We start from the raw sequence: 222,749 nt of genomic DNA on the forward strand, positions 1-222,749 counted from the left end.
AGGGCGCCGACCACGCCGACGCGGGCGCAGGTCTCGGCGTCCGGCGGGGCCTCCGGCACCAGGCAGCGGTAGCAGGGGCGGCCGGAGAAGACGCCGACCTGGCCGCTCCAGCGACCCAGGGCGCCCGAGACCAGCGGCTTGCCCGCGGCGACGCAGGCGTCGCTGACGGCGAAGCGGGTGGCGAAGTCGTCCGTGCCGTCCAGCACCAGGTCGCAGCCCTCAAGCAGCCAGGCGGCGTTGTCGGCGGTGAGCCGTTCGGGGGCGTCCTCGATCTCGACATGCGGGTTGAGGGCGTCGAGCCGGTCGGCCGCCGCCTGGACCTTGCACCGGTCGAGATCGTCGCTGGTGAAGAGGATCTGGCGCTGCAGGTTCGACAGGGCGACGGCGTCGTCGTCGATCAGGCGCAGCGCTCCGACCCCCGCCGCCGCCAGATAGAGGGCCGCCGGCGAGCCGACGCCGCCCAGGCCGACAATGGCCACACGGGCGGCCTTCAGCCGCTGCTGGCCGGGCCCGCCGATCTCGGCGAGGACGAGGTGGCGCGCGTAGCGCTCGATTTCATCGTCGGAGAAGGTCACCCGTCCCAGTTAGGGCCTTCGGGCGCTTTGGTCACGCCGCCTGACGGAGATCCAGCAGGGCTTCGGCCTCGTTCGCTGTCACGCGGGACAGGCAGACGACCCCCACCTTGGCCAGCAAGGCCGCCGCGTCCGGGCACAGGAAGATCGGGTCGTCGAGGCGACGCCGCGGGATCGGGCTGTCGCTGAGGATGCGCAGGCCCGTATGGCGCGGATCGGCGAGCAGGCGGCGCACCAGGCGGTCGATATCGACCCGCGCGCCCTCGATGGCCTGCAGGATGTGACCCTCGTGGAACATGACGCAGCTGGTCAGGTCGTCGCGACGATTGTTGCGCTCGGACTCACCCAGGATCTGAGCGACCGACAGGGTCGAGGCGCCGGTCACGCCGACCGCTTCGCTGGCGTAGATCACGCGGTGAAGCAAAGCGCTTCCCTCTTCAGGCCATTTTCGGGGTTGGAATGTGGCGATGTACCCCGGATGCTTGGTACAAATGTGGCGCAGTCTAGCCTTTAGATTTCAGCGGTTTCCGCTTGCCGCGCCGCTTTTCGGTCTCCATCTGAAATGGATGATGAACGCAAACGACACCCACTCCGGGCCCGGCTGGCACGGCACCACCATCCTCGCGGTCCGCAAGGGCGGCCGCACGGTCATCGCCGGCGACGGCCAGGTCTCCATGGGCCCGACCATCGTCAAGGGCGCGGCCCGCAAGGTGCGCGTGCTGGCCGGCGGCAAGGTGCTGGCGGGCTTCGCCGGGGCCACCGCCGACGCCTTCACCCTGATCGAGCGGCTGGAGGCCAAGCTGGAGCAGTATCCGGACCAGCTGGCCCGGGCCTGCGTCGACCTGGCCAAGGACTGGCGCACCGATCGCTACCTGCGCCGGCTGGAGGCCATGCTGCTGGTCGCCGACAGGAACTCGATCTTCACCGTCACCGGCGTCGGCGACGTGCTGGAGCCGGAGCATGGGGTGGCGGCGGTCGGGTCGGGCGGCAACTACGCCCTGGCCGCGGCCCGCGCCCTCATGGATCACACCGACCTGGACGCCGAGACCATCGCCCGCCAGTCCATGGCCCTCGCGGCGGAGATCTGCGTCTACACCAACGGCAACCTGACGGTGGAGACGCTGGAGTAGGTTACGAGCGCCGGGCTGGCGACAGCGCGACAAGCTTGGCAGTGTGAAGGACGAACCGCTGGCTGGTTCGTCACAAAGAACACCAAGGATGCACGAAGGACACGACGAGACCGCGCCCATCCCCGCCGCCGCCGAGGTCGTGGGCCGCGGAGTCCTGGATGCCGCTTTCGTTGTCCACCGTGCGCTGGGACCCGGGCTTCTCGAAGCGGTCTACGAGGCCTGCCTTGCCGAAGAGCTGCGACAGGCCGGATTTCAGGTCGAGAGGCAAGTTGGAGTGCCCGTCGCCTATGGCGCCGTGCGAATGGATGTCGGCCTTCGCCTCGACTTGTTGATCGAAAAGTCCGTAGTGGTCGAAATCAAATCGATCGACGCCTTGGCGTCGATCCATTCGGCTCAAGTCCTCAGCTATCTCCGGTTCTCGGGCACGCGACTCGGCTACCTGATCAACTTCAACACCGTCTTGCTCAAGAACGGCCTCCGTCGGCTCGTGCTCTAACCCCCGTGGTGTGCTTCGTGCATCCTTGGTGTCCTTTGTGACGAACCTCGGCCGCCCGCCCCAAGCGCCGCAGCTCAGGCATGCGCCATCACGAGCTTAGCCTTTCCCCGATTTAACGCGACAAGCCGACGGATTGGGCGATCAATGTGAGGCGGAGGATCCCGCCCATGCGTCTCGCCCTTTTCGCCTTGCCTGTGCTCCTGGCAGCCGCCCCTGTGGGCGCGCAGACGCCCGACGCCGCCGAGGTGGTCGCCGCCGAGCGGGCCTTTGCGGCCGACGGGGCCGCGATGGGCATAACCGCCAGCTTCACCAAATGGTCGCTGCCCGATGCGGTGATCATCGGAAACGGCCAGGTGCAGACCGTGCGGCAGGCCTATCCGCCCGAGGTCCCGCGCCCGGTCGACGAGCCGATCCTGCAGTGGTGGCCGAATTTCGCCGGCATGGCCCGCTCGGGCGAGATGGGCTTCACCACCGGCGGGGTCTCCCTCAACGGCCAAAGGACCGGCCACTACTTCACCATCTGGAAGCGTCAGGACGACGGCTCCTGGAAGTGGGTCTACGACGGCGGTTCGGGGGCCAGCGCGGCTGCCGTCCCGGGACCGGAGACCGAGCCGGTGATCCTGCCGGTCGCGGCGTCCGGCTCGGCCTCGCCGGAGGCGGCGATGGAGGAGGTCGAGGCCGCCGAGGCGGTGCTGGCCCTCGCCGCCGCCACCAACCAGAAGGCCGCCCACCTGGAGGTCCTGGCCGCCAACGGCCGGCTCTACGTCGCGCCCCTGGCCCCGGCCATCGGCCGCGACCAGTTCGCCGCCGCCCTGGACGGCTGGCCGGCCAGCTTCACCTTCGGCCCGACACAGGGCGGCGGTTCGTCCGCGGCCGGCGACCTGGTCTGGACCTACGGGGAGGCCGGCTGGTCGCGCGCCGGCCAGGAACGCCGCGGCCACTATGTGCGGCTCTGGCAGAAACAGGCCGACGGCTGGCGCATCGTCCTCGCCCAGCTGATCCCGGCCCCTCCGCCGGCGCCGCCCGCGCCGGAGGCCCCTTCCGCCGGCGGCTAAAACGGGCAGCGCTGCTTTGGTGACGCACCACCCCTCCCCAAGTCCCGACCGCCGCCCCATGTGCGCAGAATGACCGACCTCTCTCCCCGCGAAATCGTTTCCGAACTCGACCGCTTCATCGTCGGCCAGGACGACGCCAAGCGCGCCGTCGCCGTGGCCCTGCGCAACCGCTGGCGGCGCAAGCGGGTGCCCGATGACCTGCGCGACGAGGTTACGCCGAAGAACATCCTGATGATCGGACCGACGGGGGTCGGGAAGACCGAGATCGCCCGCCGGCTGGCGCGCCTGGCCGGCTCGCCCTTCCTCAAGGTCGAAGCGACCAAATTCACCGAGGTCGGCTACGTCGGCCGCGACGTCGATCAGATCATGCGCGACCTGGTCGAGTCCGCCCTGGTCATGGTGCGCGAGAAGCGCCGCACCGGCGTGAAGGCCAAGGCCGAGGCCGCCGCAGAGGAGCGCATCCTCGACGCCCTGGTCGGACCCGGCTCGCAGCCGGCCACCCGCGACAGCTTCCGCAAGAAGCTGCGCGCCGGTGAGATGGACGACAAGGAGGTCGAGATCTCCCTGGCCGACACCAGCTCGCCGATGCAGGGGCTGGACCTGCCCGGCGGCGGCAATGTCGGCATGATCAACCTGTCGGAGATGCTCGGGAAACTGGGCGGGGGCCGCACCAAGACGGTGCGCCTGCCGGTGCGCGACGCCGTCGGGCCGCTGGTCACCGAGGAGAGCGACAAGCTTCTGGACCAGGACAGCCTGACCCGCGAGGCGGTGCTGCTGGCCGAAAACGAGGGCATCGTCTTCCTCGACGAGATCGACAAGGTGGCGGCCCGCCAGGGCGCCTCAGGCGCGGACGTCAGCCGCGAGGGCGTGCAGCGCGACCTGCTGCCGCTGATCGAGGGCACCACCGTCTCGACCAAATATGGACCTGTGAAGTCGGACCACGTGCTGTTCATCGCCTCGGGCGCCTTCCACGTGGCCAAGCCGTCGGACCTGCTGCCTGAGCTGCAGGGCCGGCTGCCGATCCGCGTCGAGCTGAAAGCCCTGACCCGAGACGACTTCCGCCGCATCCTGACCGAGCCCGAGGCCAATCTGATCCGTCAGAACCAGGCGCTGCTGGCCACCGAGAACGTCACCCTGACCTTCAGTGACGACGCCATCGAGGCCCTGGCCGACGCGGCCGTGGCGGCCAACAGCACCATCGAGAACATCGGCGCGCGCCGTCTGCAGACGGTGCTGGAGCGGGTGTTGGAGGAGACCAGCTTCAAGGCCTCCGACCTGTCAGGTCAGACCGTCGCCTTCGACGGCGAGCAGGTTCGGGAACGGGTCGGCGAACTGGCCAAGGACGCCGACCTGAGCCGGTTCATCCTCTAGGGCGCTTCCTGGGGTCGCTTGGCCTCGTCCCGGGCGGCGTCCCGCACACGGTGGGCCCGCTCATCGGCGGCGACCCGCTCCTCCATGGAGACGGCGGCGGCCTCAGGCTGCGGTTCGGGCGCAGAGACGGGGGCAGGCCGAAGCAGCACGACGACGACGAGCACCGCCCCGAACACGGCCAGGCCGAGCAGGATCCAGAGGCTGGCGCCTCCGCCCCGGTTTCGGCGGGCGACGGGGTCTTCTCTCATGATCGGCGGCTCCTCAAGGGTTCGAGGCTAACACGTCTGGAACGCTACAGTTGCGCTTGCCTGCAAAGGACCCCGGTTGAACCCGGAACGGAAACAGAACATACAGACACAATGAGCGCGTCCGCCGTCTCCATCGAACTGGTCTTCAGCCGCCCGGCGACGACCCTGGCGGTCACCCGCGGGGCGGCCCGACTGATGATCGATCTGGGCTTCGCGCCCCTGCTCGAGGTCGGCCTGCCCAATGGCCGGCGGGCGGACGTCATGGCGCTGGGGCCGCGCGGCGAGATCGCCATCTGCGAGGTCAAGTCGGGGATCGAGGACTATCGCGTCGATCGCAAATGGGGCGAGTACCGGCCCTACTGCGACCTTTTCTTCTTCGCCGTGGCGCCGGAGTTTCCGTCGGACATCCTGCCGGACGAGCCGGGCCTTATCGTCGCCGACGCCTTCGGCGGGGCGGTGGTGCGCGACGCCGTATCGATCCCGCTGGCCCCGGCGCGGCGAAAGGCGCTGACGATCGGCTTCGGCCGACTGGGGGCGCTCAGGACGCTGCGCGACCCGACCCTGCTTTAGCCGCCGACGCGGCCGCTCTCGCCCGCGCTGAGGATGGCGGCCTTCGACGCCGCGCAGCCGGACAGGCGGATGTCGTCACCGAAGGTCACCCGCGCGGTCAGCGGATAGGTCCGATCACTCATGCCGTCGGAACAGTCCTCCGCCTCCAGGGTGATGATCAGCTCGACGCCCGACTCGGTCAGGCCGCGATAGACTACCGAGTCCTCGAACAGCGTCCGGCGCGCAGGCGCGGCGCGGATCGTCGGCCGATCGGCGCCGGAGAAGGTCATCTCGGGGCCGCTGACGTCGACGCTCCAGAAGGGCTCGGTCCCGAGGGCCCGTAGGGGTTGGCTAAGATCGACGCCGCCCAGACGGGCAGGGCCGCTCGGCCCTGGTCCGGACGGGGACGACGCGTCTGTGGCGCAGCCGGCCAGCAGCAGCAGGGGGATCAGCATCGGGCGGAGGTCACGCATCGCCTGCATCCTTTCCTATGTCGCCGGCGGAGCCTCCGCCGACGCGGTCACCGGCCCCTGTTCGCCGGCCGTCATGATGGCCGCGGTCGAGGCCGCGCAACCGTTGAGGGTTTCCTCGCCCACCTTAACGATGGCGGTGAGCGGATAGATCCGCTCGCTCATGCCGTCCGAGCATTCGGTCGACGCCAGGGTGATGACGATGGGGGTCCCGGCCGTGGTCTGGCTCTCGAGGCGGACGACGGTGCCCTGCACGGAGGCCTTGGGCTGGGGCGCGCGCTGCTCGGGACGATCGACGCCGCGGAAGACGACCTCCTCGCCGGTCAGGTCGACCGACCAGAAGGGCTCGGTGCCCAGGGCCCGGACCGGCTCGGTCAGGTCGACCCCCGCGAGAACCGGCGGCGGGGCGGCGGGCTCGGGCGCAGCCTCCGGCTCCTCGGCGGACGGCCCGCAGGCGGCGGCCAGCAGGCACAGGGCGACGGCGGACAGGGGAAGCAGACGCATGGGGATCTCCGAAACCGGCCCCTAGGAACGCTCTGGCCCGGTCCGGGTCAAGTCCGCGGGGCCCAAGCCCTCAGAGCCAGCCCTTCTTCTTGAACCAGACCAGGGGGAGGATCGCCGAGATCACCATGGCCCCCACGGCGAGCGGATAGCCCCAGGCCTGCGAAAGCTCGGGCATGTGGGTGAAATTCATGCCGTAGATCGAGGCGATCAGGGTCGGCGGCAGGAAGGCGACCGCCGCCACCGAGAAGATCTTGATGATCGACGACTGCTCGATGTTGATCAGGCCCAGGGCGGCCGAGAGCTGGAAATTGATCGAGGCGGCGACCGCCTGGTTGTGGGAGATCAGGCTCTGGGCGTCGCGGGCCAGGGAGCGCAGGTGCTCGCGGTGCTCCTTGTTGTGCTCGAGACGGTCGTCCAGCGCGACGAAGGCGAAGATGCGGGACAGGCCGGACAGGCTCTGCTCGATGCGGGCGTTGGCGATGTGGGCGCGGCCCAGCTTGGTGATCAGCTTCTCGAAACGGACCGTCTTGCGCACGGCGAAGACATGGTTCGAGACCGCCTCGACCTTGAGGGCGTTGGTCGACAGCACGTCGGAGACGCGATCGATGATCGCCTCCATCAGGTGCAGGAACAGGTCCGGTCCCGAACCGCACACCGCCGGCTCGCGATCCAGCTTCTCCAGCGTCATGGCGAAGGGCTTGGGGTCGAAATAGCGGATGGTGACCAGCGGGCCCTTGGTCAGGACGAAGGTCACCGGGTCGACCTCCGGAATGAGCGCGTCGCCGTGGTGGATGATGTCGGCGGTGGCGTAGGTGGCGCCGTTCTCGCGGTACAGGCGGCTCGACGCCTCGAGCTCGGCCATCTCGGCGCGGGTCGGGATCGACAGGCCGAGCGCCCGTTCGACGACCCGATCCTCCTCGACCGTCGGCTCCAGCAGGTCGATCCAGACGGCGTCGGGCGGCAGGACCCAGGCTGCGGCCTCGCCGGCGTGCACCTCGCAGCTGCGCTGGCCGGAGCGGTAGACTCGGATCATGGGCGGATTCCGGCGCGCCGGTTCAGCCGGTCAGGGCTGGCCGATGCTCGACGTCGGCGCGGCCGCCAGCAGGACGCCGCCGGTCGGCTGGAGAGCGGCTTTATGGATGAAGCCGTAGGTCGGGTAGACGGTCGTGCCGAGGTCATTGATCGGATCGTACCAGACCTTGACCGCGGTCCAATCGCCGTTTGCAGAGACGTCGACGACAGTGACGTTCTCCTCGACCTTGCCGCGGCTGCCGCCCCAGTTGGCGTGGGTCACGCGGATGACGCGGTCGGTGAGGATTTCGGAGACGACGGCGACATGGCCCCGGCTCATGCGGCCGCTGGACTGGAAGGCGAGCACCGAGCCCATCTGCGGGCGGGCGCCGGTCCGGTAGCGGGACTGGGCCTGGGACCACCAGGTGTGGGCGTCGCCGAAGATCTCGATGCCCGAATACATTCGGGCGAAGGTGACGCACTGCCAGTACGGTTCCTGGGCCTTGGCGGAGGGAGCGAAGCCCAGGGCCATGAGGCCAAGGGACAGGGCGACCGCGGCGGCTTTGAACCGTTTCGTCATGCTGCGCGCTTTCCCGGTCTCACTTGAGCCAAGCTTTAGACGATAGTTTCCTGGGGTTGAAGAACCCTTTCGGGCGAGTCCGCCTGGGTTGCGGAGCCGGGTTGACCTGAGCCGTTGCGATCGGCGAATCGCCGCAAAGCCTGTCGGGCCGGGCGTTCGACGAGGTGGTAGGCGGCGGCCGCCACGAGCGGGATCAGGGTCACAACGGCAAGCCACACAATGATGTGAAGCCGCTTGTCCGGGGCGTCCGTGAACCGCGCCGCGAGGTTCACCCCGACCAGCAGGACGGGCGCGCAGACCATGTAGACGGCATAGGAGATCTCGCCCAGCCAGACGCCGAAGGGCGAGGCCAGGACGCCGGCGCGGGCGTTGTCGAGACCGGCGAGGCCGAGGATCAGGGCGCCGCCGCACAGAACCACGATCGGGTCCCACAGGCCCAGCGAGGCGCTGGCCAGGGCGCCGAGGCCGCCGGCCAGGGCCAGCCAGCCGCCGTGGCGGACCGGGGCGCGCCGATGGATCAGGTAGAGGGCGCAGCCGAGCGCGAAGCAGGGGACGATGCGCAACGCGCCCCAACGGAAGGTGGCCTCGGTCAACTGGAAGCCCGCCAGGCGCTCGAAGGCGGCGTAGAGCCCCAGCGCCAGCGCGGCGGCGAGGCCCGCGGCCAGCAGCGGCCGGGCGCGCAGACGCCAGGCGACGAAGGCGAAGGCGGGGAAGGCCAGATAGGCGAACCACTCGGCCGAGATCGACCAGGACGGATGGTTGAAGGCCGAACTCGGGGCCAGGCCCCAGGCGTGGGTGAGGGTCAACTGGGCGGGCAGCGACCGCCAGTCGGTCAGGCTGGCGTCGACGGCGACGCCCACAGCGCCCGCCCCGAGCCCCAGAACCACCATCCCGGCCAGGGTCAGCAGGTGCAGCGGATAGACCCGCGCCACCCGCGCCCACAGGAAGCCCTTGTAGGAGAACCGCCCCTCCCCGGCCGCCGCCAGATAGACGTGGCTGAGAATGAAGCCCGACAGGACAAAGAAGACCTCGACCCCGAGATAGCCGCGGGTCACCGCAGTCGGCGCGACGTCCACGGCCAGATGCGGCCAGGCGGTGTAGAGCACGACCCAGGCGGCGGCGAGGAAACGCAACGTCGTCAGGGCGCGCAGGTCGGGCGGGGTCTGGACCGGGTTCATAGCCCCGGAGCCTAGGGGCGCAGGCTTGGGAAACGATTAAGCGCCGAGGGCTCCGCCAAGCCTCTGAAACCTTACAGAGATTTCACTTCGGACCGCGCATCCGTCGGGGTCGCCGCAGGCCTCTTGTCCTTCGAGCGGGGGCTCAAAGTTGAAGAAGACTCGAAAGAAAAATCAAATGCTTCTCAGCCATCTCCTCGCCGCCGTCGCCTTGGCCGCGGCGCCCGCCGCCGGCTCGGACGGCCTGTCCATGCGCGTCCCCGCGGCCGGTCTCGACCTCGGCGACCGAGCGGACGCCGCGGCCTTCGCCGAACGGATCGCGGACGAGAGCCGCCGCTTCTGCGCCGCCTACGGACCGCGCGTGACCCCGACCAGCCAGGGCGACCTGCGTCTGTGCGAAAGGGCGATGGGCGCCGCGGCGGTCAGCGCCCTGCCGGACGACCAGTGGCGGCGGTTCATGCGCGCCGGCGGCCGGAGGGTCCTGAACCGGCTGCAGGGCTAGATCAGGCGCTGCACTCTGCCGGCTTCGTCTCGCCCGGCTTGTACATGGCGCAGGACCGGTCGATCTCGTCCTGGATCAGCTGGCAGGGGTTTTCCGGGTTGCACGGCGGGTGCGAAGCCGGGCTTACGGCGGTGCAGCGCTCGGCCAGCCGCACCGCGGCGTCGGAGCCCTGATCGAGGGTGCACGAGGTCGAGCTGGCCTCGGGCGGCAGCACCGCATCCTCCTGCGGCGGAGCATCGGCCGGCATGATCGGCTCCTGAACCGCGGCCGCATCGGCGGCGGGCGCCTTGTCCGCCGGCGCCTCGGCGGGCGGCGTGCAGGCGGCCAACGCGAGAGCGACGGTCAGGAGGATGGGCAGGCGCATGGGGTCGTCTCCGCGGACAGGCGCGGGGACGATGCCCGGTTTCGCAGAACGATGAAACCCCGGTCGCCCGGGACGCGAAGCTTAACGGTTGAGGGCCGCCCGCTGCAGGGCGAACAGCTCCGCGCAGCCGCCCTCCGCCAGTTGGAACAGGCGCTCGAACTCGGCGCGCGAGAAGCCGCGCTTCTCGCCGGTGGCCTGGATCTCGACGATGGTTCCCGAGCCAGTCAGGACGAAGTTGGAATCCGCCTCGGCCGTGGAATCCTCTTCGTAGTCGAGGTCCAGCACCGGCTCATCGCTGCACACGCCGCAGGAGACCGCGGCGACCTGGTCGAGGATCGGGTCGGTCTTCAGCACGCCCTCGGCGCGCAGGTAGTCGAACGCGCTGGCCATGGCGACCCAGGCGCCGGTGATGGCGGCGGTGCGGGTGCCGCCGTCGGCCTGGATGACGTCGCAATCGAGCACGACCTGGCGTTCGCCAAGAGCCTTGAGGTCGACGACGGCGCGGAGCGAGCGGCCGATCAGGCGCTGGATTTCCTGGGTGCGGCCCGTCTGCTTGCCCGTGGCGGCCTCGCGGCGGCCGCGGGTGTGGGTGGCGCGCGGCAGCATGCCGTACTCCGCCGTCACCCAGCCCTGGCCCTTGCCGCGCATCCAGCCCGGCACGTTCTCCTCGACCGAGGCGGTGACGAGCACCTTCGTATTGCCGAACGACACAAGGCAGGAGCCCTCGGCGTAGCGGTTGACGCCGGTCTCGAGCGTGACGGTGCGGAGTTGTTCGGGGGTCCGTTCGGAGGGGCGCATGGGTAATCCTTGGAAGCAGTCGCGGCGCTGCTTATCCTGAAACCGTGAGCCTGTCCCCCTCTCCTCCCCTCGGCCTCGTCCGCCTGCGTCCTGCGACGCTGGACGACGTCCCGACGCTGGAGGCCTGGGACCGCGAGCCGCACGTCATCGCCTGCTCCAGCGACACGCCCGGTCTGGAGGTCGCCTTCGACGGCATCGTCTGGCGCGAGGAGCTGGCCGAGCGATCGGACGTGAGCTTCTACGACATCGCCGAGGTCGACGGCGTTCCGATCGGGGTGATGCAGATCTGCGACCCGCATCTGGAGCCGACCCACTACTGGGGCGAGATCGAGCCGGGCCTCAGGGCCATGGACATCTGGATCGGTCCGCCCGAAGCGCTCAACAAGGGCTATGGGACGCAGATGATGACCCTGGCCATCGACGCCGCCTTCACCGATCCGACGGTGACGGGGGTCGTCATCGATCCGCTGAACTCCAACACCGAGGCGCACCGCTTCTACCAGCGGCTGGGCTTCGTCCCCGAGGGCCGCCGCATGTTCGACGAGGACGACTGCTTGGTGCACCGGCTGACCCGGGCCGACTGGGAGGCCCGGCGGTGAAAACGCCCCTCCTGACCTCGACGGCGCTGGAGGGCGGCGGCCTAGCCGGGCTGGATGCGCGGGCGCGCGACATCTTCCGGCGCATCGTCGAGACCTATCTGCAGACCGGTGAGCCGGTGGGGTCGCGAACCCTGTCGATGACCGGGATCAGTCTGTCGCCGGCCTCGATCCGCAACACCATGCAGGACCTGACCCTGGCCGGGCTGCTGGCCTCGCCGCACACCTCGGCGGGGCGGATCCCGACCCATGCGGGCCTGCGCCTGTTCGTCGACGGCCTGCTCGAGATCGGCGACCTGTCGCGCGAGGAGCGGCGCGAGATCGACGCCCGACTGATCGGCAAGGGCCGCGGCTTCGACGAGGCGCTGAACGAGGCCTCGTCCCTGCTGTCCGGCCTGGCCGGCGGGGCGGGGATCGTGGCCAGCCCGGTGCGCGACGCCGGGGTCAAGCACGTGGAGTTCGTCGCCCTGGGGCACGACCAGGCCTTGGCCGTGCTGGTCGGCGACGACGGCTCGGTCGAGAACCGGCTGATGCCGCTGAAGGCCGGGGTGACGCCCTCGACCCTGCAGGAGGCGTCGAACTTCCTCAACGCCCGGCTGAAGGGCCGCCCCCTGCACGAGGCGCGCACCGAGATGCGCAGCGAACTGGAGATCGCACGGCGCGAACTGGACGCCACCGCGGCACGTCTGGTCGAGGACGGGCTGGCGGCCTGGTCCGGCGGGGCCGAGCGGGAGCGGGCCCTGATCGTGCGCGGCCGGGCCAACCTGCTGCAGGACGCCGGGGCCATGGAAGACCTGGAGAAGGTCCGCATCCTGTTCGACGACCTGGAGCAGAAGGAGCAGCTGATCGGCCTGCTCGACGGGGTGTCCTCGGCCCAGGGCGTGCGCATCTTCATCGGGGCAGAAACGCGCCTGTTTTCGCTTTCGGGTTCCGCCGTCGTCGCGGCGCCCTATATGACGGGCCGACAACGGGTCCTGGGCGCCATCGGCGTGATCGGACCTGCGCGACTGAACTATGCCCGGATCATCCCGTTGGTGGACTACACCGCGCGGGTGCTGGGCCGAATGCTGGACGGACAAGAGACGTGAACGAGCCCGAAAATCCGACTTCCGAAGAACTCGCCGCCGACATCGCCGAGTCCGAAGCCAACGCCGAAGCCGGCCTGGACGACGGCCTGGGCCCGATCGACGCCCTGATCGCCGAGCGCGACCAGTGGAAGGACCGCGCCCTGCGGGCGGTGGCCGAGGCCGAGAACACCAAGAAGCGCGCCGAGACCCAGAACAACGACGCCCGCGCCTACGCCATCCAGAAATTCGCCCGCGACCTGCTGGGCGTGGCCGACAACCTTGAGCGCGCCCTGCAGGCCGCTCCGAAGAACGCCGACGCCGGCGAGGCCGGCCTGGTGACCGGGCTGGAGCTGACCCAGAAGTCGCTGCTGCAGGCCTTCGAGAACAACAACCTGCGTCGCGTCGCGCCGGAGCCGGGTGAGGCCTTCGACCCGCACCTGCACCAGGCGATGATGGAACAGCCGTCGGACACGGTGCAGGGCGGCCAGGTGCTGCAGACCCTGCAGGCCGGCTACGCCCTGTTCGGCCGCACCGTGCGCCCGGCCATGGTTGTGGTCGCCGCCAAGGGCTCCGGCGCCGCGGCGGGCAATGCGGCGTACGCGCAGCCGCAGAGCCAGCCCGGCGGAAATTTCGACCAGAAGAGCTGAGGTCTTATCGTCCCCGATCTCCGCTCCGCTGCGCCGGGGATGACAAGGCGCCGGGCTGGCTGGACCTTCAGCCCTTCAGCTTGTCCTCAAACAGCTTGAGCAGCTTGGCCCAGCCGTCCGCGGCGTCGGCGGCGCGATAGCTGTCGCGGTAGTCGGCGTGGAAGCCGTGCGGCGCGGCCGGATAAACGTCGATGTGGCTGTCGGTCTTGCCCGCCGCGGTCAGGGCCGCGTTCATGGCCGCCACGCTCTCCAGCGGAATGCCGCGATCGGCCTCGCCGTAGAGGCCGAGGACCGGCGCCTTGAGCTCGCCGGCCAGATCGACGGGCCAGGGTTTGCCGGCCTCGATCTGTTCAGCGGTGGCCGTCGCGGGCGGGGCCAGGCGGCCGTACCAGGCGACGCCGGCGTCGATCTGCGGGAAGCGGGCCGCAGCCTGCCACACCACCTTGCCGCCCCAGCACCAGCCCGTGACGCCGATCTTGTCGTTGGCCCAGGCCTGGCCGCCGACCCAGTCGAGCGCGGCGCCGATGTCGCCCATGACCTGCTCGTATTTGGCGGCGGCGACGATCTGCTGGATGCGAGCCATGTCGCTGAGCGGGGCCGGGTCCTCGACCCGGACGAAGAAGGCCGGGGCGACCGCCGCGTAGCCGGCCTTGGCCAGACGACGCGCGACGTCGCGGATATATTCGTGGACGCCGAAGATCTCGGACACGACGATGACCGTCGGGAAGGGCCCCGCCCCGGTCGGCCGGGCGACATAGATCGGGAGTTGATAGCCGTCCGGGGCCGCGATCGTCGTCTGCTCGATCGTCAGGTCGTCGTCGTCGGTTGCGATCGGCGCGGCCTGGGCTGCGAGGGCGGCCGGCGCGTAGCCGGCGAACAGCAGCCCCCCGACCCCGCCCGTGGCCAGGGCTCGGCGGCTGAAGCGGAAATCGTCGGCCTCAGGGCCTTCGGGACGGATCAGGTCGGTCATAGGCGGGCTCCCGGGAGTGATGAGTGGTTAGTGATTAGTGGTTGCGGCCGCCGACAGACGGCCCTCTGCACGTCGACGCCAACTCCGGCCCAGCCACTAATCACTAACCACTAATCACTGGCCAGCCCTGCTTTTCGAAGCGTGAGGTTGAGGCGGCCGCCACCCGGGATCAGCCCCGACGACCCCGGCAGGATGCGGTCGACGCCGTGGCGGGCGAGGCGGGCGGGGCCGGTCAGGGCGCATACGTCGCCGGAGCTGAGGCGGATGCTGCGGGTCGGTCCGCCCTCGGCCGGGCCGATGCGGAAGACGGCCGCATCCCCCAGCGAGATCGAGACAACGGGCGCCGTCCGGTCGGGCTCGTCGAGATCCTGATGCAGGCCCATGCGGGCCGTGTCCCGATACAGATTGACCAGGCAGGCGTCGGGAGCGTCCTCCCGGCCGGTCAGTTCGCGCCACAGGGCGGGCAGGACCGCGGGCATCGGCGGCCAGGGGGCGCCGGTCTCGGGGTGGTTCGGCTGATAGCGATAGCCGGCGCGGTCCGAGACCCAGCCGAGCGGGCCCAGATTGGTCATCCGCACCGAGAAGGGGCGGCCGGTGCGGGTCGTGGGCGCATAGAAGGGCGCGCCCGCGACGGCGGCGAGGACCTGGTCGCGCAGATCGGCCTGCTCAGCGGGCGACAGGGCCTCGGGCCAGAGGCGGAATCCCTCCAGCCCCGTGGCGAGCTCGCGCCGGCTCACGCTCAGCGGGTCAGGTAGAAGTCGGCGATGCGGCAGACGTTGACGTTCTCGCGCAGCACCACCGTCCCGCCGGCCAGCTCGGCCCGCAGGTCGTACAGGCAGCCGCCCTGGCCGTCGTCGATCAGCACCTGGGCGCTGGAGCCCGCCGCAACCGTCGCGCCGCCCAGGAGGTTGCCGCCGAACTCGCCGGTGCGGACATCAGCGGCGCGCAGCTGCTGCAGGGCGGCCCCGGTCTGGTTGTGGACGCGGACACGGCGGTTCTGGCCGTCGCGCGACTGCACGGCGGCGGGAGAGGCGGCGACGGCGACCTCGGCGGCGCCGGCCAGGCCGAGGACGGCGGCGAGGGCTGCGATGGCGAGGGTCTTGCGGGCGGTCATGGTCTTTTTCCTGCGGGGCCCCGCCCGCGCCCCCCGGCGCAAGGGGACCACCCAAACGCGATCATAGCGCGTTCCTTGCTTGTTCGCACCTGACGCAGCCTGACCGGAATCACATGCCGGAATCGCCTCTCGAAAGCGATCAGGCCTTGCGGGCCGGGGGGTGTTTCCCATATCGGCGACAGCCGCCGCAAAACCCCGCAGATCGTGGGGCTTTGCGGCCCACCTGTATCAACCGACCCAAGACCCTGACACCAGGGGCGGTCACGCGCGGCGCTTCGCTTTAAAAGGCCGCCGCACCGCCCGCTGAAATGGAGTGAGAGACCTACCTATGGCCAAGATCATCGGCATCGACCTGGGCACCACCAACTCGTGTGTGGCCGTCATGGACGGCAAGAACCCCAAGGTCATCGAGAACGCGGAAGGCAACCGCACGACCCCGTCGGTCGTCGCCATCCAGGACAACGGCGAGGTCCTGGTGGGCCAGCCGGCGCGCCGCCAGGCCGTGACCAACCCGACCAACACCTTCTTCGCCATCAAGCGCCTGATCGGCCGCAACTACGACGACCCCGTCGTGGCGAAGGACAAGGGCATGGTGCCCTACGAGATTTCCAAGGGCCCGAACGGCGACGCCTGGGTTCGCGCCCACGGCAAGGACTATTCGCCCCAGCAGGTTTCGGCCTTCACCCTGGGCAAGATGAAGGAGGCCGCGGAGGCCTACCTCGGTGAGAAGGTGACCCAGGCGGTCATCACCGTCCCGGCCTATTTCAACGACGCCCAGCGTCAGGCCACCAAGGACGCCGGCAAGATCGCCGGCCTGGAAGTCCTGCGCATCATCAACGAGCCGACCGCGGCCGCCCTGGCCTATGGCCTGGAGAAGAACGACGGCCAGAAGATCGCCGTCTATGACCTCGGCGGCGGCACCTTCGACGTTTCGATCCTCGAGATCGGCGACGGTGTCTTCGAGGTGAAGTCGACCAATGGCGACACCTTCCTGGGCGGCGAGGACTTCGACCTGCGCCTGGTCGACTACCTGGCCGACGAGTTCAAGAAGGAGCAGGGCGTCGACCTGCGCACCGACAAGCTGGCCCTGCAGCGCCTGAAGGAAGAGGCGGAAAAGGCCAAGAAAGAACTGAGCTCGACGACCCAGTACGAGGTCAATCTGCCGTTCATCACCATGAACGCCTCGGGCCCGCTGCACCTGAACATCAAGCTGTCGCGCGCCAAGCTGGAGGCCCTGGTCGAAGACCTGGTCCAGCGCACCATCGAGCCCTGCGCCAAGGCGCTGAAGGACGCAGGCCTGAAAGCCTCGGACATCGATGAAGTGGTTCTGGTCGGCGGCATGACCCGCATGCCCAAGGTCGTCGAGGCCGTGAAGGCCTTCTTCGGCAAGGAGCCGCACAAGGGCGTGAACCCGGACGAGGTCGTGGCGCTGGGCGCCGCGGTTCAGGCCGGCGTGCTGCAGGGCGACGTCAAGGACGTGCTGCTGCTCGACGTGACCCCGCTCACCCTGGGCATCGAGACCCTGGGCGGCGTCTTCACCCCGCTGATCGAGCGCAACACCACCATCCCGACCAAGAAGAGCCAGACCTTCTCGACCGCTGACGACAACCAGTCGGCCGTGACGATCCGGGTCTTCCAGGGCGAACGCCCGATGGCCGCCGACAACAAGGTGCTGGGTCAGTTCGACCTGATGGGCATTCCGCCGGCGCCGCGCGGCATGCCGCAGATCGAGGTCGCCTTCGACATCGACGCCAACGGCATCGTGCACGTCACCGCCAAGGACAAGGCGACCAACAAGGAGCAGTCGATCCGCATCCAGGCCAACGGCGGCCTCTCGGACGCGGACATCGACAAGATGGTCAAGGAAGCCGAGGCCAACGCCGCGGCCGACAAGTCGCGCCGCGACCTGGTCGAGGCCCAGAACTCGGCCGACAGCCTGATCCACTCGACGGAGAAGGCCATGGCCGAACACGGCGACAAGATCGGCGAGACCGAGAAGACGGCGATCGAGGCGGCCCTGGCCGACCTGAAGACCGCCAAGGACGGCGAGGATTCGGAAGCCATCCGCGAGAAGACCAACACCCTGGCCCAGGCCTCGATGAAGCTGGGCGAGGCGATGTACGCCGCTTCGCAGGGTTCGGGCGAAGGCGCCGAGGGCGCGTCGGAAGCTCCGGCTGACGACGGCGTGGTCGACGCCGAGTTCGAGGAAGTCTCGGACTCCGACGACGAGAAGAAGAGCGCGTAAGCCACAGGCGCCGCACAAACGCTACGCCCCCGCTTGCAACGCAGGCGGGGGTTCGTTTCATAAAACTTGCATCATTCGACCGGGCGCCCATGTCAGCCCGGTCAGCCATTCCGGCCAAGTCGCCCGCAAGAGGCGCGGGCCGGGAGGCGGGGTAAGAGGACGAACGCCAGATGGCGACGCGTGACTATTACGAAGTTCTGGGCGTCGAGCGGACGATCGACGCCGCCGGCCTGAAGTCGGCCTACCGCAAGCTGGCCATGCAGCATCACCCGGACCGCAACGGCGGTTGCGAGGACGCCATGGCGCGCTTCAAGGAGATTTCCGAAGCCTACAGCGTGCTGTCCGACGACCAGAAGCGCGCCGCCTACGACCGCTACGGCCACGCCGGCGTCAACGGCGGCGGCGGCGGCAATCCGTTCGGCCAGGGCCAGGGCTTCGCCGACGTCAACGACATCTTCTCGCAGGTCTTCGGCGACGCCTTCGGGGACGTCTTCGGCGCCCGCGGCGGCGGCGGCGGCAACGCCCGCCAGAACGGCCCGCGCCGCGGCTCGGACCTGCGCTACGACCTCGAGATCTCGCTCGAGCAGGCCTACAAGGGCGCCGAGGTCGACATCGCGGTGCCGACCACCGCCGCCTGCGATACCTGCGAGGGCTCCGGCGCCAAGAAGGGCGCCAAGCCGACCACCTGCACCACCTGCCAGGGCGCCGGTCGCGTGCGCACCGCCAACGGCTTCTTCCAAATGGAGCGCACCTGCCCCGCCTGCGGCGGCCAGGGCAGCCGTCTGTCGGCCAACGACGCCTGCGGCGACTGTCATGGCCAGGGCCTGGTCCGCAAGACCCGCAAGCTGCAGCTGAAGGTTCCGGCGGGCGTGGACGACGGCTCGCGCATCCGCCTCTCGGGCGAGGGCGACGCCGGTCTGCGCGGCGGCCCGCGCGGCGACCTGTACGTCTTCGTCTCCGTGACCCCGCACGAGCTGTTCGAGCGCGACAACCTGGACCTGCTGGTCACCGTGCCGGTGGCCATGACCACGGCGGCTCTGGGCGGCGAGATCGACGCCCCCTGTCTGACCTCCGAGGCCTGCGACGGCCGCTGCAAGGCCTCGGTGGCCGTGCCCGCGGGCGCCCAAACCGGCAAGACGGTGCGGATCAAGGGCAAGGGCATGCCGCACCTGAACGGCAAGAACCGCGGCGACCTGGTCGTGGAGCTGTTCGTCGAGACGCCGACCGACCTGACCGCCCGTCAGAAGGAGCTGCTGGAAGAGCTGGCCGCCTCCCTGGGCGACACCCAGACGCCGCGCAACTCATCCTTCGCCGGCAAGGCCAAGCGGTTCTGGGCCGACATCATGGGCGAGACCGCTCAGTGATCGGATCGGGGGGCCGGACGCAATGAGCGCTATCTTCCATGCCGGCATCTCCGGCGCCCGGGGTCGTATGGGCCGCGCGGTCTCCGCCGTTCTTGACGCCCGCGAAGACGTCGTCGTCTCGGCCCGCTTCGATCGCGGCGAAACGCCCGACCTGAGCCTGTGCGACGTCATCATCGACTTCTCGACGCCCGACGCCTCGGTCGAACTGGCCCGCGCCTGCGCCGCTCGCGGCGGCCCGGCCCTGGTCATCGGCTCGACCGGCTTCTCCCCCGAGCAGGACGCCGAGATCCTCAAGGCCGCTGAGACCGTGGCCATCGTGCGCAGCGGAAACTTCTCCCTGGGCGTCAACATCCTGATCGGCCTCGTCGAGCACGCCGCCCAGCGGCTGGACGCGCGGGACTGGGACATCGAGGTGCTGGAGTCGCACCACCGCAAGAAGGCCGACGCCCCCTCGGGCACCGCCCTGATGCTGGGCGAGGCCGCCGCCAATGGGCGCGGCGAGGATCTCGAAGACGTGCGCGCCAAGCCGCACGACGGCCTGACCGGCCCGCGCGAAACCGGCAAGATCGGCTTCGCCTCGATGCGCGCCGGCGGCATCATCGGCGAGCATTCGGTGCTCTTCGCCTCGGACGACGAGGTCCTGACCCTCAGCCACTCGGCCATCGACCGCTCGCTCTTCGCCCGCGGCGCGGTGGCGGCGGCGGCGTGGGTGCGCAGTCGCAAGCCCGGCCTCTACGACATGCAGGACGTGCTGGGCTTCCGCCAGGCCTGACCCGGGGAAGGCTCCCCGGCGAAGCCGGCATCCATCCAGGCGTCTCTTAGGCCGGCTGGTTCGTCACAAAGGACACGAAGGCCTCACAAAGGGCGCGAAGAGACCGCGCAGTCGCACCGGCCCCTTCGTGTTCTTCGTGCCGTCTTGGTGTCCTTCGTGACGAACCGACTGAAGGTTCCGCTTCGCGGAAGGACGACAAGATGCCTCAATGCGCGTGCTTGGCGTGCCTGGCGCCGCCGGTGAACAGCGTCTTGATGAAGAAGAAGACGGCGATGACGATCGCATAGCCCAGGAACAGGGCCAGCACGGTCATCCAGAAGCCCAGGGTCAGCAGGTCGGGCAGGACGAAGGGGGCTCCGTCGAGGACCGGGCGGACCACGCCGATCAGCACATGCGCGACGGCGGCGGCGGCGGCCGTCGCCCACAATCGGCTCCAGTCAGCCATCAGCAGGGCGGCGATGACGGCCACCAGCAGGCCGGTGACCTGATTGACGCCGTCGAACCCGCCGCGGGCGAGCGAGAGAAAACCGGACAGGAACGCGCCGATCGAATCGATGAGGGACTCCATACGCCGACCTCCTTTTTCTTACGGCCCAGCTTGGGCCGCGAACGGGGTTAACGCAGGCTTCAGGAATTCGCTCCCGACCCTTCGCCCTAGCCGCGTCCGGTGGAGCCGAAACCGCCGGCGCCGCGCGCCGTCTCATCGAGCGCCTCGACCTCGACCATGGCCGCCTGCTCGTAGCGGGCGATGACCATCTGAGCGATCCGCTCGCCGCGCTGAATGACGAAGGGCTCCTGGCCGTGATTGATCAGGATCACCCCGACCTCGCCGCGATAGTCGCTGTCGACGGTGCCCGGCGAGTTGAGGCAGGTCAGGCCGTGCTTCAGCGCCAGGCCCGAACGCGGCCGCACCTGCGCCTCGAAACCGGGCTCCAGCGCGATCTTCAGGCCGGTAGGCACCAGGGCGCGCGCGCCCGGCGCCAGGGTCAGCGGCGCGTCCTCGGCGACCGCAGCGCGCAGATCCATGCCGGCCGAACCCGCGGTCTCATAGCCGGGCAGCGGCAGGTCCGCGGCGTGCGGAAGACGTTCGACGCGGACGGTGGTCATGCGGGGTCTCTTCAAGCCTTGAAATGATCGGCGATGCGGGCCGCCAGCTTCCTGGCCACCTCGGTCTTGGACTGGCGCGGCCAGGCATCGGCGCCCTCGACGGTGAACAGGGTGACGGCGTTGCCGTCGGCCCCGAACACATCGTCCGAGACGTCATTGCCGACGATCCAGTCGCAGCCCTTGCGCGACAGCTTGGAGCGGGCGTTGACTTCGAGGTCCGTGGTCTCGGCCGCGAAGCCGACGACCAGCTTGGGCCGCTTCGGACCGGGCGCGGAAATGCCCGCCAGGATGTCGGGGTTCTCGATCAGGGCCAGAGACGGCGGGCCGCCGGGCGCCTTCTTGATCTTGCCCGAGGCGACCCCGTCGACACGCCAGTCAGCCACGGCGGCGCTCATCACGGCGATATCGGCCGGAAGAGCGGCTTCCACCGCCTTCTGCATATCGCGGGCCGCCTCGACCCAGACGCGCTCGACCCCGACCGGGGCCTCCAGCGCCACCGGGCCGGAGACCAGGGTCACCCGGGCGCCGAGCTCTGCGAGCGCCTGGGCGATGGCGTAGCCCTGCTTGCCGCTGGAGCGGTTGGTGAGGCCGCGCACGGGGTCGATCGGCTCGAAGGTCGGGCCGGCGGTGACAACGGCGTGCCGGCCGGCCAGCGGGCGGCCGTCGGGGCCGGCGAGCAGGCCCGTGATCGCTTCAAGGATGGCGGCCGGTTCGGCCATGCGGCCCGGCCCGAACTCGCCGCAGGCCATCTCGCCCTCGTCGGGACCGACCACGGCCATGCCGTGGAAGCCGTCGAAGGTCTTCAGCCGTGCGACATTGGCCTGAACCGCCGGGTGCAGCCACATCCGCACATTCATCGCGGGCGCGAGCAGGACGCGCTTGTCGGTGGCCAGAAGCGTCGTCGAAGCGAGGTCGTCGGCCAGGCCGTTGGCGGCCTTGGCGATCAGGCCCGCCGTCGCCGGGGCTACGACCACCAGGTCGGCCCAGCGCGACAGCTCGATATGGCCCATGGCCGTTTCGTCCTCGGGCATGAACAGGGCCTGGCGAACCGGGTTTCCTGTCAGGGCGGCCAGGGACATGGGGGTGACGAACTCGGCGCCGGCCGAGGTCAGGACGCTCATCACCTCCGCCCCGCCCTTCTTGAGCAGCCGGACCAGTTCGAGGGCCTTGTAGGCGGCGATGCCGCCGCCCACGATCAGCAGGATCTTGCGCCCGGAAAGCGTCGCTGGGGTCATGTCGAAGGTCTAGCCGGGCGGCCCGGCGACGTCGAGTGACCGTTTCCCGAAATGGAACATTGCAGGAACAGAATAACGCTGTTATGCGTATGGCTCAGCTTGGCCAGGGAGGATTGGATGCTGGGCGGGAAACGAGATTGGATCACGGTCGCGGCGCTGTCCGCGATGGCGCTGGGAGCGATGGCGCTGACCGGCTGCGGCGACGGCGGCTCGGCGGTGCAGACGCGGGATCGCACCGACGAGGCGGCCGGGGCCGTCGCAGCGGTCACGGGCGGGGCGGCCCAGGCGGCCGAGACCGGGCGGGCCGACGCGAACACGCCCAAGCCGGTGCTGACCGCCAACCGACGCGAGACCATGGATGACAAGGTCATCCGGCTCTTCCAGCGCAACGGGGCGGATTTCGGGGCCGAAACGGCGGACGATTATCTCGCCCAGGTGCAGGCCTTCACTCAGCGGCCGCCGGCAGGGACCGACCGGGTCGAGCGACCGAACGGCGACGTGCTGTTGTATCAGGCGTCGACCAACACCTTCGCCGTGGTGTCGCGCCAGGGGGTGGCCAAGACCATGTTCAAGCCGCGCGAAGGGGCCGCCTACTGGGCGGAGCAGAAAGCGGCCGCGCCGGCCTTCGGTCGGCGGCGCACGTCATCGCCTGCAGAATGAGGGATTTTGGGAACGACGCGGCGATCAGGCCTCGTCGGTCTCCTTGCGGTCGGCCATGTCGCGGATCAGCTCCAACGCCAGCTTCTGTTGGCGGCTGGACAGCTGCGGCGCCAGGCGGCTGATCTCGATGGTGTAGCGGGTCGCCGGGAAGTCGTGGTCAAGGCCGCCGAGGGCTTCGGCCGCGCCCGCGATCTGGGCTCCGCTCAGGCCTTCGAAGAAATATCCGATATCGACCTTGAAGAAGCGCGCGATATCCCAAAGCTTCGATGCCGAGATGCGGTTGGCGCCCTTCTCATACTTCTGGATCTGCTGGAAGGTCAGGCCGAGGGCCCGACCGAGGTCGCTCTGGTTATAGCCGAGCGCCAGCCGTTTTTCGCACACCCGCCGACCCACGTGCCGGTCTACGGGATGAGGGCCCTCATCGCCCTTGCCTCTGGCCATTTTGCTCATGCCTTCTCGTGGGTGAAGCTATGCCTGAATGCGCCTGCTTTGAGGCTCTGTCACGGAAAAACAGTCGTTCTAGCACGCTGGGTCTACTCAAGATTGTGTAACCCGGGGTTGCTCTCCCCGCTCACGCGAAAATCTTCTCGCCAGAGCGAATCACCCTCGGCGGCGAAGGGTGATTCGGCCCCCGGACAGCGCCGGCGCCAAGGCCAGCAAAAGGCCCAGGCCGAACAGCAGATCGCCAACCCGGCCGTACAGGGTGGGCGCCGTCGGCTTGGGCAGGCGGGCGTCGATGACGCCGCTTTCGCCCGGGTCGAGCCGCTGGTCGCCGATCACCCGCCCCCAGGGGTCGATCATGGCCGACACGCCCGTCGGCGTGGAGCGCACCACCGGCAGTCCCGTTTCGATGGCGCGGTAGCTGGCCAGGTTGAGGTGCTGCAGCGGACCCGAGGTTCGGCCGAACCAGGCGTCGTTGGACACATTGACGATCCACTCGGGACGGGCGGCCCCGCCGGGGGTGAAGCCCGGATAGAGGCTCTCGTAGCAGATCAGCGGCTGGACCGGCGGCAGGCCGGGCACGGTGATCGGCGCGGGCCGGGCGCCGGCGCTGAAGTCGAGCGGCATATGGGTCAGGCTGCGCACGCCGAGCGCACCCATCAGGCCGCCGGCGGGCAGGTATTCACCGAACGGCACCAGGCGGTATTTGTCGTAGGTCCCGGTCAGTCGCAGACCTTCCTCGACCCGCGTCACCGCCAGCAGGCTGTTGAAGTAGCGTGCGCCGTCGGGGGCGTCGGCGTCCGGCACGCCGCGGCCGAGGCCGAGCATCAGGGTCTGGCCCGGCCGCAGGGCCCGGGCGATGGCGACGCCATCAGGGGACTCCGGGCCGAACACCTGGTTGGCCGAGGCCGGCAGGGCGCCTTCGGGCCAGATGACCACGTCAGGGACCACGGCGCCCGGACGGCCGGTCAGGTTGACGTAGCGATCGACGATGCCGCGATAGGCCTCGGGAGTCCATTTGGACTCCTGGGCGACGTCCGCCTGAACGATGCGGACCACCGTCGGGGTCAGCTCCAGTTCGGCGCGGGAAAGGCGGACCGTTCCGCCGACCACCAGAGCCGCCAGGGTGAGGACGCCGAGCACGGCCGCGCCGACGCGGGCCTTGCGCGGGCCGGGTCCGGCGAGCGGGGCGAAGGCCGACACGGCCGCGACGGTGACCAGGCTGAGGCCATAGACGCCGGCGATGGCGGCGAACTGGGAGGCGGCCGAGCCGGCCTTCCAGCTGGCCCCTGCGGGGTTCCAGGGGAAGCCGGTCAGGACATGGCCGCGCAGCCATTCCAGCAGGCAGAACAGGCCGGCGAAGACGAGGACGCGGCTGACGCCCTGCGGGCGAAAGCGATGATAGAGCGCCGTCGCCGCGCCCCAGAACAGGCCCAGCCCCGCCGGCAACAGGGAGGCGGCGAAGGGTCCCATCCAGGCTTGAGCCGGATTGACCAGAAAGGCCTCGGCCACCCACCAGCAGCCGATGAAGAAATAGGCGAAGCCCGCCAGCCAGCCCATCCAGAAGGCGCCGCGGGTCGAGGTCGAGCGCTCGGACAGCAGCAGAAGCAGGGGATAGCCGAGCAGACCGGGCAGGATGCCGAACGGCGGATGCGCCAGCGCGCCCGCCACGCCGGCCAGCAAGGCCAGGGCGATGCGGCCGAAGCGCAGGATCAGGCGGTCGCGGCGGGTCGAGAGATCAAGCGTCAGCATCCGGCCTGTATGGGTCGGCGACGCCCAGGCTGGCAAGGATGTCGCGCTCTTCGGCCTCCATCTCTTCCGCCTCGGCCTCATCCTCGTGGTCGCGGCCGAGCAGGTGAAGCACGCCGTGGACGGTCAGGTGGGACAGGTGATCGGCCAGGGTCTTGCCCTGTGCCTGCGCCTCCGCCGCGCAGACGCCGTAGGCCAGGATCAGGTCGCCGAGGTGGGGCGCGGCGCTCTCCGCAGCGGGAAACGACAGGACGTTGGTCGGCTTCACCTTGCCGCGATAGCCCGAGTTGAGCTCCTGCACCGCCGCGTCGTCGGCAAGCAGGATGACGACATCCCCCTCCACCGTCCCGAGGGCGGCCACGGCGGCGCGTTCGGCGACGGCCGCGGCCTCGGGCAGGGCGGCCGTCCAGGCTTCGTCCTCGACTTCAATCTCGATCATCCGATCACGCGTCCGGATCTTCGAGATCGGCGGCCGGGCGGTGCGCCGCGGCGTCGGCGTCGTAGGCGCGGACGATACGCTCGACCATGGCGTGGCGGACCACGTCCTGGGCCTGGAAGCGCTGCACCCCGACGCCCTGGACGTTCTCGAGGATGCGCAGGGCATGGCGCAGGCCGGAGTCGCGCGGATTGAGCAGGTCGATCTGCGACGGGTCGCCGGTGACCACCATCCGGGCCCCCTCCCCCAGCCGGGTCAGGACCATCTTCATCTGCAGCCGCGAGGTGTTCTGGGCCTCGTCGACGATGATGAAGGCGTGGGCCAGGGTGCGGCCGCGCATGAAGGCGATCGGAGCGGCCTCGATCTCGCCCTTGTCGCGCCGACGGCGCACGTCGTCGGGACCGAGGATGTCGTTCAGCGCCTCCCAGATGGGGGCCAGATAGGGGTCGACCTTCTCGTTCAGGTCGCCGGGCAGGAAGCCGAGCTTTTCGCCGGCCTCGACCGCCGGGCGGGTGATGACCAGCCGGTCGACCTGGCCGCGGCGCAGCAGGGAGGCGCCGTAGGCGGCGGCGAGGAAGGTCTTGCCGGTGCCGGCCGGGCCGACGCCGAAGGTCAACTCGCAGCGCGACAGCAGGTCCAGGTAGCGTGCCTGGGCGGCGGTCTTGGGCGCGATGGCGCCGCGGCGGCCGACCGGCAGGGCGACGGCGTTAGGGGCCACGCTCCCCTGCCCTGCCCGCGGCTGGGCGTGAGCGGCGCCCAGGGCGGTGCGCACATCGGCCTCGGTGATCTCGGCGCCGGTCTCGGCGCGTGTGGCCAGGGTCTCGATGACCCGCTTGGCCTGGGCCCGGTCGCGGGCCGAGCCGTTGATGGTGACCCCCCCGCCGGGGGACTCGACCAGGACCTTGAAGGCGTCCTCGATCAGGGCGACGTGGCGGCTGTTCGGCCCCACCACGGCCCTCAGGGCCGCATCGTCCAGGGCCAGGAACTCACTCTCACGCGCCATGAAGAGCTTTCTTGCTGTCGCCGGCGCTCGGCTCGCGGAGCCTCGCTGCTGGAACGACGGGTTGGGCCAGGCGACCGCTGAGGGATTTCAGACCGCCGCTTTCGATCGTCACCGGAACGATCTGGCCGATCAACTGATCCGCGACGCCGTCGACGTACACCGGCTGCAGCCAGGGGGAGCGGCCGGTGACGTGGCCGTCGAACTTGCCGGGGCGCTCGAACAGGACCGGAATAGTCATGCCGGCGCGGGAGGCGTTGAAGGCCGTCTGCTGTTCAAACAGCAGGGTCTGGAGCGCCTGTAGACGTTCGCGCGACACGGCGTCCGGCACCTGGGCCGCCATGGTCGAGGCGGGAGTCCCCGGGCGGGGCGAATACATGAAGGAGAAGGCCGAGGCGTAGGTCACGCGCCGGACCAGATCCATCGTGTCCTCGAAATCGCGGTCGCTCTCGCCCGGGAAGCCGACGATGAAATCACCGGACATGGCCATGTCCGGACGCGCCTCCCGGATGCGCTCGATCAGGTCGAAATACTTCTGGCGGCCATGCTTGCGGTTCATCAGCCGCAGGATGCGGTCCGAGCCCGACTGCACCGGCAGGTGTAGCCAGGGCATCAGGACATCGAGGTCGCGATGCGCCTGGATCAGGTCGTCGGACATGTCGTTGGGGTGGCTGGTCGTGTAGCGGATCCGGTCCAGACCCTTCACCTCCGCCAGCAGATAGGCGAGCCGCGCCAGGGTCGACGGTTTCCCGTCCAGGCCCTCGCCGTCGTAGGCGTTGACGTTCTGGCCCAGCAGGGTGACCTCGCGCACGCCCTTGGCCGCCAGCTCGCGCGCCTCGGACAGGATGGCCGCGACCGGCCGGGACCATTCAGCCCCGCGGGTGTAGGGCACGACGCAGAAGGTGCAGAATTTATCGCAGCCCTCCTGAACGGTCAGGAAGGCCGTGAAGCCGTCGACGCCGCGCTCGGCCGGCAGGGCGTCGAACTTCTCATTGGGGGCGAAGTCGGCGCCGATGCGCTCGCCGCGAGCGCGGGCGGTGCGGGTCAGCAGTTCAGGCAGCTGGTGGTAGGCCTGGGGCCCGACGACGAGGTCGACCGCCGGCTGGCGCAGCATGATCTCCTCACCCTCGGCCTGGGCGACGCAGCCGGCCACGGCGATGGTCATCGACCCCCGCCCGGCCTCGGCCTTGGCCTCCTTGAGCACGCGGATCTTGCCGAGCTCGGAATAGACCTTCTCGGCCGCCTTCTCGCGGATGTGGCAGGTGTTGAGGATGACGAAGTCGGCGTCCTCGGGCGTCTCCGTCGGCGCGTAGCCGAGCGGGCGCAGCACATCGGCCATGCGCTCCGAGTCATAGACATTCATCTGGCAGCCGTAGGTCTTGATGAACAGGCGCTTGGGCGCGGCCTGAGCCTCCGACGGCGGTACGAGGGGGTCGGTCATGGGAGGCTTTTAATGCGCCGGGACGCAGCGCGCTACTTGAGTGCGGATTCGGATCCTGCGGGGCAGGTGAGGCGCAAGCGCGCAGAGGCGTCCGGTCGCATCGCATGGATCGTGCGACAGGCGGATGTACCGGCTGTTCAGCTTTTGGAGCGGTCGTGAACGACCCCGCCGACATCGCCGAAACGACCGCCGGAGCCCCGGCGACCTCGCGCCCCGCCACGGACGCCCGCGCCGCCGTCTCCCCCGGAACGAAGCCCTCGTCCCCGGCCTGGCCGATCCCCGGCCCGGCCCTTTCATGGAGCACGTCCGTGCACACCCCGCCCCTCGTTGACCTCAGCATCCATCACAAGCCGGTCGGTCTGTCGGACCGGATCGCCCTTGGCTTCACCAAGATGCTGCGGTTCTGTGCGGACACCTTCTTCGCCAAGCGCTACGGCCACCGCGCCATCGTGCTGGAGACCGTCGCGGCCGTGCCGGGCATGGTCGGCGCCACCCTCACCCACCTGAAATGCCTGCGCCGCATGTGCGACGACCAGGGCTGGATCCGCACCCTGATGGAGGAGGCGGAGAACGAGCGGATGCACCTGATGACCTTCATCGAGGTGGCCAAGCCGACCCTGTTCGAGCGACTGGTCATCCTGGGTGTGCAGTGGGTCTTCTACCTGGCCTTCTTCACCCTCTACCTCGTCAGCCCAAAGACGGCGCACCGCATCGTCGGCTATTTCGAGGAGGAGGCGGTGATCAGCTACACCCATTACCTCAAGGAGCTGGACGAGGGCCGCAGTCCCAACGTGCCGGCGCCGGCGATCGCCATTCACTACTGGAAGCTGCCGGCCGACGCGACGCTGCGCGACGTGGTGCTGGTGGTCCGCGCCGACGAGGCCCACCACCGCGACGTCAACCACGGCTTCGCCAGCGAGCTGGCCGGCATCGAGGTCGACGAGAGCCGCCACGCCCCCTACCCCGAGCACGCCGAGGACATCCGCATGGCGGCCTGATGGAGGCATGAGAAAGCCCCGGCGCGGCATCCGCCCCGGGGCTGTTCTCTCCTCCCAGGCCGCGTCGGGTCGAAAAGGCGGAGCCTTTTGACCGCGGCCCAAGAATTATGCCGCGTCTTCGCCGCGGTGGGCGTGGCGCTTGAAGATCAGGCCCTCGCGGCTGGTCGGTTCGGCGCCCTCGATCGGCACGCCGTACAGCTCGAGCTTGTGGCCCATCAGCTTGAAGCCCAGGCGTTCGGCGATCTCGGTCTTGAGGCGCTCGATCTCGGCGTCGAAGAATTCGATGACCTCTCCCGAGCGGGTGTCGATCAGGTGATCGTGGTGGTCGTCGCCGGCCTCTTCATAGCGCGAGCGGCCGTCGCCGAAGTCGTGCTTCTCGACCACGCCGGCCTCCTCGAACAGGCGCACCGTCCGGTAGACGGTGGCGATCGAGATATGCGGGTCGATGCTCGAGGCGCGACGGTACAGCTCCTCGACGTCCGGATGATCCTCGGCGGCGGAGAGCACGCGGGCGATGACCCGCCGTTGCTCGGTCATGCGCATGCCGCGCTCGGCGCAGAGTTTTTCAATCCGGTCCATGGCGCGGGAGAATAGGTCGCTGCGTCGCTCTAGGGAAGCGTCGCCGCCAAGTTCAATTCGAGGACCAGGGCGTCGCGCCGGACGCCGTCGATCCCGGCGTAGTAGCCACGCCGGCGACCGGCCTCAGCGAATCCGGTCCGGGCATACAGGGCGCGGGCCCCTGCGTTGTCCTCGGCCACCTCGAGAAAGATCCGCGAAGCCCCGCGGGCGGCAGCGGCGACGGCCCCCTCGCCCACCAGCACGGCGCCCAAACCCCGGCGGCGGGCGGCGGGCCGCACCGCCAGGGTCAGGATCTCGGCCTCGTCGGCCACAGCGCGCATCAGGATGAAGCCACCCTCGTGCTCGACGGCGAAGACGCCCGCCTGGGCGAGGAGGTCAGCGAAGGCGGCGGCGCTCCAGGGCGTGTCGGGCGCGACGAAGGCCTCGGCGTGCAGCACCGCCAGCCGATCGGCCTGGGCGTCCGTCCCGGTCATGCGCCGGGGATCCGCGTCGGACGAGCCTGACCCGGCAACCGGGTCGGCGGGGTGGCGTCGGGCGCGCGCAGGTAGAGCGGCTGGGCCGGGCCGGCGGCCAGGTCGGCGGCGGCGGTCAGCCGGGCGAGCGCTTCGGGCGCCGGCCCGACAGCCTCGATGGTTTCGATATCTGGCCGGTTCGCCGCGACGAGGGCGGCCCCGGAGCCGATCAGACGGGCGCCGGGAGCGAGCGCCTCAACCCGCGCGGCGGCGGCTTCAAGGGCCAGGGCTTCGGCCGGGCCGGTCGGGACGCCGTCGCTCCAGAAGCGGGCGTAGACCTGGCCGCGGCGGGCGTCGATCAGGGCCCCGACGCTATCGGTCGCGGCGCCGTCAGCGCTGGCGGCCAGGGCGTCGAGGGTCGAGAGCCCGACCACCGGGCGATCCAGGGCGGCGCCCAGGCCGTGGGCGAAGGCCAGGCCGACCCGCAGTCCCGTGAAAGAGCCGGGACCGACGGTGACGCCGATCCGGTCAATCGCGCCGAAGCCCCCGTCGGTCTCGCCGACCGCGTCGCGGGCCAGGCCGGCCAGCCGCTCCTGATGGCCCTTGGCCATCTCCAGCGAGCGCAGACCCAGCGGACGGACGGCCCCGTCCACGACCTCGACGACGCCGACGGTGCACAGGTTCAGCGCCGTATCGATGACGAGCACCCTCATGCGCGGCCTCCCGCGCAGGGGGTCAGCGTCGCGACAGGGCCCGGACGACGCGCGCCACGGCCCGGCGCACCTCGCGGTCGGCGATCAGCGGAAAGGCGCTGGCCACGGCCCGCCCGTCCGCCGTTTCGGTGATATGGCGAAGGGCTTCCCAGCCGGCCTCGTCCCCCTCCCCCTGGACCGTTTCGATCGGCGGAAAGAAGGCCTCGACCGAGGTCGCCAGCACGGTCGCCGCACGATGCAGGCGCGAGGCCGAGATGCGGTTCTGGCCGGTCTCGTACTTCTGCACCTGCTGGAAGCTGACCCCAAGTTCGCGCGCCAGGGCCGTCTGCGACAGGCCGAGCGCCGAGCGCCTCAAGCCGATCCGCGCGCCCACAAAGGCGTCCACCTCGTTCCGTTCGCTGGTCCTCGCCACGTGCAGCCCTCCCGTTGAATACACGGAAGCGTTTCACATCGCCGATTGAATTGCAACTAAATCGTTTCATTAGACGTCCAGACGGGCGACCACCGCCGAAACCTGGCGGGTTTCGGCCCGCGCGATCCGCTCTTCCGGGCCCGTGACCCCGCGCACAACCAGGGCCTCGGCGTCGGCGCGGTCATAGAGGCGCACGCGCACCTCGCCGCTGGCCAATTCGATGACGCAGCCCTGGTCGCGGCGTGGCCAGCGGCCCGGCTCATACTCAAGCACCACGCCCGAGGCGGCCCAGGGCGCGAGCTCGTCGTCGGCCAGCTGCAGGCGGCGGGTGGCGACTGTCGCAAAGGCGCGCCCGGCGCTCTCGACGCCGGTCGCCGGCGGAGTCGGGGCCTGAGCGGGAGCCTCCGCGCCGAGGGCCAGCGACAGGGCCTCGGGGGTGGCGTCGAGGGCGGCGGTCAGCCGACGCTGCACATCGGGCCGGAACAGGCCGGGGCGCTTACCGGATTCGTAGAGACCCCAGCCCTGGCTGGTCATGCCGGCCCGCTCGCCGGCTTCGGCCTGGCTCAGGCCGCGCTCGCGGCGGAGGCGGGCGAGAGCCTCGCCGAGGCGTCGGGCGTCACTGTCAGTCTCGAAGCGGGGCATGGAAACAGAATGCACCACGCGACCCGCCTAAGCGAGCCAATTTCGTTTCACATCTCACGGGCGCTACGTTCGCGCCGCGTCAGCGCCCCTAAATGACCTGCTCGACCCGGGTAACCTCGGGGACATAGTGCTTCATCATCTGCTCGACCCCGGCCTTGAGTGTGGCCGAAGAGGAGGGGCAGCCGGCGCAGGCGCCCCGCATGCGCAGGGACAGGACTCCGGTCTCCTCATCGAAGGCGTCGAACAGGATGTCGCCGCCGTCCTGGGCCACGGCCGGGCGGATGCGGCTGTCGAGCAGCTGCTTGATCTCGAGCACGATTTCGCTGTCGTCGCCTTCGGGACTGGCGCTGTCGAAGGCGCCGCCGCGCATAAGCGGAGCGCCGGAGACGAAGTGATCCATGATGGCGGCCAGGATCGGCGCCTTCATCTGCGGCCATTCCAGGCCCTGGGCGTCGCGCGTCACCGAGACATAGTCATAGCCGAAGAAGACGCCCTTCACGCCCTCGACCTGGAACAGCGCCTCGGCCAGGGGCGAGGCGGCGGCCTCGTCCACGTTCACGAAGTCGCGCGGATCAGACGAGACGTCCCGGCCCGGCAGAAACTTCAGGACGTTGGGGTTCGGCGTCGGTTCGGTCTGGATGAACATGGCGCTCAGATGCGCCCGCGAGGCGGCGGCTTCAAGGCCCATAAAGCCACAGGGGCGAGGCGAGCGTTAGCGCCCCTTCCATCAAGCCAGGTCTTCGATGTCCTTCTCGGTCAGCTCGCCGGGGACGATGGTGACCGGCAGCTTGCGGCCGGTGAAGGCGGCGCCCTGTTTGACGATGGCGGCGACCAGTGGGCCGGGCGAGCCGGCGCCGGCGGCGAGGACCAGGATCTTGATGTCGGCGTCGGCGCCGACGACCTTGCGGATGCAGCCCTGGGCGTCGCCGCGCTCGATCAGCAATTCGGGCATGGCGCCGGAGCGCTCTGACGCTTCGCCGGCCCAGCGGTTCAACGAGGCCTCGGCCTCGGCCCGGGTCTGGCGTTCGATCTCGTCACGGACCCCGGCCCAGTGGGCGTCGGACGCCGCCGGCGGAATGACCCGCAACATGACGACGTGGCCGCCAGTCGACCGCGCCCGCCGCGACGCATAGCGCAGCGCGGCCTCGAACTCGGGACTGTCGTCGACGACGACCAAAAACTTGCGCGGCATCAGCCCTCTCCCAGCCCAAGGCACGCTAGCAGAACGCGACCATCATCGCGAAATTCCCGCCCGCGCCGGGTCGACAGGGCGGAGCCCTGTGACCGCGGGCCCCGAGAAAGCTTCGTCAGATGGCTGACGAAGCGATCTCACGGATGACCGAGTTGGCGATGGTCAGCTTGGCGAAGGTCCAGCCGGAGCCCGAGCTTTCGATCTCGTCGACCGAGGCGCGGACGCCCTCGACCTTGGCCATGCGCGATCCGATCCAGCGGTCAACGGCCTGTTCTGCGGCTTGCTCGCTGGCCCCGACCGAGACGTCCGAGGCCTTGGCCACGGCGCGGGTCAGGACGAGTTGCTCGTTCATCAGGTCCTCGATGAGGCGACGCACGGCCAGGCGATCGAAATGATCGGCCGACGGCACATTGTTCGCCGCCGCCCGCAGGCGGTCGAAATCGAAGGCCGCGCCGACCTGGTGGTACAGGGTCGCCATCGCCGGCTCCGGCCATCCGGCCTCGCGGGCCAGGTCGCCGATGTCGGCGGTGGCCACCAGCGGGCGCAGCATGGCGAAGTCGCGGGCCATGGCCTCGGTTGCGCCCAGCGCCGTGAAGACGGCGATGCGGCCATCCAGCTGGGCCTGTTCGAAGCGCGACAGAACCGAGGCGCCGGCGGCGCGCAGGGTGTCGGCGGCCGGGCGGTAGGCGGCGATCAGGCCGTCGACCGTGGCCCCCGGCGCCATGGCGCGGCGAGCCAGCCAGAAGGTCTGGCGACGCAGCACGGTGGCGATCTCGCGATACAGCGCCGTCTGGGCCTCGGCCGGGATCTTCAGGTCCAGCGCGGAGACCGCGTCCCAGGCCTGGTCGAGGCGGAAGATCTGACGCGCCGCCTCAAAGGCCAGCACCATCGCCCCGGTGTCGCACTGAGCCGACAGGCGCAGGCGTTCCGGGAAGGTGGGGCCGCACATGTTGACGATCTCGTTCGACAGGATGGTCGAGATGATTTCGCGGCGCAGGCGGTGGCGCTGCATGTCGGCTTCGAACTTCGCCAGCGGACCCGGGAAGTAGCGCACCAGGGTCTGTTTGAAGAAGGCGTCGTCCGGAGCCTTGGAGGCGACGATGTCGTCGAACAGTTCGAGCTTGGAATAGGCCGTCAGCACAGCCAGCTCGGGCCGGGTGAGGGGCCCGTTGGTGGCCTTCATCTCGGCCATCTTCAGGTCGTCGGGCAGACCCTCGACCTTGCGGTCCAGCTTACCCTTCGAGGCCAGCCACTGCATGAAGCGCTGCTGGGCGTCGAGCGCCTTGGCGCCCTCGGCCTGCTGCAGGGTCAGGGCCAGGGTCTGGTCGTAGTTGTGGGCCAGCACCTTCAGGCCGACCTCGTCGGTCATCGAAGCCAGCAGGGCGTTGCGGTCCTCCTGCTTCAGCGCGCCCGAGCCGATGGCCGCGCCGGTGAGGATCTTGATGTTCACCTCGTGGTCGGAGCTGTCGACGCCGGCCGAGTTGTCGATGGCGTCGGTGTTGATCCGCCCGCCTGACCTGGCGAAGGCGATGCGGCCGGCCTGGGTCAGGCCCAGGTTGGCGCCCTCGCCGACGACCTTCACGCGCAGCTCGCCGCCGTCGATGCGGATGGCGTCATTGGCCTTGTCGCCGACCTGCAGGTCGGTCTCGGTCGGGGCCTTCACATAGGTGCCGATGCCGCCGAGGTAGAGCAGCTCGGCCGGGGCCTTGAGAATGGCCTTCATCAGGGCGGCGGGGTCGACCGCGTCCTCCTCGATCTCAAGCAGGGCCTTGATCTCGGGCGTCAGCTCGATCGACTTCGCCGAACGCGGGAACACGCCGCCGCCGGCCGAGATCTTCGACTTGTCGTAGTCCTGCCAGGACGAGCGCGGCAGCTTGAACATCCGGTCGCGCTCGACCCACGAGACGGCGGGATCCGGGTTCGGGTCGATGAAGATGTCGCGGTGATCGAAGGCGGCGACCAGCTTGATCGCCTTGGACAGCAGCATGCCGTTGCCGAACACGTCGCCCGACATGTCGCCGACGCCGACGACGGTGAAGGGCTCGGTCTGGATGTCCTTGCCCATCTCGCGGAAGTGCCGCTTCACGGCCTCCCAGGCGCCGCGGGCGGTGATGCCCATGACCTTGTGGTCGTAGCCGACCGAGCCGCCGCTCGCGAAAGCGTCGTCGAGCCAGAACCCGTAGTCGGCCGAGATGCCGTTGGCGATGTCGGAGAAGGTCGCCGTGCCCTTGTCGGCAGCCACGACGAGGTAGGGATCGTCGCCCTCCCACATGATCACATTGGCCGGATGGGTGACCGAGCCGTCGGCGGCGATGTTGTCGGTGACGTCGAGCAGGCCGGACAGGAAGGTCTTGTAGGCGCGGATGGCCTCGGCCTGCTGGGCGTCGCGGTCGCCGCCGGCGCGGACGATCCCGGCCAGGCATTTCGGGAAGAAGCCGCCCTTGGAGCCGACCGGCACGATGACCGCATTCTTGACCTGCTGGGCCTTCACCAGGCCGAGCACCTCGGTGCGGAAGTCGTCGCGGCGGTCCGACCAGCGCAGGCCGCCGCGGGCGACCGGGCCGAAGCGCAGGTGCACGCCTTCGACGTGCGGAGCCCAGACGAAGATTTCGCGGAAGGGCTTGGGCTTGGGCAGGTCCTCGAGCTCACGCGAGGCGATCTTGATCGAGATGTGCGGCTTGGGCGCGCCGTCGGCGCCGACCTGGAAGTAGTTGGTGCGCTTGATCGCGCCGACCAGCAGGCCGAGACGACGCAGGGCGCGGTCGTGGTCGAGGCTCTTCACGTCCTGGAGCAGGGCGGTGAATTTGTCTGTCTGCTCGGCCACGGCCGGTTCGCGCGACGCGGCGTCGCCGCCGCCGGCCGGATCGAACTTGGCGCTGAACAGCGACAGGATGGCGCGGGCCACGGCCGGATAGTCGCGCAGCGCCTCTTCCTGAACCGCCTGCGACGGGTCGAGGCCGGTCTGCTGGCGGTAGCGGGCGAGGGTGCGGATCAAGGCCGCTTCGCGCCAGTCGACGCCGAGCTCAAGCACCAGGCGGTTGAAGCCGTCGCTCTCAGTGCGGCCGGTCCAGACGGCCACGAAGGCCTGTTCGAACGGGGCGCGGACGTCGTCGAAATGCAGATCGCCGCCGCGCGGGTCCTCGAGCAGGAACTCGTGGACGTGGATCTCCTCCGAGTCCGACGGACGGACGGCGTGGCCCCATTCCTCAAGCGTCTTCAGCCCCATGTCGGCCAGGATCGGCAGAACGTCCGACAGCGGCACGGCCGAGCCGCGACGATAGAGCTTGAAGCGGAAGTTCAGCGGCCCGTCGCGCTCGGTGCGGAAGGCGCGAACGGCCACCGGATCGCCGCCATCATTGGCGCCGCTGGTGTTGAGCGTGTCGATCGCCTGCAGGTCGCGGACGGCCTCGGCGGCGTCGTAGCGGTCGCGGTAGCCGGCCCCGAAGGCCTCGGCCCAGCGGGCGCTGAGCGGACCGACCTGGACGTCCTCGACGTCGGCGGCGCGCAGGGCGCTTTCGAAACGGTCGACCCAGCTGCGGCCGGCCTCGGCGATCTCGGCGTCGAGCGCGGCCTGGTCGGGGCAGGGGTGGTCGCCCGGGGTGACGCCGATGATGTAGTGGATGCGGACCAGCGGCTGATCCGACAGTTGCGGATACCAGGCCGACAGACGGCCGCCCCAGGCCTTGGCCAGGATGCGGCCGATGCGCTCGCGCACCGAGGCGTCGAAACGCTCCCGCGGGATGAAGCAGAGCACCGAGACGAAGCGGTCGAAGGGGTCTTTGCGGGTGAAGCTCTTGATCCGCGGACGGTCGTGCAGGTGCAGGATGCCCAGGGCGATGTCGAGCAGTTCGTCCTCGCCGATCTGGAAGAGCTCGTCGCGCGGATAGTTCTCGAGGATGTTCTTGAGGCGCTTGTAGCTGTGCGAGCCCTCGACCTTGCCGGCGCGGTCCAGGGCGTTGGTCACCTTGCGCCGGATGAGCGGCACCTCGGTGGCGGCCTTGTCATAGGCCTCGGCGGTGAACAGGCCGACGAAGCGGGTCTCGCCCGAGGGACGGCCGTCCGCGCCGAAGCGCTTGACCCCGATATAGTCCATGTAGGCGCGGCGATGGACGCGCGAGCGTGCGTTGGCCTTGGCCACGGTGACCGGTTCGGACAGGTCCAGCTGGCGCTTCATCGAGCGGGTCAGGACCGCCGGCTCGCTGGCGCGGCGCAGCACGGTGCGGCTCGGATCCGCGAGAACGCCCAGGCCCACGCCCGACTGCGATAGCGGGGCCTCGGCCTCGTAGCCGCCGTCAGTCGTGCGCGGATAGTCGTAGTCGCGCGCGCCGAGGAAGACGAAATGGTCAGCCTGGACCCAGCGCAGGAAGGCCAGGTTCTCGGCCAGTACCTCGGGTTCGACGCCCGGGGGCGAGCCTTCCAGGTGTTCGATCGAGCGCGCCATCAGGGCGTGCATGCCGGCGTGGTCGCTGACCGCCCCGCGCACATCAGCCATGGTCGAGGCCAGGGCTTCGCCGAGGGCGTCGCGGCGCTCCTGCGGGATCGGGTCGATGACCACCAGGATCAGCGACGTGCGGCCCGCAGCCGTCTCGACGATCGGGTGATACATGGAGCGGACGGTGACGCCGGCCTCGGCCAGTTCGCCCATCACGCTGTCGACCAGGAACGGGCCGTCGCGCTGGATGATGGCGATGCCATCGTAGCCGAGCGGCCGGTGCTCGGCGTCGACCAGCGAACGCAGGCTGATCATGGCGGCGTCGTCGGGACCGCGCTCGGCGGCGGACGTCCACACCGTGGCGAGGACGCGGCCGAGGTCGGCGGCGCCCAGCTCAGGCGTCTCATCGGCGACGTAGTCGTCGTGAACCTGGGCCAGGTAGGACGCGGCTTCGGGGCCAACGGCCCCGCCCACCGCGGTTGCGAAGCTCGCCTCCAGCGCCTCCCGCGTAATCGCCTGGGGAAGCACGGGGGCTGAAGCGCCGGACATGAGCAGGTCTCTTTTCGGACGCGGCCTCTGCGGACCGCCGGAAGCGTGTTGAGACTAGGCCGCTTTGCCGCTTCGGCAAGCCGCCCGTCCCGACGGGGTTCCCCTAGGACAGCCGCGCTCGCGCGTGAACCCCCAAAACGTCGGGGCCGGTCCCGTTACCGGTACCGGCCCCTGAAGCGCATGCGCTCGCGTCCGATCAGAAGCGGACGTTCATGCCGATACGGAGATGGTGCTGCGCGAAGCTGTCGGACTCACGCCGCATGTCCGTACCCAGGGCATTGCCCAGCAGGAACGGGTTGTCCGCCGGAGCCGACCCCGGTCCGGCGCGGACGACATAATCGCCCGTGTCGAGGTCAGAGTAGATGTACTCGGCGTTCAGGATGAAGTTCTTCTCGAGGCGCCACTCGACGCCGCCGCCGAACTGCCAACCGTCAGCGTCGTCCTCATCCTCCAGCACGGTGAAGCTGTTGACCTGGTTGGTGATGAAGGCGCTGTTGTGGATCTTGCCGTAGGCCGGACCGCCGGTGACGTAGAACATCCCCGGGCCCGAGGCGTAGCCGGCGCGGAGACGCAGGGCGGCCATGTGCTCCATCTTGCGGGTGAAGCTGTAGGCGTCCGGACCGTTGCTGAAGGCGGTGACGCTGTCCTCGGCGGACACGGCGGCCAGTTCGCCGACGGCGCCGACCACCCAGTTGCCCATCTGCCAGTCCCAGCCCACCTTCGCGCCGCCCTCGACGCCCGAACCGTCACGGTCGCAGCGGATCGGGCCGGCGGGGTTGGCGCTCAGAACCGACAGCTGATCGCCGCAGAAGCCGCGGGCGAAGATGTCGGCGCCGCCGGCGTCGACGACCGTATCGCCGAAATTGCCGTCGAGGTTTCGGTCAAACAGAACCGTTTCGTTGTCGTCGTCGTTGGGCTGGGTATAGCCGCCGAAGACGCCGACGTAGGGACCCGACCAATCGTACGCGGACTGTGCGAACGCCGGCGCGGCCGCACCCGCCAGCAGAAGCGTCAATGACGCAGCAGAAAGGGTCTTCAGCATGGAGCTATCCTTCAAGAGAGACTATGCGCAATTTTGCCCGCCCTTACCCCGATCAGGCCGTCAACGCGGGCTCGGGCTGGGCTGTTCCGGCGCAAAGGGCTCCACGGCCCAGCCTGAGGCACTCGCCTGACAGGCGTGACATTCGCGCAACGCTTGTTTGAAGGGTCCCAGAGACGACTAGGCCGCCGAACTCACGTCCGGCGGCCTGTTCGGACCAGCACCCAGGAGGGGAGGGGTGGTGCTGGTCTTCGCCGCCACGGTTTGGGGGGGGAGGGGTCCGCGGCGACAGGGGTGAGATAGGCGCCGCTTGTGGCCAATCAAGGGCAGGGCGAGCCTTCAGTCATCCTCTGGGCGCGGCGAGTTGACGCGGTCACGCTTGGCCTTTTCGTTCGGCGCTTCCGCCTCCGCATAGGGCTCTCCGTCGCCGGACAGCAGGATGGCCATCCAGCGGGAGCCGCGGAACTCGGCAAGGATGGCCATGGCCATGACCGCCAGCGGCGTCGACAGGAACATGCCGACCACGCCCCAGATCTTGCCCCAGAAGGCCAGGGCCAGCAGCACCACCACCGGGTCGATGTTCTGGTTGTCGCCCTGCATGCGCGGCTGGATGAAGTTGCCGCTGATGAACAGGATGGCCTGCAGACCGATCAGCAGCACGGTCGCCTGCCAGTAGGTCTCGAATTGGACGAGGGCGAACAGCGGCGGCACCAGTCCGGCGACGGCGCCGCCCAGAACCGGGATGAAACCGACCACGAAGATGACGAAGGTCCAGAACTCGGCGTTCTGCAGCCCGACCGCCCGCATCAGGATCCAGGCGAAGACGCAGATCATCGCCCCGGTGACGGCCTGGACCCAGATATAGCCCTCGACCCCGCCGCGGACGCGCTGGAACACCTCCACGGCCTCGTTGCGGGCCGTGCGGTCCGGGAACATGCCGATGATCTTGCGCTTGAAGCCCGCCTGCGAGGCCAGCAGGAAGGCCAGGTAGACCATGACGAAGAAGGCGCCCGTCAGGGTGCCGCGGGCCTGATTGGCGGTCGAGGCGATGTAGGAGTTGAGGTCCAGCTGGCCCATCAGCTCGGCGGCGGTGGGGGCGGTGTCGACCCCGACCATGTCGCTGGCGTCTATCAGGATGCGATCAAGGCGCGGCCCGATGCGGGACCAGACGCCGCTGGCGTCGGTGAAGAAGCCCGCCGCGCCGTTCACGATGATGGCGATCGAGGCGAAGAACAGCAGCACGATGAAGATCAGCGCCGCCGCGCCGGCGAAGCGATCCGGAATGGGGGTGCGATCCTCGATGAAGCGCTTCACCCCATCGATCATGATCAGCAGGAAGATGGCCATGGCCAGCGGTGTGAGGATGTCGCTGAGCCAGTAGACCGCCGCTCCCACGGCGACGATGGCGACCGCCACCAAGGCGTTGCGCGACACGGTCGAGGTCGGGAGGGCGATGGGCGATTTCATGCGCATATGGTCGAGCTCCCCCGCCCCGACGTCAATCGGCCTTGAACCGTCTCGCCGTGCGTTAGACGATGAGCGTCAGCCACACGCGGGAGTTCCCATGACCGAAACCGTTCCCGGCCTGCTTCTGGGTCAATCCGACCACCCGGAAGTGCTGCTCTACAACCGAGCCAATCGGCACGGCGTCGTCGCCGGCGCCACCGGGACGGGCAAGACGGTCACCCTGCAGATCATGGCTCAGGGTTTTTCAGACGCGGGCGTGCCGGTTTTCTGCGCCGATGTGAAGGGCGACCTGTCCGGCATCGCCCTCCCCGGATCCCCGAACGAGAAGCTGCTGGCGCGCGCCGCCGAGATGGGTGTGACCTTGCAGCCGAAGGCGGCGCCGGCGGTGTTCTGGGACCTGTACGGTCAAAAGGGGCACCCGATCCGCACCACGGTCAGCGAGATCGGGCCGCTGCTTCTGGCGCGGATGCTGAACCTCAACGACGTCCAGGAGGGCGTGCTGTCTGTGGTCTTCCACGTCGCTGACAAGGAAGGTCTGCTGCTGCTCGACCTCGACGACCTGCGCGCCATGCTGGTCTATGTCGGCGAAAACGCGGAACGGATCGGACGCGAGGCGGGTAATGTCGCCCCGGCCTCGATCGCCGCCATCCAGCGCGCCCTGCTTCAGCTGGAACAACAGGGCGGCGGGGCCTTCTTCGGCGAACCGGCCCTGCGGCTGGAGGACATGCTGCGCACCGGCCTGGACGGCCGGGGGCAGGTCAATGTGCTGGACGCCACCAAGCTGATGAACAGCCCGCGCCTGTACGCCGCCTTCCTGCTGTGGCTGCTGTCCGAGCTGTTCGAGCAGCTGCCCGAGGTGGGCGACCCCGACAAGCCGCGGCTGGTCTTCTTCTTCGACGAGGCCCACCTGCTGTTCAACGACGCGCCGGACGCCCTGCGCGAGAAGGTCGAACAGGTGGTGCGCCTGATCCGCTCCAAGGGCGTGGGGGTCTATTTCGTCACCCAGAACCCGGCCGACATTCCCGACACCGTTCTGGCCCAGCTCGGCAACCGCATCCAGCACGCCCTTCGCGCCTACACCCCGGCCGAGCAGCGCGGGCTGAAGGCGGCCTCGCAGAGCTTCCGGCCCAATCCGGCCTTCGACACGGCCGAGGCCATCCAGGGCCTGGGCGTCGGCGAGGCCCTGGTCTCGACTCTCGACGAAAAGGGCGCCCCGAACATCGTCGGCCGCACCCGGATCCGGCCGCCGGACAGCCGGCTGGGCCCGGCCACCGACGCCGAGCGCGCCCAGCTGATGGCCGCCAGCCCTGTGCGCGGCCTCTACGACACGGCCATCGACCGCGAGTCCGCCGAGGAGGTGCTGGCCGCCCGCCGTGGCGAGGCCGACCAGGCCGCCGCCGACGCCAAGCTGAATGAGGCCCGGGCGAAAGCGGACGCGGCCGCCGCCAAGGAGGCCGAAAGAGCCGCCGCCGCCCACGCCAAGGAACAGGCCAAACAGCAGGCCCAGTACGAACGCGAGGCCGTCAAGGCGCGAGCCCCCGCTCGTCGCACCCGCGAGACCCCGGTCGAGGCGATGACCAAGTCGATGATGCGCACGGCGGGCTCGACGCTCACCCGCGAACTGCTGCGCGGCCTGCTGGGTGGATTGAAGCGGCGCTAGGGTCGCGGAACCAGTTTCCACATCCGGAGCGGATGGCGCACGGAGCCGGCTTCCTCGCCGGCGGCCTCGCCGCGGCCAATGTAGAGATCGGCCCGGACCGGGCCACGGATGGCCGAGCCGGTGTCCAGCGCCACGACCAGACCCTGGTAGCCGCGTCGGGCGCCGGCGAGATTGCCGTTGTCGGCCTGAATCCAGATCAGGTCGCCATAGCGCCAATGGGCCGGGTCGACCGCGATCGAGCGGCGGCCGGGCAGGGGGATGCCCGCAGCCCCGGGCGGGTCGCCGCCGTCGTCCGGATCCAGCTTGAAGAAGATGTAGCGCGGGTTCAGCGCCATGACCTCCTGCGCCTCGGGGCCGCGGTGGGCCGCCAGCCAGGCGCGGATGGCCTCTCCCGAAGTGCCGTTGCGCGGCAGCAGGCCGCGCTCGGCCATGGGGCGGGCGATGCCGGCGAAGGTGCGGCCGTTGTCGGCGGCGTAACCGGCCCGGGCATGCGACCCGTCCTCGAAGGTCAGATAGCCCGAGCCCTGGATCTGCATAAAGAACAGGTCCTCGGCCCGCATCCAGCCCAGGACATCCGTCGGCGGCGCGGCCTCGATGGCGGCGCGATCGGGCAGCACCTGACCGCGTCTCCACCCCGCTGGCGCGGCGAGCACCGGCATGTCGAACTCGGCGGTGCGGGTGCGGCTCGCCGCGTACTCGGGGGCGAAATAGGCGGTCAGCAGGCCCGGCCCGCCGTCGCCGGTCGCGGCCGGGGCGATAAAGAAGCCGGTCTCGAAGAACCCGCGCGCCATCGACGGCGTCACCGGCTTGGAGGTCTGGCGAATGTGCTGGGCGCGGGCGCACTGCGTCCGGCCCGCGGCGCTCCGGTCGGCGCGGCAGCCGTCGGCATAGGCCTCGAAGGCGGCGAGGTGGTCCTCAGCGCCCCAGCCGGGGAGGGCGGCCGGAGTCTGGGCCTCCGCCGGGGGCGGGGCGACGGGACCAGATGGCGCGGGCGTCGGTGACGACGGCGCCGTCGGAACCGGCGCGGGCGATGGCGCGGTGCGGGGGCTGCCGGCGCACGCCGCCAGCAGCAGGATCAGCGGAAGGAGGCCTGTGCGGCCCCTGATCATGCGGCCGCCGGTTCGGTCCGGGCCAAGACCCAGTTCGGATCGCTGGCGCCCAGGGTGCGCTCGAAGGTCCACACCTCGGCCACGCGGCGATCCTCGATCTGCTCCTCGACGGACGGGTCGGCGGAGCGGACCTTGTTGCGCAGCTCTGCCAGGAAGCGGACCTTCGCGGTGGCGCGGTTCTCCTCGGCCGTGGCCAGTTCGAGGTCGGCGCGGGCGGGGTGGAGGAATTCGGCCTCCTCGGTCTCGCCGCGGGCCTCGCGGGCGGCGATGCCGGCCTCGAAGGATTCCATAACCTTCGGGGTCAGCAGGGGCCGCAGGGTGTCGCGATCGCCGGCGGCGTAGGCGCGAACGATGGTCTCGTGCGCCTGGCGGGCCCCCTCGAGGAAGCGGACCGGATCGAAATTCGGGTCGCGGGCCTTGAGCCCGGCGATCGAGGACAGGGTCACAGCGTCCAGCGCGGCCGGACGGGGCGCGGCCGGATCAGCCTGCGCGGGAGCCTGCGGCTGGGCGCGAGCATCCTCCTCGGGCTGCCGCCCCACCTTCTTGCCAAGCACATTGTAGAGCTGGAACAGCACGATGGCGGCGATGACGGCGAAGATGACGATCTGAACCTGAGCCGGCACGGGCATATCCTGACTGGCGTCCTGGAAACCCCGGGACGCGGGCAACGACGATTACGGACCTATATAGGGCCGCGCAACCCGCCGCGCGCCCCGTAGAGGGGACGCCGCGTTGCCGCACCTGCCGCCTCGTGCTAGTCGCCGCGCCTTCCCGGCGCGTCAGATGGCGCCGTTCACCTTATCAGCAGACCCACCGATGACCGACGCCGCTCCTCCCGCTGACGCCAACGCCGCCGCGCCGACCGAGAACGGCGCTCCGGCCGGTCCGGGCTTCCGCATCCTGGCCCAGTACGTCCGCGACCTGTCGTTCGAGAACCCGAAGGCGCCGGACTCGCTGCGTATCGAGGGCAAGCCGGCCATCGACCTGGGCGTCGAGATGAACGCCCAGGGCCGCAAGGACGGCCTGTTCGAGGTCGAGCTGCGCCTGACCGTCAAGGCCACCTCCGACTCGCTGACCGTGTTCAACGTCGAGCTGCTGTATGGCGGTCTTTTCGCCCTGTCGGGCGTGGCCGAGCAGGACATCGAGCCGCTGCTGCTGATCGAATGCCCGCGTTACCTGTTCCCGTTCGCCCGCGAGATCATTTCGCGCGCGACCTCGGATGGCGGCTTCTACCCGCCCTTCATGCTGGACCCGATCGACTTCGCGGCGATCTATATCTCGCGCCAGCAGCAGATCTCGCGCACCTCGACCGACACCGCCCGCGCCTAATCCTGAAACCGGCGCGGTCCTGGCAATTCAGGCCGCGCCGACCTCCAGCCCATAGGCCTGCCACAGCGAGTGATCCTTCAGGGTCCCGCGCAGGAAGGCCAGATGCGTCTCGCGCTCGGCCTCGGTCGAGCGCGGCGCCAACGGGCGCGGCCGCGCCCCGTGGCCGCCGGCCGTCGCCATGACGGCGGTCGACGCCACGGTCCTGGCCGTAGAAAGGTCCAGCCGCCGCTCCTTGCCGCCGCGCAGCTCCAGATAGACCTCCGCCAGGAGACGGGCGTCGATCAGGGCGCCGTGGAAGGTCCGGTCTGTCAGCGACACCTTGAAGCGCTTGCAAAGGGCGTCGAGCGAGTTCGGCATGCCCGGGAAGCGGGTCTGGGCCAGCTTCAGCGTATCGATCCAGCGCGCCTCTTCGTACAGGCCGTGACGGCACAGGCCGAACTCGTAGTCGATGAAGTTGCGGTCGAACTGGGCGTTGTGGGCGATGATCGGCGCGTCGCCGATGAACTCGACCAGATCGTGCACGATCGCAGCGAATTTCGGCGCGTCCTTGACCTTGTCGTCGGTGATGCCGTGGACCCGGGTCGCGTCGGGCGGGATCAGCCGCTCCGGATTGACGAAGCGGTGGAAGGTCCGGCCGGTCGGCAGCAGGTCGTCGATCTCGATACAGCCGACCTCGATCAGCCGGTCGCCCGTCTTGGGATCAAAGCCGGTGGTTTCGGTGTCGAGTACGATTTCGCGCGCCATCGCCCCTTATTGGCGATGTTCGCCGTCCTCCGAAAGAGTCCGGCCACGCGGCGTCCACCCTTCGGCGAGAACCATCCCCACGATTTCCCGCACCCGGTCGCGGGCGACGTCGAGGCCCTGGCCCGTGTCGACCACAAAATCGGCCCGGCGGCGCTTCTCGGCGTCCGGCATCTGGCGCGCCAGGATGATGTCCAGCCGCTCGCGGGTCATGCCGGGTCGGGCCAGCACCCGCTCGGCCTGAACGGCGGGCGGGGCCGTCACCACCACCACCGCGTCGACGGTCGCCTCGGCGCCGGTCTCATAGAGCAGGGGGATGTCCAGCACGGCCAGCCGGACCCCTCGCGCCGCGGCGGCGGCCAGATCCTCAGCGCGCCCGCCCGCCACCAGCGGATGAACGATCTGCTCCAGACGGCGGAAGGCGGCCGGGTCGTCGCCCAGCGCAGCCGCCAAACGGGCCCGGTCGACGCCCCCCTCGATGACCACGCCGGGGAAGGCCTCCTCGACCGGCCCGACAGCCGCGCCGCCGGGCGCATAGAGCCGGTGCACGGCCTCATCGGCGTTCCACACCAGGGCGCCTTCGTCGGCGAACAAGGCCGCCGTGGTTGACTTGCCCATTCCGATCGAACCGGTGAGGCCGAGAACGATCATTCGGTTTCCCCCAGGGCCTCGAGCGCCAACCGGCGCACGTCAATGGCCGGCGGCTCCAGGCCGAAGAAGGCGCGGAATGACGGCCGGGCCTGACCGATCAGCATGGCCAGGCCGTCGACGGTCTGGAGACCCCGCGCCCGGCCCGCGGCGAGGAAGGGCGTGACCAACGGTCGGTAGGTCATGTCCATCAGGACGGCGTCGGCGGGCAGGACGGCGAGGTCGACCTCGGGCCGCACGCTGAGGGCATTGACCACCAGGGCGGCCTCGGTCAGCGCCGTCTCGTCGCCGACCTCGACGCCGATATCGGCCGCCAGGGCCTGAGCCCGCTCACGCGTGCGGTTGATGATGAACACGCGCGCCCCAGCGTCCTTCAGGGCCACGGCTGCGGCGCGCGCGGCGCCCCCGGCCCCGAGCAGGGCAACCGACCGGCCCGCCAGCGCCAGCCCCGGCGCCTGTTCGGCGAGCGCCTCCAGCAGACCGCGGCCGTCCGTACTGTCAGCGCGGACGCGGCCCTCTTCGAAGACCAGCAGATTGGCCGAGCCGCAGCGGCGCGCGGTGTCGCTGACGTCGTCGGCGAGGACCAAGGCTCGCTCCTTGAATGGGGCGGTGACGTTGAGACCACGAAGAGCGTCGGCGCGGCCCTCGGCGACCAGGGCGTCGAAGCCGGCCGCGTCAGCCGGGCCGAACGGCCGATAGTCGGCGTCCAGCTGGGCGGCCGCGATCCAGGCGCGGTGGAGCAGGGGGCTGAGCGAATGGGCGATCGGCTGGCCGACAACGCCGGCGACGACCGTCATGACAGCAGCACCCCGGCGCGGCGCAGCTCGACCAGCACCGGCCACAGGGGCAGGCCCAGGACGGTGAAATAGTCGCCGTCGACGGCCTCGAAGAGTTGCGAGCCCATCCCCTCGAGTCGGTAGGACCCGACGCAATGCAGCAGCGCATCGCCCTCAGCGGCCAGATAGGCGTCGAGGAAGGCGTCGGAGAATTCGCGCACCCGCATCGCCGCGGTGTCGACGCCGGACCAAACGATCTGGCCATTGTGCGCCAGGGCGGCGCCGGAATGCAGGTGGTGGACGCGGCCGCGCATCGCCGCCAGTCGGTCGCGGGCTTCCACCTGCGAGCGCGCCTTGGAGACCAGGCCGCCATCGAAGGCCAGGGTCTGGTCGGCGCCCAGCACCCAGGCGTCGTCGTCATGACGCGACACCGCCAAGGCCTTGGCCCGGGCCAGTTCGACCGCCAGGCCGGCGGCGTCGGCTGGATCGTGGCGATTCTTCAGGGCGTCTTCATCGACGTCGGCGACCTGGACCGAAAAGGCCACGCCCGCATCCTCGAGCATGGCCCGGCGGGCGGCGCTCTTGGAGGCCAGGATCAGGCGTTCGTTCACCGGGGTCACCAGCTGGCTCCCACGCGATGGGTGCGGCGCTCGTTGAGCACATTGATAATGGCCGCCGCCGTTTCCTCGACCGAGCGCCGGGTCACGTCGATGACCGGCCAGCCACGACGCTCGAAGGCGCGTCTGGCCTTGATCGTCTCGTCGCGCACGGCGTCATGGTCGGTGTAGGCCGAGGCGCGCACGGCGTTCAGCCCGTCCAGCCGGTTGCGGCGGATCTGCACCAGCCGATCCGGCGAGACGGTCAGGCCGATGACCAGCGGGTTTTTCAGCTGCGTCAGCCGTTCGCCATCCTCCTGGCCCGGCACCAGCGGAACATTGGCGGCGCGGATGCCGCGGTGGGCCAGATAGATGCAGGTCGGAGTCTTGGATGTCCGACTGACCCCGCACAGCACGACGTCTGCACCTTCCAGCTGCTCGGTCGTGCCCTGGCCGTCGTCGTGAGCCATGGCGAAATCGAGCGCTGCGATGCGATTGAAATAGTCGGTGTCGAGGGCGTGCTGGGCGCCGACGCGGGGCGCCAGGGCGGCGCCGAGATAGCGCGACAGCACGCCTTCCAGCGGATCGAGCGCCGCGATCTGGGGCATGTCGAGCTTGCGGCAGCCCTCCTCCAGCTGCTCGCGCAGCTCGCGGTCCACCAGGGTGTGAAGAACGACGCCGGGCGCTGCGCTGATCTCATCGAGCACCCGCTCCATCTGACGCTCCGAACGGACCAGGGCGTAGATGTGCTCGATCGGAATGACCCCATCGAAGCGGGCGACCACGGCCTTGGCCATGGCGTTGAGGGTCTCGCCGGTCGAGTCCGACACCAGGTGGACGTGGAAATAGGTCGCCAGGCGGGACGCGCCGGCCGGACGGGCCGGGCTCATGAAAAGACGCTCGCGGGAAGAAGACTCATGGGGATGGGCTCAACGGAAGCTGTCCATGACGCACAGTCTCCTGTGGACGAGGCCGGGCGCCGTTCGAGGACACCGGGGTGGAAATCCCTATAGCCGGGCCGAGGCTGGGCGGCGAGCGTGGATCAAGGTGGACGCTGCGCTGCGCAGCGCTGGATTCATCCCATGGGGGCGGCGACGCTTCCCACGCCGCATGTGGACAGACTTAACAACTCGTTAACGCCAACAGCCCATCCCCGGGCCCGGCGCCGCTTAAAGCTCGGCGGCTCAACGGCTCGAACGGAACTGTCCACGATTCCCCCAACCTCCAGGACAGACGTGGATCGGTGGAGAACAGCGCCGGGAGAAGCCCGGTGAAACCGCCTGGACGGCCCCATTTATCCCCGTCTTCCCCGGCCCCACTTCCTTCCTCCAATTCCTTTGAATTTTTTTCATTGAAGGATTGGATGTGCGACATCGGGATGGGCTTGAGCGTGATCAGGCTCACCGGTAAGCCCGAGATCAGATGACCGTTTCCGACACCCCCCTCCTGCTCAAGGTTCTCGCCGGCGAGACGACGGCCCGCCCGCCGGTGTGGTTCATGCGCCAGGCGGGGCGGTATCTCCCCGAGTACCGGGCTTTGCGGGCGACGACGCCGGATTTCATCTCCTTCTGCCTGAACCCCGAGAAGGCCGCCGAGGCGACCCTGCAGCCGATGCGCCGCTACGGCTTCGACGCGGCCATTGTCTTTGCGGATATCCTGCTGATCCCTCGGGCCCTGGGCCAGGAGGTCTGGTTCGAGGCGGGGGAGGGGCCGCGGCTCGGGGCCCTGCCGTCGGTGGAGTCCATGCGAGACCTGGCCGCCGGGGCGGGAGAGGCGCTGAACCAGGTCGGCCAAACCCTGTCGATCGTACGACGCGAGCTGGAGCCCGAGCGGGCCCTGATCGGCTTCGCGGGCGCCCCGTGGACGGTCGCCACCTATATGTTGGACGGCGAGGCGCGGACCATCGGCAAGGGCGAACGCGCCCAGGCCCGGACCTATGCCTACGCCGAGCCCGAAAAGGTGGCGGCGGTGCTGGATGTCCTGGTCGAGGCCACGGCGCATTATCTGAAGATGCAGGCCGACGCCGGCGCCCAGGTGCTGAAGATCTTCGAAAGCTGGGCCGAGGGCCTGCCCGACGATCTGTTCGAGAGCCTGGTGCTCCAGCCGCACGTCAAGCTGGTGAAGCGGGTGCGTGAGCTGGGCGTGACTGTGCCCCTGATCGGCTTCCCGCGCGGTTCGGCGGCCCTGGCCGAACGCTATGCCGCCGAGTGCGACGTCCAGGCCGTGGCGCTGGACACCGCCTGTCCGCTCGCCGTCGGTCAGCGGGTGCAGAAGATCAAGCCGATCCAGGGCGCGCTCGACCCGCTGCTGCTTCGCGCCGGCGGGCCGATGCTGGATCGCCGCGTCGATCAACTGCTCGAGGCCTGGGGCCACGGGCCGTGGATCTTCAACCTCGGCCATGGAATCCTGCCGGACGTGCCGATGGCCCATGTCGAGCAGGTGCTGAAGCGGATCGGCGCCCAATGAGCCGGAAAGTCGCCGTCGTCCTGTTCAACCTCGGCGGTCCCGACGACCAGGCTTCGGTGAAGCCCTTCCTGTTCAACCTGTTCCGCGACCCGGCCATTATCGGCCTGCCGGACCCGTTCCGGACCCTGCTGGCCAAGCGGATCGCCGCCAAGCGCGAGGTCTCAGCCCAGGCCAACTACGCCCTGATGGGCGGCGGTTCGCCCCTGCTGCCCGAGACTCGCCGCCAGGCCGCGGCCCTGGAGCAGGCCCTGGCCCCGCGCCTGCCGGGCGACGAGGTGCGCATCTTCATCGCCATGCGGTACTGGGCCCCGCTGAGCGAACAGACGGCGGCCGAGGTGGCCGCCTGGGCGCCCGACGAGATCGTCCTGCTCCCGCTCTATCCGCAGTTCTCGACCACCACGACCCAGTCGTCGCTGAAGGCCTGGAACGACGTCTACAAGGGCCCCGGGGCCAGTCGGACGGTGTGCTGCTATCCGCGAGGAGATGGCTGGATCGAGGCCCAGGCCCAGCTGGTCCGGGCCAAGATGGCCGAGGCCGGAGACCACCCGACGCGGGTGCTGTTCTCGGCACACGGCATTCCGGAAAACCTGATCCGAAGGAAGGGCGATCCGTACCAGGAGCAGGTCGAGGCGACCTGCGCGGCCATCGCTGAACGCGCCGGGCTGGGTGATTGGGCGATCTGCTACCAGAGCCGGGTCGGTCCGCTGAAATGGCTGGGCCCGTCGACGCCCGAGGCCATCGAACAGGCCGGCCGGGACGGCGTCGGCGTGGTGGTCACGCCGGTCGCCTTCGTCTCCGAACATATCGAGACCCTGGTCGAGCTGGACATCGAGTACGGCGAGCTGGCCCACAAGCTTGGCGTGTCGCCCTATCTGCGCACCCCGGCGGTGGGCCTGACTCCGGCCTTCATCGACAGCCTGGCCGAGGCGACCGTCGAGGCCTTGTCGCGCGAAGGCGTGGCGCCCTACGGTCCTGGTTGCCGGGGCGACTGGAAGGCCTGTCCCAGGACCTGCGAGCGGAGCGCCGCCTGATGTTCGAGATCGTGCGCGGCCTGCACATCCTGGCGGTCATCGCCTGGATGGCCGGACTGCTCTTCCTGCCGCGGCTCTACGCCTATGACGCCGAACAGGCCGCCAAGCCGGAGCCGCTGCGCTCCGAGATGCGCGAGCTGCTGCGGACCTGGCAGCGACGCCTGCTGAAGATCATCCTGAACCCGGCCATGACCGCCGCCTGGGTGTTCGGCGGGTGGCTGATCGGCATGCACGTCTGGAACCAGGGCTGGGGCTTCCTGGCCCAGCCGTGGATGGTGACCAAGCTGGTCGGCGTAGCCGCCCTCAGCGGCTGGCACGGCTTCCTCTCCGGCGAGTTCAAGCGCATCCAGGCCGGGACCTCGACGAAAACCAGCCGGTTCTGGCGCATGACCAACGAGGTCCCCTTCCTGATCGCCATCGTCATCGTGCTGTCTGTGACGACGGAGTGGTCTTTCTAGAGGGGCGCTAATGCGGGCGCTCGCTGCTTGAGCGCCAACCCCTCCGCTTGACCTCGGCGGCGCGCCGTGGTTTCGCTGGTCTCGAACCGATCCTGGCTCAGGGCTTTGGCCTTCCGGACGGTCCCTCTCTTACAGCGATGCCTGCCGGATCGACCCCGCGGGATCCCCATCGCCCTTCCTGCCGGCCGCAAGGCCAACATCGCCAGCCTGACCGACCCCGGCTTTCGCGCGGGCGTTCGGGCGTGCACGCCAGAAGTAGAATTCCCATGACCGACGTCCGCGACACCGATCCGACCGCTCCTGAAGCCGAAACCCTCGACGAGGCCGCCTCGAACGAGGTTTCCGCCGCCGACCTGCCGATGGTCGACCAGGAGGCTGACGACGAAGAGGACGACGGCGAACCGATCGTCCCCAACGGCCGCATCACCCTGCAGGAGCTGAACGACAAGACGCCGGAAGAGCTGGTCGCCTTCGCCGAGAGCCTGGAGATCGAGAACGCCGGCAACCTGCGCAAGCAGGACCTGCTGTTCGCCATCCTCAAGACCCTGGCCGATGAAGAGGTGGAGATCATCGCCTCGGGCGTGCTGGAGATCCTGCCGGATGGCTTCGGCTTCCTGCGCAGCCCGGACGTCAATTATCTTCCGGGTCCGGACGATGTTTACGTTTCTCCGTCGCAGATCCGCCGCTTCGGCCTGCGCTCGGGCGACACCATCCACGGCGCCGTCCGCGGCCCGCGCGAAGGCGAGCGCTACTTCGCCCTGCTCAAGGTCGACACGATCAACTTTGAGGACCCGGAAACGGTCAAGACCAAGGTCCTGTTCGACAACCTGACGCCGCTCTATCCGGAAGAGCGGCTGCACATGGAAATCCAGGACCCGACCCTGAAGGATCGGTCGGGCCGGGTCATCGACATCGTCGCCCCGCTCGGCAAGGGCCAGCGCTGCCTGATCGTCGCCCCGCCGCGCGTCGGCAAGACGGTGATGCTGCAGAACATCGCCAAGTCGATCGAGAAGAACCACCCCGAGGTCTTCCTCATCGTCCTGCTGATCGACGAGCGTCCCGAAGAGGTGACGGACATGCAGCGCACGGTGAAGGGCGAGGTCATCGCCTCGACCTTCGACGAGCCGGCCACCCGCCACGTCGCCGTCGCCGAGATGGTGATCGAAAAGGCCAAGCGTCTGGTCGAGCACAAGAAGGACGTGGTGATCCTGCTCGACTCCATCACCCGCCTGGGCCGCGCATACAACGCCACCGTCCCGTCGTCGGGCAAGGTGCTGACCGGCGGCGTCGACGCCAACGCCCTGCAGCGTCCGAAGCGCTTCTTCGGCGCCGCGCGCAACGTGGAGCAGGGCGGTTCGCTGACCATCATCGCCACAGCCCTGATCGACACCGGGTCGCGCATGGACGAGGTGATCTTCGAAGAGTTCAAGGGCACCGGTAACTCGGAAATCGTCCTGGATCGCAAGGTCGCCGACAAGCGCATCTTCCCGGCGATCGACGTGCTCAAGTCCGGGACCCGCAAGGAAGACCTCATCACGCCGAAGGACCAGCTGGCCAAGACCTATGTCCTGCGCCGCATCCTCAACCCGATGGGTCCGCAGGACGCGATCGAGTTCCTCATCGACAAGCTGCGCCAGTCCAAGAACAATGGCGACTTCTTCCAGTCGATGAACACCTGATCGTCCGCGCACGGACGCTCGTGTTTCACGTGAAACGGAGGCAGGCGGATGAAGATCAATGTCGAGATCGACTGCACCCCGGCCGAGGCCCGCGCTTTTCTGGGCCTCCCGGACGTCGCGCCGCTGAACGATCATCTTGTCGCCGAGATGCAGCGGCGCATGGACGAGAACATGGCCGCCATGCAGCCGGACGAACTGATGAAGACCTGGACCAGCTTCGGCGTCCAGGCCCAGGATCATTTCCGCAAGCTGATGGAGGCGGCGGTCAAGCCGTGACGCAGCGTCTCCTCCCCATTCAATGGGGAGGGGGACCGCGAAGCGGTGGAGGGGCGACTGGCCCCGAGCGCCGTCGCGTGCCCCTCCGTCACGCCGCAAGATGCGGCGCGCCACCTCCCCATTCGCGTCGCGAACAGGGAGGAGACCGACCGTCATGAGCGACACCGTCTTCGCCCTCGCCACGCCCCCGGGCCGCGGGGCCATCGCCATCCTCAGGTTGTCCGGTCCGCGCACGGACGAAGCCCTGGACGCCCTCGGCGCCCCAAGCCTCAAACCGCGGCTCGCCTCGCTGCGCACCCTCAGCCACGCCGGCGGCCGTATCGATGAGGCGCTGGTGCTGCGCTTCCCGGGACCGAACTCCTACACCGGCGAGGACTGCGCCGAACTGCACCTGCACGGCGGCCGGGCCGTCGTCGAGGCGGCGAGCCGGGCGCTCGTTGCACTTGGTCTTCGGCCCGCCGATCCCGGCGAGTTCACCCGCCGCGCCTTCGAGAACGGCCGGATGGACCTGGCCCAGGCCGAAGCCGTCGCCGACCTGATCGACGCCGAAACGGCGGCCCAGGCGTCGCAGGCGCTCGGCCAGCTCGGCGGCCGCCTGTCCGAGACCTACACCGGCTTCCGACGCGACCTGCTCAAGGCCTTGGCCCTGGTCGAGGCCGAGATCGACTTCCCGGACGAAGAGGTCCCCGACAATCTGGCCTGCACCGCCGGCCCGGTGCTCGACGGCCTGATCGCCGACCTGAACGCGGCCCTGGCCGACGCCGGGCGCGGCGAGCGGGTGCGCGAGGGCTATCGCATCGTCCTGATCGGCGAGACCAACGCCGGCAAGTCGTCGCTGTTCAACGCCCTGGTCGCCCGCGAGGCGGCCATCGTCACGCCCATCGCCGGCACCACCCGCGACGTCCTCGACGCCGACCTGGTCATCGGCGGCTATGCTGTGACCCTGTCCGACACCGCCGGTCTGCGTGATAGCGCCGACGTGGTCGAGGCCGAGGGCGTCCGCCGCGCCCGGGCCCGGGCGGAGCAAGCCGAGCTGCGGCTCTGGGTCCGTGCGCCGGGCGACCCGGACGGGGTCGCCGCCGACTATGCGCGTTCCGGCGACCTGCTGGTCCTGACCAAGGCGGACATCGACCGCGCCGCGCCGCCGCTGGACCGCGACGCCATCGCGGTCAGCACCGAGACCGGGGAGGGGCTCGCCGCCCTGCATGACTGGATCGCCGCTCGCCTGGCGCGGGACCTGTCGGGCGCCGACTTCCCCGCCGTCACGCGCGAGCGACACCGGCTGCGGCTCGAGGAGGCGCTCGCCGCCGTCGTGGCCGGCCGCCGTGCGTTGGACCTGGCGCCGGAAATGGCCGGCGACGACCTGCGCCGCGCGGCCGAGGCGCTATCGCGGGTCACGGGCGCGATCGGGGTCGAGGATATTCTCGGCGAAGTCTTCTCGACGTTCTGCATCGGCAAGTGACACCGTTCGGCCACCCTCGGTATGGCCAAGGTTTCACGTGAAACATCGACCTCGACTGGCGAAAAACACAATTCTCGACTACATCCCGGCCATGCATTCCTTTGATGTCATCGTCATCGGCGGCGGTCACGCCGGCTGTGAGGCCGCGGCCGCTTCGGCGCGCGCGGGCGCCCGGACCCTGCTGCTGACCCAGAAGCTAGAGACCGTCGGCGAGATGTCGTGCAACCCGGCCATCGGCGGCCTGGGCAAGGGCCATCTGGTGCGAGAGATCGACGCCCTGGACGGCGTCATGGGCCGGCTCGGCGACGTGTCGGGCATTCAGTTCCGTCTGCTCAACCGCTCCAAGGGCGCAGCCGTGCAGGGCCCACGCAGCCAGATCGACCGTCGCCTCTATCGCGAGGCGATGCAGGCCGAGCTGGCCGCCACCCCGAACCTGACCCTGATGGCCGGCACGGCCGAGCGCCTGATCGTCAAGGACGGCCGCGCCGCCGGCGTCGTGACGGGGGAGGGCGTCGAGCTTGCCGCCGGGGCCGTGGTGCTGACGACCGGCACCTTCCTCAATGGTGTGATCCATAAGGGCGACCAGCGCATCCCCGCCGGCCGTCACGGCGAGGCGCCCTCCACCGGCCTAGCCGCCGATCTCTACGGCGCGGGCTTGGCCATGGGCCGTCTCAAGACCGGGACTCCGGCCCGCCTCGACGGCCGCACCATCGCTTGGGACCGGCTGGAGATGCAGGCCGCTGACGACCAACCCGTGCCGTTCAGCTTCCTGACCGACCGGATCGACGTGCCCCAGATCGCCTGCGGCGTCACCCACACGACCGAAGAGACCCACCGCATCATCGCCGAGAACCTCGGCGAGAGCGCTGTCTACGGCGGCCATCTGTCCGGCCGCGGGCCGCGCTACTGCCCCTCGATCGAGGACAAGGTCGTCCGTTTCGCTGACAAGACCTCGCACCAGATCTTCCTCGAGCCCGAGGGGCTGGACGATCCGACCGTCTATCCGAACGGCATCTCGACCTCGGTGTCCGACGCCACCCAGTCCGCCTTCCTGCGAACCATTCCGGGGCTGGAGGCCGTGGAGGTGTTCCGCTTCGGCTACGCGATCGAATACGACTATGTCGATCCGCGCGAGCTGACCCCGGCGCTGGAGGTCAAGAAGCGGCCCGGCCTGTATCTGGCGGGCCAGATCAACGGCACCACCGGTTATGAGGAGGCGGGCGCTCAAGGGTTGATCGCCGGCCTGAACGCCGCGCGGGCGGCGGCGGGCTCCGAGCCGATCGTACTGGGCCGCGACCAGGCCTATATCGGCGTCATGATCGACGATCTCGTGACGCGCGGTGTGACCGAGCCATACCGCATGTTCACGAGCCGAGCCGAATACCGGCTGACGCTGCGGGCCGACAATGCCGATCAACGGTTGACTCCCATCGGCCTCGCCGCCGGCTTGGTGGGCTCCAAGCGGCAGGCCGTGTTCGAAGCCAAGGCCGCCGCCCTCGCCGACGCTTCGGCCCTGGTTCGCGAGACCAAGTTCACGCCCAAGGAGGCCGGAACGCTCGGCATCTCGGTCAACGCCGACGGTCAGCGCCGTTCGATCCGTGACCTGCTGGCCTTCCCTGGCGTCGACCTGTCGACCTTCGAGACGGCCCATCCGCAGATCGCCGACTGGTCTGCGCAGGTGCGTGAGCAGGTCGAGATCGACGCGGGCTATGCCTCCTATCTGGACCGTCAGGCTTCGGACGCCGAAGCCCTGCGCCGCGAGGAGCAACTGGCCATTCCGCATGACCTCGACTACGGCGCCATCGGCAGCCTGTCGAACGAGGTGCGTGAGAAGCTCAGCCTGGTGCAGCCGCGGACCCTCGGCCAGGCCGGCCGCATCGAGGGCATGACCCCCGGCGCCCTGACAGCCCTGCTGTCACACGTGAAACGGGCGAAGGTCCCCGCGTGAACGCCGCTGAATTCCAGGCGCTAACCGGCGCCGCCCCCAGCCAGATGGCCGACCTCGAGGTCTTCATAGCCCGGCTGACCGAGGTCAATGCGGTGATGAACCTGATCGGGCCGGACACTCTGCCCGACGTGTGGAACCGCCACTTCTGGGACTCCGCCCAGCTGCTCGATCTGGCGCCCGAGGCGAAGACCTGGGCCGATCTGGGGGCGGGGGCCGGCTTCCCCGGCGTGGTTCTGGCGATCCTGCTCAAGGGTCGCCCGGGCGCCCATGTCTGGCTGATCGACAGCCTCGGGAAACGGTGCCGTTTCCTGCAGGCCGTGGTCGATGAGCTGGGCCTCCCGGCCACCGTCATCAACGGTCGCGCCGAGGAGCAGACGGTGCAGGTGGATGTCGTCACCGCCCGCGCCGTCGCCCCGATGGAGAAGCTGCTCGGCTATGCACAGCCTTATCTACAACGGGGCGCGTCCGGGCTGTTCCTGAAGGGGGAAAAGGCCGAGGCTGAGGTAGTCCAGGCGCGGGGAGTCTGGCACTTTGAATCCGACCTCTCCGTCTCGCGCAGCGACCCGCGCGGCCGTATCGTATCCGTTCGGAGCCTTCGCCGTGCGCGCTGATCGCAAGACCCGAGTCCTCGCCGTTTCGAACCAGAAAGGCGGGGTGGGCAAGACCACCACGGCGATCAACCTCGGCACCGCGCTGGCCGCGATCGGCGAGAAGGTGCTGATCGTCGACATGGATCCGCAGGGCAATGCCTCGACAGGCTTGGGTGTTCCACGTGAAACGCGGCGAGTGACGATCTACGACGTCGTCGTCGACGGCCGCTCGGTGGACGACGCCGCCGTGCAGACGGCCGTTCCGGGCCTGCACATCATCCCGGCGGACGCCGACATGTCCGGGGTCGAGATCGAGCTGAGCCAGGCCGACCGCCGCTCCTTCCGCCTGCGCGACGCCCTGGCGGGGCAGGGCCGGGATGGCCAGACGCGCTACGACTATGTGCTGATCGACTGCCCGCCGTCGCTGAACCTGCTGACCCTCAACGCCATGGCCGCGGCCGATGCCGTGCTGGTGCCGCTGCAGTGCGAATTCTTCGCCCTGGAAGGCCTGACCCAGCTGATGAAGACCATCGAGATGGTGCGACAGAGCCTGAATCCGACCCTGGAAATCCAAGGTCTGGTGCTGACCATGTACGATCGCCGCAACGCCCTTTCGGGGCAGGTGGCCGCCGACGTCAGGTCCCATTTCGGGGACAAGGTGTATGAATCGGTCATACCGCGGAACGTACGCGTCTCGGAGGCGCCGTCCTTCGGCAAGCCGGCGCTGATCTATGATCTGAAATGCGCCGGCAGCCAGGCCTACCTGCGGCTCGCCCGCGAGGTGGTCGCGCGCGAGAAGACCCGGCGGCTGCAGGCCGCCTGAGACACCGAGCAGAGAACAGGAACAGTCATTTGAGCGATCGTCAGCGCGGCCTGGGCCGGGGATTGTCGGCCCTTCTGGGGGAACAGGCGGCGGAGGCTGTGCCGGTCGACGGCTCGCCGACTCCCGCCGGCGTGCGCCTGGCGCCGATCGAAAGCCTCAAGCCCAACCCCGAACAGCCCCGTAAGATCTTCCGTCGTGAGGACCTGGAGGAGCTGGCCGCGTCGATCCGCGACAAGGGCGTGCTGCAGCCGATCCTGGTGCGGTCGCAGCCCGGCCAGGATGGCGTGTGGCAGATCATCGCCGGCGAGCGCCGCTGGCGCGCCGCCCAGATGGCCCGCCTCACCGAGGCGCCGATCATCGTCCGCGAGATGGATGACGTCGAGGTCTTTGAAGTCGCCATCATCGAGAACGTCCAGCGCGCCGACCTCAATCCGCTGGAAGAGGCCGACGCCTACCGCATGCTGATGGAGCGCTTCGGCCGCACCCAGGACGGCGTCGCCGGGGTCGTCGGCAAGAGCCGCAGTCACGTGGCCAATACCCTGCGCCTGCTGCAGCTGCCGGAGGAGGTGCTCCAGTATGTCCGCGAGGGCCTGCTTAGCGCCGGGCACGCCCGCGCCCTGATCACCGCCCCGGATCCCGTCGCCCTGGCCGAACAGGTCGTGCGCGAAGGCCTCAACGTCCGCCAGACCGAGGCCCTGGCCCGTCGCGCCGCCGAGGGCCCCAAGCCGGGCAAGGCTCGCGTGGCGTCCCAGTCAGGCGAAGGTTCAGCCGACGTCGCCGCCCTGGAGCAGGACCTCGCCGACGCCCTGGGCCTGCAGGTCCGTCTGGCTGACCGCAACGGCAAGGGCGAGCTGAGCATCCGTTACGGCTCGCTGGAGCAGCTCGACGACCTTTGCCGTCGACTGATGCGCGGCTAAGGGCGCCTGTGCTAGGCTTGCGGCATGACTGACAAGCCCAATCCGACCGCGGAAGCGATGAAGAAGGCCCTGGCCGCCAAGAAGGCTGGCGGCGGCGCGCCGTCCAGCGGCGGCTTCAAGCCGGCCCAACACGCTGAGAAGTCGATGGCTCGCCAGAGCGCAGCGGCCAACAAGCCGGCGTTCCGCAAGGCGTCGAAGCGGGGCTAGAGTCCCAGCCGCCGCGCCCGCGCCGAGATCTCAAGCAGCAGCCGTTCGGCGATCAGCTGGTCCGGTGAGCCGGTCGTCTTGGTGGCCACATCGGCGGCGTTGACGCTGTCGAGGACCTTTTCCAGATCCTCGAGCCGCCAGCTGCGCGCCTGGCGCAGCATCTCGGCTTCCTGTTTCCAGAACACGCCGGCGGCCTTGGCGGCCTCCTTGGCCCCGGCGCCGTTGGCCTGCAGCACGTTGATACGGCGCAGCTTGCCGAGGTGGATCGAAGCCTGGCGGACGGCCATGACCGGACTCTCGCCCTCGGCCAGGGCGCGGCGGAGACCGGACTGGGCCGGGGCAGGGCGGCCGCCGAAGGCCTGCAGGGCCGCGTCCTGGAGCGAGGCGTCGGGCTCCACGCCCAGATGGGCCTCCAGCTCGGCCACGTCGATGGTGCGGCCGCTGCCGGGGCCGATGTAGAGCACCAGCCGCTCGATCTCCTGGCGCATCAGGCCGCGTTCGCGGGGCAGGCGGGCGACGAAGCGATCCAGGGCGTCCCCGGTCAGGCCGACCTTGTCGGCGGCCAGGGCCTCGCGCGTCATGCGGGCCACGTCGCCGGTCTCGTCTTCGTAGCAGGCGATGCCGACGGCATGCTCATGCGCCTCGGCGGCCTTGCGCAGGGCGGAGTCGCGGCCCAGGGCCCCGGCCTCGATGACCAGCATGGCGTCAGGGTTGAAGCCGCCGTCGCCATGGGTCTTCAGCGCCGCGGCCAGCATCTTGTCGATCGAGGCCTTTTCGGAGCCCAGACGCACGCGCACCAGCCGTCGGCCGCCGATCATGCTCAGCGCCGTCAGGGCCTCGTCGAGACGCGCCTCGTCGCCGTCGATGTCGGAGTCCGTCAGGACGGTGACGTTGAACGGGTCGTTCAGGTCCGGGGTGATCGCCTTGCACAGGATCTCGGCGCGTTCGCCGACGCCTGAACGGTCCTTGCCGTGGATGACGGCGGCGCGGACCTTGTTGTCCGGGCTCTTCAGAAAGCGATCGACCTCTGGCCGCTTGGAGAGGATCACTGGTCGGACAGCGCCGTGAGCAGGTCGAGCCGGATCAGACGGGCCAGCTCGGCCGCGGCGCGCTCTTCGCCATCCTGCTGGGCGGCGATGGCGGCGTAGGGCTGGTCAGCGGCGGCGTAGGTGGTGGTCACCGTCTCGGAGCCGGTGATCGGCTCGCCGCCGTTCAGCGGCGTCAGAACCCAGGCGCCGCGGACGGTCAGTTCGTAGCGGGTGGCGGTGTCGTCGATGCGCCGGCCCAGCGGGCGACGCGCGTGCTCGACGCTGGTCTCCAGCCGCCACAGCGGGGCCTGGGACGCGTCCCGGCCCAGGGCGTCCTCCAGCTGCTCGCGCAGGCGATAGCCGAGCCGGTCGTCCTGGGTGGTGACGGAGATGCGCGACAGGGAGGTCCCCGCCGCACCCTGGGCGTACAGCGGAGTGAAGCCGCAGCCGGCCAGTCCCAGGACCGAGACGGCCGCCAGAACGCCGGCCAGGCCGAGCGCGCGCATCAGCCGACCACCACGTTGACGATGCGGTCCTTGACCACGACGATCTTCTTCACGGTCAGACCCTCCAGCCGCGCCTGAACCTCCGGATCGGCCAGGACGATGGCCTCCACCGCCGCCGGCTCCAGGCCGCGGGCGACGCGGATTTCGCCGCGGCGTTTGCCGTTGACCTGGATGGGCAGGGTGACCTCGTCGTCGGCCGCCAGGGCCGGGTCGTAGACCGGCCAGGGCGCGTCCAGGATCATTCCCTCTTCGCCCAGCCGCGTCCAGCCTTCCTCGGCCAGGTGCGGGGTGAAGGGGGCGACCAGGCGCAGCAGGGCCGAGAGCGCCTCGCGCCGCGCCGCGCCGCCGGCCTTGGGATGGTCGCGGACGGTGGCGACGAAGGCGTAGAGCTTGGCGATCGCCGAGTTGAAGCGGAAGCCGGTGATGCCTTCCGACACCGCCTTGATGGCCTTGTGGGTCTCGCGCAGCAGGGCCGCATTGGCCTCGGCCTCGCCCTCGTTGGCGGGATCGAAGCCGTCAACCTCGGCCCAGACGCGCTGGACGAAGCGGCTGGCGCCCTCGACGCCGCCCGGGGTCCATTGCACGTCGCGTTCCGGCGGGCTGTCCGAGAGGACGAACAGGCGGCCGGCGTCAACGCCGTAGGTGTCGACGATCTCTTGCGGGGCGACGACGTTCTTCTTCGACTTGGACATCTTCTCGATGTCGCCGATCGACAGGACCTTGCCGTCGGACAGGCGGGTCGCGACCCGCTTGCCGTCCACCGTTTCGATGCGCACATCGGCCGGCTCGACCCAGAGCGGCTTTCCGACGCTGTCGGCGCCGTCGAAATAGGTCTCGTGGACGACCATCCCCTGGGTGAACAGGCCGGCGAAGGGCTCCTTCACCGTCATCAGGCCGGCGTCGCTCAGGGCGCGGCTGATGAACCGGGCGTAGAGGAGGTGCAGGACGGCGTGCTCGACGCCGCCGATGTACTGGTCGACGGGCAGCCACCGGTCGGCCGCAGCCTTGGCGATCGGCTCGGCCGCCGTCGGATCGGTGAACCGGGCGAAATACCAGCTGGAGTCGACGAAGGTGTCGAGCGTATCCGTCTCGCGTGTCGCATCACCGTGACAAGACGGGCATTTGACGTGCTTCCAGGTCGGGTGGCGATCCAGCGGGTTGCCGGGCGTGTCGAAGGTGACGTCCTTGGGTAGCTCGACCGGCAGTTGGTCGGCCGGCACGGCGCCGCACGAGGGGCAGTGGATCACCGGGATCGGGCAGCCCCAATAGCGCTGGCGGCTGACGCCCCAGTCGCGCAGGCGATAGATGGTCGCGCCGTCACCCTGGCCGGCGGCCTCGATGCGCGCGATGGCCGCGGCCTTGGCCGGCTCGATCTCCATCCCGTCCATGAAGTCCGAATGGAACAGGGTCCCCGGGCCGGTGTAGGCCTCGTCGGCGACCGCGAAATCGTCGCCGGCGCCCTCGGGACGCACGACCGGGATCACCGGCAGGCAGTATTTGCGGGCGAAGTCCAGGTCGCGCTGGTCGTGGGCCGGGCAGCCGAAGATGGCGCCGGTGCCGTACTCCGACAGGATGAAGTTGGCGATCCAGACGCTGACTTCGCGGCCATCGAACGGATGGATGACCTTCAGTCCGGTGTCGAAGCCGATCTTTTCGGCCTGTTCGATCTCGGCCTGGGTCGAGCCGCCCTTGCGGCATTCGGCGACGAAGGCGGCGGCCTCGGGATTGGTCTCGGCCAGGGCGCGGGCGACCGGGTGGTCGGCGGCGATGCCCATGAAGCTGGCGCCGAACAGGGTGTCCGGGCGGGTGGTGTAGATCTCCAGGCCGTCGGGCGCGGCCTCGGGTGCGGCGCCGGACCAGGCCCAGGTCATCTGGAGACCCTTGGAGCGGCCGATCCAGTTCTCCTGCATCAGCCGGACCTTGTCGGGCCAGCGGCCTTCAAGCTCCTTCAGGCCTTCGATCAGGTCGTCGGCGTAGTCGGTGATGCGCAGGAACCACTGGTTCAGCTTGCGCTTCTCGACGATCGCGCCCGAGCGCCAGCCGCGGCCGTCGACGACCTGTTCATTGGCCAGGACGGTGTTGTCGATCGGGTCCCAGTTGACGACCGAGTCCTTGCGATAGACCAGGCCGCGCTTGAACAGCTCCAGGAACCAGGCCTGCTGCTTGCCGTAGTAGGCCGGGTCGCAGGTGGCGAACTCGCGGCTCCAGTCCAGCGACAGGCCCAGCAGCTTCAGCTGGTCGCGCATGGTCGCGATGTTGGACCAGGTCCAGTCGCCCGGATGGATGCCGCGTTCGATGGCGGCGTTTTCGGCGGGCAGGCCGAAGGCGTCCCAGCCCATCGGGTGCAGCACGTCGAAGCCCTGGGCGCGCTTCGAGCGAGCCACCACGTCGCCCATCACATAGTTGCGGGCATGGCCCATGTGGATGTTCCCCGACGGGTAGGGGAACATCTCCAGGACGTAGTATTTCGGCCGTCCCGCGCCTTCGGTCGGCGTGCGGAAAGCGTCGGCGGCCGCCCAGCGGGCCTGCTGGCGGGGTTCGGCGGTCTTGGGCTCGTAGCGGGCCACGGGAATCCTTAGGGCGTCGCTCCAGAAGGGTGCGGCCTTAAGGAGGCAGTGGTCGGGGAGGGCTTAGCCGGCGGAGGACAGGTTGAGCTGGCGCGCCTTGGTCAGGATCGCGTTCTCCAGATCGGTTTCGGTCTGAGCGGCCACCGGAGCGGAAACCCAGCCGCCGGTCGCGTCACGGACTTCCTTGGTCACGGTGACGTTCAGGGCGTCGGCGCGCAGGCGGGTGTCGAGGATGAAGACGGTCGCCTTGAAACGCTCGTTCGGCGTCTGCGGGTCGGTGTACCAGTCATAATTGATGACGCCGCCCCACGGATCCGCGTTGGCCAGCGGCATGAAGCTGAGCGTGTCCAGCGTGGCGCGCCACAGGTAGGCGTTCACGCCGATGCCTTGTTGGGCGCTCGCCGCGGGCTTTTCCCCGCCGCCCATGCCCGGGATCGAGCTGCACCCGCCCAGCATCAGGCCCGACGCGATCAGGGCGATCGCTGCGCCGCGAACCAGCACCATCGAGACTCTCCATTCGATCGAGACGTGCAGCGGACAGTCCCGCGCACGCGCCAAGCCCGCCCCCCTGGGGTCGTGGCCGAAGCGACGCTCTATAACACGCTGAAAAGGGGCTATGACAAGGCGAAGTCGCAACCCTTCGCCCCACGGCGACCTTATCGGGGACACAGTCCGCGCCGCGCGAGTTCGACCGCGTGACGCTCGCGCCACAGGAGTCCCCTAGAGTCGCAGGGAACCATGCACTAACAGCCACGTTTCGTTGACCGGGCTGGCTAGCGGTGTCTAATCGCTGGCAAGGACTGCGGCGGAACTCCCGTCGCGGCGAAAAGGGTGGGATATGCGCAAGGGCGCTATCATCGCTGGTCTGGCCGGGGGGCTCGCTCTCCTCGCTGCAGCCGACGCAGCCTCTGCGCAGGCCGCCCAGTCGCGCACCCGTGCGCCCGCCGTTTCGCTGACCGAAGCCCAGGCCGCCCGCACGGCCCCCACGCAAAACCAATCGCGCCTCCGCTTCACTGAGCGCGGCCGCTGGGGCCTCGACCTGAATCTGAGCCAGCCGGTCGGTCGCGAGAGCAATCTCGGCGACGTCGAGGCCGGCGCCTACTATCGCGTCAACCCGCGCCTGCGCGTCGGCGCCACCGCCGGCCTGGCCGAGCCGGACCAGGATCCGGCCGCCCCGTCGTCGCAGAACGACCGCCGGGCCGCGCCGCGTTTCCGGCTGGAATCGATCTTCCGCTTCTGATCGCTCAGGCTGGCCCGAACGCCGCCTGGATCGCCCCCACCCCCGCCAGACCGCATGCGCCCGAGCCGATGAGTTCGCGCGCGTTCGAGCCGTCGATCCCGCCGAGCGCATAGACCGGGACCGGGGAAGCGCCGGCCCACCCCCTGAACTGCCCCACGCCGAGCGCTGGCCGCGCCGCCGAGGCCCCGCCGGCAGGGAAGACTGGCGACAGCACAGCCGCATCAAGGCCCTCCGCGCGCGCCAGGGTGTCCGCCGAATGGACGGCGCCGGTGATCCGCCAGCCGGGATGAGCGGCCGCGAGGGCGACCGCCCAGTCCAGCGCCCGCTCCGGCAGATGCACGCCGTCGGCCTCGACCTGCTCGGCCAGTTCGGCGTCCAGACCGATCAGCAGCAGGCCGTCGCGGCTGCGGGTCGCGTCGCGCACGCGTCGGGCGGTCTCTAGCGCGTCGGCCGCGCCGAAGGAGCGGAACACCACCCCCGAACCGGCGGGGAGCCGCGCCGCCGTCTCCCATGGCCGGGGCGTCCGCTCGGGATCGGTGAAAAAGAGCAGGGGCGGCAGGTTCGGCGCCGGCCGGTCGGCCGCCCGGCTGACTTTGGCGGCGTCGCGGGCTAGGACGCTGGCGACCTCCCACAGGATTTCGGCGTCCGGACGGCTCATGACCCTCTCATCCCCCGAACCCGTCCATCCGTCCAGCGACGTCGCGCCCGTCGCCGGCCGCTTCGACCATGTCCGCCGCCGCATCGCCAAGGCCTGTCGCATCGCCGGACGCGACGCCGCAGGCGTGACCCTCGTCGCCGTCACCAAGACCCAACCGTCAGAGGCGCTCGACGCCGCTCTGGCCGCCGGTCAGCGGGTTTTCGGCGAGAACCGCGTGCAGGAGGCGCAAGGCCATTGGGCCGATCGCGACCGGAGCGGCCTCGAGCTGCGACTGATCGGGCCGCTGCAGACCAACAAGGCGGCCGACGCCGTCGAACTGTTCGACGTCATCGAGACCGTCGACCGCGAAAAGCTGGTCGACGCTCTGGCCGCGGCCGGAGCCAAGGCCGGGCGGACGGTGCGGGTCCTGATCCAGGTCAACACCGGCGCCGAGCCGCAGAAGGCTGGGGTCCTGCCTGAGGACGCCGACGCCTTGGTCGCCTACGCCCGGATCGCAGGCCTGCATGTCGACGGCCTGATGTGCATTCCGCCCGTCGAGGAGGCTGCCGGCCCGCACTTCGCCCTCCTGCGCAAGATCGCCCGCCGCAACGGCCTGGAGGCTCTGTCGATGGGCATGAGCGGCGACTATGAGCTCGCCATTCGCTTGGGCGCGACCCATGTGCGGGTGGGATCGGCGCTGTTTGGGGAACGAAATCGCCCTGTTAAGCCCTCTATGGACTGAAAACCGCTCCGCTGACGGTCCCCGCCCTTGGCGGATGGCCCAAGGCTCGCCATTCTGACAGACATGCCGACGCCCAAGACCATCCTGATCATCGACGACGACGACGACCTGCGCGAGGCCTTGGCCGAGCAGCTGGCGCTGCACGAGGCTTTCCGGCCGGTGCAGGCCTCGACCGCTGCGGAAGGGGTGCGCATGGGCCGCGAGGTCCGCGCCGACCTGATCCTGCTCGACGTCGACCTGCCCGACATGGACGGGCGCGAGGCCTGCCGCCTGCTGCGCAAGGACGGGGTCTCGACCCCGATCATCATGCTCACCGGCCAGACCTCGGACTCGGACACGGTGCTGGGTCTCGAGTCGGGGGCCAACGACTACGTCACCAAGCCCTTCCGCTTCGCCGTCCTGCTGGCGCGCATCCGCGCCCACCTGCGCAGCCACGAGCAGTCAGAGGACGCCGTCTTCCGCATCGGTCCCTATGAGTTCCGGCCCGCCGCCAAGGTCCTGGTCGACGACAAGGGCAAGAAGGTGCGGCTGACCGAGAAGGAAACCAGCATCCTCAAATACCTCTACCGCGCCGGGGCCAAGGCCGTGTCGCGCGAGGAGCTGCTGACCGAAGTGTGGGGCTACAACGCCGGCGTCACGACGCACACGCTCGAGACCCACATCTACCGCCTGCGCCAGAAGATCGAGCCCGAGCCCGGCCAGGCCCGCCTGCTGCTGACCGACGCCGGCGGTTATCGCCTGCAGCCCTAAGGCCGCTCCGCACCCGAAACGACGGCGTCGGATGTATCCGATGTCGTCGTTGTCGCGTCCAATGTGTTCGATGTCGCGGATCTAGCCGGAAATGTCGCGCATTTGGATGTCGCGCATATAGCGCCTCGATCGCCCTAAATCGGCGTCAGCCGCACAGCCTGGAGCCGGCGCTCGAGCGCTGACGACTCGAACACGGCGGGATGCGTATGCGCCTCGGCCAGCGTGCCAGAGGTGGTCGGGCCTCAGACGGCGAGATCCATCGTCACCGGAGCGTGGTCGCTGGGTTGTTCCCAGGCGCGGACATCGTCGTGGATGCGGGCCGTGCCGGCCACGACCGCCGGGGTCAGGCCGGGCGAGGTCCACAGGTGGTCCAGGCGCAGGCCGCGGTTGGACTTGCGGAAGTCTGCGGCGCGATAGCTCCACCAGCTGGCCAGCTTCTGCGGCTCGGGGATCTGGTCGCGCACCACGTCGGCGAAACCGCCGGCCTCTTGCAGGCGGCGCAGGGTTTCGACCTCGAGCGGCGTGTGGCTGACGATCTTGGACATGTAGCGGTGGTTCCAGACGTCGTTCTCGCCCGGGGCGATGTTGAAGTCGCCGGCCAGAACCAGCGGACGCTGCTTGTCCCGCCCCGACATCTCAGCCGTCAGTCGCTCATAGAAATCCAGCTTGTGATCGAACTTGGGGTTCACGGTCCGGTCAGCGACGTCGCCGCCGGCGGGGATGTAGAAATTCTGGATCTCGATCCCGTCGACCACGACTCCGCAGCAGCGGGCGTGGCGCTCGCGGCAGACGTCGAGCGCGGGAGCTTCGGCGATCGGCTTGCGGCTGGCGATGGCCACGCCGTGCCAGCCCTTCTGGCCGCCGATCTTCAGGTGCGGCAGGCCCATGGCCTCGAAGGCCGCCCGGGGAAACTGGTCCTCCAGGCATTTGATCTCCTGCAGGCACAGGACGTCCACGCCGCTCTCGGCGATGAAGCGGGCGACCTGATCCACGCGCAGGCGGACCGAGTTGATGTTCCAGGTGGCGATGCGAAGCATCGCGCATTCTTAGTGGGAGCGCGGTCAAAAGGCTCCGCCTTTTCGACCCGACGCGCTCCGGGCTCCCGACGCGGTCGCGCGCCGCTTGGGCGGGGCCATAAATCGGTGCCTGACGGCTAGCCTGCGCGAAGCGCCAAGCCGCGTCGGGTCGAGAAGGCGGAGCCTTCCGACCCCGGGCCAAACAAAAAAGCGCCCGGTCGGCTGGACCGGGCGCTGGAAGGTTCGTCTCTCTCGCCGCCGGGAAGGGGATGAAATCCGTAGCGGGTCAGACCGGCTCCCGCCGATCTGTGACTAAAACAGCACGGCTGAGAAAAAATGTCAAGATGAATACCGGATTCCGAAGTCGTGGCTCTGCGAACACGATTCGTTCGATGGGGGAATTAGTCGCGACCGGGGCGACGCGTGGGGTCACGCAGCTGGAACAGGCTTGCCGACAGGTTGGAGGCCGGGGCCAGGGAGGTCAGTTGGGTCCGGGTCACCCCTCCATTGGCGTCGACAATGGTCCATTCGTGCAGGCGGATCGGGTTGCCGGCGAAGGCCAGGGTGACGCGGCCGTCGCCGGGGCGACGACGATCGCGCGCGACGATGGCGAAGGCGCCGGAGTCCATGCGCGTCACCTCATCGATGCGGACGCCCTGGTCGAAGCGGACGTTGCGCGACAGGAAGGTCGACAGCGGCGTCTGGCCCAGCGGCACCTGGCGGAAGGTGTTCAGGCGCGGATCGTAACGCTTCACGTTCGACCCGTCCGAGACGACCAACAGACCCGCCGGGTTGGTGTATTCGAAGCGCAGCTTGCCCGGGCGCTGGATATAGAAGCGGCCCTCGCGGCGAACCTGGCCCGAGGTTTCGACGAAGGTCCCCTGGGCCGCGGTGAGCGACTGCAGATAGGCCTGGGCCCGGGCCAGGGCGGCGCGATCCTCGACGGAAAGATTGTCCTGGGCCTGCGCGGGCAGGGCCGAGACGGCGGCGAGGACAGCGGCGGATCCGAGACCGAAGGCGCGGCGTGAGACAGTCATCAGGTATTCTCCCGTTCGGGATGGTTTTCGATCATGCCGTCATGCGGGACGCGCGAGGCCGGGGAATGACCCGAGCCTGACCATATTCCGGCGCTCGGATGAAGCCCTGTTCAGCATCGTCGAGCAGACAGCGGGCCAGACAACGCACCTCAGGCCCGGTCCGTTGCCCACAACCTTGGCGAAGCGCTCAGGCCGCGTCGGGTCGGGAGATCCCGAAGGGCCGACGACCGCGGCCCAACCTACATGGGCGGCGGGCCGGCCAGCACGTCGCGCTTGCCGGCGTGGTTGGCGGGGCTGACCACGCCCTCCTGCTCCATCCGCTCGATCAGCGAGGCGGCGCGGTTGTACCCGATCTGCAGGCGGCGCTGGACGTAGGAGGTCGAGGCCTTGCGGTCGCGGGTGACCACGGCCACGGCGCGATCGTAGAGGTCATCGCCCGAACCGCCGCCGTCGTCCCCGAAGCCGCCGCCGTCCCCGTCGCCGTCCGGTTCGTCGGTGATCAGGTCCAGATAGTCCGGCTCGGCCTGCAGCTTCAGGTGCTTGCAGACCTCCTCTACCTCGCGGTCATCGACGAACGGCCCGTGCAGGCGCGTGATCCGCCCGCCGCCGGCCATGTAGAGCATGTCGCCCTGACCCAGCAGCTGCTCGCCGCCCTGCTCGCCGAGGATGGTGCGGCTGTCGATCTTGGAGGTGACCTGGAAGGAGATCCGGGTCGGGAAATTGGCCTTGATGGTGCCGGTGATGACGTCCACCGACGGGCGCTGGGTGGCCATGATCAGGTGGATGCCGGCGGCGCGGGCCATCTGGGCCAGACGCTGCACCGCGCCTTCGACGTCCTTGCCGGCGACCAGCATCAGGTCGGCCATCTCGTCCATGACCACGACCAGATAGGGCATGGGCTCGGGGCGGATCTTCTCGGATTCGTAGACCGGACGGCCCTGTTCGTCGAAGCCGGTCTGGACGGTGCGTTCGAAATGTTCGCCCTTGGCCTGGGCCTCGCGGGCGCGCTCGTTGTAGCTGGCGATGTTGCGCACGCCGAGCTTGGACATGCGCCGGTAGCGGTCCTCCATCTCACGCACGGTCCACTTCAGCGCCACAACGGCCTTCTTCGGATCGGTGACGACCGGGGCCAGCAGGTGCGGGATGCCGTCGTAGACGCTGAGCTCCAGCATCTTCGGGTCGATCATGATGAAGCGGCACTCCGCCGGGCTATGCCGGTAGAGGATCGACAGGATCATGGCGTTGACGCCGACCGACTTGCCGGAGCCGGTGGTGCCGGCGATCAGCAGGTGGGGCATGCGCGCCAGGTCGGCGACATAGGGCTCGCCGCCGATCGTCTCGCCCAGCGCCAGGGGCAGCAGGTGAGCCGGCTTGTCGAACTCGCCCGAGGCCAGCAGGTCGCGCAGATAGACGGTTTCGCGCTTTGCGTTCGGCAGTTCGATGCCGATGGCGTTGCGGCCCGGCACGACCGAGATGCGGCAGGCGCGCGCCGACATCGAGCGGGCGATGTCGTCCGACAGTGCGACGACGCGGCCATGCTTCACGCCGGGGGCGGGCACCAGTTCGTACAGGGTGACGACCGGGCCGGGGCGGATCTGGTCGATGACGCCGCGGACGCCGAACTCCTGCAGCACGCCCTCGAGCATCTTGGCGTTCTGCTTCAGCGCCTCTTCGTCGACCGAGGCCGTGCGCTTGGCCGGCTTTGTCAGGATGCCGAGCGGCGGCAGGTCGAAGCCGCCCTCGCCGCGGCCTTGGGGGCGGGCGAAGTCGAACGTGGCCTGGGCGTCGTCGGCCTCGCGGCGCGAAGCCTTCGGCGCCTTGGCGGCGGCCACCTTGGGCTCGGGCGCGCTGCGAGCGGGCGCCGGCGTCGGCAGGGGGGCGGGCTCGTCGTCCTCCCACGGCGTTGAATCGTCGTGGCTGGCGCGAGGCGGAGGGATGTCGTCCGCGTCCTCCGGCTCCGGGGCGGGACGAGGCCGCGGCGGGGTCTTGGGGCGGCGCGCGGCGGGTGGCGGGGGCGGTGGAGCGCGACGACGGCTGCGCGCCCAGTCGACGCCCTCGGCCAGGTCCGAGCCGCGCAGGCCGATGGCGTAGGCAAGACACCACAGGGCGACAGGCAGGAACAGGATGCCGGCGGTCAGATTCGCGCCCGGCAGGCGCAGGGCGTCGAAGCCCATGCGCACCAGACCGACGAGGGCGTCGCCCCACAGGCCGCCGAGCCCCGAGGCCAGCGGCCAGGCGGCCGGCGCGGCCGGGGCGGCCAGGGCGCCGCCCAGGAGCAGCACTCCGGCGAGGGCGGCGAAGGCCTTGCCCGGGGTGGGCTTCAGGCGTTGCTGCATGACCTCGCCGATGGCGGCGGACAGGCCGAAGGCGACCAGCAGGAGGGCGGCCGGCCAGGCGGCCAGGCCGAGCGACTGCATGAACAGGTCTGCGAACAGCGCCCCGTTCAGGCCCAGCCAGTTGGTCGGCGCGATCGAGGAGGCGGCGTTGAGGCTGGGGTCGGCCGGGTTCCACGACGCCAGGGCCGCGACCAGCAGGGCGGCCAGCAGAGCTTGCAGCACGCCGCGGACGCGCACCGCGAAGGGCGCGGCCCAGACGATGCGGGCGCTCTCGAAGGCGCGCTGGCCGAGGGCGAGGGCGGAGGACATGCGGCGGCGGGGCTCCGGCGAATCGGGACTCCCGCGCACGATGCGCGCGACAGGGTTAAGAGGCTGTTTACCAGCGCGGTCATGCGACGGATTTCACTGCGACGGCCACGCCTCTGGACGGCGAGCCCCGGGAGCGCGAAACAGACGGCATGAGCCAGCCTGACCGCTACGACGTCATCATCGCCGGCGCCGGCATGGCCGGGGCGACCTTCGCGCTCGCCGCGGCGCAGGGCGGGCTGAAGGTGGTGCTGGTCGATCCGCAGCCATTCAGCGTCCAGCTGGCCCCGACCTTCGACGGCCGTTCGACGGCGATCGCCTTCTCGACCTTCCGCATGCTGGACGCGCTCGGCGTCGGCGCGGGCCTGCGCCCGAACGCTTGCCGAATGGATCACATCCTGGTCACCGACGGCCGCCGCCCGGGGGCCGCCAGCCGGCCCGCCGCCTCGGCCTTCCTGCGCTTCGACGCCGAGGAGATCGGCGACCGCACGGACGGCGAACCGCTCGGCTATCTGGTCGAGAACCGGCACATCCGGAGCGCCCTGGCCGAAGCGATCCTCGCCGCCGGCATCGAGGTGCGGGCTCCCGCAGCCGTTCAGACGGTGGTCGCGGGTCCGGCGCGGACGACGGTTACTCTGGCCGACGGCGGCACGCTCGAGGCGCCGCTGGTCGTCGGGGCCGAGGGCCGCGGCTCGCGCGTGCGCCAGCAGGCCGGCATCGACGTCACCGGCTGGGGCTATGGCCAGAGCGGGGTGGTGGCCACCGTGTCCCTAGGCCGGGACCACGGCAACGTGGCCCACGAGTATTTCCTGCCCGCGGGCCCCTTCGCCATCCTGCCCCTGACCGAGCAGCGCGCCAGCCTGGTGTGGACCGAGACGACCCGCCGCGCGGAGGCGCTGAAGGCCTGTTCGGACGCCGCCTTCCACGCCCACCTGATGCGCCGCTTCGGGGACTTCATGGAAAATGTCTCGGTGGTGGGGCCGAGGTTCGTCTATCCGCTGTCCCTCCAGCTCGCCGACAAGCTCACCGCGCCGCGCACGGCCCTGATCGGCGACGCCGCCCATGCAGTGCACCCGGTGGCCGGGCAGGGGCTGAACATGGGGCTGAAGGACGCCGCCGCCCTGGCCGAGGTGCTGGTGGAGGCCATGCGGCTGGGCGAGGACATCGGCTCGGAGATCGTGCTCGACCGCTACGCCCGCTGGCGCCGCTTCGACAACACCGCCCTGGCCGCCGGTTTCGACGGCTTCGTGCGCCTGTTCTCCAACGACCTGCCGCCGGTGCGCCTGGCCCGCGATCTCGGCATGGCCGCGGTGAACCGCATCCCGGTCCTGCGCCGCGCCTTCATGCACGAGGCCGGGGGAGCCTCGGGCGACCTGCCACGGCTGTTGCGGGGCGAGCCGGTCTGAGTCGGGCGGCGGCGATCGCCACGGCGATGCTGGCGAGCCTGCGCATCCGCCCCCGGACCGGACGGCAGTCAGTGGTTGCTGATTGACGACGTATGCCCGCTGTCGACCTAGTCCAGCTGCCGCGCTTCTTCCGTCAGTAGGATCGGCACCCCGTCGCGGATCGGAAAGGCCAACTTGGCGCCCGCCGAGACCAGCTCCTGCCGTTCGCGATCGTAGGTCAGCCGGCCGCGCGTCACCGGGCAGACCAGGGTCTCCAGCAGACGCGGATCCACGGAGGAGGGGGTGTTGAAGGTGTCGCTCATGCGGGAAGGTTATAGGTTCTAGGGGCCAGGTTCTAGGGAAGGCGGGGCGGCCGATCACCGCGTCTCCCTAGAAGCTGACCCCTAGAACCTAGCCCCTAACTTCACTGCATTGACGGCGCTTCGCCCTCGCCGTTGTCGCCGGCCGCATCGATGGTCATCAGGGCGGTCAGGACGGTGGAGCGGTCCAACAGGGATGGAGCCTCGAGCAAGGCCTGTTTCTCGGGCGGCTCGAACGGGAGGGCCATCGACAGGCTGTTGATTAGCGCCTCGGGCGGGGCCGTCTCGGCCGTATCCCAGTCGATGTCGAGGCCGCGCGTTTCGAGGTAGGCGCCGAGCGCCTTGAGCAGGCCGTCGCGGTCCAGGTCCATATCGTCGGTCGCGGGGGCGGACAGGTCGTGCTCGAACGCCTCGAAGTCCGCACGGACCTGCCGATAGGGCGTCTGGGTCGGCAGCTCGCTCGCGATCCTAAATCGGGCGCAGCCGGTCAGGGTGATCAGGTAGCGGCCGTCAGACGTCTCGGCGAAGCTGGTGATCCGCCCGGCGCAGCCGATCGGCGACAGGCTGGGCAGTCGCACCGAAGGCGAATTCGGCTGGATCATGCCGATGATGCGGTCGCCTGCCATGGCGTCGTCGACCATGTTCAGATAGCGCGGCTCGAAAATGTTCAGCGGCAGCTGGCCCCGCGGCAGCAGGATCGCGCCCGGCAGGGGGAAGATCGGGATGACCTGCGGCAGGTCCGACGCCTTCACATAACCCTGAGGCACAGGCCCCCTCCTTAAGCGAACAGCAGCGAGGAGAGGCGGCGGCGGCCATCGCGGGCGACCTCGGACGAGGCCCCGGCGGCTTCGAACACGGTCAGCAGCTGCTTGCGGGCGGCCTGCTCGTTCCACTCGCGGTCGGCGGCGACGATCTTCAGCAGGCTGTCGACAGCGCCTTTCAGGTCGCCGGCGGCGGCCTGGGCGAGGGACAGGTCGTAACGGGCCTGGTGGTCGTTCGGATCGGCCGCGACCTTCGCCTCGAGCTCGGACGAAGCGCCGGTCGGGGCCGAGGAGGCCAGGGAAAGCTGGGCCCGCACCGACTGGACGGTCGTGTTCTTCGAATCCTGCGGGGCCATTGCGATGGTCTGGCGGGCCTGGTCGACATCGCCATCGGCCAGGTAGACGCGAGCCATGCCCGCAATGGCGCCTTCGTGGCCCGGCTCGAGGGTCAGCAGCTGGGCGAAAGCTTGCGCCGCGCCGCCCAAGTCGTTCAGCGACAGCGACTCCTCGCCCAGCGACATCAGCTGCTCGATGTCGGAATTGGCGCTCTCACCGCCGGTCAGCTTGTCGATGAAGCTCTTCAGCTGGCTGTCGGGCACGGCGCCCTGGAAGCCGTCGACCGGCTGGCCGTTGACGAAGGCGTAGACGGTGGGAATCGACTGCACGCGCAGCTGGCCCGCATAGGCGGGGTTCTTGTCGACGTCGATCTTGACCAGTTTGACCGCTCCGCCGGCGGCGCGCACCGCCTTCTCGAGCGCCGGGGTCAGCTGGCGGCATGGCCCGCACCAGGTGGCCCAGAAGTCGACCAGAACCGGCTGGGTCTTGGACTGCTCGATCACGTCCGCCATGAAGCCGGCGTCCGAGCCTTCCTTGATGAGGTCGTCGGGCAGGGTGGTGGGGTCGGCGAAGCTCATCGATCAATCCTGTCTCGGCGGACTCGGGCCCGCTCTCAATTCTGGGCGTAAACGCGACAGCCGGAAGATGGTCCCCGCGTCATCCCGCCTCAAGGGGTCGGACGCGCGAAGCGCTCGACGCGCCCCTAGGTGGGATCGCCGCCGGCCCCCGCGGGGCTCAGCTTCCAGCGAATCTTGGTCTCGGAATCGGTGCGGGCCGAACCGCGCACCACGATCTGCAGCGAGCGCCGGGTCAGGCCGTCATCGACATGGACCGAGGGCTCGATGGCCACGTCCGGGCCGTCGGTGCGGAACCACCAGCCGCGCCCCGAATGGCCGCGCAGCAGGATGGAGCGGCGGTCGCGGGCCAGCGAGGCCTGGACGCCCGGCTCGAGCTGGAAGCGGACGGCGTAGGGGGCGGCGATGGCGCGGACGACATCCTTCTGGCCCGGGGCCGGATGCAGCCGCTCCTCGGCGCGCAGCTCGTCGAGGCGCTGGTCCAGATAGAGGCGACGCTGGTGCAGCAGGCCGTAGTCGTGGACCCAGCCGTCATGCTCGGCCTCCAGCCAAACCGCGCCCTCGCCGTCGCGGCGGTCGACCTCGACGTGCAGCGGGCGGGCGATCAGGCGGTTGCCGAGCAGGTCGCCCTTCCAGCCGCCGATCGGTTCGCCCGTCGAGCCTTCGCCGAGGGTCAGGGTCGAATGGCCGGGGGGCAGACGCAGGCCCTGGCGATCGAGGGCGCGCGGGGACCAGCCGGCGCCGGTGATCAGGCGGTCCTTGCCGCACACGATCTCCAGCGCCAGCGGCTGGGCGCAGGCGGCGACCGACCAGGCGCCGCGGGCCGGGCCGGCGACGTCGGCGACGACGGTCAGCAGCGGGCTGCGGATGCGGGCGATGCCGCCGACGGAGCCTGTTGAGGGCTCGACCGGGGCGTCGGGCAGGGCGGCGGCGACGCGGGCGGCGGTCGAGGGCCCGCCGCCCTGCGCCGTGACCAGTCGGCCGTCCGGCAGGGTGAAGTGGGCCAGGGCGCCAGTCAGGCGACGGATGGCGCCGGTCACGGCCTCGGGCGGCGCCTCGGACAGCTGGGACAGGGCGTCTTCGAGAGTCAGCAGGTCGAGCAGCAGTTCGAGGGCCGCTTCGGGGCTGCGGCCGGCGTGGCCGCCGTCCTCGCCGACCGTTCGGGGCAGGATTCCCGACAGGCGAGCCAGTGCGGTCTTGCGCAGGGCGGCCCCGGGCGGTCCGGCCAGGACGCAGCCGGCGAGGGCCGCGGCGGTGAGGCGTTCGGCCTTGCCGGCCACGCCGCCGGGCGGACGCAGCAGCTGGCGCGCCTGGCGGGCGAGGACGTCGGCGAGCTTGAGCCGTTCGGCCTCGGTGGCGACCTGGCCCATGCGACGGGCGGCGCAGGCGAGGTTGAAGGTGCGCCGGCCGAGGATGTCCGGCCCCCAGGCGAAGGGTGACCAGCGGGTGAAGACCGACGACCAGGCCAGGGTCAGGCGCAGGGCCTCGCGGGCGCCGCGCTCACCCTCAAGCATCAGGGACGGCAGCCAGGCGAAGGCGTGCAGTTCGGCGGCGAAGGCCTTCGACGGGCTGGGCCGGTTCCACGGATCCTCGGGCGCGGCGGCCTCGAGGCTGGAGCCGGCGAGCAGGAATTTGCCCCCCAGCACCGCCTTGCCGGGGGCCGGATCGACCGGCCGGAAGTCGCGCGGCGTCGAGGCGAACCCTTGGGCGATGCGGCCTTTCAGCGTCATCGCGTAGCCCGGCAGGCCGTAGAGCTCGATCCACAGCTGGCGGGTCAGCATGCGGCCGATCACCGTCGGCCACAGGCCCGGGCCGGTCGAACCGCCCGCGGTCTTGATCGGGGTGCGCATTGGGGCCCCGCGCAGCCCGGGTATCTCTCCGGCCGCAGGGCCGTCGGTCTCGGTGCGGGCGAAGGGTCCGAGCGGGCTCATGCCGTCGGGTTTTCGGCGGCCTTCAGGGCCTGGATGTTTGCCGCATAGGCCGACGGGCCGCCCTTGAACACGAAGGAGCCGGCGACCAGGGCGTCGGCCCCGGCGGCGACGCAGGCGGCGGCGTTGGCCGACGTGACCCCGCCGTCGACCTGCAGGTGCGCGTTGGAGCCGGCGGCGTCGAGCAGGGCGCGCGTGCGCTCGATCTTGCGCAGGCTGGATTCGATGAAGGACTGGCCGCCGAAGCCCGGGTTGACCGACATCAGCAGCACCAGGTCGACCAGGTCGATGACCTCCTCCAGCACGCTCAGCGGCGTGCCCGGGTTCAGCACCACCCCCGCCTTGGCGCCCAGCTGGCGGATACGGCCGAGAGTCCGGTGCAGGTGCGGGCCGCTCTCCGGGTGGACCGTCAGATAGTCGGCGCCGGCGTTCTTGTAGGCCTCCAGCCAGGGATCGACCGGGGCGACCATCAGGTGCACGTCGAAGGGCAGGGAGGTGTGCGGGCGGATCGCCTTCACGATGTCGGGCCCGAGCGTGATGTTCGGCACGAAATGGCCGTCCATGACGTCGACGTGGATCCAGTCGGCGCCGGCCCTCTCGAGGGCGGCGACCTCTTCGCCCAGCTTGGCGAAGTCGCTGGCGAGGAGGGAGGGGCAGATCAGGGGCGCGGACATGGTTCGGGGATAAGGCGGGTCGCCCGGCACATCAAGGCGTGGGCTGGGTTTCCGGCCGCCTTGCAGCTACACGGTTCAGTCATCGACCTCCGTTCGAGCTGAGGACCGCCGATGAGCGAGTATGTCGCGACCGTGGAGTGGCGCCGCGAGGGCCAGGCCTTCACCGACAACCGTTACAGTCGCGCCCACGACTGGCGCTTCGACGGCGGGGCGGTGGTGCGCGGCTCCTCGGCTCCGTCCAGCGTCCCGATCCCGATGTCGGACCCGGCCGCCGTCGACCCGGAGGAGGCGCTCGTCGCGGCCGTCTCTAGCTGTCATATGCTGTTCTTCCTGGCCTTCGCCGCCAAGGCCGGCCTGGTCGTCGACCGCTACCGCGACGAGGCCGTGGCCGTCATGGGCAAGGACGAGCGCGGCAAGGTCTCGATCACTTCGGTGACGCTGCGCCCCGAGGTCGCCTTCGACGGGGTGGGACCGTCGCCTGAGCTGCTCGCCGACCTGCACCATCGCTCCCATGAGCACTGTTACATCGCCAACTCGATCCGCGCCGAGGTCACGGTCGAGCCGCGCTGACCCCTTCCGGGGGGAGAACATTCGGGGCACAAGGCCGCGATGTCCGCCGAATCACTCGCCCACGCCGCTGCGCCGTCGCTCGCCGACGCCCGCGCCGCGCTGGAGCGGGTCTGGGGTCACGCCGACTTCCGGGGTCGCCAGGCCGAGGTGGTGACGGAGATCCTGGCCGGCCGCGACGTGCTGGCGGTGCTGCCCACCGGCGGCGGCAAGTCGGTCTGCTATCAGATCCCCGCCATGCTGCGCCCGGGCCTGGGCCTGGTCGTCTCGCCGCTGATCGCCCTGATGACCGACCAGGTCGAGGCGCTGAAGCAGCAGGGCGTGGCCGCGGCCCGGCTCGACTCCGGCGTTTCCATGGACGACCGCTCGGCCATCTGGCGGGCCGCCCGCGCCGGCGAGCTGGACCTGCTCTATGTCTCGCCCGAAGGCTTGGCCCAGCCGCATCTGATCGACCGGCTGCACGACCTGCCGCTGAGCCTGATCGCCATCGACGAGGCGCACTGCGTCAGCCAGTGGGGCCACGACTTCCGTCCCGACTACCGCACGCTCGGCCGGCTGGCCGAGCTGTTCCCGGGCGTACCGCGCATCGCCGTCACCGCCACCGCCGACGCCCGCACGCGCGAGGACATCGTCCGCTCGCTGCGGCTGGATGGGGCCAAGGTGGTGGTCGACAGCTTCGCCCGCCCGAATCTGCAGCTGTCGGCGGTGCGTAAGGAGAACGCCTCGCGGGCCCGCACCGACGCCGCCGTCATCGACCTGGTTCGCCAGCGGCGCGGCAAGTCCGGCGTGGTCTATTGCGGCTCGCGCGACGGCTGCGAGCGGGTGGCCCAGGCGCTGCGCGAAGCCGGCTCGAACGCCATCGCCTATCACGCCGGCATGGACGCGCGGGAGCGCGACAAGCGGCTGGAGCGGTTCCTGGCCGAGGACGGCGCCGTGATGGTGGCGACCATCGCCTTCGGCATGGGGGTCGACAAGGCCGACGTACGCTTCGTCATCCACGCCGACCCGCCCGGGTCGCTCGAGGCCTACTGGCAGGAGATCGGCCGCGCCGGGCGCGACGGCGAGCCGGCCGAGGGCATCACCCTGTACGGTCCGTCCGACATCGCCTGGACCCTGAAGCGGCTCGACGGCCGGCCGATGGCCGAGGAGGTCAAGGCGGTGCAGGTGCGCAAGGCGCGCCAGCTTTTCGCCATGCTCGACGGCCCGGTCTGCCGGCCGCAGTCGGTGCGGCGCTATTTCGGGGAGGGAGACGCCCAGCCCTGCGGCGTCTGTGACATCTGCCAGGACCCGCCGGCCCTGTTCGACGCCACGGTCCAGGCCCAGAAGGCCCTGGCCGCCGTGCAGCGACTCGACCAGCGCTTCGGCCGCAACCGGGTCATCGACCACCTGCTCGGCAAGACCAAGGACGTCCAGCCGTGGGAGACCAATCTGTCGACCTGGGCCATCGGCGCCGACACCGCCCTGCACACCTGGCGCGACGTCGTCGACCACCTGATGTTCGAAGGCCTGCTGGTCGAGGACCCCAACGAGGGCAAGCCGCTGGTCCGGCTCGGCGATCCCGAGGCGGTGCGCGCCGTCTATCGCGGCGAGCGGGCCATCGAGGTGCGGCTGACCCCGGCCCGGGTTTCGGCGCCGCGCGAGCGGGTCCGCACCGGTCGGAACGCCGCCCTGGAGACCATGGACGCCGACGTGCGCGGCCGCTTCGAACTGCTGCGCGCCTGGCGCCGCGACCGCGCCGCCGAGCAGCGCGTGCCGCCCTATGTCATCTTCCAGGACAAGACCCTGCTGGAGATCGCCCTGGCCGAGCCGGGCGACCTGGACACGCTGGGCCACATCGCCGGCGTGGGCCAGACCAAGCTGGATCGCTACGGCAAGGCCGTGCTCGACGCCCTGCGCAACGCGGCCTGACGGGACTCTCGAGCCATACCCGACGGCGCAGCCGGGCGGGGCCTGCGAATCAGAAGGAATCAGCGATTGCCCACGGCGACGCTTTTTCTTGAGGCGGCGGACGGCCATACCCCCGGTCACACCGCTCGCCGACCGCTGAACCGCCACCCGGCAGGAACAGGCTTCACCGCGTGAATCGCTGTCACAGCGGGCGAATCGCCTGTGGACGGCTTGTGGATGGGCCGGCTTCGACCGGGACGAGGGCGGCGCGGCGCTGGTAATACTCGGTCAAGGTCTCGGAAGGGGGACCTTAAGCAATTCGGTCGCAAGCTCCGCCTGTGATTCTCAACCGAGCCCCGTCTCCGGTCGACAAACTCGCCCTGGCCGTCGTGCACGCGCCCGAGCGAGCGTCGTTCAACGCCCTGCCGGCCGGCGCGCGGGAGGAGTCGCTGCGTGTCCTGCTGCAGACGGCGGCGGACGCCGGAGTCAGTCTGGTGGCCACCGAGCCGGAAGGCGACGGCGAGCGTTGGCTGGGCCAGGCCTGGCCCTTCCCCTCGCCCTTCCAGGTCACCGTCCAGACCGTTTCGATCACCGACGGCGTCGACCGCGTCGAGGCCCGCGCCCGCCGCTCGCTGGAGCGTCTCGGCCTGCCGCGGGGCGACGTGCTGCTGGTCTCCTCCGCCGATGACCTGGCGGGGGCCGAGGGCCGCGCTCTCTGGGATCGGCTCGAGGGCCTAAAGACCCGCGGCCTGTTCAAACGCATCGGTTTCCGCGCCCGGCTCGAGGACGGCCCGGCCCTGCTGGCCCGTCGTTTCCAGCCGGATGTCGTCCAGTTGCCGCTCAATCTGCTCGATCAGCGCGCCCAGCGCACCGGCGTCCTGGCCGAGCTGGCCGGGCTCGGCGTCTCGGTGCATGCGGACTCGATCTTCGCCGACGGCGCCCTCTTCATCAGCGGCGAGGCCCTGCCGCCGGAGATGGCCCGGCACGCCCACGCTCTGTCGCGCATCCGCCGTCGCCTCGCCGAGGCCCGGCTGGATCCCATGCAGGCCGCCCTAGCCTACGCCCACGGCCTGCCGGAAGTCTCGGCCGCCATCGCCAGCGTCGCCTCTTCGGCCGAGCTCCGGGCGGTGATCGCCGCCGCCAACGCGCCGACGCCTGATCTGGACTGGAGCGCCTTCCAGTTGGAGCCGGCGACGGCGACCGCCGCCGGCCCCCGTCGGGTCAGTAGCGCAGCCTGACCCCCAGGTAGCCCGAGCGGCCTGGCTCGCCGTAGCCCAGCACCTGCTGATAGCGCTCGTCCGCCAGGTTCTCGACCCGCGCCGTCAGGGCGACGTTGTCGGTCAGGACATAGGCCGCATTCAGATTGGCCGTGACGAAGCCGTCGCGAATGGCGGCCGTGGCTGAGTTGGTGTCCCGGTCGTCGCCCTCGGCCCTCACAGTCAGCGCCCCCGACAGTCGATCGCCCGTCCAGCCCAGAGTCGCCGAGCCGGCCTGTTCCGGCACGCGCGCCAGGCGCAGCCCGGTGGCCTCGTCCCGGGCGTCGGTCCAGGCATAGGCCAGGGTCAGGTCGAAGCCGCCGATCAGGATCGCCCGGGCTTCCAGCTCGACCCCGTCCGTCGCCGTCTCGGCGATGTTGACGTAGTAGCTGTCGAAGGTGAGCGGATCGAAGATGTAGGTGATCTGGTCCTCGACCTTGAGGCGATAGACCGTCGCCCGGCTCTCGATGCGGCCGTCGGCCGAACGCCAGCCGATCGCCGCCTCAAAACCCTCGGCCGTTTCCGGCCTCAGCACCGGGAACGGCTGGGACGAGAAGCAGTAGTCGCAGACCGCCTGGCTGACTGTCGGGGCCTTGAAGCCGGTGCCGTAGGCGCCGGACAGGGTGAAGCCGGGGCCGACGTCCCAGGCCGCCGAGACCCGGCCGGTGGTCTTGGACCCGAAGTCGTCGGTGTCGTCGAAGCGCAAGCCGCCGGTGATGCTCAGCGTGTCGCTGACGTCATAGCGCGCCGTGCCGAAGGCCGAGGTGGACCCCAGGCTGACGCTGTCGCCGGTCGAGATGCTGCCGGCGCTGTTCTCGCGCTCGAGGCCGAAGGCGTAGGTCGCCGCGCCGGTCACGCCATTGGCCTGCCAGCGGTAGGCCTGGCGGTCGGCCTCGAAGATCGAGCCGAAGGCGCTGAAGGTCTCGCGGGCGATGTCCGAGGCCGAGACGCTGAACTGGTGGTCCAGGCCCAGGGCCTCGACGCTGGCGCGGACCACGCCGGACCATTGCTCGGACTCGGAGCGGTCATCGTTGTCCTCGACCGGGAAGCCGTTATCGAGGTCGGCCTCGCTTTGCGACCAGCGGGCCGAGCCGTCCAGGGTCACCGCCGGCGAGACGGCGTAGCGGCCGCGCACGCCGACCGTGGTGTTGTCGAAGCCGTCCGTCTCGGGATTGCCATTGGCCTCGTCGGCGACCGAGATGCCGTCGGTGGTGAAGCGCGAGACATAGGCGCCCAGGGCCCAGGTCTCGTTGGCCTCGCCGACGCCGAGGCGGCCGCGCAGGGTGTCGAAGCTTCCGGCCTCGGCCTCGGCGGCGACGCCGTCGATCTCCTTGGTGGTGAAGGCGATCACCCCGCCGATAGCGTCGGAGCCCCACAGCGAGGACTGCGGCCCCGACAGCACCTCGATGCGATCGATGTCGCCCAGGTCGAAGCCCGAGAAGTCATAGGCGCCGTTGGGCTCGGCCGCATCATTGACCGGCGCGCCGTCGACCAGGACCAGGGTCTTGCCCGGGGTCGCGCCGCGCATGCGGACCTGGGCCACGCCGCCGAAGGGACCGGACCGGGTCACGGACAGGCCGGGCACGTCGGACAGGATGTCGGTGGCGAAGACGGCGCCGCGTTGTTCGATGGTCGCGCTGTCGATGACCCGGGCGCCGGGGGTGTCGGCGACAATGGACGGGATGCGGGTGGCGGTGACCACCACCTCGGGCAGACCATCGTCGTCCGGAACCTGCTGGGCGTGCGCGGACAGGGGGAAGAACACGGCCGAGGCGGCCGTGGCGAGCAGAAGGGATCGCGTCATGCGTATCTCCGTCGTCCCCGCGCGAGCACATCGCGGCGACGTAGAAAGGGCGACCGACTCGTACCCTGGAGGGCACGGCGCAGGAGTCGGGTCGCCTCGACGGATCACCGCGTCTCTGCCTGGTCCCGGGCAGCGGACGGACGACGTCGGCGGCCAGGTCTCCTGGCTTGCGGGTCAAAAGCCGCCATTCTCGCCTTCCCGGTCGCCCAGTGGCGCCGAAGCCGAAGCTCCGGAGCGAATGACGGCCTCGCCGCCTACAGTTGCGGGCACAGCCGCGGTGTTGGACCGCGTTCCCTTAACCGCCTGGCGCGCTTGTCGCAGTGCAGCGACGCTTGTGCAAGGTCAGGCGGCTGCGCCGGACTTCAGGTGATCAAGATAGATGCGCCAGGCGTTGACCGTCCGGCGCCGGTCGTCCGGGCTCGCACCGTTGTAGATGAAGCCAAAATGCTCGCCGGTGATCTGATTTAGAACGGCGGCCAGCGCGTCAGTGAGAACCTTGGGAGTGTAGTGCCTCAGCCCCTCGAAGGCGTCGGGGCTGGTATTCACAAGGGAGATCGCCGGGTAACCCAGCGGCCGGTCGTCGTCCATCAGGGTGATGATGGTAGGCACGGCCTCAGGCCCGAGAGCGATCAGGCGATCGAAGAGCCGCTGCTGCGCCGGGATGCCGCTTCTCCTTTCGTCACGTGACGGGGGCGGCAAGGCGACAATCTCCTCGATGATCGCCCGAACCTCGGCGTAATGAGGGGTGTTTCGGTCTGTCTGCCAGCTCGCCAGCAATCCATCTTGTCGCGCGACCTCCGCCTGGACCGCTGCGATCACCGACGGGTCCGCCTGACGCAATGCGGCAGGGGTGTTGCCCGCGAAGTAGAGCTGTCCCTCGCTGCGTACGGCGAACACCACGGAGAGCGAACCGGAGGCGCTACGTAGCTGGTCGATGGATGGTTGATAGAGTTGGGGCTCCGAGTACCAACGAATGCTCGGCTGCGCGCCGCCGTCCGCCTTCAGGGTCCGTACGTCACGGAGGCGTAACGTCACATAGGCTCGTTCCGGGAAGGTCTCGGGGACATCCAATACGGTCTCCACGATGACATTAGACTGGGCGACCAGCTTCCAGAGCGGGGTGTCTTCGGCAATGGCGGAAGGGGCGACCGCCAAGACGGCTGCGACGCAGAGGGCGAATAGGATCGAGCGCATGCATCGATTGCAGTGATCCACTGCTGTCGGTCAAGCTCATGCCATTGCGCTTGAGCGCGCCCGCGGCTTCCTTCACCTTGCGGCGCTCATATGAACGCCCCTCTCGCCCATCCTCCGCATGCCGAAGCCCTGCCGTCCGCCGAAGGCGTGACGCCGGTGATGGCGCAATTCCTGGCCGCCAAGGCCAGCGCGCCCGACGCCATCCTGTTCTTCCGCATGGGCGACTTCTACGAGCTGTTCTTCAAGGACGCCGAGATCGCCGCCGCCGCCCTGGGCATCACCCTGACCAAGCGGGGCAAGCACCAGGGCGAGGACATCCCCATGGCCGGGGTGCCGGTGCATGCGCTGGACGGCTACCTCGCCCGCCTGATCCGCCAGGGCTTCAAGGCCGCCATCTGCGAACAGCTGGAGGCCCCGTCCGAAGCCAAGAAGCGGGGCTCCAAGGCGGTGGTCCGGCGCGACATCGTCCGCGTCGTCACGCCCGGCACCCTGACCGAGGACAGTCTGCTCGACGCCCGCGGGGCGAACCGGCTGGCGGCCGTCGCCATCCGCAAGGGTCGCGCCGCCGTGGCTGTGGTCGAGCTGTCGGCCGGGGCGGTCGACGTGGTCGCCTGTGCGCTGGAGGACCTCGGCGCGACGCTGGCGTCGTTCCGGCCTTCCGAGGTGCTGGTCCCCGACCGCCTGTTCTCGGACGAGGCGGCCAAGGATGCGCTCAACGGGTCGGGCGGCGTGGTTCAGGCCCTGCCGCAGGCTCTGGCCGAGCCGGTCGGCGCCCGCGTACGGGTCGAGCGCCTGTACGGCGTGGCCTCTCTGGACGGCTACGGCGCCTTCGAAGAGGCGGAAGTCTCGGCGCTGGGACTGGTTGCCGCCTATCTGGAAACCACCCAGGCCGGCAAGATTCCGGCCCTGACGCCGCCGCGCCGTTCGGGCGACAGCGGCTTCCTGGCCATCGATCCGGCCACGCGGCTGAGCCTCGAGATCGACCGCACCCAGCGCGGCGAGCGCGACGGCAGCCTGCTGGCCTGCCTCGACCGCACCGTCACCTCGGGCGGCGCCCGGGCCCTGGCCGAGCGCATCGCTCGGCCGCTGCGCGATCCGATCGCCATCAACCACGGCCTCGACGCGGTCGAATGGCTGCTGGAACGCCGCGACCTGCGCCGCGATCTGCGCGACGGCCTGCGCGCCTCTTCGGACGTGGCCCGCGCCGTCTCCCGCCTGGCGCTCGGCCGGGGCGGGCCGCGCGACCTGGCCGCCATCCGCATCGGCCTGTCGGTGGCCGAGGGCATCGCCGGCCTGTTCCCGACCGCCCGCGACCCGCTGACCGGACCGTCAGCGCGGCTGGCGGACTGTCTCGACCGCCTGGCCTTCTCGCCCGAGGTCGGCCGCCTGCTGGTCGATCTGGCCGAGGGCCTGGTCGCCGAGCCGCCGCATCTGGCCCGCGACGGCGGCTATGTGAACGCCGGCTTCCGGCCCGAGCTCGACGAGGCGCGCGCCCTGCGCGATGACAGCCGCCGCGTCGTCGCCGACCTGGAGGCGCGCGCCGTCGCCGAGTCCGGCGTGCCCTTCAAGATCCGTCACAACGCCGTGCTCGGCTATTTCCTCGAGACCACGGCCAAGGCCGCCGAGCCCCTGCTGCGGCCGACTGGCGAAAGCCCCTACATTCACCGCCAGACCCTGGCCAACCAGGTGCGCTTCACCACGGTGGAGCTGTCAGAGCTGGACGCCAAGATCAGCCAGGCCGGCCACCGCGCCCTGGCCATCGAGGCCGAGACCTTCGAGATCTGGCGCCGCACTGTGCAGGGTCTGTCGCAGCCGCTGCAGGCGGTCGCCGAAGCCTTGGCCGAGCTCGACGCCCACGCCGCCCTCGCCGAATGGGCCGAGGAGGTCGGCGCGGTCCGCCCGGTCGTCGACGACACCCGCTGTTTCGAGGTGACGGCCGGCCGCCATCCGGTGGTCGAGGCCGCGGTCAAGGCGGCGGGCGATCCCTATACGCCCAACAATTGTCGCCTCGACGGCTCCGGCGCGGCCTGCGCCCGGCTGTCGATCGTCACCGGCCCGAACATGGCCGGCAAGTCGACCTTCCTGCGCCAGAACGCCCTGCTGGTGGTGCTGGCCCAGGCCGGCGCCTTCGTGCCGGCGCGCTCGATGCGCCTCGGCGTGGTCGACCGGCTGTTCAGCCGCGTCGGCGCCGGCGACGACCTGGCTCGCGGCCGCTCGACCTTCATGATGGAGATGGTCGAGACCGCCGCCATCCTGACCCAAGCCACCGACAAGAGTTTCGTGGTGCTGGACGAGATCGGGCGGGGCACCGCCACCTACGACGGCCTGGCCATCGCCTGGGCCGTGGCCGAGGCCCTGCACGACCGCAACCGCGCCCGCACCCTGTTCGCCACCCACTACCACGAGCTGGCCGGGCTGGAGACGCGACTGGCCCACGTCTGCAACCTGTCGATGATGGCCAAGGAGTGGAACGGCGACCTGGTCTTCCTGCACGAGGCCGCGCCCGGCGCCGCCGATCGCTCCTACGGCGTGCAGGTGGCAAAACTGGCTGGGGTGCCGACCGCCGTGGTCAGCCGCGCCCGCGAGGTGCTGGACCGTCTGGAGGGCGAGAAGACCGCCGTCTCCAGCCTCGACGACCTGCCGTTGTTCGCCATGCCTGAGCCCGCGGCGCCGCCGCCGCCGGTGGTCTCTTCGGCCCTGTCCGACGCCCTTTCATCGATCGATCCCGACGAACTGACGCCGCGCGAAGCGCTGGAGGCCCTCTACCGGCTGAAGGCCATCAAGGGCTGATCAGGGCCGGGCGAAGTCCAGGACGCACATTCGCCGCCACTCGGGATGCGGCCCGCAGCCGACGCCGATGAGGGTGTAGGCCGGGCTGAACAGGATGCGGCGATGGCCTCGATCGGCCACGCCGTCGTCGACGATCAGCTGGACGACCATCTCTTCGGCCGTGTCCGGGCCGTAGGCGATGGCCTCCGCTGTGGCGGCCCATCGGCCAAAGCGAGCCATCCGTTCGTGCGGGCTCAGGCCGTTTTCGCCGCCGTGGCCGGTGCGCCCGCTGCGCGCCTGATCGGCTGCGTGGCCGGCGGCGGCGCGATCGAGCGGCTGGCTGCGCGCCAGGGCGGGCAGCGCCGGCTGGGCCTCCAGAAAGGCGATGGCCTCGTCGACGGCGGCGACGCCCTCGCGGGTCACGATCGGCACCTCGCCGGGCTGCTCGATCCGGTCGCCCTGGAACCAGCCGCGCAGGGTCCTGAGCTTGCGGGCATAGCCCCGCGGATCGCTGCGGGCCGCGCTCACCTCGGCCGCGATCCGGGCATGGAAGGCGGCGTCCACGGGAGGGGCGTCCTGGGATGCGTAGGGCGCGGAGCCGGCGGCCGGCGGCGGCGCGCATGCCGACAGCAACATGGCCGCGGCGAGGAGCCCGATCCGTCTCAGCATGCATTTCCTCCACGCCGTCCCGCCTCGCACAGTCGCGCAGCCTGCGGTCGGGGTCTATACCGGCCGGATGAGCGCCCGTTCCCGCCGACCGGATTCCGTCGAGGCCAAGGGGCCGGTCGCCGACCCGTGGGCCGAGGCCGCCGCCGCCTCCAACCCTCGCGCCGCCGCCACCGCCCTGCTGCGCGCCTCGTGGGAGGCCGCTCGCGCCCGGGCCGCGGCCCGGCTGGAGGGCGGTCTCGGAGGCGTCGAGGTGGCCCGGCTCTACGCCGTCGCCGCCGACGACATGCTCCGGGACCTGTGGCGCTTCACGACGGAAATCCTCTATCCGGCGCACAATCCGACCGAGGCTGAACGGCTCAGCCTGATCGCCGTCGGCGGCTACGGACGCGGCGTGCTGGCTCCGTTTTCGGACCTCGACCTCCTGTTCCTGCGGCCGTGGAAGTCGATCCCGCGCACCGAGCAGGTGATCGAATTCATGCTCTATGTCCTGTGGGACCTGGGGGTGAAGGTCGGCCAGGCGGCGCGCTCGGTCGACGAGAGCCTGGCCCTGGCCAAGACCGACATGACGGTGCGCACGGCCCTGCTCGAGGCGCGGCCGCTCGCCGGCGACACGCAGCTGGCCGAGGACTTCATCGCCCGCTTCCGCGCCTTCGTGGTCAAGGCCGATCCGCGGCCCTTCATCGCCGCCAAGCTGGAGGAGCGCGACCAGCGACACCAGAAGGCCGGGGCCGTGCGCTATCGGGTCGAGCCCAACGTCAAGGACGGCAAGGGCGGGTTGCGCGACCTCAACACCCTGTTCTGGATCGCCCGCTCTCTGGCCCCCGACAGTCCGCTGGGGGCCCGGGTCATGGACGGCCTGCTGACCCCGCGCGAGCGCCGCACCTTCGAGGAGTCGTTCGATTTCCTGTGGCGGACGCGGGCCCATCTGCACCTGATCGCCGGCCGCGCCGAGGAGAAGCTGACCTTCGACCTCCAGCCCGAGGTAGCGCGGCGCATGGGCTGGCGCGGGCGCGGCGACGAGCCGGCGGTCGAGCGCTTCATGCGCCGCTACTTCCTCGTCGCCCGCGACGTCGGCGCCCTGACCCGCGCCCTGTCGGCCAAGCTGGAGTCGCGCCAGCAGAAGCCGACCCTCAGCCTGTCGCGCCTGATCCCCGGGCGGAAGAAGAAGCTCGGCGTCGACGGCTTCATCGAGGATGGCGGCCGCCTGTCGGTGACCGGGCCGGAAGTGTTTGCCGAGGCGCCCGAGAAGCTGTTGCTGCTGTTCCGGGTCGCCGACGCCCATGACCTCGACCTGCACCCCGACGCCCTGTCGGCGGTCAGTCGCTCGCTGTCGCTGGTGACGCCGAGCCTGCGCCGCGACCCCGAGGCGACACGCGCCTTCCTCGACATCCTGGCCCAGGGCCAGCGGCCGTACCGCGTGCTGTCGCTGATGAACGAGACCGGTCTGCTCGGCCGCTTCCTGCCGGAGTGGGGCCGCATCGTCGGTCAGACCCAGTTCAACATGTACCACGCCTATACGGTCGACGAGCACACGCTCCAGGCCATCGGCATCATCAACGACATCTGGCGCGGCAAGCTGGAGGCGGAGCATCCGACCTCGACCGAGATCGTCCACCGCATCGACGATTTCGAGGCGCTGATGCTGGCCATGTTGCTGCACGATGTCGGCAAGGGCGGCGACCGGGGCCAGCTGGAGGACGGCGCGATCGCCGCGCGGCGCGCCTGCGACCGGCTGGGCCTGGATCCGCGTCGCACCGAGTTCGTGGTCTGGCTGGTCCGCAACCACCTGGCGCTCAGCGACTACGCCCAGAAGCGCGACGTCTCCGATCCGGCCACGGTGCGCGCCTTTGCGGCCCTGGTCGGCGACCCCGAGCGGCTGCGCACCCTGCTGATCCTCACCGTCGCCGACATCCGGGCTGTCGGACCCGGGGTGTGGAACGGCTGGAAGGGTCAGCTGATCCGCGAACTCTACCAGCGCACCGAGGCCCTGTTCCGCGGCGAGGACATCGACCACGCCGACCCGCTGGAGGATTATCCGGAGATCGTCGCCCGCGCCCGCGCCGGCGAGGCGGTGGCGGCGGTTCTGTCGGGCGCCGATGGCTTTGACGGGGAGGGGGGCGAGCGCGCCGCCACCCGCGTCGCCGTCGCCGTCCAGGATCGGCCGGGCCTGTTCGCCGACCTCGCCGGGGCCCTGGCCGCCGCCGGCGCCGATGTGGTCGGGGCGCGGGTGGCGACCGCCGGCGACGGCGTCGCCCTGGACGTCTTTGAACTGCAGGACGGGGCCGGGGACCCCTATGGCCGGGCCGAGCCGCGCCGCCTGGATCGGCTGCTCGCCGCCCTGACCGCCGCCGCCCGCGGCGACCCCGGCCGGGCCGAGCCGCCGCGCGCCACCTACAACCCGCGCCGCGCCGCCTTCGACGTGCGCCCGACGGTGATCATCGACCTCGAGGAGTCGCCTTCGGCGGCGGTGGTCGAAGTCTCCGGCGCCGACCGGCCGGGCTTGCTCGCCGACCTCGCCGGGGTGCTGTCGCAGCGTCAGCTGTCGATCCGCTCGGCCCATATCGCCGGCTTCGGCGAGCGCGCGGTCGACAGCTTCTATGTCACCGCCGTGGAGGGCGGGAAGCCGACGGCCGGCGCCGGCCTTGATCAGCTGCGCGCTGATCTGGAGAGCGTGCTGGACCGCGCCGGACCCAGCGGCCCACGCGTCTCCGCCCCGGTGCGGGCCAGCCTGCGCGACGTCTCCGAGGTGGGCCGGGTCAGGCCGCCGTCGCGCGGCGCAAACCGGCCCGTATCGCGCGGCGGGGAAGCAGGCTAAGCGAGTAGTCGGCGAACCCCCTTCCCGAGACCTGCATGAGCCTCGCGCGCAACACTCTTGTGCAAGCCACCCTGACTCTGGGCAGCCGCGTGCTCGGTTTCGCCCGCGACATGGCGCTGGCGGCCCGGTTCGGCCAAGGGCCGATGATGGACGCCTGGGCCACGGCCCTGATGCTGCCCAATCTGTTCCGCCGCCTGTTCGCCGAGGGCGCCTTCGCCCAGGCCTTCGTGCCGGTCTACGGCGGGGTGCGCGCCCGCGACGGGGAGGAAGCCGCCGCCGTCACCGCCTCCGAGGCGCTGAGCTTCATGTTCGCCGTGGTGGCGGCCTTCTGCATCGTGCTGCAGGTGCTGATGCCGTGGATCATGCCGTGGCTGCTGTCGGCCTGGCGGCATGACGAGGAGGTGATGCGCGCCGCTGTCGTCGCCACCCAGCTGGCCATGCCCTACCTGGCCTGCATGACCATCGCCTCCCTGCTCTCGGGGGTGCTGAACACGGCCGGAAAGTTCGCCCTGACCGCGGCGGTGCCGGTCTTCCTCAACATCTGCACCCTCGTGCCGCTGCTGGCCCCGAGCCTGCTCCCGATGAGCCAGGCGGAGACCCTGCTGTGGACCTCGGCGGCGGTGACCGTCTCGGGCCTCGTTCAGGCGGGCCTGCTGTGGATCGGCGTGCGGCGTCTGGGCGTGCGGCTGAAGTTCGGCTGGCCGCGCCTGACCCCGAACGTCAAGCGGGCCCTGGCCCTGGCCGTGCCTGGCGCCCTGGCCGGCGGGGCGATGCAGGTCAATTCGGTGGTCAGCCAGGTTCTGACGGGTTCGGACGAGGGCGCCCGCTCGGTGCTCTACAACGCCGACCGGCTCTACCAGCTGCCGCTCGGCCTGGTCGGGGTGGCCATCGGTCTTGCCCTGGTGCCGCGGCTGACCAAGGCCTTCGTCCAGGGCGACCATGAGGGCGGCCGTAAGACGCTGGATGACGGCATCACCCTGGCCATGGCCTTCACCCTGCCGGCGGCCGTGGCGCTGTTCGTCATCCCCTTCTTCATCATCGACGCCACCGTCACCCGCGGCGCCTTCACCTCCGAGGACGCCGCCCGCACCGCCGACGTGCTGCGCCAGTTCGCCTGGGGCGTGCCGGCCTTCGTCCTGGCCAAGGTGCTGACGCCGCCCTTCTTCGCCCGCGAGGACACCCGCCGGCCGATGATCTTCGCCGTCTCGGCGGTGGTCTTCACCATCATCGTCGGCACGGCCCTGTTCTTCTGGCTGTCGCGGATCGACGTCGACGGCGTGCTCGGCCTGGCCGTCGCCACCAGCCTGTCGGCCTGGCTCAACGTCGCCCTGCTCGGCGGGACGCTGGTGCGCGAGCATGTCTGGCGCGCCTCCAACGCCTTCGTCTCGCGCATTTCACGCGTGCTGCTGGCCAGCGGCGTCATGGCGGTCGTGCTGTTCGCCGCCGACGTCTACTACCCGGAGCTGGCGCGCATCTTCCTGGCCAAGGAGATCGCCGTCCTGGTGGTCGTCGGTGTCGGAGCGGCGGTCTACGGCGCCTGTCTGCTCGCCTTCCGGGCGGTCAGCATCGCGGAGCTCAAGGCCGTGCTGCGCCGCGAGCCGGGCGGCGGCTCGATGTCCTCCGGTCTGGACTGACGCGAGGGGAGGCGATAGGTGCGAGGCATGACGATTTCGGGACTGAACTTCGCCGGCCGTCGATGGCGCGGCTGATCCGCCGTCCAACGCCGCGCGCCATCCTGTGCGCCTGATCCAGACTTCCTCCCGAGCTCACGATCCATGACTGACCAGACCCCGGCCGAATACACCGGACCCCGCCGCATCCTGTCCGGCATCCAGGCCTCCGGCGCCCTGCACCTGGGCAACTATCTCGGCGCCCTGAAGCGCTTCACCCAGCTGCAGGATACGGGCGCGCCCTGCTTCCTGTTCGTCGCCGACCTGCACGCCATCACCGTGTGGCAGGACCCGGCCCTGCTGACCGCCCAGACCCGCGAGATCGCCGCCGCCTACCTCGCTTCGGGCCTCGATCCGGCCAAGTCGGTGATCTTCCCGCAGTCGGCGGTGCGTGCCCACTCTGAACTGGCCTGGATCTTCAACTGCGTCGCCCGCCTCGGCTGGCTCGACCGGATGACCCAGTTCAAGGAGAAGTCGGGCAAGCACAAGGAGCGCTCGTCGGTCGGCCTCTACACCTATCCGGTGCTGCAGGCGGCGGACATCCTGCTCTACAAGGCCACCGAGGTGCCCACCGGCGAGGACCAGAAGCAGCACCTTGAGCTGACCCGCGACATCGCCGCCAAGTTCAACAACGACTTCGGCGTGCCCGGCTTCTTCCCCCTGCCCGAGCCCCTGACCCAGGGCCCTGCCCCGCGGGTGATGAGCCTGCGCGACGGCGCGGCCAAGATGTCCAAGTCGGATCCGTCCGACCAGTCGCGCATCAACCTGACCGACGACGCCGACTCCATCGTCGCCAAGGTGCGCAAGGCCAAGACCGACCCCGAGCCCCTGCCGGAAACCGTGGAGGGCCTCGACGCCCGTCCGGAAGCCAAGAACCTGGTCACCATCTATGCGGCCCTGGCCGACATGACGCGCGAGCAGGTGCTGGCCCAGTACGGCGGACAGGGCTTCGGCGCCTTCAAGCCGGCTCTGGCCGAGCTGGCCGTGGCCTCCATGGCCCCGGTCACCGCCGAGATGCGCCGCCTGATGGCCGACACGGCCGAGATCGACCGGGTCCTCAAGGACGGCGCCGAGCGGGCGGCGGAGATCGCCGATCCGGTGGTCGACGAGGTCAAGAAGATCGTCGGCTTCTGGCGGGCGTGATCGCGCTTTCCGGTCCCGGCTTCGCGGCCGGGACTGGCGGCGGCGAGCCGCTGCGCTAGGTAATGGCCCATGAGCCTCGCCCATCCCCTCGACCGTCCCGTCTGGAGCGCCCTGAACGGCCCGCTGGCGTCGCTGGCGATCCGGCGAGAGGAGGGCGAGGGCGTCGCCGTGCGGCTGGATCCGGACATCGGCGTCTTCGTGGCGGCCGCCGACGGCTCGCCGGACAGCCGGGCCTTGCTGACCGCGCTCAGCCGAGAATACCCCGGCGCCGGGCTCGTCGAGCCGGAAGGGACGCCGATCGAGGCCGTCTTACCGGACCTGCCCATCGTCTCGCGCGCGCCCTGCGTGCAGATGACCGCATCCGCGCTGACCCAGGGCCAGGCGAGTGATCTCGACATCCTGACGCTCGGCGAGGCCGACGCCGAGGAGATGCTGGCGCTGGCGGCCTTGACCAAGCCGGGGCCCTTCCGGAAGGGCACGCTGCGGCTCGGCGGCTTCATCGGCGTGCGGCGCGAGGGCCGGCTGGTCGCCATGGCCGGCGAGCGGATGAAGGTCGACGGCTTCACCGAACTGAGCGGCGTCTGCACCCATCCCGACTTCCGCGGCCAGGGGCTGGCAGGGGTTCTGAGCCGCGCCGTTGTGTCGCGCATCCTCGCGCGCGGCGAACAGGCCTTCCTGCACGCCTACGCCGAGCACGCGGCGACGGTGGCGTTCTATGAGAGCCTGGGCTTCACCGTCCGTGCACGGATGACCTAAACCGTTCTGGCCTAGGCGACGCGCTCCAGCCGGGCGACGAAGAAGCCGTCCAGCCCGCCCTTCTCCGCCCACATCGACGGGAGGATGCGCAGCCAGCCTTCCGACGTCAGGGCTTCGTCCGGGGCGCCGACCTCGGCGGGAACCGCCGGGACGGTCTTGAAGGCCGGGTTGCGGCGCAGGAAGGCGATGATCTGGGTCTCGCCTTCTTCGCGCTCCATCGAACAGACGCAATAGACCATCCGCCCGCCCGGCTTGACCCGGTCGGCGGCGGCGTCGAGCAGGCGGTGCTGAACGTCGGCCAGTTTGGCGACGTCGGCGGGCTTGGTGGCGCGCAGCACTTCGGGGTTACGGCGGAAGGTGCCGGTGGCGGTGCACGGCGCGTCCAGCAGGACGGCGTCGAAGGTGCGGTCGTCCTCCCAGTCCTCGGCGGGCGTGACGACGATCTCGGCCTCGAGCCCGGTGCGCTCCAGATTGGCGCGCAGGCGCTTCAGCCGGACTTCCGAACGATCGAGGGCCACGACGGAGGCGCCCGAAGCGCACAGTTGCAGCGTCTTGCCGCCGGGCGCGGCGCACAGGTCAACGATGAATTCGTCCGCCTTCGGAGCGAGCAGCCGGGCGGGGACGGCCGCGGCCGCGTCCTGCACCCACCAGTTCCCGTCCTCGAAGCCGGGCCAGGTCGCCACGTCGCCGCGCTTGCCGGTGCGGACCGTGCCGCCGGCAACGGCCTCGCCGTCGACGGCGGCGGCGACCTCGGCCGGATCGGCCGCGGGCTTCAGGCTGAGGTCGGTGGCCGGCTCCTCGCGGGCGGCCAGGGCCAGGGCGGCCAGGGCCGGCTCGCCGTAGGTGGCGCGCCAGCGGGCGGCGACCCACTCGGGCAGGTTGGACTCGGCCGTGGTCAGGCCGGGCCCCTCGCGGTCGATGCCGCGCAGCACGGCGTTGACCAGGTTCTTGTAGGGCCGGGTCTTGGTGTCCCGCTCGGCCAGTTTCACGGCCGTCGACACCGCGGCGAAGGCCGGGGTCTCGAGCACCAGCATCTGGGCCAGGGCGACGCGCAGGATGGTGCGCACGGCCAGCGGCGGGGCCTTCTGCAGCTTGCGGTCGAGGATCTGGTCGATCTCGCCCAGACGGCGCAGGGCGGCCATGGCCACGGCGCGGGCGAAGGCCCGGTCCGGCGCGGGCAGGGCGGCGATCTCGCGGAAGCTCTGGGCGGCGTCCATGCCGCCGCGGCCTTCCAGCGCCGCGTTCAGCAGAACGCCCGCGGCCAGGCGGGCCTCGACGCCGATGTCGGCGGCTTCGTCGCGAGGTTGTTCGACCCGGGGCGGACGCGGTCCGCGTGACTTTTCGGCCATGCGGCGACCGCGCGCGGCCGAGCTGTGGCCGCCCTTGCCGGCGCCGGAGGAGGGGGGACGGCTCATACGGCGACCTGCGCGCCGAGCTCGACGACGCGTCCCGGCGGAATGTGGAAGAAGTCGGTCGGGTTGGCGGCGTTGCGCATCAGGAAGATGAACAGCCGGTCCTGCCACAGGGGCATGCCCTGCGAAGCCGAGGCGATGACCGAGCGGCGGCCGAGGAAGAAGCTCGTCGACATGATGTCGAACTTCAGACCCTGTTTGCGGCATACGCCCAGCGCCTTGGGCACGTTGGGCTGCTCCATGAAGCCGTAGGAGATGACCAGCTTCTTGAAGTCGTCCGAGATCGGTTCGATCCGCACCCGGTCGGCCTCGGCCACACGCGGCCGGTCGGTGGTCCGTACGGTCAGGATGACGTTCTTCTCGTGCAGCACCTTGTTGTGCTTGAGATTGTGCATCAGGGCGACCGGGGCGATGTCCGGGTCCGACGTCAGGAAGATGGCCGTGCCCGGGGCGCGGTGCGGCGGCCGGGCGCGCAGCATCTCGATCAGGTCGGCCAGGGGCAGGCTGTCCTTGCGCGTCTTGGCGGTGAGGATCTGCGTCCCCCGCACCCAGGTCCACATCAGCAGGATCAGCGCCGCGCCGAGCACCAGCGGCATCCAGGCGCCGTCCGGAATCTTCAGCAGGTTGGAAGTCAGGAAGACGGTGTCGATGAAGCCGAACGGGACCAGGGTCGCGAGCACGGCCCATAGCGGCCAGTTCCACTTCTTGGTGATCACCGAATAGGCCATCAGGGTGTTGATCAGCATCACTCCGGTGACCGCGACGCCATAGGCTGCGGTCAGGTTGGACGAGCTGCGGAAGGCGAACAGCAGCACCAGCACCCCGACCATCAGCAGGGTGTTGACTGCCGGCACGAAGATCTGGCCGGCCTGGGTCTCGGACGTGTTCTTGATGTCGATGCGCGGCAGAAGGCCCAGTTGCACCGCCTGCTGGGTCACCGAGAAGGCGCCGGTGATGACCGCCTGCGAGGCGATCACGGTGGCTGCCGTGGCGAGGGCCAGCATCGGCCAGTAGACCGCCGTCGGCACCATGCTCCAGAACGGGTTCTGCGACGCCGACGGGTCGGAGAGGATCAGGGCGCCCTGGCCCAGGTAGTTCAGGGTCAGGCAGGGGAGGACGAAGGCCAGCCAGCCGATGCGGATCGGCGACTTGCCGAAATGGCCCATGTCCGCATACAGGGCCTCGGCCCCGGTCACGGCCAGGAAGACGCTGCCCAGGATGATGAAGCCGAGGAAACCGTCCTCGATCAGCAGCTGTACGCCGTAGTGCGGCGACAGCGCCCGCAGGACGCTGAGGTCGTCGAAGATGTGGAACAGGCCGAGCACGCCCAGGCACAGGAACCAGACGGCGGTGATCGGGCCGAAATACTTGGCCAGTTTGGCGGTGCCGCGGGCCTGCAGCAGAAACAGGCCGACCAGGATGCCCGCCGCGATGGGCACGATGTAGGGATCCAGCGAGCCGCCCACGCCGGGGGCGTCCTTGACCCCCTCGATAGCCGAGAGCACCGAGATGGCGGGCGTGATGATGCCGTCGCCGTAGAACAGCGCCGCGCCGCAGACTCCGAGGATGAAGATCAGGGCGGAGCGACGGCCGATGGCGTGCTGGGCCAGGGCCATCAGGGCCAGGGTGCCGCCCTCGCCCTTGTTGTCCGCGCGCATCAGGAAGAAGACGTACTTGAACGTCACCACCACCATCAGCGCCCAGAAGGCCAGCGAGACCACGCCGATCACGGCCAGGTCGCCGCCGACGCCGTCGCGGGCGTGGTCGATCGCCTCCCGCAGGGCGTAGAGCGGGCTGGTGCCGATGTCGCCGAACACGACGCCGATGGCGCCGAGGATCAGACCGAACTTGCCGGCCTTGCCGACGCCGTGCTCGCCGGCGGCCGCGGGATGCGGGTGCGCCGGGTCGATGGTCTTGTCGGTTGAATTGTTGGGGGTCGAGGCGGCCTTGGCGCCGTCTTCACCTTGGGGAGCAGCCCCGGCCATGAAGTTCCTCCGGGACGCCGCACAGTGCGGTTCCCATCAAAAGAGCGGCGAGCCTTTAGGCCCTTTCCCGCGCCGGTTCAATCGTGCTGCGCCTGCGAGATGAATCGTAGACTCGGCCCGGGCGGGAGACCGGCCCGAACAGGGTCGATAAGCGGCCGGGGCGGCGAAGGTTGCGAGTGTTTGTGAAACGGCGGCGCCCGCACTATCTTGAGCACTGAAAGCCATGTCCGACAGCCAACGATTTCCCGTCGCCGCCCACGCCCTGGCCTATCTGGCCCACAAGGGCGCCTACTCGCCGGCTGACGCCGCGCCGAGCGCGGTTCTGGCCGCCTCGGTTCCGACCAATCCGGTCGTGGTGCGCCGTGTGACCGCCCTGCTGGCCAAGGCGGGGCTGATCGCCACTCGTCCGGGCGCCTCGGGCGGGGCCTGGCTGCTGCACAGGCCCGAAGCCATCACCCTGGACGCGGTCCTGCGCGCGGTGAACGGCTGCGCGCAACTGGGCTCGCCGCCAGCCGGAGCGAAGGGCTGTCCGGTCAGCGAACACATCCCGCGCCAGGTCGCCAAGGCCCTGACCGCCGCGGATCTGGCCGCCGGCGAGGCGCTTGGCAAGATCACTATCGCCGACCTCCTGGCCGAGAACCCGCCGTCGCTGGCAGGCTTCGCGCCGCACTCGTCGTGTCCCGTCGCCGCCTGATAAATCGGCCGTCGGCTGAGACTCAGGGTTGATCTCCGTCATCGGATGATGGCGATATCAGCGTGACCACAGGGGGCCTAAATGACGGATCACAACTCGGGGCTCAGCGCCGACACTCAGGCGCTTATGGCCTTCGAGGCCAACAAGAAGTCGACCGGCGTCGCCTTCCTCCTCTGGTTTTTCACGGGCGGCCTGGGCGGCCACCGCTTCTACCTCGGCAAGACCGGGTCAGCGGTGGGCCAACTCGTCCTTTCGGTCCTGGGCTGGGTCACCATCTGGTTCGTCGTCGGCCTCCTCTTCCTGATCCCTCTCGGCATCTGGCTGCTGATCGATCTGTTCCTGATCTCGGGCATGGTCGAGAGCCATAACCGTGAGCTGATGCTCCGCCTCAACGCCCGGCCGAAGGCCGCTGGGTCCCAGGTGGACGAACTGGCCAAGTTCGCCGCCCTGCGCGATCAAGGCGCGATCTCGGACGACGAGTACGACGTCCAGAAGCGGCGTTTGCTCGGCGAGTCTCCGACGCCCGCCACGGTCGATGCCTGAATCGAATCACGGGACGTTCGCGGACCGTCGCCGCACCGTCCTGATCACAGGGGCTTCCGCCGGCATCGGCGCCGCCCTGGCGCGAGTCTATGCGGTCGAGGGTTGGGACCTGATCCTGACCGCGCGTCGAGCGGGACCGCTTGAGGTCCTGGCCGCTGAGCTGAGCCGCTCCGGCGCGACGGTGACCGTCATCACCGAGGATCTGGCCGACCCGGCTGCGCCGCAACGCCTGTTCGAGGCGGTCGCCGCCCGCAGTCTCACCGTCGACGCCCTGGTCAACAACGCCGGCTTCAGCCGCACGGCCGGCTTCCTGCAGACTGATCCGGCCGACCACGCCGCCATGCTGCAGGTCATGCTGTCGGCCCCGGTCGAGCTGTCACGCCTGTTCGCCCCTGGCATGGTCGAGCGCGGCTTCGGCCGTATTCTCAACGTCGCCTCGCTGGCCGGGCGCATGCCGGCGACCGGTGGCGACACGCTCTACGGCCCGATCAAGAGCTTCCTGATCAAGGCCTCGCAGGGCCTGCACCTCGAGCTGGCCGGGACGGGGGTGCACGTCACCGCCCTGTGCCCCGGCTACACCCTGACCGAGTTCCATGACGTCAACGGCACCCGCGCCGAGGTCTCGTCCGCCTATCCCGCCTGGATGTGGCAGACCGCCGAGCACGTCGCCCGCGTCGGTTATGACGCCGTTGAGGCCAACCGGCCGGCGGTGACGCCGGGGGTAATGAACAATGTCCTCGCGGGCCTGGCCAAACACCTGCCGGACCGCTGGGCGCTCAAGATGGTCGGCGGCCATGCGAAACGGCTGAAGCGGATATGAGGACCCAGCCGACGCCGTGGGGCACGGACCCGAACCTGTTCGCCGCTCTTCCGGGGAGCGACGCGATCGTCGGATGGTTCGGCTTCACGCCGTCGTTTCACGACGCCGATCTCGTCGAGCTGACGCTGACGAAGGGCGACGCGATCATGCGGATCGCCGCTTTTCGCATGACGGATCAGGTCAACGAGGCCGGCTACTTCGTTCTCGATCGCCACGCGATCGTGAGTCTCCACATGACAAAGGTCACCGGTGTCGAGCTGAACGGCGACGCCCACTCGATCCTCGCGGGCCTTGTCATCCGCAGGCTTGAGGCCTCCGTTCCGAAAGACCGGTTCGGAACCTGCCCGGGGCCCGAGGCCGGCGACTACGAGATCGCGTTTGAAACCAGCTACGGCCTCTGGGGCGCTCTCTATGCCCGCGGACTAGCGCTGTCGCTGGAGCCGGCTGAGGTCCCCTAGGCCCGCCGGCTAGTGCCCGCCGCTCGGATACGGCGTGGTCACGCCCGAGCTGATGATGCCCGGCAGGGCCTCGCCCAGGCCCATCAGGATGAACTGGATGGCCAGGGCGCAGAGGATCAGGCCCAGCACCCGCACCACGATGGACAGACCGACCTCGCCGAGGATGCGGCTGATCGGGCCGGTCAGGGCGAAGCTGATGAAGGACACCACGCAGGCGGCGGCGATGGCCGCCAGGGAGGCTGCAGTGCCGGCGGCTCCGAGTTTCTCGGCCTCGCCGGCCTGGATGATGATGGCCGAGATGGCGCCGGGGCCGATCATCAGCGGGATGGCGAAAGGCACGACCAGCCGCTGGAAACGCCGCTTGGCGTAGCCGCGCACGTCCTTGAGGTCGTTGGCGGCGTCCTTGTCGGCGAAGGTGGCGATGAAGTCCTCGCGCGCCATGTCGAGGCCGAGCAGCAGCAGCAGCACGCCGCCGGCGATGCGGAAAGCGGCCAGCGAGATGCCGAAGAACTGCAGAAGCCCCAGGCCGGTGAAGAAGAAGAAGGCCAGAAAGACCGCCGCGAACAGGCAGATCAGGGCCGACACCGAAATCCGCTGGCGCAGGGTGGCGCCGGCCGTCGCCGCGGCGAAGATCGGGATATTGCCGATCGGGTCCAGCAGGGCGAACAGGGTGACGAAGAGGTTGACCCCCAGATCGACCGCGTCCATTTGCTTCTCTCGCCCCGCAATTCACCCTGCCGCCCCATAAGGGCCTGCGCGCGCGCGCGCGTCCACCCCTGCGGCCAAGATGGAGACTGCTCAATGACGCCCGTGCTCACCGACCCGCGCCTGATCGTCGGCCTGGACCTGCCCTCCATCGACGCGGCGCGCGCCATGGTCGAGCGGCTGGGCGGCGTGGTGTCCTTCTACAAGGTCGGCCTGACCCTGCTGGCGCGGCCCGGCGGCGTCGCCTTCGCCCATGAACTGCGCGCCCAGGGCAAACAGGTGTTCCAGGACTGGAAGCTCCATGACATCGGCGCCCAGGTCGAGGGCGCGGCCCGCTCGGTGGCGGAGGGCGGCTGCGACCTGCTGACGGTGCACGCGGAGCCCCAGGTCATGCGCGGCGCGGTCAAGGGTCGCGACGCCGCCGGGACCGGGACCAAGCTGCTGGCCGTCACTGTCCTGACCAGCCTGTCGGACGCCGACCTCGGCGAGCTGGGCTACGGCTTCACCGCCGCCGAACTGGTCGAGCGCCGGGTGCGCCAGGCCCTCGACTGCGGCGTCGACGGCGTCGTCTCCAGCCCTCTGGAGGCCGCCAATGTCCGTCGCATCGCCGCCGAGGCGGGGCGTCCGGACTTCCTGGTGGTCACCCCCGGCGTGCGGCCCGAGGGCGCCGAAAGGGGCGATCAGCAGCGCGTGGCGACGCCGCGCGCGGCCCTCGAGGCGGGGGCCACGCACCTGGTCGTGGCCCGGCCGGTGATCGGGGCGGACAATCCGCTGACCGCCGCTTCGGCCATCGTCGAGTCGATCGACGGGATCGCGAACTAGGCGTCAGCCGCGCTCGCCGGGCTCCTGGCGGTATTCCTGCCGCGGCGGGGCCGGGCGGCGCTCGCGGACGCGCGGGGGCGGCTCCGCCCGCGGCGGCTCGGGCAGATAGGCGGGCGGATAGGGCGCAGCCTCCCGCTCGTGGCGGATCTCGTATTCGCCGTAGGCCTCGAATTCCTCGCGGCTTTCGTAGGCTTCGTAGGATTCGAAGCGGCTTTCCTCATAGGACTCGTGGCGTTCGCTGTAGCCGTAGCGGCCGCCGCGATCCTCCGATTCCCAGTATTCGTAGCGGCCGCCGCACGACGGCGCCCGGCGTCCTTCGCGCCCGAAGCCGGTGACGACATAGCCGAAGGGGGCGCTGGCGCAGGCCAGGGCGCGCGGGTCGATGTCGTAATAGACCGGCGTCCCGACGTAGCCATAGCCGCCGGCGTCGCCGCCATAGCCGCCGCCGACATAGACGCTGCCGCCGTAGGAGCCGCCGCTGCGATAGCTTCCGGCTTCATAGGTGCGGGCGTTGAGATAGGACTGGGACGAGGCCGCCGCCGAGGCGCGGGCGTTGACGTTCACATTGATGTTCGTGCTGCCCCCGCCCCCGTGACCTCCATGGCCGCAGCACGGCCCGGGCGGCGGCGTGTGGCCGCCGCGGGGTCCGCCGGCGAGGGCGGGGGAGGCGGCCGCCAGGGTCAGGGCGGCGATCGACAGGACGAGAAGGCGCATGGGACGGACTCCAGAGTCCGTCCCTCCCTAGGTCTCGAGGCCGCTCAGGGGGTGAGGTTGCACCGCCGGAGCGAAATCACGGCGGCGCATTCCCCCGCCGCGGGTCAGCGATCGTAGAGATAGACGTCCGGGCAGCCGCAGCCGTCGTAATGGCGGTGGTCGCTGCGCTCGCGCGCCCAGCGCGCCGACGGCGGCCGGTCGTCGTTATAGCCCCACTCATCGCGATACCCCTGTCGCGGCCGCGCGGCGTAACGCGGCGACTGGTAGCCGTAGCCGGACCCGTAGCGGTCGTAGCCGTGTCCATACCCGTAGCCGCGTCCGGGATAGGCCTGGCCCGGATAGGCCTGGCCTGGGGCGGGGACGCGGACATAGACCGGCGGGCCATAGCCGTCGGCCCAGTCGCCGGTCTGGACGTAGGACCGGGTCTCCACCTCCGACAGGGGCGTGCCTCCGACGGGTCGCCCGGACGGCGTGACGTACTGCGGCTGCCCCCAGGTCTGGGCGGCGGCGGGAAGGGCGGTCAAGCCAAGGACGAACAGGCCGCCGACGACGGCGAGGGGGCGGATCATGGCGAAGCTCCGGGAAAAGAGCCCGGTTAACGCTGTTCTGCAGAATTCGGTTCGCGGGGATCAGAAGTCGACCGCGAGACCCTTCTTCTCCCAGTCGCCGTAGCGTGTAGGCTCGGGGCCGCGCGGACCACCGTGTTCGGGCGCCAGCGCGGCGTCTTCGGCGGCCCTGCGGCGTTCGGCCGCCTCCAGCAACGCCCGGCGAGCGGGCTCGCTCAGCGGCCGCTCCGGCGTGGCGTGGGGCACGTCGGCGTTGAAGATTTCAGCCGCGTCTTCAGCGGCGGGGGCGTCGGGGGTGGGATGATCGGTCACAGCGTCCTCGCCTTGAGCCAAAGCGTTGATCTCCACAAGTTAGAACCTCGCCTCCCCGGCGCCAGTGACGCCCGAGCCTAATCCGTATGAACCACCTGAAGACCTTCACCCTGCTGGCCGCGCTGACCGCCCTGTTCGCCGGTATCGGCTACATGATCGGCGGCGCCACCGGCATGCTGATCGCCCTGGTCTTCGCCGGCGGGATGAACCTGGTCAGCTACTGGAACGCCGACAAGATCGTGCTGCGCATGTATCGCGCCCAGCCCGTCGACGAGAACCACCCCAACGCCGTGGTCCGCACCTATGTCGCCGACGTTGTGCAGATGGCCGAGGGGGCCGGCCTGCCGCGCCCGGTCATCGCCATCATCCCGACTGACCAGCCCAACGCCTTCGCCACCGGCCGCAATCCCGCGAACGCCGCCGTCTGCGCCACCACCGGCCTGCTCGACATGCTGACCCGCGACGAGATCCGCGGCGTCATGGCCCACGAACTGGCGCACGTGAAGAACCGCGACACCCTGACCATGACGGTCACCGCCACCATCGCCGGCGCCATCGCCGCCCTGGCCAATTTCGCGATGTTCTTCGGCGGCGGGGACGACCGCGAGCGCCCGGGCGGCTTCATCGGGACCCTGGCCCTGATGATCCTCGCCCCCATGGCCGCCGGCCTGGTGCAGATGGCCATCAGCCGCTCGCGCGAATACGAGGCCGACCGCGTCGGGGCCGAGATCGCCGGCGACCCCGCTTCGCTGGCCTCGGCCCTGCAGAAGATCGAGGCCTATTCGAAACGCATCGTGAACCACACCGCCGAGCGCAATCCGGCCTCGGGCCAGCTGTTCATCATCAATCCGCTGGCCGGCCGCGGGGCCGACAACCTGTTCTCGACCCACCCGGCCACCGGCAACCGCGTCCGCGCCCTGATGGAGCTGGGCGCCAAGATGGGGATGGGCGGGCGCCCGGCGGCCTTCGTCACGCCCTCGTCGCGCATGTCGACGCCGGCCTCAGAGGCCCCCGCGACCCGCCCCTCGACCAGCGTTCCGACCACCCCGCCGGATCGTCGCGGCCCTTGGGGCTGATCCCGCCGCAATCCGGCCCTTGCATCGCGGGGCCTGTGGCCCTTTAAGCGCGCGAAACGTCTCCCCGCGTTCGCCTGAAGGACCTCTTGCCCATGACTGCGCCCAAGACCGCCCCGAAGAAGGTCGTGCTCGCCTATTCCGGCGGCCTGGACACCTCGATCATCCTGAAGTGGCTGCAGACCGAGTACGGCGCGGAGGTGATCACCTTCACCGCCGACCTGGGCCAGGGCGAGGAGCTGGCGCCGGCGCGCGAGAAGGCGCTGAAGATGGGCATCAAGCCCGAGAACATCTTCATCGACGACCTGCGCGAGGAATTCGTGCGCGACTTCGTCTTCCCGATGTTCCGCGCCAACGCCCTGTACGAGGGCCAGTATCTGCTCGGCACCTCGATCGCCCGCCCGCTGATCGCCAAGCGCCAGATCGAGATCGCCCGCCAGCTGGGCGCGGACGCCGTCTGTCACGGGGCCACGGGCAAGGGCAACGACCAGGTCCGCTTCGAGCTCGGCTACTACGGCCTGGAGCCCGACATCCGGGTCATCGCCCCGTGGCGCGAGTGGGAGTTCAAGTCGCGGGAGGCCCTGCTGGACTTCGCCGAGAAGCACCAGATCCCGATCTCCAAGGACAAGCGCGGCGAGGCCCCGTTCTCGGTCGACGCCAACCTTCTGCACTCCTCGTCGGAAGGTAAGGTCCTTGAGGATCCGGCCGTCGAGGCCCCCGAATTCGTGCACCAGCGCACCATCTCGCCGGAGGCCGCCCCGGATGAGGCGACGGTCATCACCATCGGTTTCGAGAAGGGCGACGCCGTCTCGATCAACGGCGAGGCGCTGAGCCCCGCGAACCTGCTGACGGCCCTGAACCAGTACGGCCACGACAACGGCATCGGCCGCCTCGACCTGGTCGAGAACCGCTTCGTCGGCATGAAGTCGCGCGGCGTCTATGAGACCCCCGGCGGCACCATCCTGCTGGCCGCCCACCGCGGCATCGAGTCCATCACCCTGGACCGCGGCGCCATGCACCTGAAGGACGAGCTGGCGGTCAAATACGCCCACCTGATCTACAACGGCTTCTGGTTCTCGCCCGAGCGCGAGATGCTGCAGGCCGCCATCGACCACTCCCAGGCCAAGGTCTCGGGCACTGTGCGGGTCAAGCTGTACAAGGGCAACGCCACGGTCATCGGCCGCGAGAGCCCGCACAGCCTGTACGATCAGGACCTCGTCACCTTCGAGGAAGGCGTCCAGGCCTACGACCACCACGACGCCGAGGGCTTCATCAAGCTCAACGCCCTGCGCCTGCGCGTTCTGGGCAAGCGCGACGCCCGCGATCGCGGCTGACAACGGGCCGGCCGGGACGCCTTTGGGCGCGCCCGGCCGCTTCGCCGCTAGAAATAACCTCGCCGCGGACACGGAATGGCGCCACCCTGCCGTCAGGAGCATGAGCTCCCTCGACGTCTTGCAGGAAACCCAGATGTCCTTCCGAACCCTCCTCGTCGCCTCCGCCGTGCTCGCTTTCGCGGCCCCCGCCGCCGCCCTGGCCCAGACTGCGCCGGCCACGCCTCCGCCGGCGACGGCCGCGCAGGCCCCGACCCCGGAACAGATCGCCCTCGAGGCCAAGGCCGACGCCTTCAAGGCGCGCATGGAGGCGATGGCGGGTGAAATGCGCACCGTCATCACCGCCTCGGGCGGCGACCAGGCCAGCGCCAACTCACAACTGGACGCCATCGCCGCGCGCTATCAGCCGGAGGCCGACGCCTTCGCCGCCGAGGTCGTGGCCCTGATCAACGCCGAGGCCGCCAAGAGCACGGACGAGGCCGAGAAGGCCCAGATGCTCGCCGCAGCCCCGCAGGTGCAGACCGCCATCGGCTCGATCCCGGGCCAGATCCGGGCCAGCCTCGTGGCCGCCGCCTCGGCCCCGGCCGCCGCTCCCCAATAGGGCTTCATCGCTGTAGGGCGGTCGCCTCGTCGCCGCCTTACAGCGATTTCACTTGAGACTGGACGGCGTTCGGCGGACCTTGCGGGACCTTTCAGGAGCTCTCGCCATGATCAAGGCCCTGTCGCTCGCCGCCGCCCTCGCCCTTCTGCCGCTTTCGGCCTCAGTCGCCCATGAGATGCGCGGCCCGGCGGAAGACGCCCTTGAGGCCGCCGCGGAGGCCTTCGAAGCCCGCATGGAGGAGTTCGGCAAGCGCGCCGAGGCGATCTCCGACGACAAGTCCCTGACCGACAACCAGAAGGAAGCGCGCATCGCAGTCCTCTGGAACACTGAGTACCAGGGCGACGTCGAGGCCTTCACCCGCCTGGCCACCGAGCACGCCGGCGACATCGCCGCCGAGGCCCTGGCCGAGGTCGACGTCGAAGCGGTGGTCGCAGAGGCCATGGCCGAAGCCCAGGTCGAAGCGGAGGCCGAAATCGCCGGCGCCGTGGCCTCAGCCCAGGGCATGGCCGTCAACGGCGCCTGGGCCTCGAACGACCCCGAGCACATGGCGACCTACGGCCTGGTGGCGGAATACGCCGCCGGTGAGGCTCTGGAAGCTCTGGACGAGATCGACGCCGAGGTGGACATCGACGTCGACGTCGATGTGGACGCCGAAGACGTCGCTCCGGCCACCGCCCCGGCCGCGCCGCAAAACTGAACGGTGCTTGACGGCTTGACCGCCTGACGCGACACGGCGGCCATGTCCCGCCTGCCCGTCGACCCGCATCTCTATCTGACCTTCCTCGGCGTCATGGCCGTGATGGCGCTGACGCCGGGTCCGGCCAATCTGTTCTCGGTCGCCAACGGGGTGCAACGGGGCAAGGCCGGGGCCCTGGCCGGCGTCGTCGGCATGAACGTCGCGACCCTGGTGTGGTTCGGCGCCGCCGCCCTGGGTCTGGGCGCCCTGGTTCACGCCTTCCCCGAGATTTTCCGCCTCATCTCGATCGGCGGAGCGCTCTATGTCGTCTGGCTCGGGATCAACGCCCTGCGGGGAGCCTTCCGCACCGCCGCCGATCCGAACGCGCCCGTGGTCCGCCTCGGTCGGAGCGCCATCGTCGACGGCTTCATGGTCCAGATCGCCAATCCGAAGGCGATCCTGTTCTTCACCGCCGTCCTGCCGCCGTTCCTGGATGTCGAACGCCCCGCCGCTCCCCAGCTCGCCCTGTTCGCCTGCGCGACCATCGGCATGGACGTGCTGTCGATGTCCGCATACGGTCTAGGTGGCGCAGCCTTGGCGAGGCGGATGTCCGAACCGCGATTCCGTCGCGGATTCGCGCTTGTGACCGGTGTTCTGCTTCTCGCTGCGGCCGGACTTATTGTTTCGCGATTATAACGGCTTGTCTCTGATCGGAACCACGCTGTTCATGTGCCGTTCAGCAGGAATGGCGCTTCCTGAAGCGTCAAGGAGAACTTCCATGAAAACCCGTGTCCTCAAGCCCTTGCTGCTGGCGGCGACGGCAGCCCTGGCGCTCTCGGCCTGTGCGACCGCGACCCCCTATGGTCCAGCGGGACCGGATAGCCGCTACGGCTATTCAGACCAGCGGATCACCTCCGACCGCTACCGCATCAACTTCTCCGGCAATTCGGTGACCTCGCGCGATCAAGTCGAGATGTCGCTGCTTCTGCGCGCCGCCGAACTGACGCTGGAGAGCGGCAACGACTGGTTCGCGACCGTCAACCGCGTGACCGACCGCAATGTCCGCTACAGCTCCACCGGGGATCCCTGGTACGGCATGTACGGCTCCTACTGGGGCCCGTCCTGGCGCTACTATCACCGGGGCTACTGGAGCCCGTGGGGCGGCGGCCCTTGGGGTCCCGGCTGGGGCCCCGGCTATGACACCCGCGAGATCGATCGGTACGAAGCTTCGGCGGAGATCCTGGTCGGTCGGGGGGCCAAGCCGGCCGACGACGCCAACGCCTTTGACGCCCGTGAGGTCGTCCAGAACCTCGGACCGCTCGTAGCGCGTCAGGCGGCGCAATAAGGATCAGGGCCCCGGGCGGATCGCTCGGGGCCTTTTTCCTTTGGAGGCTCAGCCCAGTCGCGGCGTCTTGAGGCGGCGCTTGTTGGCGTGGCTCTCGGGCGCCGAGCCCATCTCTTCGGGTAGTTCGCCCTTGAAGTAGAACCGCTGCCAGGCCTCCTTGGCGGCGTTCGGATCACCGGCGGCGAGCCGCTTGTTGAAGTCGGTCCGCTGGCGGTTCCAGGCTTCGAACTGGCCCTTCATCACCGGATTGGACTCCAGGGTCCGGATCACCGGCTGGATCGTCTCCACCTTGTGGTGCTCGACCGGCAGGATGAAGCAAAAGGGCTCGCCGCGCTCGAAGCGGATGCGGCCCGGGCGCGTGAACAGCCAGTTCATGGTGAAGGGGAAGGGCAGCCAGTCGGTCTCGATGATGCCGACGAGCGGCTGGATCCCGTCCTTGATGTGGTTCGGCGCGCCCGAGCACATCAGCCCCCACCCCGGCGGGGTGCGGAACAGGTATTGCGGATGCATCGTCAGTACGCCGCGCGTGAAGTGCGAGGTGACGACCTGCTTCAGGTTCGGATGCGGCCGGTCCGGGGTGATGAGGATGTCGTCCTGGTTCGGGCCCCCGTTCCATTCGGCGGTGAAGCCGATCGGGCAGAGGATTTCCCAGCCGGTCGTGTTGGCCATGTTCAGGGGCAGGCAGCGATACGGGTGCCGCGCCGCGAAATTATCCATCCAGTCGCGCGCTTGCCGCCCCGGCACCAGATCGCAGGGCTGGTCCGACATCGGGTAGCATTCCAGTTCCACGGCGGCTCTCCGGACGGTATCGAAGGATGATCCATCCTCCCTAGCTGCGCCCGATGACCGAACACAAGACGCCCGATCTTCCGCTCCAACCGGCTTTCGACCGCGACCGCCTGCTGGCTTGGTTCGAGGGCCACGGCCTGGCCCAGACGACGCACCACCACCCGGCCGTCTTCCGCGTCGAGGAGGGGCTGGAGCTCAAGGCCGCCATGCCCGGCGCCCACACCAAGAATCTGTTCCTCAAGGACAAGAAGGGTCAGCTGTGGCTGATCTCGGCGCGCCAGGACACGGTCATCGACCTGAAGCGGGCGCCCCGGACCATCGGCTCGGACCGGCTCAGCTTCGGCAATGAGGGGCTGCTCTACGAGACCCTGGGCCTGACACCGGGGTCGGTGACCGCCTTCGGCCTCGTCAACGACCCGGAACAGCGCGTGACCTTCGTGCTCGACAAGGCCCTGTGGGACGCCGAGGTGGTCAATTTCCACCCCCTCACCAACACCGCCACCACGGCCATGTCCCAGGCCGAGTTCCGGAAATTCCTGGCGCTGCTGGGTCGGGAACCGATCGTCGTCGACTTCGAGCGTCTGGAGGGCTGACGCCTAGGCGGCGTTGAACCGGCGGCGGGCCGAAAGGCAGTAGCCGATGGTCACCACCATGCCGAGGATAATCGCCGCGCAACCGCCGATCAGCGCCACGTCGAACGGGGCGAAGACCCAGAGGCCGGCGTAGACAAGGCCGCTGAGCGCCATGGACCAGCCGCCCACGCGATGCACCTGTTGCGCGGCGGCGCTGGGCGCGAACTGTTTGGGCATGCGGTTTCCGTACCAGGCGACCTGCAGGCCGATGGCGCACAGCACGATCCGGGTCGTCGTATCGCTATCGATCCAACCCTGCTGTCGCGCGAAGCTGGCGCCGAGCGCCAGGATCAGGACGGCGGCGGCGGAGGCGAGGGCGTGCCGGATTTCACTCTTCATCTCGCAGTCTCCTTGTCGGGGCGGGGCGCTTCCGCGCCGAGGCCGAACGAATGGACGAAGCCCAGCAGCGCTTCTTCGAGCACCGACAGCTTCAGGTGATAGATGACGGACTTGCCGGCCTTCTCGGCGTGGACCAGGTCGGCCTCTTTCAGCACGGCGAAATGCGCCGACATGGTCGGCTTGGAGACGTCGAACTGATCGGCCAGATCGCCAGCGCTCATCGGCCCCTGGCGGAGAAGTTGCAGCACCCGGCGGCGGGTCGGATCGGAAAGGGCTCTAAAGACTTGGCTCATGATGAGATGATTAGCTAATCATCGAAATGAGTCAAGAGCGGTCTGAACACGGTCATGCGCTTGCAGCGTCCTGCGGCCGTCGTCGAGGCTGGTGACGGAGTGGATCGCGGTCAGGTCTCAGCGATTGAGCTTATGCAGGCCCAGCATTGATCGCGGCTGACTTTCCGCCCGTCCCCTGCTAGAGCCCCGCGCGTCTCCCCGACCTCCAGCCTTACGGACGCCGCCATGCCCGCCGCTCCCGACTTTCCCCCCGCGCCCGACCGCGTGGCGCCGAAGCGCGCCCTGATCTCGCTGTCGGACAAGACCGGGCTGGAGGACGCCGCCCGCGCCCTGCACGACCTCGGCGTCGAACTGGTCTCGACCGGCGGCACTCGGGCCGCCATCGCCGGTTTCGGCCTGCCGGTGAAGGACGTCGCCGACCTGACCGGCTTCCCGGAGATGATGGACGGCCGGGTCAAGACCCTGCACCCGGTGGTGCACGGCGGCCTGCTCGGCGTGCGCGACGCGCCGTCCCATGCCGCCGCGATGTCCGAGCACGGCATCGGCGGCATCGATATCGCCTGGATCGACCTCTATCCGTTCGAGGCCACGGTGGCGTCGGGCGGCGGCTTCGAGGCGGCGGTCGAGAACATCGACATCGGCGGCCCGGCCATGATCCGCTCTGCGTCGAAGAACCACGGCTATGTCGCCGTCTGCGTCGACAAGGTCGCCGTCGACGAGGTCCTGGCCGCGCTCAGGACCGACGGCGCCACCTCGCTCGAGCTGCGCAAGCGCCTGGCGGCCCGCGCCTTCGCCCGCACCGCCGCTTATGACGCCGCCGTCTCGGGCTGGTTCGCGCAGCAAGTCGGCGACGAGGCCCCGGCCCGCAAGTCGATTTCCGGCTCCCTGGCCCAGACCCTCCGCTACGGCGAGAACCCGCACCAGACGGGCGCCTTCTACCGCACCGGCGAGCGTCGTCCGGGCGTGGCCTACGCGGAACAGCTGCAGGGCAAGGAGCTGGGCTACAACAACATCGCCGACGCCGACGCCGCCTATGAGCTGGTCGCCGAGTTCGAGGCCCCGGCCGTCGTCATCGTCAAACACGCCAACCCGTGCGGCGTGGCCGTCGGCAAGGACCTGTCGGAAGCCTATGCGCGGGCCCTCGAGTGCGACGCCGTCTCGGCCTTCGGCGGAGTGATCGCGGTCAACCGTCCGCTGAACGGCGACGACGCCCGAGCCATCACCGGCATCTTCACCGAGGTGGTCATCGCCCCCGGCGCCGATGAGGAAGCCAAGGAAGTCTTCGCCGCCAAGAAGAACCTGCGCCTCCTGATCACCGACGGCCTGCCGGACCCGCACGGGGCGGGCGAGGTGTTCCGATCGGTCGCCGGCGGCTTCCTCGTGCAGTCGCGCGACCGCAGCCTGATCAAGCCGTCCGACCTGAAGATCGTCACGCGCCGCCAGCCGACGCCGACAGAGATCCAGGACATGCTGTTCGCCTTCACCGTGGCCAAGCACGTCAAGTCCAACGCCATCGTCTACGCCAAGGACGGCCAGACCGCCGGCATCGGCGCCGGCCAGATGAACCGCCGTGACTCCGCCCGCATCGCCGCCATCCGCGCCAAGGAAGCCGGCGAGGCCAAGGGCCTGGCCCACTCCCTGGCCGAGGGGTCGGCCTGCGCGTCGGAAGCCTTCTTCCCGTTCGCCGACGGCCTGCTCGAAGCGATCGCCGCCGGCGCCACGGCGGTGATCCAGCCGGGCGGCTCGATGCGCGACGCCGAGGTCATCGCCGCCGCCGACGAGAAGGGCATCGCCATGGCCTTCACGGGCGTGCGGGTCTTCCGGCACTGATTCCGACGCCGATCAGGATCGTCGCGGCTCGACCGGACGATCCGGCGGCCGCAGGCGTCCTCGACGCCCTGTCGAACGCCCTGCAGGCGATCACCGGCGACGACGGCCGCGGCTCATTCAGCGACGCAGACATGTCGCAGGCGGATGCGGCCTTCCTGCTGGCGTTCGACGAAGGTGGTCAGGCCGTCGGCTGCGGCGCTCTGCGCCCCCTCGACCGGTCCGGGATCGGCGAGGTGAAACGGATGTTCGCCGCGCCGCACACGCGAGGCGTCGGCAGCGCCTTGCTGCTGGCGCTCGAAACGGCGGCGCTGGAGATGGGCTACAGGGCGCTGTGGCTGTCCACCCGCCGCGTGAATCGACCCGCCGTCGCGTTCTACAGCCGGCATGGCTACGCCGAGATCGAGCCGTTCGGTCGCTACGTGAACCGTCCTGAGTCCGTCTGCATGGGCCGCCAGCTTCACCGCTGACGCTGGCCAATGGCGCCGCGGCCCGGCTAGATGGCCGAATGGACACGCTTGCCGCCCGCTGGTCGCTGCTCGAACCCCGCATCGCCGTCGTCGGCCCGGACGATGACCGCCCGCGCCCGGCGGTGATCCTGTTCCACGGCTGCGGCGGCTTACGGGACCACCTGCCGCGCTACGCCGAGGTCGCGAAGGCCGAGGGCTGGCGGGCCTTCATCGTCGATTCCTACGGGCCCCGTGGCTGGAACCGCGCCTTTGCACTGAGCACGGTCTGCACGGGCCTGCTTCTACGCGGCTGGGAGCGGGCGGGGGACGTGTTGGCGGCGCTCGACGGGATTTCGAAACGCCCCGACGTGGACGCCTCGAAGATCGTCCTGGCCGGCTGGAGCCACGGCGGCTGGGGCATCATGGAGGCGCTGAGCGCCGACCGCTCCCGCCCGGCGCTGGGCGTCGCCGACCCCGGCTCCGTGCCGCTGACGGGGGTGCTCGGGACCTATCTGGCCTATCCCTACATCGGCATCGCCGCGGTCAACCGAATGCGGGCGTGGAAACACTGTCCCAAGACCCTGGCCGTCATCGCTCGCGCCGACCATCTGACCACGGTGCGCAATGCGGAGCGGGTCCACGAGATGGTCCGCAACTGCGGCGCCCATGTCGATACCTGGATCGCCGACGGCACCCACAGCTTCGACGAGCCATCTGGCCAGCCGCCCATGAAGTACGACCCGGACCTGACGGCCGAAGCCCTGCGTCGCTTCGGGGCCCTGCTGCACGACACCGCGACGGCTCCGGCGCCGTAGGAGTTCGCGCGGCGCGCCAAACCGTCTATGGACCCCGCCATGACGACGCTTCTCTACGGCCGGCCCCCGGTGGTCTTCGATCCGCCCGGCGCGGCGACCCAGACTTCGCCCCTGATCCCGGGCTCGATCCCGCTCGAAACCGTGGCCGAAGGCTCGGCTGAAGCCGCCATGGTCTACGCCCCGCCAGGCGTCCTGGAGCGCCGTCACGTCCTGGCCCTGGCCCTGCGCGCTCTGAAGCCCGGCGGCCGCCTCGACGTCATGGCCCCCAAGGACAAGGGCGGTTCGCGGCTCAGGAAGGAGCTCGAGGCGTTCGGGCTCGAGGTCGGCGAGACCTCAAAGGCCCACCACCGTCGCTGCATGGTCATTCGACCGGCCGTCGTGGCCGGTCTCGACGAGGCGATCGCCGGCGGGGCGGCGCGCGTGGTGCCGGGTCTCGAGGCCTGGTCTCAGCCCGGGGTCTTCGCCTGGGACCGCATAGACGCCGGCTCGGCCCTGCTGGCCTCCGAACTGCCGCCGATGAAGGGCGCGGGCGCCGATCTGGGCTGCGGCTACGGGGCCTTGGCCACGGTGGTCCTGCGTTCGCCGGCGGTGACGTCGCTGAAGCTCATCGATCTCGACCGCCGCGCCGTCGAAGCTGCGCGACGCAATGTCGAGGACCCGCGCGCCAGCTTCGACTGGGCCGACGTGCGCACGCTCGAAGGCGGCGGCGACCTCGACTTCGTGGTCATGAACCCGCCGTTCCACGACGGCGGCGCCGAAGACCGCCGGCTCGGCCAGGCCTTCGTTCGTCAGGCCGCGGCCATGCTCAAGAAGGGCGGCGTCCTGTGGCTCGTCGCCAACCGCCACCTGCCTTATGAGGCCGACCTCGACGCCGCCTTCAAGCGCGTCCGACCGGTCGGCGACGCGGCGGGCTACAAGCTGATCGAGGCGACCAAGTGAGCGGCAAGCCGGGCAAGGTACCGACCTCGCGGGTCGACAAGCTGCTCGGCTCCATGGGCTACGGCTCGCGCGCCGAGATGGCGCGGATGGGCAAGGCCGGCGGCATCGTGCTGGACGGCGTCGACCTGACGGATGTGTCCAGGCGCATCCCGGTCACGCCCGACCTGCCGACCCGGATGGAGATCGACGGCGAACCGCTCGATCCGCCGCCGGGCATCGTCCTGATGCTTCACAAGCCGCTCGGCATGACCTGTTCGCACAAGGAGGATGGGGCGCTCGTCTACGACGTCCTGCCTGATCGCTGGCGCCGCCGCGACCCGGCCATCTCGACCATCGGGCGGCTGGACAAGGAGACCTCCGGCCTGCTCCTGCTGACCGACGACGGCGACCTCCTGCACCGGGTGATCAGCCCCAAGAAGCATGTGCCCAAGGTCTATCGCGCCATTCTCGCCAGACCGCTGAGCGGCGCCGAGGTCGGCCTGTTCGCCTCGGGTGAGCTGATGCTCGAGGGCGACGACAAGCCGCTCAAGCCCGCCGGGCTGGAGGTCCTGTCGCCGACCGAGGCGCGGGTCACCGTCACCGAAGGGCGCTACCACATGGTCCGCCGCATGTTCGCGGCCGTCGGCAACCACGTCGAGGCCCTGCACCGCGAGCGCATCGGCGCCCTGGCCCTGCCCGACGACCTCGCGCCGGGCGCGTGGCGGCTGACGACGCCGGACGAGATCGACCTGATCTTCGCCGGCTAGGTCGGGAACCGGCCCGCCCGCCGGTCGCTAAGGCTCCGCTTGCAGGAGGCCGCATGACCGGCGCGACGATCAAGAGACAGCTGCGCACCGGCCGGTCGGTCTGGGCGGACAGCCCGGGACTGGGCGTGCCGGTCCGGCCGCTGAAACAGGCCGTCTCGGTCGACGTCGCCGTGGTCGGCGCGGGCATATCCGGCGCCTTCATGGCTCATGAGCTGAGCCGGGATCATTCGGTCGCTGTGCTCGACCGGCGTCCGCCGCTGACCGGCTCGACCATCGCCTCGACCGCCCTGCTGCAATGGGAGATCGACCTGCCGCTGACGGTGCTGGGCGAGCGCATCGGACCGGCGAAGGCGAAGCGGGCCTATCTCCGCTCCCGCGCCGCCGTCGATGCGCTGAAGCGGATCGTCGAGGCGGAGCGCATCGTCTGCGGACTGAAGGACAAGGGCAGCCTCTACCTGGCCGGGGACGAATACGGCCATCGCGCCCTGGAGGTTGAGGCAGAGGCCCGCGCCGCCATCGGTCTCGAGAGCGAGTACTTAGGCCCGGCCGCCTTGCGCGAGCGGTTCGGCATCGACCGCACCGGCGCCATCGTCAGCCAGGGCTCGGCCAGCGGCGACCCCGCGCGGCTGGCGGCCGGTCTGTTGCGACGGGCGCAGGCGGCGGGGGCCCGGGTCTATTCCCGCGTAGAGGTGCTGGAGGCGGCCAGCGATCCGGACGGCGTCACCCTGCTGACCGACGCCGGACATGCGGTGCGGGCCAGGACGGTCGTCTTCTGTTGCGGCTATGAGTTTCCCAAGGGCGTGCCGACGCCGGGCGCCAAGGTCATCTCGACCTGGGCCATGGCGTCAAAGCCCCGCCAACGCTGTCCGGCCTGGCTGCGGGACACGCTCGTCTGGGAGGCGTCCGACCCCTATCTGTATTTCCGGATGGGCGGCGACGGCCGGGTGATCGTCGGCGGCGAGGACGAGCCCACGCCCGAGGCCCACGAGGACAAGGCCAAACTCCGGCGCAAATACCGGACGATCGCCGCCAAGCTCAAGCGGCTGCTGCCCCAGGTCGAGTTTGAGATCGACTACAGCTGGGCCGGGGCCTTCGGCGAGAGCGCCACCGGCTTGCCGTCGATCGCGCCCGTGCCCGACATGGACCATTGCTGGGCGGTGATGGGCTTCGGCGGCAACGGCATCACCTACTCGGTCATCGCTTCCGAGGTGGTCGCGGCGGCCATCCGGGGCGGGGCCGACCCGGACGCCGACCTGTATCGGCCTTGACCCTCGCCCCAGCGCGGCGCACCTCAGGGCCATGACTTCCGCCAAGATCTGCGGCCTGACGACCCCCGAGACCCTCGACGCTGCTCTCATCGGCGGCGCGGCCTTCGTCGGGGCGGTGATCTTTCCGAAGAGCCCTCGCCACATCGCGCCGCTCCACGCCGCGACCCTGTTCGAGCGCGCCCGCGGCCGGGCCAAGGTGGTGGCCGTGACGGTCGATGCCGACGACGCCCTGCTGACCGAGATCGCCCTGATCCTGAAGCCGGATCTGATCCAGCTGCACGGGAGCGAGACCCCTGCGCGGGCCGAGACCGTCCGTACGCTGACGGGCACCGGGATCATCAAGGCCCTGCCGATCCGCACACACGAGGATTTCGCCGAGGCCAACGCCTGGGAGCCCTTCGTCGACCACCTGATGTTCGACGCCAAGCCGCCCGAGGGCTCGGCCCTGCCGGGCGGGGTCGGGGCCCGTTTCGACTGGACCCTGCTGGCCGACCGGGCCTTCCGCCATCCGTGGTTCCTGGCCGGCGGGCTGGATCCGACGAACGTCGGCGAGGCGATCCACGTGTCGGGCGCGCCGATGGTGGACGTGTCCTCTGGCGTCGAAAGCGCGCCGGGTGTTAAGGACCGTGCCCTGATCACCGCGTTTCTGGACGCTGTCCGGGCCGCCTGATTTCCGCCGCCTCCCCGCGCGAGACCTGTCCTGTGAACGTGATCCTGCCCAACAGCTACGCCCTGCCCGACGCCGAGGGCCGGTTCGGCCCCTACGGCGGCCGCTTCGTCGCCGAGACGCTGATGCCCCTGATCCACGAGCTGGACGCGGCCTATGAGGCGGCCAAGGCGGATCCGTCCTTCCAGGCCGAACTCGACGGCTTCCTGACCGACTACGTCGGCCGTCCCAGCCCGCTGTATCTGGCCGAGCGCCTGACCGAGCACCACGGCGGAGCCGACATCTGGTTCAAGCGCGACGAGCTGAATCACACCGGCGCGCACAAGATCAACAACTGCATGGGCCAGATCCTGCTGGCGATGCGCATGGGCAAGACCCGCATCATCGCCGAGACCGGCGCCGGCCAGCACGGCGTGGCCACGGCCACGGTCTGCGCCCGCTTCGGCCTGCAGTGCGTGGTCTACATGGGCGCCACCGACGTCGAGCGGCAGATGCCCAACGTCTTCCGCATGAAGCTGCTGGGCGCCGAGGTGGTGCCCGTGACCTCGGGCCGAGCGACCCTCAAGGACGCCATGAACGAGGCGATGCGCGACTGGGTGACCAACGTCGAGGACACCTACTACCTGATCGGCACGGCGGCCGGGCCGCACCCCTATCCGGCCATGGTGCGCGACTTCCAGTCGGTGATTGGCCGCGAGGTCCGGGCCTCGATGCTGGCCCGCCGCGAGAAGCTGCCAGACGCCTGTGTCGCGGCCATCGGCGGCGGATCCAACGCCATTGGCCTGTTCCACCCCTTCATCGACGACGCCGGCGTGCGCCTGATCGGGGTCGAGGCGGCGGGGCGCGGCCTGGACGGCCCGGACCATGCCGCCTCGCTGCAGGGCGGCCGCCCGGGCGTTCTGCACGGCAACCGCACCTATCTGCTGCAGGACGACGACGGCCAGATCCTCGAGGGTCACTCGATTTCGGCCGGGCTGGACTATCCGGGCATCGGGCCTGAGCATGCCTGGCTGAAGGACATCGGCCGGGCCGAATACCGGGCGGCGACCGACGCCGAGGCGCTGGAGGCCTTCCAGCTGTGCTCGAAGCTGGAAGGCATCATCCCCGCCCTCGAACCCTCCCACGCCCTGGCGCGGGTCGGCGAGATCGCCCGCGAAGTGGGCAAGGGCGGCGATGTCGTACTGAACATGTGCGGGCGGGGCGACAAGGACATCTTCGCGGTAGCGAAGCATCTGGGCGTGGAGCTCTAAGACATGAAGCTGATCCTCACGGTCGCGACAGCGATCGCTCTTCTGGCCGGTTCGGCGGCGGCCCAGAGCCAGCCGGCGGACACCCAGATTCTGCCGGGCGCGACGCCCGCGCCGGACTGCGGCAATCTTTACGGCTTCGCGGGCAAGGCGTTCTGCGTCAGCGCGCCTCTGGCGGGCATCGGCGCGCTCGCCGACGCCTATATCGTCGACCTGCAGGGCCGCGGCTGGCTGCCCGCCGGCGGCGATGACAATCGCGTGGTCTTCGTGAAGCGTCGCGAGGGGGGCGGCTGCGACGGGCTGCAGATGCAGCTCTTCTATGACACCTCGGCGCCGAGCGGCCCGGAAACGCTCGGCTATCTCGGCTTCGGGGTGATCCCGGGCGATGTCTGCGCCGCCCCGCCCAACGAGCAACCGGCCCCGCCGGCGCCGGCCAAGGCGGCGGGTCAGTGATGCTGGCTGTTCTGGCGACCGCCGCGGCCCTGCTCGCCGCCCCGCAGGCCTCGGCGCTTCTGCCGCAGACCGCGAACCTGCCCTTGGGCCCGAACTCGACCGTGTCCGCCGACTGCGGCGGCCTGGGTGCGGACATCGCTCGCGAGCCCGAACGGGTCTGCGTCGGCGTGCCGGCCGCGTCGCTCGACGCCGAGTTGCGGTTCTACGTCGCCGAGGCCGCCGCTCGCGGCTGGCCGGTCGTGGGCGCCCGCGAGACCGCGATCCAGCTGGAGCGCAAGCACGCCACGGGCGGCGCCTGCGACGCGCTTGTCATCGTTGCGTATTCGCCCGAGACCGCCGATGGCGCCTTGCCTCCGGAGATCTTCATCCTGTTCGGCTTTGACGCCGATATCCCCTGCCTGGCCCCGACGACGCCATGACCACCGCCCGCATCGACTCCCGTTTCGCCGCGCTGAAGGCCGAGGGTCGGGCCGGCTTCGTCGCCTATGTCATGGCCGGGGACCCCTCGCGCGATGAGGCTCTCGAGATCCTGCGCGGCCTGCCCGCGGCCGGCGCCGACATCATCGAACTGGGCTTCCCCTTCTCGGACCCGATGGCCGAGGGCCCGCCGATCCAGCGCGCCGCCCTGCGCGGGCTGAAGGCCGGACTGACGCTGAAGGGCACGCTGGCCCTCGCCGCCGCCTTCCGTGAGGGCGACGCCGCGACGCCGGTGATCCTGATGGGCTACCTCAACCCGATCGAGACCTACGGCTACGAGGCCTTCGCAACCGATGCGGCGGCTTCGGGCGTGGACGGCCTGATCGTCGTCGACTGTCCGCCGGAAGAGGCCGGACCGCTGTCGGACGCGCTCGACGCCGCCCAGGTCTCGCTGATCCGCCTGGCCACCCCGACCTCGGACGACGCCCGGCTGAAGATCATCGCCGAGCGCACTTCGGGCTTCGTCTACTATGTCTCGGTGGCAGGGGTGACCGGGGTCAAGGAAGCCCAGGCCGGCTCCGTCGCCCCGGCGGTCGAGCGCGTGCGCAAGGCCTCCGGCTTGCCGGTCGCCGTGGGTTTCGGGGTCAAGACGCCTGAACGCGCCGCCGAGATCGCCCGCGTCGCGGACGCCGTCGTGGCCGGCTCAGTCCTGGTCGACGAGGTCGCCGCCGCTCTCGAGGCGAACGAAGCGGCCTCGGGTCGCGTTCTGGCCAAGGTGCGCAGCCTCGCGGATGCGGTGCGCGGCGCGCGGGTTAGCGAAGCGGCCCTGTCCTGACGTAAACTTCCCGGTCGCGAAGCTTCGCATCGCGCCCGAAAATGTTCTAAGGACCCGCCATGGTCGACAAGAACAAACCTCAGGCTGAGAAGCGCGGCGGCTGGCTGTCCCGCTTCGCCCCCGGCGTGCGCAAGATCGTCAGTCGTCGGGACACCCCCGACAACCTCTGGGTCAAGGACCCGGACACCGGCGAGATGCTGTACCGGGTGGACCTGGAGGGGGCCCTGTGGGTCACCCCGACCGGCCGGCACATGCGCATCGACGCCCCGACGCGCCTGCGCTTCACCTTCGACGACGGCGAGTTCGAGACCATCGACACGCCGAGCGTGCCGGAGGACCCGCTCAAATTCTCGGACGGCAAGCCGTACAAGGATCGCCTGAACGCGGCCCGCAAGGCGGCCGGCCGCAAGGACACCATGGCGATCGGCTTCGGCTCGATCGACGGGACCGAGGCGGTGGTCATCGTTCAGGACTTCACCTTCATGGGCGGTTCGCTCGGCATGGCGGCGGGTGAGGCCTTCATCGCCGCCGCTCACGCGGCCATTGAGCGCAAGGTCCCGCTGGTCTGCTTCACCGCCGCCGGCGGCGCGCGGATGCAGGAGGGCGCCCTCAGCTTGATGCAGATGGCCCGCACGACCCTGGCCATCCAGGAACTCAAGGCTGAACAGTTGCCTTTCGTCGTGGTCCTGACCGACCCGACCACGGGTGGCGTCACGGCCAGCTACGCCATGCTGGGCGACGTCCATCTGGCCGAGCCGGGCGCCCTGATCGGCTTCGCCGGTCCGCGCGTCATCGAGGCCACCATCCGCGAGAAGCTGCCCCCCGGCTTCCAGCGCGCTGAATATCTCCAGGAGAAGGGCATGGTCGACAAGGTCGTCACTCGCGCCGACCTGCCGCGCGTGCTGAGCCAGATCCTGTCGATGCTGATGGGCGGGACGCGCCGGGCGGCCTGAGCACCGCCTGATGGATCCGATTTCCGAACGCCTGCGCCAACGGCACCCCCAGCGCATCGACCTGTCGCTCGGGCGGATGCGCGCCCTGTGCGCGGCCCTCGGTGATCCCCAGAACGAATTGCCGCCGGTGGTCCATGTCGCCGGCACCAACGGCAAGGGCTCGACTGTCGCCTTCCTGCGCGCCATCGCCGAGGCCGCCGGCCTGCGCGTCCACGTCTATTCTTCGCCCCACCTGGTCCGCTTCAACGAGCGCATCCGGCTGGCCGGCCAGTTGATCGACGACGCCACGCTGAACGCCATTCTCGACCGGGTCGAGGCGGCGATGGGCGACGGCGCCGAGGCGACGGTGTTTGAAAGCACCACGGCCGCCGCCCTGCTGGCCATGAGCGAGGCCCCCGCCGACCTGGCCATCATCGAGGTCGGCCTCGGCGGCGTGCTGGACGCAACAAACGTCATTGAGCGGCCGCTGCTCAGCCTGATCACGCCGGTCGACCTGGATCACCGGGAATTCCTCGGCGACACCCTCACCGCCGTGGCCGGTGAGAAGGCCGGGATTCTCAAAGCCGGGGCCCCCGGTCTGGTCGCGCGCCAGCCCGAGGAGGCCATGGCCGTGATCGAGCGCGCCGCGGCCGCCGTGCAAGCGCCGCTGACGGTCATGGGCGTCGATTTCGACGCCTGGGCCGAGCGCGGCGGCATGGCCTGGCAGGACCAGCAGCGCTTCCTCGACCTGCCCGCCCCGGCCTTGGCCGGGCCGCACCAGATCGACAATGCCGCCCTCGCCGTGGCCGCGGCGCTCGAACTGGATCTGCCCGCGGCGGCGATCGCCAAGGGGCTGCAGACGGTGCGCTGGCCGGCCCGGATGCAACGGTTGACCGCCGGGCCCTACGGCGAGGCGGCCCGGGCGGCCGACGCCGAGCTGTGGCTGGACGGGGGACACAATCCGCACGCCGCCCGCGCCCTGGCCGAGGCCCTGGCCGAGCGGCAGGCCAAGGCGCCGCGGCCCGTGGCTCTGATCGTCGGCATGCTGGCCAACAAGGACGCCGGCGGCTTCTTCGAGGCCCTGTCCGCCAGCGGCGCGACGGTCTTCACCGTCCCCTTCGAGGGAGCCGCTGCCGAGCCGGAGGCCCTGGCGTCCGTCGCCCGCGGCCACGGCCTCGGCGCCACGCCGTGCGCCTCGGTTGATGAGGCCATGGAGCGCGCCCTGCGTCTCGGCGCGGGCCGCGTCGTCATCTGCGGCTCGCTCTACCTGGCGGGCGAGGTTCTCGGGGCCAGCCGAGAAACCTGGCCTGACTGAGGGCTGTTCGTCGCTCATCGGCCAACGAAAAACCCCGCCCGGACGAACCGGACGGGGCTTGTTCTTCAATCCGCGGCGGCGCTTACGCCTGAATGCCGGCCTCGGCGAGCCATTCCACGATCTTGCCCTTGGGCATGGCGCCGACCTTCATCGAGGCCATCTGGCCGTCCTTGAACAGCATCAGGGTCGGAATGCCCTTCACGCCAAGTTTCGACGGCACCATGGGGCTGTCGTCGATGTTGACCTTGGCGATGGTGACCTGGCCTTGCAGTTCGTCGGCGATCTGCTCCAGGGCGGGGCCGATCTGTTTGCAGGGGCCGCACCATTCCGCCCAGAAGTCCACCAGCACGGGGGTGGACGACTTCAGGACGTCGGCGTCGAAGCTCTCGTCGGTGACCTTGACGGTGGCCATGCATGTTCTCCGTTGCGCACGCGGCGCTGATAGACTGCGCTGATTCCAGCGATTGATGGGGATGTGGGGCGAACCGCGCCGCAAATCAACGGACGGTCGAGGCGGCGTCCATCAACGCCCGCGGGATCGGCGTCAGGCGCGGCCCGTCGGTCCACACCAGGGCGGCCTCGACCTCGCGGTCCGGATACAGCTGGCGCAGCACCGCCGCATAGGCCGCCAGCTGCAGCACATAGGCGGGGTCGGCGTCTTCGGCGCGGTCGGGGGCGGGGCGGTTGGTCTTGTAGTCGACGACCAGCACCCGCTCAGGCGTGATCACCAGACGGTCGATCCGTCCTGAGATCGGGACATCGCCGAACCGTCCGCTGATCGCCACCTCAGCGCGGGAGCCCTCGCCGAATACCGGCGCGAAGCGGGCGTCGTCCAGCACGCCGAAGGCCGCCGCGATCATCTCGGTGCGCTGGGCGTCGTTCAAATCCCGCTCGCGAGACAATAGCCTCATCGCCGCCTCGGCCCGGTCGCTTGCCGGCAGTTCCGGCAGCCGCTCGAGCAGGCGGTGAATCAGGTCGCCGCGACGGAAGCGGCCCAGCGGGGCGCCGCCGCCGTCCGGACCGGCCGTGGCCAGGGGGGAGGGGGCCGAGACCCGGATCGCGCCTTCCAGCTGGGACGGCGCCGCCGTCCGCGCCGCCCGGTCCGGGATCGGCGCCTGCGTCGCCCAGCCGGGTGTGATGGTCGCCGGCGCCGCGACGCGGGCGGTGGCGGTCAGCCGGGTCGGCTCAGCCCCGTAGCGCCGGCGTCCCTCGTTTTCGTGCGTGTCTTCGAGGCCGTCGAAGGCGTCCGTCAGCACCTCCCACCAGCTGCCGTCGTCATAACCCTTGCCCGCCTTGGCCGAGCCCTTGCCGAGGATCCACAAACGGTCCCGCGCCCGGGTCAAGGCGACATAGAGCAGGCGCAGGCTCTCGGCGTCGGTGCGCGCCTGCCGCGCCGCCCGGGCCTCGGCGGAACGCTCGCAGTCCGCCTTGGCCGAGCCCGGCGCCATCAGCCAGGCCTCGGTCCCGTCGTCCAGCGCCACCGGCATCAACGACGGCCCTTGCGCCTTCGCCCGACTGGTGGTGTCCGGCAGGATGACGATCGGCGCCTCCAGCCCCTTGGCGCCGTGCACGGTCATCACCCGAACCTCGCCCCGCGGCCCCTCCAACTCGCGCTTGACCTCGACGTCGGCGGCCTCCAGCCGCGCCACGCAGGTCTCCAGGTCGATGGCGCCGCGGCCCTCGGCCGCCAGCACCTGGTTGAGCGTCTCGTCGATCGCCTCCTCGGCCTCGCGTCCCAGCCGGCGCAGGATGCGGGCCCGGCCGGTCAGGCCCGCCGCGTCGACCCGGTTGAGCAGGCCGGCGAAGAAGGCGAAGGGATCGCGGTCGCGGCTGTCCAGGGCGACGCGCAGCAGGTCGCGCGCGTCTGTCCATTCGGCCCGCTCGCCGGCGCGGGCAGTCAGTTCGCGCCACAGCCCGCGGCGTTTCGGATCGGCCCCGGCCAGCTGATAGAGGCCGTCCTCGTCGACGTCGCAGAAGGGGCTGCGCAGCACCTCCGCCACCGTCAGGTCGTCGTCGGGGAACAGGGCGAAGCGGGCCAGGGCGATCAGATCGTCAAAGACGATGTGCGACGACAGCTTCAGCCGGTCGGCGCCGGCCACCGGCACGCCGGCGCTCTTCAGCGCCCGGATAATCTCCTCGAAGGTCGCGTCGCGGCGGCGCACCAGGATGAGGAAGTCGTCATAGCCGCACGGCCGCGGCGCCCGGGTTTTGCGATCGTAGACGGCGATCCCTGTCTCGACATGGCGGCGGATCTCCTCGGCCAGATCCCTGGCCAGGCGTTTGCGCGCCGAGCCGGCGGACTCCTGGTCCACGGGCGCGTCCCAGGCCTCGCGTTCAGGCCCCTTGATCTCCTCGTGCAGGCGCCAGAGCTCTACGCCGCCGGACTGTCCGACCCGCTTGGCCTTGTGCGGCGGCACGATGGCGACGTCCTCCCCGACCAGGGCCGCGGCGCGTTCCGGGGTGTGGAAGACGGCGTCGACGAAGTGCAGCACCTCGGGCGTCGAGCGGAAGGACGTGATCAGCTCGATGCCGGCGAAGGCCGCGCCCGCGCCCTGAGCCAGTTGGTCATAGCGTTGCGATTCCTTGCGCAGCCGCTCAGGACGCGCGCCCTGGAAGGAGTAGATCGACTGCTTTTCGTCGCCGACCGCGAAAAGGGTGCGGTCCAGCCGCTGTCCCGAAGTCGGGATTGGCCCGAAGCGCCGCCCACCCTCGCCGGCGAAGAAATTCTCGGTCAGGGCGCGCAGAATGTCCCACTGCTGTGGCGCGGTGTCCTGGGCCTCGTCGACGAGGACGTGCTCGATGCCGCCGTCCAGCTTGTACAGCACCCAGTCGGCCGACGAACGCACGGTCAGCAGCTCGACCGTCCGGTCGACCAGATCGCCGAAGTCGAGTGCGCCCGCCGCCGCCTTGGCCTGCTCGTAATAGCGGGCGTGCGCCGTCGCGAGGGTTAGAACGTGGATGGTGTCCTCGGCGACCCGGACCCGGCGCAGGGCCTCCAACGCCGATATGTATTTGAGCTGCAGCTGGTCCAGCCAGGCCGCCGAGGCCACCGGCGCCTTGGCCGTGGCCATCTTGGCGCGCGGCGTGCCCGTGCCGGTCAGGAAGACGTCGCCGAGCCCAGCGAAGCTCCACTCGGCGCCGCGCATGGCGGCGGCGATCTTCTGGTCGTTGGCCGAGCCGGTCGCCATGGCCTCGGCATGGCCGAGCCATTCGCCGCGGACGATCCAGCGCAGGAAGTCGGTCTCCAGGCCCGCGACCGTGTCGTCCGGATGCGCCCCGGTCAGGGCGTGCGGTCCCGGCGCGGCCCCGTCGCCGACCCGCGCGACATAGTCGGCCAGCTTGACCCGTTCAGCCTCGATCATGCCCAGCAGGGACTGGAAGCTGTTCCAGTCCAGCTCCACCGCCAGGTGGCTGTAGGCCCGGCCGACCAGGCCGTCGGGATCGTTCAGCGCCGCCCGCGCCAGATCTTCACGAGCCCCGTGCGACAGGGCCAGGGCGGCGGCGTCCTCCAGCACGGTGAAGCCTGGGGTGACCCCGGCCTCGATCGGAAAGCGCCGCAGCAGCTTCTCGCAGAAGGCGTGGATGGTCTGGATCTTGAGCCCGCCTGGCGTCTCCAGCGCCTTGGCGAACAGCTTGCGCGCCCGGGACAGTTCGGCGGGGCCCGTCGCGGCCTCTTCGCCGCCGCCCAGATCGACCAGGGAGGCGGAGAGCTTGGCGTCGTCCATGACCGCCCATTCGCCCAGCCGGTCGTACAGCCGCGCCTGCATCTCGGCGGCGGCGGCCTTGGTGTAGGTGACGCACAGGATCTCGCCGGGCTCGACCTCGGCCAGCAGCAGCCGCGCCACGCGGTCGACCAGGGTCGAGGTCTTGCCCGAGCCGGCGTTGGCGGTGACGAAGACCGACTGGCGCGGGTCGGCCGCGGCGATCTGATCGGGATCCGGCAGGATGCGTGCGCTCATTCGCCTTCGCCCTCGTCGCCGCCGACCACATGCCACTCCCAGACCCGGGCGAGATGGTCGTAGTTGCCGCCGAAATTGCCCATGTACTGCGGCGCGACCCAACTGGCGTAAGGCGTCTCCACCCGGTCGTACTCGCCGATCCGCTTCTTCAGCCCGTCGAGGGCGGCCATCGACAGGGCCACGGCCTCAGCGCCGGATGCGCGCACCGCCGCCTGACCGGGGTCCTTGCGGCCGACCACACGAACATAGGTCAGCTCCTCCGGCGTGACCGGCCCGCTGCCGGGCAGGCCCGCCTCGGCCAGGATGGCCCCGGTCAGGGTCAGTTGCGGCGAGAAGCCGGTCCGGACCTGCTTCGGCGACGGGACCGAGCCGGTCTTGAAGTCGAGGACCGCCGCGCCGGTGGCCGACAGTTCGATGCGGTCGGCCTTGGCGGTCAGGGTGAACGGCCCGGCCGGACCCTCGAGGGTCATGGCCACCTTCTGTTCGACGCGGATCTCGATGCCGCGCGCCCGCCGTTCCGCCTCGAAGCCGGCCAGCCAGCGGGCGCAGTTGCGCGCCAGCGGCGTCTCGCGGGCCATGGCCGCATCCTCGAAGCCGTGGGCGCCCAGCTCCTCCAGCAGCAGCGCCTCCAGCTGCTCGGCGCAGTCGTCGGGCAGGACGTCGGGCCAGGCCAGGGTCAGCCGCTCGACCGCCTTGTGCACGGCGTTGCCGCGCGCCAGAGCCTCGGCCGCCTGGCCCGGGCGATCCATTTGTCTCAGATTGAGGACATAGCGCGCATAGACGGCGTAGGGATCGCGCACCCAGCGCTCCACGCCGGTGACCGGCAGCTCGCGGGGGCGGCGCTCGACCGGCGGGCGGGGCTGGGGCCGCGGGGCGTAGCCGGGGCCGGCGCCGGTGACCGGGGCGTCCAGCGCCCGGGCCTGCTCGAGCGCCTCCACCGGCCGATGCAGGGCCACCGGCGTGGCCTCGGCGTTGGCCCCGCGGGTCAGCATCTCCAGCCGCCACAGCCAGCGCGACTTGACCGCCGGCTGGCCGCCGCGGCGCTCGCAATGAACCAGCACGGCGTCCTCGGCGCAGGCGGCCTGGACGAAGTCCTGCGCCGTCTGGCCCAGCCGTCGTTCGGGCGGCGGGAGTCCGAGCGCCTTGCGCATCGGCCGCGACAGGAAGGGGTCGGTCGGGGCTGCGTTGGGCCAGACGCCTTCCTCCAGCCCGGCCAGGATCATCCGGTCGGCGCGCACAAGCCGCGCCTCGATGGCGCCGAGGATGCGCAGGCGGGGCTGGGTCGCCCCGCCGGTGCGGACGGTGGTCTCGTCCAGAAGTTCGTGGACCAGGGTCGCCAGCTCGATCCGCGTCACCGCGCCAAGCGAGGCGCCGCCTTCGATCAGGGCTGACAACAGGCCGGCCGCGGCCTCGCCGTCGGCTCCCGCCCAGGCGTCCTGTCCGGCCAGCGCCTCGATCAGCGCGGTCAAGGCCCGCGCCGCCTGATCCAGTGAGGCGGCGGGGGCGAAGGGCGCGCGCGCCGTCGCCGACAGGACTTCCAGCCGATCCAACAGCCGCCCGGCGGCGGCCAGCTTCGCCTTGGCGCCCTCGGACGGCGGTTTGCCGTCGTCGCGCGGCTCGCCGGCTTTCAGCAGGGTGCGGCGCGCCCGGCTCCAGTCGCGCTTTCGCGGCCCGCGCAGGACATAACGCTCCAACGCCTCGATGGCGGTCTGTGATTCGATCTCGCCGAGGTCCAGCCGAACCAGTGGATGCTTGAGCAGGCCGAGCAGGGTGTGCGGGTCCAGCGGCTCGGCGATGAAGCGGGCGCACAGGTCGACCAGCCGCCCGGCCGCCATCCGCGCCAGCGGCTGGCCCGAGGACACGTCAGCGCTGACGTCCCAACGCTCCAGCCGCGCCGCCACCCGGCGGCCGAGCTCGAGGTCGGGGGTGACCAGGGCGCAGGTCTTATCCGGCGTCTCGAGCGTCTCGCGCATCATCAGGGCGATGGCGGCGGCGGCGTCCTCCTCGGTCCGGGCGGTGACCACGGACAGCCCCTCCAGCCCCTCGGCGATCGGGTCGGCCGAGCGCGACCCCGCCGCCTCGGCGCGCAGGCGGCGGATCAGGTTGCGCCAGTCGTCGGTGGCCTCGGCCGGGCGCAGGGCCTCGTTGACCAGGCGCTGGCGGGCGCGGCCCCTGAGCGCGGCGGCAGGCGGCTCGGGCGGCGTGAACCAGGGTCGGACGTCCGCGCGCGCTACCCGTTCATGGAGCAGCCGCCACAGGGCGTTCTGGGGATGCTGTTCGTTGTCGCCCAGCCGGGCCCACACCGCCGGATCGAGGTCGCGGTCCAGCCCGGGCAAGACCACGCAGCCCTGCGGCGCGGCGGCGACGGCGGCGAGGACGGCGGCGGCGGCCGGCGCGGTGCCGGTCGAACCGGCGGCGATCACCGGCGACTGCGGCGGATGCGCGGCCCATTGGTCGGCCAGCAGGCGCAGCAACCTGGCGCGCCGCCAGGCCGGGTCGACCAGGCCCATGGCGGCCAGACGCCTCGGCCATGTCTCGACGGCGAGACCGAGGAAACGCGCCGACTCCCGCCAGTGCTCCGCGAGATCGCCCTCCACCAGGCTCGCAACGCGGCCGAGATCCTCGATCTCCTCCAGTTGGCAGGAGTCCAGGAAGCCGCCCAAGGCGTCGGCCATCTCCAGGGCGCGCAGGGGCGTCAGGTCAGAGCGGAAGTCCTCGACGATCATCCGCGCCATCTCGAAGCGGCGGGTCAAGGGCGCGATGGCGGGGGGCAGATCGAGGCCCAGTTCGCCGGGGGCGAAGGGGGGTTCGTCCTCCTCCAGGTCGCCGAGCGGGCGCACCTGCGGCAGCAGCACGGCCCGGCCCGCCGCCTGCCGGGTCAGGGCGTCGCCGAAGGCGCGCGCGGCGCGTCGATTGGGCAGCAGGATGACGGCGTCGGACAAGGCCTCGGGCGGCCGCTCGCCGATCCACGCCAGCACCCCCGCGGCGAGGTCCTCGAGAAACGGCCGGCGCGCCTCGACGGCGTACCAGCGGGGCCCCGAAACGGCGAAGGGATCGAACCGGTTCATGCCTCTCCGGAGGCGAGTCGGATCTCGGCTTCGTCGCGGGCCTGCGGATCGCCGACGTGCATCCAGTCGCCGTCCAGGACGCAGCCGTACAGGCGGCCTTCGACCGCCGACTTGCGCCACAGTCTGGCGAGCGAGAAGGGGCCGTCCGGCTCGGCGGAAACGTAATCAGGACGGCAGATGTGCGCCCCCATATAGGCGTAGGGAGCCCAGGGGGCGTCGTTGCGGAAGGTCAGCCGGCCGTCCTCGGCGAGGAAGAAGTCCCCGTCGCCCTCGAAGCCGATCGAGCCTTCGCGGCGGGCCAGAAGAAGGGCCGCGTCCATGGTTGACGGATTCCACAGGGACGCGAGTTGATTCAGCGCGTCGCCGCGATCGATCCAGACGCTGTCGATATTGGCCACGAACACCGGGTCGGGGCCGAGCAGTTCGGCGGCCTTTTTCAGTCCGCCGCCGGTCTCGAGCAGTTCGTCGCGCTCGTCCGAGATGAGGATTTCGGGACCCCGCCCGCGCGCGGCGAGGTGCGCCTCCAGCCGGTCGGCGAACCAGTGCACATTGACCACCGCGCGTTCGACTCCGACCTCGGCGAGACGGTCCAGAACGTGATCGACCAGCGCCTTGCCGCCGACCTCGACGAGGGCCTTGGGCCGGTCGTCGGTCAGGGGGCGCATCCGGGTGCCCAGACCGGCGGCAAGGACCATGGCTGTCTTGGGCGGGCTCATCGACGGCTGCTCTCGGGGACGTGGCGATCGAACCAGGCGCGCACCGTCTCCAGACCTGGCTTCTTCAGGTTGGCGTTCAGGTGGTCCCACATGCGTGGCATGAAAGCGCGGTAGCGAGGCTTGCCGTCTCGGACGATCAGTCGGGCGAAGATGCCCAGGATGCGCGCCTCGTTCAGCGCCGCCAGCCCGGCGTAGTCGCGCAGGAACTCGACGCGGTCGACCTGCGGCCGAAGGCTGAAATAATGGTCCAGCGCCCGCGCCTCGAGATCCGCCGGCACGTCCCGGCGCGCGTCCTGCAGCAGGGAATGCAGGTCCCAGGAGGGATGGGCGCGCACGGCGTCCTGGAAATCGATCATCCCGACCAGGGCGGCGCCCTGGCGGTCGGCCAGCAGGATCAGGTTCTCGGCGTGATAGTCGCGGTGGGCCATCACCGTCGCCCCCGCCGCGCCGCGCGCCACCACCGGCGCCCAGGCCGCTTCCCAGTCGGCGAGCGCGGCCGCGTCGAACGACAGGCCCGGGTCTAGTTTCGGCATCCACTCGACGAACAGGTCGGCGCCGCCCTGCAGCGCTGTCTCGTCATAGACCAGCAGCGGCCAGTCGCCGGCGGCCCCGGTCAGGATGTCGGGCGTTTCGGCCTCGTGCAGCTTGGCCAGGGCCTCGATGGCGGCCAGGTAGAGGGGTTCTTCGGGCTCGCCCCCTTCGATGACGCGGGCGAACAGGGCGTCGCCGAAGTCCTCAAGTACGGCCAGTCCGGCCGCGGCGTCGACGGCGACGATCTCGGGCGCAGACAGGCCCAGCGCCTTCAGATGGGCGGCCACCGCCGCGAAGGCCTCGATCCGGCCGGCCGACAGGCGGGCCACCGCATTCCAGCCCTCGGCCTTGCGCCGCTCGGGCGACCACGAGCGGTCCGCCGGCAGGCTTTCGGCGGCCGGGGCCTGGTCCATCAGCATCAGGGTGCGGCCGCCCGGAAGGGTCAACCGTTCGTATCGGCGCGTCGAGGCGTCGCCGGGCAGGGGATCGCGCACAGCCTCGCCGAGGCCGGCGGCCTTGAGGAACTCGACACGGAGGGCTTCGCGGTCAGACATGCAGGTCCTTCAGTTTCTCTTCCCAGAGCCCTACGCCAGAAACGGTCGCAACGCGGCCGTCGCCGTCTTCGGCGAGGGTCACCGCCAGCCGATCCGGTCCCAGCCAGGCGCCCGGATCCTCGCCCAGCCGTTCGGGCCATTCGATCACCGCGCAGCCTTCGTCCAGCGCCTCGTCGAGACCGATCTCCGAGGCCTCTTCCGCCCGGGTCAAGCGGTAGAGGTCGAAATGGGCGATCGGCGGCTCGCCCTCGTAGAACTGCACCAGGGTGAAGGTCGGCGACGGCACATCCTCGTCGGGCGTGGTCGTGGCCCGGATCAGCCCCCGCGCCAGGGTCGACTTGCCCATGCCCAGCGGTCCGTACAGCAGGACGGTCTCGCCCGGCTCCAGCCGGACGGCGATGGCCGCGCCCAGCCGGGCGGTGGCCTCGGCGTCGGCCAACAGGAAGGTCAGGCGGCCGGCTTCAGGCAAAGTCGGCGTCCGGCTGGCTTGGCAGGACCCGCTCGGTGAAGGCCTTCAGGGCGTAGGTCGCCTTGCCTGCGTCGATGTCGAGCCGCGTGGCCGGGATCGGCTTGCCGACCTTGAGGAAGAAGGGCTTGCGCCGCTTGTTCAGCAGTTCGTGGAAAAGGGTCACGTCCCTGAGTTCCTGGGAGATCCGGTCGAACCAGTGGAACAGGCGGGAGTAGGGGCCCGAAACATGGATCGGCACCACCGGCGCCGCGTATTTGCGCGCCAGCGAGGCGGCGGTCGGGGCCCATTCGGGGTCGGTGACCGTGCCGTCCTTGCCGATCCGGGCCAGGCGTCCGGCCGGGAACAGCACCACGCAGCGCTCCGCCTCGAAGGCTTCCTTGGCGGCCTGCAGGGTGGCGCGGGTCTTCTCGCGGGTGCGCTTTTCGACCACCCACTCGACCGGGATCACCGCCTCGCCCAGCCGGGGCGAGACCCGCAGGGCGTCGGCGTTGGCGAAGAAGATGGCGTCCTGGCGGCGCGCCCGCACCGCGTCGAACACGGCGATGCCGTCGGCGATGCCGGTCGGGTGGTTGGCGACGATGATGCAGCGGCCTGTCGCGGGTATGCGCTCGGCGTTCATCACCGACACCTTCAGGTCCAGCAGGTCGCTCATATAGTCCAGCGCCTCGGCACCCGAGAGCGGCTGGACCGCATCGGCCATGCGCACGGCCTGGCGATAGTTGAGCAGCTTGTAGAGCGCCGGCCGAACCACGGGCCAGAACGCCGAGCGGGTCAGGCGCGGCGCGCGCTCGGCGATCAGCACGTCGCAGATGTGCGGTTCGGCGGATCCGGACGGGGTCAGGGCGGCTGCGGTCATTCGAGCCGGTTGTCGCCGCTCCCGCGACGGACGGCAAGCGGCTTGGCGGGGGGTGGAACCGTGTTACCTGTGTCAGGCTTGGAGGAGGGCGTACCATGCCGATCAGAATGAGCTTGCTGGCGGGTGCGACAGCCCTCGCCTTGTGCCTCCCGGGCGTTTCCGCCCTGGCGCAGACCGCGCCCGAGGCGCCGGATCCTCGTCCGACCGCGGCGGGCGGGCTCAGCCCGCAACAGCTGGCGATGATGGAGCGCGTCTCCGACCCGCGCCTGTCGCCGGACGGGCGACGGGTCCTCTACAACGTCCGGACCACCGACTGGGCCGGAAACAAGGGCGTCGGCGCGGCCTGGGTCGTCGAGGCCGACGGCGCCACGCGCCGGCTGCCCGCCTCAGACGGCGGCGTCGGCTCGGCGCGCTGGTCGCCGGATGGAACGGCCATCTACTTCCTCTCAACGCGCGGCGGCTCCAGTCAGGTCTGGCGCATGGACGCCCAGGGCCAGGCCGCGACCCAGGTCACCAGCCTGCCGGTGGACGTCACCGCCTTCCGCCTCGCCGCCGACGGCCGCACGCTGATCGTCGCGCTGCCGGTCTTCCTCGACTGCGCCGCCGACCTGGCCTGCAGCCGCGACCGGCTCAAGGCCAACGCGGCCGCCACGGTCCGCACCTACGATCGTCAGATGCTGCGTCCATGGGACAGCTGGAACGATGGCCGTCGGAGCCATCTGTTCGCGCTCGACCTGAACGGATCGGGGCTGGCCGCGGGACAGCCGCGCGATCTGATGGCCGGGATGGACGGCGACGCGCCGTCGCGGCCGCTCGGGGACGACGGCGAGTTCAACCTGTCTCCCGACGGGACGCGCCTGGCCTTCCAGACCCAGACGCAAGGTCGCGCCGAAGCCTATACAAACAACACGGACGTCTTTGTCGTCCCGGTCGCGGGCGGCCCGGCCGTGAACGTGACGCAGGGAAACGCCGCCCCCGACTTCAACCCGGTATTCTCGCCTGACGGCCGGCGCCTGGCGTGGCTGGCGGGTCGACGCGAGAATGTCTTCGGCGACCAGCCGGTGCTGATGATCGCCGACGCGGACGGCTCCGACGCCCGCGCTGTCGCGGCAGATTGGGACCGCGGCGCCGGAGGCCTGCGCTGGCGACCGGACGGGCGGGCGCTCTACGCCCTCGCCGCAGAAGACGGGCAGCAGAAACTGTTCGAGATCGACGCCCGGTCCGGGGCCGTTCGCGCCGTCACCGGCCGCGGCACGGCGGCCGGCTTCGACGCGGTCGGCGACCGCCTGGTCGTGGCGCACGAGACCTTCGACGGTCCGGCCCAGCTGGTCGAGATCGGTCGCGACGGCCCGCAGCCGCTGACCCGCCACAACGCCGAAGCAACGGCGGGGCTGGACTTGCCGAAGGGCGAGCATTTCACCTTCTCCGGCTGGAACGGCGAGCCTGTGCAGGGCTGGGTGTTCAAGCCCGCAGGCTATGTCGAAGGGCGGACCTATCCGGTCCTGTACGTCATCCACGGCGGGCCCAAATCGCCCTTCTCGGACGGCTGGAGCTATCGCTGGAACCCGCAGATCTACACCGGCGCCGGCTTCGGCGTGGTGATGGTCAATTTTCACGGCACGCCGGGCTTCGGCCAGGCCTTCACCGACTCGATCAACGAGCACTGGGGCGACCGTCCGCTCGAAGACCTGCAGAAGGGCTGGACCGCCGCCCTGGCCGCCAATCCGTGGATGGACGGCGAGCGGGCCTGCGCCCTGGGCGCCTCCTACGGCGGCTACATGGTCAATCTGATCGCCGGCAAGTGGAATGCGCCATGGGACTGCCTGGTCAACCACGCGGGCGTCTTCGACGTCGGCCAGCTGATGAACGCCATGGACATCGCCAATTTCGGCACGTCCGAGTTCAGCGGCGCCTCTTGGGAGCATCCGGAGCTGTACCGACAGTTCAGTCCCAACACCTATGTGGCCGACTGGTCCAAGCCGATGCTGGTGCTGCACGGGTCGCGGGATTTCCGGGTGCCGATCGAGCAGGGGTTGGGGACCTTCTCGGCGCTTCAGCGTCAGGGGATCGAGAGCCGGTTCGTCCATGTCCCGGACGAGAACCACTGGGTGCTGAAGCCGCGCACCTGGGTCGATTGGCAGCAGGAGATCCTCGACTGGACGACGCGCCACACGGCCGCTCAATAGCCGTGTAGCGGGGCCGCTTCCTCCGCCCGTCCGGCGGTGCTACGCCAAGCGCCGCAGACATGAGGAAATCGTCCATGCGTCACCGCTCCCTGCTCGCCGGCGCCTGCGCCGCGCTGGCTCTCGCCGCCGCCGTTCCCGCCCTCGCCGAGGCGCCTGCCGCCAGCGCGCCCGCGACGGCGGCCGCCCAGGCCGGTCCGGCCTTCAACTACAACGACATGATTTCCGCCAACCGGCTCGGGGATCCGCAGGTTTCGCCGGACGGCCGCTGGGTGGTCTATTCGGTGACCACGACCGACGTGGCGGCCAACCGCCGCTCGGGCGCCCTCTACATTCTCGACCTTCGGAACCCGGGCGAGCCGCGCAAGCTGGCCATCAACGAGGGCGGCGCCAACACCGCGCGCTGGGGTTCGAACGGCCAGCTGTACTTCCTCTCGGGCCGCTCGGGCTCCAGCCAGGTCTGGCGCGCCGCCGCGGACGGCACGGGCCCGGTCCAGGTCACCAACCTGCCGCTCGACGTCAACGCCTACCGCCTGAGCAACGACGGCTCCAAGGTGGTCGTCTCCCTGGCCGTCTTCCCCGATTGCGCCGACCTGGCCTGCACCGTCGACCGCAACAAGGCCGTGGCCGACGATCCGGCCACCGGCCAGGTCTATGACCGCATGTTCGTGCGCCACTGGGACACCTGGGCGGACGGCACCCAGAACCACCTGTTCGTGGTCAACGCCGACGGTTCGGGCGCCCCGGTGCATGTGACCAAGGGCTTCGACGGCGACACCCCCTCCAAGCCGTTCGGCGACGAGAGCGAGTTCACCTTCACCCCCGACGGCCAGTCGATCGTCTTCTCGGCCCGTCACGCCGGCTCGAGCGAGCCGTGGAGCACCAATTTCGACCTGTATCAGGTGGCCGTCTCGGCGCCCGGCCAGTTCGCCAACCTGACTGACAACAATGACGCCTGGGACACCGGCCCGGTGTTCTCGCCGGACGGCAAGACCATGGCCTATCGCGCCATGGCCCGCCCGGGCTTCGAGGCCGACAAATATTCGATCTTCCTGCGTGACGCAGCCTCGGGCCAGGTGCGCCAGGTGGCGGCGGACTGGGACCGCTCGGCCGACAGCCTGCAATGGTCGAAGGACGGCCGGACCCTCTACGTCACCGCCGGCGACGTCGGCCAGACGCGCCTGTTCTCGATCGACGCGCGCAACGGAAACGTCGTGCCGATCACCGGCGAGGGCCACGTCTCGGCCTTCCAGCAGACCGCGTCGGGCTTCGTCTTCGCCCAGGACACCCTGCGGCGTCCGAGCGAGCTGTTCGTGAAGACCTTCCGCGGTCGCGAGATGCCGCGCCAGATCACCAATGTGAACCCGCAGCTGGACGCCAAGACCTTCGGCGAGGCCGAACAGTTCAACTTCCCGGGCTGGAACGGCGAGACGGTGCACGGCTACGTCATCAAGCCGGCCAACTACGTCGAGGGCCAGAAATACCCGGTCGCCTTCCTGATCCACGGCGGTCCGCAGGGCTCGTTCGGCAACAGCTGGTCCTACCGCTGGAACCCGTCGACCTATGCGGGCGCCGGCTATGCGGTGGTGATGATCGATTTCCACGGCTCGACCGGCTACGGCCAGGGCTTCACCGACGCGATCAGCCAGCACTGGGGCGACCGCCCGCTGGAAGACCTGCAGAAGGGCTGGGCCGCGGCGCAGCAGAAATACAGCTTCCTGGACGGCGACAACGCCTGCGCCCTCGGCGCGTCGTACGGCGGCTACATGATCAACTGGATCGCCGGCCAGTGGCCGGACGCGTTCAAATGCCTGGTCAACCACGACGGCGTCTTCGACATCCGAGGGATGGGCTACGGCACTGAGGAGCTGTGGTTCACCGAGTGGGAGTACGGCGGCACGCCGTATGAGAACCCGGAAGGCTACGAGCGCTTCAACCCGGTCCACCACGTTTCGAACTGGAAGACTCCGATGCTGGTCGTCCAGGGCGATCTCGACTTCCGCATTCCGACCGCCCAGGGCCTGTCGACCTTCTCGGCCCTGCAGCGCCGCGGCATCGAGAGCAAGCTGATCGTCTTCCCGAACGAGAACCACTGGGTGCTCAAGCCGGCCAACAGCCTGCAATGGCACAACGAGGTGTTCGGCTGGCTCGACCAGCACCTGAAGCCGGCGAACTAGGTCCGGGTCTGGGATCAAAATGAAGGGAAGGGCGCCTCTGCTGGGGCGCCCTTTTCCGTTTCGGCGAACGCAGGGCGTGAACGGGCTGAGGCTATTCCCGGTTTTCGCGCGTTGAACCGGCTTCCTCGGAGCGCCGGTCGTGCACAAGCGATTGAAAGAAAACCCGAACTGGCATGCGCTGCGCGACCGGGCCCTGGTCCCGGCCGGCGCCCGTGCGCGTCAGTGGCGTGACTGGGTGCGCGAGAACGACCCTGTCTACACCAGCTTCCGGCGGCCGGGCCGACCGGAGAAGATCGCCGCTACAGTCACTCTGGCGCTCATTGCAGTCGTGGTCGTCTTCCTGATGCTGTTCGACTGGAACTGGCTGCGGGGGCCGATCGGGCGCTGGGCCTCGGCCAAATACGACCGCCAGATCGAGCTCAACGGGGATCTGGACGTCAACCTGTTCAGCTGGACGCCCTCGGCCCGGGTCCGCGACCTGCGCATCGGCGGCCCGGATTGGGCGCGGCAGCGCGATACGGTCCAGGTCGAGGACCTGCAGCTGGCCGTGCGTCTGCGGGCCCTGATGATGGGCCGGCTTGAGATGCCGAGGGTGGCCATCACCCGGCCGGAGCTGGTGCTGATTTCGACCACGGACGGCCGCAAGAGCTGGGAGCTGGACCCCGACAAGCCGGATGACGGCGAGGGCATGCGTCTGCCGCCGATCAATCGGCTGATCATCACCGAGGGCAAGGTTTCGCTCGACGAGCAGAACCGCAAGATCAAGCTCGAGGCGACGATCACGGCCCGCGAGGGTTCGGACGTCGACGCCGGCTTCCACCTCGACGGCCGCGGCACCATCAACCGGACGCCGTTGACCCTGACCGTGCGCGGCGGGCCTTTCATCAACATCAAGCGGGACCGGCCCTATGAGTTCACCGCCGAGGTGGCCGGCGTCGGCTCGCGCCTGCGCGCCGACGGCAAGATCAATCGGCCCTTTGACCTGCGCCGCTTCGACGCCGACCTCAGCCTGCAGGGGCGCGACCTGGCCGACCTCTATCTGCTGACCGGCATCACCACGCCGAACACGCCGCCCTATCGCCTGCGCGGCAAGCTGACCCGCAACCGGTCTCTGTTCACGCTCAATGATCTCAACGGCCGGGTCGGTTCGTCCGATCTGTCGGGCGACCTGCGTATCAACAAGGTCGACGGCCGACGGCGCGTCGATGGGGAGCTGCGCTCGCGGTTGCTCGACCTGGACGACCTCGCCGCCGTCCTGGGCGGTGCTCCGCGCGTCGCCGGCGGCGACACGGTCCTGACGTCGGGCGCGCCGGGCCGTCTGCTACCGGATGCGCCGCTCGACGTCACCCGACTCCGCGTCATGGACGGGACCATCCGTTACAAGGCTGGGGCGGTGAAGCGGAACGCCCTGGAGGTGCGCCGCGTCGATCTCGGCGCCGACCTCAAGTCCGGCGTCCTCAACCTCGACCCCGTCGCCTTCACCTTCAGCCGTGGCGAGCTGAACGGCACGGCCCGCATCGACGCCCGCAAGGCTGTGCCCTACAGCGCCGTCGACTTCCGGCTCCGCGGCTATCCGCTGGAGTCGATCATCCCGGCTCGCGGCGGCGTCCCGACCGTCACCGGCCGGGCCCTCGGGCGAGCCAAGCTGGAAGGCTCAGGCGCCTCGGTGCGCGATTTCGCGGCCGGGTCGAAGGGGACGATGAGCCTGATCGTGCCGCAGGGTCGGATGCGCTCCGCCTTCGCCGAACTGCTCGGCATCAACGCCACCGCCGGCCTGTTCAAGCTGCTCAACGACGATGACTCCACCGCCGAGATCCGCTGCGCGGTGGCCAATTTCGATGTCCGCGGCGGCACGGCCACGTCCACGACCTTCGTCATCGACACCACCCCGGTCTTCGCCCACGGCTCGGGGACGATCGACCTCGGGGCTGAGACGATGAACCTGCGCATCGACGGCGAACCCAAGGAGGCGCGGCTGGTCAGCCTGTGGTCGCCGATTCTGGTCAGCGGCCCCCTGACCAAGCCGAAGGTCGGCATCGAAGGCGGTCCGGTGGCGGCGCAGGCCGGGCTGGCCGTTGGCCTGGCGGCCCTGGTGCATCCGCTCGCCGCCCTGCTGCCCTTCGTCGACCCCGGCCTGGCCGAGGACGCCAACTGCGGCGCCTTGATCTCGAACACACGGTGATTGAGCGGAGGCCGGCCTTCGTGCCACTCCTGTCGGTCTTGCGTCGGATCAGAGGGGCCATGACCCGCAGAGGACTGTTCGCGCCCGCGCTCGGGGCCCTCGTCGCGGCCTGCACGCCGCTGGGTCTGCTCAATGCCGTGGCCCCGCGCGATGGCGGGGTGCGCCGGGTCGCCGAGGGGCTGGCCTATGGCGACGACCCCCGCCAGCGCTTCGACGTCTGGGCGCCGACGGCGCCCGCGGCCGCGCCCCGGCCCGTGCTGGTCTTCTTCTACGGCGGCGGCTGGGAGTCGGGCGAGCGCGGCCTGTACGGCTGGGCCGCCCAGGCGCTGGCGGCGCGAGGCTTCGTCGTCGCCGTGCCCGACTACCGCCTGGTCCCCGAGGTCCACTTCCCGGCCTTCGTCGAGGACGCCGCCCGCGCGACCGCCAAGGTCGCCGAAGTCGCGGCGGGGTTCGGCGGCGATCCGGCCCGACTCGCCGTCATCGGCCATTCCGCCGGCGCCTATCTGGCCCTGATGATCGCCCTGGATCGTCGCTACATGGCCGCGGCCGGCGCGCCGGACGTCATCAAGGCGGCCGTCGGTCTGTCCGGCGCCTACGACTTCCTGCCCCTTGATGTGCCGGCCTCGAAGAACGCCTTCGGCCGCGCCCCCGACCTGACCCTGACCCAGCCCGTCGCCTTCGTCCGCGCCGACGCCCCGCCGCTCTGGCTCGGTCATGGGACCGCGGATGTCGTCGTCGAGTCGGTCGACACCACCATCCTGTGCGAGCGCCAGCGCGCCGCCGGCGGCCGCTGCGAGGCCAAACTCTATCGCGGCCTCACCCACCCCGACATGCTCGCGGTCTTCTCGCCCCTGTTCCGCAAGAAGGCCCCGGTGCTGGACGACGTCACGGCCTTCCTTCGCCGCGAGCTTGTCTGACACGAACCGTCACGCTGCTTGTCTCGCCAATGTCGTCTTCTTCCGTTATCGGAGGCCATGACAGATACGAAGAATGGCCCGATGACGGCCCCGGCGGCGCTGGACCGCCTTGAAACGCTCTACAATCAATCGGTGGCCAGCCTGCGGAACGCGGTGCGCACCTTCCTCGACACGGGCGAGCGGCCGGACCCCGAGGTTCGGGCCAAGGGCCTGTTCTCCTATCCCGAGTTGCGCGTCAGCTGGTTCGGCGATCGCCCCGCCAACCTTGAGACCCGGGCCTACGCCCGGCTGTCGCGCCCCGGCGTCTATTCGACGACCATCACCCGCCCCGAGCTCTACCGCCCCTACCTGCTTGAGCAGCTCAGCCTGCTGGAGCAGGACTACGGCGCGACCTTCGACGTCAGCCCCTCGGATCAGGAGATCCCCTTCCCCTATGTGATGGACGGCTCGGACGTGGTCCTGGACCGCAGCCAGACGGCGGCCGTCGCGCGCTATTTCCCAACCACGGACCTGGCCCACATCGGCGACGAGATCTCCGACGGTCTGTTTGATCCGGCCGAGGACTTCCCGCTGTCGCAATTCGACGGCCTGCGCACCGACTTCTCCCTCGCCCGCTTGCGCCACTACACGGGCACGCCCGTCGAGGACGTGCAGTCCTATATCTTGTTCACGAACTACAATCGGTACGTCGACGAGTTCGTCCGTTGGGCCTGCGCCCAGCTGGCCGATCCCGCCAGCCCCTACGAGACCCTGTCCTGCGCCGGCGGGGTGGTGATCACCCGCGACACGCCGAACCCGGAACAGGCCATCACCGACGCCGCCTGGAAGAAGCACCAGATGCCGGCCTACCACCTGACCGCGCCGGGCTGGAAAGGCATCACCCTGGTCAACATCGGCGTCGGTCCGTCCAACGCCAAGACCATCTGCGACCACCTGGCGGTGACCCGCCCGCACGTCTGGATGATGATCGGCCACTGCGGCGGCCTGCGCCCGACCCAGACCATCGGCGACTACGTCCTGGCGCACGCCTATCTGCGCGATGACCACGTGCTCGACGCGGTGCTGCCGCCGGACATCCCGATCCCCTCGATCGCCGAGGTCCAACGCGCCCTCTACGACGCGGCCAAGATCGTCTCGGGCGCGCCGGGCGAAGAGGTGAAGCGGCGCCTGCGCACGGGCACGGTGGTCACAACCGACGACCGGAACTGGGAGCTGCGCTACTCCAAATCGGCCCTGCGCTTCAACCAGAGCCGGGCCGTGGCCATCGACATGGAGAGCGCCACCATTGCGGCCCAGGGCTATCGCTTCCGCGTGCCCTACGGGACCCTGCTTTGCGTCTCGGACAAGCCGCTGCACGGCGAGATCAAGCTGCCAGGGCAGGCCAACCGCTTCTATGAAGGCTCGATCTCGGAGCACCTGCAGATCGGCATCCACGCCGTCGACCTGCTGCGCGCCGAGGGCAATCGCCTGCACAGCCGCAAGCTCCGCGCCTTCGACGAGCCGCCGTTCCGGTAGTCGACAAAGCGCTACATTTCGCCGGCTACAAGCGCGACATCGAATTTGCGCTGGCGAAGACGCTTACTTCCTCAGCCGCTTCGCGTTGGCGACGGCGGTCTGGTGGATGGGCCGCAGGGCGTTGGCGTGGCCCTTCAGCAGTTCGGTGTTGAGGGCCAGCATCTGGCCCGCCGCGCGGCCCCACCAGCCGACCGCATAGCTGTACTGCGCCTGCAGGGCCTCGGCCGGGCTGCCGGCCGAGGCCATGGCCGTCGCCGCCTGGGAGGCGAGGCCCGCCTCGGTCATGAGGCTGGCGCCGACGCGGCCGCCGATGTCGCCCAGGCTCCGGGCCATGGCCGAGGCGGAGGCCGAGAGGGCCTCGACCTTTTCGGAGCCCATCAAGGCCATTTCCTTGAGGTCGAGCTTGCGCGGATCGGCCAGGCCTGCGGCCATCATCTCCAGGCGGGCGCTGATCACGTCGCCCGCGGCCTGCAGCGTCTCGCCGCCGGCGACCGCCGTGGCGGCGGCCGAGGAGGCGTTGCGGGTCAGGCGGCGCCCGGTGCGAATAGCCTTGTCGATCGGTGTCATGCCCTAGCCTTGGGCCCCTTTCAGAGGCCCGGCAAGACTTCGTTGGAGAACTCCGCCACGTCGGCGAGCAGGGCGGGGACAGCGGCGTCGATGATCTGCTGACCCTTCTCGGGGGTGGCCAAGGCCGGATCCGAGCCGATGCGGCCGTCCGGGAAGCGGGCGCGGTAGTCCAGGGCGTCGCGGATCGGGCCGAGCGGCGCGATCTGCGGGCTGTAGTCCGCAGTCTTGATGCGGTCCGGATAGGCCGCCTGGGTCACCGCGATCTCGGACGGCGTGGCGTGCATGCCATGGCCCTTCGGGAACATGCGGTTGCACAGGGAGGTGACGCCCGGCAGGTCCCACCAGTTGCGCAGCTTCAGCACGATGCGCGACGGTCGCTTCTGGAACGACGGCGTGGCGTAGATCTCCGAGAAGGTCGCCTCGATGGTGGCGACGTTGCCGCCGTGGCCGTTGAGGAAATAGATCCGCTCGAAGCCGTGCCGGGCCAGCGAATGGGTCCAGTCGGTGATCGCCGCCATGAAGGTCGAGGGGCGCAGGCTGATGGTGCCGGCGAAGGCCAGGTGGTGCTGGGCCATGCCGATATTGAAGGTCGGCGCGACCACCAGGTTCGCGTCCTGCTTCTCGGCGGCGTGGGCGATGATCTCGGGGCACAACCAGTCGGTGCCGAGCAGGCCGGTCGGGCCATGCTGCTCGTTGGAGCCGATCGGCACGATCACCGTCTTGGTGGTCTTGAGAGCCGCGTCGATCTCGGGCCAGGACGACAGGTGGATCAGCATGGACAGGCTCTCAAATTGGGTACTGGGAGCGTCCTAGACGCATCCTTTCGTCCCGTCATCCCGCGAAGGCGCGAAGGAAGCGCCGCGCCGTCTCGCGGGCGCGCGCCTCGGGGTCGAAGCTCGGGTGGGCCACGCCCAGGATGGCGCGCAGATGACCGTGACCCAGCACCATGCCCGCGAACATCTCGGCGGCGGCGGCCGGATCGGGGACGGACAGTCGCCCGTCGCGGTCCTGAACGGCCAGCCAGGCGGCGAGGCGGCGCAGGCTCTCGGCCGGTCCCGCTTCATAGATGGCGGCGGCGACGTCGGGGGCGTGCGGCGACAGCATGGCGACGCCGCGCATCGAACCCTTGCCGTCCTTGCCGATGATCTTGTCGAGCATGCCGAGCGCCAGGGCCGTCAGCACCGCCTCGGGATCGCCGCCGGTGCGCAGCGGCGCGCTGATGGCGTCCGAGCGTCGGGCCGCCAGGGCCCGGCCGATCTCCATCTTGGACGGGAAGCGGTTGTACAGCGTCTGGCGGGACACCCCGGCGCGGCGCGCGATCTCCTCCATCGAGGCGGTCGCGCCCTTCTCGTGGAACAGGGCTGTGGCCGCTTCCAGGATGGCCTCGGTCTTGGTCTCGTCGACCTGTCCGGCGATGCGGGGCATCAGTGCGCCTCCACCGGCGGCGCGCCCGCCGGGGTCTTCACTGGCTTGGCCAGCAGGGTGACGAAGGCCGCGAAGGCGCAGCCCAGGGCCAGCATGGCGAAGGCGTCGCCGAAGGCCAGGGTCGTCGCCTGCTGTTGAAGCATGCCGTACATCGCCTTCATCGCCGCTCCGGCCGGGTCGATCGAGTCGCTGAAGCGCTCCTGCATCCCCGCCATCATCCCCTGCATGGCGATGTTGGTGTTGGGGATGGCCTGGGTCAGGTCGCTCATATGGCGGGCCGTATTGGTGGTCAGCGACGTGTTGAGGATGGCCAGGCCGAAGGCGCCGCCCACGTTGCGAAACAGGTTCACCAGACCGGAGGCGTTCTTGACCATGTGCGGCGGCAGGGTCGACATCGTCACCTGCTGCGAGGCGATCATGGCCAGCATGACGCCGACGCCGCGCAGGGCCTGGACGCCGGCGAACTGCCAGAAGCCCCATTCGCTGGTGATGGCGTGGGCGTCCCACATGCCCCAGGCGCACATCATGAAGCCGGTGAACATCAGGATGCGCGGATCAAGCGCGCGCACCAGCCGCCCGGCGAACGGGCCGGTGGCGAACATGGCCAGGCCGGAGACGACCATGGTGGTGCCCACCTCGGCGGCGGAATAGCCGCGCACCCGGCCGAGGAAGAGCGGCATCAGGAAGGTGCCGCCGAACAGGGCCGCGCCGACGGTGAACGTCATCACCACCCCGACCATGAAGTTGCGGTTCTTGAAGGCCCGCAGTTCGACGATCGGATTGTAGTAGGTCAGCGTCCGCCAGATGAAGGCCGGGCCGGTGACGGCCGCCACGACAGCCAGCAGCAGGATTTGGTCGTCGGCGAACCAATCGTTCTTGGAGCCCTCCTCGAGCACGAACTGCAGGCTCATCAGGAAGCTGGCCATCAAGGCCAGGCCCCACCAGTCGAAACCCTTGGCCAGGCTCGGATCGCCCTTATCGAAATTGGCGTAGCGGCCGACCAGGAACAGCACCAGCATCCCGGGCGGGACGTTGATGAAGAACAGCCAGCGCCAGCTCAGTTGTTCGGTCAGGTGGCCGCCGAGGGTCGGTCCCACGGTCGGGGCCAGGGTCACGATCAGCCCCATGATGACGCTGGCGGTGATGCGCTGCTTGGGCGGGAAGGCGGTGAAGGCGACGGCGAAAACGGTCGGGATCATGGCCCCGCCGACGAAGCCCTGCAGCGCCCGGAAGAAGATCATCGCCTCGATCGAGGACGACATGCCGGTGGCCACGCTCATCAGCATGAAGCCGGCGCAGGAGATCAGGAAGACCTTCTGGGTCCCCCACAGCCGGGACAGATACCCCGATAGGGGTATCATCACGACCTCGGGGATCAGATAGGCGGTCTGGATCCAGCTGATCTCGTCGGCCGAGGCGCCCACGCCCGCCTGGATCTGGGGCAGGGACGAGGCGACGATCTGGATGTCCAGGATGGCCATGAACTGGCCGATCACCATGCCGGCGAAGCCGAGCAGCAGAATGGTCCAGTTGACCTTGGGCTCGGCGGCGGGCGGGGCCGCCGGCGCGGTGTCGAGGGTGGTGGCGGTCATCGGTCTGACCCTGTGAGCCCTACTGGCCCAGCGAGGCGGTCTGCACCGGCGCCGTGGCGGCCTCGGCGAAGCTGGCGCCGCCGGCGCTCTTCAGGTCGACCTTGACCTCGACCGACAGGCCGGGGCGCAGGGCGGCGGCGCCGTCGCGACGGTCCACGCGGATGCGCACGGGCACGCGCTGGGTGATCTTGGTGAAGTTGCCGGTGGCGTTCTCGATCGGGATCAGGGCGAATTCCGAGCCGGTGGCCGGGGCGAAGCTGTCGATATGGCCGGTCAGGGGCTGGCCCTTGAAGGCGTCGGCCTTGATTTCGACCTCCTGGCCGATGCGCAGGCGACCCAGCTGGGTCTCCTTGAAGTTGGCGACCACATAGGTGTCGCCCAGGGGCACGATGGACAGGATGGTCCCGCCCGGGCGGACGTACTGGCCGACGCGGACGCCGCGGGCGCCGACGACGCCGGACACGGGCGCGCGGATGACGGTGCGGTCGAGCGCGATGCGGGCCTTGTCGACGGCGGCGCGAGCCTGGTCGACCGAGGCCACCGACTGGTCGCGGGTCGACCCCAGCACGCCGGCGGCGCGCTGTTCGGCGACCAGGGCCGCCTGGGCCTCGGCGACGCTGGCCTGGGCGGTGCGCACGCCGGCGCGTTCGGTTTCGATGCGCTGTTGGGAGACCCACCCCTTCTCGGCCAGCTGGCCGTAGCGGGCGACCTGCTGGCGGGCCAGGTCGGCCTGGGCCTGCGCCTGGCTCACGGCGGCGGCGCGGCTGGCGATCATCGCCTGCTCCTGTTCGGCGCGAGCATCGACGTTCTGAACCCCGGCCTGCAGGGCGGCCAGATTGGCTTCGGCCTGGGCCAGATTGGCCTTGGCGTCGGCGTCGTCGAGACGGATCAGCACCTGGCCGGCCTCGACGCGCTGGTTGTCGGCCACCAGCACCTCGACGACATAGCCGTCGATCTGGGGGCTGACCTCGGTGGTGTCCGCGGCGACGAAGGCGTTCTCGGTCGCCTCCCAGCGTTGCTTGCCCTGCCACCAGATCACCCCGCCCACGACGAGGGCGAGGCCCACGACGGCGGCGACGAGCAGGGGCAGGCGCTTCTTCTGAACCGGGGAGAGGGTCATGCGGCGAACTCGGGGGAGGCGATCGGAGGGAGGTGGCGCATAAATGGACAGCACTGTCCAAAAATCAACCCGACTTGTTTCGGCGCCGCAACACGTCATGTTTCGGGCCGTTAAGCCTGATGATGCCCACAGACCTTCCCGCTGCATTCGACATCGCCGTCATCGGCGCCGGGGCCGCCGGCCTGGCGGCCACGCGCCGCCTGTCCGGCCGTCCGCTGAGCCTCGCCGTCTTCGAGGCCCGCGACCGGATCGGCGGCCGGGCCTGGACGCTCGCCGCCGAAGGCTTCGGTCTCGACATGGGTTGCGGCTGGCTGCACTCGGCCGACGAGAACCCGCTCGCCGCCCGCGTTGAAGCGCTCGGTCTGACGCTGAACAAGACCCCGCCGCCCTGGGAGCGCCAGGCCTTCGACCATGAGATGTCCAAGGCCGAACAGGCCGAGTTCCGCGCCGCCTTCGCCGCCTTCGAGGACCGCGTCGCCGACGCCGCCGCTCGCGGCGAGGAGGGTCCGGCCTCGATCCTCTTCGAGCCCGGCGACCGCTGGAACCCGCGCATGGACGCCATCTCCGGCGCGCTCAACGGGGCCCGCTTCGCCGAGGTCTCGATCCGCGACTACGACGCCTACCGCGACACCGGGGTGAACTGGCGGGTGGCGGAGGGCTATGGCCGCCTGGTCGAGCGGCTGGGCGCGAACCTTCCCGTGGTGCTCGACTGCCCGGTGACCCGGATCGACCGCACCGGGCCGACGCTCAAACTCCATACCGCCAAGGGGGTGGTCGAGGCGCGGGCGGTCATCGTCACCCTGCCCACCGACCTGCTGGCGGCGGAGGTCCTGCGCTTCGATCCGCCCCTGCCCGACCTGGCCGAGGCCGCCGCCGACCTGCCGCTGGGACTGGCGTCCAAACTGCACCTGTCCGTCGCCGGCGCCGACGACTTCCCGCCCGACAGCCAGCTGTGGGGCCGCACCGACACCGCGGACACCGCAGGCTATCACCTGCGCCCGTTCGGCCGGCCGATGATCGAGGCCTGGTTCGGCGGCGACATCGCCCGCCAGCTCGAGGCCGAGGGCGAAGCCGCCTTTCTCGCCTTCGCGACGGACGAACTGGTCCACCTGCTCGGCTCGAACATGCGTCGGCGCCTTGAGCCTGTCGCCACGACGATGTGGGGCGCCGACCCCTGGTCCCGCGGGGCCTATTCCCACGCCCGCCCCGGCCGCGCCGACGCCCGCCGCCGCCTCAAGGGCTCGGTCGAGAACCGTATCTTCCTGGCGGGGGAAGCGACCGCCGAAGCCTTTTACGGCACGGCGCACGGCGCGTGGATGGAGGGCGAGCGGGCGGCCGACGAGGCGCTGGCCGCGCTGGGGCTGGGCGAGGCGTCCTGAGCCAGTCGTTGAGCACCTCGCGCCCGGCCGTTTGTCGTTGTGAATGGGACGCTTGGCGCCGCCGCGAAACGCGGTATCGGTCGGGCATGGCCAAGCCCGTCACCGCCAAGCCGAAGATCAAGCCGTTGTCTCGCGTCCCGGGGCCGGGGCCCAAACGCCCCGCGGTGATGACCGGCGCCTCGGTGCCCGTGCTGCGCTGGCCGCCGGACGAGGACCGGGTCGAGACCATCTTCGAGCGGCTGTCGGCGATCATGCCCGACCCCAAGACCGAGCTGAACTGGTCCAGTCCCTACACCCTGGTCGTCGCCGTCGCCCTCTCGGCCCAGGCCACCGACGTCGGGGTCAACAAGGCCACCGACAAGCTGTTCAAGGTCGCCGACACGCCGGCCAGGATGCTGGCGCTCGGCGAGGAAGGGTTGATTGGATACATCAGCTCGATCGGCCTCTATCGCGGCAAGGCGCGTAACGTGATTGCGCTCAGCCGGATCGTCCTGGAGCAGCATGGCGGCGAAATCCCGCTCGAACGCAACGCCCTGCAGGCCCTGCCCGGCGTCGGCCGCAAGACCGCCAGCGTGGTGCTGAATGAGCTAGGGATCGAACCGGCCATCGCCGTCGACACCCACGTCTTCCGCGTCTCCCACCGCCTCGGCCTCGCCAACGCCGGCACGCCCGACAAGGTCGAGGCTCAGCTGCACAAGGTCGTCCCCGAGGAGTGGCTCCCCAAGGCCCACCACTGGCTGATCCTGCACGGCCGCTACACCTGCACGGCGCGCAGGCCGAAGTGCAGCGCCTGCGTGATCAGCGACCTATGCCCGAGCCGCGCGGGGCTTCAGGCGCTGGGGGAGGCGGGCTGAGGTGGCGGGGCGCACCGATCTTCGCAGTGTTGTTTTCGGCGTTGCGGTCAGTGTCGTAGCGGCGACCATGGTCGGAGTGGCGGTCGCCGCCGGGCTCTGGTCTCCTCAGCTCGAAGTTCTGGAGGTCGCTCGCTACGCAATCGGCCAGTCGATCCCCGCCTGGATAGCCTTGGCGCTCGCAGGGTCAGGCACGTTGGCGGCCGCATTATCTCGGCGCGAGGATGCCGCCGGATACTACCTCGCGATCGCTTTGGCGATTTCTTGCGCCGTCGTTGGCCTAGCGTCCGCGTCCTTTGTCTGGATCGAGGCAGAGGTTTCGCTGCCGGGACTGACGCGCGAAATGGCGTCGGCCTATTCGGCTCGCGAGACCCGAATTCTTTTCGCGGCGCCTGCCTACGTCGCCGCGGCGCTTCATCTTGCGATTGGGGCCGCCGGAACGGCCGCCATTGTCGGCGTGCTTCTGCTAAGGCGTCGAGCCTGAGAAGCGGGGTGGATATCTCACCGTGCATCCCGGCGAATGCCGGGATCCAGATGCGATGGCTCAAAGTGGGCTCCATGAGCGTCGCTCGTGATGCCGACCGCCTGCGCCATAGGATCTGGGCCCCGGCATTCGCCGGGGTGAGCGGTGGTCGAGTTACAGCCTCGCCTTCACCGCTTCCGCGAACCGCTTGCCGCCCTCCGGCGCGGAGCCGAGGTAGAAGTCCGGCTCGATCAGTTCGGCCTCCATCAGCCGCCAGCCGCCGTTCGGGGCGGGGGCCATGTCGATGCGGGCGTAGAGCAGGTCCTCGTCGATGGCGGCCAGAGTCTGCTGGGCCAGGGCCAGCGCCTCGGCGGGCGGTTCGGGCAGGGCGACGTACTGGCCGCCGAACTGGACCTGGATGCGGAACTCGCCCGAGACCGGCCGCTTGTTGACCACGTGGCTGAGCTTTCCGCCGAAGAACAGCAGGCTGGTCTCGCCCTCGGTCTCGATGGTCGGCAGGTAGGGCTGGATCATCGCCGGGCCCTGCGGCGGGTCCACCATCGCCTCGCCCCGTGAAAGTCGCAGGGTCTTCCAGGCCCCGCCCGACACCCGCGGCTTGACCACCACCGTGTCGGTTCCGAAGCGGTCGAAGGCGGCGTCGACGTCGGCCTGGGTCACGCCCTCGACCCAGACGGTGTCCGGGATGGCGACGCCCTTCTCCGCCAGGCGGCCGAGGTAGCTCTTGTCCGAGTTCCAGCCGATCACCTCGGCCGGGTTCAGCATCCGCACCCCCGCCTTCGTCCAGGTCTCGCAGGCCTGCATCCAGCGGCCGTGGTCGCGGTGGTAGCCCCAGACGATCACCGGCAAAACCAGCGGGTAGTCGAGCAGGCGCGAGGCGTCGGCGATGTGGTCGGTCCACGGCGTCGGCTCGACCGTGATCCCCGCCTCGGCCAGGGCGCCCGCCAGCCGCTCCAGCACCTGCGGCCACTGGCCGGCGTAGGAGGAATCGGCGGGGTCGGGGGTCAGGACGGCGATACGGGTCATGCGCCGGGTGTAACCTCGACAGTGGCGAGTGACGAGTGGCGAGGTTCACCCCGACGACGAGAATCGCAGCGGTATCGAGATCCAGTCGCTCGTCACTCGTCACTCGCCACTCGCCACGCCTCACGCCGCTGGCCATTCCGCGTCCCGCCCGCTATGGCGCGCCCATGACCCAGCTCCCCACCTATGACGTCTGCGCCGTCGGCAACGCCATCGTCGACGTCCTCGCTCCCTGTGAGCCCGCCTTCCTGGAGGCCCAGGGCCTCGTCGCCGGCTCGATGCAGCTGGTCGACGCCCAGCAGAGCGCCGCCCTCTACGCCGCCATGCAGGCGGGGGTCGAAGCCTCGGGCGGCTCGGCGGGCAACACCGTCGCCGGGGTCGGCTCGCTGGGCGGCCGCGCCGCCTATATCGGCAAGGTCGCCGATGACCAGCTGGGCGGGGTCTTCACCCACGACATCACCGCCGCCGGGGTCCATTTCGCCACCCCGCCGCTCAAGGACGGCGCGTCGACCGGCCACGCCACCGGCGTGTGCATGATCAACGTCACCCCCGACGCCCAGCGCACCATGTGCACCTTCCTCGGCGCCGCCAACCAGCTGACCACGGCCGACATAGACCCGGCCGTCGTCGGCGCCTCGGCCATCGTCTATCTCGAGGGCTATCTGTTCGACCCGGCCCCGGCGCGCGCCGCCTTCGAGGCCGCCGCCGCCGCGGCCCACGCGGCCGGCCGCAAGGTCGCCATCACCCTCTCGGACACCTTCGTGGTCGCCCGCTGGCGCGCCGAGCTGCTGGCCTTCATCGAGGCCTCGGCCGACATCGTCCTGGCCAATGAGGCCGAGCTGGCCGCCCTGTTCGAGACCGAAGACTTCGACGCCGCCGCCGCCCGCCTGGCCTCCATGGTCGACGTCGCAGCCGTCACCCGCGGCGCCGAGGGTTCGGTGGTCATTTCGGGCGACCAGCGCGTCGCCGTCCCGGCCGCACCCGTAGACAAGGTCATCGACACCACCGGGGCCGGGGACCAGTACGCCGCCGGCCTGCTGCTCGGCCTGGCCCGGGGCCTGTCGCTGGAAGATTCCGCCAAGCTCGGCTCCCTGGCCGCCTCGGAAGTCATCGCCCACTGGGGCCCCCGCCCGATGACGTCGCTGGAAACGCTGGCGAAGGACGCGGGGCTGGTTCTGGGGTGAAGGCTCCAGTTTACGCCTTGACCGCATGCTGCGCGACTGTCCGCCGGGGGGCGGGCGATTGAAGCGATTCAGAAAGCGGTATCTCGTGCTGGCGGCGGTGATTGGGCTCTACGGCGCCCTCGTCTTATCCAGCCATGGCGTGCTGTTCTGGTTGACGGACACATCACGCCCGCCGCTGCCCAAAACCTCTGAAGAAAGCCACGGCGTCATTCCCACTTTCCGGTGCCACTACTTCACCGGGACGGGAACGTTCAGCGTCGAAACCTCGATGGGGTTCGGCGCCGAGGTCTGTTCCGTGCTCAAGCACAAGTCGAGAGCGGGCTGAACTTCTAGGGGCATGCCTCCCGAACCGCCTAGCCCCGCCGGATCGTCACATACAGCGCCCCGTCGCCGCCGTGCTGGCGGGCGGCCGGAGCGAAGCCGGAGACCACGCCGCGCAACGCCGGCGACTGCAGCCACTCGCCCACCGAGGCGCGGATGATGCCCGTGCCGCCGCGGCGGCCCTGGCCGGTGACCACCAGCACGGCGCGATAACCGCGCGCCTGCGCCCCCATCAGGAAGGCGGTCAGGGCGTCCTGGGCCTGGAAGCGGCCGTAGCCGTGCAGGTCGATCCTGGCCTCGATCGGATCGCGTTCGCGCGACAGGCGGCGCTTGCGCCGGGGCTCCAGCTCTTCGGGGACGCCGCGCGAACGCTGCGCGGAAGCGGGGGCGGGGACGGCCGAGGGCGGTAGAACGGCCGCCGGGCGCGGCTTCGCCTTGCCGGTCGGATGCGGGGCGGGCGGCGGCTCGACCTCGAGGGCGCCCGGGGTGATGCGCAGGGCCTTCTTGCGGACGGCGGGCGTCACCGATCCGGCCACGCGGGCCCAGATGCGACGGTCGTCAGGCGTGAGATCGTCGCGCCGGCTCATGTCGTGCCGGGCGCGTTCCCGTCGGGATCTTCGTCGGAGCCGGGATCCTGCGGCCCCGGCGTCTGGCCCAGCAGGTCGCCCGGCTGGCAGTTCAGCTCGCGGCAAAGGGCGTCCAGGGTCGAGAAACGGATCGCGCGCGCCTTGCCGGTCTTGAGGATCGAAAGATTGGCCACGGTCACGCCGACGCGATCCGCCAGCTCGGTCAGCGACATGCGCCGTTCGAGGAGGATGCGATCAAGCTGTACGCGGATGGCCATTGAAGCGTCTCTATATTCAACATAGCGGCCGGTCGACCGCTGCGTTCCCAAGTTCGGCCCAACTCGGGGCCCCCAAAATCCTGCGCCCCTCAGCGCCGGTACGCAGACTCAAAACCCCGGAGCGCGTCGGGTCGAGAAGGCGGAGCCTTCTGACCGCGCTCCCACTCTAAATGGTCAGTTCCGACTCGTGCCTCAGCCGCGCGCCCTCCCGGAAAACCTCCGCGACCACGATGATGATGACGACGGCGAAGGAGGGCGTGATCAGGTCGAACAGGCTGGGCGACGGCATGGCGCCACGCACGGCGCGGGCGACCACGAACTGGCCGATCCAGACCCCCAGGGTCACCGAGGCGAAGGCGGCGCCGATCTGGTGCAGTCGGCGGACATTGCGCGGATGAAAGGGATCGCCGACGCGCAGGGTGGCGACGATGCGGATCAAGAGGCGGAAGATCAGCGCCGATATGGCCAGATAGGCGAAGGCGGCGGAGGCCACGAGCAGCACATAGGCCCACGGCAAGGAGAACTGGATGGCGTCTTCGCCGGTCCCGGCGGTCAGAACCGCATCGGGCGAGAGCAGTTTCAGCCCGAGGACGGCGGCGGGAATCAGCACCGCGCCGACGGCGAGCACCCAGAAGGCGACCGAGCAGGCCGTTCCGGCGATGCTCGAGATCGAGACCAGGCTGAGATGGGGGAGGTCAGGCGTGCGGATCCCGAGCGTCGGCGTCTTCGGGAAGCGCATCGGCGGACCTTTCGGGCCGGAAATCAGGGCGCGATCGCCGCGCGGGGTCCGGCGAACCCACGCGCGGTCTTATTCTTCGCGTCTGTCATGCGGATCGTCAAAGCTCCGGTGAACCGAAAAGGGATCACAGGGCCTGGACGAGGGTGGCGATCAGAGCGGTCGGCAGGGCGGCGAGCAGGCAGGCATTGATGACGCCGTAGCCGATTTTTTCGATGAACATCGAAGCGTTCAGGGTATTCATTTGTCTTCTCCGTCGGTCCTGAGTGAGGGGATTTTTCACCCCTCTTTTGTTGTGCCGCTGCATCGATATTGCCGGGGAGGGCGGTTTCGAGGAACGTCGCGGCGTCCGTTCTTGAGATAATAGATAGGACGTGCGGGGTGGGAAGTCATGTTACATATCGTTTAACGATATTAAACATCCGCAATGAATTGTTTCAGCCAGGCTTGGGATCACAATGTTGAAGTTAATCAAGGGCATGCGGCTGGTCGCAGCGACTCACAATCCGGGCAAGGCGCGCGAGATCGAAGCCCTCCTGGACGGACATTACGAGGTCGTCACCGCCGGCAGCCTGAATTTGCCCGAGCCGGACGAAACCGAGACGACTTTCACCGGAAATGCGCTCCTCAAGGCGCGTCATGCCGCGGACCTGTCCGGCGAGGTCGCTCTGGCCGATGATTCCGGGATGTCCGTCGCGGCTCTCGACGGGGCGCCGGGAATCTTCTCCGCCCGCTGGGCCGGGCCGGACAAGGATTTCGGCTTTGCGATGAAGAAGGTCGAGGAGCGGCTGGAGGAAGTCGGCTCCGATGATCGCCGCGCCTGGTTCACCTCGGCCCTGGCCGTGGCCTGGCCGAACGGCCCGGCGGTGGTGGTCGAGGGCGTCGTCCATGGGATCCTGGTCTTCCCGCCCCGCGGCGACCGCGGCTTCGGCTACGACCCCATCTTCCTGCCGGACGGCCAGACCGAGACCTTCGGCGAGATGGACCCGACCCTGAAGGACTCCCTGAGCCACCGCGCCCTGGCGTTCGAGAAACTCAAACAGGCGCTCATGGAGTAGGGGCCGCAGGGTGAATAGTGGTTAGTGACTAGTGGTTCGATGCGTCGCTGTCCGTGGTCGCATCGGATCCGTAAGAACCCCAGCCATCCACTAACCCCTAACCACTAATCACTTTTCATGATCCCCGATCCCGGCAGCGACGTCGCCCTCTACGTCCACTGGCCCTACTGCGCCCGCATCTGCCCCTATTGCGACTTCAACGTCGTGCGCGACCGGGGGCGGGGCGATGAGCAGGCGGCCCTGGTGGAGGCCATCCTCGCCGACCTTAAGGCCCAGGCCGTATTGACTGGGCCGCGACGCCTGGCTTCCATCTTCTTCGGCGGCGGCACCCCCTCGCTGATGGACCCGGACGCCGTTGGCCGCATCATCGCGGCGGCGGAAGCCGTGTTCGAACCGCGCGGCCCGATCGAGATCACGCTGGAGGCCAATCCGACGGACGCCGAGGCCGACCGCTTCGCCGCCCTGGCCGCGGCCGGGGTCAATCGGCTGTCGATGGGCGTGCAGGCCTTCGATGACGCGGCCCTGGCCTTCCTTGGCCGCAACCACTCGGCCGACGAGGCGCGCCGCGCGGTGGCCACGGCCGCCCGCGCCTTCCCGCGCCTGTCCATCGACCTGATCTACGCCCGCCCGGACCAGACAGTGGACGGCTGGTCGGCCGAGCTGAGCGAGGCCCTGGACCTCGGCTTCGAGCACGTCTCGCCCTATCAGCTCACGATCGAGCCGACGACCGCCTTCGGCCGCGCCGTGGCGCGCGGGGCCTGGACGCCGCCCGACGAGGACCTGGCCGCCGCCCTGTACGAGACCACCCAGGCCGTGCTCGAGGGCGCTGGCTTCGAAGCCTACGAAGTGTCGAACCACGCCCGCGGAGTCGCGGCCCGCTCGGCGCACAACATCCATGTCTGGCGCGGCGGCGACTATCTCGGCCTCGGCCCCGGCGCCCACGGTCGCCTGACCCTGCACAAAGCCCGCACCGCCACCGTCGCTCGCCGCGGCATCGCTGACTACATCGCCGGCGTCGCCGCCGCCTCGCCCTGGTCCGAGCGGGAGGCCCAGTCCCCGCCCGAGGCCGCCGAGGAGCGCATTCTGCTCGGCCTGCGCACCGTCGAGGGCGTGCCGCTGGCGACGCTGGAGGAACTCGATCTTTCCCCCCGGGAGGGGGCGCTCGCGGAACTGCTGGCCGGCGGCTTCCTCGCCCTCGCCGAGGGCCGCGTCGCCGCCACGCCGGCCGGCCGCCCTGTGCTGGACGGGGTCCTGAAGGCGCTGCTGACTTGAACGCCCCTCTCCCATTGGGAGAGGGCTTGAGCGCACGGCGGCGGAGCCGTCGTCCTTGCGCTCAAGGGTGAGGGTCGACCGGGCGTAGTCGGCGTAGCCGCGTCACTGGCGGAGCGGCGGCTCCCGCCGACGCAAACAGCCGGCCCTCATCCGGCGCTGCGCGCCACCTTCTCCCATCGGGAGAAGGAATAAGCCCGCCCTTGAGCCGAACGGCCTGCGCTGTCACGGTCCCGCCGATGTCTGACGCCTCGCTCTTCCCGCCGACCGCCCCGCCGCCGCGCTCTGTCGCGCCCGGCCTCTATCTGGTGGCGACGCCGATCGGAAACCTGCGCGACATGACCCTGCGGGCGCTCGACGTGCTCGCCGCCGCTGACCTGGTGCTGGCCGAGGACACCCGCGTCACCGCCAAGCTGCTGACAGCCTATGGGCTGAAGGCGAAGCTGGAGCGATGCGACGACCACGCCTCGGCCCGCGCCGCCGAGCTGGCTATCGAGCGGCTGCGCGAGGGGGCGGTGGTGGCCCTGGTCTCCGACGCGGGCACGCCCCTGGTCTCGGACCCCGGCTATGTCGTCGCCCGCGCGGTGGTCGCCGAGGGCCTGCCGGTCCATCCCATTCCCGGCCCGTCGAGCCTGCTGGCCGCCCTGTGCATCGCCGGCCTGCCCGCCGACCGCGTGCTGTTCTCGGGCTTCCTGCCGCCCAAGTCGGGGGCGCGCCGCACCGCGCTGGAGGAGTTGCGCACTGGCCGCCAGACCCTCGTCTTCTTCGAGAGCGGCCCGCGTCTCGCCGACAGCCTGGCCGACATGGCCGCCGTGCTCGGTCCGCGCCCGGCCGCCGTCGCCCGCGAGCTGACCAAACTCTATGAGGAGTGCGTGCGCGGCTCGCTGGCGGAACTCGCCGTCGATCCGCGCTGCCAGTCGCCGAAGGGCGAGATCGTCATCGTCGTCGGGCCGGGCGAGGCCGAGGTCGCCTCAGAAGCCGACGCCGACGCCGCACTGAAAGAGGCCATGACCCGCCTGCCTCCTGGCGAGGCCGCCGCGGAGGTCTCCAAGGCGCTGAACCTGCCGCGCAAGCCGCTGTACAAGCGGGCGCTGGGGTTGCAGGGCCGGTGAGCGGCCGTCCGCCGACCCGGCTGAAAGCGCCGAAGGTCGCGCGGACCGTTCGTCCCTGGCGTCAGGCACTCGGCGCCGTCGCCCATCGCGCCGGCCACCGCTCGGAATGGCTGGCCGCCGCGCTGCTGATGCTGCGCGGCTACCAGATTCTCGGCTTCCGGTTGAAGACCCGGTCCGGCGAGATCGACATCCTGGCTCGCCGCGGCAAGGTACTGGCCGTCGTAGAGGTCAAGAGTCGCGCGACCCTGGATCAGGCCCTGACCTGCCTGACGACCAAACAGTACGAGCGTCTGTTGTCGGCGGGTCGCTCACTGTTGCGCCAAAGACCCAGCTTGGCCGGACATGTGCTGAGAATTGATATGGTGGCGCTGGCCCCCGGACGGGTTCCGCGCCATCGTCGCGGCGTTGTTCCTGGTTAGAGGGGATGCGCGGGTGACGCGCGACGAAGCCGAGTTTCTGCTGACGGAGGCCGGGAGGGCCGACGACGACGACTTCCCTCTGTTGGAAGCCGCGCTCGCCTGCGCCATCCACGACTATCCGTTCCGCGATCCGGAACCGGTCCGGACCCTGGCTCGCAACGCCGCCGAGCGGCTCAGCGAGCGGATCGGCAGCGAGAGCCCCGACGACGCCCTGGCCGAGACCATGGCCAGCGACCTCCGCCTCAACGGCGACCTGCTCAACTACGACCACCCGGGCAACACCGACATCATCGACGTGGCCGAGCGTCGTCGCGGCCTGTCGGCGGCCCTGTCGGTCTTCTACCTCGACGCGGCCCGTCGAGCCGGGATCAAGGCCCAAGGCGTCGACTTCCCCGGCCACTTCCTGCTCCGCGTCGAGACCCCCGAGGGGCCGGTGGCGCTGGATCCCTTCAGCCAGGGCCGACTGGTCCTGCCGTCGGAGCTGACTCGCCGCGCCCTGCGCGCCGGCCTGACGCCGCATGTCGCCGACCGGCTCGACGTGCTGATGGCCCCGGTGAGCGACCGCCAGGCCCTGATCCGGCTCCAGAACGTGCTGTTCAGCCGCGCCATCAAGGCGCAGGACTTCGAGGGCGCCGAGCGCTCGGCCCTGCGCCGGGCCCTGCTCGACCCCGAGGATCACCGCCCGTGGCTCGACGTCGCCGCCGCGCGCGAGAAGCAGGGGGCCCTGACCGGCGCCCTGGAAGCCCTGTCCCGCGCCCGCACCCTGGACGACCCGTCCGAGGTCCACCGCAAGATCTCGGTCGACCGGGTGCGGTTGCTGCTGAACTAGCGGCGCTCGACAAGCCGGGGTCTGAGCCCGGCCAGTGATCAGCGGTTCGTGATTAGTGGCTGCTGGGTCGTCGACGGGGGCGGCTCGGGGCCGGCGGCGTCCGCCCCTGCCGGCCAACCACTAATCACTAACCACTCATCACTGTCCCGGCGCCGGCCCCCGAGGGTTGCGCTCCGTCGCCCCGGCGCCCATTAGCCAAGCTGCCCTAACCGGAGACAGCCGATGCTCAGAGTCGCGATCCAGATGGACCCCATCGAGGCGGTCAATATCGAGTCCGACACCACCTGGCTGCAGGCGATGGAGGCCCAGAACCGCGGCTATCCGGTCTGGGTCTACGACTTCCGCACCCTGGCTCTGGAGGACGGCCGCCTCTACTGCCGCGCCCGCCCGGTGACCCTGCGCCAGACCGCGGGCGACCACGTCACGGCCGGCGACGAGGTGAAGCTGGATCTGGCCTCGGACGTCGACGTCATCCTGATGCGCCAGGACCCACCCTTCGACATGGCCTATGTCACGGCCACCTATCTGCTGGAGACGGTGCACCCGCACACCTTGGTGGTGAACGACCCGTCCGAGGTGCGCTCCGCGCCCGAGAAGCTCCTGGTCACCCGCTTCCCCGGCCTGACCCCGCCGACCCTGATCAGCTCGGACCCGGTCGCCCTCTCTGACTTCCATGCCCGCCACGGCGACGTGGTGCTCAAGCCTCTGCACGGCGCCGCCGGCTCGGGCGTGGTCCGGCTCAAGGCCGGCGACCCCAACCTCGAAGCCCTGGTCGAAATCCACGCGGTGGGAAGCCGCGATCCGCTGGTGATCCAGAAATTCATCCCGGCGGTGGAGAAGGGCGACAAGCGGATCATCCTGATCGAGGGCGAGCCGGTCGGGGCCATCAACCGCATCCCGCCGTCAGGCCAGGTGCGCTCCAACCTGCGCGTGGGCGGCACCGCCGCGCCGGTCGAGCTGACCCCGCGCGACAAGGAGATCTGCGCCGCCATCGGCCCGACCCTGCGCGACAAGGGGCTGCTGTTCGTCGGCATCGACGTGATCGGCGACTATCTGACCGAGATCAACGTCACCTCGCCCACGGGCGCCCAGCAACTGAAGCGCTTCACCGGCGTCGACGCCGCGGCTCTGATGTGGGACGCCATTGAACGGCGTCGCTCCGCATAACGTTGCTATTGCAAAGCTGATTAGTTCGTGTTTCGTTCTCTCTGGGTTGCCGGGAGGACGGAATGGCGGCGCGGGTGCTGACGGTCGCCTTCGACGGGGTCGAGGCGCGGCGGGTGGACGTCGAGGTGCAGCTTGTCGGCAATGAGGGGACCCAGCTGGTCTTCGCCATCGTCGGCCTGCCGGACAAGGCTGTGGCGGAGAGCCGCGAGCGGGTCCGCGGGGCCTTCGCCGGCATCGGCCTGGCCCTGCCCAACAAGCGGATCATCGCCAATCTGGCGCCCGCCGACCTGCCCAAGGAGGGCAACCATTTCGACCTGCCGATCGCCCTGGCCCTGATGGCGGCCATGGGGGTGATCGCCCCCGACGCTCTCGACGGATGGGCCGCCATCGGCGAGCTCGGGCTCGATGGCCAGATCGCTCCGGTGGGCGGGGCCCTGCCGGCGGCGGTGGCCGCGAGCGCCCTCGGCCTGGGCCTGATCTGTCCCGAAGCCAATGGGCCCGAGGCGGCCTGGGCCGGCGACGTGCGGGTCCTGGCCCCGCGCTCGCTGATCGGCCTGGTCAATCATTTCAACGGCAGCCAGGTGCTGCGCCCCCCCGAGCCGGGGCCGGTGCGGATGGGGCCGCCGGTCCCCGACCTGCGCGAGGTGAAGGGGCAGGAGAGCGCCAAGCGGGCGCTGGAGATCGCCGCCGCCGGCGGCCACAACCTCTTGTTCGTCGGCCCGCCCGGCTCGGGCAAGTCGATGATGGCCGCGCGCCTGCCCGGCCTCCTGCCCCCGCTGACGCCGCAGGAGTTGCTTGAGACCTCCATGGTCTGGTCGGTGGCCGGTCTGATCGACCGGGGCGCCCTGACCCGGGCGCGGCCGTTCCGCAGCCCGCACCACTCGGCCTCGATGGCGGCGCTGACCGGCGGCGGCATCAAGGCCAAGCCCGGCGAGGCCTCGCTGGCCCACAACGGCGTCCTCTTCCTCGACGAATTGCCCGAGTATTCGGCCCAGGCCCTGGACAGCCTGCGCGCCCCTTTGGAGACCGGCGAGATCGTCGTCGCCCGCGCCAACGCCCACGTCCGCTATCCCGCCCGCTTCCAGTTGGTGGCGGCTATGAACCCCTGCCGCTGCGGCCTCGGCGGGGGCGGCAAGGGGGCCTGCGGCAAGGCCCCGCGCTGCCAACGCGACTATCAGAACCGCATCTCCGGCCCGATGTTCGACCGCATCGACCTGACCGTCGAGACGCCGCCGGTGACCGCCGCCGACATGGCCCTGCCGGCGCCCTCGGAGGGCACGGCCGAAGCCGCCGCCCGCGTCGCCGCCGCCCGCGCCCTGCATGAGGACCGTCTGCGCGCCGTCGGGCTCGAAGGGGAGGATGCCCGGGCGCAGGGGGTCAACGCCCGGCTGTCGGGCGAGCTGCTGGACCGCTTCACCACCCCCGACGAGAAAGGCCGCGCCCTGCTGATGCGGGCGGGGGAGGCCGGCGGCCTGACCGCGCGCGGCTGGACGCGGACCCTGCGTCTGGCCCGCACCATCGCCGACCTCGACGGCGTCGACGGCGTGCTGCGGCGGCACATCGCCGAGGCCCTGGTGTATCGCCGCGCCGCCCTGGACGCCCAGGCCGACTTCGACCGCCAGACCGCGCGGCGGGACGGCGTCGCGGCCTTCTGATCGGGGCTTACCGATTTGTCATGGGCGGCGGGACCGGCATCGGGGTTAGCGTGAGCGCGGAGGACCTCGCCATGCTGTCGCCCGCGCCGCTCCGCTCCGCCTTGCTCCTCGGAGCCTGCCTTTTCGCCGCTGCTCCGGCCTGGGCCCAATCGCCCGGCTTCCGGCTGCAAGACGTCACCGACACCCATCTGCCTGAGACGACGCTGCGCAACAGCATGGACGTCGGCGTCGCCGACCTCGAAGGCGACGGCGATCTCGACCTCGTCATCCCGCAGGAGTTTCGCCTCAACAAGCTGCTGCTCAACCAGGGCGGCGGCCGCTTCGTCGACGCCTCGGACCGCGTCCCGCCGCTGACCGTCGAGGAGCTGGCTGGCGGCCCGCCGCAGCTCCAGTTCCCCGGCGCGGGCCACGACAGCGAGGACGTCTCGATCGCCGACTTCGACGGCGACGGCGTGCTCGACCTCATCATCGTCGCTGAGGACGACGTGAAATTCGGGCGCACCAACGTCCACGAATACTACCGGGGCGAAGGCGGCGGGACCTTTGCGCGCATCTTCGGTCCGCCCCTGCCGGACATCGAGGCCGACGCCGTCGCCCATGCCGACATCGACGGCGACGGCGATCTCGACCTGATCCTCGCCGGCGCGGGCCAGGATCGAATTCTCATCAACGACCGCGGCCTGTTCACGGACGACACCGCCGCCCGCGCCCCGGCCGAGGACCGCGTCACCCAGGACGCCGAGTTCGCCGACCTCGACGGCGACGGCGATGTCGATGTGGTGCTGGGTCAGGAAGGCGGCCATGCGCTCTGGATCAACGACGGGCGCGGCCGTTTCGTCGAGGCCTCGGCCCGGCTGCCCGATGCCGGCAATGTCGAGGCCCGCAAGGTCACCCCTGCCGACGTCGACGGCGACGGCGACCTCGACCTCTATTTCAGTCACGTCGGCTGGCAGGAGCGCGCGCCCCAGGATCAGCTGCTGATCAACGACGGGACGGGCCGGTTCACCGACGAGACCGCCGCCCGCATCCCGGCTGAGACCGGGACGACCCTCGTCGCCCGTTTCGGCGACCTGGACGGCGACGGCGATCTCGACCTGGTGCGCGGCGAGCATGGGCCGCTGACGGTCTGGCTCAACGACGGGCAGGGGCGGTTCACGGACGTATCCGACGCAGTGATGAGCGAGCGCGCCGCGGGGCCCAACATCGCCCTGGCCCTGGCCGACTTCGACGGCGACGGCCGGCTCGACCTCTACGTCGGCCAACTCAAGGCCGGGCGACCGGACGAGAGCATCCGCGATCGACTCTTCCTTAACCGACCCGGTTGAACCGCCTTTAAACCTTTTCGATGGATGGTCGCCGTTCCAGAGGGGCGTGCGATGTCGAAGAAATCGAAGACCATTCCGGAAAATCCGCAGACGGACGGCCCGCCGCCCGAGGGCGCCGAACAGCAGTTCCTGCGCCTGATGAGCCATGAGATGCGCACGCCGCTGAACGGCGTCATCGGCATGCTCGGCCTGCTGTCCCGCACCCGCCTCGACGGCGCCCAGCGCGCCTATATCGACGCCGCCCGTTCTTCCGCTGAACACATGCTCGGCCTGGTCAACGACCTGCTGGACTACGCCCGTCTCGGTGCCGATCGGCTGGAGTTCGACTCCGCCCCGGTCGACCTGGAGGCCCTGGTCCGCGGCGTCGCCGAACTGCTCAGCCCGAAGGCCCACGAGCGTGGTCTTGAGATCGCCTGGTCGGTGGCTCCCAACGCCGTCGACGTTATGGCCGACGAGGGTCGCCTGCGTCAGGTGCTGTTCAACCTGGCCGGCAACGCCGTGAAATTCACCGACGAGGGCGGGGTCCGCATCACGGTCGAGCGCTGCGGCGGCTCGGCCAAGGCGCCCAAGCTGGCCTTCATCGTCGACGACACCGGCCCGGGCGTGCCCGTCGAGGCGCGCAGCCGCATTTTCGAGGAGTTCGGCCACGTCGACGCCTCGGACGCCAGCCGCTTCGGCGGCGCGGGTCTGGGTCTGGCTGTGGTGCGCAAGCTGGCCGTCGCCATGGGCGGGACCGTCACCGTCGCCGACCGCCCAGGCGGCCCCGGCGCCCGCTTCCGTTTCGAGGCGGTCTTCCCGGCCGTCTCCGGCGCCGCCGACCGCGGTCGACCGCTGGAGGGCCAGTCGGTCGCCATCGTCACACGCGACGAGTTCGTCCGCACCGCCGCCGAGGCCCAGATCGAGGCCTCGGGCGGCGCCGTCGACTCCAAGGCGTCCGTGGTCCTGATCGACCACGCCGCCCGCCCCAGCGGCTACGGCCTGGCCCCGCGCCCGAACGACGCCCGCGCCATCGTGTTGCTCAAGCCGTGCGAGCGCGACCTGATCGCCCGCTACCGCGGCTCGGGCTTCCACGGCTATCTGATCAAGCCGCTGCGCCGCGCTTCCCTGGCCGAGCGCGTGCTCGCCGCCGCCGGCTCGCGCCAGACCATCCAGCCCGGCTCGCCGCCTGCGCCCCTGCCCGACGACGACCGCGTCGCCATGACCCGTTTCTCCGGCATCCGCGTCCTGCTGGTCGAGGACAATCCGGTCGGCGCCCTGCTGGCCTCGACCCTGCTCAAGCGCGAGGGCTGCGCCGTCGAGACCGCCGCCAGCGGCTATGAGGCGCTCGACGCCTTGAAGCGGGCGCGCTACGACCTCGTCTTCATGGACATGCGGATGCCCGGCATGGACGGCCCCAGCGCCGCCCGCGCCATCCGCGCCCGCGGCGACGAAACCCCGATCGTCGCCCTCACCGCCAACGCCTTCGCCGAGGACCGTCGCGCCTGCCTCGAGGCCGGCATGGACGACCATCTGGTCAAGCCGCTGGAGCTGGACGCCCTGCGTTCGGCGCTCGCCCGCTGGACGAACCGCGCCGAGCGCGCCAAGGTCGCCGTCGCATAAAAGGGCGCCTCGGGGGCGTCGCCCCTGAGGATCGCCACATGACCGAGACGACGACGCCGGCCTCGGAGGTCGCCGCCCTGCAGACTCAACCCAAGGGGCTGGGCGTCCTGAAGGCCGCGTTCCGCGAGCGCCGCACCCTGGCCATGCTTCTGCTCGGCTTCTCGGCCGGCCTGCCGTTCGCCATGCTGATCGGAACGCTGAACGCCTGGCTGACCGAGGAGAAGATCCCGGTCGCCACCATCGGCATCCTCAGCTGGATCGGCCTGTTCGGCGCCTTCCGCTTCCTCTGGTCGCCCGCGGTCAGCTGGACCCCGCCGCTTATCGGCAAGCGCCTGGGCCGCCGGCGCAGCTGGCTGCTCGTGCTGCAGGTCGTCATCGCCGCCGCCCTGGGCCTGGTCGCGCTGTCGCATCCCGGCGCCGGGGTTCTGGGACCGCTGGCCATGGGGGCGGCGCTCGGCGCCTTCGCCTTCGCCACCCAGGACATCGTCATCGACGCCTGGCGGATCGAGGTGGCCGACGAGACCCTTCCCATCGACCTGCTGTCGACCATCTATCAGCTGGGCTACCGCACCGCCGCCCTGGCCGGCGGCGCCGGCGCCCTGCTCCTGGCCGCCGCGATCGGTTGGCCCGGCGTTTTCCTGACCGCCGCGATCCTGATGGGACTCGGCGTCCTCGGCACCCTGATCGCGCCCGAACCGGCGCCGAGCTCGCAGGCGGCTGTGGCGAAGCAGCGTCGCGGCTCCCCCAGCCTGCGCCTGGCCGTCCTTGTGGCCACCCTCGCGGCCTGGGCCTGGGCGGCGTGGATGCTGGTCCGCTTCATGGTCACGGCCCTGACCACTTCGCCCGCCCCGAGCGCGGGGGACTTTACGACCGCCTGGGGCCCCTGGATCGTCGCGGCGACCGTCCTTCTGCCCGCGGCGCTGGCCGGCCTGATCGTGTGGAAGGGCCGCGTCGCGACCGAGGCCGAGGCCTCCGCAACGCCCAAGCTGGCGGACACCTTCTACGACGCCATCCTGGCCCCGCTGGTCGAGTTGATGGGTCGCCTCGGATGGGGAGCAGTGATCGTTCTTGGCCTGATCCTGACCTACCGCATCACCGACGGCGTCTGGGGCCCGTTCGCCTTCCCCTTCTACATGGGCGACGCCGGCGGCGCGCTGGGCCACACCAAGGCCGAGGTGGCTCTGGCCTCCAAGACCTTCGGCGTGGTCATGACCATCGTCGGCATCGCGCTGGGCGGCTGGGCGCTGCTGGCCATCGGCCGGATGTGGAGCCTCCTGATCGGCGCCATCCTGTCCGCCGCGACCAATCTTCTGATGATGGATCTGGCGCTCGGCGCGCCGGTGATCAGCCCCTTCATGCAGACGACGGGCCTCTACGACCTGTTCGGCGCCTTCCACATCGGCGAGCCGCTGGCCCGGCTGATGCTGGCCATCGCGGGCGAGAACATCGCCGGCGGGTTCGCGGGCGCCGCCTTCGTCGCCTATCTGTCGGCTCTCGCGAACCGGACGTTCGGCGCAGTCCAGTTCGCGGTCTTCATCTCGCTGGCGCTTCTAATCGGCACCCTGGGACGGGCGCCGCTGGGCGAGCTGGTCGACGCCCAGGGCTATGCGCCGATGTTCGCCATCGCCGCCTGGCTGGGCCTGCTGGCCGTGGTCTTCTGCATCGCCGAGTGGGTGCGGCTGACCTTCGAGCGGCGAAAGCTCGCCAAGGCGAGCTGAGGGACCAGGGGCCCTAGTCCCTCGTCCCTTCCTCAGTCCTCCCCGCCTGCGCCGTCCTCATAGGCGGCGAAGGTGGCGGCGGTGATGATCTCGCTGACCGAGGCGCTGAGCGAGACGATCTGCACCGACTTCTCCAGCCCGACCAGCAGCGGGCCGATCACGGTCGCGCCGCCAAGCGACTGCACCAGCCGCGTCGAGATGGCCGCCGAGTGGATGGCCGGCATGACCAGGACGTTGGCGTGGCCGGTCAGGCGCATGAACGGATAGGCGGCGCGCGCTTCCGGATCCAGCGCCAGCTCCGGCGGCATCTCGCCCTCGTATTCGAAGTCGACGCCGCGCTGGTCGAGGATGCGGATCGCCTCGCGGACCTTCTCGCCGCGGTCGCCCGGCGGGTTGCCGAAGGTCGAGTAGCTGAGGAAGGCGACGCGCGGCGTCTTGCCCAGCTTGCGCACGGTGTCGGCCGCCTGGATGGCGATTTCGGCCAGCTCCTCGGCGTTGGGCAGTTCGTGGATCGAGGTGTCGGCGACGAACAGGGTGCGGCCCTTGGCCAGCAGGATCGACATGCCGATCATGCGGTCCTTGACGTCGAGGACGCGGCGGACCTCCTTCAGCACCATGTTGAAGTTGCGGGTCACGCCGGTGACCATGCAGTCCGCCTGACCGCGCGCGCACATGGCGGCGGCGAAGTAGTTGCGGTCCTGGTTGATCATCCGCTGGACGTCGCGGCGTAGATAGCCGCGGCGCTGCAGCTTGGCGTACAGCCAGTCGGTGTATTCCTCGTTGCGGTCGCTGACCCGGGCGTTGACGATGTCGATGCCCATGTCGTCGAAATTCAGCCCGACCTCGGCGGCGTTCTTGCGGATCAGCTCTTCGCGGCCGATCAGGATCGGCGTGCCCAGCTCGGCCTGTTTGAAGCCCCAGGCGGCGCGGATCACGGCCGTCTCCTCGCCCTCGGCGAAGACGACGCGCTTGTTCGGGGCGGCGCGCACGGCGCCCGAGATGGTCTGCATCAGCGCCGCGGACGGATCGAGGCGGCGGCGCAGGGCGGCGCGATAGGCGTCCATGTCCTCGATCGGCTTGCGCGCCACGCCCGAGTCCATGGCCGCCTGGGCGACGAAGGGCGGGATGAACCAGATCAGGCGCGGGTCGAACGGGGTCGGGATGATGTAGTCGCGGCCGAACTTCAGCTTGCGGCCGCGGTAGGCGGCGGCCACCTCGTCCGGCACGTCTTCGCGGGCGAGGGCGGCCAGGGCCTGGGCGCAGGCGACCTTCATCTCGTGGTTCACGCGGCGGGCGCGCACGTCCAGGGCGCCGCGGAACAGGTAGGGGAAGGCCAGCACGTTGTTGACCTGGTTGGCGTAGTCCGAGCGGCCGGTGGCGATGATGGCGTCGCTGCGCACGCTGAGCACGTCCTCCGGGGTGATCTCCGGGTCCGGATTGGCCATGGCGAAGATGATCGGATTGGGCGCCATCGAGGCGACCATCTCCTTGGTGATCGCGCCCTTGGCGGCCAGGCCGATGACGACATCGGCGCCGACCATGGCCTCTTCCAGCGTACGCAGATGGGTGTCGGTGGCGTGCGCCGCCTTCCACTGGTCGACGTGGTCGCGGCCCTTGTAGACGACGCCGTCGCGGTCGACGATCACCGTGTTCTCCTGACGGACGCCGGCCGCCTTCATCAGGCCGATCGACGACAGGCCCGCGGCCCCGGCGCCGGCGAGGACGACCTTCACGTCCTCCAGCTTCTTGCCGAGGATGTGGCAGGCGTTGATCAGGCCGGCGGTCGAAATGATGGCGGTGCCGTGCTGGTCGTCGTGGAAGACCGGGATGTCCAGCAGGTCCTGCAGATCAGCTTCGATCTGGAAGCATTCCGGGGATTTGATGTCCTCCAGATTGATGCCGCCCCAGGTGTCCCCGATGTTCTTGACGACGGTGACGAACTCTTCCGGGTCGGTGGTCTTCACCTCGACGTCGAAGCTGTCGACGTCGGCGAAGCGCTTGAACAGCACCGACTTGCCTTCCATCACCGGTTTGGAGGCCATGTGGCCCAGGTTGCCCAGGCCCAGGATGGCGGTGCCGTTGGAGATGACGGCGACCAGATTGCCCTTGGAAGTGTAGTCGTAGGCCTTGTCCGCATCCTTGGCGATGGCCAGCACCGGCACGGCCACGCCCGGCGAATAGGCCAGCGACAGGTCGCGCTGGGTCGCCATCGGCTTGGTCGGGGCCATCGAGATCTTCCCGGGCGTGGGCTCGCGGTGGAAGTCCAGCGCGTCCTCGTCGGAGAAGGTCTGTTTGTCGGTCAGGTCGGGCATGGCTCTGGGCGTCTTCTGAAGAATGGCTTTGTTCCTAGAGCGGGGGAGGGAAGGGGACAACCGCTGACGCCAGGGAAGGCCAGAAGGACACAATGCCGCCGTGCAACGTCCTGTCGCGGGCGAGTCTGATTGCCACGCTCGATTGCGACTGTTACTGCGACGCGCTCTCAACACTGCCGCCAAGGCTGACGCCCGTGACTTTCCGTTCGCTTCTTCTCCTCTCCTCGACCGCCGCCGCGGTGGCCTTGGCCGCCGCTCCGGCCCTGGCTCAGGACGCCCAGCCGGACGAACTGGACGAGGTCGTGGTCACCGGCTCCCAGGTCGCGCTGCGCCCCGCCTATCCGGGCGGCCAGGTGGCGACCGGCGGTCGCGTCGGCATGTTCGGCGCGCTCGACGTGATGGACACGCCGTTCTCGACGACCGCCTACACCGAGACCCTGGCCCGTGATCAGCAGGCCCGCAGCGTCGCCGACGTGCTGCAGAACGACCCGGCCGTCCGCATCGCCAAGGGCTTCGGCAATTTCCAGGAGCTGTACGTCATCCGCGGCTTCCCGGTGTTCTCGGACGACATGACCTACAACGGCGTCTACGGCATCCTGCCGCGCCAGTACGTCGCCGCCGAGCTGCTTGAGCGGGTCGAGGTCTTCCACGGCGCCACCGCCTTCCTCAACGGCGCCGCCCCCGGCGGCAGCGGCGTCGGCGGGGCCTTCAACCTGGTGCCCAAGCGCGCCGGAAACGAACCCCTGACCCGCGCCACCGCCGGCTTCGAACCGGAAGGCCAGTTCTACGGCGCGCTCGACATGTCGCGCCGCTTCGGAGACGGCAACGACTACGGGATCCGCGCCAACCTCGCCCACCGCTTCGGCGAAGGCGCGATCGACGCCCAGCAGGTCGACCTGCAGGTCGCGGCCCTCGGCCTCGACTACCGCGGCGACCGCCTGCGCTTCGCGGCGGACGTGGGCTATCAGGACAATCACATCGACGCCCCGCGCCCGAGCGTTACGCCGGCCTTCGGCGCCCTGGACGTGCCGGCGGCTCCGGACGCGACGACCAATTTCGCCCAGCCCTGGACCTACACCGACGAGCAGCAGCTGTTCGGCGTCATCCGCGGCGAGTTCGATCTGACCGATGACGTCACCGCCTGGGCCGCCGTCGGCGCCCGCAACGGCGACGAGCGCAACGTTCTGGCCAACCCGACCTCCGACGCCGCGGGCGTCACCTCCGCCTACCGCTTCGACAACGCCCGCGAAGACACCATCGTCTCGACCGATTTCGGCGTCCGCGCCCAGCTGACCACCGGTTCGGTGCGCCACAGCCTCGTCGCCTCGGGCGCGGCCTATCAGTCCAAGTCGCGCAACGCCTACGCCTTCTCGAACTTCGCCGGCTTCGCAGGCGATCTCTACGATCCCTTCCCGGCGCCGCGCCCGGCGGCCGACTTCTTCGTCGGCGGCTCGATGGACGACCCGCACGTCACCGAGCGGGTCCGGAGCCACAGCTTCGCCCTGGCCGACAAGGCCGAGTTCCTCGACGGCCGGCTGATCGCCATCCTCGGCGCCCGCTACCAGAAGATCGACACCCGGACCTACGACTACAACACGGGCGCCTTCCTGTCGGGCTATGAGGGCGACGCCATCACCCCGGCGCTCGGCCTGGTCTACAAGCCGACCGACCAGATCTCGTTCTATGGCAACTACGCCGAGGCCCTGATCCCCGGCAAGACGGCTCCGGCCGTGGTCAACGGGGTCCCCGTCAGCAACCAGGGCGAGGTGCTTGATCCCTTCCGCGGCGAGCAGATCGAGGCGGGCGTCAAATACGACTCGGGGCGCTTCGGCGGGGCCGTGAGCCTGTTCCGCATCAGCCTGCCCAGCGAATCTTTCACGCTGAACCCGCCCCCCACGCCTCCGGCGGTTCAGACCGGAACCTACGGGGCCGGCGGCGAGCAACAGAACCAGGGCGTCGAGATGTCGGTCTACGGCGAGCCCGTCGACGGCGTGCGCCTGCTCGGCGGCCTGACGCTGACGGACGCCGAGATCACCGGCGCGCTCGATCCGACCCTGGAAGGCAAGACCGCCATCGGCGTGCCCGAGGTCCAGGGCAATCTCAATGTCGAGTGGGACGCCACCCGCGCCCTGACGCTCGAGGCCCGCGCCGTCTACACCGGCGAGCAGCAGGCCCGGGCCGACAACGGGCTCCAGATCGATGACTGGACCCGCTTCGACATCGGCGCTCGCTACACCCTGCCGCTCGAACAGCCGGTGGTGCTGCGCGCGCGCATCGAGAACGTCGCGGGCGAGGACTATTGGGCCTCCGCCGGCGGCTATCCGGGCGCCAACTATCTGGTGCTGGGCTCGCCGCGGACCTTCGTCCTTTCGGCGTCCGTGGACTTCTGAGGCCCGTGAAGGCCGGAACCATCCGCGCCTGGAGCTGGGTCCACAAGTGGACCAGCCTGGTCTGCACTGTCTTCCTGCTGATGCTCTGCATCACCGGCCTCCCGCTCGTCTTCACCCACGAGCTGGAAGAGGTGCTGATGCCGGCCGGCTGGGAGGCGGCCAATCCGGACGGCCCGAAGCTGCGCCTCGACGAGGTGCTGGCGACCGCGCTGTCGCGCCATCCCGGCGACGTCCCGGCCTTCATGAGCTTCGACGAGGACCGGCCGGTGGTGAACGTCACCAGCAACGCGCCCGACGCCGCGCCGGGCGCCTATAATTTCCAGCCCATCGACCAGACCAGCGGCGACGCCGCACCCCCGGTCGCCGGCCATCCGGTGCTGGAGTTCCTGCTGCAGCTCCACACCGACCTGTTCCTGGGCCTGCCGGGCATGCTGTTCCTCGGCCTGATGGGACTGCTGTTCGTCGCCGCCGTCGTCTCCGGCGTGGTGCTCTACGCCCCGTTCATGCGCCGCCTGCCGTTCGGCACGGTGCGGACGGGGCGGACGAAGCGGCTTCGCTGGCTCGACTACCACAACCTGCTCGGCGCGGTGTCGATCGCCTGGGTGCTGGTCGTCGGTCTGACCGGGGTCATAAACACCCTGGCCGATCCGATCATCGCCTACTGGAAGGACACCCAACTCAGCGAACTGGCCGCCGCCAACGCCGCGCCCGCCGCCCTGGGGGAGCGCGCCTCGCTGGACGCCGCGGTCGAGCGGGCGAAGCAGGAGCTTCCGGGCATGACCCTGCAGTTCGTGGCCTTCCCCGGCACGGCCTATTCGACCGACCACCACTACGCGGTGTTCTTCCACGGCGACACGCCGCTGACCGAGCACCTGATCACCCCGGCCCTGATCGACGCCCGCACCGGCGAGCTGGCCGGGGTCAAGCCGATGCCCTGGTACGCCAAGGTCCTGTCGCTCTCGAAGCCGCTGCATTTCGGCGACTACGGCGGCCTGCCGCTGAAGATCCTCTGGGCTATCCTCGACCTGATCACCATCGTGGTGCTGGGCAGCGGGATCTACCTGTGGCTGACCAAGCGCAAAGGCGGCCGCGAGGCTTCGGCATGACCCGGCTCATGAGCTTCAGCCTGTGGGCGATCTTCGCCATTCCGGGGGTGATCGCGGCCCTGTCCCTGTTCGGCCTGATCGCGGCCCTGCTCGGCGACGGCGTCTGGGACTGGATGGGCTGGCTCGGCCTGCTGGCCCCGGTGGCGGCGACCGTCTGGGCGCTGGCGGTCGGGAAGCACCGCTAGGCGGGAACCTCCGTCTTCGGGGCGGTCGCCGGGTCGTCCGTCACGATCTTGGTGACGACGCCGCACAAGTCGCTCTCGGCGACGGGCCCAAAGACGCGGGAATCGACGGAGTTGTCCCGATTGTCGCCGACCACGAACCAGCGACCCGTGGGGACGGTGACTTCGAGCGTATTGTCGAGATCCAGGCCCGGCCCGAAATCCGTCGTCATGTAGGATCGCCCGTTCGGCAGGGTCTCCCGCCAGAAAATGGTCTCCGGGAACCCCGGCACGGTAGCCGCGGCCGTGGCTGTCTTCTCCCGCTTGACCGCCTGCCCGTCGATGATGAGGACGCCGTCGACGACCTGCACGGTCTGACCGGGGCCTGCGACGGCTCGTATGACCCAAGGCGTCCGGTTGCGTTGGAAGATAACGACATCGCCGGCTTCCGGAACGGTCGAGCCGCAGTCGCCCCGCGGCCGGTCGGCCATCAGCACGTCGCCTTCGCGGTAGGTCGGCTCCATTGAGGCGGAGGAGACGCGATAGGGGTGTGAGCCCGGCGGCGTATAAACCGGTCCCGTCTGCGCGAGCGCGACGACCAGGGAAAGCCAGCCGAAACCCGTCACGCCGCTAGGGTCCCCTGAAGCGTTCCCGTGCCCTCGATCTCGACCGGGCCGGTCATCAGCACATGGCCGGTGTCCTCGTCCCAGTCGATGCGCAGTTCGCCGCCGTCGACCTCGACCGCCGCGTGCCGTCCGGTCAGCCCGCGCCGGGCGGTGGCCACCAGGGCGGCGCAGGCGCCGGTGCCGCAGGCCTGGGTCAGGCCGGCGCCGCGCTCCCACACCCGCAGGCGGATGCGGTCGGGGGCCAGGACGTTGGCGAAGCCGACATTGACCCCCTCCGGGAACAGCGGGTGGTGTTCGATCAGTGACCCCGAGCCGCGCACGAAAGCGTCGTCCTGGCGGTCGGTGAAGAAGACCACGTGCGGATTGCCCATCGAGACGGCGCCCGGCGTGTGCATCGCCGGATTGTCGATCGGGCCGATCTGCAGCTCGATGCCGCGGGTGTCCATCTCCTCGGCCAGCGGGACCTCATCCCATGCCAGCCGCGGCGGACCCATGTCGACCTGAACCCGGTGCTCACCGGCCCGTGTCGCCGTGGTCGGGCCGCCCAGGGTGTCGATCACCACCCGGTCGCGCCCGGTCGACTGCATCAACAGCCAGCCGACGCAGCGCAGGGCGTTGCCGCAGGTCTCGACCTGGCCGCCGTCGGCGTTCCAGACGCGCATGAAGGCGTCGCCGGTCTCCGACGGCTCGATGGCGATCAGCTGGTCGAAGGGATGTTGGGCGTGGATGGCCCGCACGCCGTCGCCGTCCGGGCGGAAGCTCCGCTCCAGGGCGTTGACGACGATAAAGGCGTTTCCGGCGCCGTTCATGCGGACAAAGGGGCGGCTCATGGCGTCCATATACGCACGGAACCGCCCGGCCCCAACCGCGGAGCTTCAGCGAGGATGACGACGGCGAAGAGCCGGAGTATCGCTGGTCGCATGAGCCCTGCCCGCAGTCCCGAGACGCCCAAGTCGCCCGTCACCGTCAAGGCGGCGAAGGTGAGAGCCCGGAAGGCGGCGGACGCCGGAACGCCGGGGGCGCCCAAGGCCGAGGGCCTGCGCCTGCGCGCGCGTCTACGCTACCTCTACCATGGCACTTCGCCCCTGGCGGTGCGGTTCCGGCTCGCGGTCATCGCGGTCGACTTCGCCATCATCGCCTTCTTCCTGGCGGCCCCGATCCTGCAACAGGCGGGCGTCGTCTTCTATGTGATCGACTATGTGATCGCGCTGATCCTGGTGCTCGACCTGGCCGGCCGCGCCCTGGCCCATACCGACATCAGGGACTGGCTGAAGAAGCCGGCGACCTGGGTCGACCTGTTCATTCTCGGCACCCTGTTGTTCCCGAACCAGCTCGGGAATTTCGGCTTCCTGCGGCTGCTGCGCCTATGGACCCTGCTCAACTCGGACTTCTTCTGGCGCACGGTCGGTCGCAAGTGGGACGACACCCGGGTCGAGGAGATCACCCGCGCTCTCGCCGCCCTGGTGACCTTCATCTTCGTCGTCACCGGCTTCGTCTACGCCACCTTCCGCGGCCGGCACGAGGGCATCAGCGGCTATCTAGACGCCCTGTATTTCACCGTCGCCACCCTGACGACGACCGGCTTCGGCGACATCACCCTGCCCGGCAACTGGGGGCGGGTGCTGTCGATCGTGGTCATGCTGACCGGCATCACCCTGTTCCTGCGTCTCGCCTCGACCCTGTTCCGCCCGCACAAGGTCCGCTTCCCCTGTCCGACATGCGGCCTGCAGAAGCACGACCCAGACGCCGTCCACTGCAAGGCCTGCGGCGAAGTTCTGTGCATTCCCGACGAAGGCGACTGAAGCGGCTAGTGCGCCGCTTCCCTGTCGGCGAAAGGGCGGCGCGGGCCGATCCTCTTCGCAGGCGGTGGCCAGCCACTAGCCACTAGCCACCAGTCACTTAGCTGCTCCGGCGCATGACAAACCTGTAACCTTCGAACCGCCCGGCTTGCCGCGCCCCGGTCCCCGGGTAAGGTGCCGCCCGACGTATCCGTCGGGGACCCATCTATGATCCGCACCGCCGCGCTCGCCGCGCTTCTCGCCTCCACCGCCCTTTCGAGCGCCGCCATGGCCCAGACAACACCCGCTCCCGCCGCGCCTTCCGAGGCCTCCGGCGGCGGCTTCGCCAGCTCGGACGCGACCGATCCCTACCTGTGGCTGGAAGAGGTCGAGGGCGAGCGCGCCATGGCCTGGGTCAAGGAACACAACGAGCGCTCGCTCGGCGTGCTGCGCGGCGACCCCCGCTACGAGACCCTGCACCAGCAGGCGCTGGAGATCGTCCAGTCGCGCGACCGCATCCCGTCGCCGGGCTTCAACCACGACGGCACGATCGACAATTTCTGGCAGGACGCGACCCACGTCCGCGGCGTCTGGCGCACCACCAGCCTGGACAGCTACCGCACCGCCGCGCCGCAGTGGGAGACGGTGCTCGACTTCGACGCCCTCGCCAGCGCCGAAGGCAAGAACTGGGTCTACAAGGGCGCGACCTGCCTGCCGCCGGAGGAGACCCGCTGCCTCGTCTCCCTCTCGGATGGCGGCAAGGACGCGGTGACCATCCGCGAGTTCGACCGCACGACGAAGACCTTCGTCGACGGCGGTTTCGTCCTGCCGGAGTCCAAGGGCGGCGCGACCTGGGTTGACCAGGACACCCTGCTGGTCTCGCGCGACTTCGGCCCCGGCACCATGACCAACTCGGGCTATCCGATGATCGTCAAGGTGCTGAAGCGCGGCCAGACCCTGGATCAGGCCAGGACCGTTTTCACCGGCCAGCAGAGCGACGTCTCGGTCTCTGCCTACACCCTGCGTGACGCCGACGGCGTCATCCAGGCCACCCTGATCAACCGCGGCGTCAGCTTCTACGAGGGCGAGACCCACCTGCTGAAGGCGGACGGCACGACCGTCCAGCTCCAGCTTCCGGCCAAGTCGAACATCAACGCCCTGGTCAAGGGCCAGATGGTGGTCACCACCGACCAGGACTGGACCGCCCCCTCGGGCCAGCAATTCAAGACCGGCGACGTCATCGCCTGGAACCTGGATCAGTGGCTGGCCGATCCGGCGACCCCGGCCCAGCTGGTCATCCGCCCGACCGACCGTGAAGCCATCGAGGGCATCACCAACACCCGCAACAAGCTGGTCGTGGCCCTGTACGAAAACGTCCGCGGCTCGGTGTACGTCTATGAGCCGAACGCCGCGGGCGAATGGGCCCGCACCCGTCTCGACCTGCCGCAGAACGTCACCGTCGGCGTCGGCTCGGCCAGTGAAATCGACGACAAGATCTTCGTCAGCGTCGCCGGCTATCTGAACCCGTCCAGCCTCTACCTCGCCGACGCCGCCACGACCGACGCCGCGGTGGTCAAGTCGCTGCCGGCCAAGTTCGACGCCGCCGGCATGGTGGTCGAGCAATTCGAAGCCCGATCGGCCGACGGGACCATGATCCCCTACTTCGTCGTCCATAAGGGCGACATGCCGCTGGACGGCTCCAATCCGACCCTGCTGTACGGCTACGGCGGCTACCAGAACTCGCTGCTGCCCGGCTATTCAGCCACGGTCGGCAAGCTGTGGCTGGAGCGCGGCGGCGTCTATGTCGTCGCCAACACCCGCGGCGGCGGCGAGTTCGGCCCGCGCTGGCACCAGGCGGCGCTGCAGCAGAACCGGCAGCGCGCCCACGAGGACTTCCAGGCCGTCGCCCTGGACCTGCAGGCCCGCAACATCACCTCCCAGCCCAAGCTGGGCATCATGGGCGGCTCGCAGGGCGGCCTGTTCATGGGCGCCATGCTCACCCAGCGCCCGGACCTGATCAACGGCGCCGTCATCCAGGTGCCGCTCTTCGACATGCTGCGCTTCCACAAGCTGCTCGCCGGCCACTCGTGGATCGCCGAATACGGCGACCCGGACATCCCCGAGCAGCGCGCCTGGATCGAGCAGTATTCGCCCTACCAGAACCTGCGCGCCGGCCAGCCCTACCCGGAAGTCTTCATCCACACCTCGACCAAGGACGACCGCGTCCACCCGGGCCACGCCCGCAAGGCTGCGGCCCGTCTGGAGGAGCTCGGCTATCCGGTGCTGTTCTACGAGAACACCGACGGCGGCCACGCCGCCGGCGCCAACCTCCAGGAAACTGCCCGCCGCCTGGCGCTCGAATACACCTATCTGTCGCGCCGCCTGATGGACTCGCCGGCGCAGGAATAACGGCCCGCATTCCTCCCCCGCTTGGGGGAGGGGGACCGCGAAGCGGTGGAGGGGGCTGCCCCTTCACCGCCCTCCGGCCCAAATCCCCCTCCACCATCCTTCGGATGGTCCCCCTCCCCCTGTGGGGGAGGAACTGAGTCCCTGGAGCTTTTGATGAATCGTCTGCTGCTGACCGCCGCCATCCCGGCCATCCTTCTCGCAGCGGTCCCCGCCGCCGCCCAGCAGGCCCAGGGCGACGCCTCGATCGTCGTCCCGGCCAAGCGGGTCGCGACCCCGCCCCACTTCCCCGCCGACCTGACCCCCGCCGGGGTCCGCGCCGCCGACGACCACCTGGCCCTCGAACAGGTCGACGGCGCCGAGGCCATGGCCTTCGTCCATGCCTCCAACGAGAAGAGCCTGTCCTCCCTCACCGGCGACCGCCGCTACGAGCCGTTCCGCCAGCAGGCCGAGGCGATCCTGACCGCCACCGACCGCATCCCGGCGCCCAGCTTCCTCGGCGAGGGCATCGGCAATTTCTGGCAGGACGCGGCCAATCCCAAGGGCGTCTGGCGCCGCACCACCCTGGAGTCCTACCGCTCGGCGTCGCCCGCCTGGCGGGTCCTTCTCGACATCGACGCCCTGTCCAAGGCCGAGGGCAAGGACTGGGTCTGGAAGGGCGCCGACTGCCTCGCTCCCGACGAGAGCCGCTGCCTGGTCAGCCTGTCCGACGGCGGCAAGGACGCCGTGGTGGTGCGCGAGTTCGACACCACGACCGGCCTGTGGGTTGAGGACGGCTTCATCCTGCCGGAAGGCAAGCACCGCCTCGAATGGCTGGACCGCGGCACCCTGCTGGTCGCCACCGACTTCGGGCCGGAGACCCTGACCGAGTCCGGCTACCCCTTCATCGTCAAGGCGCTGAAGCGTGGCCAGACGCTGGACCAGGCCACCGAGGTCTACCGCGGCGACATCGGCGACGGCGGCTATGGGGTGAGCCCGAGCGTGTTCCGCGACAAGGACGGCCGCGTCCTGGCGACCGTCATCACCCGCCCGCTCGACACCTTCCGCTCCGAGACCTGGGCCCTGGGCTCGGACGGCAAGCCGTACCGCCTGACCCTGCCGGCCCGCTCTTCAGTGCTCGGCGCCTTCGACGGCCGCCTGGTCTTCTCGGTCGAGGAGCCCTGGACCTTCGACGGCGAGACCTACGCCGCCGGTTCCCTGCTGGCGCCGCCGATCGCTCGCCTCGGCGAGGTCCGCGACGCCGCCCTGACCCGCCGCGCCGAAGCCCTCGTCTTCGCCCCCGGCCCGCGCCAGTCGGTCGAGGAAGTCCGGGTCCTGAGCGACCGCCTCGTCGCCACCATCTACGACAACGTCCGCGGGGGTCTGACCACCTTCTCACCCGGCCCCGACGGCTGGCGCGCCACGGCGCTGCCGACGCCGGAGAACGTCTCTGTTCACCTCGGCGACTCGTCCAAGTCCAGCGGCCGCGTCTTCTATTCGGTCGAGGGCTTCCTCACCCCGTCGACCCTCAGCCTGGCCGACATCGGCGCCGGCTCGTCCGAGACCCTGCGCACCGCCCCGGCCCGTTTCGACGCCTCGACCCATGTCGTCGAGCAGTTCGAGGCGACCTCGTCGGACGGGACCAAGATCCCCTATTTCGCCGTCATGCCGAAGGACCTGGTCCGCGACGGCCACGCCCCGACCATCCTGTTCGGCTACGGCGGTTTCCAGGTCTCCAAGCCGCCGGCCTACATCCCCGAGATGGGCAAGCTGTGGCTCGAGAACGGCGGCGTCTTCGTCAACGCCAACATCCGCGGCGGCGGCGAGTTCGGCCCGACCTGGCACCAGTCGGTGCTCAAAGAGCACCGTCAGCTGGCCTTCGACGACTTCGCGGCCGTGGCGGCGGACCTGCAGGCCCGCGGTATCACCAGCCCGCGCCGCACCGGCATCTACGGCCGCTCCAACGGCGGGGTGCTGACCTCTGTGTCGATCACCCAGCACCCGGAGCTGTTCAACGCCGCGGTCATCGAGAGCCCGCTGATCGACATGCTGCGCTATCACGAGCTGCCCGCCGGGGCCTCTTGGATCGGCGAATACGGCGATCCGCGCATCCCCGAGGACGCCGCCTACATCGCCCGCTACTCGGCCTATCAGCAGCTTCGTCCGGGGGCGGAGTATCCGCGCGTCTACATCACGACGAACACCCGCGACGACCGCGTCCACCCGGGTCACGCCCGCAAGTTCGCGGCCCGTCTCGAGGACATGGGCTATGCGCACCTCTACTATGAGGAAACCGCCGGCGGTCACTCCAACGACGCCGACCCGGTCGCCAACGCCCGCCGCTGGGCGAGGCACTACGTCTATCTGGCGCAGCAGTTGATGGATTGAGGGTGGGGCGCTCCCGGGGCGGGGTGGCCAATCCCCGGCCGACAGCGGCTTGGAAGTGATTAGTGGCTAGTGATTAGTGGTTCGATGCGGCGACGCCGTTGGAGAAATGCGGGCGTCGGCGCTGACGCCGCCACCCACTAATCACTAACCACTATCCGGGCGCCCTGCCCGCCGCCCTTCGCTCAGACCGGCTCGACCAGCTTGAGCTTGGCGGTCTTGGCCGGCTTGTCGGCTTTCAGGGCCTTTTCCGGCTTGTCCCCTTTCGAGGCCTTGCGGGCCAGTTTCTCGGCCTTCTTCAGTTCGCGGGCGGCCTTCTTGGCGGCCTTGGCTTCGGCCTTGGCCTTGACCGGGGCGGCGTCGGCCTCGCCGGCCAGTTCGCCGAGCAACTCCAGGAAGCCGTCGCGCTTGCCCTTGGGCAGCAGGGCCATGATCCGCTTGTCCGCGGCCTCGACGCGCGGCCGGGCCGCCTCCAGCGCCGCCTGCCCCGTTTCCGACAGCCGCACCGCCTTGGCCCGGGCGTCGATCACCGAGCGCTCGCGCTCCAGGAGGCCCTTGGTGGTCATGCGGGCGACCAGGTCGGCCAGGGTCGAGCGGTCGATGCCCGTGGCCCGCACCAGATCGGTCTGGGTCAGGCCCGACTTGTGGCTGACCGCCTCCAGCACCGCGAACTGGCGCTGGGTCAGGCCGTCCGGGCCCGTCTCCTCGGCATAGATGTCCAGCGCCAGCTGCAGGGCGCGGTGGATCAGATGGCTGGGCGAGGCGGACAGACCGCCGCCGCGCTTGGCCTTGTTGCCGGACTTCACCATGACCCGTATCCCTCGGTTGTCTGCCGTAAAGCTACCACCGGCGCTTTACGGTTTGACGACGGAGCAACGCGGGGATCAGAGACCAGGATCGGGCGTCGTCGGCCCCGTTTCCTCGTCCTTCAGAAGATGGTCCTTCAACAGATAGACCTGAAGCCCGCCGAAGACGATGGCCAGCACCACCACGACGATGCGGAACTTGACCCAGGTGGCGTCCGTCTGGGTCCGCCACACCGCCTCGTTGACCAGGGCGATGGCCGCGAAATACAGGCCGTAGTTGATCGTCACCCGCCGCCAGCCCTCGTTGGTCAGGGGGAAGACGTCGCCGAGCAGCCATTTCAGCGGGTATTTGCCGAACGGCAGCGAGGCCAGCAGCACCGTCGCCAGGATGCCGTTCTGCACCGTGAACTTCAGCTTGATGAAGGTCTCGTCGTGGAAGACCACGGCCAGGACGCTGAACACCAGGGCGATCACCCCGGCGAAGGCGGGCAGGGGGGCGATGCGCTTCTCGACCGCATAGCCGATGGCGATGGCCACGCCCGAGGCGACGGCCAGCACCCAGCCGGCGGTGATCAGGTCGCGGGTGATGAAGAAGGCGACCGCGAAGGCCCCCAGGGCCCCGAAGTCGACGACCTGGCGCACCCAGGCGCGGTTGTTGGCGGCGGCGTCGTTCATGCTCGGTGTCAGTCCTCGAGGCCTACGAGCGAACGGGAGAAGGCTCGCGCGTCGAAGGGTTGCAGGTCGTCGATCCCCTCGCCGACGCCGATCAGCTTGATCGGGGCGTCCGAGGCCTGGGCCACGGGGACCAGCACCCCGCCGCGCGCCGTGCCGTCCAGCTTGGTCATCACCAGGCCCGACACATAGGCGGTGCGGCCGAAGATCTGCTCCTGGGCCAGGGCGTTGCGGCCGACCGTGGCGTCGAGCACCAGCAGGGTCTCGTGCGGCGCCTCGGGATCGATCTTCTTCAGCACCCGGACGATCTTCAGCAACTCGTCCATCAGGGCCGACTTGTTCTGCAGCCGGCCGGCGGTGTCGATCAGCACCACGTCATAGCCCTCGGCCCTGGCGCGGGTGTAGGCGTCGAAGGCCAGGCCTGCCGGGTCGGCCCCGTCCCGGCGGCTCTCGAAGGTCGCCCCGGCGCGCTCGGCCCAGACCTTGAGCTGTTCCCGGGCGGCGGCGCGGAAGGTGTCGCAGGCGACAATCATCACCTTGGCGCCCTGCCCGGTCAGGTCGGCGGCGATCTTGCCCAGGGTCGTGGTCTTGCCCGAGCCGTTGACGCCGACGAACAGGGTGACGAACGGCTTGGCCCCGCCCAGCGGCTCGTAGCGGGCCTCGTGGTTGACCAGTTCAGCGGCCACGGCCTCGGCCAGGGCCTCCTTGACCTCGCGCTCATTGGCGCCGGCGGCGAAGCGCAGCTCGCGGAAACGGGCGACGATGCGGTCGGTGGCGGCCGGGCCGAGGTCGCTCTCGAGCAGATGCTCCTCGAGCCCCTCGAGCGCCTTCTCCGACAGGGGCTCCTTCACGAAGGCGCCGACGACCTGTTCGGTCATCTGCTTCGAGGTGCGGGACAGGCCTTCGCTCAGGCGCGAGAGCCAGCCCTTCTTCGGCGTATCGTTCATGCAACCGCTTTAGCGGTCGCCGGTTGGCAGGTCACGGGCAATCGTGGCGAAGCGTCGCCTTTGGCTCTATATGAGCATAAGACCGTGAAGGACTGATCCGTGGCCGATACCCGCCTGTTCCACTCGCCGGCCGCCCACGGCTTCGTCCGCGTCGCCGCCGCCACCCCGGTGGTGCACATCGCCGACCCGGTCGCCAACGCCGACCAACACCTCGCCCTGATCGCGCGAGCGGTCGACCAGGGCGTCGAGCTGATGGTCTTCCCGGAGCTCAGCCTCAGCGGCTACGCCATCGACGACCTCCTGCTGCAGGAGACCGTCCTGGCCGAGGTCGACCGCCAGATCGAACGCCTCGCCGAGGCCACCCAGGGCACGGGCCTGGTGGCGGTGATCGGCGCCCCGATCCGCGACGGCGACCGGCTCTACAACTGCGCCGTCGTGCTGGGCGAGGGCGCGGTCCTGGGCGTCGTGCCCAAGACCTATCTGCCGAACTATCGAGAATATTATGAGAAGCGCTGGTTCGCCTCCGCCATCGGCCTGGCCCCCTTCCACGACGACATCGCCATCGGCCAGCTGTGGGCGCCGTTCGGCACGGGGCTGATCTTCCAGGCCGACAACCGGCCCGACTTCGTCTTCGGCGTGGAGATCTGCGAGGACTACTGGGCCCCGCTGCCCCCCTCGACCCGCCAGGCGCTCGCGGGCGCGCGCATCCTGCTCAACCTGTCGGCCTCCAACGTCCTGATCGGCAAGTCCGACGACCGCGCCCTGCTGTGCGCCAGCCAGTCGGCGCGGGCCATGGCCGCCTATGTCTTCACCGCCTCGGGCTGGGGCGAGAGCACGACCGACCTGGCCTGGGACGGCCAGTCGATCATCTACGAACTGGGCGCCAAGCTGGCCGAGAACGAGCGCTTCTCCATGGAGGCGACCCTCACCGTCGCCGACATCGATGTCGAGCGCATCGGCCTGGAGCGGATGCGCACCGGCACCTTCGCCGACTGCTCGAAGGCGGAGGTCGAGGAGGCCCGCTTCCAGCGCGTCGCCTTCGCGGCCCGCGAGACCCTGACCGAGGGCGACCTGATCCGTCCGCTGGACCGTCACCCCTTCGTCCCCGACGACGCCAGGCGGCTCGACCAGGACTGCTACGAAGCCTTCAACATCCAGGTCCAAGGCCTGATGCGGCGGCTCAAGGCGACCAACGGCAAGACCCTCGTCATCGGCGTCTCCGGCGGGCTGGACTCGACCCAGGCCCTGCTCGTCGCCTGCCGCGCCTTCGATCAGCTCGGCCTGCCGCGCACCGGCATCCTCGGCTACACCATGCCCGGCTTCGCCACGTCCGAGGGGACCAAGTCGAACGCCTGGGCTCTGATGAAGGCGCTGGGCGTCACCGGGGCCGAGATCGACATCCGCCCGACGGCCATGACCATGTTCGAGGGCATCGGCCACCCCTTCGCCAAGGGCGAGCCGGTGCACGACATCACCTTCGAGAACGTCCAGGCCGGGCTGCGCACCGACTATCTGTTCCGCCTCGCCAACCAGAATGGCGGCTTCGTGCTGGGCACCGGCGACCTGTCTGAGCTGGCCCTCGGCTGGGCCACCTACGGCGTCGGCGACCACATGAGCCACTACAACGTCAACGCCGGCGTGGCGAAGACCTTGATCCGGCACCTGATCCGCTGGGTCGCCGATCACGCCCTGGTCGGCTCCGAGGCCGCGCCGGTGCTGCGCGGCATCCTGGCCACCGACATCTCACCCGAGCTGGTCCCCGCGGTCGACGGCAAGATCCAGTCGACCCAGGGCACGGTCGGTCCCTATCCGCTGAACGACTTCTTCCTGTTCTACATCACTCGCTTCGGCCTGCGCCCGTCCAAGGTCGCCTACCTGGCCCACCAAGCCTGGAAGGACGCTTCGATCGGCCACTGGCCCTCCGGCACGCCGGACGAGGAGAAGGTCGAATACGACCTGGCGACCATCAAGCACTGGCTGCGCAAATTCCTGGTCCGCTTCTTCCAGACCAGCCAGTTCAAGCGCTCGGCGGTCCCGAACGGACCGAAGGTGGTCACCGGCGGCTCGCTGTCGCCGCGAGGCGACTGGCGGGCGCCCTCGGACGCCACGGCGCGGGTCTGGCTGGATGAGCTTGAGGCGAACGTCCCCGACTAGGGACTAGGTTCTAGGTTCTAGGTTCTAGGGCAGCCGCCCCTGGAACCTGGTCCCTAGTCCCCAGAACCTTCCTCAAGCCAGCTCGCTAAGGAACGGGAAGATCGCCGCCTTGGCCGCCGGCTCGTCCAGCATCGGCGCATGGCCGACGCCGGGCACCTCCACGACGTCCATGCGGGGGGCGCGCTTCTGCATCTTGGCCAGGATCTTCGGGCTGAGCAGGTCGGAATTCTCGCCCCGCACCAGCAGCACCTGCCGCCCCTTGGTCAGTCGGGTGAACATCGGCCACAGGTTGGGGACCAGGGCCTTGGCCCCCGCCGCCTTGATCGGCACGACGATGTCGGGGTCGTAGTTGAGCACCGGCGACCCCTCGGGGCCCTCGCGGAAGACGCGTCGGGCGAAGGCGTTCCAGTCGGTGTCCTTGTAGTGCGGGAAGGCGACCTCGTTGTTCCGTTTCACATAGGCGGCCGCCTCGGCCCAGGTCGGGGTGTCGACCGGCTGGCCGGTGTAGGCGGCGATCCGCGCCAGCCCTTCCTTGGCCACTTCCGGGCCGACGTCATTGATGATGGCGCCGGCGATGACCTTCGAGCGCACCGCCGCCAGGGCCATGGTGATCAGGCCGCCCATGGAGGTGCCCAGGAAGACGGCCCGCTCGATGCCGGTCTGCTGCAGAAGGGCCAGTATGTCCTGGGCGTAGGTCGCCGGGACATAGGTCATCGGGTCCGGCGCATTGTCCGACCGGCCGCGGCCGCGCACGTCGACGGCCAGCACCCGGCGCCCGCTCTGGGCGATCAGCGGAGCGATCGCCTCGAAGTCCGCCGAGTTGCGGGTCAGGCCGTGAATGGCGATCACCGGCAATTTGGCCGCGCCGGCCGCCGCCGCATAGTCGCGCGCATACAGGCTCAGTCCATCGGGGCTGGTCCAGCGGCGGTCGGCGTAGGTCATCGAGGTCTCCGGTCGGGATTCGATTCTAATTCATCGGGCAGCGAAAACCATCGCCCGGATTGGGGATCAGTGCCCCAGCAGTTCCTTGACGAAGTCGTCGAGGTCGCCGCCGTCGAAGCGGAAGCCCGGCACGCCCGCTCGGCGGGCCGCCTCCAGATCGCTCGGCTGGTCGCCGATCAGGAAGCTGCGCGCCGGATCGATCTGATGGTCCTGGATGGCGCGCAGGATCATCCCCGGGTTCGGCTTGCGATCGGGGTGGTCGGGATGGATGTAAGCCTCGACCCGGCCTTCCGAATGATAGGGGCAGGCGTAGACGGCGCCGATGATCGCCCCCTTGGCCGCCAGCTTGCGCACGATCAGGGCGTTGAAGGCCTTCATCTGGGCCTCGGTGAAGAGGCCCCGCGCCACGCCCGACTGATTGGTGACGATCACGCACAGGAAGCCCAGGGCGTTCAGGCGGCGGACCGCCGCGTCCGCGCCGGGCACGAGGCGCAGATGTTCTTCCAGGTGAGGATAGCCGGTGTCCTCGATCAGGACGCCGTCGCGATCGAGGAATACGGCGGGTACGCCAGTCATCATTCTGGGGGATTAGGGCGCCCGTCCGGTTCGTTGCAACCCGTCACGGGAAGTGACCCCCGGGCATTTGGCGCGGACGGCGTCGATTTGGTAGGGAGCGCCACCCTCGGCGCGGCGTTGTTCTCGCGCCGCCTGCGCCCGCGCGCGTTCGGAGACCGTCCCGACATGACCATCCCCTTCATCGACCTTCAGGCCCAACGCCTGCGCCTCGCCGGCAAGATCGAAGCCGCCGTCCAGGAAGCCGTCGTCGGCGGCGCCTGGGTCATGGGCCCGCAGGTCCGCCAGTTCGAGGCCGACCTCGCCGCCTTCGGCCACGCCAAGCATGCGCTGGGCTGCGCCAACGGCACCGACGCCCTGGCCCTGCCGCTGATGGCCTGGGGCGTGGGCCGCGGCGACGCCGTCTTCGTGCCCAGCTTCACCTTCGCCGCCACGGCCGAGATCGTGCCGTGGTTCGACGCGGAGCCGGTCTTCATCGATGTCGACCCCAAGACCTACAACATGGACCCGGCCCATCTCGCCGCCGCCATCGAAGCCACGATCGCCGAGGGCCGGCTGAAGCCGCGCGTGGTCATCGCCGTCGATCTGTTCGGCCAGCCCGCCGACTATCCGGCCATCAAGGCCATCTGCGACAAGCACGGCCTGAAGCTGATCTCGGACTCGGCTCAGGGCTTCGGCTGCACCATCGACGGCGAACATCCCCTCAAATGGGCCGACATCACCACCACCAGCTTCTTCCCGGCCAAGCCGCTCGGCTGCTACGGCGACGGCGGCGCGGTGCTGACCAATGACGACGAGCTGGCCCAGCTGATCGATTCCATCCGCGTGCACGGCAAGGCGGTGGCCATCGACCTGAAGGACCGCACCTTCGAGCACGACCCCAAATACCTGAACATGCGCATCGGGCTGAACAGCCGTCTGGACACCATCCAGGCCGCCGTCCTGATCGAGAAGCTGAAGGTCTTCGGCCAGGAGATCGAATGGCGCAACCGCATCGCGGCCCGCTACAACGAGGGCCTGCGCCCCCACGTCGCCGCCGTGCCGGACGTGCCCGCCGGGAACATCTCCAACTGGGCCCAGTACACGATCGAGCATGACGACCGCGACGGCCTCGCGGCGCACCTGAAAGAGCAGGGCGTGCCCACCGCCGTCTACTATCCGATCCCGCTGCACCTGCAGCCGGCCTACGACATCTACCCGCGCGGGCCGCAGGGGCTGCCGGTCACCGAACGCCTGAAGGACCGGGTCATCAGCCTGCCGATGCACGCCGACCTCGATGAGGCTACACAGGACCGCATCATCGCCGCCGTCGCGTCCTTCAACGCCTGATTTGGGGCTGAATCCATGACCACCCACCAGTCCGTCCTCAAGGTCGGCGTCGCCGGCGCCGGCGTCATGGGCCGCAACCACGCCCGCGTCCTCGCCGACATCCGCGACGTCGAGCTGACCCACGTCTTCGATCCGGACGCCGTGACCGCCGAGGGCGTCGCCGCCGCCTATGGCGCGACCGCCGTCACCGACGCCCAGGCCTTCGTCGACGCCGGCCTGGACGCCGCCGTGGTCGCCACGCCCAACCGGCACCACGCCGACCTGTCGGTGGCCCTGCTCGAGAAGGGCGTCCACGTCCTGGTCGAAAAGCCGATCGCCGCGACCCTCGAGGACGCGCGACGCATGATCGACGCGGCCAAGGCCAACAACCGCGTCCTGATGGTCGGCCAGGTCGAGCGCTTCAATCCCGCCGTCGACGCGGTCAAGCGCGCCATCACCGGCGAGGACGTCATCTCCATCCAGATCACCCGCGTCGGCCCCTTCCCGCCGCGCATGGGCGAGGTCGGGGTGGTCATCGACCTGGCGGTCCACGACATCGACATCATCCGCCACCTGACGGATTCCGAGATCGTCGAGGTCCAGCCGCAGCTGGCCCGCACCAAGGCCGAGCGCGAGGACACGGCCCTGCTCCAGTTCCGCCTCGAGAGCGGGGCGATCGCCCACATCACCACCAACTGGGTCACGCCTTACAAGACCCGCACCCTGCAGGTGGCGACCAAGAACAAGTTCGTGGTGGCCGACCTGATGACCCGCCAGGTCACCGAGTATTTCGGCCAGCAGCCCGACGGCTCCTACTCGACCCGCGGCGTGATGAGCTGGCCCAACGAGCCCCTCAAGAAGGAGCTCGAAGCCTTCGCCCACGCCATCCGCACCGGCGAGCCTCCGGCCGTCACCGGCGAGGACGGCCTGCGGAACCTGGAAGTCGCGCTGCGGTGCTTGGGGGAGGGCTAAGCCCCGCTCATTGAGCTGCTTTTCAATCCCGCTCATCCCGGCGAAAGCCGGGACCCAGTCCTGTCCAGCTTGACGCCGGCCTAGCCGTGAATGGTCAAGCTTGGCTTTCGGAATCGCACGGTGGCCTCGGCTTGACGCGCCGAGCCCGTCGAGGTCGGGGCTAGAGCCCGTTCAGTCGCCGCAGTTCGGCGTCGTCCGGGTATTCGTCGAGCTGTTGAACCAGCCGGTCGGCGTCGTAGGGAATGTCCGTCACGCCGGGGATCGGCTTGTACCGGCCCCAACCCTGGTGGTCGTAGTGGGCCTGCATCGCCGCCTCGATCGTCTCGGCGTAGACGACGTAGAGCTGCTCGCTCGGCCCGTCGATGCGCTCAAGCTGCGCTATCGCCTCCGGCGAGGACAGCCAGAACGCCAGACCATCGCGCTCGAGAAACCGGCGACCCTCGTGCCGCAGGAAGGGCATCAGCCCCCCACCATCTGCATCCCCAGCCACTCGGCCACCAGCGCGGGCTTCTCCGCGCCTTCGATCTCGACGGTGACCTCGTGCTTGATCAGCCAGCGGCCGCCGCCCCTGTCCTCGGCGCTGAGCAGCTTGAACCGCCCGCGCACGTTCGAGCCGGTCGGCACCGGGGCCAGGAAGCGCAGCTTGTCGAAGCCGTAGTTGACGCCCATCACCACGCCCTCGAGCGGCGGCACGGCGTCGTAGGTCATGGCCGACAGCAGGCTCAGCGTCAGGAAGCCGTGCGCGATGGTCCCGCCGAACGGGGTGGCCTTGGCCGCTTCCGGATCGATGTGGATGAACTGGCGGTCCTCGGTGATCTCGGCGAAGGCGTCGATGCGGGCCTGGTCGACCCGGATCCATCGGCTGACCCCGACCTCCTGGCCGATCAGGCCGGCGAGGTCGGCGGTCGGCGTCGGGACGCCCTTGCGTTCGGTGCGGCTCATGCGTGCGGCCTTCTTAGGGGATGGGGGTGAATCGGTCTTCGATGATGGCGGCGAACAGGGCCGGGTCGACGTTGCCGCCCGACAGCACCACCGCCGTGGTGCGGTCCTTCGCCTCGATCTTGCCGGCCAGCAGGGCCGCCAGCGACACGGCGCCGCCGGGCTCGACCACCAGCTTCAGCACCCGGAAAGCATAGCGCACCGCCTCGGCCACCTCGGCGTCCGAGACGGTCTCGATGCGGGCCAGCCTTCGGTTGATCGGGAAGGTCAGCTCGCCCGGCCGGTCGGTCATCAGGGCGTCGCAGATGGTCCCCGGCGCGGCGGCGTGGGTCAGCCGCTCGCCCGCCGCCATCGACAGCAGGGTGTCGTTGTAGTGCTGCGGCTCGACGCCGATCACTGGCGCGTCGGGCGCCAGGGCCGCCATCGACAGGTTGATGCCGGCGATCAGCCCGCCGCCCGAGGCGCCGCAGACCAGCTGCTCGACCGTCGCGCCGACCTCGGCCGCCTGTTCGACGATCTCCAGCCCGGTGGTGCCCTGGCCCTCGATCACGAACGGATCGTCGAACGGCCGCACCAGAACCGAGCCGCGCGTCTCGGCGATCTCCTCGCCGATGGCCTCGCGGCTTTCGGCATATCGGTCGTACAGCCGCACCTCGCCGCCGAAGCCGATGACCCCCTCGACCTTCACCTTGGGGCTGTCGGCGGGCATGACGATGATGGCCGAGGTCCCCATCATCCGCGCCGCGCAGGCCACCGCCTGGGCGTGGTTGCCGGACGAGTAGGCGACGACACCGCGCTTCAGCTCCTCCGTCGTCAGCCGGCTGATGCGGTTGTAGGCGCCGCGGAATTTGAAGGCCCCGGCGCGCTGCAGGTTCTCGGCCTTGAGCAGCACCCGCCCGCCGACCTGCTCGTTCAGGGCCGGGCTCTCGATCAGCGGGGTGCGCACGGCGTGGCCGGCGATCTGGCGGGCGGCGTCGCGGACGCCTTCGAAGGAAGCGGTGTGCATGCGCTAGCCATACCGCCCCGCTCATCCCGGCGAAAGCCGGGCATCCGAGGGTCGAGCGGCCGCTTGAAGGTTCGTCACGAAGGACACGAAGAAAATCCACGAAGGGCACAAAGAGACCTGCGCCCCTCGACCTCCTTCGTGTCCTTCGTGCCCCCTTGGTGTCCTTCGTGACGAACCGACCGGCGGTGCATGCAGGGCTGACAGGTTCCGGCTGCGCCGGGATTGAGTCTCGCCGACCAAGCTCTAGCATCCGCTCATGACCCAGCTGATCCTCGCCATCGACCAGGGCACGACCTCGACCCGCGCCATCGCCTTCGAGACCGCGCCCGAGGGCGGCTTGCAGCCGTTGGCGGTCAGCCAGGTGGCGCTGCAACAGCATTTCCCCAGGCCCGGCTGGGTCGAGCACGACGCCGCCGAGATCTGGGCGGCGACCCTGCAGACCTGTCGCGCGGTGATCGAGAAGGCCGGCGGCGTCGGCCGCTTCGCCGCCATCGGCATCACCAACCAGCGCGAGACCTCGGTGCTGTGGGACGCCGCCACCGGCGAGCCGCTGCACAAGGCCATCGTCTGGCAGGACCGGCGCACCGCCGACGCCACCGGAGCGCTCGCCGCCGCCGGCTATGAGCCGATGGTCCAGGCCGCCACCGGCCTGATCCTCGACCCCTATTTCTCGGCCTCGAAATTCGCCTGGCTGCTCGACGCCGTGCCGGGCTCCCGCGAGCGCGCCGCCCGCGGCGAGGTCAAGCTGGGCACCATCGAGTGCTGGTTGATCTGGAAGCTGACGGCCGGCGAGAGCCATGTCACGGATGCGACCAACGCCAGCCGAACCTCCCTGATGGGCCTCGAAACCCTGTCGTGGCGGGCCGATCTCGCCGATCTGTTCAAAGTCCCGCTTGAGGGACTTCCAGACATCCGGGGATGCGCCGATCTGCTGGGCGTCACCGAGACATCCCTGCTCGGCGCGGCCCTGCCCATCCATGGCGCGGCGGGCGATCAGCAGGCTGCTCTGGTGGGCCACGGGGCGCTCGACCCGGGCGACGCCAAGATCACCTACGGCACCGGGGCCTTCCTGGTCGCCAATGTCGGCGCGACGCCGGTGACCTCCACCAGCCGCCTGCTCGGCACGCTCGGCTATTCCGTCGGCGGGGCCCAGGCCTATGCGCTGGAAGGTTCGATTTTCTCGGCCGGCTCGGCCATCCAGTGGCTGCGCGACGGCCTCGGGGTCATCGCCGACTCCGCCCAGTCCGAGGCGCTTGCGCAGGGCCTGGCCGACAACGGCGGCGTCTATCTGGTGCCCGGCTTCACCGGCCTGGGGGCGCCGTGGTGGAAGCCCGACGCCCGCGGGACGATCACCGGCCTGACCCGCGACTCGAGCCCGGCCCACCTTGTGCGCGCCGCCCTGGAGAGCCTCGCCTACCAGACCCGCGACCTGCTCGACGCCCTGGCCGAGGACGGCGCCCCCCGGCTGTCGGTGCTCAAGGTCGACGGCGGGGTCACCGCCAACGCCTTCGCCATGCAATTCGTCGCCGACATCTGCGAAGTGCCTGTCGAACGCCCCGCCTTCCAGGAGATGACGGCCCTGGGCGCCGCCAAGCTGGCGGCCCTCGGCGTCGGCCTGATCGACGACCTCGACGACCATCCGGTCGAGCCCCCGACCCGCTGGGAGCCGCGCATGGCCGCCGCCGAGCGCGACCGCCTGCTCGAGGGCTGGCGCGCCGCCGTGAAGGCCGCCATCATCGCCGCGCCATGACGACAGCCGCTTCTGAAGACGCCCAATCGACCTTTTCGGGCACCCGCGAGGTCGACCCCCGCTACGCGCTGGACGAGGCGGCGCTCGACGCCTGGCTCAGCGCTCATGTCGACGGCTACGAGGGCCCGTTGACGGTCCGCCAGTTCAAGGGCGGCCAGTCCAACCCGACCTATGAACTGACCACGCCCGGGCGGGCCTACGTCCTGCGCCGCAAGCCGCCCGGGACCCTGCTGCCCAGCGCCCACGCCGTGGACCGCGAGTTCACCGTCATCTCGGCCCTGCACGCCCAAGGATACCCGGTCGCCCGCCCGCATGCTCTGTGCACGGACGATACGGTCATCGGCTCGATGTTCTACGTCATGGACAAGGTCGACGGTCGGGTCCTGTGGGACCTCAAACTGCCCGGCCTGGAGCCCGCCGAGCGCCGCGCCATCTATGAGTCCCAGGTGGATGCGCTGGCCGCCCTGCACCGCTTCGACCCGGCCGCCATCGGACTCGCCGACTACGGTCGCCCGGGCAACTATTTCGAGCGCCAGGTCGGGCGCTGGACCAAGCAGTACCGCGCCTCGGAGATCGAGCCGATCGAGGCCATGGACCGGCTGATCGACTTCCTGCCGCGCACCCTGCCGCCCGAGGCCCCGGCCCGGATCGTCCACGGCGACTTCCGTCTCGACAACCTGATCCTCGACCCGGCCGAGGCCAGGGTCCGCGCCGTCCTGGACTGGGAGCTGTCGACGCTGGGCGACCCCATGGCCGACTTCTCCTACCTGCTGATCGCCTGGGCCATACCGCAGGAGGCGCGCAACGGCCTGGCCGGCGCCGATCTCGAGGCCCTGGGCATTCCTTCGGTGGAGGAGATGGTCGCGCGCTACGCCGAACAGACCGGCCAGCGCCCGCAGAACCTCGACTGGCTGTTCGCCTACAACCTGTTCCGCCTGGCGGCCATATGCCAGGGCATCGCCGGCCGCGTCCGCGACGGCACCGCCGCTTCGCCCCAGGCCCGCACCATGGCCGCCCAGGTGCCCTTCCTCGCCGCCGGCGCGTGGAGCTTCGCCCAGAAGGCCGGGGCCTGAGCGAAATCGGTCTCGACGGTCGCAGACCGGCAAGGCTCAGATTTCGCTCGAACGAAGACCCTAGTTCGTCAGCACCTGCACCCGGGTCCACACCGGCCCGCGGTTGACCACGTCGATGCGCAGGCGCGCCGGGGCGTTCGGCGACAGGGTGCAGACCGGATAGTGGTCGCCGCGCCCGTCGGTGCACAGGGTGCGGCCGCTGGCGTCTCGCACCACCAGGTCGACATCGGTGTCGCCGTCGCCGATCGCCGCCACCCGCAGGATCTCAAGCCCGCGCGCATCGACGTCGAAGCTCCAGCTTTCGCGTGATCCCAGGCGCCTGACGGTCGAGATGGGGCCGGCCCCGAACGGCGAGGATTGCACACCCAGGGGCGGCGCGGCCGGCGCGGCGGGCCTCGGCGCGGGCATGACCGGCGCCGGCAGGGTGGGCACCGGCGGCTCCATCCGGGCCGGCGGCGGCGGGGGAGGAGCAGGAGGAGCAGGCGGCGGCGGCGGCGGCGGCGGCGGAGGCGGAGGGGGCGCGGGCGGGGGCGGGGCCGCGTCGTCGGCCTGGGCCTCACGCTCCCGTTCGCGCGCCTCGGCCTCCTCCTGGGCGCGCTTTTCCGCCAAGGCCGCCTCGCGGCGCTCGCGCTCCCAGGCTTCGCGGCTGTTGTCGCGTTCGACGCGGTTGCCGGTGACCACCACCTCGTCGATGCTGGTTCGGTCGGCGGCGTTCCCAGCCAGGACCGCCGCCTCCTGAAGCAGGGCGTCCGGCGCCAGCACCGGGTCCAGGCCCGGATCCCCGCCCAGGCCGGAACGCATCGGCAGTTCGGCCAACATGCGCGCCGCTTCCCGCAGCATCTCGGGGTCGTTTTGTTGGCGGCCCTGTGCGGCCAGTTCAGCAGCGGCCACCGCGCGGCTGACGGCGCGGGACTCCGGCGTCTCGCGCGCCTCGGCGAGTTGCACGGGGGCAGGCGGCCCCTGCCGAGCCAGGGCCGTCCCCGCCGGCGCCGCGCAGGCCAGCACAAGGCCGACGGCGGTCAGGAGGCGGGCGTTGTGGCTCATGGGATAGCCTGTATTCTCAGCGCTCTAGGGCGGCCAAGCTTGCACTGTCACGGGGCGGCCACAAGCGCCAGTGACGGAAGCTGACGGTCAGTGCGGATCCAGAACGGCGCCGTTGAGGATCCGCCGATCGCCTCGGGCCTGCACAAGCACGGCCACGGCCTCGCCGTCCTCGACGCCCTGCGGCAGGTCATACAGCACCGGCCGACCGGTCCATTCCCCGAGATTGCGCACCGCCCGCACGACATTGACCTGGCGCACGGTGCGGCCGCGATTGTCGCCGCGGTCGATCTGCACCGTCTGCGGCCCGGGCTTGTAGATCACCGCCACCACCTCGGCGCCGCCGGACGGCGCCCGGCCGGAGCCGACTCCCACCTGGTCGCCGGATTCGCGGAACTCGATCTCCGGCGGGAAGACACGCCGCGCGGCCTCTTCCTCGATCGCCGCCTTCAGCGCCGCGTTCTGGGCGCCCGCGACCTGGCGGCGTCCGTCGATGACCACCTGCGGCGTCGATACGTCGCGCAGCCGGAGGGGACGGCTGTAGGCGCGCTGGCGCTGGGCGAACTCGGGTCGGGCGAAGGTGTCCTGCCAGCCGAGATAGTCCCAGTAGTCGACGGCGTAGGTCAGGGCGATGACGCCCGGCTCGTCGGCCACCGCCTCAATGCGGGCGTTGGCCTCGGGGCAGCCGGCGCAGCCCTGGGCGGTGAACAGTTCGACGATGACCGGCTCGACCGGCGCGTCGCGCAGGTTCGCGCGCGTCGGTGCCGGCTGGGCGCTCGACCCTGCCGCAATCACTGCGGCCGTCGCGACCGCCGCAGGGATGACCCAGACCCTTGAATGCATGGCGCGGAGCTTAATCAGAAGGCTCGCTGACGCGCCCCTCATTTTCCCGTGAGGCCCGGAAGGTTCAGACGCGGATGTCGAGCAGCGAGCCCGGGCGCTGCATCCGCTCCTCGGAGGCGCGGGCGAAGGCGGGGGCCGCACGGGCCGCCGGGGCGGCCTCCGGCTCGAGCTTCACCCCGTCCAGCGCCGCCTTGAAGAAATCCGACCGCGAGGCGCGCACCGGCGAGCCCGCCGGGTCGCGCGTCGGCAGTTGCACCGGAGCCTTGCTCGGGAACAGCGGGGACTGCAGCGGGGGACGAATCGCGCTCATGCCGACAGGGTTAATGAAAACCGTCGGTAAAGGGTTAACGGCCGTTAGCCGTGATCGGCCCTAGCGCGTCGTGGCGGTCGGCAGCGGGCGCGGCGGGGCCTGGATGGCGGCGACCATGGCCTCGATCTCGGCGTCGTTGATCAGCGGCCCCGAGGACTTGGCCACGACCTTGCCCATGGCGTCGACGGCGAAGGTCTCCGGCGCGCCGGTGATGCCCAGGTCCAGACCGGCCCGGCCCTCCTGGTCGACCAGCACCATGGAATACGGGTCGCCCAGCTCGTCGAGGAAGCGGCGGGTGGCGATCGGATCGTCCTTCCAGGCCACCCCGACCACGGCCACGCCGCGCGCCTTCAGCTCCATCAGCTTGGGGTGCTCGATCTTGCAGGGCGCGCACCAGCTGGCGAAGACGTTGACCAGCATCGGCTTGCCGACGCCGGCGGTCTTGAGGTCCAGCACGCCCGGCCCAGCCTTGTCGCCCGTCAGCATCGGCAGGACGGTCTCGGGGATCTGCTGCCCGACCAGGGCCGAGGGGCGGTACTCGCTGCTCTGGCCGCCCTCGGCCAGCGAGCGTCCGGCGACGTCGCCCAGCCGCATGGCGGCGAACACCACCAGGGCGACGATCCCGACCAGGGGAATGACGGCCAGCCAGCGCTTCACGAGCGGGTTTCCTTCTCGAGGCGGCGCAGCTCCGCCGACCAGCGGCGAGCGCTCAGCAGGGCGCGCCCGGCCACCGCGGCCAACACCACGGCGCTGATGCCCCAGGCGGGCCAGACGAAGGCGGCGTAGGCGCCCATGTCGAGGTCGAGCATCGGTCAGGCTTCCAGGGCGCGGCGGGCGCGGATGGCGAGCACACGACGCCGGGTGATCTCGCCGTGGATGGAGGTCAGCCACACCGCCAGGAACAGCAGGCCATAGCCGGCCATCATGACCAGCAGCGGGGCCAGGATGTCGCCGGTGACCGACGGCCCCTCGGCGCGCAGCAGCGAGGCCGGCTGGTGCAGGGTGTTCCACCAGTCGACGGAGAATTTGACGATCGGCAGGTTGATCAACCCGACCAGGCCGAGCACCGCCGCGGCCCGCGCCGCCTTGGCTTCGTCATCGATCGAGGATCGCAGGGCGATGTAGGCGATGAAGAACAGCAGCAGCACCAGCTCGGACATCAGCCGGGCGTCGCCCCACACCCACCAGGCGCCCCACATCGGCTTGCCCCACAGGCTGCCGGTGACCAGGGCCAGCAGCGTATAGGCGGCGCCGGGCAGGGCTGCGGCGCGGGCGGCGGCGTCGGCCAGCGGATGCCGGAACACCAGGGCGAAGAAGCTCGATACGCCCAGCGCCAGATAGATGCCCAGCCCCACCGAGGCGGCCGGCACGTGCACGAACATGATCCGCACCGTGTCGCCCTGCTGGTAGTCCTCGGGCGCGGTGAAGCTCAGCCAGGTCCCGACGGCCAGCAGCACGAGCGCCAGCCCCCAGACCACGGGCGTGATCGGGCGGGTGAAGCGCATGAAGCGGTCGGGATTGGCGAGGCCGAACATCGGCAGGTCCCTTAGCGGCTGATCGCGCGTCGCGCTACTTGAGGCTTCGCCCGCCCCGTGTGCTAGAGCGTCGCGCAGTTCAGGAGGCCCCGATGACCGACGACGTGACCAAGGATTCCAACGGCAACCTGCTCGCCGACGGCGACAGCGTGACCCTGATCAAGGACCTCAAGGTCAAGGGCTCGGGCGGCGTGACCCTGAAGCGTGGGACCCTAGTCAAGAACATCCGCCTGACCGGCGACCCGGACGAGATCGAAGCCAACGTAGAAAAAGTCCGCGGCCTCGTCCTGCGCACCGAGTTCGTGAAGAAGGCCTGAGCCGCGCTTCCCCGGCGAAGCCGGGCCTCATTGCTTCGAATGCTGGTTCGTCACGAAGGCCACAAAGGACCCACGAAGGGCACAAAGAAACCGAGTCAGGCGCCGCGACCTTCGTGTTCTTTGTGCCCCCTTGGTGTTCTTCGTGACGAACCGACCGGCCTCAAAGCCCGGCTGCGCCGGGGAAGGCCTATCCCTGCGCGTTCCGGATCGCGGCAGCGCCCGCGAAAGGCGTCACCACCGCCGCGAACAGCACATAGGCCGCCAGCAAGGCTAGGGCGGGCAGGGGGGACAGGCCGTTGGCGGCCCGCTCCACCGCCCCGGCGCCGAAGATCACCGGCGGGATGAACAGCGGCAGCACCACCACGGCGATCAGCAGGCCGCCGCGCTTCGAGCCGATCGCCAGGGCCGCGCCCAGGGCGCCGGTCAGGGCGAACCCCAGGCCGCCCAGCAGGGCCGACAAGCCGACTAGCGGCGCCAGACCGGACGGCAGGCCCAGGGTCACCGCCGCCACCGGCGCGGTCAGGGCCAGCGGCAGGCCGACCGCCAGCCACTGCGCCTTGGCCTTGGCCAGCACCACCAGCTCCAGCGCGACCGGGCCGAGCGTGAGCAAGTCCAGCGACCCGTCCTCGAAGTCGCGCTCGAACAACCGCTCCAGGGACAGGATCGAGGCCACCGCCAGGGCCACCCAGGCGACGCCCCCGGACACCGGCCTGAGCCCCGCCGGATCGCCGCCCGCCGCCAGCGGCACGAGCACGGTCAAACAGAGGAAGAAACCGCAGGCCAGCAACGGCCCGCCGCCCCCCGACCAGGCCAGCGCCAGCTCGCGCCGCCACAGGGTCAGCAGGGCGCTCACCGGCCGCCCCCCACATCGACGGCGCGGTTCGCCACCGGCAGGGGATCGTGCACGGCGGCCAGGATGGCGCCGCCCTTGTCGAGGTGGGCCTGCATCAGCACGCCCAGCGCCTTGCGCCAGCGGGCGTCCAGCGGTGCGAAGGGCTCGTCGAGCAGCCACAGCGGCCGCGGCGCCGCCACCAGCCGGGCGAAGGCCAGCCGTCGCCGCTGCCCGGCCGACAGCTTGCGCACTTCCAGATCCAGCAGGGGCTCCAGCGCCAGCACGTCGATCGCGGCGGCGAGACCCGTGGCGTCGGCCCCATGCCAGCGGGCCTGGAAGGCCAGCTCATCCCTCGCCCGCCGCGCGCCCTTCAGCCCGTCCAGATGGCCCAGCCAGTGCAGGTGTTTCGCCCGCGCCTCGGCGGCGTCGGCGGCGGTGAATTCGATCGTCCCGGCGTCCGGCCGGATAAAGCCGGCGATCGCCCGCAACAGCGACGTCTTGCCCGCCCCATTGGCCCCGGTGAGGGCCACGGCCTCGCCTGAGGCGACGCTTAGGGAGAGGTCGCGGAACAGCACGCGCTCGCCGCGCGAGAGGGTCAGGCCGGCGACGCTCAGCATGGTCTACGCCCGGCCCAGTTGAGACCCGTTCTCAATCCCCCCACAGCCGACGCGGGTACATGGACGGGGGACGGAACCACCGCTATATCCCCGCTCGCCGCAGCAGGCGTTCGCCGCGCGCGTCGGGGACCTGTGCGCCCCGCCGTCAGTCGCGCGAGCGTGCAACCGGATTGTCGGGCGGCGTGAACCAGAGGAAGCCTCTCCATGCCGTCAGTCGACAGCCTTTCCACCCGGCGCGATCTCTCCGTCGGGCGCAAGAAATACGCCTATTACAGCCTTCCGGCCGCCGAGGAAGCGGGCCTGACCGGGATTTCCCGTCTGCCGCGCTCGATGAAGGTGCTGCTGGAGAACCTGCTGCGCAACGAGGACGGCGTCTCCGTCTCGGCCGATGACCTCAAGGCCGTCGCCGCCTGGATCGAGAACAAGGGCGCCGTCGAGCACGAGATCGCCTTCCGTCCGGCCCGCGTGCTGATGCAGGACTTCACCGGCGTGCCGGCCGTCGTCGACCTGGCCGCCATGCGCGACGCCATGTCGGCCCTCGGCGCCGACCCGACCAAGATCAACCCGCTGAACCCGGTCGACCTGGTCATCGACCACTCGGTGATGGTCGACCACTTCGGCGACCCGAAGGCCTTCGAGCGCAACGTCGAGCGCGAGTACGAGCGCAACATCGAGCGCTACAACTTCCTGCGCTGGGGCTCCTCGGCCTTCAACAATTTCCGCGTCGTGCCCCCGGGCACCGGCATCTGCCACCAAGTCAACCTCGAGAACCTGGCCCAGACCGTCTGGACCGTGGCTGAAGGCAAGGCGACCGTCGCCTATCCGGACACCGTCGTCGGCACCGACAGCCACACCACCATGATCAACGGCCTGGCCGTCCTGGGCTGGGGCGTCGGCGGCATCGAGGCCGAGGCCGCCATGCTCGGCCAGCCGATCCCGATGCTGATCCCGGAAGTCATCGGCTTCCGCCTGACCGGCGCCCTGCCGGAAGGCGCGACGGCCACCGACCTGGTGCTGACCGTCACCCAGATGCTCCGCAAGAAGGGCGTCGTCGGCAAATTCGTCGAGTTCTTCGGCCCGGGCGTGATCAACCTGACCATCGAAGACCAGGCGACCATCGCCAACATGGCCCCGGAATACGGCGCCACCTGCGGCTTCTTCCCGGTCTCGGCCGCCACCATCGGCTACCTGACCGCCACCGGCCGCGACAAGGCGCGCGTCGCCCTGGTCGAAGCCTACGCCAAGGCCCAGGGCCTCTGGATCGACGAGACCTCGGAAGACCCGGTCTTCACCGACGTCCTCGAGCTGGATGTCTCGACGGTCGTGCCGTCGATCGCCGGTCCGAAGCGTCCGCAGGACCGCGTCGAGCTGACCACCGCCGCCCCGGCCTTCGAAACCGCCCTGGCCGAGGTCTTCAGCCGTCCGACCGACGCCGCCCGCGTGGCCGTCGAGGGTGAGAAGTTCGACCTCGGCGACGGCGACGTCGTCATCGCCGCCATCACCAGCTGCACCAACACCTCCAACCCGTCGGTCCTGATCGCCGCCGGCCTGGTGGCCCGCAAGGCCATCAAGCTGGGCCTGAAGGTCAAGCCGTGGGTCAAGACCTCGCTGGCCCCCGGCTCGCAGGTCGTCACCGACTACCTGACCGCCGCCGGCCTGCAGTCCGACCTCGACGCGCTGGGCTTCAACCTGGTCGGCTACGGCTGCACCACCTGCATCGGCAACTCGGGCCCGCTGTCGGACGCGATCTCGAAGACGATCAACGACAACGGCCTGGTCGCGACCTCGGTGCTCTCGGGCAACCGCAATTTCGAAGGCCGCGTGAACCCGGACGTTCAGGCCAACTACCTGGCCTCGCCGCCGCTGGTCGTGGCCTACGCCCTGGCCGGCTCGATGCGGATCGACATCTCCAAGGATCCGATCGGCCAGGACAAGAAGGGCAAGGACGTCTTCCTCAAGGACGTGTGGCCGACCTCCAAAGAGATCAGCGACATCCAGAAGAAGGCCGTCACCCCGGCCATGTTCGCCAAGCGCTACGCCGACGTCTTCAAGGGCGACAAGCACTGGCAGGGCATCAAGATCGAAGGCGGCCAGACCTATGAGTGGGACGAGGCCTCGACCTACGTGGCCAACCCGCCCTACTTCGAGGGCATGACGATGGAGCCGGCCCCGGTCTCCGACATCGTCGAGGCGCGCGTCCTGGCCATCTTCGGCGACTCGATCACCACCGACCACATCAGCCCGGCCGGTTCGATCAAGAAGACCTCGCCCGCCGGCGTCTACCTGACCAACCGCGGCGTCGACGCCCTGGACTTCAACAGCTACGGCGCCCGCCGCGGCCACCACGAAGTCATGATGCGCGGCACCTTCGCCAACATCCGCATCCGCAACCGGATCACCCCGGACATCGAAGGCGGCGTCACCAAGCATTTCCCGTCGCAGGACACGATGTCGATCTACGACGCGGCCATGCGCTACCAGTCGGAAGGTCGTCCGCTGGTCGTCTTCGCCGGCAAGGAATACGGCACCGGCTCGTCGCGGGACTGGGCGGCCAAGGGCACCCGCCTGCTCGGCGTCCGCGCCGTCATCGCCGAGAGCTACGAGCGCATCCACCGCTCGAACCTGGTCGGCATGGGCGTCGTTCCGCTGCAGTTCAAGCAGGACGGCTGGACGCGCCTCGGCCTGACCGGCGAGGAGATCGTCACCATCCGCGGCCTGTCGGACGTCAACATCGGCAAGCTGCGTCCGCGTCAGGACCTGTGGGTCGAGCTGTTCCGCCCGTCGGACGGCAAGATGGCCCGCTTCCCGGTCCGCTGCCGCATCGATAACCAGACCGAGCTGGACTACTTCAAGGCCGGCGGCGTCATGCCCTACGTCCTGCGCAACCTGGCCGGCGGCGTCGCCGCCCCGGCCGCGGACGCCGCGGAATAAGGCTCAGCTCCGGCTGAACGACGAAGGGCCCGCGGAGCGATCCGCGGGCCCTTTTCCGTTGCTGCGGCTCGCCCGGAAGCGGCCCCACCGAATGTCCGCTAGGGGTGGAAAGCGGACGCTGTCTCGTTATCTTGTGGTGTCAGCGATGGGGGTTCCGATGGGCAGTGGTTGGTTTGAAGTGTGGTGGGACTACAGTTCGCGCCCGCCATCACTCTTGGTGCTCGCTGGCAATCCAAGCTCGCCAGATCATTTCGAGATTTCAGAGCCGAGCGGGGCGGTTGTCCACACCGCGTCGTCGTATGATGAAGCGATGTTCTGGCTTACCGAGGACGAGTTCACCAAAATTGAAGGGCGAACGTTTCTCGGTGACTGACCGGGATAAGCGTTACTTTAGCAAGGTCGGCTAAGGGTCGAGACCGGACACCTGCCCCTTCCCCCTACACGCTCCGCCTTCCTTCCGCTCATCCCGCTTTCGCGGTGACGAGCGCAAGGGCTCGAGCCGGGTCCACAGGCCTGCACCGACGATAGGCCCGATCGCAGCGCCTGGGTCACGCGCGAAGGCGCATCGCCGACAGCGTTTCCGGCACCTCGATGACCACCCGGCAGAGGAGTCCCTCGGGCCGGAAATCCAGCGCCACGTCATCCAGCCCCCGTTGGGGCCGCAGCAGCCGCGAGCCCAGGCCCCGGCGGGTCGGCGGCTTGACCTTCGGTCCGTCCGCCTCCGACCATTCCATGACGACCCTTTGGCCCCCCGCCCCCTCGTCGTGCTGGACCCGCCACGCGAGATCGACGGACCCGCCGAGCGCAGAAAGAGCGCCGTATTTGATCGCGTTCGTGCCCAGTTCATGCAGCGCCAGCACGAGCGGCACGCACGACGCCTCCGGCAGGACGCAGACCGGTCCGGTCATGCCGACGGCGCCCTCGCCGTTGAACGGAGCCAGCGCCCGGACCGCGAGATCGGGAAGCCGGCAATGCTCCCAGTCGCCGGAGGTGAGGACGTCCTGGGCGTCCGCCAGGGCGTGCAGGCGGCTGTTGAACAGGCGAACCGCCTCGCTGTTCGCGGGGTCGCCGCGGAAGGTCTGGATCGCCAGCCCCTGCACGACGGACAGCATGTTCTTCACCCGGTGCTGAAGCTCCGAATTCAGGTGATTCAGCTTCGCGTTAAGCTCCGCCTCGCGTTGCACGCCGGCCTGAACCCGCTCGACCGCCCCCCTCAGGGTGCCGACGACGGCCACGATCAGGCTTGAGGACAGCAGGAAGGACAGGGCGCCCAGGGTGTCGCCGACATGGGCGAAGAGGATGTAGCGCGGCTCCATGAAGAGGAAGTTCGCCACCAGCGTGGACGCCAGCATCACGACCACCGCCGTCCGCGTGCCGAACAGCAGGGCCGAAAGCAGTACGAACGGATAGTAGGCGGAGAACGCCGTGCCGGTGACCACGCTGTCGACGGCCAGCCTCAGGACCGTCGGCACGACGACCAAGGCGAGGGCGAGCGGCAAGGACGCGACGAACGGCGGCGGCGGGGCCAGCAGACGGGACCGCACGAACTCGAACCGTGTCATGAGCCGCGCACCACCCCGTGAAAGCGACCTTGCTTAGAGGGCGGATCGGCCGGACGCCTTGTCTGATTACGACAGAGGCTTGTCATCTGGCGACTGGCGTCGTCAGGTCTGGCTCATGGGCTCTTCCCCCGCCGCCCATCCCCGCGAAAGCGGGAATAGGCGGTAAGGGGCCGGCGGCAGGCGCCCCGCAGGCCTCACCCCGCCGTCGCGTTGTGCGGTCCCGGATCGCGAGGATTGCGCCCGAAGGCCCGCTCGCACACCGCCCGGCCGAATTCCTCCGAGACCATCATCTGGCGGTCGCCGAACAGGCCGCCGACGCGGCCCTGGGCGCTCGTCGCCACCGATACCGGGAAGCGGCCGACGACGCGGTTGTCGTGGCTCGGATCGACGAACTCGACGGTGCCGGTCATCGTATGCGTACCGTCGCCGTTGAGCAGCACGCCCAGGCGGTCGGCGCGCTGCAGGTCGTCGATGTGGATGCGGACATCGATCGGGGCCGTGCCCCACATGCAGGTCCTCAGCTCCTCGTGCACCTCGTCGGACAGCGTCTCGGTGAAGTCGTCCCCGGCGTTCACCCAGTTGCTCGACACCCAGATGGTCCCGACCTGGGCGGTCTCCTGCAGGCCCGGCGGCAGGTCGATCGGCGGACCGCCCTCGATCACGGGGGCGCAGGCGGCGGTGGTCATCAGGACGGCGAGCGCCGCGGCGGTCAGGACGGATTTCATGGCGGGCTTCCCCTCGATGTGTTGGGCGAAGCTTAAGCGTTCCGGTCGGTGAACGCCGGATGAACCGCGTTCGGCGGCGGATTAATTCGCGGTAAGGCCAAGCTCCACGTCCGCGCCTGACGCAGGCGTCTGCTAGCTCAAGCCCCGCCGTCCGCACGGGCGATCGAGGGCGTCGGCCGACGGTTTCAGACTCCGATTCAGACTCAGAGTCTGAACTCGCGTTCCAACGTCTTCAGCGGGTTAGGCGGGAGATTCAGACGATTCAGACGATTCAGACTCTGTTTTTCGCGGCCCGAACTTCAGACTATTCAGACTCTTCAGACTCTGTTTTTTCAGCGTCCGAACACCTCGACCCCGACCTCGCCCGAGGGCGTCAGCCAGGCCCGCTTCATGCCCTGGCTGTTGAACGGCTGGGCGATGTTGCCGTGACGGTCCAGGGCGATCAGGCCGCCGTCGCCGCCGAGGCCGCCGATCTCGTCGATGACACCCTGGGTCGCCTCGGCCAGGGACTGGCCGGCTGCGACGCGCCAGCTGACCTGGGCGGTGGCGGCGACGCGCATGAAATATTCGCCCTGGCCGGTGCCCGAGGCGGCGATGCGGTCGTCGGCCCAGGTGCCGGCGGCCAGGATGGGGGTGTCGCCGACGCGTCCCGGCATCTTGCCGAACACGCCGGCGGTGGAGGTCGCCGCCGCCAGCCGCCCGTCACGGTCCAGCACGCAGCAGCCGACCGTGCCGTGGCTCAGAACGCCCGGCGGATGATTGTCCTCGCCCTGGCCGGCGCGGGTGTACCAGGCCTCGGGGTCCTCGATCCGCTCCAGCCCCTGGGCGCCGCAGAAGGCCGCCGCCCCCTCGCCGACCAGCATCACGTGCGGGGTGTGGTCCAGCACCGCCCGGGCGGCGCGGACCGGGTTGCGGAAGCCCTGCAGGGCCGCCACGGCGCCGGGGCGGCGGCCGTCGCCGTCCATCAGGCTGGCGTCCAGTTCATAGGCCCCCGCCAGGTTCGGCGAGGCGCCGCGCCCGGCCACGTAGAGCCCCGAGTCCTCCAGCAGCACCACCGCCTCGACGGCCACGTCCAGCGCCGAGGCGCCGGCGTCCAGCCGCACCTTCATGGCCTCCACCACCGCGCGCATGTGCACGACCTCGCGGTCGTAGTTGCGCTCGCGCCGGGCGCCGGCGCCGCCGTGGAGGATGAGGGCGGTCATGCGGGGTCTCTCCTGATCGCCTCTTTTAAACGGGCGTGGCGCTGATTAGCGTCTCCCATCGGCGCGCGCCACACGGCGGGCGTCCGCCTCCCCACCCGGCCCGGTTGGCGCAGCGGCGCCGGCGGGCGATAAGGAACGTCATGCGCGCAGTCCTGTCCAAGGCCCCCGGCGGCCCTGAAACCCTGGTCGTCGAAGAGGTCCTGGACCCGCGCCCGCAGAAGGGCGAGGTGGTCATCGACGTGAAGGCCATCGGGGTGAATTTCCCCGACACCCTGATCATTGAGGACAAATACCAGTTCAAGCCGCAGCGGCCCTTCTCGCCGGGCGGCGAGGTGGCCGGGGTGGTCGAGGCGGTCGGCGAGGGCGTCACCGGCATCCGCAAGGGCGACCGGGTCATTGCGGTGCCCGGCTGGGGCGGCATGGTCGAACGGCTGGCCGTGCCCGCCGCCTCGGTGATGAAGATCCCCGACGGCATGGATTTCGAGACCGCCGCGGCCCTCGTCATGACCTATGGCACCTCCTACTACGCGCTGAAGGACCGGGCGCAGCTGAAGGCCGGCGAGACCCTGCTGGTGCTGGGCGCCGCGGGCGGCGTTGGCGTCGCCGCCGTCGAGCTGGGCAAGGCCATGGGCGCCCGCGTCGTCGCCGCCGCCTCGACCAACGACAAGGTCCAGTTCGCCCTGGAGGCCGGGGCCGACACCGGCCTGATCTATCCCTCGGGCAAGATGGACAAGGCGGCCCAGAAGGAGCTGTCGGGCGAGCTCAAGCTGGCCTCGGGCCGCGACGGGCCGGACGTGGTCTATGACGCGGTCGGCGGCGACTACTGCGAGCCGGCGTTGCGCTCGATGGACTGGAACGGCCGCTATCTGGTGGTCGGCTTCCCCGCCGGCATTCCGGCCCTGCCGCTGAACCTGACCCTGCTCAAGTCGGTGTCGGTGATCGGGGTCTTCTGGGGCGCCGCCGTCATGCGCGACCCCGCCGCCCACGCCGCCAACATGGGCGAGCTGCTGGCCTTCTGGAAGGACGGCAAGATCAAGCCGCGCGTCAGCCGCACCTACCCGCTCGAGCGCGCCCACGAGGCCATCAAGGCGCTCGGCGACCGCTCGGTCATGGGCAAGGTGGTGGTGACCATCGCGGAATAGGGACGACGTTCAGTCGTCCCGCATCCGCTCCAGCGTCGCCTCCGCCGCCTCGCGGTGGCGGCGCTTGATGTTGGCCCCCAGGGTCGCGATCAGGGCCGCGATGACGGCGGCGTCGTCGGTGAAGCCGACCCCAGCGAAGATGTCCGGGATCGCATCGGCCGGCAGCACGAAATAGGCCAGCGCGCCCAGCATCAGGCCCTTGGCTGCGGTCGGGGTCTGGGGGTCGCGGGCGGCGAACCAGACCGACAGGACCTGGTCGGCGAACGGGATCTTGGAGGCGGTGCGGCGGATCTTGGGCCAGAAGCCGCGGCTGACCCGCACCTCGTTGACCCGCTGGACCGAGGGCACGAGCGCCTTCGAGGGGTCCAGCACATCTTCCGGGCGGATCGGCTCGGCGGTGCGTTTGGCTTTGGCGGTCATGGCGGCTAAATCCCCCGCGACGTACTCAGGTTCACGACAGACATAGGGGCTCCGGCCATGAAACTCGACGGTTCGATCGCAGCGGTGGTGACGGGCGGGGCCTCCGGCCTCGGCGAGGGCACCGCGCGCGCCATTGCGGCCACGGGCGCCAAGGTCGCCCTGTTCGACATGAACGAGGAGAAGGGCGAGGCCGTCGCCGCCGAGATCGGCGGCGTCTTCTGCAAGGTCGACGTCACCTCCGACGAGGAAGTGGCCGCCGCCTTCGCCAAGGCCCGCGCCGCCCACGGCCAGGAGCGCCTGACCGTCAACTGCGCCGGCATCGCCACCGGCCAGAAGACCGTCAGCCGCAAGAAGGACACCGGCGAGATCCGCGCCCACGACATGGCCGCCTTCGAGCGCACCGTGCGCATCAACCTCTTCGGCACCTTCCGCGTCCTGTCGCAGTCGGCCGCCGGCATGGTCACCCTGGACCGCATGGACGACGGCGAGCGCGGCCTGGTGGTCAACACCGCCTCGGTGGCGGCCCAGGACGGCCAGATCGGCCAGGCGGCCTATTCGGCCTCCAAGGGCGGCGTCTACGCCATGACCCTGCCGATCGCCCGCGACCTCGCCCAGGAAGGCGTGCGCATCAACACCATCCTGCCCGGCATCATGTGGACGCCGATGATGGCCGGCATGGACCAGAAGGTTCAGGATGCCCTGGCCGCCATGATCCCCTTCCCGAACCGCCTCGGCACGCCCGCGGACTACGCCTCGCTGGTGCTGGAGCTGGCCCGCAACGTCTACATCAACGGCGAATGCATCCGCCTCGACGGCGCCATTCGACTGGCTCCGCGCTAAATTCTTGAGAGGGGGGCTTGCGAGGGTCAGCAACCCTCCGCTATACGCCCCCTCCTCGACACGGGACGGCCTCGCCGCCCCACGGAGTGCGGGCGTAGCTCAGGGGTAGAGCATCACCTTGCCAAGGTGAGGGTCGGGCGTTCGAATCGCCTCGCCCGCTCCAGTCGAAACAAAGGGCTCGGTCTTCGGACCGGGCCTTTTTGCTGTTTGGGCCACGGTTTCAGCGCGAAGTCGGCTCCGGCGCGAATGGCGCGTTGCGCTCGCGTTCCGCTTGTCTAATCTGGTCCTCCACCCGCCGGGGGCGCGGGAAGGGTCTCCGAGTTGCTTGAGCGCCGACCTCTGAGTTTTGCCTGGGACGTGTCATCGGCGACCGACGCCGACGCGTTCGAGCGCTACTGTCTCAGCATGACGGACTTCTACGACATCGCCGATGTCGACGCCGAAGCCCGCCGCACCTTCCTTAACCGCACCAGCGTCACCCTGTTCGAGGCCGGGACGGTCGGGCGCGGGCGTTCGAGCGGCCAGTCCCTGCTGCGCACGCCCGGCACCATCCGCCGCTCGGACGTGGATGCGATCGGCCTCATCGTCGATCTCGGCGGCTTCGTCGCTGACTGCGACGGACGCGATGTGAGCAGTCGGCCCGGCGACGTTCACCTGCGCGACCTGTCCCGGCCGTCCCACGGACGCCTGGAGCGGGTCGACCTGATCAATGTCATGGTTCCGCGCGATCGTGCGCCCGAATGGGCGCGGTCGGGCGACATCCATGGCCTGTCGCTGATCAGCGGCTCGCCCATTGGCGGCCTGCTGACCAGCCATCTCGCCAGATTCGCTGAGGTCGCCGCCGATCTGACCCAGGACGAGGGCGAGGCCGCTATCGCCGCCGCCTTCCTGATCGCCGAGCGCGCCTTCGGTCGTATCCGTCCCCTGTCCCCCGAACAGGCCGCAGCCATTTATCGCACCGTGCTGCACAAGGCCGGTCGGATCATCGACACCCGCCTGCTCGACCCTGACCTGACCATCGAGTCGATCGCCCGGGCGGCCGGCGTGTCGCGCACCACCCTGTATCGCGCCTTCGAGGCGCGCGGCGGCGTGCTGCGGCACATTCAGAACCGCCGCCTCGATCGCGCGCGCGCGGCCCTTCGCCTGCGCGCCGGCCGAAATCCGACGATCGCCGAGATCGCCTGGCTCCACGGCTTCGTCAGTGAAGCCCACTTCAGCCGGCTGTTCCGCAAGCGCTTCGGCCATTCTCCGGCTGAGGTCGCCCCGCAATCCCTGGTCCGCAGCGACCGGACTGGTCGCGCCGCGGGTCCGATCCGCCACCAGGACGTCATCGACTGGCTCGGAGCCGCCGCGGCGGCCTGAGGCGCTCCCTTGAGACGCTTAGAGCAAAATCTGGGACGCACGGTCATGGAGTGACGGTCCGGAGCGGGTCACGGTGCGTCCCAGTATTTGGGGGCACCTGACATGTCGGCGCGTCGCGCACCGTTCATTCCATCGGCGGGGGTCAGGCCCGAGCCGATCGACTATTTCTCGCACCGAGCGGCGACGGGCTCGACCGCCGAACTCCTGGTGTCCGAAGACCTGGACGTCTGCTGGATCAACGCGGCGGCCCTGACCCTGGCGGCGCGCCCCGGGGGGCTCAATGTGACCAGCGGCCGCCTGATCCTGCCCCAGCGGGCGCAGGAAGAGGCCTTCCTGGCCTTCATTCTCGGGCTGAAGGCGACGGGGGTCTGGCATCTGCGCACCGCCGAGGGGCGCTGGCTGATCCGGGCCGAGCCGATCGCCCCGCCCCAGGCTCCGCGCGCCTTCCTGCTGTCCCTCCACCCTATGGACGCCGCTGACCGCTATCTGTGGGCCGACCTGCCCGCGGGGACGGGCCTGACCCCGTCGGAAGCGCGTGTGGTCCGCCTGCTCGCCGACGGCCTCCGTCTCGACGATGTGGCGGCCCGCCTGGAAATATCGGTTCAAACCGCGCGGACCCACATCCGGCGCAGCTATCTCAAGCTCGGCGTGGCCAGCCGCGAGGAGATGTTCGCCAAGGTGCTCGCCTACCGCTTCGGCTGACCGCCGTTGTCTCGGGCGGCCCGAGTCGGCAAGGTGGGTGGGCCGGGGAGGGCGCGCCATGGCCGTTACGCCGACGACAGTCCACACCGCTGAGGCCCACCGGCTCGACGCCTTCGTCGACGCCGCCTTCGCCTTCGCCGTCTCCCTGCTGATCATCGCCGGCGGGGAGCCACTGCGCTCGTTCGACGAGCTGCTTGGCGCCCTCTCACGCATCCCGGCCTTCGCCGGCGGTTTCGCCCTGCTGATGATGTTCTGGCTGGCTCACCGGACCTGGTCGGCGCTGCAGCCGCCGCGCGACAAGCTCGCCACCGTCCTGAGCCTGGCGATCGTCTTTTCGGTGCTGGTCTTCGTCTTCCCGCTGCGGCTGCTGATCGAGACCGCGGCCTTTTTCCTGTCCGGCGAGACCCTGGCGGGGCAGGGGCTGATCTCCGACCTGGATCAGCTGGCCTGGACCTATTTCATCTACGGCGTCGGCTTCGCCGTGCTTTCCACCCTGTTCGCCCTGCTGTTTCGGCATGCGGTCAGGCGCATTGAGGATCCCGATCGCCGCCGCTCGGCCCAGGAGTGGGCGCGAACCTGGGCGATCGCCCTCGGCGCCGCCCTGGTCTCGAGCTTGATCGCCCTTACGCCGCTGCTGCGCAGCGCGCCCTGGCTGCCGGGGGTGACCTACTGGCTGATCCCCATTGGCATCTGGACCTTCGCCCTGCTGGACCGCCGCAGGGCGGCCCGCCTGCCGACCTAGAGCCCCAGAGCGCGGCGGATATCGCGCCAATCGATGTATTTGAAGTTCTGGGCGCCGGCGCCGTTGACGTCGTCCTGGACGACCACCAGTCCTTCCGGGAAGGCGTCGCCGACCGGCCCGCCGAGGGCGTCCAGTCCGTCCGTGCCGGTCACTCCGTCGACGGCCCCATCCGTGACCACGAAGCGGCCGACATAGGCTGGAGCGGCCCCATCTATGCGCCAGACCGGGAAGGCCGAGTCGCCCTGGCTGGAGCCGATCAGATAGCGGGCGTCGCCGTCCTGAAGGATGGTCAGCCCCTCGGCGTCGGCGACCAGCACGTCCCGCGCGATCGGCTGCACCAGGCTCCGCGCCTCGCCGGAGGCGGGGTTCAGGCCGTAGCGCCAGACCCCGACATTCTCCTCAGCGATGTAGAGGGCGTCGGTGGCGGGGTCGGCGGCGCAGCCCTCGGAGATCGAGCCGATCTCGGCGCGGCGAACCTCGCGCGCCAGCGGCTTGCCGTCGGTGCCGGCCGTCAGCACGAACTGACGCAGCTCGCCCTCGTGTCCGACCAGGATGGCGTGGGTCTCGCCGCCGACGCGGGCGAAGCAGAAGCCGTAGGGCTCGACCACGTCGGTGGTGATCGCACCCCAGGAGCGGACCCCGGCGTCGCTGGCGGCCGGGTCGAAGAGATACAGGGCCACGCCCGTCTTGCCCGGGGTCCGATCGCTGGCCCCAAGCACCACCTGCGCCCGGCCGTCGACCGTAAAGCCTTCGACCAGGTCGACGTTGTTGAGCAGCCCTTCCGGCAGGAATTGAAGGACCTTGCCGTCCAGACCGTAGATGTAGAGGCCGGCCTTCTTGTCCGTGCCGGCGACGAAGCCCGGCGTCGACACGCCCTGGATGGTCACCGGCCGGGCCGAGGCCCAGATGGCCGGATCGTCGGCGGCGTCCTCGCCGGCGGTGCCGACCGAGGGCGTCTCCAGTGTGGCCTGCACCGCCGCCCCGGGGCCGACGAAGCCCTCGCCTTCGCCCTGGAAGTCGACCTCATGTACGGCGCAAGCCGAGAGCAGCGCCGCGCAGGCCGCGAAGGTCAAGGTCCGGATCGTCATGCGCGTCTCCCGCAAAGCTGATGGTCCGCAGAGCCATGTTGGATCGGACGGGTCAACGCAGGCTCGATGACGTTTCCGCGTCGTCTGCGTGAAACTCTGTCCGATAGCGAACCTACGGTCACACAGGGTTCTGAAAAGCGCCGTGCAGGCGTCGCCGAACCGTCGCGGGCGCGTCGTCGCTACGGCCTAGCTGGGCCGCCTGAAGCCGGAGGCCGTGGGGGCGACCGGACGATCGGGAATGCCTGCCATGAAACTCAAGCTGCTGCTCGGCGCCGCGCTCGCGCCGCTCGCCTTCGCCGGATCGGTGTGCGCCCAGAGCGTGCCGGCCGCCGCCGCCTCGGCTCCTGCGGCCGAAGATCCGACCTCCCTGTCGGACGTCGTCGTCACCGGCGAGATCGTCTTCCGCGACCGCACCACGGACGAGAATCCGGTCCTCGCCTACGATCTCGAATATTTCCAGCGCTTCGAGCCGGTCTCGGTCGGCGAGATGCTGAAGCGCGTTCCGGGCGTGACCTTCACCTCGGACGTTCTCGAGTTCGACGGCGTGTCCATGCGCGGCCTGCCGCCGGGCTACACCAACATCACCATCAACGGACGACGCGCCCCCGGCGGCGAGGATGACGGCAGCTTCTTCGTCGACCGCATCCCGGCCGAGCTGGTCGAGCGTATCGAGATCATCCGCAGCCCGCGCGCCGACCAGGCGTCGGACGGCGTCGCCGGCACGATCAACATCGTGCTCAAGGAAGGCGCCCAGCTGGAGGGCGGCGTCGCCCGCGCCGGCGCCCTGATCAACGCCGACGGCGAGGTCCGCGGGGCCGGCTCGCTGGCCTGGGCCGGAAACACCGAGAACACCAGCCTGTGGCTGGCCCTCAACTACCAGGGCCGCCGCAATCCCAAGGAGAAGCGCTCGGAGCGCTATGACGACCTCCCGGAGAACGGCGGCGTCCTCGACAACATCGAGCTGCAGGACGACACCCGCGACGGCGAGGATCTGTCGGCCAGCGCCGAATACACCGTCCGCTTCGACAACGGCCGCCTGCGCTTCAACGGCCTGGCCGTCGACACCAATCGCGACGAGGACGAGACCTCGCTGACCTTCGTCGACAACGGCTCGGGCGTGTTCGACGAGCTCGACGAGACCGAGATCCAGCACGAAGGCATCAGCCAGCAGACCTACGCTCTGGGCATGGACGGCAAGTTCGACGCCGGCCCGGGCGCGCTGGACTTCAAGCTGGGCTGGTCGGGCTTCCGCGACGAGACCGCCACCACTGTCCATGTCGCCGACCCGGGCGATCCGCTGGAACTGGACGAGTACGTCGAGCTGGACATTCAGGACGACGAGTACGAGGCGGGCGTCGCCTATACCTTCGCGCGCGACAACCTGAGCTTCAAAACCGGCGTCGACTTCCTCTCCAAGACCCGCGACGGGGCCGAGGTGGAGTTCGACATCGACAACGACGCGGTCGGCGATCCGGACCCGGCTCCGGGCGCCATCTTCTCGATCGAGGAGACCCGCTGGGAGCCGTTCGTGCGCCTGACCGCCGAGCTCGGCGACCTGACCATCGACGGCGGCCTGCGCTACGGGATGACCGAGCGCGAGGTGACCAGCGACCTGGGCGCGGTCTCGGCCGACGAGGACGAGCTGTTCCCGTCGCTGCACTTCACCTGGCGTCCGACCAGCGCCGACCAGTTCCGCGCCTCCTACGCCCGCACCCAGCGCCGCCCGGACTACAGCTTCCTGGCCCCGTACATCGCCGACGAAGAGCCGGCCGACGAGGACGCCCTGCGCGGCAACCCGCTGCTCAAGAGCGAGAAGGCCAACGGCTTCGACGTCGGCTACGAGCGCCGCCTCGGCGCGCGCGGCGTCATCGGGGTCAACGTCTTCTATCGCGAGATCGAGGACCTGATCGAACTGGTCGACACCGGCACGGAAGTGAACGAGGACGGCGAGACCCCGGCTCCGGGCGATGACGTCTTCAACCTGTTCGAGCCGCGCAACATCGGCGACGGCGCCACCTGGGGGATCGAACTCGACTTCTCCGCCCCGCTGGACCTGGTCGGCCTGCCCGACACCGGCCTGTTCTTCAACTACACCTGGATGGACAGCGAGGTGACCGATCCCTGGACCGGCCAGGAGCGGGCGTTCCGCAATCAGCCGCAGAACGTCTACAACCTCGGCTTCATCCACACCGTCAACGCCTGGGACATGAGCTTCGGCGCCAGCCTCTATGGCCGCGACGAGGGCTATGAGTCGGGTCTCGATGAGCTGGTGAAGGTCGAATACGATCAGGACCTGGAAGCCTTCGTCGAGAAGCGCTTCGGCGACCGCTTCGTGCTGCGCCTGTCTGCGCAGAACCTGCTCGATAAGGAGAAGCGCGAGACCTTCATGAAGTACGACGGGGACTCGGTCGAAGAGATCCTCGACAACCGCGCCAACGGCGACCTCGACGAGTACGAGTTGGAGAGCGAACGTTCGGGCGTGCTGTACCAGGTCACCCTGCGGGCGGTGTTCTAGGGTCGGACCCAGGCAATGGAACCCGAGGGCCCGGCGGCGACGCCGGGCCCTTTCCCATTTCGGGAGAATTCCGTTCTCGAAAGCTGGACAGTAGGGACGGCGCCCGCTCTAGTCGCGCCTGGGGGGAAACCGGACGGTTCCGGTTCGCTGTTTGCAAGGTATCGCCCGAACGGCGCCGACGGGCGCCAGAACGGGACAGTCGGGTCGCATGTTTCTCGAGGGCCAGATCAACTGGGTGTGGGTGCTGGGCGGCTTGGCGGCCGTCGGCTGGGTCGTTGGCCTGATCGGCCTATGGCTCGCCGCCGCCAATCGGTCGCGCCACGTCGACGCGTCGGACCAGCTCGACATGGTCCAGCGCGTGGCTGAAGATTCTCAGAAGCGCCTGTTCGAAACCCTCAACGCCATTCCCGTCGCCCTGGTCGAGACCGACAAGCAGGGCAAGTTCGTCTTCGCCAACCGCGCCGCCCACCAGCTGCTGGGCCGCCGCGACGCGGAGCTGATCGGCCTGCGCTTCCACTCGGCCACCTGGGGCATCACCTTCCCGGACGGCCGCCCGGTTCCGCCGGACCTGCTGCCCAGCGCCCGCGCCCTGCGCGGCCAGACCGTGCGCGGCTTCCAGCACCTGATCGCCAACCCGGCCGCCCGCCGCAAGATGCTGGTCTCGGTCACGGCCATGCCGATCGAGAACGAGCTGGGTCAGATCACCGGCTCGACCGCCGCCATTGTCGAGACCGAGGCCCTGATGACGCCGGAGTTTCCGGTCTCGGAGGCCGTGGCAACTGTCGAGCCGCTCATCGTCCCCACAGCCGTTGAGGTTCCAGCCGACTTCGGCCTGACCCGCCGCGTCTTTGACGCCGCCTCCAGCGCCCTGATCGTCGTCGACGTCCATGGCGTCGTCCGCGAGGCCAACAGCACGGCCCTGCTGGTGCTCGGCCGCGATCGCGCCGAGGGCGACTTCGCCGACCTGTTCCTCGACGAGGACGAACGGGTCGAAGGCCGTCAGGCCCTGCGCGCCGGCCTGGCCGCCCCGGCCGGCGAGGCTGACCCGATCGTCTCGCGCCGCGGCGCGGAGGAGGGCATCCGCTGGTCGATGGTGCCGCTTTGCGACGCCGAGGGCCGCGTCGACGCCCTGCTGCTGGCCGGTGAGCGCGCCTCGCCTGGGGACAATGAACCGGCTGAGCCGGCCCAGGCCCTCGAACCGATCGTCATCGCCACCGCCGGGGCAGACGAGGCGCTGGTCGCCGAGGCCGAAGCCGCCCGCGCCGAAGCCGCCGCCGCCTTGGCCGCGGTCGCCGCCGCCCGCGCCGAGGCCGAGGCCGCCCGCGAGGTCGCCGCCCGCATCCAGGCCGAGACCGAGGCCGAATTGCAGGGGGGGCGCCGGATGGAGAGCGTCGGCCGCCTGACCGGCGGTCTGGCCCACGACTTCAACGCCCTGCTCGGCGTCATGACCGGGGCCCTGGACATGATGCTGCGCCAGGCCGACGACCCGGGCCGGGTGCGCCGTCTCGGCCAGGCCGCCCTGGCCGCCGGCCAGCGGGGCGAGATGCTGACCCGCCGCCTGACCGCCTTCGCCCATGGCGACGACGAGCCCGTGTTGCGCGTTCTCGACGCCGGCGTGCTGCTGCGCGGACTGGAGGCTCGTCTGCGCGGCTTCGCCGGTCCGGGCGTGGACCTGATGATCGAAGGTCCGGCCGAGGTCGCGCCGGTACGCCTGGATCCCGTGGCCTTCGAAGGCGCGATCAAGGCTCTGACCCTTAATGCGGTTCAGGCCGTCGGCGGCCAAGGCTCGATCGCCGTCCGCCTGGAGTCCCTGATGGAGGGCGGCGTCCGCTTGAGCGTCCGCGACAGCGGCCCCGGTATGGATCGCGACCTCGCCGCCCGCGCGCTGGAGCCGTTCTTCACCACACGTGACGGCGCGGCGGGCCTGGGCCTGTCGCAGGCCTACGCCTTCGCGCGCCAGTCCGGCGGCATTCTGTCGATCGACAGCGAGCCGGGGGAGGGGGCTGAGGTCTCGATCACCCTGCCCCTCGCCCCGCCCGCGCAAGCTGAACAGTCTCCGCTACCCATGTTCGCCGGGGCCGGTGTAGAGTGACCCCCGGGGGCTCGGGAGGCTGCCTATGAAACTCTTGCGTCTAATCCTCGTCCTGGCGCTCGTCGCCTACGCCGGCTGGCTCGCCTGGCCCCTCATCTCGCCGCTTATGGACGGGGGTCCCGAATCCTTCGCCGCCCGCGCGGTCGAGGCTCCGGCCGCCTCTGAACAGCTGTTCGGATTTGTGCCGTCCTGGGCCCTGTGGGCCGCCGCCGTCGGCCTCTATTTGATCGCGGCCCTGCTGCTGGGCGCCGGCAATCCGAAGGCCGCCGTGGCCTATTTCCTCGGCTTCCTCGCCGACGCCGCCCTGCGCCTGGCGCTGGACTCCTCGGGGGACGCGGAGGCGGCCCGCGCCGGGCCGGCCTCCTTCGCCGCGCCGGACGTCGCGTCCAGCCTGCCGATCGATCCGGTCTGGCTGGTGCTGGGCGGACTGTTCCTGCTCGGGGTGCTGGTCATGATCGCCGCCCGTCGGGCGCGCCGCGTCCGCAACCCCGGACAACTGGCCTACTGACCGCTTCGCGCCGGGCTGGTTCCGACCCCTCCGGCGCCTATATGGCCAAGGACGGTTGACGCGCTGCCGCGCGTCGCTAGGTTCCGCGCGCCTCCCCGCGCCCCCGCAGCGTCTACGAAACGAGAGATCCCATGGCCCAAGCCGCTTCCTACGATGTCGTCATCATCGGCGGCGGTCCGGGCGGGTACAACGCCGCCATCCGCGCCGGCCAACTGGGTCTCAAGGCCGCGTGCGTCGAGATGCGCGAGACGCTCGGCGGCACCTGCCTAAACGTCGGCTGCATGCCCTCCAAGGCCCTGCTGCACGCCTCGGAGCTGTTCGAGGCCGCGACCAAGGAGTTCCCGACCCTCGGCATCGAGATCGGCGCGCCCAAGCTCAACCTCGGCCAGATGATGGCCCAGAAGGCCGACAGCGTCGGCGCCCTGACCAAGGGCATCGAGTTCCTGTTCAAGAAGAACAAGGTCGAGTGGGTGAAGGGCAAGGGCCGCATCACCGGTCCCGGTGCGGTCGAAGTCACCGCCGCCGATGGCTCCAAGTCCACGCTGACCGCCAAGAACATCGTCATCGCCACCGGCTCGGAGCCGACCCCGCTGCCGGGCGTCGCCTTCGAGGACGGCAAGGTGGTCGACTCCACCGGCGCCCTGTCGCTGCCGGCTGTGCCGAAGAAGCTGATCGTCGTCGGCGCCGGCATCATCGGCCTGGAGCTGGGTTCGGTGTGGCGTCGCCTCGGCGCTGAGGTCACCGTCGTCGAATTCCTCGACCGCATCACCCCGGGCATGGACAAGGATGTCGCCACGGCCTTCCAGCGCGCCCTGACCAAACAGGGCATGAGCTTCAAGCTCGGCGCCAAGGTCACCGCCGCCAAGACCGGCAAGGATGGCGTCGAGCTGACCGTCGAGCCCGCTGCGGGCGGCGCCGCCGAGACCCTGAAGGGCGATGTCGTCCTCGTCGCCATCGGCCGCCGTCCGTACACGGACGGTCTGGGCCTTGAGACGGTCGGCGTCGAGCCGGACAAGCGCGGCTTCATCACCAACGACCATTTCAAGACCAACGCCGGCGGCGTCTGGGTCATCGGCGACGCCACCTACGGGCCGATGCTGGCGCACAAGGCCGAGGAAGACGCCGTGGCGGTCATCGAGCTGATCGCGGGCAAGGCCGGTCACGTCGACTACGACCTGGTTCCGAGCGTCGTCTACACCAGCCCGGAAGTGGCCTGGGTCGGCAAGACCGAGGACCAGCTGAAGGCCGAGGGCGTCGCCTACAAGGCGGGTAAATTCCCCTTCGCCGCCAACAGCCGCGCCAAGATCAACCACGAGACCGAGGGCTTCGTGAAGGTCCTGGCCGACGCCGCCACCGACAAGATCCTGGGCGTGCACATCCTCGGGCCCCAGGCCGGTGAGATGATCGGCGAGGCCTGCGTGGCCATGGCCTTCGGCGGCGCCGCCGAGGACATCGCCCGCATCTGCCACCCGCACCCGACCCGGTCGGAAGCCGTCAAACAGGCGGCCATGGGCGTCGACGGCTGGACGATGCAGGCCTGACAGGCCTAGGCGCGCGGATGCGCCGCTGAATAAGCCTGCAGCAGGCGCTCGGCGTCGACGGCGGTGTATTTCTGCGTCGTCGACAGGCTGGCGTGGCCGAGCAGCTCCTGGATCGAGCGCAGGTCGGCGCCGGCCCCCAGCAGATGGGTGGCGAAGCTGTGGCGCAGGGCGTGGGGCGTGGCGCTGTCCGGCAGCCCGAGCCGGCCGCGCAGCCGCTGCACCGTCGCCTGCACCTGGCGGGGACTCAGCGCCCCGCCGCGCCGGGCGCGGAACAGAGCGTCGTCGGGCTCCAGCGGGAAGGGCTGCAGCGCCAGATAGGCGTCCACCGCCTCGCGCACGGCGGGCAACACCGGCGCCAACCGGGTCTTGCCGCCCTTGCCGGTGATGCGCAGGGCCTCGGGCAGCGGGGCGTCCGAGCGGAGCAGCGAGAGGCCTTCCGAAATCCGCAGGCCGCAGCCGTAGAGCAGGGTCAGGACGGCGCGGTCGCGCGCGGCCTCCCAGGGCTCCAGGTCCGGGTCCGCCTCGGGCTCAGCGACCAGGCCGCGCGCCTGGTCCTCGGTCACCGGCCGGGGCAGCGAGGCCTTGACCCGCGGCCCGCGCACGAGCGCCAGTTGGGGCGTGGCGACGCCGCAGCGGCGGTCGAGGAAGGCGTGAAAGGTGCGGATCGCCGACAGGGTCTGGCTGATCGAGCGGGCATTGAGCGGATGGTCGCCGGATCGGCGCTCGGCCAGGTGGGCGCGGACCTCGGCGGCGGTGACCGTGCCCAGCGCCGTCAGCGACGGCGGGCCGCCGCGGTGCTTCTGCAGAAAGGCCAGCCACAGCCGGCCGATATGACCGTAGGCCTCCAGCGTGCGCGGCGACAGCCGACGCTCGTGGGCGAGATGCTCCAGCCAGGCGCTGAGCGCCTGATCCGCGGTCGTTAGTTGAGAATCGGCCATCGTTCGGCGGTCCTTTCGACCACCCGGGCGATGAAGGCGACCAGTTCGCAGCCCATGGTCGGGGTGAAACCGTCCTCCTCGGGCGAGCCGAAGGCGCAGATGGCGTGGCGGGAGCCCGGCTCGGCGCCGGGGAACTGCGGAGCCATGCGGATCAAAGCGACCGACTTCACCTCGTCCTCGGCGGCGCCGAACAGATCCAGGCCAGCGAAGTTCGCGCCCAGCCAGGTCAGGCCGTGTTCGCCGAGCAGCTTGTCGACCCCGCCGGCCTCCAGCGCGCGCCAGCCGAACGGCACGCCGCCGGGCTTCTCCAGCGCGATGGCCGCGCCGGCCAGGCCGAAGCGCCCTTGCGCCGCCGCATCAAGGCGACGGGCCAGGTCGGACGGGCTGCGCGCCTCCATCAGGTCGAGGGCGGCGACGTGAGTCTGGGTCTGGGCGGCGAAATTGGCGCGGGCGACGGCCTCGATGCGCTTGCGGGCGTCGGCCTCGCGCTCGGCGGCTTCTTCCAGCCGGGTCAAGGCGGCGCGGCCGAATTCGACGACGTTGCGGCCATGCGGCTTGAGGCCGATCTCTTCGAGCAGGGAGCGGTCGTCGAGCAGGGTCTGCGGGTTGGCCTGCAGCCAGGCCCGGATCTCGGGCCAGTGCGGCTCCTCGGGCTTGGACGAGAGGTCAGGCGAAACGCTCACGAGACCTCTCCCCGAGGCGGTGGTTACAGGATCGACTGACCGGTTTTTCCCCAGTCCGCCAGGAAGGCATCAAGCCCCTTGTCGGTTAACGGGTGCTTGATCATGGCCTTGAAAGTCTCGGCGGGCAGGGTGGCGGCGTCAGCGCCGGCGAGGGCCGCGGCCGACACGTGGCCGGCGTTGCGCAGGCTGGCGGCCAGGACTTCGGTCGAGAAGTCGTGGATGTCGAACAGGTTGCGGATGTCTTCCAGCAGGGCGATGCCGTCGGCGCCGTTGTCCTCGAGGCGGCCCACGAAGGGCGACACGAAGGTCGCGCCGGCCTTGGCGGCCAGCATGGCCTGGGCGGCCGAGAAGCACAGGGTGACGTTGGTCTTGATGCCCTTGTCGGCGAAGACGCGCGTGGCGCGCAGGCCGTCCCAGGTCAGGGGCAGCTTCACGACCACGTTCGGAGCGATGGCGGCGAGCTTGTCGCCTTCCTTGACCATGGTCTCGAAATCGGTCGCCACGGCCTCGGCGGAGATCGGGCCCTCGACGAGCGCGCAAATCTCGGCGATGACCTCGGCGATGTTGCGACCGGACTTGGCGATCAGCGTGGGATTGGTGGTGACGCCGTCCACCATACCGGTGGGGACCATGTCCTTGATGACGGCGACGTCGGCGGTGTCGAGGAAGAGTTTCATGGGCGGGCTCTTTAGCGATCTCGGGCCGAAATGGCGAGACACGATACGTAAGCGCGGAGGGCGGGCGTGAAGGTCGCCTCCGTCCTCATCCCCCTGCCGGTGCCTGAAGCCTTCGACTACGAGGTGCCGGAGGGCTTCGATGTGGCCCGCGGCGACCAGGTGGCCGTGCCTCTGGGGCCACGGCTGATCCGCGGCATCGTCGCCGAGGCGCGCGAGACCACGGGCTCGAACCGGCGGCTGAAGTCCATCGACCATGTGCTCGACGATCCGCGCCTGCCCGGGCGAACCGTCGACTTCGTCGAATGGGCCGCCCGCTGGACGCTGAGCGCGCCCGGAGAAATGGCGTCGGCCGCCCTAAAGGGCCTGCGTGCGCCTCGACCCCGGCCCGAGCGACGCGTGCGGCGTGTCGGAGACAACAGCCCGGCCCGGCCGACGGCGGCGCGCACGGCGGTGCTGGAGGCCTTGGGCCAACGCTCCATGCCAGGTCCCGATCTGGCCCGTGCGGCCGGCGTCTCCTCGGGCGTGGTCAAGGGCCTGCTCGACGAGGGGGTGCTGGAGACGATCGAGATCGAGGCGATCGCCGCCTTTGATCCGCCGAACCCCGACCACGCCCCCGCGACCCTCAATCCCGACCAGGCCGCCGCCGCCGAGGCCATCGGCCAGGCCGTGGCGGGCGGCGGCTTCGTCCCCTTTCTGCTCGATGGGGTGACCGGCTCGGGCAAGACCGAGGCCTATCTGGAGGCGGCGGCGCGGGCGCTGCGCGCCGACCCTTCGGCCCAGGTCCTGATCCTGCTGCCCGAGATCGCCCTTACCCAGGCGGTGATCGAGCGCATCGCCGCCCGCTTCGGGACCGCCCCGGCCGAGTGGCACTCGGGCGTCGCCCCGCCGCGCCGCCGCCAGGTCTGGGAGGCGGTCCAGGCCGGGCGCTGCAACATCGTGGTCGGCGCCCGCTCGGCCCTGTTCCTGCCCTACGCCAACCTGCGCCTGATCGTCGTCGACGAGGAGCACGACGGCTCGTTCAAGCAGGAGGAGGGGCTGGTCTATCACGGCCGCGACCTGGCGGTGGCCAGGGCCCGCATTGAGGAGGCGACCGTGGTCCTGGCCTCGGCCACGCCGTCGCTGGAGACCTTCTGGAACGCCCGCCAGGGCCGCTACCGCTGGCTCAAGCTCGGCGCCCGCCACGGTGCGGCGGTGCTGCCCGACGTCGCGCTGCTGGACCTGCGCCAGAGCCCGCCCGATCCGCAGACCTGGCTGTCCCAGCCGTTGCGCGAGGCGATCGGCGAGACCCTGCTGAAGGGCGAACAGACCCTGCTGTTCCTCAATCGCCGCGGCTACGCGCCCGTCGTGCTGTGCCGCGCCTGCGGTCACCGCATGACCGCGCCCGACACCGACAGCTGGCTGGTCGAGCACCGCTACACCGGCCGGCTGGTCTGCCACCTGACCGGCTACTCCATGGTCAAGCCCAAGGCCTGTCCGAGCTGCGGCGCCGAGGACAGCCTGGTCTCGGTCGGTCCCGGGGTCGAACGCGTCGAGGAGGAGGTCCGCCGCCTGTTCCCCGAGGCGCGCACGGCCGTCTTCAGCTCGGACACCGTGCCGGACGGCAAGTCGGCCCGGGCCCTGATCGAGTCCATGGCGGCGGGCGAGATCGACATCCTCGTGGCCACCCAGGCGGCGGCCAAGGGCCACAACTTCCCGCGCCTGACCCTGGTCGGAGTGGTCGACGCCGACCTCGGCCTGCGCGGCGGCGACCTCAGGGCCGCCGAACGCACGTTCCAGCTGCTGACCCAGGCCACCGGCCGGGCCGGCCGGGCCGACAAGCCGGGCCGCGCCCTGCTGCAGACCTGGACGCCCGAGCACCCGGTGCTGATGGCCCTGGCGGCGGGCGACCGCGACGCCTTCGTCGAGGCCGAGATGGCCGAGCGCGAGGCCGCGGCCTTGCCGCCCTACGGCCGGCTGGCGGCGATCATCCTGTCGAGCGAGAACGCCATGGCCGTCGACAAGGTCGCCCGCGAGCTAGCCGAGTCGATTCCCAACGCCGAGCGGCTGGAGGTCTATGGCCCCGCCGACGCCCCCTTGGCCCTGGTGCGCGGCCGCCGTCGCAAGCGGCTGCTGGTCCGCGCCGACCGCGACGTGGACCTGCAGGGCTTCCTGCGGGCGTGGCTCACGCGGGTGAAGGTCCCGGCCAGCGTCCGCCTGACGGTGGACGTGGATCCGTACAGCTTCCTGTAGGGCTTGGGGCGCGAGCGGAGCCAACCCGGAGGCAGGCCGTCCGCCAAGTGACTAGTGGTTCGTGATTAGTGGTTGCTGGATCGCCAGCAGGGGGCGGCTGGGCGCCAGCGGCGTCCGCCCCTGCCGACCAATCACTGATCACTAACCACTCATCACTTGCTTCAGACGCCCGGTTCCGCCGTCTCAGCCTTGTTGAGCTGCGCCTGCCGCGCCTCTTCCCGGGCGGCTTTCCGGAGCGACGCGTTGCGGCTCATCATGTTGAGGCCCTCGACGAGGGCGGAGAAGGCCATGGCGGCGTAGATGTAGCCCTTGGGCACGTGGACGCCGAAGCCGTCGGCGATCAGCACCATGCCGATCATCAGCAGGAAGCCGAGGGCCAGCATGACCACGGTCGGGTTCTTGTCGATGAAGTTGGCCAGCGGGTCGGCGGCGAACAGCATGCAGGCCACGGCGATGACGACGGCGACCATCATGATCGGCACGTGATCGGTCATGCCGACGGCGGTCAGGATGGAGTCGATCGAGAACACCAGGTCCAGCATGATGATCTGGATGATGGCCGAGCCGACGTTGTTGATGACGACGTCCTTCTTGTCCTTTTCCAGCAGGTCGCTGCTCGGGGCGACGTCGACGGCGTGGTGGATCTCCTTGGTCGCCTTCCAGACCAGGAACAGGCCGCCGGCGATGAGGATCAGGTCGCGCCAGCTGAAGGAGGTGTCCCAGCCCTCGCCCGAGATCCCGAGGTCGAACACAGGCGCGGTCAGGCCGACGATCCAGCCGATCGTGGCCAGCAGGCCCAGACGCATGATCAGGGCCATGGCGATGCCGATGCGGCGGGTGCGCTGGCGATGCTCGGGGGGAAGCTTGTTCGAGAGGATCGAGATGAAGATCAGATTGTCGATGCCGAGCACCACCTCCATCACCACCAGGGTGACGAGCGCGGCCCAGGCCGCGGGGTCGGCCAACAGCGCAGGGATGCCTTCGAACATAAGTCGCTCCAGAGAATTCAGCCTACGTCCCTAGCGGCCGCCACGCCGGCCGACAAAGAGACGAAGCGTCGCGGTCAACACTCGCCGGACCAAACGGTTCGGCCGCAGCGGCGCTGCGGGGGTGCGGCTCAGCGACGCGACTCAGGGTCTGGCTCAGGGCTGGGCGGGGACCAGGTCGACGACGATCGGGAAATGATCCGAGATCACCCGTCCGCCGAACGAGTCGGTGGGCACGCCGAACCGCTCGACGGCCCAGCCGGGGCCGACGAAGACATGGTCGATGGCCACCCCGTCATTGTCCCTGGCGATGTCGAAGGCGTTGAAGGTGCCCCGGGGGCCGAAGTCGACCCGGGTGATCGCCCGCGCGTCGCGCAGGCCGGTCTCGAGGATCCGCTGATAGGGCGGGGTGTCCTGGCCGGTGTTGAAGTCGCCCATGAGAATGACCTCGGCCCGGGCGCCGTCGATCTCGACCGCCGGCATGGCGGCGACCAGGCTGGCGCACTGTTCGCGGGCGACCACGCCGACGTGGTCGAAATGGGTGTTGCGCACGTCCAGGAGCCGGCTCGCGTCCTCGCGGTCCCGCAGCACGACCTGGGTGACGGTGCGCGGATAGGCGGCGTCCCAGCCCTTGGACGGCGTGTCCGGGGTCGGCGAGCACCAGAAGGTGTGGGTCCGCACCAGCTCGTAGCGTTCGCGCTTCCAGAAGACCGTGGTGCTCTCGCCGATCTTGCCGTCATCGCGGCCGACGCCGTAGCGGTCGTAGGCCGGCAGCTGCCCGGCCAGATAGTCGACCATCACCGGCTGGGCCTCCTGCACGCCCAGCAGGTCGGGGTCGAAGAAGGCGATTTGCCGCGCCATGTGCGGCCGCCGCTCCTCCCAGGTCGGATTGTCGGTCGGAACGTTGACCCGGATGTTGTAGCTCATCACCCGGGTCGAGGCCGGATCGCCCGCGGCGGCCGGGCCGGAGGCGGCGAGAACGGCGAGGACGGCGAAGGCGGCGAGGGAGCGGGCGAACGTCATGCGGAGGCCTCCGGGGCTTGGGGCATGTTTTCTCGCTTCCACGCCCCGGACCGGCACGTCAAATCTCGTTACGGCGAACAGGTGGTGCGTCCTGCTGCCTCGGTTGCGGCGAAGGGGCATGAGTGCTATCAGGCGCCCGGCTGAACCGAGGGACGCATCGCAAGGTGCGTCCCCGGTGTGCTTTCTTCAAGCATTTCAAGCCTTTGGCCTGTGGGCATTCCTGCCGCAGGTCGCAACCCGAACGCTAACCCGCGCGGACCTTATAAGTGGCTGACGATTACAGAACGACGGAAGTCGGCGAGCGCTATGCTCAAGCGCTGTTCGACCTCGCTGACGAGACGGGCGTTCTCGACGCCGTTCGCGCCGACCTGGCGTCGCTGCGCGCCGCCTGGGGCGAGAGCGCGGACCTGCGCCGCCTGGCCAATTCGCCGGTGATCGGCGCGGAGGACCAGCAGAAGGGCCTCGTCGCCATCGCCGACAAGGCGAAGTTCAACGGCGTGACCCGCAACTTCCTCGGCCTGCTGGCCCAGAACGGCCGCGCCCGCGACCTGACCGCGGTCATCTCCGGCTTCGACAAGCTGTATGCCAAGAAGACCGGCGTCGTGGCCGCCGAGGTCGTCTCGGCCCAGGCCCTGACCGCCGCTCAGCTCAAGTCCATCCAGTCGGCGCTGCGCGCTTCTCTGGGCAAGGACCCCGAAATGACCGC

The 222,749-nt window shown here is 70.0% G+C and carries 216 protein-coding genes, 1 tRNA gene and 1 riboswitch (2 of these 218 running past the window's edge); of the genes, 109 read left to right on the forward strand and 108 right to left on the reverse strand.

Translation table 11 applies throughout. The features are described 5' to 3' along the window. Both ASC65_RS00260 and ASC65_RS00265 read right to left on the reverse strand, forming a co-directional pair. Positions 1-575: the 5' portion of a HesA/MoeB/ThiF family protein gene (locus ASC65_RS00260; protein WP_056447878.1), read on the reverse strand. It extends 166 nt beyond the left edge of the window; the window shows 575 of its 741 coding nt (coding positions 1-575); the start codon lies at positions 573-575; its stop codon lies off the left edge, out of view. Between the two features lie 31 nt (positions 576-606). Beyond that, positions 607-984: a BLUF domain-containing protein gene (locus ASC65_RS00265; protein ID WP_235561356.1), complete on the reverse strand. Its 378-nt coding sequence runs from the start codon at positions 982-984 to the stop codon at positions 607-609. A 154-nt stretch (positions 985-1,138) separates the two neighbouring features. Here ASC65_RS00265 and hslV point away from each other — a divergent pair, with 154 nt between their 5' ends. The 4 genes from hslV to hslU all read left to right on the forward strand — a co-directional run bounded on the left by hslV (position 1,139) and on the right by hslU (position 4,624). Continuing rightward, entirely contained in the window at positions 1,139-1,702 is a 564-nt protein-coding gene (hslV, locus tag ASC65_RS00270; protein WP_056447884.1) for an ATP-dependent protease subunit HslV, read from the forward strand. A gap of 88 nt (positions 1,703-1,790) precedes the next feature. Next, on the forward strand, positions 1,791-2,198 hold the full coding sequence (locus ASC65_RS00275; RefSeq protein WP_056447887.1) for a GxxExxY protein: 408 nt from the start codon (positions 1,791-1,793) through the stop codon (positions 2,196-2,198). A 167-nt stretch (positions 2,199-2,365) separates the two neighbouring features. Beyond that, positions 2,366-3,253 carry a DUF4440 domain-containing protein gene (locus tag ASC65_RS00280; protein WP_056447890.1) on the forward strand — a complete coding sequence of 296 codons (888 nt, stop codon included), beginning with the start codon at positions 2,366-2,368 and terminating at the stop codon, positions 3,251-3,253. 69 nt (positions 3,254-3,322) lie between these two features. Further along, complete coding sequence (gene hslU, locus ASC65_RS00285; protein WP_056447894.1) at positions 3,323-4,624, forward strand: ATP-dependent protease ATPase subunit HslU; 1,302 nt, start codon at positions 3,323-3,325, stop codon at positions 4,622-4,624. Here the strand turns inward: hslU and ASC65_RS00290 are convergent. Beyond that, complete coding sequence (locus ASC65_RS00290; protein WP_056447897.1) at positions 4,621-4,872, reverse strand: hypothetical protein; 252 nt, start codon at positions 4,870-4,872, stop codon at positions 4,621-4,623. The genes hslU and ASC65_RS00290 overlap by 4 nt on opposite strands. 111 nt (positions 4,873-4,983) lie before the next feature. Here ASC65_RS00290 and mmcB point away from each other — a divergent pair, with 111 nt between their 5' ends. Continuing rightward, complete coding sequence (gene mmcB / locus ASC65_RS00295) at positions 4,984-5,442, forward strand: DNA repair putative endonuclease MmcB (RefSeq protein ID WP_056447900.1); 459 nt, start codon at positions 4,984-4,986, stop codon at positions 5,440-5,442. Here mmcB and ASC65_RS00300 read toward each other — a convergent pair. The 5 genes from ASC65_RS00300 to ASC65_RS00320 all read right to left on the reverse strand — a co-directional run bounded on the left by ASC65_RS00300 (position 5,439) and on the right by ASC65_RS00320 (position 9,164). Next, a complete protein-coding gene (locus ASC65_RS00300) occupies positions 5,439-5,894 on the reverse strand; it encodes a COG3650 family protein (RefSeq protein ID WP_235561357.1) in 456 nt (151 codons plus the stop codon). The two genes, mmcB and ASC65_RS00300, sit on opposite strands and share 4 nt — an antisense overlap. 15 nt (positions 5,895-5,909) lie before the next feature. Then, entirely contained in the window at positions 5,910-6,395 is a 486-nt protein-coding gene (locus tag ASC65_RS00305; RefSeq protein ID WP_056447903.1) for a COG3650 family protein, read from the reverse strand. Between the two features lie 70 nt (positions 6,396-6,465). Then, positions 6,466-7,428 carry a magnesium transporter CorA family protein gene (locus ASC65_RS00310; RefSeq protein WP_056447906.1) on the reverse strand — a complete coding sequence of 321 codons (963 nt, stop codon included), beginning with the start codon at positions 7,426-7,428 and terminating at the stop codon, positions 6,466-6,468. Positions 7,429-7,458: 30 nt separating this feature from the next. Next, complete coding sequence (locus ASC65_RS00315; RefSeq protein WP_056447909.1) at positions 7,459-7,986, reverse strand: CHAP domain-containing protein; 528 nt, start codon at positions 7,984-7,986, stop codon at positions 7,459-7,461. Between the two features lie 35 nt (positions 7,987-8,021). Next, complete coding sequence (locus ASC65_RS00320) at positions 8,022-9,164, reverse strand: acyltransferase family protein (protein ID WP_056447912.1); 1,143 nt, start codon at positions 9,162-9,164, stop codon at positions 8,022-8,024. A 175-nt stretch (positions 9,165-9,339) separates the two neighbouring features. On the opposite strand from ASC65_RS00320, the gene ASC65_RS00325 reads away from it, so the two are divergent. Beyond that, positions 9,340-9,663 (forward strand): UrcA family protein, encoded by a 324-nt coding sequence (locus ASC65_RS00325; RefSeq protein ID WP_056447915.1) that lies wholly within the window; start codon positions 9,340-9,342, stop codon positions 9,661-9,663. A 1-nt stretch (position 9,664) separates the two neighbouring features. On the opposite strand, the gene ASC65_RS00330 is transcribed toward ASC65_RS00325, so the two are convergent. Both ASC65_RS00330 and rph read right to left on the reverse strand, forming a co-directional pair. Further along, positions 9,665-10,027, reverse strand: coding sequence for a hypothetical protein (locus ASC65_RS00330; protein WP_056447918.1), 363 nt, complete (start codon positions 10,025-10,027; stop codon positions 9,665-9,667). Between the two features lie 81 nt (positions 10,028-10,108). After that, entirely contained in the window at positions 10,109-10,825 is a 717-nt protein-coding gene (rph, locus tag ASC65_RS00335; RefSeq protein WP_056447921.1) for a ribonuclease PH, read from the reverse strand. A 44-nt stretch (positions 10,826-10,869) separates the two neighbouring features. On the opposite strand from rph, the gene ASC65_RS00340 reads away from it, so the two are divergent. From ASC65_RS00340 to grpE, 3 genes are read left to right on the forward strand one after another with little or no spacing between them, the layout of a single operon-like run. Then, positions 10,870-11,424 (forward strand): GNAT family N-acetyltransferase, encoded by a 555-nt coding sequence (locus ASC65_RS00340; RefSeq protein ID WP_235561358.1) that lies wholly within the window; start codon positions 10,870-10,872, stop codon positions 11,422-11,424. After that, positions 11,406-12,509 carry a heat-inducible transcriptional repressor HrcA gene (gene hrcA / locus ASC65_RS00345; protein ID WP_442854112.1) on the forward strand — a complete coding sequence of 368 codons (1,104 nt, stop codon included), beginning with the start codon at positions 11,406-11,408 and terminating at the stop codon, positions 12,507-12,509. The genes ASC65_RS00340 and hrcA overlap by 19 nt, the downstream gene beginning before the upstream one ends. Beyond that, positions 12,506-13,135: a nucleotide exchange factor GrpE gene (gene grpE, locus ASC65_RS00350; protein ID WP_056447924.1), complete on the forward strand. Its 630-nt coding sequence runs from the start codon at positions 12,506-12,508 to the stop codon at positions 13,133-13,135. Before hrcA ends, grpE begins: the two co-directional genes overlap by 4 nt. Before the next feature lie 67 nt (positions 13,136-13,202). Here the strand turns inward: grpE and ASC65_RS00355 are convergent, their stop codons facing one another. The 3 genes from ASC65_RS00355 to ASC65_RS00365 all read right to left on the reverse strand — a co-directional run bounded on the left by ASC65_RS00355 (position 13,203) and on the right by ASC65_RS00365 (position 15,219). After that, positions 13,203-14,105: a dienelactone hydrolase family protein gene (locus ASC65_RS00355; RefSeq protein WP_056447926.1), complete on the reverse strand. Its 903-nt coding sequence runs from the start codon at positions 14,103-14,105 to the stop codon at positions 13,203-13,205. A 110-nt stretch (positions 14,106-14,215) separates the two neighbouring features. Continuing rightward, a complete protein-coding gene (locus tag ASC65_RS00360) occupies positions 14,216-14,842 on the reverse strand; it encodes an alpha-ketoglutarate-dependent dioxygenase AlkB (RefSeq protein ID WP_235561359.1) in 627 nt (208 codons plus the stop codon). Between the two features lie 2 nt (positions 14,843-14,844). Then, positions 14,845-15,219 (reverse strand): hypothetical protein, encoded by a 375-nt coding sequence (locus ASC65_RS00365; protein ID WP_056447929.1) that lies wholly within the window; start codon positions 15,217-15,219, stop codon positions 14,845-14,847. Between the two features lie 328 nt (positions 15,220-15,547). Here ASC65_RS00365 and dnaK point away from each other — a divergent pair, with 328 nt between their 5' ends. The 3 genes from dnaK (at position 15,548) to dapB (ending at position 19,600) form a co-directional block, all read left to right on the forward strand. Continuing rightward, entirely contained in the window at positions 15,548-17,464 is a 1,917-nt protein-coding gene (dnaK, locus tag ASC65_RS00370) for a molecular chaperone DnaK (protein ID WP_056447932.1), read from the forward strand. 170 nt (positions 17,465-17,634) lie between these two features. After that, the gene (gene dnaJ / locus ASC65_RS00375; protein WP_056447935.1) at positions 17,635-18,828 is read left to right on the forward strand and encodes a molecular chaperone DnaJ; all 1,194 of its coding nucleotides are present in this window, start codon (positions 17,635-17,637) and stop codon (positions 18,826-18,828) included. A gap of 22 nt (positions 18,829-18,850) precedes the next feature. Continuing rightward, positions 18,851-19,600: a 4-hydroxy-tetrahydrodipicolinate reductase gene (dapB, locus tag ASC65_RS00380; protein WP_056447938.1), complete on the forward strand. Its 750-nt coding sequence runs from the start codon at positions 18,851-18,853 to the stop codon at positions 19,598-19,600. Between the two features lie 205 nt (positions 19,601-19,805). Here the strand turns inward: dapB and ASC65_RS00385 are convergent, their stop codons facing one another. The 3 genes from ASC65_RS00385 to coaBC all read right to left on the reverse strand — a co-directional run bounded on the left by ASC65_RS00385 (position 19,806) and on the right by coaBC (position 21,942). Next, positions 19,806-20,168, reverse strand: coding sequence for a hypothetical protein (locus ASC65_RS00385; protein WP_056447942.1), 363 nt, complete (start codon positions 20,166-20,168; stop codon positions 19,806-19,808). 86 nt (positions 20,169-20,254) lie between these two features. Next, on the reverse strand, positions 20,255-20,707 hold the full coding sequence (dut, locus tag ASC65_RS00390; RefSeq protein ID WP_056447945.1) for a dUTP diphosphatase: 453 nt from the start codon (positions 20,705-20,707) through the stop codon (positions 20,255-20,257). Positions 20,708-20,718: 11 nt separating this feature from the next. Next, a complete protein-coding gene (gene coaBC / locus ASC65_RS00395) occupies positions 20,719-21,942 on the reverse strand; it encodes a bifunctional phosphopantothenoylcysteine decarboxylase/phosphopantothenate--cysteine ligase CoaBC (protein WP_056447948.1) in 1,224 nt (407 codons plus the stop codon). A gap of 165 nt (positions 21,943-22,107) precedes the next feature. On the opposite strand from coaBC, the gene ASC65_RS00400 reads away from it, so the two are divergent. Further along, positions 22,108-22,602, forward strand: a complete 495-nt coding sequence (locus ASC65_RS00400; RefSeq protein ID WP_156459500.1) for an S-type pyocin family protein — start codon at positions 22,108-22,110, stop codon at positions 22,600-22,602. A 24-nt stretch (positions 22,603-22,626) separates the two neighbouring features. On the opposite strand, the gene ASC65_RS00405 is transcribed toward ASC65_RS00400, so the two are convergent. The 5 genes from ASC65_RS00405 to miaB all read right to left on the reverse strand — a co-directional run bounded on the left by ASC65_RS00405 (position 22,627) and on the right by miaB (position 27,669). Continuing rightward, positions 22,627-23,043, reverse strand: a complete 417-nt coding sequence (locus tag ASC65_RS00405; RefSeq protein ID WP_056449098.1) for a helix-turn-helix domain-containing protein — start codon at positions 23,041-23,043, stop codon at positions 22,627-22,629. Between the two features lie 159 nt (positions 23,044-23,202). Beyond that, the gene (gene lnt, locus ASC65_RS00410; RefSeq protein WP_056447959.1) at positions 23,203-24,795 is read right to left on the reverse strand and encodes an apolipoprotein N-acyltransferase; all 1,593 of its coding nucleotides are present in this window, start codon (positions 24,793-24,795) and stop codon (positions 23,203-23,205) included. Then, positions 24,782-25,231, reverse strand: coding sequence for an rRNA maturation RNase YbeY (gene ybeY / locus ASC65_RS00415; protein WP_056447968.1), 450 nt, complete (start codon positions 25,229-25,231; stop codon positions 24,782-24,784). The genes lnt and ybeY overlap by 14 nt, the downstream gene beginning before the upstream one ends. A gap of 4 nt (positions 25,232-25,235) precedes the next feature. Continuing rightward, a complete protein-coding gene (locus ASC65_RS00420; RefSeq protein ID WP_056447971.1) occupies positions 25,236-26,231 on the reverse strand; it encodes a PhoH family protein in 996 nt (331 codons plus the stop codon). Further along, positions 26,221-27,669 (reverse strand): tRNA (N6-isopentenyl adenosine(37)-C2)-methylthiotransferase MiaB, encoded by a 1,449-nt coding sequence (miaB, locus tag ASC65_RS00425; RefSeq protein ID WP_056447974.1) that lies wholly within the window; start codon positions 27,667-27,669, stop codon positions 26,221-26,223. The genes ASC65_RS00420 and miaB overlap by 11 nt, the downstream gene beginning before the upstream one ends. A gap of 155 nt (positions 27,670-27,824) precedes the next feature. Between miaB and ASC65_RS00430 the strand changes: the two genes are divergently transcribed. Next, entirely contained in the window at positions 27,825-28,667 is an 843-nt protein-coding gene (locus ASC65_RS00430) for an alternative oxidase (RefSeq protein ID WP_235561360.1), read from the forward strand. Positions 28,668-28,772: 105 nt separating this feature from the next. Here ASC65_RS00430 and ASC65_RS00435 read toward each other — a convergent pair whose 3' ends face one another. The 10 genes from ASC65_RS00435 to ASC65_RS00480 form a co-directional block, all read right to left on the reverse strand. Continuing rightward, the gene (locus tag ASC65_RS00435; protein WP_056447977.1) at positions 28,773-29,246 is read right to left on the reverse strand and encodes a Fur family transcriptional regulator; all 474 of its coding nucleotides are present in this window, start codon (positions 29,244-29,246) and stop codon (positions 28,773-28,775) included. Between the two features lie 29 nt (positions 29,247-29,275). Next, complete coding sequence (locus ASC65_RS00440; RefSeq protein ID WP_056447980.1) at positions 29,276-29,719, reverse strand: GNAT family N-acetyltransferase; 444 nt, start codon at positions 29,717-29,719, stop codon at positions 29,276-29,278. Next, a complete protein-coding gene (tsaB, locus tag ASC65_RS00445) occupies positions 29,716-30,411 on the reverse strand; it encodes a tRNA (adenosine(37)-N6)-threonylcarbamoyltransferase complex dimerization subunit type 1 TsaB (RefSeq protein ID WP_056447983.1) in 696 nt (231 codons plus the stop codon). The genes ASC65_RS00440 and tsaB overlap by 4 nt, the downstream gene beginning before the upstream one ends. A gap of 22 nt (positions 30,412-30,433) precedes the next feature. Then, the gene (locus ASC65_RS00450; RefSeq protein ID WP_235561361.1) at positions 30,434-30,823 is read right to left on the reverse strand and encodes a helix-turn-helix domain-containing protein; all 390 of its coding nucleotides are present in this window, start codon (positions 30,821-30,823) and stop codon (positions 30,434-30,436) included. A gap of 69 nt (positions 30,824-30,892) precedes the next feature. Continuing rightward, complete coding sequence (locus ASC65_RS00455; RefSeq protein WP_056447986.1) at positions 30,893-31,465, reverse strand: helix-turn-helix domain-containing protein; 573 nt, start codon at positions 31,463-31,465, stop codon at positions 30,893-30,895. Between the two features lie 88 nt (positions 31,466-31,553). Further along, positions 31,554-32,111 (reverse strand): NifU family protein, encoded by a 558-nt coding sequence (locus ASC65_RS00460; RefSeq protein ID WP_056449106.1) that lies wholly within the window; start codon positions 32,109-32,111, stop codon positions 31,554-31,556. An 81-nt stretch (positions 32,112-32,192) separates the two neighbouring features. Beyond that, positions 32,193-32,657 carry a universal stress protein gene (locus ASC65_RS00465; protein WP_056447989.1) on the reverse strand — a complete coding sequence of 155 codons (465 nt, stop codon included), beginning with the start codon at positions 32,655-32,657 and terminating at the stop codon, positions 32,193-32,195. Between the two features lie 115 nt (positions 32,658-32,772). Next, positions 32,773-37,638, reverse strand: coding sequence for an NAD-glutamate dehydrogenase (locus ASC65_RS00470; RefSeq protein WP_056447991.1), 4,866 nt, complete (start codon positions 37,636-37,638; stop codon positions 32,773-32,775). Between the two features lie 196 nt (positions 37,639-37,834). Further along, positions 37,835-38,680 carry an outer membrane protein gene (locus ASC65_RS00475; RefSeq protein ID WP_056447994.1) on the reverse strand — a complete coding sequence of 282 codons (846 nt, stop codon included), beginning with the start codon at positions 38,678-38,680 and terminating at the stop codon, positions 37,835-37,837. A 336-nt stretch (positions 38,681-39,016) separates the two neighbouring features. Further along, the gene (locus ASC65_RS00480) at positions 39,017-40,144 is read right to left on the reverse strand and encodes an AI-2E family transporter (RefSeq protein ID WP_056449109.1); all 1,128 of its coding nucleotides are present in this window, start codon (positions 40,142-40,144) and stop codon (positions 39,017-39,019) included. A 97-nt stretch (positions 40,145-40,241) separates the two neighbouring features. On the opposite strand from ASC65_RS00480, the gene ASC65_RS00485 reads away from it, so the two are divergent. Further along, positions 40,242-41,804: a helicase HerA-like domain-containing protein gene (locus ASC65_RS00485; RefSeq protein WP_056447997.1), complete on the forward strand. Its 1,563-nt coding sequence runs from the start codon at positions 40,242-40,244 to the stop codon at positions 41,802-41,804. On the opposite strand, the gene ASC65_RS00490 is transcribed toward ASC65_RS00485, so the two are convergent. Together ASC65_RS00490 and timA are read right to left on the reverse strand one after the other, a co-directional pair. Continuing rightward, positions 41,801-42,913, reverse strand: coding sequence for an MltA domain-containing protein (locus ASC65_RS00490; protein ID WP_056448000.1), 1,113 nt, complete (start codon positions 42,911-42,913; stop codon positions 41,801-41,803). The genes ASC65_RS00485 and ASC65_RS00490 overlap by 4 nt on opposite strands. Continuing rightward, positions 42,910-43,542, reverse strand: coding sequence for a TIM44-related membrane protein TimA (timA, locus tag ASC65_RS00495; protein WP_056448003.1), 633 nt, complete (start codon positions 43,540-43,542; stop codon positions 42,910-42,912). Before timA ends, ASC65_RS00490 begins: the two co-directional genes overlap by 4 nt. Before the next feature lie 187 nt (positions 43,543-43,729). On the opposite strand from timA, the gene secB reads away from it, so the two are divergent. Continuing rightward, positions 43,730-44,242 (forward strand): protein-export chaperone SecB, encoded by a 513-nt coding sequence (gene secB, locus ASC65_RS00500; RefSeq protein ID WP_056448006.1) that lies wholly within the window; start codon positions 43,730-43,732, stop codon positions 44,240-44,242. Positions 44,243-44,269: 27 nt separating this feature from the next. On the opposite strand, the gene dnaQ is transcribed toward secB, so the two are convergent. From dnaQ to ASC65_RS00525, 5 genes are read right to left on the reverse strand one after another with little or no spacing between them, the layout of a single operon-like run. Then, the gene (gene dnaQ / locus ASC65_RS00505; RefSeq protein ID WP_056448009.1) at positions 44,270-44,986 is read right to left on the reverse strand and encodes a DNA polymerase III subunit epsilon; all 717 of its coding nucleotides are present in this window, start codon (positions 44,984-44,986) and stop codon (positions 44,270-44,272) included. 6 nt (positions 44,987-44,992) lie between these two features. Continuing rightward, a complete protein-coding gene (gene coaE / locus ASC65_RS00510) occupies positions 44,993-45,634 on the reverse strand; it encodes a dephospho-CoA kinase (protein WP_056448012.1) in 642 nt (213 codons plus the stop codon). Beyond that, positions 45,631-46,428, reverse strand: a complete 798-nt coding sequence (locus ASC65_RS00515; RefSeq protein ID WP_056448015.1) for a shikimate dehydrogenase family protein — start codon at positions 46,426-46,428, stop codon at positions 45,631-45,633. Before ASC65_RS00515 ends, coaE begins: the two co-directional genes overlap by 4 nt. Further along, the gene (locus tag ASC65_RS00520) at positions 46,425-47,027 is read right to left on the reverse strand and encodes a Maf family protein (RefSeq protein WP_268750047.1); all 603 of its coding nucleotides are present in this window, start codon (positions 47,025-47,027) and stop codon (positions 46,425-46,427) included. The genes ASC65_RS00515 and ASC65_RS00520 overlap by 4 nt, the downstream gene beginning before the upstream one ends. Next, positions 47,024-47,893: a pyruvate, water dikinase regulatory protein gene (locus tag ASC65_RS00525; RefSeq protein ID WP_056448018.1), complete on the reverse strand. Its 870-nt coding sequence runs from the start codon at positions 47,891-47,893 to the stop codon at positions 47,024-47,026. The genes ASC65_RS00520 and ASC65_RS00525 overlap by 4 nt, the downstream gene beginning before the upstream one ends. Positions 47,894-48,425: 532 nt before the next feature. On the opposite strand from ASC65_RS00525, the gene hemE reads away from it, so the two are divergent. The 11 genes from hemE to ASC65_RS00580 all read left to right on the forward strand — a co-directional run bounded on the left by hemE (position 48,426) and on the right by ASC65_RS00580 (position 58,860). Further along, the gene (gene hemE / locus ASC65_RS00530) at positions 48,426-49,469 is read left to right on the forward strand and encodes a uroporphyrinogen decarboxylase (RefSeq protein ID WP_056448022.1); all 1,044 of its coding nucleotides are present in this window, start codon (positions 48,426-48,428) and stop codon (positions 49,467-49,469) included. Then, positions 49,466-50,500, forward strand: coding sequence for a ferrochelatase (hemH, locus tag ASC65_RS00535; RefSeq protein ID WP_056448025.1), 1,035 nt, complete (start codon positions 49,466-49,468; stop codon positions 50,498-50,500). The genes hemE and hemH overlap by 4 nt, the downstream gene beginning before the upstream one ends. Beyond that, positions 50,500-50,958, forward strand: a complete 459-nt coding sequence (locus ASC65_RS00540; protein WP_056448028.1) for a CopD family protein — start codon at positions 50,500-50,502, stop codon at positions 50,956-50,958. The genes hemH and ASC65_RS00540 overlap by 1 nt, the downstream gene beginning before the upstream one ends. A gap of 266 nt (positions 50,959-51,224) precedes the next feature. After that, positions 51,225-52,637, forward strand: a complete 1,413-nt coding sequence (rho, locus tag ASC65_RS00545) for a transcription termination factor Rho (protein ID WP_056448032.1) — start codon at positions 51,225-51,227, stop codon at positions 52,635-52,637. A gap of 48 nt (positions 52,638-52,685) precedes the next feature. Beyond that, positions 52,686-52,913, forward strand: coding sequence for a DUF6489 family protein (locus ASC65_RS00550; RefSeq protein ID WP_056448035.1), 228 nt, complete (start codon positions 52,686-52,688; stop codon positions 52,911-52,913). 154 nt (positions 52,914-53,067) lie between these two features. After that, on the forward strand, positions 53,068-54,375 hold the full coding sequence (gene mnmE, locus ASC65_RS00555; protein ID WP_056448038.1) for a tRNA uridine-5-carboxymethylaminomethyl(34) synthesis GTPase MnmE: 1,308 nt from the start codon (positions 53,068-53,070) through the stop codon (positions 54,373-54,375). A gap of 91 nt (positions 54,376-54,466) precedes the next feature. Beyond that, positions 54,467-56,323 carry a tRNA uridine-5-carboxymethylaminomethyl(34) synthesis enzyme MnmG gene (mnmG, locus tag ASC65_RS00560; RefSeq protein ID WP_082525805.1) on the forward strand — a complete coding sequence of 619 codons (1,857 nt, stop codon included), beginning with the start codon at positions 54,467-54,469 and terminating at the stop codon, positions 56,321-56,323. Positions 56,324-56,367: 44 nt separating this feature from the next. After that, the gene (rsmG, locus tag ASC65_RS00565) at positions 56,368-56,934 is read left to right on the forward strand and encodes a 16S rRNA (guanine(527)-N(7))-methyltransferase RsmG (RefSeq protein ID WP_056449116.1); all 567 of its coding nucleotides are present in this window, start codon (positions 56,368-56,370) and stop codon (positions 56,932-56,934) included. Next, positions 56,924-57,736, forward strand: coding sequence for a ParA family protein (locus tag ASC65_RS00570; RefSeq protein ID WP_056448044.1), 813 nt, complete (start codon positions 56,924-56,926; stop codon positions 57,734-57,736). Before rsmG ends, ASC65_RS00570 begins: the two co-directional genes overlap by 11 nt. A gap of 29 nt (positions 57,737-57,765) precedes the next feature. Then, on the forward strand, positions 57,766-58,653 hold the full coding sequence (locus ASC65_RS00575; RefSeq protein ID WP_056448047.1) for a ParB/RepB/Spo0J family partition protein: 888 nt from the start codon (positions 57,766-57,768) through the stop codon (positions 58,651-58,653). Positions 58,654-58,677: 24 nt separating this feature from the next. Beyond that, positions 58,678-58,860 carry a hypothetical protein gene (locus ASC65_RS00580; RefSeq protein ID WP_056448049.1) on the forward strand — a complete coding sequence of 61 codons (183 nt, stop codon included), beginning with the start codon at positions 58,678-58,680 and terminating at the stop codon, positions 58,858-58,860. On the opposite strand, the gene holA is transcribed toward ASC65_RS00580, so the two are convergent. The 4 genes from holA to ASC65_RS00600 form a co-directional block, all read right to left on the reverse strand. After that, on the reverse strand, positions 58,857-59,909 hold the full coding sequence (holA, locus tag ASC65_RS00585) for a DNA polymerase III subunit delta (RefSeq protein ID WP_056448051.1): 1,053 nt from the start codon (positions 59,907-59,909) through the stop codon (positions 58,857-58,859). The two genes, ASC65_RS00580 and holA, sit on opposite strands and share 4 nt — an antisense overlap. After that, on the reverse strand, positions 59,906-60,394 hold the full coding sequence (gene lptE / locus ASC65_RS00590) for an LPS assembly lipoprotein LptE (protein ID WP_056448054.1): 489 nt from the start codon (positions 60,392-60,394) through the stop codon (positions 59,906-59,908). Before lptE ends, holA begins: the two co-directional genes overlap by 4 nt. Beyond that, entirely contained in the window at positions 60,394-62,961 is a 2,568-nt protein-coding gene (gene leuS, locus ASC65_RS00595) for a leucine--tRNA ligase (RefSeq protein WP_056448057.1), read from the reverse strand. The genes lptE and leuS overlap by 1 nt, the downstream gene beginning before the upstream one ends. 63 nt (positions 62,962-63,024) lie before the next feature. Next, the gene (locus tag ASC65_RS00600; protein ID WP_056448060.1) at positions 63,025-63,465 is read right to left on the reverse strand and encodes a DUF3576 domain-containing protein; all 441 of its coding nucleotides are present in this window, start codon (positions 63,463-63,465) and stop codon (positions 63,025-63,027) included. Positions 63,466-63,799: 334 nt separating this feature from the next. Here ASC65_RS00600 and ASC65_RS00605 point away from each other — a divergent pair, with 334 nt between their 5' ends. Beyond that, entirely contained in the window at positions 63,800-64,201 is a 402-nt protein-coding gene (locus ASC65_RS00605; RefSeq protein ID WP_056448062.1) for an NtrZ family periplasmic regulatory protein, read from the forward strand. A 4-nt stretch (positions 64,202-64,205) separates the two neighbouring features. On the opposite strand, the gene ASC65_RS00610 is transcribed toward ASC65_RS00605, so the two are convergent. After that, positions 64,206-64,859 (reverse strand): thiamine phosphate synthase, encoded by a 654-nt coding sequence (locus ASC65_RS00610; protein ID WP_056448065.1) that lies wholly within the window; start codon positions 64,857-64,859, stop codon positions 64,206-64,208. Here ASC65_RS00610 and ASC65_RS00615 point away from each other — a divergent pair. Together ASC65_RS00615 and ASC65_RS00620 are read left to right on the forward strand one after the other, a co-directional pair. Further along, positions 64,858-65,580, forward strand: a complete 723-nt coding sequence (locus ASC65_RS00615; protein WP_056448068.1) for a YggS family pyridoxal phosphate-dependent enzyme — start codon at positions 64,858-64,860, stop codon at positions 65,578-65,580. The genes ASC65_RS00610 and ASC65_RS00615 overlap by 2 nt on opposite strands. Positions 65,581-65,643: 63 nt before the next feature. Then, the gene (locus ASC65_RS00620; RefSeq protein ID WP_056448070.1) at positions 65,644-66,330 is read left to right on the forward strand and encodes a response regulator transcription factor; all 687 of its coding nucleotides are present in this window, start codon (positions 65,644-65,646) and stop codon (positions 66,328-66,330) included. Between the two features lie 242 nt (positions 66,331-66,572). Here ASC65_RS00620 and ASC65_RS00625 read toward each other — a convergent pair whose 3' ends face one another. From ASC65_RS00625 to ASC65_RS00635, 3 genes are all read right to left on the reverse strand, one after another. Then, entirely contained in the window at positions 66,573-67,367 is a 795-nt protein-coding gene (locus ASC65_RS00625; protein ID WP_056448073.1) for an exodeoxyribonuclease III, read from the reverse strand. Between the two features lie 380 nt (positions 67,368-67,747). Beyond that, a complete protein-coding gene (locus ASC65_RS00630; protein WP_056448076.1) occupies positions 67,748-68,383 on the reverse strand; it encodes a LolA family protein in 636 nt (211 codons plus the stop codon). A gap of 239 nt (positions 68,384-68,622) precedes the next feature. Next, on the reverse strand, positions 68,623-71,028 hold the full coding sequence (locus tag ASC65_RS00635; RefSeq protein WP_056448079.1) for a DNA translocase FtsK: 2,406 nt from the start codon (positions 71,026-71,028) through the stop codon (positions 68,623-68,625). Positions 71,029-71,177: 149 nt separating this feature from the next. Here ASC65_RS00635 and ASC65_RS00640 point away from each other — a divergent pair, with 149 nt between their 5' ends. Further along, positions 71,178-72,431, forward strand: a complete 1,254-nt coding sequence (locus ASC65_RS00640; RefSeq protein WP_056448082.1) for a UbiH/UbiF/VisC/COQ6 family ubiquinone biosynthesis hydroxylase — start codon at positions 71,178-71,180, stop codon at positions 72,429-72,431. Positions 72,432-72,538: 107 nt separating this feature from the next. On the opposite strand, the gene ASC65_RS00645 is transcribed toward ASC65_RS00640, so the two are convergent. The 5 genes from ASC65_RS00645 to rpe form a co-directional block, all read right to left on the reverse strand. After that, positions 72,539-72,733, reverse strand: coding sequence for a Trm112 family protein (locus tag ASC65_RS00645; protein WP_056448085.1), 195 nt, complete (start codon positions 72,731-72,733; stop codon positions 72,539-72,541). A gap of 101 nt (positions 72,734-72,834) precedes the next feature. Next, positions 72,835-73,497, reverse strand: coding sequence for an LON peptidase substrate-binding domain-containing protein (locus ASC65_RS00650; protein ID WP_056448088.1), 663 nt, complete (start codon positions 73,495-73,497; stop codon positions 72,835-72,837). An 11-nt stretch (positions 73,498-73,508) separates the two neighbouring features. Beyond that, the gene (gene trxA, locus ASC65_RS00655; RefSeq protein ID WP_056448091.1) at positions 73,509-74,405 is read right to left on the reverse strand and encodes a thioredoxin; all 897 of its coding nucleotides are present in this window, start codon (positions 74,403-74,405) and stop codon (positions 73,509-73,511) included. Positions 74,406-74,530: 125 nt separating this feature from the next. Beyond that, positions 74,531-76,333, reverse strand: coding sequence for a heparinase II/III family protein (locus ASC65_RS00660; protein ID WP_056448094.1), 1,803 nt, complete (start codon positions 76,331-76,333; stop codon positions 74,531-74,533). Then, positions 76,330-77,004, reverse strand: coding sequence for a ribulose-phosphate 3-epimerase (rpe, locus tag ASC65_RS00665; RefSeq protein ID WP_056448097.1), 675 nt, complete (start codon positions 77,002-77,004; stop codon positions 76,330-76,332). The genes ASC65_RS00660 and rpe overlap by 4 nt, the downstream gene beginning before the upstream one ends. 111 nt (positions 77,005-77,115) lie before the next feature. Here rpe and ASC65_RS00670 point away from each other — a divergent pair, with 111 nt between their 5' ends. From ASC65_RS00670 to ASC65_RS00680, 3 genes are all read left to right on the forward strand, one after another. Then, complete coding sequence (locus ASC65_RS00670) at positions 77,116-77,574, forward strand: OsmC family protein (RefSeq protein WP_056448100.1); 459 nt, start codon at positions 77,116-77,118, stop codon at positions 77,572-77,574. A gap of 39 nt (positions 77,575-77,613) precedes the next feature. Then, entirely contained in the window at positions 77,614-79,479 is a 1,866-nt protein-coding gene (gene recQ, locus ASC65_RS00675; RefSeq protein ID WP_056448103.1) for a DNA helicase RecQ, read from the forward strand. A 317-nt stretch (positions 79,480-79,796) separates the two neighbouring features. Further along, positions 79,797-80,696: an aldo/keto reductase gene (locus tag ASC65_RS00680; protein ID WP_235561362.1), complete on the forward strand. Its 900-nt coding sequence runs from the start codon at positions 79,797-79,799 to the stop codon at positions 80,694-80,696. Here ASC65_RS00680 and ASC65_RS00685 read toward each other — a convergent pair. Continuing rightward, positions 80,680-82,518: a TonB-dependent receptor plug domain-containing protein gene (locus ASC65_RS00685; protein WP_056448106.1), complete on the reverse strand. Its 1,839-nt coding sequence runs from the start codon at positions 82,516-82,518 to the stop codon at positions 80,680-80,682. The genes ASC65_RS00680 and ASC65_RS00685 overlap by 17 nt on opposite strands. Positions 82,519-82,673: 155 nt before the next feature. Continuing rightward, a riboswitch (cobalamin riboswitch) is annotated at positions 82,674-82,814 on the reverse strand. A 46-nt stretch (positions 82,815-82,860) separates the two neighbouring features. Further along, positions 82,861-83,712: a hypothetical protein gene (locus ASC65_RS00690; RefSeq protein ID WP_056448109.1), complete on the reverse strand. Its 852-nt coding sequence runs from the start codon at positions 83,710-83,712 to the stop codon at positions 82,861-82,863. A gap of 90 nt (positions 83,713-83,802) precedes the next feature. On the opposite strand from ASC65_RS00690, the gene mutS reads away from it, so the two are divergent. After that, the gene (gene mutS / locus ASC65_RS00695; protein WP_056448111.1) at positions 83,803-86,502 is read left to right on the forward strand and encodes a DNA mismatch repair protein MutS; all 2,700 of its coding nucleotides are present in this window, start codon (positions 83,803-83,805) and stop codon (positions 86,500-86,502) included. Here mutS and ASC65_RS00700 read toward each other — a convergent pair whose 3' ends face one another. After that, positions 86,503-87,150 carry a CAP domain-containing protein gene (locus ASC65_RS00700; protein WP_056448113.1) on the reverse strand — a complete coding sequence of 216 codons (648 nt, stop codon included), beginning with the start codon at positions 87,148-87,150 and terminating at the stop codon, positions 86,503-86,505. 67 nt (positions 87,151-87,217) lie between these two features. Here ASC65_RS00700 and glnD point away from each other — a divergent pair, with 67 nt between their 5' ends. From glnD to ASC65_RS00720, 4 genes are all read left to right on the forward strand, one after another. Continuing rightward, positions 87,218-89,965, forward strand: coding sequence for a [protein-PII] uridylyltransferase (gene glnD, locus ASC65_RS00705; protein WP_056449120.1), 2,748 nt, complete (start codon positions 87,218-87,220; stop codon positions 89,963-89,965). A gap of 35 nt (positions 89,966-90,000) precedes the next feature. Further along, the gene (gene murJ, locus ASC65_RS00710; protein ID WP_056448116.1) at positions 90,001-91,599 is read left to right on the forward strand and encodes a murein biosynthesis integral membrane protein MurJ; all 1,599 of its coding nucleotides are present in this window, start codon (positions 90,001-90,003) and stop codon (positions 91,597-91,599) included. A 141-nt stretch (positions 91,600-91,740) separates the two neighbouring features. Further along, positions 91,741-92,778 (forward strand): tryptophan--tRNA ligase, encoded by a 1,038-nt coding sequence (gene trpS / locus ASC65_RS00715; protein WP_056448119.1) that lies wholly within the window; start codon positions 91,741-91,743, stop codon positions 92,776-92,778. Between the two features lie 69 nt (positions 92,779-92,847). Further along, positions 92,848-93,534, forward strand: a complete 687-nt coding sequence (locus ASC65_RS00720; protein WP_056448122.1) for a GNAT family N-acetyltransferase — start codon at positions 92,848-92,850, stop codon at positions 93,532-93,534. A gap of 11 nt (positions 93,535-93,545) precedes the next feature. Here ASC65_RS00720 and ASC65_RS00725 read toward each other — a convergent pair whose 3' ends face one another. Beyond that, positions 93,546-94,883: an RsmB/NOP family class I SAM-dependent RNA methyltransferase gene (locus tag ASC65_RS00725; protein WP_082525842.1), complete on the reverse strand. Its 1,338-nt coding sequence runs from the start codon at positions 94,881-94,883 to the stop codon at positions 93,546-93,548. Between the two features lie 62 nt (positions 94,884-94,945). After that, the gene (locus tag ASC65_RS00730; protein WP_056448125.1) at positions 94,946-96,931 is read right to left on the reverse strand and encodes a potassium transporter Kup; all 1,986 of its coding nucleotides are present in this window, start codon (positions 96,929-96,931) and stop codon (positions 94,946-94,948) included. A gap of 223 nt (positions 96,932-97,154) precedes the next feature. Between ASC65_RS00730 and ASC65_RS00735 the strand changes: the two genes are divergently transcribed. From ASC65_RS00735 to ASC65_RS00750, 4 genes are all read left to right on the forward strand, one after another. Further along, complete coding sequence (locus ASC65_RS00735; protein ID WP_056448128.1) at positions 97,155-97,625, forward strand: Rrf2 family transcriptional regulator; 471 nt, start codon at positions 97,155-97,157, stop codon at positions 97,623-97,625. Between the two features lie 81 nt (positions 97,626-97,706). Beyond that, entirely contained in the window at positions 97,707-98,168 is a 462-nt protein-coding gene (locus tag ASC65_RS16960; protein ID WP_156459502.1) for an NINE protein, read from the forward strand. After that, positions 98,161-98,988 (forward strand): SDR family NAD(P)-dependent oxidoreductase, encoded by an 828-nt coding sequence (locus ASC65_RS00745; protein WP_056448131.1) that lies wholly within the window; start codon positions 98,161-98,163, stop codon positions 98,986-98,988. The genes ASC65_RS16960 and ASC65_RS00745 overlap by 8 nt, the downstream gene beginning before the upstream one ends. Next, entirely contained in the window at positions 98,985-99,446 is a 462-nt protein-coding gene (locus tag ASC65_RS00750) for a hypothetical protein (RefSeq protein WP_056448134.1), read from the forward strand. The genes ASC65_RS00745 and ASC65_RS00750 overlap by 4 nt, the downstream gene beginning before the upstream one ends. 9 nt (positions 99,447-99,455) lie before the next feature. Here ASC65_RS00750 and ASC65_RS00755 read toward each other — a convergent pair whose 3' ends face one another. Continuing rightward, positions 99,456-100,154, reverse strand: coding sequence for a MarC family protein (locus tag ASC65_RS00755; RefSeq protein WP_056448137.1), 699 nt, complete (start codon positions 100,152-100,154; stop codon positions 99,456-99,458). A gap of 102 nt (positions 100,155-100,256) precedes the next feature. Here ASC65_RS00755 and pyrF point away from each other — a divergent pair, with 102 nt between their 5' ends. Continuing rightward, positions 100,257-100,973, forward strand: a complete 717-nt coding sequence (gene pyrF, locus ASC65_RS00760) for an orotidine-5'-phosphate decarboxylase (protein WP_156459525.1) — start codon at positions 100,257-100,259, stop codon at positions 100,971-100,973. A gap of 3 nt (positions 100,974-100,976) precedes the next feature. Here the strand turns inward: pyrF and ASC65_RS00765 are convergent, their stop codons facing one another. The 3 genes from ASC65_RS00765 to ASC65_RS00775 form a co-directional block, all read right to left on the reverse strand. Then, positions 100,977-101,687 carry a hypothetical protein gene (locus tag ASC65_RS00765; protein ID WP_056448143.1) on the reverse strand — a complete coding sequence of 237 codons (711 nt, stop codon included), beginning with the start codon at positions 101,685-101,687 and terminating at the stop codon, positions 100,977-100,979. A gap of 104 nt (positions 101,688-101,791) precedes the next feature. Next, a complete protein-coding gene (locus tag ASC65_RS00770) occupies positions 101,792-102,256 on the reverse strand; it encodes a hypothetical protein (RefSeq protein ID WP_056448146.1) in 465 nt (154 codons plus the stop codon). Between the two features lie 60 nt (positions 102,257-102,316). Then, the gene (locus tag ASC65_RS00775; protein ID WP_082525843.1) at positions 102,317-102,565 is read right to left on the reverse strand and encodes a DUF1674 domain-containing protein; all 249 of its coding nucleotides are present in this window, start codon (positions 102,563-102,565) and stop codon (positions 102,317-102,319) included. 86 nt (positions 102,566-102,651) lie between these two features. On the opposite strand from ASC65_RS00775, the gene htpX reads away from it, so the two are divergent. The 6 genes from htpX to ASC65_RS00805 all read left to right on the forward strand — a co-directional run bounded on the left by htpX (position 102,652) and on the right by ASC65_RS00805 (position 107,591). Continuing rightward, positions 102,652-103,641, forward strand: a complete 990-nt coding sequence (gene htpX / locus ASC65_RS00780) for a zinc metalloprotease HtpX (RefSeq protein ID WP_056448150.1) — start codon at positions 102,652-102,654, stop codon at positions 103,639-103,641. Between the two features lie 92 nt (positions 103,642-103,733). Further along, positions 103,734-104,972, forward strand: coding sequence for an argininosuccinate synthase (locus ASC65_RS00785; RefSeq protein WP_056448153.1), 1,239 nt, complete (start codon positions 103,734-103,736; stop codon positions 104,970-104,972). A 100-nt stretch (positions 104,973-105,072) separates the two neighbouring features. Then, complete coding sequence (locus tag ASC65_RS00790) at positions 105,073-105,570, forward strand: hypothetical protein (RefSeq protein WP_056448156.1); 498 nt, start codon at positions 105,073-105,075, stop codon at positions 105,568-105,570. A gap of 106 nt (positions 105,571-105,676) precedes the next feature. Next, positions 105,677-106,267 carry a hypothetical protein gene (locus ASC65_RS00795; RefSeq protein WP_082525808.1) on the forward strand — a complete coding sequence of 197 codons (591 nt, stop codon included), beginning with the start codon at positions 105,677-105,679 and terminating at the stop codon, positions 106,265-106,267. A gap of 42 nt (positions 106,268-106,309) precedes the next feature. Next, the gene (locus tag ASC65_RS00800; RefSeq protein WP_056448164.1) at positions 106,310-106,942 is read left to right on the forward strand and encodes a LysE family translocator; all 633 of its coding nucleotides are present in this window, start codon (positions 106,310-106,312) and stop codon (positions 106,940-106,942) included. An 82-nt stretch (positions 106,943-107,024) separates the two neighbouring features. Continuing rightward, a complete protein-coding gene (locus tag ASC65_RS00805; protein WP_056448167.1) occupies positions 107,025-107,591 on the forward strand; it encodes a CC0125/CC1285 family lipoprotein in 567 nt (188 codons plus the stop codon). A 48-nt stretch (positions 107,592-107,639) separates the two neighbouring features. Here ASC65_RS00805 and ASC65_RS00810 read toward each other — a convergent pair whose 3' ends face one another. Beyond that, entirely contained in the window at positions 107,640-108,380 is a 741-nt protein-coding gene (locus ASC65_RS00810) for a DUF6065 family protein (protein WP_056448170.1), read from the reverse strand. Between the two features lie 53 nt (positions 108,381-108,433). Here ASC65_RS00810 and ASC65_RS00815 point away from each other — a divergent pair, with 53 nt between their 5' ends. Next, the gene (locus tag ASC65_RS00815) at positions 108,434-108,973 is read left to right on the forward strand and encodes a prolyl-tRNA synthetase associated domain-containing protein (protein ID WP_056448173.1); all 540 of its coding nucleotides are present in this window, start codon (positions 108,434-108,436) and stop codon (positions 108,971-108,973) included. Positions 108,974-108,976: 3 nt separating this feature from the next. Here ASC65_RS00815 and ASC65_RS00820 read toward each other — a convergent pair whose 3' ends face one another. Further along, positions 108,977-109,351, reverse strand: coding sequence for an SdpI family protein (locus ASC65_RS00820; protein ID WP_056448176.1), 375 nt, complete (start codon positions 109,349-109,351; stop codon positions 108,977-108,979). Next, positions 109,348-109,644, reverse strand: a complete 297-nt coding sequence (locus tag ASC65_RS00825; protein ID WP_056448178.1) for an autorepressor SdpR family transcription factor — start codon at positions 109,642-109,644, stop codon at positions 109,348-109,350. Before ASC65_RS00825 ends, ASC65_RS00820 begins: the two co-directional genes overlap by 4 nt. A gap of 225 nt (positions 109,645-109,869) precedes the next feature. On the opposite strand from ASC65_RS00825, the gene purH reads away from it, so the two are divergent. The 13 genes from purH to ASC65_RS00890 all read left to right on the forward strand — a co-directional run bounded on the left by purH (position 109,870) and on the right by ASC65_RS00890 (position 121,554). After that, positions 109,870-111,474 carry a bifunctional phosphoribosylaminoimidazolecarboxamide formyltransferase/IMP cyclohydrolase gene (purH, locus tag ASC65_RS00830; protein ID WP_056448182.1) on the forward strand — a complete coding sequence of 535 codons (1,605 nt, stop codon included), beginning with the start codon at positions 109,870-109,872 and terminating at the stop codon, positions 111,472-111,474. A gap of 131 nt (positions 111,475-111,605) precedes the next feature. Further along, positions 111,606-111,941: a GNAT family N-acetyltransferase gene (locus ASC65_RS00835; protein WP_156459503.1), complete on the forward strand. Its 336-nt coding sequence runs from the start codon at positions 111,606-111,608 to the stop codon at positions 111,939-111,941. Positions 111,942-111,979: 38 nt separating this feature from the next. Beyond that, positions 111,980-112,735, forward strand: coding sequence for a dienelactone hydrolase family protein (locus ASC65_RS00840; RefSeq protein ID WP_056448188.1), 756 nt, complete (start codon positions 111,980-111,982; stop codon positions 112,733-112,735). Positions 112,736-112,774: 39 nt separating this feature from the next. Further along, positions 112,775-113,674 (forward strand): class I SAM-dependent methyltransferase, encoded by a 900-nt coding sequence (locus ASC65_RS00845; protein ID WP_056449126.1) that lies wholly within the window; start codon positions 112,775-112,777, stop codon positions 113,672-113,674. A 53-nt stretch (positions 113,675-113,727) separates the two neighbouring features. Next, positions 113,728-114,420, forward strand: a complete 693-nt coding sequence (locus ASC65_RS00850) for a pseudouridine synthase (protein ID WP_056449129.1) — start codon at positions 113,728-113,730, stop codon at positions 114,418-114,420. Between the two features lie 53 nt (positions 114,421-114,473). Further along, complete coding sequence (locus ASC65_RS00855) at positions 114,474-115,688, forward strand: NAD(P)/FAD-dependent oxidoreductase (protein WP_056448190.1); 1,215 nt, start codon at positions 114,474-114,476, stop codon at positions 115,686-115,688. Between the two features lie 31 nt (positions 115,689-115,719). Then, the gene (locus tag ASC65_RS00860; protein ID WP_056448193.1) at positions 115,720-116,358 is read left to right on the forward strand and encodes a phosphoribosylanthranilate isomerase; all 639 of its coding nucleotides are present in this window, start codon (positions 115,720-115,722) and stop codon (positions 116,356-116,358) included. 32 nt (positions 116,359-116,390) lie between these two features. Beyond that, positions 116,391-117,605, forward strand: coding sequence for a tryptophan synthase subunit beta (gene trpB, locus ASC65_RS00865; protein WP_056448194.1), 1,215 nt, complete (start codon positions 116,391-116,393; stop codon positions 117,603-117,605). A 3-nt stretch (positions 117,606-117,608) separates the two neighbouring features. Further along, positions 117,609-118,055: a hypothetical protein gene (locus ASC65_RS00870; protein WP_200939766.1), complete on the forward strand. Its 447-nt coding sequence runs from the start codon at positions 117,609-117,611 to the stop codon at positions 118,053-118,055. Next, entirely contained in the window at positions 118,055-118,474 is a 420-nt protein-coding gene (locus tag ASC65_RS00875) for a hypothetical protein (protein WP_056448197.1), read from the forward strand. Before ASC65_RS00870 ends, ASC65_RS00875 begins: the two co-directional genes overlap by 1 nt. Beyond that, on the forward strand, positions 118,471-119,307 hold the full coding sequence (gene trpA, locus ASC65_RS00880; RefSeq protein WP_056448200.1) for a tryptophan synthase subunit alpha: 837 nt from the start codon (positions 118,471-118,473) through the stop codon (positions 119,305-119,307). Before ASC65_RS00875 ends, trpA begins: the two co-directional genes overlap by 4 nt. 59 nt (positions 119,308-119,366) lie before the next feature. After that, positions 119,367-120,260, forward strand: a complete 894-nt coding sequence (gene accD, locus ASC65_RS00885; protein ID WP_056448202.1) for an acetyl-CoA carboxylase, carboxyltransferase subunit beta — start codon at positions 119,367-119,369, stop codon at positions 120,258-120,260. 10 nt (positions 120,261-120,270) lie between these two features. Continuing rightward, entirely contained in the window at positions 120,271-121,554 is a 1,284-nt protein-coding gene (locus tag ASC65_RS00890; RefSeq protein WP_056448205.1) for a bifunctional folylpolyglutamate synthase/dihydrofolate synthase, read from the forward strand. Positions 121,555-121,636: 82 nt separating this feature from the next. Here ASC65_RS00890 and trxA (ASC65_RS00895) read toward each other — a convergent pair whose 3' ends face one another. The 7 genes from trxA (ASC65_RS00895) to ASC65_RS00925 form a co-directional block, all read right to left on the reverse strand. Next, the gene (gene trxA, locus ASC65_RS00895; protein WP_056448208.1) at positions 121,637-121,966 is read right to left on the reverse strand and encodes a thioredoxin; all 330 of its coding nucleotides are present in this window, start codon (positions 121,964-121,966) and stop codon (positions 121,637-121,639) included. 85 nt (positions 121,967-122,051) lie between these two features. Further along, positions 122,052-125,513, reverse strand: a complete 3,462-nt coding sequence (addA, locus tag ASC65_RS00900) for a double-strand break repair helicase AddA (RefSeq protein ID WP_056448211.1) — start codon at positions 125,511-125,513, stop codon at positions 122,052-122,054. Then, positions 125,510-128,581: a double-strand break repair protein AddB gene (gene addB, locus ASC65_RS00905; RefSeq protein WP_056448214.1), complete on the reverse strand. Its 3,072-nt coding sequence runs from the start codon at positions 128,579-128,581 to the stop codon at positions 125,510-125,512. Before addB ends, addA begins: the two co-directional genes overlap by 4 nt. Then, positions 128,578-129,297, reverse strand: a complete 720-nt coding sequence (gene murU, locus ASC65_RS00910) for an N-acetylmuramate alpha-1-phosphate uridylyltransferase MurU (RefSeq protein WP_056448217.1) — start codon at positions 129,295-129,297, stop codon at positions 128,578-128,580. Before murU ends, addB begins: the two co-directional genes overlap by 4 nt. Next, positions 129,294-130,382, reverse strand: coding sequence for an N-acetylmuramate/N-acetylglucosamine kinase AmgK (gene amgK / locus ASC65_RS00915; protein ID WP_056448220.1), 1,089 nt, complete (start codon positions 130,380-130,382; stop codon positions 129,294-129,296). Before amgK ends, murU begins: the two co-directional genes overlap by 4 nt. Then, positions 130,375-130,851, reverse strand: a complete 477-nt coding sequence (gene tsaE, locus ASC65_RS00920; protein WP_235561364.1) for a tRNA (adenosine(37)-N6)-threonylcarbamoyltransferase complex ATPase subunit type 1 TsaE — start codon at positions 130,849-130,851, stop codon at positions 130,375-130,377. The genes amgK and tsaE overlap by 8 nt, the downstream gene beginning before the upstream one ends. Continuing rightward, the gene (locus tag ASC65_RS00925; protein ID WP_056448223.1) at positions 130,844-131,707 is read right to left on the reverse strand and encodes a GNAT family N-acetyltransferase; all 864 of its coding nucleotides are present in this window, start codon (positions 131,705-131,707) and stop codon (positions 130,844-130,846) included. Before ASC65_RS00925 ends, tsaE begins: the two co-directional genes overlap by 8 nt. 95 nt (positions 131,708-131,802) lie before the next feature. Here ASC65_RS00925 and ASC65_RS00930 point away from each other — a divergent pair, with 95 nt between their 5' ends. From ASC65_RS00930 to ASC65_RS00950, 5 genes are all read left to right on the forward strand, one after another. Further along, the gene (locus ASC65_RS00930) at positions 131,803-133,893 is read left to right on the forward strand and encodes an alpha/beta hydrolase family protein (protein WP_056448226.1); all 2,091 of its coding nucleotides are present in this window, start codon (positions 131,803-131,805) and stop codon (positions 133,891-133,893) included. Between the two features lie 74 nt (positions 133,894-133,967). Beyond that, a complete protein-coding gene (locus ASC65_RS00935) occupies positions 133,968-136,067 on the forward strand; it encodes a S9 family peptidase (RefSeq protein ID WP_056448229.1) in 2,100 nt (699 codons plus the stop codon). Between the two features lie 139 nt (positions 136,068-136,206). Beyond that, positions 136,207-138,249, forward strand: coding sequence for an AsmA family protein (locus tag ASC65_RS00940; RefSeq protein ID WP_082525811.1), 2,043 nt, complete (start codon positions 136,207-136,209; stop codon positions 138,247-138,249). Positions 138,250-138,308: 59 nt separating this feature from the next. Beyond that, positions 138,309-139,166 carry an alpha/beta hydrolase gene (locus ASC65_RS00945; RefSeq protein WP_056448232.1) on the forward strand — a complete coding sequence of 286 codons (858 nt, stop codon included), beginning with the start codon at positions 138,309-138,311 and terminating at the stop codon, positions 139,164-139,166. Between the two features lie 57 nt (positions 139,167-139,223). After that, a complete protein-coding gene (locus ASC65_RS00950; protein WP_056448235.1) occupies positions 139,224-140,681 on the forward strand; it encodes an AMP nucleosidase in 1,458 nt (485 codons plus the stop codon). 63 nt (positions 140,682-140,744) lie between these two features. On the opposite strand, the gene ASC65_RS00955 is transcribed toward ASC65_RS00950, so the two are convergent. Genes ASC65_RS00955 through ASC65_RS00975 form a run of 5 tightly spaced genes read right to left on the reverse strand, consistent with a single transcriptional unit; the run spans position 140,745 to position 145,385 of the window. Beyond that, positions 140,745-141,248 carry a hypothetical protein gene (locus ASC65_RS00955; protein WP_056448238.1) on the reverse strand — a complete coding sequence of 168 codons (504 nt, stop codon included), beginning with the start codon at positions 141,246-141,248 and terminating at the stop codon, positions 140,745-140,747. Positions 141,249-141,268: 20 nt separating this feature from the next. After that, complete coding sequence (locus ASC65_RS00960; protein ID WP_056448241.1) at positions 141,269-142,024, reverse strand: creatininase family protein; 756 nt, start codon at positions 142,022-142,024, stop codon at positions 141,269-141,271. 55 nt (positions 142,025-142,079) lie between these two features. Continuing rightward, positions 142,080-142,673 carry a TetR/AcrR family transcriptional regulator gene (locus tag ASC65_RS00965; RefSeq protein ID WP_056448244.1) on the reverse strand — a complete coding sequence of 198 codons (594 nt, stop codon included), beginning with the start codon at positions 142,671-142,673 and terminating at the stop codon, positions 142,080-142,082. Continuing rightward, positions 142,673-144,265 (reverse strand): DHA2 family efflux MFS transporter permease subunit, encoded by a 1,593-nt coding sequence (locus ASC65_RS00970; protein WP_056448246.1) that lies wholly within the window; start codon positions 144,263-144,265, stop codon positions 142,673-142,675. Before ASC65_RS00970 ends, ASC65_RS00965 begins: the two co-directional genes overlap by 1 nt. Before the next feature lie 19 nt (positions 144,266-144,284). Further along, entirely contained in the window at positions 144,285-145,385 is a 1,101-nt protein-coding gene (locus ASC65_RS00975) for an HlyD family secretion protein (protein ID WP_056448249.1), read from the reverse strand. Positions 145,386-145,507: 122 nt separating this feature from the next. Here ASC65_RS00975 and ASC65_RS00980 point away from each other — a divergent pair, with 122 nt between their 5' ends. The 3 genes from ASC65_RS00980 (at position 145,508) to ASC65_RS00990 (ending at position 148,099) form a co-directional block, all read left to right on the forward strand. Then, on the forward strand, positions 145,508-146,764 hold the full coding sequence (locus ASC65_RS00980; RefSeq protein ID WP_056449141.1) for a flavin monoamine oxidase family protein: 1,257 nt from the start codon (positions 145,508-145,510) through the stop codon (positions 146,762-146,764). Between the two features lie 86 nt (positions 146,765-146,850). After that, a complete protein-coding gene (nth, locus tag ASC65_RS00985; protein ID WP_056448252.1) occupies positions 146,851-147,618 on the forward strand; it encodes an endonuclease III in 768 nt (255 codons plus the stop codon). A 1-nt stretch (position 147,619) separates the two neighbouring features. Continuing rightward, positions 147,620-148,099, forward strand: a complete 480-nt coding sequence (locus ASC65_RS00990; protein ID WP_056448255.1) for a hypothetical protein — start codon at positions 147,620-147,622, stop codon at positions 148,097-148,099. A gap of 153 nt (positions 148,100-148,252) precedes the next feature. Here the strand turns inward: ASC65_RS00990 and ASC65_RS00995 are convergent, their stop codons facing one another. After that, entirely contained in the window at positions 148,253-149,122 is an 870-nt protein-coding gene (locus ASC65_RS00995) for an ATP-grasp domain-containing protein (RefSeq protein ID WP_056448257.1), read from the reverse strand. A gap of 164 nt (positions 149,123-149,286) precedes the next feature. Between ASC65_RS00995 and ASC65_RS01000 the strand changes: the two genes are divergently transcribed. Together ASC65_RS01000 and ASC65_RS01005 are read left to right on the forward strand one after the other, a co-directional pair. Then, positions 149,287-150,303, forward strand: coding sequence for an adenosine kinase (locus tag ASC65_RS01000; protein ID WP_056448260.1), 1,017 nt, complete (start codon positions 149,287-149,289; stop codon positions 150,301-150,303). Between the two features lie 25 nt (positions 150,304-150,328). Continuing rightward, entirely contained in the window at positions 150,329-150,628 is a 300-nt protein-coding gene (locus tag ASC65_RS01005; RefSeq protein ID WP_156459505.1) for a hypothetical protein, read from the forward strand. A gap of 28 nt (positions 150,629-150,656) precedes the next feature. Here ASC65_RS01005 and ASC65_RS01010 read toward each other — a convergent pair whose 3' ends face one another. The 3 genes from ASC65_RS01010 to ASC65_RS01020 all read right to left on the reverse strand — a co-directional run bounded on the left by ASC65_RS01010 (position 150,657) and on the right by ASC65_RS01020 (position 152,207). Then, complete coding sequence (locus ASC65_RS01010) at positions 150,657-151,211, reverse strand: Smr/MutS family protein (RefSeq protein ID WP_056448264.1); 555 nt, start codon at positions 151,209-151,211, stop codon at positions 150,657-150,659. Beyond that, positions 151,208-151,468 (reverse strand): helix-turn-helix domain-containing protein, encoded by a 261-nt coding sequence (locus ASC65_RS01015; protein ID WP_056448267.1) that lies wholly within the window; start codon positions 151,466-151,468, stop codon positions 151,208-151,210. Before ASC65_RS01015 ends, ASC65_RS01010 begins: the two co-directional genes overlap by 4 nt. 166 nt (positions 151,469-151,634) lie before the next feature. Continuing rightward, entirely contained in the window at positions 151,635-152,207 is a 573-nt protein-coding gene (locus tag ASC65_RS01020) for a DUF2975 domain-containing protein (RefSeq protein WP_056448270.1), read from the reverse strand. A gap of 455 nt (positions 152,208-152,662) precedes the next feature. Between ASC65_RS01020 and rdgB the strand changes: the two genes are divergently transcribed. The 10 genes from rdgB (at position 152,663) to ASC65_RS01070 (ending at position 164,355) form a co-directional block, all read left to right on the forward strand. After that, complete coding sequence (gene rdgB / locus ASC65_RS01025; RefSeq protein WP_056448273.1) at positions 152,663-153,262, forward strand: RdgB/HAM1 family non-canonical purine NTP pyrophosphatase; 600 nt, start codon at positions 152,663-152,665, stop codon at positions 153,260-153,262. 117 nt (positions 153,263-153,379) lie between these two features. After that, positions 153,380-154,534 (forward strand): radical SAM family heme chaperone HemW, encoded by a 1,155-nt coding sequence (gene hemW, locus ASC65_RS01030; protein WP_156459506.1) that lies wholly within the window; start codon positions 153,380-153,382, stop codon positions 154,532-154,534. Between the two features lie 236 nt (positions 154,535-154,770). Then, positions 154,771-155,643 carry a 16S rRNA (cytidine(1402)-2'-O)-methyltransferase gene (rsmI, locus tag ASC65_RS01035; RefSeq protein WP_056448276.1) on the forward strand — a complete coding sequence of 291 codons (873 nt, stop codon included), beginning with the start codon at positions 154,771-154,773 and terminating at the stop codon, positions 155,641-155,643. Between the two features lie 20 nt (positions 155,644-155,663). Then, entirely contained in the window at positions 155,664-156,062 is a 399-nt protein-coding gene (locus tag ASC65_RS01040; protein ID WP_056449147.1) for a YraN family protein, read from the forward strand. 13 nt (positions 156,063-156,075) lie between these two features. Next, entirely contained in the window at positions 156,076-156,891 is an 816-nt protein-coding gene (locus ASC65_RS01045) for a SirB1 family protein (RefSeq protein ID WP_056448279.1), read from the forward strand. Between the two features lie 222 nt (positions 156,892-157,113). Further along, positions 157,114-158,058 (forward strand): glutathione synthase, encoded by a 945-nt coding sequence (gene gshB / locus ASC65_RS01050; RefSeq protein WP_056448282.1) that lies wholly within the window; start codon positions 157,114-157,116, stop codon positions 158,056-158,058. A gap of 62 nt (positions 158,059-158,120) precedes the next feature. After that, positions 158,121-159,713 carry a YifB family Mg chelatase-like AAA ATPase gene (locus tag ASC65_RS01055; RefSeq protein ID WP_056448285.1) on the forward strand — a complete coding sequence of 531 codons (1,593 nt, stop codon included), beginning with the start codon at positions 158,121-158,123 and terminating at the stop codon, positions 159,711-159,713. Between the two features lie 71 nt (positions 159,714-159,784). Beyond that, positions 159,785-161,038: an FG-GAP repeat domain-containing protein gene (locus tag ASC65_RS01060; protein ID WP_162245645.1), complete on the forward strand. Its 1,254-nt coding sequence runs from the start codon at positions 159,785-159,787 to the stop codon at positions 161,036-161,038. Positions 161,039-161,089: 51 nt separating this feature from the next. Beyond that, positions 161,090-162,637 carry a response regulator gene (locus ASC65_RS01065; RefSeq protein ID WP_082525814.1) on the forward strand — a complete coding sequence of 516 codons (1,548 nt, stop codon included), beginning with the start codon at positions 161,090-161,092 and terminating at the stop codon, positions 162,635-162,637. A gap of 38 nt (positions 162,638-162,675) precedes the next feature. Further along, entirely contained in the window at positions 162,676-164,355 is a 1,680-nt protein-coding gene (locus ASC65_RS01070; RefSeq protein ID WP_056448288.1) for an AmpG family muropeptide MFS transporter, read from the forward strand. Positions 164,356-164,387: 32 nt separating this feature from the next. Here the strand turns inward: ASC65_RS01070 and ASC65_RS01075 are convergent, their stop codons facing one another. Further along, on the reverse strand, positions 164,388-166,667 hold the full coding sequence (locus ASC65_RS01075; protein ID WP_056448289.1) for an NADP-dependent malic enzyme: 2,280 nt from the start codon (positions 166,665-166,667) through the stop codon (positions 164,388-164,390). A gap of 194 nt (positions 166,668-166,861) precedes the next feature. Here ASC65_RS01075 and ASC65_RS01080 point away from each other — a divergent pair, with 194 nt between their 5' ends. The 3 genes from ASC65_RS01080 to ASC65_RS01090 are packed head-to-tail and all read left to right on the forward strand — an operon-like array spanning position 166,862 to position 170,348. After that, positions 166,862-169,057, forward strand: a complete 2,196-nt coding sequence (locus tag ASC65_RS01080) for a TonB-dependent receptor (RefSeq protein WP_056448290.1) — start codon at positions 166,862-166,864, stop codon at positions 169,055-169,057. Positions 169,058-169,062: 5 nt separating this feature from the next. Beyond that, positions 169,063-170,163 carry a PepSY-associated TM helix domain-containing protein gene (locus ASC65_RS01085; protein WP_162245647.1) on the forward strand — a complete coding sequence of 367 codons (1,101 nt, stop codon included), beginning with the start codon at positions 169,063-169,065 and terminating at the stop codon, positions 170,161-170,163. Beyond that, positions 170,160-170,348 carry a hypothetical protein gene (locus ASC65_RS01090; protein WP_056448292.1) on the forward strand — a complete coding sequence of 63 codons (189 nt, stop codon included), beginning with the start codon at positions 170,160-170,162 and terminating at the stop codon, positions 170,346-170,348. Before ASC65_RS01085 ends, ASC65_RS01090 begins: the two co-directional genes overlap by 4 nt. Here ASC65_RS01090 and lepB read toward each other — a convergent pair. Further along, positions 170,345-170,950 (reverse strand): signal peptidase I, encoded by a 606-nt coding sequence (gene lepB / locus ASC65_RS01095; RefSeq protein WP_056448294.1) that lies wholly within the window; start codon positions 170,948-170,950, stop codon positions 170,345-170,347. The genes ASC65_RS01090 and lepB overlap by 4 nt on opposite strands. Further along, positions 170,947-171,780 (reverse strand): diaminopimelate epimerase, encoded by an 834-nt coding sequence (gene dapF / locus ASC65_RS01100; protein ID WP_056449153.1) that lies wholly within the window; start codon positions 171,778-171,780, stop codon positions 170,947-170,949. The genes lepB and dapF overlap by 4 nt, the downstream gene beginning before the upstream one ends. Before the next feature lie 90 nt (positions 171,781-171,870). On the opposite strand from dapF, the gene ASC65_RS01105 reads away from it, so the two are divergent. The 3 genes from ASC65_RS01105 to ASC65_RS01115 all read left to right on the forward strand — a co-directional run bounded on the left by ASC65_RS01105 (position 171,871) and on the right by ASC65_RS01115 (position 177,501). After that, positions 171,871-172,752, forward strand: coding sequence for a potassium channel family protein (locus ASC65_RS01105; RefSeq protein ID WP_082525815.1), 882 nt, complete (start codon positions 171,871-171,873; stop codon positions 172,750-172,752). 204 nt (positions 172,753-172,956) lie between these two features. Beyond that, positions 172,957-175,137, forward strand: coding sequence for a prolyl oligopeptidase family serine peptidase (locus ASC65_RS01110; protein ID WP_056448298.1), 2,181 nt, complete (start codon positions 172,957-172,959; stop codon positions 175,135-175,137). A gap of 153 nt (positions 175,138-175,290) precedes the next feature. After that, positions 175,291-177,501, forward strand: coding sequence for a prolyl oligopeptidase family serine peptidase (locus ASC65_RS01115; protein ID WP_056448303.1), 2,211 nt, complete (start codon positions 175,291-175,293; stop codon positions 177,499-177,501). A gap of 182 nt (positions 177,502-177,683) precedes the next feature. Here the strand turns inward: ASC65_RS01115 and ASC65_RS01120 are convergent, their stop codons facing one another. From ASC65_RS01120 to ftsY, 3 genes are all read right to left on the reverse strand, one after another. Further along, positions 177,684-178,307: a MarR family winged helix-turn-helix transcriptional regulator gene (locus ASC65_RS01120; protein ID WP_056448306.1), complete on the reverse strand. Its 624-nt coding sequence runs from the start codon at positions 178,305-178,307 to the stop codon at positions 177,684-177,686. Positions 178,308-178,382: 75 nt separating this feature from the next. Next, positions 178,383-178,979, reverse strand: coding sequence for an inner membrane-spanning protein YciB (locus ASC65_RS01125; RefSeq protein WP_056448309.1), 597 nt, complete (start codon positions 178,977-178,979; stop codon positions 178,383-178,385). An 8-nt stretch (positions 178,980-178,987) separates the two neighbouring features. Next, entirely contained in the window at positions 178,988-179,923 is a 936-nt protein-coding gene (ftsY, locus tag ASC65_RS01130; RefSeq protein WP_056448312.1) for a signal recognition particle-docking protein FtsY, read from the reverse strand. A 99-nt stretch (positions 179,924-180,022) separates the two neighbouring features. Here ftsY and ASC65_RS01135 point away from each other — a divergent pair, with 99 nt between their 5' ends. Continuing rightward, the gene (locus ASC65_RS01135; RefSeq protein WP_056448315.1) at positions 180,023-182,077 is read left to right on the forward strand and encodes an NAD(+) synthase; all 2,055 of its coding nucleotides are present in this window, start codon (positions 180,023-180,025) and stop codon (positions 182,075-182,077) included. A 72-nt stretch (positions 182,078-182,149) separates the two neighbouring features. Here ASC65_RS01135 and ASC65_RS01140 read toward each other — a convergent pair whose 3' ends face one another. Then, positions 182,150-183,019, reverse strand: a complete 870-nt coding sequence (locus tag ASC65_RS01140) for an alpha/beta fold hydrolase (RefSeq protein WP_056448318.1) — start codon at positions 183,017-183,019, stop codon at positions 182,150-182,152. 66 nt (positions 183,020-183,085) lie between these two features. Next, positions 183,086-183,595, reverse strand: coding sequence for a D-glycero-alpha-D-manno-heptose-1,7-bisphosphate 7-phosphatase (locus ASC65_RS01145; protein ID WP_056449159.1), 510 nt, complete (start codon positions 183,593-183,595; stop codon positions 183,086-183,088). Positions 183,596-183,760: 165 nt separating this feature from the next. On the opposite strand from ASC65_RS01145, the gene ASC65_RS01150 reads away from it, so the two are divergent. Together ASC65_RS01150 and ASC65_RS01155 are read left to right on the forward strand one after the other, a co-directional pair. Further along, entirely contained in the window at positions 183,761-184,921 is a 1,161-nt protein-coding gene (locus ASC65_RS01150; protein WP_056449162.1) for a DegT/DnrJ/EryC1/StrS family aminotransferase, read from the forward strand. 15 nt (positions 184,922-184,936) lie between these two features. Further along, positions 184,937-185,872 carry a Gfo/Idh/MocA family protein gene (locus ASC65_RS01155; protein ID WP_056448320.1) on the forward strand — a complete coding sequence of 312 codons (936 nt, stop codon included), beginning with the start codon at positions 184,937-184,939 and terminating at the stop codon, positions 185,870-185,872. A gap of 160 nt (positions 185,873-186,032) precedes the next feature. Here the strand turns inward: ASC65_RS01155 and ASC65_RS01160 are convergent, their stop codons facing one another. From ASC65_RS01160 to ASC65_RS01170, 3 genes are read right to left on the reverse strand one after another with little or no spacing between them, the layout of a single operon-like run. After that, complete coding sequence (locus ASC65_RS01160) at positions 186,033-186,332, reverse strand: hypothetical protein (protein WP_056448321.1); 300 nt, start codon at positions 186,330-186,332, stop codon at positions 186,033-186,035. After that, entirely contained in the window at positions 186,332-186,814 is a 483-nt protein-coding gene (locus ASC65_RS01165) for a MaoC family dehydratase (RefSeq protein ID WP_056448322.1), read from the reverse strand. Before ASC65_RS01165 ends, ASC65_RS01160 begins: the two co-directional genes overlap by 1 nt. A gap of 13 nt (positions 186,815-186,827) precedes the next feature. Next, positions 186,828-187,817: a threonine ammonia-lyase gene (locus tag ASC65_RS01170; RefSeq protein WP_056448324.1), complete on the reverse strand. Its 990-nt coding sequence runs from the start codon at positions 187,815-187,817 to the stop codon at positions 186,828-186,830. Between the two features lie 256 nt (positions 187,818-188,073). Here ASC65_RS01170 and glpK point away from each other — a divergent pair, with 256 nt between their 5' ends. Further along, positions 188,074-189,567, forward strand: a complete 1,494-nt coding sequence (gene glpK, locus ASC65_RS01175) for a glycerol kinase GlpK (RefSeq protein WP_056448325.1) — start codon at positions 188,074-188,076, stop codon at positions 189,565-189,567. Beyond that, positions 189,564-190,640: a phosphotransferase family protein gene (locus tag ASC65_RS01180; protein WP_056448328.1), complete on the forward strand. Its 1,077-nt coding sequence runs from the start codon at positions 189,564-189,566 to the stop codon at positions 190,638-190,640. Before glpK ends, ASC65_RS01180 begins: the two co-directional genes overlap by 4 nt. A 60-nt stretch (positions 190,641-190,700) precedes the next feature. On the opposite strand, the gene ASC65_RS17420 is transcribed toward ASC65_RS01180, so the two are convergent. The 6 genes from ASC65_RS17420 to ccmC form a co-directional block, all read right to left on the reverse strand. After that, positions 190,701-191,684, reverse strand: a complete 984-nt coding sequence (locus tag ASC65_RS17420; protein WP_056448329.1) for a hypothetical protein — start codon at positions 191,682-191,684, stop codon at positions 190,701-190,703. An 87-nt stretch (positions 191,685-191,771) separates the two neighbouring features. Next, the gene (locus ASC65_RS01190) at positions 191,772-192,524 is read right to left on the reverse strand and encodes a DUF1223 domain-containing protein (protein ID WP_056448332.1); all 753 of its coding nucleotides are present in this window, start codon (positions 192,522-192,524) and stop codon (positions 191,772-191,774) included. A 64-nt stretch (positions 192,525-192,588) separates the two neighbouring features. Next, on the reverse strand, positions 192,589-192,834 hold the full coding sequence (locus tag ASC65_RS01195; RefSeq protein WP_056448334.1) for a hypothetical protein: 246 nt from the start codon (positions 192,832-192,834) through the stop codon (positions 192,589-192,591). Between the two features lie 60 nt (positions 192,835-192,894). Continuing rightward, positions 192,895-193,491: a DsbE family thiol:disulfide interchange protein gene (locus tag ASC65_RS01200; protein ID WP_056448336.1), complete on the reverse strand. Its 597-nt coding sequence runs from the start codon at positions 193,489-193,491 to the stop codon at positions 192,895-192,897. Then, on the reverse strand, positions 193,488-193,643 hold the full coding sequence (gene ccmD / locus ASC65_RS01205; RefSeq protein ID WP_056448339.1) for a heme exporter protein CcmD: 156 nt from the start codon (positions 193,641-193,643) through the stop codon (positions 193,488-193,490). Before ccmD ends, ASC65_RS01200 begins: the two co-directional genes overlap by 4 nt. Positions 193,644-193,646: 3 nt before the next feature. Beyond that, positions 193,647-194,369, reverse strand: coding sequence for a heme ABC transporter permease CcmC (gene ccmC / locus ASC65_RS01210; protein ID WP_056448342.1), 723 nt, complete (start codon positions 194,367-194,369; stop codon positions 193,647-193,649). Between the two features lie 92 nt (positions 194,370-194,461). Between ccmC and ASC65_RS01215 the strand changes: the two genes are divergently transcribed. Further along, positions 194,462-194,686, forward strand: a complete 225-nt coding sequence (locus ASC65_RS01215; protein WP_039245979.1) for an alkylphosphonate utilization protein — start codon at positions 194,462-194,464, stop codon at positions 194,684-194,686. A 187-nt stretch (positions 194,687-194,873) separates the two neighbouring features. On the opposite strand, the gene ccmB is transcribed toward ASC65_RS01215, so the two are convergent. Both ccmB and ccmA read right to left on the reverse strand, forming a co-directional pair. Continuing rightward, positions 194,874-195,539, reverse strand: a complete 666-nt coding sequence (gene ccmB, locus ASC65_RS01220) for a heme exporter protein CcmB (protein ID WP_056448345.1) — start codon at positions 195,537-195,539, stop codon at positions 194,874-194,876. Beyond that, positions 195,536-196,135 (reverse strand): heme ABC exporter ATP-binding protein CcmA, encoded by a 600-nt coding sequence (gene ccmA / locus ASC65_RS01225; RefSeq protein WP_056448348.1) that lies wholly within the window; start codon positions 196,133-196,135, stop codon positions 195,536-195,538. The genes ccmB and ccmA overlap by 4 nt, the downstream gene beginning before the upstream one ends. Positions 196,136-196,339: 204 nt before the next feature. On the opposite strand from ccmA, the gene acnA reads away from it, so the two are divergent. Next, positions 196,340-199,066 (forward strand): aconitate hydratase AcnA, encoded by a 2,727-nt coding sequence (gene acnA / locus ASC65_RS01230; protein ID WP_056448352.1) that lies wholly within the window; start codon positions 196,340-196,342, stop codon positions 199,064-199,066. Positions 199,067-199,614: 548 nt separating this feature from the next. Here acnA and ASC65_RS01235 read toward each other — a convergent pair. The 3 genes from ASC65_RS01235 to ASC65_RS01245 form a co-directional block, all read right to left on the reverse strand. After that, positions 199,615-200,628: a sensor histidine kinase gene (locus ASC65_RS01235; RefSeq protein WP_056448355.1), complete on the reverse strand. Its 1,014-nt coding sequence runs from the start codon at positions 200,626-200,628 to the stop codon at positions 199,615-199,617. 194 nt (positions 200,629-200,822) lie between these two features. Continuing rightward, a complete protein-coding gene (locus ASC65_RS01240) occupies positions 200,823-201,353 on the reverse strand; it encodes a hypothetical protein (protein WP_056448357.1) in 531 nt (176 codons plus the stop codon). A 332-nt stretch (positions 201,354-201,685) separates the two neighbouring features. After that, positions 201,686-202,555, reverse strand: coding sequence for an isoaspartyl peptidase/L-asparaginase family protein (locus tag ASC65_RS01245; protein ID WP_056448360.1), 870 nt, complete (start codon positions 202,553-202,555; stop codon positions 201,686-201,688). A gap of 140 nt (positions 202,556-202,695) precedes the next feature. Here ASC65_RS01245 and ASC65_RS01250 point away from each other — a divergent pair, with 140 nt between their 5' ends. Continuing rightward, entirely contained in the window at positions 202,696-203,697 is a 1,002-nt protein-coding gene (locus tag ASC65_RS01250; protein WP_056448363.1) for an NADPH:quinone oxidoreductase family protein, read from the forward strand. A 9-nt stretch (positions 203,698-203,706) separates the two neighbouring features. On the opposite strand, the gene ASC65_RS01255 is transcribed toward ASC65_RS01250, so the two are convergent. Further along, positions 203,707-204,117 (reverse strand): YkvA family protein, encoded by a 411-nt coding sequence (locus ASC65_RS01255; RefSeq protein WP_056448366.1) that lies wholly within the window; start codon positions 204,115-204,117, stop codon positions 203,707-203,709. Between the two features lie 57 nt (positions 204,118-204,174). Here ASC65_RS01255 and ASC65_RS01260 point away from each other — a divergent pair, with 57 nt between their 5' ends. From ASC65_RS01260 to ASC65_RS01280, 5 genes are all read left to right on the forward strand, one after another. Further along, on the forward strand, positions 204,175-204,957 hold the full coding sequence (locus ASC65_RS01260) for an SDR family NAD(P)-dependent oxidoreductase (RefSeq protein WP_056448368.1): 783 nt from the start codon (positions 204,175-204,177) through the stop codon (positions 204,955-204,957). An 88-nt stretch (positions 204,958-205,045) separates the two neighbouring features. Then, positions 205,046-205,120, forward strand: a tRNA-Gly gene (locus ASC65_RS01265). A gap of 242 nt (positions 205,121-205,362) precedes the next feature. Then, positions 205,363-206,319, forward strand: a complete 957-nt coding sequence (locus ASC65_RS01270; protein WP_156459508.1) for a helix-turn-helix domain-containing protein — start codon at positions 205,363-205,365, stop codon at positions 206,317-206,319. Between the two features lie 102 nt (positions 206,320-206,421). After that, positions 206,422-207,021, forward strand: coding sequence for a helix-turn-helix transcriptional regulator (locus ASC65_RS01275; RefSeq protein WP_056448371.1), 600 nt, complete (start codon positions 206,422-206,424; stop codon positions 207,019-207,021). Positions 207,022-207,079: 58 nt separating this feature from the next. Continuing rightward, on the forward strand, positions 207,080-207,763 hold the full coding sequence (locus tag ASC65_RS01280) for a TMEM175 family protein (protein WP_056448374.1): 684 nt from the start codon (positions 207,080-207,082) through the stop codon (positions 207,761-207,763). Here the strand turns inward: ASC65_RS01280 and ASC65_RS01285 are convergent. Next, positions 207,760-208,851: a phytase gene (locus ASC65_RS01285; protein WP_056448375.1), complete on the reverse strand. Its 1,092-nt coding sequence runs from the start codon at positions 208,849-208,851 to the stop codon at positions 207,760-207,762. The genes ASC65_RS01280 and ASC65_RS01285 overlap by 4 nt on opposite strands. 247 nt (positions 208,852-209,098) lie before the next feature. Here ASC65_RS01285 and ASC65_RS01290 point away from each other — a divergent pair, with 247 nt between their 5' ends. The 4 genes from ASC65_RS01290 (at position 209,099) to lpdA (ending at position 215,507) form a co-directional block, all read left to right on the forward strand. Then, complete coding sequence (locus ASC65_RS01290; protein WP_056448379.1) at positions 209,099-211,366, forward strand: TonB-dependent receptor plug domain-containing protein; 2,268 nt, start codon at positions 209,099-209,101, stop codon at positions 211,364-211,366. A gap of 208 nt (positions 211,367-211,574) precedes the next feature. After that, a complete protein-coding gene (locus ASC65_RS01295) occupies positions 211,575-213,458 on the forward strand; it encodes an ATP-binding protein (protein ID WP_056448382.1) in 1,884 nt (627 codons plus the stop codon). A gap of 25 nt (positions 213,459-213,483) precedes the next feature. Continuing rightward, positions 213,484-213,966, forward strand: coding sequence for a hypothetical protein (locus ASC65_RS01300; RefSeq protein ID WP_056448385.1), 483 nt, complete (start codon positions 213,484-213,486; stop codon positions 213,964-213,966). A 131-nt stretch (positions 213,967-214,097) separates the two neighbouring features. Then, entirely contained in the window at positions 214,098-215,507 is a 1,410-nt protein-coding gene (gene lpdA, locus ASC65_RS01305; protein ID WP_056448388.1) for a dihydrolipoyl dehydrogenase, read from the forward strand. A 5-nt stretch (positions 215,508-215,512) separates the two neighbouring features. Here lpdA and ASC65_RS01310 read toward each other — a convergent pair whose 3' ends face one another. The 3 genes from ASC65_RS01310 to fsa are packed head-to-tail and all read right to left on the reverse strand — an operon-like array spanning position 215,513 to position 217,805. Further along, positions 215,513-216,445: a tyrosine recombinase XerC gene (locus tag ASC65_RS01310; protein WP_056448390.1), complete on the reverse strand. Its 933-nt coding sequence runs from the start codon at positions 216,443-216,445 to the stop codon at positions 215,513-215,515. Next, positions 216,427-217,128: a DUF484 family protein gene (locus ASC65_RS01315; protein ID WP_056448392.1), complete on the reverse strand. Its 702-nt coding sequence runs from the start codon at positions 217,126-217,128 to the stop codon at positions 216,427-216,429. Before ASC65_RS01315 ends, ASC65_RS01310 begins: the two co-directional genes overlap by 19 nt. A gap of 23 nt (positions 217,129-217,151) precedes the next feature. Beyond that, entirely contained in the window at positions 217,152-217,805 is a 654-nt protein-coding gene (fsa, locus tag ASC65_RS01320) for a fructose-6-phosphate aldolase (protein ID WP_056448394.1), read from the reverse strand. A 66-nt stretch (positions 217,806-217,871) separates the two neighbouring features. On the opposite strand from fsa, the gene ASC65_RS01325 reads away from it, so the two are divergent. Next, positions 217,872-220,034 carry a primosomal protein N' gene (locus ASC65_RS01325; RefSeq protein ID WP_056448400.1) on the forward strand — a complete coding sequence of 721 codons (2,163 nt, stop codon included), beginning with the start codon at positions 217,872-217,874 and terminating at the stop codon, positions 220,032-220,034. A gap of 161 nt (positions 220,035-220,195) precedes the next feature. Here ASC65_RS01325 and ASC65_RS01330 read toward each other — a convergent pair whose 3' ends face one another. Both ASC65_RS01330 and ASC65_RS01335 read right to left on the reverse strand, forming a co-directional pair. Then, positions 220,196-221,023, reverse strand: coding sequence for a TerC family protein (locus tag ASC65_RS01330; protein ID WP_056448401.1), 828 nt, complete (start codon positions 221,021-221,023; stop codon positions 220,196-220,198). 153 nt (positions 221,024-221,176) lie between these two features. Continuing rightward, positions 221,177-222,043 carry an endonuclease/exonuclease/phosphatase family protein gene (locus ASC65_RS01335; RefSeq protein WP_056448403.1) on the reverse strand — a complete coding sequence of 289 codons (867 nt, stop codon included), beginning with the start codon at positions 222,041-222,043 and terminating at the stop codon, positions 221,177-221,179. Between the two features lie 266 nt (positions 222,044-222,309). On the opposite strand from ASC65_RS01335, the gene ASC65_RS01340 reads away from it, so the two are divergent. Next, on the forward strand, positions 222,310-222,749 hold the 5' portion of the coding sequence (locus ASC65_RS01340; protein ID WP_056448405.1) for a F0F1 ATP synthase subunit delta. The gene runs 115 nt beyond the window's last position; only the first 440 of its 555 coding nucleotides appear in the window; it begins with the start codon at positions 222,310-222,312; its stop codon lies beyond the right edge, outside the window.

It is taken from the genome of Brevundimonas sp. Root1279 (assembly GCF_001425945.1).
Lineage (GTDB): Bacteria > Pseudomonadota > Alphaproteobacteria > Caulobacterales > Caulobacteraceae > Brevundimonas.

Bases quoted from the DNA above. Each gene is read 5' to 3' on its own strand.
- hslV (WP_056447884.1), top strand. From the start codon at position 1,139: ATGATGAACGCAAACGACACCCACTCCGGGCCCGGCTGGCACGGCACC.
- ASC65_RS00275 (WP_056447887.1), top strand. From the start codon at position 1,791: ATGCACGAAGGACACGACGAGACCGCGCCCATCCCCGCCGCCGCCGAG.
- ASC65_RS00280 (WP_056447890.1), top strand. From the start codon at position 2,366: ATGCGTCTCGCCCTTTTCGCCTTGCCTGTGCTCCTGGCAGCCGCCCCT.
- hslU (WP_056447894.1), top strand. From the start codon at position 3,323: ATGACCGACCTCTCTCCCCGCGAAATCGTTTCCGAACTCGACCGCTTC.
- ASC65_RS00290 (WP_056447897.1), bottom strand. From the start codon at position 4,872: ATGAGAGAAGACCCCGTCGCCCGCCGAAACCGGGGCGGAGGCGCCAGC.
- mmcB (WP_056447900.1), top strand. From the start codon at position 4,984: ATGAGCGCGTCCGCCGTCTCCATCGAACTGGTCTTCAGCCGCCCGGCG.
- ASC65_RS00300 (WP_235561357.1), bottom strand. From the start codon at position 5,894: ATGCGTGACCTCCGCCCGATGCTGATCCCCCTGCTGCTGCTGGCCGGC.
- ASC65_RS00305 (WP_056447903.1), bottom strand. From the start codon at position 6,395: ATGCGTCTGCTTCCCCTGTCCGCCGTCGCCCTGTGCCTGCTGGCCGCC.
- ASC65_RS00310 (WP_056447906.1), bottom strand. From the start codon at position 7,428: ATGATCCGAGTCTACCGCTCCGGCCAGCGCAGCTGCGAGGTGCACGCC.
- ASC65_RS00315 (WP_056447909.1), bottom strand. From the start codon at position 7,986: ATGACGAAACGGTTCAAAGCCGCCGCGGTCGCCCTGTCCCTTGGCCTC.
- ASC65_RS00320 (WP_056447912.1), bottom strand. From the start codon at position 9,164: ATGAACCCGGTCCAGACCCCGCCCGACCTGCGCGCCCTGACGACGTTG.
- ASC65_RS00325 (WP_056447915.1), top strand. From the start codon at position 9,340: ATGCTTCTCAGCCATCTCCTCGCCGCCGTCGCCTTGGCCGCGGCGCCC.
- ASC65_RS00330 (WP_056447918.1), bottom strand. From the start codon at position 10,027: ATGCGCCTGCCCATCCTCCTGACCGTCGCTCTCGCGTTGGCCGCCTGC.
- rph (WP_056447921.1), bottom strand. From the start codon at position 10,825: ATGCGCCCCTCCGAACGGACCCCCGAACAACTCCGCACCGTCACGCTC.
- ASC65_RS00355 (WP_056447926.1), bottom strand. From the start codon at position 14,105: ATGACCGACCTGATCCGTCCCGAAGGCCCTGAGGCCGACGATTTCCGC.
- ASC65_RS00365 (WP_056447929.1), bottom strand. From the start codon at position 15,219: ATGACCGCCCGCAAGACCCTCGCCATCGCAGCCCTCGCCGCCGTCCTC.
- dnaK (WP_056447932.1), top strand. From the start codon at position 15,548: ATGGCCAAGATCATCGGCATCGACCTGGGCACCACCAACTCGTGTGTG.
- dnaJ (WP_056447935.1), top strand. From the start codon at position 17,635: ATGGCGACGCGTGACTATTACGAAGTTCTGGGCGTCGAGCGGACGATC.
- dapB (WP_056447938.1), top strand. From the start codon at position 18,851: ATGAGCGCTATCTTCCATGCCGGCATCTCCGGCGCCCGGGGTCGTATG.
- ASC65_RS00385 (WP_056447942.1), bottom strand. From the start codon at position 20,168: ATGGAGTCCCTCATCGATTCGATCGGCGCGTTCCTGTCCGGTTTTCTC.
- dut (WP_056447945.1), bottom strand. From the start codon at position 20,707: ATGACCACCGTCCGCGTCGAACGTCTTCCGCACGCCGCGGACCTGCCG.
- coaBC (WP_056447948.1), bottom strand. From the start codon at position 21,942: ATGACCCCAGCGACGCTTTCCGGGCGCAAGATCCTGCTGATCGTGGGC.
- ASC65_RS00400 (WP_156459500.1), top strand. From the start codon at position 22,108: ATGGCGCTGGGAGCGATGGCGCTGACCGGCTGCGGCGACGGCGGCTCG.
- ASC65_RS00405 (WP_056449098.1), bottom strand. From the start codon at position 23,043: ATGGCCAGAGGCAAGGGCGATGAGGGCCCTCATCCCGTAGACCGGCAC.
- lnt (WP_056447959.1), bottom strand. From the start codon at position 24,795: ATGCTGACGCTTGATCTCTCGACCCGCCGCGACCGCCTGATCCTGCGC.
- ybeY (WP_056447968.1), bottom strand. From the start codon at position 25,231: ATGATCGAGATTGAAGTCGAGGACGAAGCCTGGACGGCCGCCCTGCCC.
- ASC65_RS00420 (WP_056447971.1), bottom strand. From the start codon at position 26,231: ATGGCGCGTGAGAGTGAGTTCCTGGCCCTGGACGATGCGGCCCTGAGG.
- miaB (WP_056447974.1), bottom strand. From the start codon at position 27,669: ATGACCGACCCCCTCGTACCGCCGTCGGAGGCTCAGGCCGCGCCCAAG.
- ASC65_RS00435 (WP_056447977.1), bottom strand. From the start codon at position 29,246: ATGGACCGGATTGAAAAACTCTGCGCCGAGCGCGGCATGCGCATGACC.
- ASC65_RS00440 (WP_056447980.1), bottom strand. From the start codon at position 29,719: ATGACCGGGACGGACGCCCAGGCCGATCGGCTGGCGGTGCTGCACGCC.
- tsaB (WP_056447983.1), bottom strand. From the start codon at position 30,411: ATGAGGGTGCTCGTCATCGATACGGCGCTGAACCTGTGCACCGTCGGC.
- ASC65_RS00455 (WP_056447986.1), bottom strand. From the start codon at position 31,465: ATGCCCCGCTTCGAGACTGACAGTGACGCCCGACGCCTCGGCGAGGCT.
- ASC65_RS00460 (WP_056449106.1), bottom strand. From the start codon at position 32,111: ATGTTCATCCAGACCGAACCGACGCCGAACCCCAACGTCCTGAAGTTT.
- ASC65_RS00465 (WP_056447989.1), bottom strand. From the start codon at position 32,657: ATGCCGCGCAAGTTTTTGGTCGTCGTCGACGACAGTCCCGAGTTCGAG.
- ASC65_RS00470 (WP_056447991.1), bottom strand. From the start codon at position 37,638: ATGTCCGGCGCTTCAGCCCCCGTGCTTCCCCAGGCGATTACGCGGGAG.
- ASC65_RS00475 (WP_056447994.1), bottom strand. From the start codon at position 38,680: ATGCTGAAGACCCTTTCTGCTGCGTCATTGACGCTTCTGCTGGCGGGT.
- ASC65_RS00480 (WP_056449109.1), bottom strand. From the start codon at position 40,144: ATGAAATCGCCCATCGCCCTCCCGACCTCGACCGTGTCGCGCAACGCC.
- ASC65_RS00485 (WP_056447997.1), top strand. From the start codon at position 40,242: ATGACCGAAACCGTTCCCGGCCTGCTTCTGGGTCAATCCGACCACCCG.
- ASC65_RS00490 (WP_056448000.1), bottom strand. From the start codon at position 42,913: ATGATCAGGGGCCGCACAGGCCTCCTTCCGCTGATCCTGCTGCTGGCG.
- timA (WP_056448003.1), bottom strand. From the start codon at position 43,542: ATGCCCGTGCCGGCTCAGGTTCAGATCGTCATCTTCGCCGTCATCGCC.
- secB (WP_056448006.1), top strand. From the start codon at position 43,730: ATGACCGACGCCGCTCCTCCCGCTGACGCCAACGCCGCCGCGCCGACC.
- dnaQ (WP_056448009.1), bottom strand. From the start codon at position 44,986: ATGGCGCGCGAAATCGTACTCGACACCGAAACCACCGGCTTTGATCCC.
- coaE (WP_056448012.1), bottom strand. From the start codon at position 45,634: ATGATCGTTCTCGGCCTCACCGGTTCGATCGGAATGGGCAAGTCAACC.
- ASC65_RS00515 (WP_056448015.1), bottom strand. From the start codon at position 46,428: ATGACGGTCGTCGCCGGCGTTGTCGGCCAGCCGATCGCCCATTCGCTC.
- ASC65_RS00525 (WP_056448018.1), bottom strand. From the start codon at position 47,893: ATGAGCCCGGCCCGTCCGGCCGGCGCGTCCCGCCTGGCGACCTATTTC.
- hemE (WP_056448022.1), top strand. From the start codon at position 48,426: ATGACCGTTTCCGACACCCCCCTCCTGCTCAAGGTTCTCGCCGGCGAG.
- hemH (WP_056448025.1), top strand. From the start codon at position 49,466: ATGAGCCGGAAAGTCGCCGTCGTCCTGTTCAACCTCGGCGGTCCCGAC.
- ASC65_RS00540 (WP_056448028.1), top strand. From the start codon at position 50,500: ATGTTCGAGATCGTGCGCGGCCTGCACATCCTGGCGGTCATCGCCTGG.
- rho (WP_056448032.1), top strand. From the start codon at position 51,225: ATGACCGACGTCCGCGACACCGATCCGACCGCTCCTGAAGCCGAAACC.
- ASC65_RS00550 (WP_056448035.1), top strand. From the start codon at position 52,686: ATGAAGATCAATGTCGAGATCGACTGCACCCCGGCCGAGGCCCGCGCT.
- mnmE (WP_056448038.1), top strand. From the start codon at position 53,068: ATGAGCGACACCGTCTTCGCCCTCGCCACGCCCCCGGGCCGCGGGGCC.
- mnmG (WP_082525805.1), top strand. From the start codon at position 54,467: ATGCATTCCTTTGATGTCATCGTCATCGGCGGCGGTCACGCCGGCTGT.
- rsmG (WP_056449116.1), top strand. From the start codon at position 56,368: ATGGCCGACCTCGAGGTCTTCATAGCCCGGCTGACCGAGGTCAATGCG.
- ASC65_RS00580 (WP_056448049.1), top strand. From the start codon at position 58,678: ATGACTGACAAGCCCAATCCGACCGCGGAAGCGATGAAGAAGGCCCTG.
- lptE (WP_056448054.1), bottom strand. From the start codon at position 60,394: ATGCGCGCGCTCGGCCTGGCCGGCGTTCTGGCGGCCGTCTCGGTCCTG.
- ASC65_RS00600 (WP_056448060.1), bottom strand. From the start codon at position 63,465: ATGGTGCTGGTTCGCGGCGCAGCGATCGCCCTGATCGCGTCGGGCCTG.
- ASC65_RS00605 (WP_056448062.1), top strand. From the start codon at position 63,800: ATGCGCAAGGGCGCTATCATCGCTGGTCTGGCCGGGGGGCTCGCTCTC.
- ASC65_RS00615 (WP_056448068.1), top strand. From the start codon at position 64,858: ATGACCCTCTCATCCCCCGAACCCGTCCATCCGTCCAGCGACGTCGCG.
- ASC65_RS00610 (WP_056448065.1), bottom strand. From the start codon at position 64,859: ATGAGCCGTCCGGACGCCGAAATCCTGTGGGAGGTCGCCAGCGTCCTA.
- ASC65_RS00620 (WP_056448070.1), top strand. From the start codon at position 65,644: ATGCCGACGCCCAAGACCATCCTGATCATCGACGACGACGACGACCTG.
- ASC65_RS00625 (WP_056448073.1), bottom strand. From the start codon at position 67,367: ATGCTTCGCATCGCCACCTGGAACATCAACTCGGTCCGCCTGCGCGTG.
- ASC65_RS00630 (WP_056448076.1), bottom strand. From the start codon at position 68,383: ATGACTGTCTCACGCCGCGCCTTCGGTCTCGGATCCGCCGCTGTCCTC.
- ASC65_RS00635 (WP_056448079.1), bottom strand. From the start codon at position 71,028: ATGTCCTCCGCCCTCGCCCTCGGCCAGCGCGCCTTCGAGAGCGCCCGC.
- ASC65_RS00640 (WP_056448082.1), top strand. From the start codon at position 71,178: ATGAGCCAGCCTGACCGCTACGACGTCATCATCGCCGGCGCCGGCATG.
- ASC65_RS00645 (WP_056448085.1), bottom strand. From the start codon at position 72,733: ATGAGCGACACCTTCAACACCCCCTCCTCCGTGGATCCGCGTCTGCTG.
- trxA (WP_056448091.1), bottom strand. From the start codon at position 74,405: ATGAGCTTCGCCGACCCCACCACCCTGCCCGACGACCTCATCAAGGAA.
- ASC65_RS00660 (WP_056448094.1), bottom strand. From the start codon at position 76,333: ATGAGCCCGCTCGGACCCTTCGCCCGCACCGAGACCGACGGCCCTGCG.
- rpe (WP_056448097.1), bottom strand. From the start codon at position 77,004: ATGTCCGCGCCCCTGATCTGCCCCTCCCTCCTCGCCAGCGACTTCGCC.
- ASC65_RS00670 (WP_056448100.1), top strand. From the start codon at position 77,116: ATGAGCGAGTATGTCGCGACCGTGGAGTGGCGCCGCGAGGGCCAGGCC.
- recQ (WP_056448103.1), top strand. From the start codon at position 77,614: ATGTCCGCCGAATCACTCGCCCACGCCGCTGCGCCGTCGCTCGCCGAC.
- ASC65_RS00685 (WP_056448106.1), bottom strand. From the start codon at position 82,518: ATGACGCGATCCCTTCTGCTCGCCACGGCCGCCTCGGCCGTGTTCTTC.
- ASC65_RS00690 (WP_056448109.1), bottom strand. From the start codon at position 83,712: ATGCGCTCGATCCTATTCGCCCTCTGCGTCGCAGCCGTCTTGGCGGTC.
- mutS (WP_056448111.1), top strand. From the start codon at position 83,803: ATGAACGCCCCTCTCGCCCATCCTCCGCATGCCGAAGCCCTGCCGTCC.
- ASC65_RS00700 (WP_056448113.1), bottom strand. From the start codon at position 87,150: ATGCTGAGACGGATCGGGCTCCTCGCCGCGGCCATGTTGCTGTCGGCA.
- glnD (WP_056449120.1), top strand. From the start codon at position 87,218: ATGAGCGCCCGTTCCCGCCGACCGGATTCCGTCGAGGCCAAGGGGCCG.
- murJ (WP_056448116.1), top strand. From the start codon at position 90,001: ATGAGCCTCGCGCGCAACACTCTTGTGCAAGCCACCCTGACTCTGGGC.
- trpS (WP_056448119.1), top strand. From the start codon at position 91,741: ATGACTGACCAGACCCCGGCCGAATACACCGGACCCCGCCGCATCCTG.
- ASC65_RS00720 (WP_056448122.1), top strand. From the start codon at position 92,848: ATGAGCCTCGCCCATCCCCTCGACCGTCCCGTCTGGAGCGCCCTGAAC.
- ASC65_RS00725 (WP_082525842.1), bottom strand. From the start codon at position 94,883: ATGGCCGAAAAGTCACGCGGACCGCGTCCGCCCCGGGTCGAACAACCT.
- ASC65_RS00730 (WP_056448125.1), bottom strand. From the start codon at position 96,931: ATGGCCGGGGCTGCTCCCCAAGGTGAAGACGGCGCCAAGGCCGCCTCG.
- ASC65_RS00735 (WP_056448128.1), top strand. From the start codon at position 97,155: ATGTCCGACAGCCAACGATTTCCCGTCGCCGCCCACGCCCTGGCCTAT.
- ASC65_RS16960 (WP_156459502.1), top strand. From the start codon at position 97,707: ATGACGGATCACAACTCGGGGCTCAGCGCCGACACTCAGGCGCTTATG.
- ASC65_RS00745 (WP_056448131.1), top strand. From the start codon at position 98,161: ATGCCTGAATCGAATCACGGGACGTTCGCGGACCGTCGCCGCACCGTC.
- ASC65_RS00750 (WP_056448134.1), top strand. From the start codon at position 98,985: ATGAGGACCCAGCCGACGCCGTGGGGCACGGACCCGAACCTGTTCGCC.
- ASC65_RS00755 (WP_056448137.1), bottom strand. From the start codon at position 100,154: ATGGACGCGGTCGATCTGGGGGTCAACCTCTTCGTCACCCTGTTCGCC.
- ASC65_RS00765 (WP_056448143.1), bottom strand. From the start codon at position 101,687: ATGCGCCTTCTCGTCCTGTCGATCGCCGCCCTGACCCTGGCGGCCGCC.
- ASC65_RS00770 (WP_056448146.1), bottom strand. From the start codon at position 102,256: ATGATCCGCCCCCTCGCCGTCGTCGGCGGCCTGTTCGTCCTTGGCTTG.
- htpX (WP_056448150.1), top strand. From the start codon at position 102,652: ATGAACCACCTGAAGACCTTCACCCTGCTGGCCGCGCTGACCGCCCTG.
- ASC65_RS00785 (WP_056448153.1), top strand. From the start codon at position 103,734: ATGACTGCGCCCAAGACCGCCCCGAAGAAGGTCGTGCTCGCCTATTCC.
- ASC65_RS00790 (WP_056448156.1), top strand. From the start codon at position 105,073: ATGAGCTCCCTCGACGTCTTGCAGGAAACCCAGATGTCCTTCCGAACC.
- ASC65_RS00795 (WP_082525808.1), top strand. From the start codon at position 105,677: ATGATCAAGGCCCTGTCGCTCGCCGCCGCCCTCGCCCTTCTGCCGCTT.
- ASC65_RS00800 (WP_056448164.1), top strand. From the start codon at position 106,310: ATGTCCCGCCTGCCCGTCGACCCGCATCTCTATCTGACCTTCCTCGGC.
- ASC65_RS00805 (WP_056448167.1), top strand. From the start codon at position 107,025: ATGAAAACCCGTGTCCTCAAGCCCTTGCTGCTGGCGGCGACGGCAGCC.
- ASC65_RS00815 (WP_056448173.1), top strand. From the start codon at position 108,434: ATGACCGAACACAAGACGCCCGATCTTCCGCTCCAACCGGCTTTCGAC.
- ASC65_RS00820 (WP_056448176.1), bottom strand. From the start codon at position 109,351: ATGAAGAGTGAAATCCGGCACGCCCTCGCCTCCGCCGCCGCCGTCCTG.
- ASC65_RS00825 (WP_056448178.1), bottom strand. From the start codon at position 109,644: ATGAGCCAAGTCTTTAGAGCCCTTTCCGATCCGACCCGCCGCCGGGTG.
- purH (WP_056448182.1), top strand. From the start codon at position 109,870: ATGCCCGCCGCTCCCGACTTTCCCCCCGCGCCCGACCGCGTGGCGCCG.
- ASC65_RS00835 (WP_156459503.1), top strand. From the start codon at position 111,606: ATGTCGCAGGCGGATGCGGCCTTCCTGCTGGCGTTCGACGAAGGTGGT.
- ASC65_RS00840 (WP_056448188.1), top strand. From the start codon at position 111,980: ATGGACACGCTTGCCGCCCGCTGGTCGCTGCTCGAACCCCGCATCGCC.
- ASC65_RS00845 (WP_056449126.1), top strand. From the start codon at position 112,775: ATGACGACGCTTCTCTACGGCCGGCCCCCGGTGGTCTTCGATCCGCCC.
- ASC65_RS00850 (WP_056449129.1), top strand. From the start codon at position 113,728: ATGGGCTACGGCTCGCGCGCCGAGATGGCGCGGATGGGCAAGGCCGGC.
- ASC65_RS00855 (WP_056448190.1), top strand. From the start codon at position 114,474: ATGACCGGCGCGACGATCAAGAGACAGCTGCGCACCGGCCGGTCGGTC.
- ASC65_RS00860 (WP_056448193.1), top strand. From the start codon at position 115,720: ATGACTTCCGCCAAGATCTGCGGCCTGACGACCCCCGAGACCCTCGAC.
- ASC65_RS00870 (WP_200939766.1), top strand. From the start codon at position 117,609: ATGAAGCTGATCCTCACGGTCGCGACAGCGATCGCTCTTCTGGCCGGT.
- ASC65_RS00875 (WP_056448197.1), top strand. From the start codon at position 118,055: ATGCTGGCTGTTCTGGCGACCGCCGCGGCCCTGCTCGCCGCCCCGCAG.
- trpA (WP_056448200.1), top strand. From the start codon at position 118,471: ATGACCACCGCCCGCATCGACTCCCGTTTCGCCGCGCTGAAGGCCGAG.
- accD (WP_056448202.1), top strand. From the start codon at position 119,367: ATGGTCGACAAGAACAAACCTCAGGCTGAGAAGCGCGGCGGCTGGCTG.
- ASC65_RS00890 (WP_056448205.1), top strand. From the start codon at position 120,271: ATGGATCCGATTTCCGAACGCCTGCGCCAACGGCACCCCCAGCGCATC.
- trxA (WP_056448208.1), bottom strand. From the start codon at position 121,966: ATGGCCACCGTCAAGGTCACCGACGAGAGCTTCGACGCCGACGTCCTG.
- addA (WP_056448211.1), bottom strand. From the start codon at position 125,513: ATGAGCGCACGCATCCTGCCGGATCCCGATCAGATCGCCGCGGCCGAC.
- addB (WP_056448214.1), bottom strand. From the start codon at position 128,581: ATGAACCGGTTCGATCCCTTCGCCGTTTCGGGGCCCCGCTGGTACGCC.
- murU (WP_056448217.1), bottom strand. From the start codon at position 129,297: ATGAGCCCGCCCAAGACAGCCATGGTCCTTGCCGCCGGTCTGGGCACC.
- amgK (WP_056448220.1), bottom strand. From the start codon at position 130,382: ATGTCTGACCGCGAAGCCCTCCGTGTCGAGTTCCTCAAGGCCGCCGGC.
- ASC65_RS00925 (WP_056448223.1), bottom strand. From the start codon at position 131,707: ATGACCGCAGCCGCCCTGACCCCGTCCGGATCCGCCGAACCGCACATC.
- ASC65_RS00930 (WP_056448226.1), top strand. From the start codon at position 131,803: ATGCCGATCAGAATGAGCTTGCTGGCGGGTGCGACAGCCCTCGCCTTG.
- ASC65_RS00935 (WP_056448229.1), top strand. From the start codon at position 133,968: ATGCGTCACCGCTCCCTGCTCGCCGGCGCCTGCGCCGCGCTGGCTCTC.
- ASC65_RS00945 (WP_056448232.1), top strand. From the start codon at position 138,309: ATGACCCGCAGAGGACTGTTCGCGCCCGCGCTCGGGGCCCTCGTCGCG.
- ASC65_RS00950 (WP_056448235.1), top strand. From the start codon at position 139,224: ATGACAGATACGAAGAATGGCCCGATGACGGCCCCGGCGGCGCTGGAC.
- ASC65_RS00955 (WP_056448238.1), bottom strand. From the start codon at position 141,248: ATGACACCGATCGACAAGGCTATTCGCACCGGGCGCCGCCTGACCCGC.
- ASC65_RS00960 (WP_056448241.1), bottom strand. From the start codon at position 142,024: ATGCTGATCCACCTGTCGTCCTGGCCCGAGATCGACGCGGCTCTCAAG.
- ASC65_RS00965 (WP_056448244.1), bottom strand. From the start codon at position 142,673: ATGCCCCGCATCGCCGGACAGGTCGACGAGACCAAGACCGAGGCCATC.
- ASC65_RS00970 (WP_056448246.1), bottom strand. From the start codon at position 144,265: ATGACCGCCACCACCCTCGACACCGCGCCGGCGGCCCCGCCCGCCGCC.
- ASC65_RS00975 (WP_056448249.1), bottom strand. From the start codon at position 145,385: ATGACCCTCTCCCCGGTTCAGAAGAAGCGCCTGCCCCTGCTCGTCGCC.
- ASC65_RS00980 (WP_056449141.1), top strand. From the start codon at position 145,508: ATGCCCACAGACCTTCCCGCTGCATTCGACATCGCCGTCATCGGCGCC.
- nth (WP_056448252.1), top strand. From the start codon at position 146,851: ATGGCCAAGCCCGTCACCGCCAAGCCGAAGATCAAGCCGTTGTCTCGC.
- ASC65_RS00995 (WP_056448257.1), bottom strand. From the start codon at position 149,122: ATGACCCGTATCGCCGTCCTGACCCCCGACCCCGCCGATTCCTCCTAC.
- ASC65_RS01000 (WP_056448260.1), top strand. From the start codon at position 149,287: ATGACCCAGCTCCCCACCTATGACGTCTGCGCCGTCGGCAACGCCATC.
- ASC65_RS01005 (WP_156459505.1), top strand. From the start codon at position 150,329: ATGCTGCGCGACTGTCCGCCGGGGGGCGGGCGATTGAAGCGATTCAGA.
- ASC65_RS01010 (WP_056448264.1), bottom strand. From the start codon at position 151,211: ATGAGCCGGCGCGACGATCTCACGCCTGACGACCGTCGCATCTGGGCC.
- ASC65_RS01015 (WP_056448267.1), bottom strand. From the start codon at position 151,468: ATGGCCATCCGCGTACAGCTTGATCGCATCCTCCTCGAACGGCGCATG.
- ASC65_RS01020 (WP_056448270.1), bottom strand. From the start codon at position 152,207: ATGCGCTTCCCGAAGACGCCGACGCTCGGGATCCGCACGCCTGACCTC.
- rdgB (WP_056448273.1), top strand. From the start codon at position 152,663: ATGTTGAAGTTAATCAAGGGCATGCGGCTGGTCGCAGCGACTCACAAT.
- hemW (WP_156459506.1), top strand. From the start codon at position 153,380: ATGATCCCCGATCCCGGCAGCGACGTCGCCCTCTACGTCCACTGGCCC.
- rsmI (WP_056448276.1), top strand. From the start codon at position 154,771: ATGTCTGACGCCTCGCTCTTCCCGCCGACCGCCCCGCCGCCGCGCTCT.
- gshB (WP_056448282.1), top strand. From the start codon at position 157,114: ATGCTCAGAGTCGCGATCCAGATGGACCCCATCGAGGCGGTCAATATC.
- ASC65_RS01055 (WP_056448285.1), top strand. From the start codon at position 158,121: ATGGCGGCGCGGGTGCTGACGGTCGCCTTCGACGGGGTCGAGGCGCGG.
- ASC65_RS01060 (WP_162245645.1), top strand. From the start codon at position 159,785: ATGCTGTCGCCCGCGCCGCTCCGCTCCGCCTTGCTCCTCGGAGCCTGC.
- ASC65_RS01065 (WP_082525814.1), top strand. From the start codon at position 161,090: ATGTCGAAGAAATCGAAGACCATTCCGGAAAATCCGCAGACGGACGGC.
- ASC65_RS01070 (WP_056448288.1), top strand. From the start codon at position 162,676: ATGACCGAGACGACGACGCCGGCCTCGGAGGTCGCCGCCCTGCAGACT.
- ASC65_RS01075 (WP_056448289.1), bottom strand. From the start codon at position 166,667: ATGCCCGACCTGACCGACAAACAGACCTTCTCCGACGAGGACGCGCTG.
- ASC65_RS01090 (WP_056448292.1), top strand. From the start codon at position 170,160: ATGACCCGGCTCATGAGCTTCAGCCTGTGGGCGATCTTCGCCATTCCG.
- dapF (WP_056449153.1), bottom strand. From the start codon at position 171,780: ATGAGCCGCCCCTTTGTCCGCATGAACGGCGCCGGAAACGCCTTTATC.
- ASC65_RS01105 (WP_082525815.1), top strand. From the start codon at position 171,871: ATGAGCCCTGCCCGCAGTCCCGAGACGCCCAAGTCGCCCGTCACCGTC.
- ASC65_RS01110 (WP_056448298.1), top strand. From the start codon at position 172,957: ATGATCCGCACCGCCGCGCTCGCCGCGCTTCTCGCCTCCACCGCCCTT.
- ASC65_RS01115 (WP_056448303.1), top strand. From the start codon at position 175,291: ATGAATCGTCTGCTGCTGACCGCCGCCATCCCGGCCATCCTTCTCGCA.
- ASC65_RS01120 (WP_056448306.1), bottom strand. From the start codon at position 178,307: ATGGTGAAGTCCGGCAACAAGGCCAAGCGCGGCGGCGGTCTGTCCGCC.
- ASC65_RS01125 (WP_056448309.1), bottom strand. From the start codon at position 178,979: ATGAACGACGCCGCCGCCAACAACCGCGCCTGGGTGCGCCAGGTCGTC.
- ftsY (WP_056448312.1), bottom strand. From the start codon at position 179,923: ATGAACGATACGCCGAAGAAGGGCTGGCTCTCGCGCCTGAGCGAAGGC.
- ASC65_RS01140 (WP_056448318.1), bottom strand. From the start codon at position 183,019: ATGACCTACGCCGACCGCCGCTGGACCAGCCCCGATGGACTGAGCCTG.
- ASC65_RS01145 (WP_056449159.1), bottom strand. From the start codon at position 183,595: ATGACTGGCGTACCCGCCGTATTCCTCGATCGCGACGGCGTCCTGATC.
- ASC65_RS01150 (WP_056449162.1), top strand. From the start codon at position 183,761: ATGACCATCCCCTTCATCGACCTTCAGGCCCAACGCCTGCGCCTCGCC.
- ASC65_RS01155 (WP_056448320.1), top strand. From the start codon at position 184,937: ATGACCACCCACCAGTCCGTCCTCAAGGTCGGCGTCGCCGGCGCCGGC.
- ASC65_RS01160 (WP_056448321.1), bottom strand. From the start codon at position 186,332: ATGCCCTTCCTGCGGCACGAGGGTCGCCGGTTTCTCGAGCGCGATGGT.
- ASC65_RS01165 (WP_056448322.1), bottom strand. From the start codon at position 186,814: ATGAGCCGCACCGAACGCAAGGGCGTCCCGACGCCGACCGCCGACCTC.
- ASC65_RS01170 (WP_056448324.1), bottom strand. From the start codon at position 187,817: ATGCACACCGCTTCCTTCGAAGGCGTCCGCGACGCCGCCCGCCAGATC.
- glpK (WP_056448325.1), top strand. From the start codon at position 188,074: ATGACCCAGCTGATCCTCGCCATCGACCAGGGCACGACCTCGACCCGC.
- ASC65_RS01180 (WP_056448328.1), top strand. From the start codon at position 189,564: ATGACGACAGCCGCTTCTGAAGACGCCCAATCGACCTTTTCGGGCACC.
- ASC65_RS17420 (WP_056448329.1), bottom strand. From the start codon at position 191,684: ATGAGCCACAACGCCCGCCTCCTGACCGCCGTCGGCCTTGTGCTGGCC.
- ASC65_RS01190 (WP_056448332.1), bottom strand. From the start codon at position 192,524: ATGCATTCAAGGGTCTGGGTCATCCCTGCGGCGGTCGCGACGGCCGCA.
- ASC65_RS01195 (WP_056448334.1), bottom strand. From the start codon at position 192,834: ATGAGCGCGATTCGTCCCCCGCTGCAGTCCCCGCTGTTCCCGAGCAAG.
- ccmD (WP_056448339.1), bottom strand. From the start codon at position 193,643: ATGCTCGACCTCGACATGGGCGCCTACGCCGCCTTCGTCTGGCCCGCC.
- ccmC (WP_056448342.1), bottom strand. From the start codon at position 194,369: ATGTTCGGCCTCGCCAATCCCGACCGCTTCATGCGCTTCACCCGCCCG.
- ASC65_RS01215 (WP_039245979.1), top strand. From the start codon at position 194,462: ATGACCGACGACGTGACCAAGGATTCCAACGGCAACCTGCTCGCCGAC.
- ccmA (WP_056448348.1), bottom strand. From the start codon at position 196,135: ATGCTGAGCGTCGCCGGCCTGACCCTCTCGCGCGGCGAGCGCGTGCTG.
- acnA (WP_056448352.1), top strand. From the start codon at position 196,340: ATGCCGTCAGTCGACAGCCTTTCCACCCGGCGCGATCTCTCCGTCGGG.
- ASC65_RS01235 (WP_056448355.1), bottom strand. From the start codon at position 200,628: ATGACACGGTTCGAGTTCGTGCGGTCCCGTCTGCTGGCCCCGCCGCCG.
- ASC65_RS01240 (WP_056448357.1), bottom strand. From the start codon at position 201,353: ATGAAATCCGTCCTGACCGCCGCGGCGCTCGCCGTCCTGATGACCACC.
- ASC65_RS01245 (WP_056448360.1), bottom strand. From the start codon at position 202,555: ATGACCGCCCTCATCCTCCACGGCGGCGCCGGCGCCCGGCGCGAGCGC.
- ASC65_RS01250 (WP_056448363.1), top strand. From the start codon at position 202,696: ATGCGCGCAGTCCTGTCCAAGGCCCCCGGCGGCCCTGAAACCCTGGTC.
- ASC65_RS01255 (WP_056448366.1), bottom strand. From the start codon at position 204,117: ATGACCGCCAAAGCCAAACGCACCGCCGAGCCGATCCGCCCGGAAGAT.
- ASC65_RS01260 (WP_056448368.1), top strand. From the start codon at position 204,175: ATGAAACTCGACGGTTCGATCGCAGCGGTGGTGACGGGCGGGGCCTCC.
- ASC65_RS01270 (WP_156459508.1), top strand. From the start codon at position 205,363: ATGACGGACTTCTACGACATCGCCGATGTCGACGCCGAAGCCCGCCGC.
- ASC65_RS01275 (WP_056448371.1), top strand. From the start codon at position 206,422: ATGTCGGCGCGTCGCGCACCGTTCATTCCATCGGCGGGGGTCAGGCCC.
- ASC65_RS01280 (WP_056448374.1), top strand. From the start codon at position 207,080: ATGGCCGTTACGCCGACGACAGTCCACACCGCTGAGGCCCACCGGCTC.
- ASC65_RS01285 (WP_056448375.1), bottom strand. From the start codon at position 208,851: ATGACGATCCGGACCTTGACCTTCGCGGCCTGCGCGGCGCTGCTCTCG.
- ASC65_RS01290 (WP_056448379.1), top strand. From the start codon at position 209,099: ATGAAACTCAAGCTGCTGCTCGGCGCCGCGCTCGCGCCGCTCGCCTTC.
- ASC65_RS01295 (WP_056448382.1), top strand. From the start codon at position 211,575: ATGTTTCTCGAGGGCCAGATCAACTGGGTGTGGGTGCTGGGCGGCTTG.
- ASC65_RS01300 (WP_056448385.1), top strand. From the start codon at position 213,484: ATGAAACTCTTGCGTCTAATCCTCGTCCTGGCGCTCGTCGCCTACGCC.
- lpdA (WP_056448388.1), top strand. From the start codon at position 214,098: ATGGCCCAAGCCGCTTCCTACGATGTCGTCATCATCGGCGGCGGTCCG.
- ASC65_RS01310 (WP_056448390.1), bottom strand. From the start codon at position 216,445: ATGGCCGATTCTCAACTAACGACCGCGGATCAGGCGCTCAGCGCCTGG.
- fsa (WP_056448394.1), bottom strand. From the start codon at position 217,805: ATGAAACTCTTCCTCGACACCGCCGACGTCGCCGTCATCAAGGACATG.
- ASC65_RS01330 (WP_056448401.1), bottom strand. From the start codon at position 221,023: ATGTTCGAAGGCATCCCTGCGCTGTTGGCCGACCCCGCGGCCTGGGCC.
- ASC65_RS01335 (WP_056448403.1), bottom strand. From the start codon at position 222,043: ATGACGTTCGCCCGCTCCCTCGCCGCCTTCGCCGTCCTCGCCGTTCTC.